Raw genomic sequence first — 230686 nt, forward strand, 5'->3', positions numbered from 1 at the left:
CTGTCGTGAAGTTTTCTGCCCTCCTGATCGACCACGATCGAATCACCGATCACCGCCCACTTTCGTGGATGTTCTAGCAAGTAGTCCACCTGCGCGCCGAGTCCACCGGGTAGGAGGTAGTCGTCGCTGGAACCGAGCCGTAGAAACTCCCCATGGGCGCGCGCAGCCAGTTCGTTCATGGTCGCCGCGATGCCCCGATTATCCCGGCGTACGTATTCGATCGGGATCTCTTCGCGATGCTGGTTGATCCACTCGATGATCCGCTCCCCCGTGCCGTCCGTCGAGCCGTCGTCGATGATGACGAGCTCCTTGGCTTCATACGGATCTTCAAGCACGCTATCCAGGCAGCGCAGCACGAAGCGCTCATGATTGAACGCGGGTATCAGGACCGACACCAACGGCGTCGCCGTGCTTCTCATCGGTAATCCGCCGACCATTGCTCCAGCCCTCCGAGATAGCGGCGCGCGACCACGATATTGAAAACGAGATAGAGGAAATAATTCGTGGAGAACGCGTAGATCGCGCCCACCAGTCCGAAATGCGCAGTGAACGCATAGACCAGCACCAGATAGCTGACCGCGAAGACGCACTCGGAGATGATGAAAAGCCGCGTCATGGCCTTGGCCAGCATCAGATAGGAAAGTACGAAAGAAGCGATCTTGATGACGTCCCCGACAAGCTGCGGACCGTACAGTTCGTTCGCCTGCGAGAACTCGCCACTGAAGAGCAATAGCGTCACCCAGTTGCGCATGACGTAGACCGCCAGCGCCAGCCCCATCACCAACGGCAGCAGGAACCAGTAGGCATGGCGCAGCTCGAGCATCAGGGATGCCCGGTCATTGATCGACGCAAGTTTCGGCAGATAGTAGATATTGATGGCGGAAGTGATGAAGAGCAGATACGCGTCGGACACCTTGCTTACTGCCTGCCAGTAGCCCACCTGCTGCCAGCCGAACCCGCCCACGAGATGGTCGCGGACCGCTATGTTGACCATGGGCGGCAGCAAAGCGGAAGTCAGGGTCATGGTTGAGAATGCTGCGAGCCGCGTGACCATTTCGCGATCAAACCGCACCCGCAGCATGCTGCGCTTGAAATACGGGCTTCTCCACCACATCGGCAGGCCAACCGCCAACCACAGCGTCTGGCCCAGCACCAGGGCGAGCAGCGCCCCTTCGAGATTCAGCCACCGCGAAAGCCACAGCACCATCGCGATATTGAGTGCGGAACCGACCATCTGGACGAGAGCGAGGCGGCGCACGTCCATGAAGCCATTGATGACAGCGACGATATAGTTGGCTAGTGCGATGCCCAATTGGGCGACGGCAAGCACACGGATCAGGGCTGCATACCGAGCATCACCGAGCAGCCACTGGGCCATCTGCGAGCTGAAGAGCAAGGTCGCGGCTCCGATCACGAGCGAGGCGCCAAGGGCGTACCAGAGCGCTGCGCCCAGCAGACGCGCCAGGCGTTGCGCATCGTCACGGTATTCCGCGACGTACTTGACCACGCCCGCCCCTATGCCTCCTCCGGCGAAAACCGCGAGCAGCGACATGAGGCTCATGAACTGGCCCAGCTTGCCGACGCCCTCCGGACCCGCGAACGAGGCAACCACCTTGATCACGACCAGGCCAGCCAGCAGGCGTGCGCCCGTGGATGCGGCGGTATAGAAGCTGGCGCGCGCGATGTTCATGGCGAGCACCCAAATACCTGGCAGGCCTGGATGACCTGCTCCACCGCGTCTCCCGGCAGCGTCGGCCCCATCGGAAGGCTAAGCACCTCGCGATGCAGTCGATCCGTCAAGGGCAGATGTACACCCTGCAACATCGCGTAAGCCGGCTGCTGGTGCGGCGGCACCGGATAATGCACCTGACTCTGGATGCCGCGCGCCTGCAAATGGTGTTGGAGAGCATCGCGGTGGGAACTGCGGACGACGAAAAGATGCCAGGCGTGTTGCTCTTCATGCGCCACTTCGGGAAGCAGGATGTCGGGCTGACGGATCGCATCGCGATAGCGTCGCGCCACCTGGCGGCGCTTCTGAATATCCTCATCCAGATACTTCAACTTCACGCGAAGCAAGGCGGCCTGCATCTCGTCCAGTCTTGAGTTCACGCCACGATACGGATGGTGATACTTCACATCCGAACCATAATTGCGCAGCGCCGCCACCCGCGCGGCAAGTCCGGCATCGTCGGTGACCACGGCGCCGCCATCGCCCAGGGCGCCGAGATTCTTGGTCGGAAAAAAGCTGAAGCCCGCGGCATCACCGAAAGAACCGGCCTTGCGACCCTTGCTCGTTGCGCCATGCGCCTGCGCTGCGTCCTCGATCAACAGCAACCCATGTTGCTTGGCCACCGCAGCCAGCCCGGGCATGTCGGCCAGCTGACCATACAAGTGCACCGCCATGATGGCTCGCGTGCGCGGGCCAATGGCGTCTTTCAAACGAACCGGATCGATATTGAACGTCGCAGGGTCGGGTTCCACCGGAATCGGCACGAGCCGGTTTTCGGTGATGGCCAGATAACTGGCTATGAACGTGTTGCCCGGCACCAGAATCTCGTCACCCTCCTCCATGGCGCCAAGCTCTTTGTAGCCTCGCAGGATCAGTGACAATGCATCCAGGCCATTGCCGACGCCCACGGCATGACGGACGCCGCAGTAAGCGGCGAATTCCCGCTCGAAGGCGGCAACCTCCTCGCCAAGGATGTACCAGCCGGAATCGATGACGCGCGCCGCTGCCGCCTTCAGCTCGTCGGCGTAGCGCGCATTCAGCTCCCTCACATTCAGGAATGGAACGTCCATCAGAGCGCCCATTCGTAGAAGTCATGCACCACGCCACGCGCGCCGAAATATTCTTTCTGCGAGATCAGGCCGCCATTCAGCGCTTTTCCTTCTTGCTCGGTGGAAATGCCAAGGGAAAAGTAATGTCGGCCAGCGTAACGCTCGATCAGATCCGCCAGCAGAAGGTTGAGCGCATTCACACGCCTGCCCTCTTCCGATGCTGCCAGGTACTGGGTATGCACACCACGGCCAAAGTCGTAGACGATGGCCCCGGCTAACAGTTCATCGTCGCGCCGCGCATCGTAGAGCACGATTTGCTGGGGAAAGCGCGCCTGCAACAGGCGAAGTTCGTCCAGGCTGTGGGTCGGCGCGGCGCGGTGCTTGCGCAGCACCTCTGAAAGCAGGGCGTGGAAGCCTGCGAGGTCTGCGCTCGCCCGGATTTGGACGCCTTCCTTTCTTGCCTTGTTGACGGCTCGACGGCGTCCGTCGGTGAAGCAAAAAGATTCCTGCAACGCGATGATCGAGGAGATGTCACGGCGCTTCAGGCGCGCACCGAGTCGATGCAGGGCATAAAGATCCTCATCGGCGGGATACGCATGAAAGACGTGCGGCACGGCCTTGTAGACGACGTTGTCCATGCCAAGCGCACGATAGATTTCGCCGATCATCTCGAAGACGGAAAGCGTCGATTCGGCACGCAAGGCTTGGGTACTGATGAGGCCGGCATAGGTAAGGCCACCGTGGCTTACTACCGTCTTACCAAGCGCGTTGGCGGGAAAGATGGCCACCGGCTCGCCGTGGCGTTCGACCATGAGCGATCGGTCGGCAAAGCGGTCGGCGTGATAGTCCATATAGGCGCGCCGATGCAACAGGACGCCGTTCCTCGACTGCTCTACCACCGCGTCCCAGGCGCCCGAGTCCGACGGCACGTAGGGCCTAACCGCAAGCACGAATGCCTCCTTCGACTTGCGTCTGTAGCGCTTCGGCAACACCGAAGCCGTCCAGCCCCATGTCATTGCCGTTGTAGAACATCAGGAGTTTGTCGCGCTGCCGAATGAGTGCCGGATAGCAAATGACCCGCGAGTCCCACCCACTGGGAGACAATGACAGGCCAAGCGCCTCGTCGCGGCGCTCCCAGTGAATGCCATCCGCGCTGTACGCGAGTCCCGGGAAATACTCCCCCGTGACATTCCCCCGCGTGAAATACATGACGTAACCGCCGTCCATGCGATAGACGCGTGGCCGGCCAATACGGTATTCGCTGCCGCGGGGACGCAGGCAGACGTGGTCCTGGCGAGGAATCTTAGTGAGGTCGTCCGTTTCCACGTAGCGTATGTGATAACGCGGGAACGGTTGTCCATCGATGTATTCCCAGTCGTCGCCAACCGCATACCACAGACGCCAACGATTTCCCTCGCGGATCACGGAGTGAACCGCAGCAATGGTGTTCCGTCCCTGCGCCCTGTCCAGAATCGGCGCTTCCTGCATCCTCTGAAAGCGTTCACCGCCATCGCGCGAAATGGCCAGGCCAGTGAATGCCAGGAATTTGGCCCTGGCCACGCGCTGGAAGCCGACGTAGAACATGTACAGGCCATCCGGTGCGTCGACGATATCGCCAAGAATCATGCCGTTGTCGTCGAAGCACCCGTCCCGGCCAAGCTCGATGACCGGCTCGGGGCTTACATGGACTACGGAAGACGGATCGTCGGCGCGAACGTCCACATAACCGATACGGCTGACGCCCTCGCCATCGCGAAATCCCGCGTAGACGCGTATGAGTTGGTCATTGATCCGATAAGGCGTCGGCGTGAGTGCCGAGTGCCGCATCCAGCCGCCCACGCTGCGCTGGGCCGTGTCGAACACCAGTCCTTTCTTGGTCCAGTCAAGCATCACCCCTCATAACCTCACGTCGAAGCTGGAGCGATCGGGGACCGCATGCGCGGGTGATCCGACGTAGACCCGGCCCGGCTCCGTGTCGCGCGTCACCAGCGCACCGGCACCGATCACATTGTCGCTGGCGATCTTGATGTGATCATTGAAGGTGGTATTGACTCCGATGAAGCTGCTTTCACCGATATCGCAGTAACCCGAAATAACAGCATGCGAAGCCACGAACACGTTGTCCTGCAGGACGGTGCGATGACCCACGTGGTTACCACTCCATAGGACGCAGTTATTGCCGATCCGAACGAAGGGCTGGATAACGTTGTTCTCGAAGATGAAGCTGTTCTCGCCAATCTCCGCGTTGTGCCAGACAAAGGCACGGGTGCTGACATAAGTCGCGATGCCATACCCTTTACCTTTCGCATCCAGGTAGAAACGCGTGCGCAGCCGGTTCAGCTGGCTGGCTGGTATGGCAACGAAGACCTCGTAGTCCGCTGGCGAGTAGAGCGCCTCGAGGTCCTCGTAAGCCACTACGGGCCGATTGGCGAGTATCGGCTGCATAAGATACTTTTGCTCGACGCTGAAGGCGACGACGTCGTAACCGCTATCGTGTTCGAAGTATTCGCAGGCAATCTGTGCGAACTCGCCAGCCCCAATGATCACTAGCGACCTTGGCATGCTGGCACTTCCCCCTGGTGTACCTCGCGCAGGAAAACATCGTAGTCCGTGATGTAATCCGCCGGATCGTAGAACTGGTCAGCCAGGACCATCAAGACACAGTCTTCAGTAAAATCGTACATCTCCCGCCACACCATGCGGCGCAATAGCAACCCCTTCGCCGGATCGTCGAGCACGACCTTGCAAGGACCGCTGCCATCGTCCAACAGGAAGGTGACGGAGCCTCGCACCGTCACGGCCAGCTGATTGAGATTGCGATGCGCGTGCATGCCACGGTGCACATCGCATTTTGTGGAGAACAGGTAGTACACGCGCCGGATGTCGAACGGCACGTTGAGGTCTTTTTCAAGCGAAATGAGCATGCCGCGCTGGTCGCCATGCATCTGCAATTGGATCCGTTCGATTTCCATATGCTGAGCCAGGTTGTGGATTTTGAACGCGACCAACTTTCCATTGGGTGCCGTCTGGCCGGCGAAAGGTTGCACCTAAGATTGGCCCTGGCCATCGGTGCCGCTCTGGATGATGGTCCGGCCTATCGACTTGCCCACTCGACGCGCGGCTCAGCCGCGGGCATAACGAGACCCGCTACCTCGCTTATAGCCCGCTCACCGACGGGTACCGCCGCATCTCTGAAAACGGTCCGCAGGGCGGCGTCCTGACGTTCGGCAACACCGACACGATTCTGGTGCAGGGCAGCAATGGGCGATTCGGCGCACGAGCGCACTCGGTGAGTCCATGCCTACGACATTGAGTGGCTACAGGATTCCGACAAGAACGTGCGCAACCGCATCGCCTAAGCCGTCGAGCGCGATCGCCTGTTTGGCGCCTGCAGATGCTCGCCGAAGCTGTTCGATATCACGCTGCCAAGACGCGCCACCCCTGGCACCGCACGACGGCTCATCGACCGACATCACAAGGTGCTGAGGTAAGTCGATAGCGCCTGTATGTCGTCGTCACCCAGCGTCTGCGCCACGCCATGCATTACCTTTGCATTGCTGTTGCCGGCGCGCGTACCGCGCTTGAAGTCGCCCAGCTGCTTGGTCAGATACAAGCCGGACTGGCCGCGCAGGTGTGGAAACGTGGCCCATGGTGGTTGCGGCGCGCTGCTTGGATGCGGCTGCGGGCCGAGGGCCGCCGGTCCGTGGCAAGCCTGGCAGGGCGGAATGCCGCGCGCCGGGTCGCCAGTCAGATACAACTGCGCACCGCGCGAGCTGGCGTCGCCCTTTCCCGCCGGTTTCGGCGGCAGCGAGGCGTAGTAGCTGGCCAGGTTGCGCATGTCGTCATCACTCAACGCCGCGGCCTGGCCAGTCATCACCGGATCCTTGCGCTGGCCATCGTGGAATTCTTTCAACTGTACGTAGAGATAGCTTGCGGATTGCCCCGCCAGGTTGGGAAAGTTCGGTGCGATCGCCACGCCCTGGGGGCCATGGCAGGCCAGGCACACCGCGGTTTTGGCGGCGCCGGCCTTGGCGTCGCCGCTGATCGGGCGCATGCGACGCAGATCCTGCACTTTGGCCGGCACGGCCGATGTGCTGGCCGCTGGCGGCTCTGCCGCGAGTACGACAGTGGACATCAGCAACCCCATCCACAGCAGGCTTGTGCGATGCGTCATCACGGCTCCTACAACTTCAGGTTCAACATGACGCCGACCAGGCTCGCGTTGTAATGCAGCTGGCCACCCTTGTCGGTATAGAGGCGGTGGTCATAGACGAGCGTGTTGTTCAGCCCCAAATAATGCCAGTCGCTGAAGGCGCCAGTTTCATAGCGGCCGTACAGGCGCACGCCGACATTGCTGGTGACGTGAAAGCTCAGGCCCATGTCGAGCGTATTGGTGCTGTATTTGTCGTCGGGAAAACCGTTGCTGGCTGCGGCGACGCCGGCGGCATCACGGAAGGCAAGCGCGCCGATGGTCGCGTAGTTGTAGCCGACGTGGCCGAACGAGCCGGTATAGTTGTAGCTGAGGTCGGCACGCACCCGGCCAAAGTCGTGACTGAAGGTGAGCCCGGCATTGCGATTGGTTTCGCTGTCGTACTCCCACCATTGGTTCGCATACGGATAAAACGGGCCACCGAGGTTAGGGTTGGACTGGCCGAGACTGCCGTAGATCTTGCCGTTGTCGACTGAGTCCGCATCGTTGACGTTGGCGATGCCCATGCGCGAGCCTTCTACCCCGAGGTAACCGTTCAGGGTGGTCCTCGGGCTGGGCTGCCAATCCCACTGCAGGGTGGCGCCGGTCGTACTGGTGTTCTGGCGTCCGATCAGGGCATCGTAGTTGTCGCGATTGCCGTAGAACGTGGCCGAGATCGTGGCCGATTCACCCAAGGGATGAGTGATGATCAGGCGTGCCTTGCTTTCCGTCCGATTGGACAGGTCGTACATGCGCATGTCGGCAACGGTGTAAGCCGGTAGGCCCACGGCCGGGGTGACGAAGCCGGGAAGCGACTGCGAGTAGAACGGCAGGTACGGATCGAAGTTGTACTGATCGCCATCGCGCCTGGCGTATTCCCAGCTCAGCCGTATGGTGGCACCCACGACATCGCGACTGACCCAGGCGAACTTGATGCGCTGGTCATCGACGCGATTGCGCTCGCGATACTTTGGCTCGTTGCGGTCATAGGTGTAGGTAACGCCGAGCGAGGTCTTATGGCTAAGTTGCCAGTCGCCACCCAACTCAAGCACCGCATCGGTATAGCTGACGGGCACGTTGCGCACGGGAGTGCTGTTCGATGCATACAGTGGGTTGTTCGGGTCGAAGAAGCCGGTCTGGCCCGGCACCACGGTGCCTTGCGAGCCGTTTTCGGAGATGAAACCGTATTGACCGGTGAGCGGGTTGTAGGCGAGGTAGCGGGTCTTGTCGTCCTCCCGATACCAGCGCAGGCCGGCATGCCAGCCGAGCGCCTGGGTGGGATGAAAGGTGGCCCGGGCGTCGAGCAGGCCGGTGTCGATCCGCGCATTCGCACTAGGTTCGGACAGCGCCGCCGTGGTGTTCCAGTTCGCGCACGGGAACGTATAGTTCGCCGTTGGCGAAATGTAGACACCACCGGTGCCGGTGCAGTTGGTCGGCGGCAGCAGCGCATCGTTCTGACGCATCGTTCCCCATGCTCCGGCCACAGTGAGCTGCCCGTTCCACTTCAGCTCGCGCGACAGGTCCAGTCGCACATTGTGATAATCGTTGTTCGGCTCCAGCGAGAACTGGCCAGTCGTGATGTTGGCTACCTGCGGCACGCCGACCACGTTGGACAACGCAAATGGGCTCTGGAAGTCCAGATGGTCCTTGTGATTGCGGAAGAACGAGCCGTTGTAGGTCGCCAGGAAGTGCCAGACCCTGCCAACATTGCGCAGGCTGAGATTCACGTCGGTGGTGCGGAAGTCGATGGGCCGCACCGTCTCGAGGATGCCGCCGTTGTCGGGGAATGGGTAATTGAAGAACATCGAGCCGCCCCACAGACGCGTACCCGTGCGTTTCTCGTTGGTGATGCCGACCGAAGCGATCCAGTTTTGGTACACCGCGCCTTCGTAACTGAGTCCTTCGCGCGTGCGCTTAAGCCCGATGTTGTGCTCCGGCGTGGCGGCGGACACGGCCGCCACTTGCGCCGGCGTGCTCCCGCCGGGGACTAGCGACGGCGGCAAGGTCAGGTTGGTGCTGCCGACGCCATTCCAGATCGGGTAGGCGTTGGTCGACACCGTATGGGGCATGTCGCGGTAGAACGCCTCGATCCGGTAACTGCCGTATTGGCCGGCGCGCAGGCGATAGAACTGGTCGTCGGCGCTGAGGTGATTGCCGCGGAATTCGACATATTCGCCGGTCTTTGGACTCCAGAAATTGAGTGCGAGCAGGCCCAGCACAGGTCCGCTGCGCCAGTCGGCGTACTGGCGAAAATACTCCGCGTTGCTGTCACCGCCGACATGCAGATAGCCGAATTCGATCTCGCCGTTATAGAGCCAATCGCCCTGGCCCACCGGCTTGCCCGCATTGACCATGGGCGGATACGGATAAAGGTTGCCGGTGGGCGTACGCAGCATGCCCGCGTGCAGAAGGGACATGCCGTCGGGATCGGCCGGTTGCAGCATCGGGGCCCAGCCAAGCGGATCGAGTGCATTGCCAAACTGCGTATCGCCTACGCGCATCGTGTCGCTGGTATCACCCGCCAGCGCATCCTGCATACCGAACAGGCCCAGCAGCAGGCTCAGCGTCAGGACTGTCGGCGTCGTGCGATTTTGCTTCAGCGCAAGCATCGTCCGCCTCCGTCACTCGTGGAACTTCGGTCCGGAAGGATTGTTCGAGCCGTGGATATTGCTGTGGCAGGTCAGGCAGCCTCGCCCAATGATCCGCTCGTCCGGATGTGGACCGTTGCCGAGTCCGGCCGGCGTCTGCAAATCGTTCGGGTGCAGCGTCATGGTGTGGCACTGCTGGCACAGCATCGGAATCGGCGCGACCAGCAGGGTCTGCTGGTTGGAGCCGTGCACGTCGTGGCAGTTGAGGCAGCTCTCGCGCACCGGCGCATGCTCGAACAGGAACGGCCCGCGCTTCTCGGCGTGGCAGGTGTAGCAGGTTTCATTGACCGTATCGGTCTTCAGCAGCGGCTTGGTGATGCTGCCGTGCGGGTTGTGGCAGTCGGTGCAGGCCATCTGCCCTTCCGGCAAGGGCATGTGCGAGCGACGGTTGAACTTGGCGCGGATGTCCTGATGGCAGCTCGCACAAACCTCGTTGATCGACGAGGCCGCCAGCAGGCCTTCCGGCGAAAGCCTGGTCATCGGATTGTGGCAGTCACTGCAGGACAGCCCGCGGTTCTCATGGATGGAACCGACCCAATGCTGCCGTGCGCCGCCGGCATGACAGCCCAGGCACACACTGGCCTGGACTCGCGGCGGCGTCTTCGCATCATGGGTGAACGCGATGATCGAACCCGGCGCGGTGGGATCCTTGGCGTGCACGGAACCGGGACCGTGGCAGGTTTCGCAGGCAGCCTGTGGACCGCTGTTCGCCGCACCTGCGCGGAACGAGATGACGTGCAGGCTGTGCGAGGCCTGGATGTTTTCCTGCGCGTGGCAGGCCACGCAGGTCTTCGCGCCTACTGCGTCGGCGTTCGGCGCCAGCGGGTTGACTGGAATCGGGGCGGCATCGAACGGCGTGGCTGGGCTGTCGCTGACCGGTGCGAGGTGTGGATCTTTTTGACGTGCAGCATTGGCCCCCATGTCGGTGGCCGGCAGCATTCTGGCGATATCGCTCTGACTCAGTCCAGTGGAAGCGCCGTGCTCGACATCGGTGGTGCCTGCGCTGCTCGCGGCGGATTGCTGGGCCTGCGCGTTAGGCGGGCTCAGCAAGATACCCGCGACAATCAGCATCACACTCAGCAAGGCGGCACAACACAGCGAAACTAAACGCATGGCTTGGAGCCCCTTGGCTATCGCTGACACTCGATCGCTATCGACTTGAACCGCCTGCACGCCTTTCACCCAAAGAATGGCGGCCACGCGTGCAGTTAGTGCCCGGATGGCGCCCTTTGGTTGCGGCCGCCTTCGAACATGATCGAAGCGTTGTTGGGCGCACGAGGATCAGCTGCCCAGGCTGATCATGCCGACGGCCTAGCCCGGTGGCGTGTCTGGGCCGGGGATTTACTGAGGGGCCTTGGTCGCGCTCTCGGTGCGACCGTCGCCCAAGGCGACCGACGACATCCTGGCCAATACCTTGTGGCCAATAGCAATGCCTCGTTTCTCAATCAGCAGATACGACATGGCCGCCACCGAGGCCAAAACGAAAATCGCCAACGACGCGACGATCAAAAATGCAGCGGCGACAAGATGGCGTACTTGCCTGGAAAAGATGGCGCGAAAATGAGCGACAGCGTGAGGCCCCGCAGCAAGTAGATGCTGTAGCTCGCATGACCAAGGCGCACTGCGCCGCGCGTCAGGAGAAGGCCAAAAATCCACGTTCCAGAAGCGATGGGCAGGAAGAACAATCCGGGCAGACACACGCCGATCATGGAGTGTGCCGTCGCGCTGAACGATATGGCCCCTAGCAACAGGCACACGGCGACAGTCGATCGAATCATGCGCTCCCCAAGCCAATGAGGGAACTGCCTCGTGGCTGATGCCGTTGCCATGCCGCAGAGGAAGAGGGCGACGTAATAGAGCGTCTGCCCTTCAAATCACGAGCATGCGAAGAGCGTCAAGATCCGTGCACTGACGCCTCGCTTGTTCCGGGGCCGTATCAAGGCGTCGGAACATACGTGTGGATCCGATGCCCAGCACTCCAGCCTTAAGCAGGCGCATCGGCCACACCGAGCGGAAGTCGAAGACAGTCTCCATTGCCACGTTTCAAGGGGGCCGGCTCATCGCCTCCGCTGGGCGAGCTTACCGGGGTGCGGGAGGGGGCAACGCGCCATGGGCATAGCTGGCTTTAATGATCCCAGGCAGTCGGAGGACCTCATTGCATACCTCGACACGTTTTCTTGACCACGCCCGTTTTGGCCCTTTCGACCGTATAGTATCCAAGGGATCTCGACCCGGGTGACGCTCGCGCCCAGCGGGCGAGCGCTGCTCACTGAGACGAAGGGCCGATGCTTCGCGACGATTTGCTTATAGCCTTTCATCGTAAGACGCATTCCGTGGCCTGCGAGGTCCTACGGTGTCGCTGTGTGCCTGGCTGACAAAGTCATGTCGACATTTCGCATCGATGGCGCAAGGACCCGTTTCCATCATTGCCCCACCAGCCTCAGTCGCGGCGTGAACGCGCCTGTCGGTGGCAGTCTCGCCTATGCATTGCTGGCTCTCGGCATGGGTTTGTCGGCCGCGCCCCCTGCCCAGGCCGCAGACTTGAGCGGTACGGTGGCGCTCAGCTCGCAATTGGTGGACAGGGGCCAGGCGGTGTCGCCGCAAACGCCTATCCTGCAAGGCGCAGGGTCCTACTCGTTCGCCACGGGATGGTCCTTGGGCTTATCGGCAAGCACCGAAGTGCGTTCGCCAGATCACATCGCTGAAGCGCTCGCACAAGTTTCGCGCGATTGGTCGCTCGCCACCGACTGGCAAATGCAGGCAGGCGTGGCCTACTACGACTACCCCGGTAATGCTCGTGCGCGACCCTATGAACGCGTCGAAGGCACGCTCGACTGGATCTATCGGGACGTTCTCACGTTCGGACTGTCCGCCATTTACGGCATGAACTCACAAGTCCCCCGCTTTCGCGGTGCGGCGGATGTAAACTTTCATTGGCCTTTGCCGGCGCACTTTTCCTTCTCTGCCGGTGCAGGCGTCACGCGATCCGCCGTTAGCCCCTGCCATGCCGGCGGCCAAGAATGCGCAAGTTCATACGAATATGCTCGGCCTGGATACTACGAACCCCTTCCGGCGGAGACCTATGGCTACGGCCATGCGGGCTTGATTTGGAGCAAGGGGTCTTGGCACATGGAACTCGACCGTGTCGTCACCAGCGGGCTCACCCGTCCGCGCGGCAGTTTCGACACCGCCCCCTGGTTGGCCACGGTTTCCCTCTCATTTTGACGCCAGGGCAACCCCTTGGCGCTGAAATGGCACTCACTAGGCGAACTATCACCCTTGCGAGGCGGCCATGAACGACGCGGACATCGACGCAGACGCCACCGATCGCATTCTGCTGCAGCGCATGGCGGGCGGCGACCGCACCGCACTGGCGGTGCTGTATCGCAGCTATCACGGCAGGCTATGCCGTTTTCTTTCGCGCTTGACCCGGCGAGCCGATGTCATCGAGGAGGTCATCAACGATTGTCTGTGGATCACCTGGCAGAAGGCGGGTAGCTTCCACGGCGACTCGCGCGTCTCCACCTGGATCATCGGCATCGCCTATCGCTGTGGGCTAAAGGCGCTGCGACAACACGGCGACGAGCCCATGGAGGATGACGCACTATCGGAAGATCGCTTTCTGTCCCATAACCCAGACGAGGATCGCGAGCTGCGGGACTGGTTGGCGAAGGGGCTGAATCGACTATCCACGGACCAGCGGGTCGTGATCGAGCTGGTCTATGGACTGGGCCACACCCTGGACGATGTCGCGGTCATCATGCAGTGTCCCGTCGGCACCGTGAAGGCGCGCTTGTTCCATGCGCGGGTCAAACTACGCAATACGCTGCCGCTGCTTGCAGGAGAACCGCCCATGCGAAAAGAGAGCGCGCCATGAAGTCTCAGTCGGATATCGACATGGATTGTGCCCGCGCCTGGGAGGCCATGCCCTGGGTGCTGCAGAACAGCACTTCGCAAACGCATGATGATTGGCTGCATCCGCACCTTGCCCAGTGCGACTCGTGCCGTACAGAATTCGCGCAACAGGGTTACCTGCGACTTGCCATGTCATTGCCTTCGGATATCCCGGTCGATGTAAACGCCGGGTTGCGGCGACTGCTTGCCAGGATCGATGCACCAGACATACAGGAGGTATCACTCCATTCGCGCCCCTCAAGTTGGCTGACTCGAGCGCTGGTCGCGGTGATGTTGGTCCAGGCACTTGGCATCGGTGTGCTGGGTGCAAAGCTCTGGCTTGAAGGCGGCCATTCGGCTTATCGCACGCTAAGCCAGAATGCGATGCCGGCTCCTGCAGGCGCGCTCCATGTCGTGCCTGAAAACACCATGCAACTGGCCGACTGGAATGCCCTCCTTCGCACCCACGACCTGCAGGTGGTGAGTGGTCCCAATGAAGTTGGCGCATACACGGTCGTTCCGACCGGTAATACCTCGATGTCGAAAGATGCATTGCGGAAACTGCGCGAGACGCGGGGCGTCCGTCTGGCTGAACCCGTCGCCGTTGCCCAATGAAACGTAGCTTGCCCGCCTTCGCGCTAGTCGTGATGGTGGCCGCGCTGGCTGCTCTGGCCGCGTGCACACAGCCGCGTCCCACGGTGCCACAGAACGACAAGGCTTCGCACGATCTGGTCGGCGCATCCTCCATGGATCCCCGGCGAGACATCGTGCTGGCCGTGGCCAACCCGATCGACCCGCCAGCCACGCATGCGGGCTCCAGTCTGCTTGGGTACACCCCTTCAGGCAGCTACGGTGCCGGCCAGCGCGCCGCTTCTACGTTGGCCGCCCTCAAGGAAAGCTACGGGATACGCGAGGTTGTTGGCTGGCCGATCAAGACGCTGGGCCTGTACTGCATCGTCCTGGAGCCACCCGCAGGCATGAGCCGCGAGGCTTTGCTTTCGGCGCTGGCGAAGGATACCCGCGTACAACTTGCGCAGCCGCTCCAGGATTATTCCGTCTATGCGGGCGACGCCACCGATGCGCACCACTACAACGACCCGTACGTCAACCTTCAACGGGGATTTGTCGAGACCGACGCTGCGGCCGCGCACAACTTCAGCCAGGGCAGCGGAATTCATATCGCCGTCATCGACACGGGCGTCGATATGATGCATCCCGATCTCAAGGGAGGCATTGGCGAAGCGAGAAACCTGGTCGACGCCGACGTATCAGCGTTCACCGCTGACAGCCATGGTACGGAAGTGGCCGGCATCATCGCTGCGCTTGGCGACAACCATGAGGGCATCGTGGGCATGGCGCCCAAGGCGGTGCTCAACGTCTACAAAGCTTGCTGGTACTCCACCACGCAGGGCGCGGGCGCGCATTGCAACACCTTTACGCTCGCCAAGGCGCTTGCGGCGGTCATCGACACCAATGCGCGCATTGTCAACCTAAGCCTGGGCGGGCCTGAAGATCCGCTGCTCGACATGCTCCTCGCCGAACTGCTGCGCCAGGGACGCATCGTCATTGCCGCCATGCCTCCGCTAGGCAGCACGATCGGGTTTCCGAGCGATGCGCCCGGCGTCATCGTGGTGCGCGAAAGCGCCAGGTCAGCTGCGCCACCTGACGTTCTAAGCGCTCCCGGGAATGACATCCTCACCACCCAACCTGGTGGCGGGTACGACTTCACTTCAGGCTCGTCCATGGCTGCCGCGCATGTCAGCGGCATCGCCGCGCTGATGCTGTCCCTCTCGCCCAAGCTCGATGCGCATACGATCCACGATCTCCTGTTACGCAGCAGCAAGACGTCCAACGGCGTGATCCAGGTGAATGCGGCGGCAGCCGTCGTAGCCCTTCGGAACCAGCAGAAGGCTGCACGCTAATGCCGGCGCCAGCCTCTACCTGAGCGGTCCGGCAAAACGGGGATGGCTGGCTTCCGGGCCATGACGATTCGGGTCCCATAGTGAAAGGCACACAGCGCGCCATTCCCCCGTTACCCGAGGTCACCGTCCCGGCGCCGGTCGCCTTGGAGATCCTGCCGCACTGGGCTGGCGTAGAAGGCATCGACCTGCCCTTGAGCTTCGATGCGGGCGACGGAGACCTGCAGCGGTCACGCGCCAAGGTGGACGCCTTCGTCGGCCTCGCCTGCGGGAAACCGCGAGGCATCCGTAGGTCGCGCCTGTATCGACTACTGGACCGACACCTGGGTGGCAAGATCATCGACGGCGAGGTACTGGAGCATCTGCTGAGCGCACTCATGCAAGCACACGTTGACGTGGCCGACCGTGCGCGCATCAGCATTCGCTTCGAACATCTTGTGCGTCGCGCCGCTCTTCGCAGCGACAACCGGGGATGGCGAGCGTATCCCGTGCTGATCGAAGCAACCCGGGGCATCCAGGGCTTCCGTCTCGTGCTTGGCACCGAGGTCACCTATTCATCGACTTGCCCGGCATCGGCGGCACTGTCACGTCAGCTCATCCAACAGCAGTTTGCCGATGATTTCGACCCCAAGAGCCAGCTGGATCACGCTACGGTCATGGCATGGCTGGGAAGCGAACGCGGCATACTCGCGACGCCGCATGCGCAGCGCAGCACCGCTCGGTTGCGGGTGCGCTTCGTGGACGGCGCCCCCATCAAGCTGATCGACCTGCTCGATCGCGCGGAGCAGGCGCTAGGAACGCCCGTCCAGACGGCGGTCAAACGTGAGGACGAGCAGGCCTTCGCGCACGCCAATGGCAGCAACCTGATGTTCTGCGAAGACGCCGCGCGCCGGATACAGAACGCGCTCCTGCTCGATGAAAGCATCGCCGATTTCAGCATCCGTATAGCGCACCACGAGAGTCTTCATGCGCATGACGCGGTGGCCTATGCAAACCGCCCTGACGGATTGGCTCCGCTCCTTTAGCACAAGCCCACGCGTGTAGCTGCTTGTAAGGGCTTAAGGTAGAGTCCTGGCCCATGTCGCACGCTTGCCGCTACCGTGGCCTCGTTTCGAAGACCTCCGGTCCATCCCACCGGAGGTACGCATGCGGGCGATGGCCGTGCCGCGCCGGGGAATACCTTGTTCGGCGCTGATACGGCGCTACCGGTCGCTTTCGCCCTGGAGCGCGTGAGCAAGCGCTATGGTTCCGTCGTCGCACTCGACGAGGTCACTCTCAGCTTCGCCGCAGGAAGCACGACCGCCTTGATCGGCAGCAGTGGCGCGGGCAAATCGACCGTCCTGCGCCTGTTGCTTGGGCTGGATTGGCCCGACGAGGGTGTGGTCAGAACGGGCGGCGAGATTCTTCGGCGTACCGAGGTGTTGGAATTGAGGCGGCGGGTTGGCTATGTGATCCAGGATGGCGGCCTGTTTCCACACCTTACCGTGCTGGGCAACCTTGCGCTGCTGCCACGTCATATGGGGTGGACGACCGCGCAGGTACTCGCGCGGGCACAGGAGCTGGCCGAGCTCACCCATCTTTCGCACGACGTTTTGGAGCGTTACCCCGCCGAACTCTCCGGCGGCCAGCGCCAGCGTGTCGCGTTGATGCGCGCACTGATGCTCGATCCCGACGCCCTGCTCCTCGACGAACCCTTGGGCGCACTCGACCCACTCGTCCGGCATGAGCTGCAGGACGAACTCAAGCGCATCTTCAGCCAGTTGGGGAAGACCGTGATCGTCGTCACCCATGACCTGGCCGAAGCGGCATGGTTTGCCGAGCGTCTGGTGCTGTTCCGCGACGGCAAGGTCCTGCAGGATGGTCACCTCACCGATTTCTGCGACCGACCGGAAGACGAGTTCGTCACTCGTTTCGTAAGGGCGCAGCGATACTTGCCCGAGGCATCCGCATGAAGCGCGCGCTGCTCACCGTGCTGGCCATGCTGCCCGTGCTTGCATGGGCAGCGCCGGTACGCATCGGCTCGAAGCAATTTACCGAGTCGGTGATTCTGAGCGAGTTGGCGAGACTCAACGCCCAGGAAGCCGGCGTCGACGCCAGGCACCAGCGGGAGCTGGGCGGCACCAGCATCCTATGGAGCGCGCTTCAGCATGGCGATATCGACGCCTACCCGGAATATACCGGCACGATTACCCACGAGCTGTTGAGAGATGTTGCCCCCGACGCCGACATTCCCGCACTGCGCGAGAAACTGGCGCCGCTCGGCATTGGCATTACCGAGTCGCTTGGCTTCAGCGACACCTATGCGATCGGCATGCAGGAGCATCGCGCGGCGCAGCTCCACATCACGCAGATATCCGATCTGGCGATGCACCCCGAGCTGCGCTTCGGCTTCTCCAATGAATTCATGGATCGCGCGGATGGCTGGCCCGGTGTCCGCCTGCGCTATGGCCTCGCCCAGACGCAAGTGCGCGGCCTGGATCACACGCTGTCCTATCGTGCCGTAGCCAGCGGCGCCGTCGACGCCATCGATCTCTACAGCACCGATGCGGAAATTCCTTACTACCACCTGAAAACTCTCAACGACGATCGCCACTACTTTCCGCGCTATGAGGCGGTCTTCCTCTATCGACTGGAACTGGAGCGAAGCGCTCCCAGGTTCATCGCTGCCTTGCGCAAGCTTGGCGGGCGCATCGATGAACCTGCGATGCAACGCATGAATGCCGAGGTGAAGCTCGATGGCATGAGCGAGACTGAGGTCGCCGCGCGCTTTCTATCCGTTGCACCTGCTGGCGACCATGACGGGTTCTGGCAGCGCCTTTGGCAGCGCAGCGTGGAGCACGTCAAATTGGTCGCACTGTCGCTTGGCCTGGCCGTGCTGCTGGCGATCCCGCTGGGCATTCTGTCGGCGCGATGGAAACGCGCGGGGCAGCTGATCATCGGCCTTACCGGGATCCTGCAGACCGTGCCGTCGCTGGCGATGTTCGTCTTCATGATACCGCTGCTCGGCATTGGAACCTGGCCGGCCATTGCCGCTCTCTTCCTCTACAGCCTGCTACCCATCGTGCGCAACACGCATGCGGGCTTGCTCGACATTCCGCTCGAGCTTCGCGAATCCGCTGCTGCACTGGGCCTCCCGGGCAGCGTGCGACTGCGTCGCGTGGAACTCCCCATGGCGACGCGATCGATTCTTGCCGGCATCAAGACCGCAGCGGTCATCAATGTCGGTACCGCCACGCTCGCTGCGTTGATTGGAGCCGGCGGATATGGCCAACCGATCCTCACCGGTATCCGCCTGGACAATATCGGGCTGATTCTGGAAGGGGCCGTGCCTTCTGCCGTGCTCGCTTTGCTTGTGCAAGGCCTGTTCGAAGGCGTCGAGCGATGGCTTACGCCCCGCGGACTGCGCATCGAGGCGCGGCAGTAGGCGCCGAAGCAAGTCCAAGCGTCAAGGATTCTTCCCCTTGATAAACACGCCGGCGCTGACGGCGCTGAACAGCGCCAAGGCGGCAGAAATCAGCATGACCCGCCGAAATCCCGCGATGAACGACAGATCCACGGCGCGCTTCAACGCGGACCTCGTCGCTTCGGGGTAGCCATCCGGAACGATGATGCCGGCGAGCTTCTCGCGTTGCCCCATGATGGAAGAAACAAGCTCTGTCGGCGCGTGCAAGGTCGCCAGCTGTTCGTTCAAGCGGTTATTGAAAGTCAGGGTCAAGACGATGCCGAACACGGCAATCGCCAGCAAGGATGCAGTACGCGATACCGCGTTGTTCACGCCGGAGGCCGTTCCCGCGAGCTCTTCGCCAACGGCATTCATCACCGTGGCGGTCAATGGCGCCACGGTGATACTCATGCCGACGCCAAGCATGCAGATCGCCGGGAAGAATGCCGTCCAATAATGGCTGCCAACCGAGGGTACGGCGAACATCGCGAATCCGCAGGCGGCTATCACCGGCCCCACGACGAGTGGCAACTTCGAGCCAAACCGATCGACCAGTCCTCCCGCCCAGCGGGATAGCATGAAGATGATGGCGATAAATGGCAGCAGCGCTGCACCTGCTGCGGTAGCGCCATAGCCCTGTACCTGGATCAAATTGAGCGGCAGAAAGAACAGGCTGCCACCCAGCGCCGCGTAGAGCAGCAAGGTCAGTACATTGGCCCCGGCGAAATTGCGATTGCGAAACAATCCCAGCGGCAACATCGGCGACGCACTGCGCGCCTCAACGCGAACGAATAACAAGAACGCAAGCACGCCAGCGACGGCGGCCATCCAGACAGGAGTCGCCGCCCAGCCCCGCGAGGGCGCCTCGATGAAAGCGAACACCACGCCCGCCAGCCCAACCGTTGCCAGGCCCGCACCCGCGACGTCGATGGCTCCGCCACCTTCCCCGCCCCTGCTCTCGGGAACCTTCGCGGCGCACATCACCAGCAGCACGACGCCAAGCGGCGCATTCACCAGGAAGGCCCAGTTCCACGAATAGTGTTCGACCAGAAAACCGCCGATGACTGGCCCGATCGCCGCCGTGATGCCGGTGAATGCCGACCAGGTGCCGATGGCTGCGCCACGCTCCGACTGCGGAAAGGTGGCGCTGATAAGTGCAAGGCTGCCCGGTACCAGCAGCGCGGCGCCGATGCCCTGGAACGCCCTTGCGGCAATCAGTGGACCGATGGCCGTCGACAACGAACAGCCGATCGACGCCAGCGTGAACAGGCCGGTACCGATCATGAAAATCCGCTTGCGCCCAAATCGATCACCAAGCACGCCACCTACCAACAGCAGCGATGCGAGAAACAACGCATACGACTCCATGATCCACTGCGCGTCCGACGTCGTGGCACCCAGCTCACGCTGGATCGCAGGCAAGGCGACGTTGACGACCGTGCCATCGATGAAAGCCAGGCTGGAACCGAGCACCGCGGCAACCAGCGTCCAGTGCCGCGAGGGCGACGAGCATGGCTTCGCCGCGTCGCCATACAGGATGACGCCGTTATCGCAGGGAGGCTTTCCGATCTGGCTCATGGCTTTCGCAACGGCGCCTGGGGCGGAGCGCCCTACGGGATCTTAGAGCCTGTTGGAAATCGCCGCAGGACACGTTCGAACAGCGTGAAAGCCACTTCGCCTTGATCGTCATCCCAGCCGACGCTGAGATGACGTTGTGGGCGAGATATCGCTTTTTTCCGTTGTCCTCAACGAACCCTTCACTGCCACCATGGATCACTGGGCACCGCCCTTGCCGACCGGTTTGCCAAGAACCCCAAGCGATCACTATCGATGGCCCTTGCGCCGCTTTTCCCTTTACGAGACCGGGCGGCGCACCGATGCCCCTATCGCCATAGGAGATACGACCATGGAACTCCCCAGCACAGGTACCGCCCGCGTCGTCAGGATTCCGGGACCAGATCATCCCATCACGATTGAACGCAACACCCATCGCATCGTCGTGAAGGTCGCCGGACGAGTCATTGCCGACACGCGAAACGCGCTTACGCTGCAAGAGGCCAGCTATCCCGCGGTGCAGTACATCCCGCGCCAGGACGTCGACATGGCGTCACTGGAACGCACCGATCACGCCACTTACTGCCCCTACAAGGGCGAATGCAGCTACTACAGCATTCCGTCCGGCGGCGATCGCACGATAAACGCAGTGTGGACGTACGAACATCCCTACGACGCCGTCTCCGCGATCAAGGATCACCTTGCGTTCTATGCCACGCGAGTCGACGCGATCGAAGAGTTCGATTGAGTCCTGTGTGCGGATTTAACTCAGCTGAAAGCGACGTCGCGACAATGCTCACGGATAAAACGTCCCTGGTCACCGGTGCCTGACAGGGCGTCGGCCGCGCCAGCCTTACCGGCGCGGCGCGCGCGTAATCACGTGGCTGCCCACCCTGCCGGTATTGCGCCTGCAGGGTGGAGGTTCTTGAAAGATGTGTTGAGTCACCGCCCCAATGGAAGAAATACCGCGAGCGATGCACCTTGTGGATCGCTCAGTACAGAGAAGCGGCCAATGCCGGGGATATCCGTAGGCGGCACGCACATGTCGGCGCCCAAAGATTTTGCTTTTGCCGTGCAGGCGTCCACGTCAGCGACATGCACATAAGGCAGCCACATGGATGCCGCATCGGGACTGAACGACTTCATGATGCCGCCGCGCCGGTTATCGCCGTTCTTCATCACGTAATAAGCGCCATCGCTCATCGGTACGTCGTCATGCGAAAGGCCGAACAGTCCTTCGTAGAACGCGAGCGCCTTCAGCGGATCGCTCGCTTGCAACTCGTGCCAGCACCAGTGGCCCGGCGGCACATCGGCGTCGGCGCGATCTTCTCCCGCGCTGCGCCAGATCGACACTGTCGCGCCCACCGGATCGAGCAAGGTGGCACCACGGCCGACGGGCGCAAAATCGGTAGGTGGCATCCACGGCTGGGCACCGGCCAGCAGAGCCTGCGCATAGCTCTTGTCGACATCCGCAACGCTGAGATAAATGCCCCAGTTGCAGGGCTCCCCCTCCTGCGCAGGTCGATAGCCGCCGATGCCCTCCCCTGCATTGCTGATGACCTGATAATTGCTGCCAGCCACTTCCATCGCCGAGCAGGTCCAGCCGAACAGCGCCTCATAGAACGCGCGCGCTTTGCCAGGGTCCGCACTGGCATGCTCGACCCAGACGAGTTTTCCAGACATCGCATTCATGGGTTGATCTCCTCGTGAGTCACAGGAACTACGGATGAGAGAGTCCCGCACAAGCGTCAATGGGCGGGAGGTGGCTGCGTCGCCGTGAAACTGGGTCGCGCGCGCATCGCCGCCTGCGCGCGCCGCACGTTCGGGTATTTGTCGAGCATGGCACTGCCCTCGGGAAACGCGTCGACGTAGAACAGGATCGGCGCCAACAGATAGTCAGCCATGGAGGGCGCGGAGCCGGCGAGATAATCACGCGCGCCGTAAGCGTCATCGAATAGCCCGAGCTGGCGGTCCACCTCCGGCACAGCCGCGTCAATCGCGGCGCGATCAGGCTGACCATCGGCTCCCTTGGGGAAGATGTACTGCAGCACATAGCGCCGGACCATGGCGTCATAGGTGTAGCAATTGATCACGCTGATCCACTGCTCGCCACGCGCGCGAATCGCGGCCGGCCCCGTCGGCAGCAGGCCGGGTCCGTCAAAGGCCTCGTCGATATAGCCGAGGATGGCTCGTGTCTCGTACAACTCCAGGTCGCCGTCGCGCAGCACGGGAATGCGGCCGAATGGATGATGGTCGGCGATGTCCGGCGTGTGCGGAGCGGCCGGCTGCAGCGTATAGGCCACGCCCTTCTCGGCCAGCGCCATGCGCACCGTTCGACAATAGCTGCTGCGCGGGTCGCCAATGACGGTCAGCGTGCCCGCACTGCCGGCAGGGTCCAGGTAATCGGACAAGCGATTGAAAACCGACTGCCAACCCGGAATATGGCCATCCCGCGTCATCGCATCGGGGAAGCCGGTATGCCGCATATGCAAGGCGGTGCCGCCATCGCGCGCGATGAGCGTCACCTCGATCAGGGTGACCCGATCGGGCGGCATGGCACCTCGCTCCCAGGTCCAGGTGTAGGCGAGAAAGTCCGCACGATCGAGCGATTGATACTCGCCGCCGACGATAAAGCATGTTCCATCCCGCGCTGTCATGGCGATGCGATAGCGGCCGCCCACGCGCGCATCGGCGCTGACATCGGAGACATGCATGCCGCGCGGGCAGTGCCATGCAGCCAGCGCATCCTGATGGGTGAATGCGTCGAATACCCGCTCGCGCGGCGCGCGGATGAAGCGGGTCATTTCCAGTTGGAAGGTGGCGGCTTGAGTCATGACTTTTTTCTCCGTACAGGGGCAGCGTGCGTCGCCGCGCCGTGCGTGCGTTCGACGAATTCGACCAGGCGATCGAGGTTGTCCTCCCAATGGCGCCGATAGGTCTCGAGCCAGTCATGCGCACCGCGCAAGGCATCAGCGCGCAGATGGCAGATGCGCCAGCGCGCATCGATTTCACGTTCGATCAGGCCGGCATCCGCCAGTACACGCAGATGTCGCGAAATGGCAGGTGCCGAGATGCTGAAAGGACTGGCGAGGTCACCGACCGTGGCTTCGCCTTCGGCGAGACGCGCCAGGATCGCGCGGCGGGTCGGATCGGCAAGCGCCGCAAAGGTGGCAGACAGCGGGTCTTGTTCCATGGGCATGCTTTCAATTAACCATTTGGTTAATCGATAGTCAAGTGCCCTGCGCCTGGCCAATGCCCCAAAACGCTATTTAAGGTGCCTCAGGCTTCCAGCGCCAGCGCGGCCAGCCGGTCCAGTTCTTCGTCGTCGAAGCCCGCTTCCAAGCGTGCAGGACGATTGAAGGGGCCGCGCAAGGTGCGCCCCATATACCTGCGCAGCAGATCGATGAACGCCTCGCGCGGATCGATCCCATCGCGTTCGCAGCAATGGCGGAACCAGCGCGTACCCGCGGCCACGTGGGCTACCTCTTCGCGCAGGATGACTTCCAGGATCGCTACGGTACGTCGATCACCCACCGAGTTCAGGCGCTCGATCATGCTGGGCGTGACGTCCAGTCCACGCGCTTCGAGTACACGCGGCACCAGTGCCATGCGTGCCGTGTCGTTGCCGGCGGTTTTCTCGGCCATTTCCCACAGGCCGTTATGTGCGTCGAAGTCGCCATAGGCGTGACCCAGTTCGGCCAGGCGCGCCGACAACATGGCGAAATGTCGCGCCTCGTCGTGGGCGCAGCTGGCCCAGTCGCGGTAATACGCATCCGGTTTGCCGCGAAAGCGATACACCGCGTCCCACGCCAGATTGATGGCGTTGAACTCGATATGCGCCACGGCATGCACCAACGCGACACGCCCTTCCGGCGTGCCTAGGCCACGTTGCGGCACCTGGCGTTGAGGCACCAGTTGCGGCCTGGCTGGACGTCCTGGCGCGCCGATGGGTGCGGGCGGCGGTGCGCTCGGATCCGGACGCAAGGTCCCGGATTGAAACGCCTCCCACGCGGCGTGGGTCAGGCGCAGTTTCTCGACCGGGTCGGTGGCGTCGAGGCAGCGCTTGGCGGCGGCGTGGAGGTCGGTCGTCATGGAGTTTGTCGAGAGCACCAGCCCCTCAGCCTACCCTCTCCCCGGAGGGGAGAGGGTTCAAATGCATCACGCCGTGCGGCGGGAGGCCTTGGCGTCGTCGGAGCGGAGCATTTCGATCTGCTCCAGGTAGTGCTTTTCCAGGCCGGTGACGTATTCGCCCGAGAAGCAGGAGGTGTCGAACTGCTTCAGGTTCTCGTTGCCGTCCTGCACGGCCCAGACCAGATCAGCCAGATCCTGGTAGATCAGCCAATCGGCGCCCAGCACCTTCTCCACTTCCTTCTCGGTATGGCCGGCGGCGACCAGCTCCGAGGCGGCCGGCATGTCGATGCCGTACACATTCGGATAGCGCACCGGCGGCGCCGCGGAAGCGAAATACACGTTCCTGGCGCCGGCATCGCGGGCCATCTGGATGATCTGGCGCGAGGTGGTGCCACGCACGATCGAGTCGTCCACCAGCAGCACATTCTTCTTGCGGAACTCCAGCTCCACCGGATTGAGCTTGCGGCGCACCGATTTCACGCGCTCGCCCTGCCCCGGCATGATGAAGGTGCGGCCGATGTAGCGGTTCTTCACGAAGCCCTCGCGGAACGGCACGCCAAGTGCTTCGGCCAGTGCCGACGCCGCAGTACGCGCGGTATCCGGAATCGGGATCACCGCGTCGATGCCGTGGTCCGGCCGCTCGCGCAGGATTTTCTCAGCCAGCTTCTGGCCCATGCGCAGACGGGCCTTGTACACCGACACGTTCTCGATCATCGAGTCCTGGCGGGCCAGGTAGACGTATTCGAAGATGCAGGGTGCGTGCACCGCATCTTCCGCGCAATGACGCGCATGCAGCTGGCCGTCGTTGGTGATGAACACGGCTTCGCCCGGCGCCACGTCGCGCAGACGCTTGAAGCCGAGGATATCCAGCGCCACCGACTCGGAGGCCACGGCATATTCCTTTCCTTCCGAGGTGATGCGCTCACCCAGCACCAGCGGACGGATGCCATTGGGATCGCGGAACGCCAGCAGGCCGTAGCCAAGCACCAGGGCGATGCAGGCATAACCGCCGCGCGCGCGGCGATGCACACCGGCGACTGCCTTGAAGATATGGTCGGGCGTCAGCGCCATCCGGTCCTGGATCTGCAACTCGTGCGCCAGCACGTTGAGCAGCACTTCGGAATCGGAATCGGTGTTGATATGGCGGCGATCGTCTTCGAACATCTCGCGACGCAGCGTCTCGGTGTTCACCAGATTGCCGTTGTGGGCGAAAGCGATGCCGTAGGGCGAGTTTACGTAGAACGGCTGCGCCTCGGCCGAGCCTTCCGAGCCGGCCGTGGGATAACGGCAATGACCGATGCCGATGTTGCCGCGCAGGCCAACCATCGCGCTTTGGCTGAACACGTCGCGCACGAGGCCATTGCCCTTGTGCAGGCGCAGTCGCGCGCCATCGACGGTGGCAATACCGGCAGCGTCCTGGCCACGGTGCTGTAACACGGTCAAACCGTCATAGAGTGACGCGGCGACCTCTGTGGTGCCGACGATACCGATGATTCCGCACATGGTTGTTGCCTGTATTTAGAAAGTCGTCGCAGTAGCGGCCGTGGAGGCGGCCGCCGGGTGGGCTTTGTGCTCAGTCGCTGGTAAAGCGCCCGGCACAACCGCCGGCAAGGCGGGAAGATGATCCAGCAGCGCTGGGGGATTGAGGTAATGACGGACACTGTCCGGCACCCGCTCTCCCAGCCACGCAGCCACTTCCTTGAACTGCGGCAATAAAACCGATTCGTGCCACCACGGGTCGCGAATGAACGCGGTAAACCCAAGCAGAAACACCGCCAGCGTCACCAGCAATACACCACGGGCGAAGCCGAACAACATGCCAAGCAGTCGATCGGTACCGGATAGACCGGTGCCTTCGACCAGCTTGCTCACCAGGAAACGCAATAACGCTCCAGCGATCAACACGGCGAGGAAACAAATGCCGTAACCCACCACAATCCGCGCCGACGGCAATTGGATGCTGTGTTCGAAGTAGCCCGCGACGCTGGGACCAAACGTCCAGGCCACCCAGAATGCCACCGCCCACACCACCAGCCCCAACACCTCCGAAATGAGGCCTCTCCATAGACCAATCAAGACCGACAGGCCAAGGACGGCAAGGATGATGTAGTCGGCCCAATTCACCGGGTCACCCGTTCAAAATGTTCAGGGGGCGCTGACGACGTTGCCGTCGACACCGAGCTTGGTCTTGATCTGGTCGCGTATCCGCACCGCGTCAGCACGCTGTGTCTGCGGGCCCGCACGTACGCGCCACAGCTGCTTGCCGCTGGCATTGACCGTATCGACATAGCCATCGAAACCGTTGGCGCGCAGCTTGTCGCGCAGCGCATTGGCATCGGCCTGGCTGCCCATCGCCGCCACCTGCACCGCCCAAGCGCCCGCACCCGACGCACTCGACGCACTCGACACAGCTGTCGTATTGGCGGCACTGGCCGGCTTGGCGACTGGCATGTCGTCCTGCGTCGGCGTGGCAGCGCTGCTTTCGAGGCGCGCGGGCGCGCCCGGAATGGTCTGGCTGATCTTCAGGCGGGCGGATTCGGCCGCGGCGCGCGACTCGAACGGGCCCGCCGTGACCATGGTCAGCTGCTTGCCGGCCTGGGTGATGGCACGCCCCGATACCGGATAACCCAGCGCGTGCACGCGCTGGATCAGGCCCTGCGCGCTGGCCGGTGACGCATAGGCGCTGAGATTGATCGAATACTGGCCGTGCGCGGCGGTCGCCGCTGCGGTTGCCGGCTGCGGGTCCGTCGTCTGAGCCGGCATCGCGGGGGTGGCACCGGCCTTGCCCGGCTTGGCGGCGGACGCCGTCGGCGTGGCCTGCGCCGGGATCACCGGCTGCGGCACCGTGGTGCCACCCTTGGTGACCGTGGTCGGCTCCGGCTTCTGACCTGCGGCGGGGTCGATCTCCACATCACGCGGGCGGCTGGAGCCAATATTCACCGTGGCCAACTGATCGGTAGCCGCCGGCGTCGCGGCCGGCGCCTTGGTCACGTCGATGGCCGGCTTGGGCGCCGGCGCTGCGCTGGACGGCGTCGCAACCCCCGGCGTCAGGCTCATGGTCTTGGTCTGCAGATCGCGATCGGGCGCGGGCGGGATGGCGAGGCTTACTGATTCGTCGGCACTGCTGCTCGGCGGGCTGCTGGAGAAGAACATCGGCACAAAAAGGACCGCCAGCGCAATAAGAACGGCAGCTCCCAGCAGACGTGTTTTCAAGACAGGCTCCAAGGCGGGCGCGGTGCGAGAACGGCGGGATTATACCTGTCTGAGTCGCCGATCAGGCTGAAACCCATCACCGCGATTCAGCAAGCACGGCCGCTGCCACGAAAAAAGAGCCGAAAGCCAGCACGCGTTCGCCCGGTTGCGCCATTGCGCGCGCAGCGGCGAGTGCCATCGACACGTTCTCGTGCACGTCGAAGTGCGCTAGCGGCAGCGCCAGTGTCAATTGTTCCGCCAGTACGCTCGCGGACAGGCCACGCGGTGTGTCGCGCTCCAACCCGGCGAGGTGCCAGTGATCGATCCGCGAACCAAGCGCCCGCATCACTCCACCCACGTCCTTGTCCGACAGCGCCCCATAGACGGCATGCACGCGACCGCCAGGCTGCGCATCCAACCAGTCGGCCAGCGCGCGAGCCGCCTGCGGGTTGTGCCCCACATCGATGATCAGGACGGGATCGCCACCCAACGACTGCAGACGTGCCGCCACCCTCGCCGTACGCAAGCCGATCGCGGCCACGGCCTGCAGATCGATGGCAGCCAACGGCGTATCGATGGCGCGCAAGGCGTGCAAGCCGGCGATGGCGGCTGCGGCGTTCGCGTATTGAACCGGCGCGGCGAGTGCGGGATCAGGCAACGCCAGCGTGCTGCGGTCGAGATGACGCCAACGCCAGCCTTCGGCCAGGCGCTCGACCGTGAAATCCGCGCCGGCCCGCACCATCCGGGCGCCAATGCGATTCAGCGCCTCGATCAAGCCTGCCGGAGGATCGAGTTCTCCAACGATGGCCGGCCGGCCGGCGCGCGCGATGCCGGCCTTCTCCACGCCGATGGTGTCGCGATCCGGACCCAGCCAGTCCATATGATCGAGATCGACGGTGGTGATGATGGCCACGTCGGCATCGACGATATTCACCGCGTCCAGGCGCCCGCCCAGCCCCACCTCGAGCACGGCGACGTCGAGATCGGCACGTGCGAACAAGTCGAGTGCCGCCAGCGTGCCAAACTCGAAATACGTAAGGGGGATATCACCGCGAGCCGCCTCGATGCGCTCAAAGCTCGCGATCAGAAGGTTGTCATCCGCATCGGCACCGTCGATGCGCACGCGCTCGCGGTAATGCAGCAGATGCGGCGAGGTATAGCAGCCCACGCGAGCCCCTGCGGCAGACAGCATCGCCTCCAGCATGGCCACGGTGGAACCCTTGCCGTTGGTGCCACCGACGGTGATGATCCGTCGCGCCGGCGCCGGCGCGCCCATGCGCTGCCATACCGCGCGCACGCGGTCGAGGCCCAGCTCGATGCTGCGTACATTGACGCGTTCCTGGTACGCCAGCCATTCGTCGAGTGTGCGGGTCATGCGCCCGGTACTCTGGCAGCGGCACGGTCGAATGCAGCGCAGTAGCGCTCGATCAGGGACTGACTGGCGGGCATCCAACAGCTTCCGGGGGTGAAACGGGTGCACAGCTTAAAGCATGCCTGCCATCGGCAAGGATTCCCGGCATCCAGCGGACGCCCACGTGTAGGAGCGCACCCTGTGCGCGAAAAGCCGACGAGGCGGTGACGCCGTGATCGCGCACAAGGTGCGCTCCTACATAAGAATGGCAAAGGCGCGCCAGGGCGGGCCTTCGTTCCAACACGGTCTTGCATGGCCATTCGCCCAAAGCGACGACTTTGAAGCACCGCCGCTGGACCCCAGCTTGAACAGCCCGTCGGCTGTTGTGAGCCTCTGGAATGACGGTATGGCGCAAACAAGAGCTTCAACCCCACCAATGAACCCCGCTGGCGCGCAACACCCAGTACATCCCGAATGCCATCCAGAACATTTTCTTCAGTGCGCGTGCCGCCAGCAGCGCTACCAGCAACCCCAATAACAGAGGCATGTGCTTTTCCAAGGTGCTGCGCGTGTTGTCGATGATGTTCATGCTGTCCCCTCCCGCACCCCATCGGTGCGGGAGGAATCATCGGCTTCGCCCGTTACGCGCGGCAGGGAAACCCGTCAGTCATTGCGGGTGACAATCATCACAACGACACACGGCGCAGCCGCAAGGCGTTCCCCACCACCGACACGGACGACAGGCTCATCGCCAGCGCCGCCACCATCGGCGACAGCATCACGCCCAGCAGCGGATACAGTAGGCCCGCAGCCAGCGGCACGCCCACCGCGTTGTAGATAAAGGCAAAGAACAAGTTCTGACGGATATTGCGCACCGTCGCCTGCGACAGCGCGCGGGCCCGCACGATGGCCGTGAGCTCGCCCTTCACCAGGGTCACCTGGGCGCTTTCCATCGCGACATCGGTGCCGCTACCCATCGCGATACCAACATCGGCGGCGGCCAGTGCCGGTGCGTCGTTGATGCCGTCGCCGGCCATCGCCACGCGCTTCCCCTCCGCACGCAGGCGCTGGACCACCGCGGCCTTGTCGACGGGCGACACATCCGCATGCACTTCGTCGATACCCAGCGCGCTCGCCACGGCATTGGCCGTGATGGCGTTGTCACCAGTAAGCATCACCACGCGCAGGCCGGCCGCATGCAGGTCGCGGATCGCCTGCGGCGTGCTTGGCTTGATGCGATCGGCGACGGCGATCAGCCCCGCCAGCTCACCGTCGACGACCACATACATGACGGTGGCGGCTTCGGCTCGGAATACATCAGCGCGCGTGCGCGCCGTGTCATCGAGCTGGACGCCGATGTTCGAAAGCAGGCGCAGATTGCCCAAGGCTACAGCATGACCTTGCACGTCGCCTTCCACACCAGCGCCGGTCAGCGTGCGGAAGTGGGATACGCCCGGCACGGTGACGCCAGCCGCTTCCGCGCCCGCAAGGATGGCGCGTGCCAGCGGATGCTCGCTGGGTTTCTCCAGCGCCGCCGCCATCGCCAGCAGTGCTTCGCTCGCATGGGCGCCCAGGCTGACGACCTCGGTCAGCGCTGGCCGGCCTTCGGTCAGCGTCCCGGTCTTGTCCACCACCAAGGTGTCGATCCCGCGCAGGGATTCGATGGCGACCGCATCGCGGAACAACACGCCGTTCTGCGCCGCGCGACCGCTGGCTACCATGATCGAGATTGGCGTGGCCAAACCCAGCGCGCAGGGACAGGCGATGATCAGCACGGACACGGCGGCAATCAATGCATGGGCCAGACGCGGATCCGGTCCCAGCATCGCCCAGCCCGCAAACGCCAACGCGGCGACCGCCACCACCGCCGGTACGAACCATGCCGCCACCCGATCGGCCACGCGCTGCAGCGGCGCCTTGCTGCGTTGGGCTTGTGCCACCAGCGCCACGATCTGCGCCAGCATGGTTTCTGCACCCACCCATTCCGCACGCATCAACAGCGCGCCATCCTGGTTGATGGTGCCGCCCGTGAGGCGCTCGCCTTTGGCCTTGGTCACCGGCAACGGTTCACCGGTGAGCATGGATTCATCGACATGACTGCTGCCGTCGAGCACCACACCATCAACCGGCACTTTCTCGCCGGGACGAACACGCAGCGTGTCACCGACATGCACATCGTCCAGCGGCACATCGTGCTCCCGGTCGTCGGCGTCGACCCGGCGCGCCGTTTTCGGCGCCAGCCCCAACAAGCCCTTGAGCGCTTCGCCGGTGCGACGCCGCGCGCGCAACTCCAGGAAATCACCCAGGGTGACCAGGGTGACAATGACCGCCGCTGACTCAAAGTACACGCCCACGCGACCATGCATATCGCGGAAGCCTGCGGGGAACAACGACGGTGCGAGCAAGGCGACCGCGCTATACAACCAGGCCACGCCCGTGCCGAGCGCAATGAGCGTGTACATGTTCGGTGACCATGGCTTGAGCGAATGCCAGCCGCGCTCGAAAAACGGTGCGCCACCCCACAGCACCACGGCGCTAGCCAGTAACGCTTCAAGCCACGCAGCGGTACCGCCCCAGGGGGCCGGCCAATGCCAACCGAATAGATGCGGCCCCATCGCCAGCAGGAACACCGGCAGCGTGAGCGCGGCCAGCGTCCAGAATCGGCGCGACATGGCACGGAACTCGTGGCCATCGTCGTCGTCCAAGCTTGGCATCATCGGCTCCAACGCCATGCCGCATTTCGGGCAATGGCCAGGACCGACCTGCTGTACCTCCGGATGCATGGGACAGGTATAGATGGCGCCAGCGACGACTGGCGCCGACGCAGGGCTTTCCTTTAGGTAACGCTTTGGATCGGCAACGAACTTTTCGCGGCAGCGCTGGGCACAGAAGTGATACGTCAAGCCGCCATGCTCGGCGTGATGCGGCGTAGTGCGCGGATCCACGCTCATGCCGCGGACCGGATCCTTTTCCGTGTGCGCCGCGTGATCGTGATGCACGTGTTGATGGTGTTCGTGCGTGGTGGACGAAGCTGCGCCACCGCTACAGCATGATGTCTCTGCCGGTTCGACCGCCCCCGCCTTCGCGCCACGACATCCTTGCTGGCTGGCGCTCATGCCTCGCCCTCCTCGTCAGCCAGCGCGCGCAGGATCGGGCATTGATCCGGCGAACCGTGACCGGGACAGGCGTCGACCAGTTGCTCCAGCCCATCGCGCACGCGGGTCAGTTCGGCAATGCGCGCGTCGATCGCTGCGAGGCGCTCCTGCGCGCGCTTCTTCACCGCCTTTACGCCACGCTGCCGGTCGGCAGACAGGGCGAGCAGGTCGCGAATCTCCTCCAGGGTGAAGCCAAGATCCTTGGCCCGCCGGATAAAGCGAAGCTGCCGTACGGCGCTGACGTCGTAGCTGCGATAGCCCGACGCACGCCGCAGCGGCTCGGGCAACAATCCTTCGCGCTCGTAATAACGAATGGTGTCGATCGCCACGCCGACGCGCTTGGCGACGGCCCCGATGGTCATGGGTGTGCTTTGAGTGTCCATAGGGCAAGTCTAGACCTTTGATCTAGGTCCAGAGTCAAGCCATAACTTTGCTACAGGAACGGTCAGCTCATTCCTGCTCGACAAACTTGGGTAGCCCTGTCGCTGATGCTTGCTCGAACATCCCCTCTCGAGTCGTTCGAGTGGCTTGGAGAGGACGCTGAGGATCGATTAGCAACTTCACACCGGCAGCGCCGTCGTCTTCATGACGGTGCGCAGCGCCAGCGTCGACTGCACGCGCACCACGCCCGGAAGCTGGGTGAGGATTTCCGTATGGATCCGCTCGAAATCCGCTGCGTCTGCATAGACCACGCGCACCATGTAGTCGGCGACACCGGCCAGCAGGCAACACTCGGTGACTTCGGGGTGATCCTGGATCGCTGACTCGAACGTATCGAGCGCCGCGCGCCCCTGCTGGTCGAGCGTGATCAGCACAAAAGCCGTGCCCGGAAGCCCGGCGATTTTTTCGTCCACCAGCATCACGTAGCGCGAAATGACGCCGCGCTCTTCGAGCAATTTCACGCGGCGTAGGCAAGCCGAGGGGGATAGATTGATCTGGTGGGCGAGCTCCAGATTGGTCAATCGGCCGTCCTGCTGGAGCAGCTGAAGAATCGCCCTGTCGCGGTCGTCGAGGGCCGAATCATTGATTGGCATAACATTCCAATAATTACTATAAAAATAGAATTTAGCACCACGCGATCGCTGTAAATCAAGCCAAATGAGCGAGTAATTGCTTGATACCTAGATCATACTGCCGCCCTGGCTCTTGCTGCTAAACGCAGCCCTCCCATCATCCCTAGCGAGAGAAGCAAGTCATGCGCATCGGTGTGCCCAAAGAAATCAAGAACCACGAATATCGCGTGGGCCTCGTCCCGTCGTCCGTGCAGGAACTGGTGCATAACGGCCATCAGGTGATGGTGCAGGCAGGCGCAGGTCTTGGCGCGGGAATTACCGACGCCGACTACGTCGCCGCCGGCGCCACCATGGTCGAGGGTGCCGACCAGATCTTCGCCGAAGCGGAAATGATCGTGAAGGTGAAAGAGCCGCTGGCGGTTGAGCGCAAGAAGCTCCACAAGGGCCAGATCCTGTTTACCTATCTGCATCTCGCCCCCGATGCGGAACAGACCCATGACCTGATCGCCTCCGGCGCCGTATGCATTGCGTACGAAACGGTGACGGCCGCCAATGGCTCGCTGCCGCTGCTGACCCCGATGTCCGAGGTTGCCGGCCGTCTCGCCCCTCAGGTCGGCGCGCATGCGCTGGAGAAGGCGCAAGGCGGACGCGGCGTGCTGCTCGGTGGCGTTCCCGGCGTGCCCGCGGCTGAAGTGGTCATCCTGGGCGGCGGCGTGTCCGGCACCCACGCGGCAACCATCGCCGTGGGCATGGGCGCCAAGGTGACCGTGGTCGATCGTTCGGCCGATGCGCTCAAGCGTCTGGCCACGCAGTTCAGCACCTCGATCTCCACCGTGTTCTCCACCCGCTCGGCCATCGAGGAACTGGTGCGTCGCGCCGACCTGCTGATTGGCACGGTGCTGGTGCCGGGCGCCGCAGCGCCCAAGCTGGTGACGCATGACATGGTGCGCACGATGAAGGCCGGCTCGGTCATCGTCGACGTCGCCATCGACCAGGGCGGCTGCGTGGAGACCTCGCATGCCACCACCCATTCCGACCCCACCTACGTGGTGGACGGCGTGGTGCACTACTGCGTCGCCAACATGCCGGGTGCGGTCGCTCGCACTTCGACCTTCGCGCTCAACAGCGTGACCCTGCCCTTCACGCTCGCCCTGGCCAACAACGGCTGGAAGAAGGCGCTGGCGCAAGATGCCCATCTGCGTAACGGCCTCAACGTGTCCGAAGGCCAGGTGACCTGTGAGCCGGTCGCCCAGGCACACGGCCTGCCGTACGTGAAGGCGGAAACCGCGATCGGCCTGTAAGGCCTCGCAAGCATGGCCTTCCTGTGCGTTGCCGCAGGGAGGCCATGGCGCCGCTCTATGCCCGGTCATTGAGTGGCGCCTCTCGCGGGTGTACTCCGCCCCCATTCGTCGTCCCCCAAAGCCAAAGCGGCGCCTGCTGCCAGCGCTTCCTTTTGCATGATTGACGCCCCCCTTATGAGCGCGTAGCGTCCGCCGGGCGTCCGGGCTGGCTCGTCTGGCGCATCGGCATCTCTCCTTCGATAAAGCACGCATGCTGTGCAAGCCTCCGCCCGGGCACCCGCGTAGCCGTCGAAGTTCGTGTATGCGCGGTGCCGGCTGCGCTCCTGACGCTCATCACAGCCCTCTCTAAAATGGCGGAAAGAAGTCTGCCGCCTGCACCAGGACACCCGGTGAATCGGGCACTGATCGCGTGATCAGCCGTCAAGGACCCTCGACGACCTCAGCAATGATGTGGAGGACGTGTCATGGCAGTCGTAAACCGTCGTTATGTGCAATCGGTGTTGGTCGCTCTCGTCTATGCCTGCGCCGGAGCCGTCATGGCCCAGGACATGGCAGCCGTGTCACCAAGCACGACCAAGGTACTGATCGACAAACCGGACGTGAGAGTGATGGAAGTGAACGTGAAGCCGGGTGAAGGCATCCCGATGCATTCCCATCCGGAGAACGTTGTGTACTTCGTTACCGGCGGAAAGATCAAAACCACGACATCCGATGGAAAAGTGACCGAGGTCACGCGCAAGCCGGGCGAAGTTATGTGGAGCGCCCCTATTACGCATAAGAACGAGAACGTGGGCACGACCGAGGAGAAGGTCATTGTGATCGAGCTTAAGTCTGCCAAATAGCCAGTCGCGCTCGACCCATGAAACGGCTCATCATGACGTTCGGTGGAAGCCACCCATGCCACTCCGTTGCATGGGTTTGGGTGACATCGGCCAAGCAAGGCTTGGCCGATGTCTACTGGCATACCCATACGTGCTGACGTTGCTCTTGAAACAAAGGGTCTCCCGATGCCTGGCAACCATGGGCAGGGGTTTCAAGCTCATGCACCGGCTTGTATCTACGTAACCGTTGAGTCCGATCAAACGAAGTCTGGAGATCACCCCTACGACTACCTGGCCGGGAGCGCCTCATGCCTGTTTCGTCCGACACGTCACCGCCGCCGCACCCGCTATTGCGCTGCAGTGTGATCGCCGTTGCTGTCACCGCCCTGGCTATCGCGTTTGCCTACGTCGCCGGCTGGCTCACGCCGCAGCGACTGACACCGCAGCGCATGGTCAGCGCCTTGCAGACCAACAGCGGCCTATATCCGGGATACCGCCGCAATCATGCCAAGGGCGTCTGCGTTGCCGGCTATTTCGAAGGCAATGGAGCGGCGTCCGCCTATTCCACGGCGTCCGTCTTCGAGAAGGCCAGAACGCCGGTGTTAGGCCGCTTTTCGATACCCGGCGGCAACCCTTATGCGCCGGACGGCAGCACGCCGGTTCGCGCCCTCGGGCTTCGCTTCAACCTGCCCAACGGCCAACAGTGGCGCACGGCCATGATCAACACCCCCGTGTTCATCGTTTCGACTCCCGAAGCATTCAACCAGCTGACCGTGGCGACTCGCCCTGATCCGGCTACCGGCAAACCCGACCCCGCACGCGCTGGCGCCTTCTTTGCGTCCCATCCTGAAACTGCAGCATTTCTCGGCTGGGCCAAGACCAACAAGCCTTCGGCAAGCTTTGCGACCGATCGCTACGACGCTCTCAACGCGTTCTATTTCGTCGACACCCACGGGCAACAACACCCCGTGCGCTGGCGCTTCGAGCCGGAGGCCAAGGACGAAGCCGGTGCAGGTCCGAAGGCCGACGACAACGATTATCTTTCGCAGGACTTGCGGCAACGCCTCGCGACCACACCGCAACGTTGGCGCTTGCTGGTGACGCTGGCCGCACCCGGCGACCCGACCAACGACCCCACCAAAGCGTGGCCTGCCGACCGCACGACCATCGATGCCGGCACCCTTGTCATCGAAAACGAACAAGCGCAGGACAACGCCCCCTGCCGCGACATCAACTTCGACCCCACCATCCTCCCTGCAGGCATCATCGTCTCCGATGATCCGTTGTTGCCGGCGCGTTCGGCCGCCTATGCGGATTCCTATCTGCGTCGCACCCGCGAAGAGGCGCACATCCCCGGCACAACCCCTGCCGCAACGCCCAAGCCGGAGACCAAGTGATGACTGCACCCAGGGCTTTCCATCCGCTTGCACGCCTGCTGCACTGGACCATGGCCGTGCTGGTCCTGGCGATGTTGTTCATCGGCGTGGGCATGGTCTCGACGGTATCGCCAAAGCATCAATGGCTGCTCGCCATCCACAAGCCACTCGGCATCACGATTCTGCTGCTGGTCGTGCTGCGCATCATCGTACGCCTGCGTTTCCGGCCACCGGCGCTACCCGCGGACATGCCTGCCTTGATGCAGTTTGCCGCACACGCGTCGCATTGGCTGCTGTATGCCTTGATGCTGGGCATGCCGCTGATCGGCTGGGCAATGCTTTCGGCTGGCGGCTACCCGGTCATGCTCGGAAGCTCGTGGCGCCTTCCGGCGATTCTCCCCGCAAGCCCCGTGCTTTTCGCCTGGCTGCGCGAGGCGCACCAATACCTCGCCTATCTCTTCTTCTTCACCATTCTTGGGCATATGGGGGCTGCGCTCTATCACGCACTGATCCGGCGCGATGATGTGTATCCCAGCATGACGACCGGGTTTCCAGCTTCCGTCGAGGCAGCGAAGAAGCCGCCAGAAAACATCGGGCCACCGCCCCCGGACGTCCTGCCTCCGTCGGATAACGCCGGTTGATCAGCGTTCGCGCGCACGCATGGCACGCGTGCGCGCGGCCCGGGTAGCCCCCGCTGAACGCCCGGCTGCGCCCTTGGCGTGTGAGGTTTTCTTCGTGGCGACCTTGCGTCCTGCCGAACCCTTGGCGGGCGCGGCCTTCCTGGCCGAGGCTGCGGCGCTACCCTCGCGTTTCAACGCATTGCCGGAGGCACGGCTACGCGTCGCCGAAGTGCTCGTCGCCGTTTTCTTCGCAACGGCTTTTTTGGCGACTGGTTTCTTGCGTGTGATCTTCTTGTTTGACGCAGCTTTCTTGGCTGGCACGTCGACACCGGCGCGACGCGCTTCGGACAAGCCGATGGCGATGGCTTGCTTGATGGAGCGCGGCCCATGCTCGCCTTCACCCATATGCTCGATTTCCTCACGCACGAATTCGCCGGCCTGCGTGCTGGCCGCTTTACCTTCGTGCTTGTCCTTGCGCGCACGAGCCAGGGCTTTCCCACGGGGCATCAGGCCGATCCAATGAAGGGAGGAGATAGCCATGCTGCAGGTTCGCCCGTGAAGTGCGGGGCAAAGAAAGCTCAAGATGCCGCAATGCTCTTCATGCGATGGCGCTGTCCTCGGCCGGATCTTCCGCGGCGACGAAGCCACCGGTCTGCCGCTGCCACAGTCGCGCATAAAGGCCGCCACGCGCGATCAGCTCCGCATGCGAGCCGGTCTCCACGATCTGGCCCTTGTCCATCACCACCAGGCGATCCATGCGTGCGATGGTGGAGAGACGATGGGCGATCGCGATCACGGTCTTGCCGCGCATCAGCAGGTCGAGACTTTCCTGGATCGCCGCTTCGGCTTCGGAATCCAGCGCCGAGGTAGCCTCATCGAGGATCAGGATCGGCGCGTCCTTCAGCAATACGCGCGCGATGGCGACGCGCTGGCGCTGGCCGCCGCTGAGCTTCACGCCACGCTCACCCACATGCGCGTCATAGCCGCTGCGACCCTCGCCATCGACCAGTTGCGGAATGAATTCGTCGGCGCGAGCGTTGCGTACTGCCTCGATCATCTGCGCCTCCGTGGCATCCGGGCGGCCATACAGCAGGTTGTCGCGCACGGATCGATGCAGCAACGAAGTGTCCTGGGTCACTACACCGATCTGCGCGCGCAGGCTTTCCTGGGTGACTTTCGCGATGTCCTGCCCGTCAATAAGGATGCGACCGCCCTCCAGGTCATATAGCCGCAAGAGCACATTCACCAGGGTTGACTTGCCGGCGCCGGAGGGGCCGATCACGCCGATTTTCTCGCCGCCACGCACCGAGAGATTCAATCCGGAGATCACGCCTCCCTTCTTGCCGTAGTGGAAGTGGATGTCCTCGAAGCGCGCTGCGCCTGCGGTCACCTCGAGTGGCATCGCGCCATCCTGGTCTTGTACCGCGCGCGGCTGGGAAATGGTTTCAATGCCGTCCTGCACCGTGCCCACGTTCTCGAAGATGCCGTTGACTACCCACATGATCCAGCCGGACATGTTGTTGATGCGGATGACCAGACCCGTGGACAGCGCAATCGCACCCACGGTCACCTTGCCCTGGCTCCATAGCCAGATCGCCAGCGCTGAGGTGCCGACGATAAGAAAACCGTTGATGGTGGTGATGGAGGCGTCCATCGCCGTGGTGAGACGCGTCATCGAACGCATGCGTTTGATCTGCTCGCCCATGGCATCGGCCACATAGGCTTCCTCGCGCTGGGTATGCGCAAACAGCTTGAGCGTGAGGATATTGCTGTAACCATCGACGATGCGGCCCATCAGGCGCGAGCGCGCCTCGGATTGCCGCCACGAACGCTCCTTGGTGCGCGGCACGAAGTACGCCAGCGTGAGCACATAGGCCACCAGCCACAGCACCAGCGGTGCGGCCAGCCAGAAGTCCGCCCTCGCGAACATCACGATGGCGCTGCCGGTATAGATGGCGACGTACCAGATGGCATCGACGATCTGCACGGCTGATTCGCGCAGCGCACCGGAGGTCTGCATGATGCGGTTGGCGATGCGGCCGGCGTAGTCGTTCTGGAAGAAGCCCAGGCTTTGCCGGATCACATAGCGATGATTCTGCCAGCGGATGCGGTTGGTGAGGTTCGGCACGATGGCCTGGTTCACCAGCAGGTCGTGCAGGCCGATCAGCACAGGCCGCGCGATCAGCGCCACGAAACCCATCCATAGCAACTCGTGGCCATGCTGATGGAAGAAGTCTGCCGTCGGCGCGCCCTTGGCCATGTCCACGATGCTGCCGATAAAGCCGAACAGCGACACCTCGACGATGGCCACACCGAAGCCCACCACGATCGCGGCAGCGAACACGGGCCACACCTGGCGCAGGTAGAACACATAGAAGCGCCACACCGATTCGGGCGGCATGCCGTCGACAGGCTCCTTGAAAGCGTCGATCAGCGATTCAAACCAGCGGAACACCATGGGGGATCGTCCTTGGGGCATGCGATGGGCTACTTACTGCGTGAAGGCTCAGCGCCGCCGTTTCAAGCAAAAGCTAAAAAACGGGCTGACAGGCCTTGCGTTCCGGAAATTGTACGATATATCTTAAGACTGTTACTTAAGACTGTTACTTAAGACTGTTACTTAAGACTGTTACTTAAGACATATCGGAGTGCTCCCATGGGATTTCGTCATTTATTTGATCGACACCACCATCATCACCATCACGAAGGCCGTGACGCCTGGGCTCGCGAGGCCATGGGCATGGGTCGCGGACGTGGCTTCGGACGTGGCTTCGGCGACGATGAAAGCTTCGGCAGCCGGGACGGCATGGGCGGGCGTTTCCGCGGCGGCCGTGTGTTCGGCCACGGCGACCTCAAGCTGATCCTGCTGGCGCTGATCGCCGAGCAGCCACGCCACGGTTACGAGCTGATCCGCACCATCGAGGAGATGTTCGATGGTGCCTACGCCCCCAGCCCGGGCGCGGTGTACCCGACCCTCACGCTGCTCGAAGAGATGGGCCATGCCAGCGTGGAAATCGGCGACGGCAAAAAGCTTTACGCCGTCACCGACCAAGGCAAGGCGTTTCTCGCGTCCAACAAGGACGCCGTCGATGCGGTGATGTCGCGCATGGAACAGACCGCCAAGATGTTCGCGCGGGCCGCGGCGCCCATGGCTTTGCGCGAGGCGATGCATAGCCTGAAACGTGCGCTCTTCATGCATGGCGGCCCCTGGAATGCGGGCGAAGTGAAGCGCGTGCTCGGCATCATCCAGAAGGCCGCCGATGACATCGCGCAGGGCAACAAGGATGCGTGATCAGGTGGGTGCAGCGGCGGCGCGACTGGCTGCCAGCCTCGGCCACTGTGATACCGATTAGCGCGATTCGTCCGTCGACCGACTAGGGCATGCCCACCCTAGCGGCGACGGTCGCGCCGCGAAGCCAGGCGGTCGGCCAGGCGCGTCGGTTCCGGCAACCGGTATTTCGTACAGCACGCCAGCACCAGGTCAGGCGCCGCCTGCATGCTTACCCTGTGCCCAGGCGAGATAATCAGCGGCCGTACCTTGTCCTTGCTACGAAGAACGCAACCGATCACGTCGCCCTTGTAGTGCAGCGCTACGCGGTCGCCTCGCAGCATGCCGACGTCCTCGTGGACACCGACCAGGATCGACTTGGCCACGCCAATGGTGGGCAAATCGGTCACCACGCCCAGATGTGCGGCGATGCCAAGGCGACGCGGATGTGCGATGCCGTGGCCGTCGACAAAGACCAGGTCAGGGGTTTCGGGCAACTGTTCCAGGGCCTCCAGCAAGGCGGGTAGCTCGCGGAACGAAAGCAGTCCTGGGATATACGGCATGCGCGTGGGCTGTCGTGCAATGACTTCCGCTAAAGGCGCCAGGGTCACTGCATCGAGCAGTACGGCAGCGGCACGTGTCACTGCACCGTCTTCCTCGAAGCCGACATCGACACCGGCAATGCGCCGCAGCGGCGGATGATCGTCGACCAGTCGCACCTTCGCGGCAAGCTCGGTCTGCAAGGCACGGGCCTTGGCTACGTTTCCGTCCCATGCGGGTACGGCGTCTGTCGGGAATGCGTTATTCATCGCGATAACGTGAATGAGGCTCGCTGAAGCTGCCGTCAAGGCATCCATTCATGTTCACGCATTGACCCATCCATGGCGCGCCGGGATCATGCCGGCATGCCTATCCTGCTTCGCTTCCTGCTGGTCCTTCTCTTCGCCTCCGGTGGCGTCGCCCCCGCATGGGCACAGGACGCCCAAAATACTGCCCAGATCCCGCAGGCCGCGGCCGTCAATCCCGATCAGCTCAGCACCCAGCTCGACCAGATCAAGCAAAGCATCACGGACCGGACCAAGCTCACGGATAGTCTGTTGACCGATGCCCGCGGCAAGGCGGCGGCCATCCAGCAGCAGGCGGACCAGCTGACCGCAAGCCTTACACCCCAGCGTGATGCGCTCCAGGCCAAGCTCGATGTGCTGGGCAAGCCACCGGAGAAAGGCGAGCCGGCCGAAACGCCCGAAGTCGCCAGCCAGCGTAAGCAACTCAACAAGGACAAGGCCGATCTGGCCGGCCAGATTACGCGCGCGAAGTCGCTGAGCCTGGAAAGCCAGCAACTGATCAACCAGATCGCCGCGCTGCGCCGGAACCTGTTCCAGGCGCAGATCAGCCAGCGCACGGCCTCACCGTTGAGCATGACGTTCTGGTCCCAGCTGGGCCAGAACCTGGCCGATGATCGCGCCAACCTCGCGGCACTCGGCACCACCTTGATCGGTGCGTTTGCGCAAGCCTGGCAGCCGCCCAACCGAACCCCGTTCATGCTGTGCCTGCTCGCTGCCGTCCTGCTTCTGGCGGGCGGACGACGCCTGCTGGAGCACCAGATACTCGACCTGGCCAGCAAGCACCTGCCAGCCGGGCACCTTCGCCGCAGCGCCATGGCCTTGCTGATCACGCTGGGCACGACGCTCACCTACGGCATTGCCGCGTGGCTGGTCTATCTGGCGGTGAACTGGAATGGCGTGTTCAACCAGGACCTGGACGATCTCGCTCGCCCCACCGTCCTGCTGATGTTCTTCGCTGCCACCTTGGCCGGACTGGGCCGCGCCTTGCTCAGCGTAAGACGCCCTTCGTGGCGATTGCCGCCCGTCTCGGACGACCTGGCTCGCCGTCTGTGGCCCTTCCCCACGCTGCTTGCGTACAGCACCCTGCTGCTGTTCGTGTTTGAACGCGTCAACAACGATATCGGCGCCAGCGTCGCCATGGCGGTGGCCTCCAACGCCTTCTTTGCCCTCTTGATCGGCGTCCTGTTCGCCGCCGCGCTGATACGCATGGGACGCGCTCGACGCGCCCTGGTCGCCGGCGGTGATACGCCCGCCAAGCGCCCGTTGTGGGTGGGCCTGTTGGTGGCGGCGGCGTTCGTAGGGACCTTGCTGATCTTCATCAGCGTAGCCACCGGCTATATCGCGCTGGCGTTCTTCGTGGCGCGCCAGATGATACGCGCCGGTTTTGTGATTGCCGCGCTCTATTTGTTGATGCATCTGATCAACGATGTATGCGAGACGCTACTCGCGCCTGATTCGCGCAGTGGCACGCGGATGCAGGATACGTTTGGCATTTCCCCGCCACGGCTGGAGCAAAGTGCCACCATCTTGTCGGGTGTAGCCCGAGCTTTCCTGCTGTTGCTGGCGCTGCCGCTCCTACTCGCGCCGGACAGCTCGGGCGTGTCCGACCTGCTGGATCGCGGCTCGCGCCTGTTTGCCGGCCGCACGCTGGGCTCACTGCCCATCGAGCCCGGCAATATCTTCAACGCGCTGATGGTGTTGCTGACCGGCGCCATCGTCGTTCGCATCATCAAGCGCTGGTTGGGCAAGCAACTGTTGCCCAAGACCTCGCTCGACGTCGGCATGCAGACGTCCATCGTCACGCTACTGGGTTACGTGGGCGGCATCCTGGTCTTCGTGCTGATGTTGGGTGCGCTGCAAGTGAACGTGCAGAGCATTGCCTGGGTGGCCAGCGCCCTGTCCGTCGGTATCGGTTTTGGCCTGCAGGCTATCGTGCAGAACTTCATCTCCGGCCTGATCCTGCTGGCCGAGCGTCCGGTGAAGGTCGGCGACTGGATCAGCATCACGGGCGTGGAAGGCGATGTTCGCCGCATCAACGTGCGCGCCACCGAAATCCAGCTCTCCGATCGCTCCACCATGATCGTGCCCAACTCGCAGCTGATTACGCAGAATGTCCGCAACGTGACCCTGGCCAATGCCCTGGGTCGCGTGCAGATACGCCTGCCGATGCCGATGAGTTCGGACGCCGCCAAGGTTCGACAGATCATCCTGGACATCCTGCGCAATCACCCGGCCACGCTGAATGCACCCTCGCCCAGCGTGCAGCTGGACAACGTCGACGGCGGCTCGATGATGTTCGTCTGTACGGCCTATGTGAGCAGCCCGCGCAATGCCGGCGATGTGAAGAGCGACGTACTGTTCGAAATCATCGATCGCCTGCACAAGGCCAATCAGCCGTTGACCACGCCGCAGGACATGGTGGTGCGCACCATGGCGCAGGAAAAGGCAGTCGAGGCCAATCCGCTCACCACGGTGGTGCCTGGCAACAAGACCTGACAGCGGCAGCACATCGGCCTAGACTCCGGCTATCGTCAGGAGTCCGTCGATGGGACACCACGTAGTCGCACCCGCGCCGCCGCTCGACGCCCTGGTTTCCCGCATTTGGGACTGGGCAATGCCACCTGCCGCGCATCACTACGAACGCGTGCTGCCAGTGCCCGGCGCGGCACTGATCATCAACCTCCACGAAGACGAAACGCGCATTTACTCCGATGACGCCGAACGCCGCTGCGTTCGTGCGCCCGCGTCAGTCATCGGTGGCCCATGTTTGCGCAGTCAGATCATCGACACCGCCGAGCAGGTTCGCGTTATGGGCGTGGTGTTCCACCCTGGCGGAGCACATGCGTTCACCGGTGAAGATCACGCCGTACTGTTGGAGCAAGACATCGGTCTTGAAGACATCTTTGGCAATAACGCACATCAGCTGCGCGAGCGCCTGCTGAATACAGCCGATGCCGGTCAGCGCCTGGTCGTACTCGAACAATGGCTGTTGGCGCGCATGAAACTGCCGCAACTGGCGCCCGAAGTATTCCACGCGCTCGGTGACATCGCCCGCCAACCCCAAGCCATCCGTATTGGTGAGCTGGTCCGCGACAGCGGACTTTCCGAGTATCGATTTGGACGGCTATTCAGACGCCAGGTGGGGATGGGACCGAAGCGCTACGCACGGCTGATGCGTTTTCGCGGCATCGTCGATGCGGTGTATCACCGTGCGTCGGTGGACTGGAGTGCGGTGGCGGTCGATGGTGGTTACGGCGACCAGGCACATATGGTGCGCGAGTTCCGCGATTTTTCAGGGATGACGCCGACGGCATTTATGGCTGCACGGGGACCGTATCCGAATCATGTGCCGTTGGAGTGATGTGGGGATTGTGGGCAAGGTATTGATGAGTGAAGGGGTTTGGCGACCCTTACCCCAAACACCTCACTAAGAAAATCGACAAGACACCCGGGCCCAAGGGAATAAGCTAACCCCATCCACTCCAAGGAGCACTCGCCATGGCCACCCAAACCACGATCGGCAGCACCATCATCCCCGGCCTTCGCTACCGCGACGCCCATGCCGCCATCGACTGGCTGTGCAAGGCATTTGGCTTCCAGAAGCACGCGGTCTATGACGACGATGAAGGTGGTGTGGCACATGCGCAACTCGTCTATGGCGGCGGCATGCTGATGTTGGGGTCGGTGCGCGACAACGAGTTTGGGCGCCGCATCGTGCAGCCGGATCAGGTGGGCGGCAGCGAAACACAATGTCCCTATGTGATCGTGCAGGACTGCAAGGGGCACTACGAACAGGCCAAGGCCGCCGGTGCGGTGATCGTCGACGAATACGCCGAGAAGGATTACGGCGGCGCCGGCTACAGCTGCCGGGATCCGGAAGGCCACCTGTGGTCATTCGGCAGCTATCAACCATGGTCCGAAGGGTGATGGCCGCGCCCTCCGCATAGCGAACGGTTAGGCCTCCGAGACCGTTACCAGAGGCAGGACAACGGCCCGGTCGACGCGCTGCAAATTGCCGTTGCGGGCACGGGTTTTCATGACGGACCGGCTCGTTGGGCCACCGATCTCCTATGCCTTTCCTACGCGCTGCGTTTCGCTTCTTGCGCGCCTGGGCAGACGCGTTCGCCGTGCAGCTTGCCCCAATCTGCCAGCGCATCGAGCGAAGGGCGCAAGGTGCCACCCAGCAGCGTGAGCGTGTAACCGGGAGGGAAGTCCATGCCGGTATGGTTGCGCATCACCATGCCATCACGTTGCAGGCGCGTCAGTTGCTGGCTGAGCACCTTGTGTGCGATGCCGGGTAAGGCGGCCTGCAGCTCGCTGAAGCGCTTCGCGCCGGAAGCCAACTCCCACAGGATGGCGGGTTTCCATTTGCCCATGATGGCCTGCAGGGCCAGTTCGACGGGGCAGCTATAGAACGAGTTTTCCATCTCGGTCATACGATGGCTCCTCAACATGGTCCGTCTGGTGATCCTCGAGTCGTGCGGGTTACCACCGGGTGCGTATCGCGCGATGCCTCATCGCGCCATGATCCGGCCAGTTCCCCCTGACCCCCGTTCCCTGGAGACCGCCATGATCGTCGAATACATCCGTTACAAATTGCCTGCAGCCGACGCCATCGCGTTCGAGATGGATTATGCACGCGCCGCCGCCTGCCTGGCAGCCAGCCCCTATTGCATGGGCTACGCGCTCGACCGCTGCGCGGAGGAACCGGGCAACTATGTGCTGCGCATCCGCTGGACCTCGGCCCAGGACCATCTCCAGGACTTTCGTCACAGCGAGCATTTTGGGCCTTTCCTGGCGGCCATCCGGGCCTATGTCCCGCAGATTGAGGAGATGCGCCACTACGAGCCGACGGGCGTCACTGGTGGCCGCGTCGACTGATTCGCCCTGAGAGCCTATGCAGGAAGTCATGGTGGGAGTCCCGCGGCCAGTCGCTTAAAGTCGACGGCTGCAACACCTCGGTCATCTTTCCCACCAGCCCGGGCCGGTCGTGGCAACGACTTGTCCGTCCGGAGGTTTCATGCGCATCCGCCGTACCCTGCTCGCCGTCACTGCCCTGGCCACCGCACTCGCGGCCGGCCTCGCTCTGGCCCAGACCGCACCACTGACGCCGGATATTCCGCAGGGCACGTTTGCTCCTTCGACGGCAGGCTACGACTACGTCAAGCGGGAAGTGATGATCCCGATGCGTGACGGCGTGAAGCTGCATACCGTCATCGTCATGCCCAAGGGCGCCAGGAACGCTCCCATCCTGCTCACGCGCACGCCCTATAACGCAGACGGACGCGCCGCGCGCTTCGAGTCGCCGCATATGAATGCCGAGCTGCCGCAGGGTGATGAGGTGTTCGTGCGTGGTGGCTATATCCGCGTGTTCCAGGACGTGCGCGGCAAGTACGGTTCCGAAGGCGAGTACGTGATGACGCGGCCGCTGCGCGGCCCACTCAACGCCAGCGAGGTCGACCACTGCACCGACGCCTACGACACCATCGACTGGCTGGTGAAGAACCTGCCCGAGTCCAATGGCAAGGTCGGCATGCTCGGCTCCTCGTACGAGGGATTTACCGTGGTGATGGCGCTGATCCATCCACATCCTGCGTTGAAGGTCGCGGCGCCGGAAAGCCCGATGGTGGACGGCTGGATGGGCGACGACTGGTTCCACTACGGCGCCTATCGCCAGACCAACTTCGACTACATCTACGGCCAGACCAAGCAGAAAGGCAAAGGCGACAGCGTGCCGCGGGCGGGCTACGACGACTACAGCAACTTCCTCGAAGCGGGCTCGGCGGGTGACTATGCCCGCGCCCACGGTTTCGAGCAGCTGCCGTACTGGCGCAAGCTCGACGAGCATCCCGCCTACGATGCGTTCTGGCAGAACCAGGCGTTGGACAAGATCATGGCCGAGCAGCCGCTGACCGTGCCGACGATGTGGTTGCAGGGCTTGTGGGACCAGGAAGACATGTGGGGTGCCATCCACAGCTACGAGGCGACCGAGCCCAAGGACAAGAACAACGACAAGAACTTCCTGGTCATGGGCCCGTGGCGCCACAGCCAGGTGAACTACGACGGCACCTCGCTGGGCCCGTTGCAATGGGAAGGCGACACCGCGCTGCAGTTCCGTCGCGACGTGCTCAAGCCGTTCTTCGATCAATACCTGGTGGACGGTGCGCCCCAGGCCAAGACGCCGCCCGTGCTGATCTACAACACCGGCGAAAACCGCTGGGACCGCTACAAGTCCTGGCCGCTCAGCTGCGACAAGGGTTGCCCCAACAAGCCGAAGTCGCTGTACCTCGGTGCCGGCGGCACGCTGTCGTTCAACGCCCCCGGCGGCGATGCGGCCAAGTTCGAAGAGTACGTGTCCGATCCGGCCAAGCCGGTGCCGTACCAGCCGCGCCCGGTGCACTTTGCCGATCACGACGCCTGGACGCGCTGGCTGGTGAACGACCAGCGCTTCGCCGATGGACGTCCTGACGTGATCACCTTTGTCACTGAACCGCTGACCGCGCCCATGCATATCGGCGGTGTGCCGCAGGTGAACCTCTATGCCTCCACCAGCGGCAGCGATAGCGACTGGGTGGTGAAGCTGATCGACGTGTATCCGGACACGGTGCCGTCGAAGCCGGAGATGGGCGGCTACGAACTGGCGGTGTCGATGGATATCTTCCGCGGCCGCTACCGCACCAGCTTCGAGCATCCGCAGGCGATCACGCCGGACCAGCCGCTGCTGTACACGTTTGGCCTGCCGACCACCAACCACGTGTTCCAGCCGGGCCACCGCATCATGGTGCAGGTGCAGTCCAGCCTGTTCCCGTTGTACGACCGCAATCCGCAGACCTTTGTGCCGAATATCTTCCAGGCCAAGCCTGCGGATTATCAGAAGGCCACGCAGCGCGTGTGGCACACGCCGGGCAATGCCAGCTTCATCAGCCTGCCGGTGGTACCGAACGGCTAAGACCCACGCCTCGACAGGCAGACCGCGATTCACCCAGCGGGCCGGCAGCGATGCCGGCCCGTCTTTGTTTCGACGCCAATGAGCTGCGCCAATTCGCCACTTGCAAGAAATTATACGCACGATTAATTTAACGGCATGAGCACCGATAAACCGCGGCGTAAAAGCCGGCGCGCCCCCGCGCGCGCGCCGGGTCGCCCGTTACTCGACAGCCCCGACCTGCGTCCGCACCTGATCGACGCAGCTCTGGGCTGCTTTGTCCGCGACGGCATTGCAGGCACCTCGCTGCGTAGCATTGCTGCCGATGCGGGGGTGACGCCAGCCCTGCTCAACTACTACTTCGGCAGCAAGCTGGCCCTGCGCGACGCCGTATTCGAAGAGCGCCTGATGCCGGCGGTGATCACCTTGCGCGGACACGTTGCCAGCGCAGGAGACGACGTCCAGGCCTTGGTGAGCAGCTTTGTGCGCGGCGTGTTCGGGCTGGTCGCCACGTATCCCTGGTTTCCCTCGCTGTGGGTGCGTGAAGTGCTGTGCGAAGGCGGTGCGCTGCGCGAGTTGCTGCTCTCCCGCATCGGCCCTGAACTGCCGCAGATGCTGGCAGCGCGCTTCGCCGATGCCCAACGACGTGGCCAGCTCAATGACCAGCTCGACCCGCGCCTGATGGTGGTGTCGCTTGTCGGCCTCACCTTGTTCCCCGCCGCCAGTGCACCGATCTGGCGGCAGCTCTTCCAGGCTGACCTGGGAGTCGATGTCATGGCCAGTCACGCGCTGGCATTACTCGGCCATGGACTGGATACCAAGCATGGAAGCTGATCGTCCCACTCATCTGCGACATCACGCGCGGCACTTCCTGCTGCCGGCCATGCTCCTGCTGGCCGCCTGCCAGCCCGCACCGCCACACGTATTGGGCACCATCGAGTTCGACCGCATCACCCTGCCCGCGCCCGCCGCCGAGCACATCGTGCAGATCGACGTGCGCGAGGGTCAGTTCGTGCCTGCCGGCAAGCGCATCATGCAACTGGAAACCACGCGCACGCGCGCCGCGCTGGAGTCGGCCCAGGCGGACCTGCGACAGCAAAAACAGGCGTTGCTCGAACTCCAGCATGGGCCCCGTGAGGAACAGATCCGTCAGGCGCGCGCCACCCTGGTTGGCGCACAGGCCCAGGCTCGCGATGCGAATACCTACTACCAGCGATTGTCCGCGCTGGCCAAGCAGCAGTTCGTGTCTGCCGCGGATCTCGACCGCGCCCGTGCTTCGTCCGGCAATGCCGATGCGGCGGTCAGCGCCGATCGCGCCGCACTCGATCAGCTGCTCAACGGTTCGCGCGCCGAGGACATTGCGCAAGCGCGTGCCTTGGTCGCCTCCGCGGAGGCGACCGCCAACTCGCGAGCTGTCGACCTGGAAAAGCTGGACCTGATCACCCCACGCAATGTGCGCGTGGACAGCCTGCCCTACAAGCTCGGCGACCAGGCCCAACCGGGCACGCCGCTGGTGATCCTGCTGGCCAGCGACACGCCTTATGCGCGCGTATACGTGCCGGCAGCGCTGCGTACTTCGGTAAAAGTGGGCGACCCGGCCGTGGTCACCTTGCAGGATGGCAAGCACAGGTTTCAAGGCACCGTGCGCATGATCCGCAGCGAACCCACGTTTACGCCGTACTACGCGCTCAGCGGCGACGACGCCACGCGGCTGAGCTATCTGGCGGAAATCGCGCTGGGACAGGACGCCAAGGACCTGCCCCAGGGTTTCCCTGTGTCGGCGGTGTTCCCCGGGAAGCAGGGGCATGACTGACTCGGCCATCCATGCAAGCGGGCTGACCAAACGCTTCGGACAGCTGGTCGCCGTCAATGCAGTGAACCTGGATGTGCCGCGCGCCTGCGTGTATGGCTTTCTTGGCCCGAATGGTTCGGGCAAGTCCACCACCATCCGCATGCTGTGCGGCCTGCTGACGCCTAGCGAGGGCGAGATCGACGTGCTCGGCCTGCGCATCCCGCAGCAGGCGGAGCAGCTCAAGCGGCGTATCGGTTACATGACGCAGAAATTCTCGCTGTTCGACGATTTGTCGGTGCGCGAGAACCTGGAATTTCTCGCCACCGTGCAGGGGCTGCCGCGCCACCAAGGCAAGGTCCGCGTGGATGAGCTGCTCAAGCGTTATCGCCTGGACGACCGCACTGAGCAGCTCGCCGGCACGCTCAGCGGCGGACAGAAGCAACGCCTGGCGCTGGCCGGCGCTATCGTGCACAAGCCGGAGCTGCTGTTTCTCGACGAACCCACGAGCGCGGTCGATCCCGAGTCGCGTCGCGACTTCTGGGAAAAGCTGTTCGAACTCGCCGACGATGGCACCACCATTCTCGTCTCCACCCACTACATGGACGAAGCCGAGCGCTGCCATCGCCTGGCCATCCTCGACAATGGCAACCTGGTTGCCGATGGCACGCCGAAGGAGCTCACCGCAAAATTGCAGGGACGCACGTTCCTGATTCACGCCAATGCGCCACGCAAGGTGAAGGAGGCGCTGCAGGACCAGCCGGACGTGCTGAGCGTCGCGCAGATCGGCAATGAACTTCGCGTGCTGCTGCGCCACAGCAACGAACATGTCGATGACATCAAGCGGCGGCTGCAGCGCATCAGCCCGCTGATCGATCTGGAAAGCGTCACGCCCAATCTGGAAGACGTGTTCGTCGTCGCCACGCGCAGACGCGAGGAGCAGCCCGCGTGAACCTGCGCCGCCTGTGGGCCATCATGCTCAAAGAGCTGCGCCAGCTGCGGCGGGACCGCATCACGCTGGCGATGATCATGGGCATACCGATCCTGCAGCTGATCCTGTTTGGCTATGCCATCAATCTGAACCTGCGCAACCTGCCCGCTGCCGTCGCCGACCAGGCGCAGACCGCCGGTTCGCGGGCCGCCATCCAGGATCTGCTGGCCAGCGGCGTCATCGCACCGCATGCCACGGCGCAGAGCCCGCAACAGCTGGTCGAGCTGCTGCGCGAAGGCCGCATTACCGTCGGCATTGCGGTGCCGCCGGATTTCGAGCGACGCAAGCTTGATGGCCGCGAGGCGATCCAGGTGATGGTGGACGGCAGCGACAATGTAGTGCAGTCGGCAGCCGCACAACTGGCGCAATACCCGCTCAACCAGCCCGACAACTTCCACGCGCGGGCCGAGACGCCGATCAGCGTGGTCAGCTTCTACAACCCCGAGCGACGCTCACCGGTGAACATCGTGCCCGGACTGGTGGGAGTCATCCTCACCATGACCATGGTGCTGTTCACCGCCGTAGCCATCGTGCGCGAAACCGAGCGCGGCAATATGGAACTGCTCATCACCACACCGGTAAGCCGCACCGAATTGATGATCGGCAAGGTGCTGCCGTACGCTGCCATCGGCCTGGTGCAGACCAGCGTGGTGCTTTTGCTTGGCGTGTGGCTGTTCCGCGTACCGATACGCGGCAGCCTTTGGGATGTCTACATGGCGGCCAGCCTGCTGATCCTGGCCAATCTGTCGCTGGGCCTGCTGATTTCCACACGGGCGAAATCGCAGTTCCAGGCCATGCAGATGACGTTTTTCGTGTTCCTGCCGTCGATCCTGCTGTCGGGCTTCATGTTTCCCTACGCCGGCATGCCGCCGTTGGCGCAATGGATTGCCGAGCTATTGCCACTGACCCATTTCATGCGTCTGATTCGCGGCATCATGCTGCGCGGCGCGCCGCTGGGCGACTTGTGGCCGGATAGTCTCGCGCTCGCTGTTTTTATCGCGGTCATGCTGACGTTGGCCATCAGGTTGTTCCATAAGCGGCTGGACTAGGAGCCTGCTAAAGGCGTGATGGCGTTGCTTTGATTAAGGCGTCATCCCAGCGGATCCCAACCGTTGAACGGCAGATCATGCTGGGATGACGACTTACGGGTTGACCCGGCTCTCGTCACCGAGACTTCGAACAAGCGCCAAGTGCAGGCACCGATGCCTATACCTCACCTGGTTGGTGCGGGCCCCTTTACCGCGGTCACGAAGCCTTCCGGGCGCACATGCGTGGCATACGCCTGCTGCACATCGGGCGCCGTGAGTTCCAGATAGTATTTTGCCGCCACGATGCCCTGATCCAACGGCTGCCCCCGCTCGGCATACGTCAGCAGTTGATTGGCGATGCTGCCAAAGCTCGACTCGCTCAGCGGCACTCGCCGCAACAGGATGCCCTTGGCGCGCAGAAGATCGGCGTCGGCAACCGGCTCGCGTTGCATCTGCTTGAGATCCTTGAGCACCAGTGCGCGAGCACCCTCGACCTTGCTCGGATCGGCGCCGAACGAAACCGTGTAGCGCCCGCGGTGTTTGTCCAGTTCGAATTCCGAGTCGACGGTATAAACCAGACCGGAGCTATCGCGCAGATCCCGATAAAGCCGCGACGCATAGAAGCCGCCGCCGAGCACTTCGTTGCCGAGGTTCAAGGCGTAGCGCGCCGGGTCGTCGCGGGTGACATCGATGACCTGGGCCATGCGGACGCTGTCCTGCACCGAACTCGCGTCCGGCGTATGCAATTGGACCGCCTTGTTGGCAGGTACCGCGGGATAGTCGACATCCGGCTTGGGGCCATTGGCCGTCCATGCGCCAAAGGCCTGTTCGACCACGGCCTTCGCCTGCGCCGGATCGACCTTGCCGACGATGACCAGGGTCGTCATGTCGGGGCGGAACACCTTGGCGTAGTAGTCCTTGACGTTGTCATAGGTCAGACCCATTACGCTCTGTGGCGTGGCGTGACGCAGTTGAGGATCGCTCGCTGGCAACAAGGCCTTGTAGAGACCCAGCTCATCCAGGAATTCGGGAGACTGCACTTCGCCGGCCCAGATGCCCGCCTGCTGGTGCTGCATCAGCGCGAACGCCTGCTTGGGCAAGGCCGGATGCAATTCGTTGTCGGCCAGCAGCTTCATGCCTTCCGCGAAATGCTCCGCGGGTAGGCCCAGTGAGAAGCTCGCACCTGCCGTCTCCTGGGCCCCGATGGCATCGAGCGCCTGCTGGAACTGCATGCGATCAAGGCTCGTGCTGCCGAACTGGAACATGCCATCCAGCACTTCACTCACGCCATCCTGCCCCTTGACTGACTGCAGATCGGGGTTCGTCCGTACGCTACCCATTACCTCGACCGTATCGCTCACCGACTCCGGCTGCACGATCAGCTTCAGCCCATTGGGCAAGGTATAGGCCACCGGATGCAGCATCGTGCTCGGCATGTCGAGCTTGGCGAAAGCCTGTTCCGCCCAGGTCGGCAATTGCACGGGCTTGTCCGGGCTGCTGGCGAAACTCTCCGCGCCCCCAAAGCCCTTGCCCTCGCCGGGCGTGCCGGACTTCTCCGGTGTAAGGATGGCGGTGATCGCATGCGCCGGATCGAAGCTCGCCTTGGCCAGCGCATTCACCGCGTCGGGCGTGACTGACTCGATGGCCTGCTTCATCGCGTCGGGCGAATCCAGCCCCTGCTCTACCAACGCGCTAGACCACGCACCGGCCAGTCCCTCGACGGAATTTTTCTTGGTCTCCAGTTCGGCAATCGCCTTGCGCTTGGCCGCCTCCACCAAGGAAGGATCAATGCCATGGCTTGCGGCCTGGGCAAGAATCGATTGCATGCGCTGAAGCACCGGCTGCGGATCGGCGCCCTCGGGGAACACACCCACGGCAAGACCAATACCTGCCTCGGGCAGGACCTCCTGTTCAAATCCACCAAACAGCGCCTTGCCCTCCATCCCCATGCCGTACAAGTCGGCGCGCTGCGAGCCAAGCGCGCTGGCCATCACCAGGGCGGTGGCGTAATCCTTGGACTGTGCACCGGGCAGGCGATATGTGATGTAGACCGAGCCATAGGGACTGTCGGTCGGCAAGCGCAGCGTCTTGGCCTGCACCGGCGTGAAATGAAACGCCGGTCGCACAGGTAGATCCTTGCGCGGCACGTCGCCGAACTGGGTCTTGACCTTGGCGAGGGTGGCCTGCGGATCCACGTCGCCCACGATCACCAGGATCGCGTTGTTGGGCGTGTACCAGCTGTCGTGGAACTGCTTCAGCATCGCCGCCGACGTCTTGTCGAACGAGTCGCGCGTACCCAGCGCCGAGTGCGCATAAGGCGTGCCGGCAAACATCTGGCCGAGCATCTGCGTGTAGAACTTGAAATCGGGACTGGACAGATCGCGCGAGACTTCCTGCTCGATCGCACCACGCTCCTTGGCCCACTCCGCCTGGGATACATCGATGCCGCGCATGCGCAGCGCTTCGACGCGCAGGGCTATGTCCAGATCCTTGGCCGGCGTTACAAAGTAGTACTGCGTGGAGGCCTGCGTGGTCTGTGCATTGAACGCACCGCCCATGTTGGCGGCGATGGCGGCCAGCTGATCCTTCGACAGGCCCGGGCCACCGCGGAACATCATGTGTTCGACCGCATGGGCCGTGCCCGGGAACTCCGCAGGCACTTCATCCGAACCGGCAAGGTAGTTCACCTCGGTCGTCACCACCGGCGCGAGCGCATCACGAACCACCACGACACGCAAACCATTGTCCAGCGTGGTGCGCGCCACCTGCGCGTCGTCTGCCTTTGCTGCGGACGTGCCGGCCAAGACACACGCGATCGCCGCGGCCAGGTACTTGAACTGCTTTCTCACAAACGTCTCCAACGCCAACCAGGGGCTGATGCAAAGAGGGCCGACATAAGCCGGCCCTCCAGACTCTGACAACAGATTTTGCTGAATTACTTCAGCTACAGGCCTTGCCGTGATCGGCGTGGAAGCCCTTGGCCTTGGCATCGGCCTCGCTCATGTAAACACCTGCCTTGGTCTTGCCGTACCACTTGTCGCCCGGGCAGTGATACACCTTGCTGCTTGAGTTGACCCAGACCATGCCTGGACCGCCACCCGGGGCCGCCGCGGTAGCTGGCGCTGGCGAGGGCACCTTGGTGTTGGGCACCGGCGCGGTGGTGCGCGGTGTCATGCTGGGTGCGGCCGCGGCAGGCGCAGCCGCTGCTGGCGTGGCAGCTGCCGCTGAGCTGGCGGCGCCAAACCATTCCTTCACGCCCTGGTGGCCGGAACAGGCGCCCTTCTTCGTCGCGTTGGTCGTAAAGGTGCCGTCCTTGCACTGCCCGGTCGACCCCGCCGGCGCCGACGCCTGCTGTGCATAAACGGCTGGACCAGCAAGAAGACCCGCGATCAATACAGCGATCAAACCGTACGATTTCATCCTCGATCCCTCCAGCGCAAATTCGTCTGTTCCATAGGGAAGTGACCGTGCATGACGGTCACGCATCCCCTCCTCGCATCCCCCGCCGATGGAGGTCTGAGTCATCCATCGGATGACGCTCCCCAAGCGCGAAGACGCGCGCAGCACCGACCATGCATCAAGCACGCAGCGCGTCGTGACCGTGCCTCAACCCATGTTTAAGTCCCGTGAGGCTGGATCGCAATAACTTGCGCGCATGCCCGCTCCCCAAGGCACCGTCTTCAACTCATGGCCGCATGCACGTCACGGCCAGCCTCGAGTGCCGCGGGTGGACCGCATCGCTTCGATGAAGCGATGGGGTCCACTCATCCTTAGTGGCTGAGCATGATGTCGGCAATGATGCCGGTGGTGACGGCTACGAGCAGAAACTCACCATTGTCGCTGCGCACCCATTGGTAGCCACGAGGCGGTTCGCGCAGATGATATTCGTGCCAGTTGTCCACGACGTAACGATGGTCACGGTACTCGGGCGGCACTGCACCACCCTTGCGGTACCACCCCTCGTGCATGCCACGGTCATGCTCCACGACAGTTCGGTGCTCGTCATGGCCATAGGCATGATCATGATGTTCGTCTTCCTGGAACGGCCCCGCGGTAGCGGCTGTAGAGGCCACGAGTGCACCAAGGAACAGGGCTAGCATGGTCTTCTTCATCAAGCGTTCTCCATCGGGAAAGAAAGTCGACGGCCACCGGGCAAGGTGGCAGCTTCGACGCTCTCATGATGTGAGCCGCAACGGTGCACGATCCATGAATCCGGTCGCAGGAAGTGATGAAAAGCGGCGCGAAAAATCCTGCGTTGAACCAGCGTTTGGTTTTGCGCATTTTTCGCAAAAAGGGGCTTCCCACTGCGTGGCAAGCCCCTTTGCTGCGCAACCCTTGCATGCATCGACTGACTATCCAGCTGCTCCCGCCATGCCGCCGCCGGAGCGCTTGCGAAACTACGGAGCCGCTCGTTTCAGCGTCGATTGCGGACGCGCCACCGCATACATCTCCCAGGCGATTTGCTTGAGTAGCGCCGTACGGTCACTGCCATCGGCGTACAGGTCGAAGTGCGTCTTGTTCGGCAGGAACCGGATGTCCGACTGCGCGTGCAAGCCATCGAGCACATCCTTCAAGCGATGCGCCGACCCGTCGAGATAAAACGTATCGGCGGTGCCCACGATCAGGTGGATCTTGCCATCGAGGTCGGGCTTCAGTTCAGGCCATTGCGTTTGCAGGCGATGGGCGATGTCGTAGTGCTCCTGCCAGTAGGCAAGCACCTTGGCGTCCACCGCACCGGTATCGCGATCGAACATGGGTTGCGGACGGCCATCCGCGCCGCGCGGTGAGAACACCCAATCGAACGACGCCATCTGCCCGCCATAGCTGCCGAGCGCACGTTCCATCTCGGCGTACTGTTCAAAGGTGGCAAGCACCTTGCCTTTGTCGCGGATCAGCGGATAGGTCGAACCATCGGCGCGGCGATAGACATTGGCGCCCGGTGCATACAGGTCCACCCCCGTGAAGTCATGGAAGTCGCTCGGATCGGGCGACGTGGACCAGGTGCCACCGAACACCTTGGGATAGCGCGTCTGCAGCCACAAGGTGGCCCAGCCACCGGATGAGTGGCCATTGAGGAAGCGGCCGTTCGCTTTGCCATCCATGCGGTACGTCGCTTCGAGGTGCGGGATCAGTTCCTCGGTCAGTGCCAGCCCCCAAGGGCCATTGTTCACCGAATCGGCAAACTCATGGGTACCCGTGGGGCTCGATTCGTCGAGATACACCCAGATCATCGGCGGCATCTCACCGTTCGACATTGCCAGCCAGGTACTGGCGATGCCATTGGCAAAATGTCCCAGACCGCCGCCGAAACCGTGGGTGAGGTAGACCACCGGATAGGTATCGGCACTCTTGGCGTCATAGCCCGGCGGCAACAGCACGAAGCCTCGCATATGCACCGGCCGTCCCCAAAACGCCGACAAGGCCGGGCTGACGAAATCGAGGTCCTGGGTGTGGCTGCGCGCTTCCGGCAAGGCATCGCGCACGGCCTGAGTGGCGGAAGCAGGTAATGACCAAAGGTCATGCACCGGCAACGTGGATGTCAGTTGCAACGTTGGCGTCGACGTGGCGGGCAAATGCACTTTCACCACGTCACTGACGAGGTCGCCGCCATCCCGGCCGGTGTAGTTGTAGCTGTGATCGACGTCGAGCACCGCCTGCACGTAGTAATCGCCTGGCGGCAATTTCGCAAAGGACGCGGGAAAAGCCCGGGCAGCGATATCGACATCCACGCCCTGCCCTGGCTCCAACCGGCTTACCTCGCGTGCCGCGACACTCACCTGGCTGGGATCAAGTTGGTTGATGTCCACCTCGGCGACCTTGCCGTCCTTGCTCGATGCCTCCGCGGTCTTCGCTTCCTCCGCGAACACCAGCAAGCGCCCTGCTTTGGCCGCGCCCGCCGTCGCTGCAAGTTCGACATGGAAGGCGTGGGCCGGCGGCTGCGCCTGATCGCGCGTACAGCCCGCGAGGGTCAGGCCGAAGCACAGCAAGACGGCAAAGGTGAGTCGGTACGTCCGCATGACATTCTCCGTGGATGGCTTTGAGGTTGCGCGGAAAAGCATTGTTCAAATCTTCGTGGCTCCGGCACTTGCCGGGTTCACGCAGTCTGGGATGGCGACACGCCGACATTGGTCGGCATGTCGCCACATTTTGGGAGAGCATCACTCCGACTTCGTCGCCTTGGCATCCGTGACGGGCGCAAGCCGCAGATCCTGGAAGTCGAAGCTGAAATCGGTCAGCGGCGAGATCGGCTGCATGCGCACTTCGCGCACCTTGCCGTCGGCATCAAGCGTATAGCTGACGAAGGCGTCGGCGTTCAATGATCGATCGTCCCATCGCACGATGAACGTTTCGTGCTGCCACGGCTCCATCGTGCCCACCAGCTGCGCCGTCTTGGAGAAACGAAGACGCAACTTGCCGCCTTCCCTGCTTACCACGATGTCGCCATACCAGGGATCGCGATAGGTGCCCGCGTAATCGGCCAACGGCAACGACGGTTTGCTGCCCTTGTCACGCGCGGCCTGATGCTTCTTCCAGCTATCGTCAGCGTTGCCTTCGGTCTTCTTCACCGCAGCGGCATAGGCGGCCACCCAGTCCTTCTTGTCCTTGCCCAGGAAGGCATCGAGCACGCGATAAGTCACCGCGTTGAAGGCCGCACCGGATTCCTGGTTGGTCAACACGACGATGCCGAGTTTCAGCTCGGGCACCAGGGTCACGCGCGAGACCATGCCGGGCCAGCCGCCGGTATGCCATACCAGCCGCTGACCGCGATAATCCGAAAGCGACCAGCCCTCGCCATAGCCGGCGAAATTCGGCCGGGACTCATTGAGCTCCGGCACCGGCGGCTCGCTGATCTTCATCGGCGTCAGCATGGACCACATCTGCTTCTGGCTGTCTTCGGAGAACAGCCGCTGGCCGTTGGGCAACTTGCCTCCGGCGAGCTGTAGGTTCATCCACTTGGCCAGGTCGTGCACGCTGGCGTAGATGCCGCCGGCACCGGGGTTGTTCGACCAGGCCATCGGCGGCACCGGCTTGAGTTCGCTGAAGTTGAACTTGGCGTGGCCCATGGCCACGTTCATGCCGGGCTTCAGATAGGTCATGTCGACCAGTGCTTCATCCATGCCCACCGGCTTGAAGATCCGATCGCGGATAAAGTCGGCATAACGCTGGCCCGACACTTGTTCGATCACCAGGGTGGCCACGGCGAACAAAATATTGTCGTAGGCATAGGCGCTGCGGAAGCTGGTCGCCAGTGGCACGTTGCGCAGGCGCTCCACCACTTCCTTGGTGGAGTAGGACGTCGGTGGCCAATAGAGCAGATCGCCGGCGCCCAGGCCCAGGCCGCTTCGATGCGCCAGCAGATCGCGGATACGCATTTCGCGCGTCACATAAGGGTCGGACATCTGAAACCACGGCAGATGGTCGATCACCCGATCGTCCATCTGGAGCTTGCCTTCCTCGGCCAGCATCTGCAGCGCCGCCGCCGTGAATGCCTTGGTGTTGGAAGCGATGGCAAACAGCGTGCGCGCATCCACCGGTTCCGGCCGACCCAGTTCGCGCACACCGAAACCCTGTTCAAGCACTACCTGCCCGTCCTTGACGATGGCCACGGCGATGCCTGGCACGTCGAATTGCTTACGGGCGCCGTCCACATAAGCGCCAAAATCCTGCAGCTGCGCCGGCAAGGCCGGCTGGGTCGTGCTGACCAGCGGAGCGGTCGGTATAGCTGCCGGCACTGCGGTCTGCGCCCAGATCGGCGCGGCCAATACCAGCAGTGCAAAACAACCCGCCAGGCGCGGGGACCGGGTTCGCTGGAACATCTTCGACTCCATAGACGACAAAGAACGCACTATCGCCGCAAAGCCACGGCCAGACCAGCACTGAAAGTCACGCGTCCATGCCCTCGACGGCTCTGCCCGCTCCGTGGATCATGTCCCGCCGGCTTTAGGACATCTATGGACGACCTGATTGAATGGATTGCCACGCACGCCTTGTTGCTGTGGGCCGGTCTGCTGCTCGTGGCCGTGCTGGTAGGCGACGTGGCGTGGCGCTGGAACTTGCGACAACGTGATGCCGCCATCGCCCTTGGCCGGGCTCCCGTCGCCATCCGCGCACGCACCGTGGCCATGTTGCTGATCGCGATGATCCTGCTGTTTGTTGCCATCGCGATCGCCATTGGCGCAGAAGCACAGGGCCTGTTGCCGGGTTTCGATGCCGCACTCGCCTCGGATCTGCGCGCACACTTGCCGGATACGACGCTGCGAATCATCGCCGCGATCACGCATCTTGGCGACCTGTGGACGGTAGCAGCGGCTTCCGTGGTCGTACTGGCCGTTTTGCTGCTACGTCGACACCCGAGCCTGGCCACCAGCTGGGCTATCGCGGTGGCGGGCATCGTGCCGATCAACAGCGGCATCAAGGCATGGTTCCAACGACCACGCCCGGTGCATGGCTTCTTGACGGAGGCTGGCTGGAGCTTCCCCAGCGGCCACGCGTTTGGCGCCATGGTGTTCTACGGCATGCTGGCCTATGTGCTGCTGCGTCTATCGCCGCTGCGCTGGCACCGTCCCGTGGTCGCGGGCGCCATCGCGATGGTGACGGTGATTGGCGTCAGCCGCATTCTGCTGCAGGTGCACTATCTCAGCGATGTGCTGGGTGGCTATGCGAGTGGGTTGGCGTGGCTGGTGGTGTGTATTGGTGGGGCGGAGTATTGGAGGTTGCGCCAGGCTGCTTGAATGGTTCGCCCCATTAGGTCGGCCCAGCGAAGACGGTTATCCCGCACCGTCATCCCCGCGAAAGCGGGGATCCAGTGCCTTTTGCCTTCGATATAGCGTTCCTGCGGCAGACGAGCCCGGTCAAGGGAACATCAGAAAAGAGCGAGAGGCACTGGATCCCCGCTTTCGCGGGGATGACGGTGAGGAAGCTGGTGGACGCCACCTTGAAAACAAATCGAGGATGACCAGCAAGAGCAAAAGACTCGCCCCTACTCCGACGAATACAGCTTCCCCAGCAGCAGTCCTTTCGCCGCTTGATCCGGCGCCCCCAACCAAGTCAAATCGTCATTCGCTGCATCGTTGCTGTCGACATCGTCCGCCACCCCCGGCTTGCGTCGCGCAAACACACCCGACATCACATGCGTGCTCTCGTCATAGAGCACCAGGATACGCTCGGAGGGACAATCGTGTGGTTTGCAAGCCGTTACCAGCCATAGCTGGCGACCATTGAGTTCGACGTGCTGTGCAGGCGTGGAGGTGCCGCCCTGACGAGGCCACTCGGGCAATTGATCGGCGCCAGACAACGCCGCGAATGCGGCGGCGAAATCGCGACGCTGCAGCAGGTCGCCGAAGTACAGCGGCCCATCGGCGATAGGCGAATCCGCTGCGGCGGCCGCAGGAGCAGGTGCGGCACTCACCACAGCAGGCGTTGCAGTGGATGCCGGCGAAATCGCGGCCTGCCCCTGGGGCGCTGAACACGCCGTGCAAGCGACGATCAGGCCCAGCGCAAAGATAAGACGGTATCGCACGGAAACCTCCTTGCCTTGCGATGGCTCACGAGCCTAACGCAAGGAAGGAGGCGTGGCGATCCGGATGGCCTGGCATCGCCACGCGCGCTCCATCAGCTCAGCTTGCGCGCCGCGGCAACCACATCCGCTTCACCCGGCAACACCAGCAGCGCTGCGCCAGCAAGCGGCGTATAGGTGTCCTCGCCCACGACGCGCTGCAACGGCGTGGCACCGCTGCCGCCTTCCACGATGGCGGTGATGACGCCCTCGCCCACGCCTGCGCTGCGGCGACCTTCGTCCAGCACGATGATGCGCTTGGCCGACTTTGCCTGCTCGGCGATGAAGGCGTTGTTGAGCGGCGCCAGCCAGCGCAGATCAACCACACGTACCTGCCAGCCCAGCTCGGCTTCGATCGTACGAGCGGCGCGCAGTGCCATCGTCACACCGTTGCCGAACGTGAAGACCACCAGGTCCTTGGCCTGCTCGTGGTAGACGCGTCCTTCGCCCAAGGTCATGGCCTGACCCGGTGCGGGATAGTCGAACTGCCACTGGCCATCGCCGGCCTCGTACAGATCCTTGGTCATGTACAGCGCGATGGGTTCCAGGAACGCGCAGACGCGTCCATCGATCTTGGCCAACGCCATCATGGTACGCAGCATGTTGGCCGCATCGTCGCCCCGGCTTGGACAACCCACCACCAGTCCGGGGATATCGCGCAACGCGGCAATCGAGTTGTCGTTGTGGAAGTGCCCGCCGAAGCCCTTCTGGTAACCCAGACTGGCCACGCGCATCACGATCGGGTTGCGGTACTGGTCGTTGGAGAAGAACTGCAGCGACGCCGCCTCGCCGCGAATCTGGTCGCAGGCGTTGTGGAAATACGCGAGGTACTGGATCTCGGGGATCGGCAGCATGCCCATGTTGGCGTAGCCCTGGGCGAGACCGAGGATGATCGTCTCGTCGAGCAGGGTGTTGAATACGCGGCTGTTCTTGAACGCTTTGTGCAAGCCCTTGGTGACGGTATACACGCCACCCTTCTGCGCTACATCCTCACCGAACAGCAGCGATTCCGGGTACTTCGCCATCATGTCGTGCAGCGCCTGGCCGATCTGGATGGCCAGATGACGTGGCGGCTGCTTCTCGGGGACTTTGTCTTCAGCGCCGAAGGCGGCGATGCGACGATCCTGGTAATCCGTGCGCTCGGCCTCCGTCTTCACCGCAGCCGGTGTATACGGCGCCAGCGGCTTCATGACATCGGCCAACGAGGTCAGGCGCGGGCGACTATCGGCATCTTCTGCCGCGGCAAAACAACGCTTGCGCGTGGTCTCGTACAACGCGAGTAGCGATTCTTTCGTATATAGCCCCGAGGACAGTGCTATCTCAGCCGAACGCAGCAGCGGATCGCTGGCTTCCACCGCGAACAATTCCTCGACGCTGCGCCATTCGATTTCGAAATCGGTGCCGGCGTGACCCATCACGCGCGTGGTCTTCAAATGCAGGAAGGTCGGGCGGCGCGTGTGGCGGCAATGCTCGACCGCCTGTTGCACCTGGGCGTAGCCCTCGGCCAGATCGAGCCCATCGGCAAAGAAATAATCGAGATCGGCGCGATGACGGAAATTGTTAGCCACCCAGCCGCTCGGCGTCTTTACCGAGATGCCGATGCCGTTGTCTTCGCACACAAACAGGACGGGCGCCGGAAGCTTCTGGTAGGCCGTCCAGGCCGCCGCGTTGAACGCGGTTTGTGCGGTGGCGTGATTGGACGAAGCATCGCCGAACGAACAGATCGCGATGCTATCGTCGGGAATGGGCAGTCGGTGGCCGATGCGGCGCGCCTGCTCAATGGCGACGGCAGTACCCAGCGCCTTGGGCAGATGCGAAGCAATGGTCGATGTCTGCGGCAGTACCCATAACGGCTTGCTGCCCCACACCTTGTGGCGACCGCCCGATGCCGGGTCTTCCTTGCTGGCCGCGAACGACAGCGCGGAATCCATCACCGGGTCCATGCCAGGCAGCTTGCGGAAGCGCTCGGCCATGAATCCGCCGGAGCGGTAATGCAGGAAGGCCGGATCGGTATGGCGGGTGAGCCGCGCCACCATCGCATTGCCTTCATGGCCGCTGGAGCCGATGGTGTAGAAGACCTTGTTCTGCACACGCAGCACGCGCGCCATCAGGTCGAGGTGGCGGCTGATCAGCTGCGATTCGAGCAACTCGCGAAAGCCCCTCGCATCGAGCGAGCTGCCAGGCAACACCGGCGAATGATCGCCGCGCGGCGCATGCACGTCGCCCTGCCACAGCTGCACGAACTCGGTGAAATTCTGGTCGACAATCTCGGCGCGGTTGAAACCCTTGTGGCGTGCCGTGATGGAGTACGGAATAGCGGTCATGGTGGCAGCTTGTCTCGTTGACGATCAGCCGCAAAACGCGGCAAACGGTGGATTATCGGCTTGGGCGTGACGCACGCGCCAGTATGGGGCCACGCGCGGTTCAGCCTTCGCTCCCTCTCCCCCTGGGGAGAGGGCCGGGGTGAGGGGCCAATCTTGCGACATGGACTCATCGAAGCGCGCTTTGTAGAAACATCATCGCAAGCACCCGCCCCCTCACTTCAGTCCTCTCCCCGCAGGGGAGAGGAAGCGAGCGAGCGCAACGCGATCGCGCGTTGGCGATCCTTATCGCGCCCAAAGCTTTCAAGGATGCGGATCTGATCCGCCACTGTAGGCACGGGCACAGCCTGGCCGTCCACACCGGCAAGGGTCAGGCGCCCGACGCTCACAGGTTGCCAGCCGGACACTCCACCGAGCTCCAGCCCACCCATGATGTCGACGGGCATACCGGGAAAACGGAAGCGCGCAAAATGCGAGCGAAAGCGATCCGCATCGGCGGGCTGGTGGTATTTATCGCGCAGTGAAGCCCATAGCGTCATCAATCGTTCGGCATCGTCGCGCGACACCAGTACATCGACATCCGACACGCCCACATCGGCGCCCACCAGCAGGGCGGCAGCGCTACCGATCAGGCACCAGGGATCGACGCAATGCACATACAGGTCGGGCACGATCTGGGCCAGCGTGCGATAGAGGGCGGGCGAGACATGACTCATGTGCGTCGACGCCGCCATTCGTCGCGCGTCTGGCCCCATATTTCGATCGGCGCGTCCTCGAACGGGGCTGCTAGTTTGCCGGGACCACGAAGGCGCGAACCCAATCGCTGCGCCAACACCTGCGAGGGGAGATTGGCGGGATCGATGCAGTGAATGATGTCGGTCCAGCCGAGCTGGTCGACGGCCCAGTCCATACAGGCGCTGGCGCCTTCCAGCGCATAGCCGTTGCCCCAGGCGTGCCGCGCCAACCCCCAGCCCACCTCGGTACCGGGCCAGCCTTCCGGTTGCCACGGCCCCATGCGGCCGATCCACTGGTCGCTGCTCTTTTCGATCACCGAAAACATGCCAAAGCCCTGGATAGCCCAGGCGCCGACCATGGTGAGGAAACCACGCCACGCGGCCGCACGTGGTTGCACGCCACCGACGAAGCGGGCCGACTCTTCGTTGGCCATGTTGGCAGCCCAGGCGTCAAAATCTTCGCGGCGCGGCGGGCGCAGGATCAGTCGATCGGTCTCAATGCGGATGTCTTGCCAGCTCATTCCCTGCGACCTCCCAGCATCGTCCAAGGATTCCGCTCCGTCATCCCGACAGACGCCGGGATGACGGTTCATGCGGCGGATCGCCCATCACTCAGAACGCGTTGATACCCGTCAGCTCGCGCCCCACCACCAGCTGATGCACCGTCTCGGTGCCTTCATAGGTGATGACCGATTCCAGGTTCAGCGCATGGCGGATCGCCACATGCTCGGTGGTGATGCCGGCGCCGCCGAGGATGTCGCGGCATTCACGGGCGATATCGATGGCCATGCGGCAATTGTTCCATTTGGCCAGCGAGACCTGGGTGGGCTGCATGTTGCCGGCGTCCTTGAGACGGCCGAGCTGCAACGAGAGCAGCTGCGCCATGGTGATACGGCGTGCCATCTCGGCCAACTTCAGCTGCACGGCCTGGTTGGACGCCAGCGGGCGACCGAACAGGATGCGTTCCTGCGTGTAATCGAGCACTTCCTTGAGGCAGGCCTGGGCGGCGCCAATGGGGCCCCAGGTGATGCCGTAACGGGCCTGGGTGAGGCAGCCGAGCGGACCCTTGAGGCCCTTCACGTTCGGCAGGCGGTTGGCCTCCGGCACGCGCACGTTGTCGAAGAACAGCGCGCTGGTCACCGAGGCGCGCAGGCTCATCTTCTTGTGCACTTCCTGCGCGGTGAAGCCCTTGGTATCGGTGGGCACGATAAAGCCCTGGATGCCGTCTTCGGTCTGCGCCCACACGATAGCGATGTGCGCCACGTTGCCGTTGGTGATCCACATCTTGGCGCCGTTGATGACCCAGTCGCCGCCATCCTTCTTGGCATGGGTCTTCATGTTGGCGGGGTCCGAACCACCGTGCGGCTCGGTGAGGCCGAAGCAGCCGATGATCTCGCCGGCCGCCATTTTCGGCAGGTAGTGCAGCTTCTGCTCTTCGGTGCCGTAGGCGTAGATGGGATACATGCACAGCGAGCTCTGCACCGAGGCGAAGCTGCGCAGACCGGAATCACCGCGCTCCAGCTCCTGGCAGATCAGGCCATAGCTAACGCCGTTCATGCCGGCGCAGCCGTACTTCTCGGGCAAGGTGGCACCCAGCAGGCCCAGGCTGGCGATCTCGGGGACCAGCTCCTTGGGGAAGCGGCCCTGATCGAAGCAATCGCCAATGATCGGCAGCACTCTTTCATCGACGAAGCGGCCCACGGTGTCCTGCACCATGCGCTCCTCGTCGGAAAGCAGCGAGCGGACGTCGTAGAGATCGAGGGGATTCAGGCGAGCGGACATGCTTCGGTTCCGTAACGGGAGGGGCAAACCGCCATTCTAGCCGTCCTGCCCCGCCCGGTCATGGCGAAGTGCAGCAGGGCCGGGGTAGGCGGCCGGGGGCGGCTATGGGACCATGCGCGCCTCCTTGTCGTCCCAGCGCAGGCTGGGACTCGGCGTCTCTATTCGTGCCGTCAAGGCACGGGATCCCTGCTTTTGCGTGGATAACGAGCCTCCCCAGCCGGAATCCCCATGTTCAAAGGTGTCCTACTCGGTTTCGCCTGCTACGCCGCCTATGCGATCAGCGACGCTTTTGTGAAATCGCTGCACGGCAGCCTGCCCCCGTATGAGGCGGTGTTCTTCGGCGCCGTGCTGATGCTCAGCGCCCTGCCCTTTATCCGCAAGGCGGATGATCGCTATCTCGACGTGTTCCACGCGCGCAAGCCGCGGCTTTGGTGGATTCGCGCGGTCACCGGTGCCATCTGCAATATTGCGGCGGTGATCGCGTTCACCGCGCTGCCGATGGCCGAGGCGTTTGCACTGATCTTCCTGCTGCCGATTTTCGTCACCCTGCTCTCGGTGATTTTCCTGAAGGAGCATGTCGGCTGGCGGCGCTGGTCCGCGGTCATCGTGGGTTTTATCGGCGTGCTGGTGGTGCTGCGTCCTGGATTTCGGGTGTTGGGGCCAGGCCATTTCGCCGCCATGACCTGCGGCCTTTCCGGTGCTGTTTCTGTGGTCGCCTTGCGCATGGCAGGCCCGCATGAGAAACGCATCAGCCTGTACGGCGCTGGCGTGATCGGCCCGCTGGTCAGCGGCGGCGTGTTGATGCTACCGGCGTTTGTCTGGCCCGACCTGCACCAAGGATTCCTGCTTGCCGGCTACGGCCTGCTCGCCGGACTGGCCGGCGTGCTGCTGATGCTGGCGACCCATCACGCCCCCGCCAACCGCGTGGCGCCCACCCAGTACAGCCAGATGCTGTGGGCCATCGGCTTCGGCTACTGGCTGTTTGGCGATCATCTGGACTGGCCGATGCTGATCGGCATCGCGCTCATCCTTGGCTCGGGTCTGTTCACCCTGGTGCGCGAGGAACAAGTCACCTCATGGTGGCGGCGTACCAAGCTGGTCTGAGCGCTCGCACATGACAGGGCGAGATGCAGCCAATTCTGGTCGCTCGCTCGGTCAGGTCAGCTCGGGAAAATCTAAATAAAATTTCATCTAAGCCGGTCACCAACATCGAATGGTTGGTCACGCTGCTTATCCGGCATGCGCCGGAACAACGAGCAAAGACTTGCTCGGACCTTCACTCAAGGCAAGGAAAATCCAGCCTCACCGCGAAAGATCACCAATCCGTGACGACCGCTATGCGATCAGTCATGGGCGGTAGACACGTCAAGCACGTACGGCTGGAACAAGGGCAGCGAATGATAGGCGGGCGGCAGGATGACGGTCCTCGCGGTCAACCACATGGATCAAGAGTCGTTGAAGTTGTCACGACAGTTTTTTGCTGTCGGCAAGCCACGTCATTCGAGCCGGTGATGTTTCGAACGATGGACGCGTGCTTGCTTGCCTGGTGAATGTTGCAAAGACCCGCTGGGAGATGGCGTATGAGTGCCGACACGTCGACGACAACCGGGCACGTTCGCAAACGTCGAGGCTGGTGGATTGCCGCCATCGTCATCATCGCCCTGATCGTGCTGATGGTGGTGCATATCCTCACCGGCGCAAAAACCAGGCCCGCCAGTCCGCCCCAGGTCGTTAGCGTCGCCCCCGTATCGCTGGGCGACATGCCGGTCATCCTGAATGCACTGGGCACGGTCACGCCAGTCGCCACCGTCAACGTGCTGCCGCAGTTGAGCGGTTACCTCACCGCCGTCGGTTACCAGGAAGGCCAGGACGTGTCCAAGGGGCAGTTTCTCGCCCAGATCGACCCGCGCCAGTTCGAAATCAACAAGCAGCAGGCGGAGGCTCAGCTGGCGAAGGATATGGCGAGCCTGGCCCAATCCCGCTCCGACCTGGCCCGTTTCACCCAGTTGCACGAGCAGCAATCGATTGCCGAGCAGACCTTTACCGGCCAGCAGTTCCTGGTTCAACAGAACGAAGCGGCCGTGAAGGCCGACAAGGCCAACATCGCGCAGGCCGAACTCAATATCGAGTATTGCCACATCACCGCGCCGGTTGCCGGGCGCGTTGGCCTGCGCCTGGTCGATCCCGGTAACTTCGTCACCCAATCGACTTCGCCGGGCATCGTGATCATCACCACGATGAAGCCGACCACGGTGCAATTCACGGTGCCGCAGAATTCGTTGAACCAGGTGCTGCAGCGCGTGAATGCCGGCGCCAAGCTGCCAGTGACGGTCTACAACAGCAACAACACCAGGCAACTCGCCACCGGCACGCTGTTCGCGTTGAGCAACCAGATGGCCACCAGCACCGGCACGGTGACGCTGCGTGCCACCTTCCCCAACGATGACGAAGTGTTGTTCCCCAACGAGTTCGTCAATACGCAGCTGCTGGTCGACACCATGCACAACGCGGTGCTGGTGCCCACGCCAGCGGTGCTGAGCGGTGCGCCAGGGGATTTCGTCTACCTGGTCAATGCCGATCAGAGCGTCTCCGTGCACAAGGTGACGCTGGGCCCCAGCGATGGCCGGCATACGGCGATCCTGTCGGGTCTTGCGGCTGGCCAACAGGTCGTCACCGATGGCACCGACCGCTTGAGCGACGGCGCCAAGATCAAGATCGCCACGGCGAAGTCGAGCGGCGCGGGTGCTGCTCCGGCAGCGGCGTCATCCGCGGGACGTGCCCAGCACGACAGCGGCAAGCGAGCGCACGGCGCCCACTCAGCTTCGTCGTGATCGGCGCAGCGGCCATCCCATGAATATTTCCCGCCTGTTCATCCTCAGGCCGGTGGCGACCACGCTATTGATGATCGCGCTGGTGCTGGTGGGTCTCGTCGCGGTGCGCTTCCTGCCAGTGTCCTCCCTGCCCGACGTCGACTACCCGACGATCCAGGTACAAACCTTTTATCCCGGCGCCAGCCCGACGGTGATGGCGACCACGGTGACTGCGCCACTCGAAGTGCAACTGGGCCAGATCCCCGGCCTGCAGCAGATGACCTCGAACAGCTCGGCTGGCGCTTCGGTGATCACCTTGCAGTTCGATCTGTCGCTCAACCTCGACGTCGCCGAGCAGAACGTGCAGGAAGCGATCAACGCCGCCAACAGCCTGTTGCCCTCGGGCCTGCCGGCACCGCCAACCTATGCCAAGGTCAATCCGGCCGACCAGCCCATTCTCACGCTGGCGGTCACCTCGAATTCGATGTCGCTGACGCAATTGCAGGACGTCGCCAACAACCGGCTGGGCGCGAAGATTTCCGAAGTGTCCGGCGTCGGCCTGGTCACCCCGGCGGGCGGCAATGTTCCTGCCGTGAGAGTGGAGGCCGACCCCAGGAAGCTGGCGGCTTACGGACTCAATATCGACGACCTGCGCTCGTTGATCGCGAACACCAACGTCAGTCAGCCCAAGGGCAATTTCGATGGCCCGTATCTGAACTACACCATCAACGGTAACGATCAGATCCAGGACCCGGAGGATTACCTCAACACGGTGGTCGCGTACCAGAACGGAGCGCCCGTCTTCCTGCGCGATGTGGGCCGCGTCACCCGCGCCCCGCAAAACACCGAGCAAGGTGCCTGGTTCAACACGACGCAGGCCATCGTGCTCAATGTCCAGCGCCAGCCGGGGGCGAACGTGATCGCCACGGTCGACAAGATCATGAAGGAGCTGCCGGAACTGGAGTCCACCTTGCCGGCGGGGATGAAGGTGCAGGTCGTGTCCGACAGCACGGGCGTGATCCGTGCTTCGGTCACCGACGCGGCTTTCGAGCTGGTGCTGGCCATCGTGCTAGTGGTGCTGGTGATCTTCGTGTTCCTGCGCAACGTGCCGGCCACGATCATTCCCAGCATCTCGGTACCGGTGTCGCTGATCGGCACGCTGGCGCTGATGTATGAGCTTAACTACTCGATCGACAACCTCTCGCTGATGGCCTTGATCATCGCCACCGGTTTCGTCGTCGACGATTCGATCGTGATGATCGAGAACATCGTGCGCTATCTGGAGGAAGGCCGCACGCCGCTGGAGGCTGCACTGGAAGGCGCCGGGCAGATCGGCTTCACCATTCTCTCACTGACCGTGTCGCTGATCGCCGTGCTGATCCCACTGCTGTTCATGGGCGGCGTGATCGGGCGCCTGTTCAGCGAGTTTGCGGTGACCTTGGCCATCACCATCGTACTCTCGGGCGTTGTCTCGCTGACCCTGGTGCCCATGTTGTGCGCGCGTCTTTTGCGGGCGCAGGCCGATCGTCACCCGAGTCGCTTCGAGCGCGTCAGCGAGGGTTTGTTCAACAAGACCCTGGATGCTTACAAGCGCGGCCTGAGCTTCGTCATGGCGCGCCAGACGCTGACCCTGATCGTATTCGTCGCCACCCTGGTGCTGACCGTCATCCTGTACGTGGTCATCCCCAAGGGCCTGTTCCCGGTGCAGGACGTGGGCGTGATCCAGGGCATCAGCATCGCCGACAACTCGGTGTCCTACAGCGCGATGGTGAACCGACAACAGGCCTTGGCCGAAGCGATCCTGAAAGATCAGGATGTAACCGGGCTCACGTCGTATGTCGGCATCGACGGCACCAATACCACGCTCAACAACGGCCGCTTCCTGATCAATCTGAAAGCGATCGACGACCGCTCGTCGACGGCGGCCGAGATTGCCCGGCGTATTCAGGGCGAGGTGACGAACATACCCGGCATCAAGCTGTACCTGCAGCCGGAACAGGATCTCACCCTCGACACCACGATATCGCCAAACCAGTACCAGTTCGTGCTGCGCGGGCCGAGCCAGCAGGCCTTCATGCAGTACGTGCCCGAGCTGATCGCACGCATGAAGAACATCAAGTCGATCACCGACGTCACCAGCGATCTCAACAACGATGGCCTGAGCGTCGACGTCGAGGTCAATCGTCAATTGGCGGCGCGCTTCGGCATTACCGCAGCGACGATCGACAACGCGCTCTATGACGCGCTGGGCCAGCGCATCGTGTCGACCATCTTCAACCAGTCCAGCCAGTACCGCGTGATCCTGGTGGCCAAGCCCGAAAGCATGCCGACGGTGGAGTCGCTGGGCGACCTGTACCTGCCCAGCCAGACCAGCAGTTCGGGCCAGGTGCCGCTCAAGGGCATCGCCACTATCAAGATCACCAAGTCGCCGCTGGTGCTCAGTCATCTGGCGCAGTTTCCGTCGGTGACCATTTCGTTCAACCTGGCCAAGGATGCGTCCCTGAGCAAGGCCGTCGACGAGGTCAACCAGGCCGAGAAGGCGGTGAACCTGCCCTCGTCCATTACATCCTCGTTCCAGGGCGCTGCACAGGCCTTCCAGGATTCGCTGTCGAGCGAGGTGTATCTGCTGATCGCCGCCCTGGTCGCCGTGTATATCGTGCTCGGCGTACTGTACGAAAGCTTCATCCATCCGCTGACCATTCTCTCGACCTTGCCTTCGGCCGGCATTGGTGCCCTGCTGGCCTTGATGATCGCGGGCAGCGACCTGGATGTGATCGGCATCATCGGCATCGTGCTGTTGATCGGCATCGTCAAGAAGAACGCGATCATGATCGTGGACTTCGCCCTCGAGGCCGAGCGCGACCACGGCAAGCCACCGGACGAAGCCATCTTCGAGGCCTCGCTGCTGCGCTTCCGCCCGATCCTGATGACCACGCTGGCGGCGATGCTGGGCGCGCTGCCGATGCTGTTGGGCACCGGGACCGGTTCGGAGCTGCGCCGCCCGCTGGGCCTGGCCATCATTGGCGGCCTGGCGCTGAGCCAGATGCTGACCCTGTTCACCACGCCGGTGATCTACCTGTTCTTTGATCGGCTTGCGCAGCGCTTCCGCCGCAAGGATCCCGAGCAGGCTGCCGAGCCCGTGCCGTGAGCATCCCCGGGCTCTTCATCAAGCGACCGGTGGCCACCACCTTGCTGGCGGTCGCGATCCTGCTGTCCGGTTTGCTGGCGTATTTCCGGCTACCGGTGGCGCCGCTGCCGAACATCACGTTTCCGGTCATCGTGGTGCAGGCGAATCTGGCCGGCGCCAGCCCCAACATCATGGCCGCGACGGTGGCCGCGCCGCTGGAGCGGCGCCTGGGCACCATCGCCGACGTTACCGAACTGACCTCGCAGAGTTCGGTCGGCAGCTCGCAGATCGTCGTGCAGTTTGGCTTGAACCGGGATATCAATGGCGCGGCGCGCGACGTCCAGGCCGCCATCCAGGCCGCGCGTGCGGACTTGCCCACCACCCTGCGCAACAACCCCAGCTATCGCGAGTACAACCCGGCGGACTCGCCGATCATGGTGCTGGCACTGACCTCCAAGACGCTGACGCGGGCGCAGCTGTACGACTCGGCCGATTCGGTGATCCAGCAGCAGCTGTCGCAGGTCGACGGCGTGGGCCAGATCACCCTCGGTGGCAGCGCGCTGCCCTCGGTGCGCGTCGAACTGGAGCCCGATCAGCTCAATAGCTACGGCATCGGGCTGGAAGATGTCCGCGCCGCCATCAGTTCCGCCAATGCCGATAGCGCCAAGGGCCACATCGATGAAAACGGCCAGCGCTTCGAAGTGCTGTCCAACGACCAGATCAACAAGGCCGCACCCTACCGCGACCTGGTGGTGGCTTACCGCAACGGTGCGCCGGTACTGCTTCGCGACGTCGCCAACGTGCTCGACTCGGCGGAAAACATCCGCAACGCCGGCCTCTACGACGGCAAGGACGCGGTGCTGGTCATCGTCTATCCGCTGCCGGGCGGCAACATCGTCAAGACCGTCGCGCAGATCCGCAAGGTACTGCCGTCGATCGAGGCGACCCTGCCGCGCAATGTGCATATCGGCATTGCCCTGGACCGCTCCCAATCGGTGAATGCGGCGGTGAACGATACCGAGCGCACCTTGTTCATCGCGGTGCTGCTGGTGATCGGCGTGGTCTATATCTTCCTGCAGTCACCGCGGGCGATCCTGGTGCCGGCGGTGGCGCTGCCGCTGTCGATTGTCGGCACCTTCGGGCCGATGTACCTGCTCGGCTACAGCATCGACAATCTCTCGCTGATGGCGCTGACCATCGGCACCGGTTTCGTCGTCGACGATGCGGTGGTGGTGCTGGAGAACATCGTGCGCCACGTCGAGTCGGGCATGGACGTGCGCGAAGCTGCCTTGCGCGGCAGCGCCGAGGTCAGCTTCACGGTGATCTCGATGAGCCTGTCCCTGATCGCGGTGTTCCTGCCGATCCTGTTGATGCCGGGCATCGTCGGCCTGCTGTTCCACGAATTCGCGGTGACGCTGTCGATCGCGATCCTGTTGTCGCTGGTGATCTCGCTGACCGTCACGCCGACCATGGCGGCCTATGTACTCAACCGCCGCACCCTGCATTCGAGGGCGCGCTGGGCCCTGTGGTACGAGCGCCAGTTCGAGCACTTCAAAAGCGCCTACGCCCGCTCGCTCAGCGCCGTGCTCGATCACGCCATGCTGGTGGGCTTGACCCTGATCGGCCTGATCGTGCTCAACGTCTTCCTGATCAAGCTGGTGCCTTCCACGTTCTTTCCGGAACAGGACAACGGCATCCTGATCGGCCAGATCATCGCGGACCAGAGCATTTCGTTCCAGGCGATGGAAAAAAAGCTCGCGCAACTGCAGGCGATCGTGCAGAAAGACCCCGGCGTCGAATCCGTAGCGGGCTTCACCGGCGGTCGCGCACTCAACACCGCCAACGTATTCATCGAGCTCAAGCCGCTGTCCCAACGCAAGCTCTCGGCGGCGCAAGTGGTGGATCGACTACGTCCCAAGCTCAATGCGGTTTCAGGCGCCAAGCTGTTCCTGCAGGCCGCACAGGATTTGCATATTGGCGGACGACAGTCGGCGTCCGAATACCAGTACACGTTGACCAGCGACGATCCGGAGGCGCTGTTTTTTTGGGTACCGCGACTGGTCACCGAGCTGGGCAAGTATCACACCCAGATGACGGATGTGAATTCGGACCTGCAGCAGAACGGCCTGCAGATTTTCGTCAACATCGATCGCGCCACCGCGTCGCGCTACGGCTTTGTGCCGAACCAGATCGACGCCGTGCTCTACGACGCCTTCGGCCAACGTACCGTTTCGACGGTCTACAACCAGCTCAACCAGTATTTCGTCGTGATGGAGGTGGCGCCGAAGTACTGGCAGTACCCGCAGATGCTCGACCGCATTCGCTTCAGCGCAGCGGCAGGCAATGCGAGCGGCACGCAGCAGACGCAGTTGTCGAGTGCGCTGGTGAAGCCGGTCACCACCGTGACGGCGGTGAGCACGTCATCGGGTTCCGCGTCGAACACCAATGCACGCAATGCCGATGCGGAGGCGAACCAGCTCACCAATGCCATCTCCAATTCGAAGGGCGGCAGCTCCAGCGGCAGTGCAGACAGTACGGCGCCCGAAACGATGGTGCCGTTCCCCGCGCTGGCGAGCTATGTCAGCAACCACACCGCGACCCAGGTCAGCCACCAAGGCGGCCTGGTGGCTGCCACCATCTCCTTCAACCTGCCGCCGGGCGGTTCGTTGAGCAGTGCGCTCGCGGCGATCGAGCAGGCATCGCAAGAATTGGGCCTGCCGGCTTCCATCCACGGCAGTTCCGCCGGTGCCGCCCAGGTGTACGCACAATCCATGTCGACCATGCCCCTGCTGATACTCGCGGCACTGGCCGCGGTCTACATCGTGCTCGGCATTCTCTACGAGAACACGGTCCACCCGATCACCATCCTGTCCACCCTGCCCTCGGCGGGTATCGGCGCCACCCTGGCCTTGCTGATCTTCGGCACGCCATTTTCAGTGATCGCAATGATCGGCATCATCCTGCTGATCGGTATCGTCAAGAAGAACGCCATCATGATGATCGACGTCGCCATCCACCTTCAGCGTGATGACGGGCTGGCGCCACAGGAGGCGATCCACCAGGCCGCCGTGATACGCCTGCGCCCGATCATGATGACCACGGCGGCCGCCGTCCTTGGCGCGGTGCCCCTGGCCGTCGGCATTGGCCAGGGCGCCTCGCTGCGGCAACCGCTGGGCATCACCGTCATGGGTGGCCTGATTCTCAGCCAGGTTTTCACGCTGTACACCACGCCGGTGATTTACCTCTATCTCGACCGCCTGCGCGCCAGACTCGCCACGTGGTCGGAAAGCCTGCCGTGGAACCGATCAGACGCGAGTGCATGACCATGAAGATCCCACGCAAAACGCTGGCCGCCTCGATGACGCTGTTGCTCGGCGGCTGCATGGTTGGCCCGGACTACCATCGCCCTCAGGTGACCGTGCCCATTCAATACAAGGAGCTGCCCGGCTGGACCGCCGCCGCACCGGCGGAAGACCTGCCCAAGGGCGCCTGGTGGACCGCTTTCAACGATCCGCTGCTCGACCAGCTCGAGCCGATGGTGTCGGTCTCCAACCAGACCGTGCGCGCGGATTACGCGAACTACCAGGCGGCGCTGGCGGAAGTCCAGGTGGCCCGCAGCGCCCTGTTCCCCAACATCGGCATTACCGGTCAAGTCACCCGGGACCGCGTGCCCACCACCAATGCCGGCAGCGCCGCCGAGCATATCCGGCAGGTGACGTCGTCAGGCTCGCTCGAAGGCAATGTCAGTTGGGCACCCGATTTTTGGGGCAAGGTCCGCCGCACCGTCGAGGAGAACAAGGCGAACGCCCAGGCCAGCGAGGCGACCCTTGCTAACGCGACGTTGTCGGAGCGGACCGCGCTGGCCACGGCTGTGATCGACCTGCGCGTGACCGACGCCAATATCGACCTGCTGCAGAAGACCGTCGCCGCGTACCAGGAGTCCCTGCGCGTGGTAAGCAATCAGGACAAGGCCGGCACCATCGCTCCGTCCAACGTGATTACCGCACGAACGCAGCTGGAGAACGCGCAAGCCAGCCTGATCGCGCTAGGTGTCGCCCGCGCACAGGATGCTCACGCGATTGCGGTGCTGGTCGGCAAGAATCCCGAAGATCTGGACATTCCGCACAGCATCAGCCTGCCGGCGCTGCCGTCGGTTCCGTCGGGCGTGCCTTCCACCCTGCTAGAACGTCGACCGGATATCGCCGTGGCCGAGCGCCAGATGGCCGCGCAGAACGCCGCCATCGGCGTCGCCATCGCGGCCTACTACCCGAACATCTCGCTGTCCGGCACGGACGGCTTCTCGCAATCGCCGCTGGCCGGTTTGCTGCATATCGCCAACCGCGTGTGGTCCTTGGGTGCCAGCGCCACGGAAACGCTGTTCGACGCCGGCGCGCGCCATGGCGAGGTCGCCGCCGCCGAGGCGACCTACGATGCCGCCGTCGCCAACTATCGCGGCACCGTGCTGACCGCCTTCCGCAACGTCGAGGACGATCTTGCCGGCTCGAGCATCCTCGCCCAGCAGGCCCAGGTATTGGATGCCGCCGTGCACGATGCCACCCGCGGCGCCGAGATCGCCTTCAACGAATACCGGGCGGGCACCGTCGACTACACCACCGTGGCCACGGCCCAGACGACCCAGCTGAGCACGCAACAGACCGCGCTGAACGTGCAGCAGCAACGCCTGCTCAATGCGGTGTCCCTGATTGGCGATCTGGGCGGCGGCTGGTCGGCCAGCGAACTGGGCGACGCGAAACAGGCGACGGCCAAGCGCTGAACATCTGGACTCGGCCTATGGCGTGCGTGCAACGCGCTTGGCACACTGCGCTTCTTTCCCCGCGCGATCGACCGATGCCCGCTCACCTTGAACTCTCACCCATCGTCGCCGGCCTTTGGCGCATCACCAGCTGGCAGCTCAGCGTGGCCGAACGGGTGCGCTGGATCGAGCAGGCGCTGGAGTTGGGCATCACCACGTTCGACCATGCGGATATCTATGGCGACTATCGCGCCGAGGCAGCCTTCGGCGACGCATTGAAGGCGGCGCCGGCACTGCGCGCGCAAATGCAGCTGGTCAGCAAGTGCGGCATACGCCTGCGTTCCGCCGAGCATCCTTATCGCATCAACTACTACGACAGCTCGACAGCGTATGTGCGCAGCCAAGTGGAGCAGTCGTTGCGCAAGCTGCAGACGGAGCAGTTGGATCTGGTCCTGATCCATCGCCCCGACTACCTGATGGATGCCACCGCGCTGGCTGATACGTTCGCCGCACTGACCCGCGAGGGCAAAGTGGCGCACTGGGGCGTTTCCAACTTCACGGCAAGTCAGTTTGCACTGTTGCATCAACAACACCCGCTGCTGACCAACCAGGTCGAACTGTCCCCCTTGAAGATGGACGCGCTGGACGACGGCGCGCTCGACCAGGCACAACAACTTGGCCTGCGCCCGATGATCTGGTCGCCGCTGGGTGGTGGTCACCTGTTCACTGGCGAGGACGAACAGGCCGTGCGCCTGCGCGCCGAGATGACCGCGATAGCGAACCGCTATGGCGTCAGCCTGGGCACGCTCGCCTTCGCCTGGGTACTGCGCCATCCATCACGCCCGCACCCCATCACCGGCACCGGTCGCATCGAAGGCCTGCGCGACGCCGTCGCCGCACTGGACGTGCAGCTCGATGCGCAAGACTGGTATGCGATCTGGACGGCGAGCAAGGGGCATTCGGTGCCCTGAGCCACGATGCTCCGTGTAGGAGCCCGGTTTAGCGATTGCTCACGCCGTGCGGCACATGGCCCGTGGCCACATGTTTGCGTGCCGATTCCACGTTGGCCGGCGAATCGTCGAAGAAAATGTCGGCGCCAAAGGCGTCGAGGAACGGCCCCTTGTCGCGTCCACCGAGGAACAGCGCCTCGTCGATACGCACGCCCCAGCGGCGCAGGGTGAGAATCACGCGTTTGTGGGCAGGCGCGGAACGCGCCGTGACCAGCGCGGTGCGGATGGGCGAGTCCTCCGCGGGAAACGCAGCCTGCAGGCGATGCACGGCGGTGAGGAAACCGCGGAACGGCCCTACCGACAGCGGCTGGTCGGCCAACTCGTGCTCGCTGCGATGGAACGCTTCCAGCCCTTCCTCGCGCGACACCCGCTCGCCTTCATCACCAAAGATCACGGCGTCACCGTCGAAGGCGATGCGCAGCTGCTCGGTGGCTCGCGGCGGCGCGGTGGACGGCAGGATGGTGGCGGCGGCCACGCCAGCGGCAAGTGCACGACCCACGTCCTCCGCATTGGCGGAAAGGAACAGGTCGGTCTTGAACGGGGCGATATAGTCCGACGTCGGCGCCCCACTGGTGAACGCAGCGCGACTGATCTCCAGCCCGTAATGCTGGATCGCATTGAAGATGCGCAGGCCCGTGTCGCCGGAGTTGCGCGACAGCAGGATCACCTCGACCGGCGGCACATCCCCCGCCAGCTTGTTGAGGTCGAGCAGTTTCTGCACCAGCGGAAACGCCACGCCAGGCTTCAAGATCTCGTTCTCATGCTCGATCTGGAATGAGCGATAGGCGTCCAGCCCGTCACGCTCGAACAGCGCGTGACTATCACCCAGGTCGAACAGGGCGCGCGAGGAAATCGCCACCACCAACCGGTTATCGCCGGCTGAGGAAGGGTCGTGGGCGTCTTGAGTGGCGCGGGTCATGATCACCAATCTAGCGCAAACAGGTGGCGATGAGTGCTTCGAATGACCGTCAATCCGGCGCGAACTGCTCATCCAGAATACGCTGCTCCAGATTGTGCTCGGGGTCGAACAGCAGTCGTACACCGTGGCCCGCTGACTGACGGATCTCGACCTCGCGAACGTCGCGCACTTCGTGGAAATCGGCGGTGGCGCTCACCGGTCGCTTGCCCGGATCGAGAATGCGCAAGGTAACGAGCGTGCGATGCGGCAGGATGGCGCCGCGCCAGCGACGCGGCCGGAACGGGCTGATCGGCGTCAGCGCCAGCACATTGGCATCCAGTGGCAGGATCGGACCATGTGCCGAGAGGTTGTAGGCAGTGGAGCCGGCCGGCGTGGAAACCAGGATGCCATCGCACACCAGGGTGGTGAGTTTCACCGTGTCGTTGAGCTTCACTTCCAGATGCGCTGCCTGGTTGCTCTGGCGCAACAGCGACACCTCGTTGAACGCCAACGCGTGATGCACCTGCCCTTCGGCATCGGTGGTGCGCATTTCCAGGGGATACAGAACGGCGGCGTGTGCGCGCTCGATGCGCGCATCCAGGTCGTCGATCCGATGCTTGTTCATGAGGAAGCCGACACGACCGAGCTTCATGCCATAGACGGGCGCCGGAAGGGCACGATAGGTATGCAACGTGCGCAGCATGAAACCATCGCCACCCAGCGCGACGATCACATCGGCCTGCTCCGGAGCCAGGTCGCCGTAGCGCTCGGTGAGCTTGCGCCGGGCTTGCTGGGCAACATTGGTACCGCTGGCGACAAAGGCAAAGCGCATAGGGCCGGACATCAGTCAGGTAGCGAGGGCTTCAGTTGAGCGTAGATGGACGAAGGGCGCAAGACCGTTGCCGATCTGCGCCCTTCGTTTCCTGACGTCAAAGGCCCCGGCGCCCGCTAGCCGCCGGGATCCGGGACTTACTGGTTGACCGGCACCTGGGCCAGCTGGGCCAGACGACGGACCGCGACCGAAGCGATCGGGTAGTCCGCGTTCTGGGTGAGGATCTCCGCCAGCATGTTGCGCGTGTACTTCAGCGTGGCATCGTCACGCTGCAGCCATGCCTGCACCGGCGAAACATCCTTGGCACCGCCGGTCATCGACAACACCTGCAGGACCAGCGCGCGATGCTGGTGGTTAAGCTCATCCAGCAGCGAGCCGCGTGCCTGGGCATGCCAGTGACCTTCCACCGGCAGCGCCTCGATCTGGCTGCGCAGCCATTCCAGGTCGAGCGACTCACCCAGTTCGTAGAACACGCCGGCCACCTTGTCGATCGGCTGAGCGCTCTGCTGCGCGACTTCCACGATGTCCAGCATCGCGCGCAGCTCGGGGATGCGCGCCAGGCGCAGGGCCAATTCCGCCGGCAGGCCGAGGCCTTCCCACTTTTCCTGGCTGGTGGCGAAGTCCGCCTTGCCGGTTTCAGTGAGCACCGCCGGCAACGCGGCGTGCAACGCCGACACGCCATTCTGGTAGCGCTCGACGTTGGCGTTGATGTCCAGCGTGCCGCCCGGGCGGTTCAGCAACCAACGCGTCATATGGCGCAGCAGCGACCAGATCTGCAGGATGGCATCGATCTGGGTGTTCTCGGCCACCTTGCCGTCCAGTGCCTCGATCTCCGACCACAACGGGCGTGCGCCGAGAATCTCGCGCGCCGCCGTGTAGGCCTTGGAAATCGCGGCCGGACCCTGACCGGTGTCCTCCTGCATGCGCATCATGAAGGTGGCGCCCATGCGGTTGATCGTCGAGTTGGTCACCGCGGTGGCGATGATCTCGCGCTTCAGCCGATGGCGCTGCATATGCTCGGCATACTTGGTGTGCAACGGCTCGGGGAAGTAGCGCACGAGCTCCTTGGACAAGTACGGATCTTCCGGCACGTCCGAGTCCAGCAACTGCTGGAACAACTTGAGCTTGTCGTACGACAGCAGCACCGACAGTTCCGGACGCGTCATGCCGATACCGCGCGTCTTGCGCTCGACCAGTTCCGCTTCGCCGGGCAGATTCTCCACCTGGCGATCGAGCAGGCCCTCGCTCTCCAGCATGCGGATGAAGTGCGCCATCGAGCCGATACGCTGCACCGACTGGTGCTCCATCAGCGTGATGGCCTGGTTCTGGCGATAGTTGTCCCACAGCACCAGCTCGCCGACTTCGTCGGTCATCGCGGCCAGCTGCTTGTTGCGCGCGTCCTCGGTCAACTCGCCACGCTGCACGGCATCGTTCAGCAGGATCTTGATGTTCACCTCATGATCGGAGGTGTCTACACCGGCGGAGTTGTCGATGAAGTCGGTATTGAGCAGTACGCCATGCTGGGCAGCCTCGATGCGGCCCTTCTGGGTGAAGCCCAGGTTGCCGCCCTCGCCCACCACCTTGCAGCGCAGCTCGCCGCCATTGACGCGCAAGGCGTTGTTGGCGCGATCGCCCACGTCCGCATGGGTCTCGGCGCCGGCCTTCACATAGGTGCCGATGCCGCCGTTCCACAGCAGGTCAACCGGTGCCTTGAGAATGGCGCTGAGCAGCTCGTTCGGAGCCATCTGCGTCACTTCGGCCTTGAGGCCAAGCACCGCACGCACTTCCGGCGATACCGGAACCGACTTCAGGCTGCGCGCGTAGACGCCGCCACCGGCCGAGATCAGCGACTTGTCGTAATCCTCCCAGCTCGAACGCGGCAACTTGAACATGCGCTCGCGCTCGACGAACGAACGTTCCGTATCCGGATTCGGGTCAAAGAAGATATGGCGATGGTCGAACGCCACCAGCAGGCGGATATGGCGCGACAGCAGCATGCCGTTGCCGAACACGTCGCCCGACATGTCACCGATACCGACGCAGGTGAAGTCCTGGGTCTGGGTGTTACGGCCCAGCGCACGGAAGTGGCGCTTCACCGACTCCCAGGCACCCTTGGCCGTGATACCCATGCCCTTGTGGTCGTAGCCGTTCGAACCGCCCGAGGCGAACGCGTCGCCCAGCCAGAAGCCGTGCTCGATCGAGATCGCATTGGCGATATCGGAGAACGTAGCCGTACCCTTGTCGGCAGCCACTACCAGGTACGGGTCGTCGGCGTCGTGGCGAACCACGTCGTGCGGCGGCTTGACCTTGCCCTCGACCAGGTTATCGGTGATATCGAGCAGACCGTTGATGAACATGCGGTAGCAGGCAATGCCTTCCGCCAGCTGCGCATCGCGGTCGCCGTTCACCGGCGCACGCTTCACGTAGAAGCCGCCCTTGGAGCCCACCGGCACGATGACGGTGTTCTTCACCATCTGCGCCTTCACCAGGCCAAGTACCTCGGTGCGGAAGTCCTCGCGGCGGTCCGACCAGCGCAGGCCACCACGCGCCACCGCACCGAAGCGCAGGTGGATGCCTTCCACGCGCGGCGCGCAGACAAAGATTTCGCGGTACGGCACCGGCTTGGGCAGTTCCGGCACGCTGTGCGAATCGAACTTGTAGCTGATGTAGCTGCGATACGCGCCCTCCCACTGCTGGAAGAAGCTGGTGCGCAAGGTCGAGCGGATCAGCGACTTGAAGCTGCGCAGGATACGATCGTCGTCCAGGCTGGACACGGTTTCCAGCAACGTGCCGATCGCCTCTTCCACCACGGCGACCTGCTCGGCACGCGGCTTGGAAAGAGCGCCGACCAGGCCATCGATGAGCGCAGGATGCGCTGTCCGCACGGACTCCGGAATCAGCACGCGCATTTCGCCGGCAAGCGCCGCGCCCGCCTGAGTCAGTTCATTGGCCGACAGCGTTTCGCGGCGTGGATCGAACTTGGCGAGGAACAGCTCCACCAGCAAGCCGGCGATCGCCGGATAGCGATTGAACGCGTCTTCCATGTAGCTCTGCGAGAAGGCCACGCCGGTCTGCAACAGGTACTTGCAGTAGCCGCGCAGCATGGCGACCTGGCGCCAGCTCAGCTTGCCGCCCAGCACCAGTCGGTTGAAGCCGTCGTTCTCCGCATTGCCACGCCAGATCTGCTCGAACGCATCCTCGAACAGCGTACCTACCTGTTCCACGCTGAAAGCCAGGCTGCCGGCCGTCTGCACCTCGAAATCCTGGATATACAGCATCGAGCCGTCGACGTTCACGTCGTACAAGTGCTCGGTGAGCACGCGCAGGCCCAGGTTTTCCAGCTGCGGCAGCACTTCGGACAGCGCAATGTCGCCGCCGCTGCGGTAGATCTTGAAGCGAAGCTCTTCCGGACGTTCGGCCGGGTGATAGAACGACATGCGTACCGCATCGTCGCCCTTGAGCAGGGAAAGCTGATGTACGTCTTCCGCAGCCGCCGTCGGCGTGACGTCTTCGACGTAGCCGGCAGGCAATGCCTTGGCGTAGCGATTGGCCAACACCACACCGTCGTGCTCACCCAGCGTGCGCACCAATTCGTCGCGCAAGTCGTCGTGCCAGTTGCGCACGATCGTGGTGACGCCGTTTTCGAGCTCGGCAACGTCGTAATGCGCCTGGTCGCCAATCTTGGGACGCACCACTACATGCAGGCGTACAAGAGCAGCCTCGCCCATCAATACGGACGAGTCCAGATGTTCGCCACGCAGGGCGTCGCTCAGCAGCGCCTCGATGCGCTCGCGCACCGTCGTATTGAAACGATCGCGCGGCACATAGACCAGGCAGGTGATGAAACGGCCATAGCGGTCGCGACGCACGAACAGGCGCGTGCGTGCACGCTGGCGCAGCTCGAGGGTCCCCATCGCGGTGTTGTAGAGCTCGTCTTCACTGCTCTGGAACAACTCATCGCGCGGCAGCGTCTCCAGGATATGGCGCAAGGCCTTGCCCGAATGCGAATCGCGCTTGAGCCCGGAGTGCTCCATGGCGAACTCGAACTTCTGGCGCACCAGCGGGACGTCCTGCGGGCGTGCCATATAGGCGTTGGAGGAAAACAGGCCCAGGAAGCGCTGCTCGGCCACCGGCTTGCCGTCGGCATCGAACTTGAGCACGCCGACGTAATCCATGTAGCCCGGGCGATGCGCATGCGAGCGCGCATTGGTCTTGGTCAGGATGATGGCGTCGGTGGAGCCAGACTGCGGCAGCTCATGCGCCACCAGCGTGCGCAGCGAGCGCGGCGCCAGCGAGCGCTCGCTCTTGTGCAGGATGCCCATGCCGGACGGCTCGACGGCGCGCAGCACTTCCTCGCCATCGGCTTCGGTCACTTCGTATTCGCGATAACCGAGGAAGGTGAAGTTGTCGTCGGCCAGCCAACGCAGGAATTCCGACGCCTCCTGCACCGAAGCGGCATCGAGCGGCAACTGGCGCTGCGGCAACTCGGCGGCGATGGACAGCGCCTGGTCACGCATCTTGCCCCAGTCGCTGACGGCCGTGCGCACGTCTTCCAGTGACGTTTCGATCTGCGCCTTGAGCTGGGCCTGCTCGGCCTCGCCGGCAACGCGATCCACTTCGAAATGCATCACCGATTCGGACTGACCGTTATCGGCAACCAGCTTGAGCAGCTTGCCCGCGCCATCGCGCATCACCTCGACGACCGGATGGATCACCGCGTGAATCTGCAGATGCTCAGCCGCGATCATGCTGACCGTGTCGACCAGGAACGGCATGTCATCCGTCACCACCTGGATATAGCTGCGGCCTTCATGGCCAGCGCCAGGATTGATCACACGTACTGCGGCGCGACTTGGCTGACGCTGCTGCATGAAGTCGAGCAGGTCCGCGATCAACGCGGCCCATTCGGTCGTCGTATGGGTTTGCAGGTCACTATCTGCAATACGCGCAAAGAAAGCGTTGATAAAAAATTGCGCCTCATCAAGGCGCTGGGTCGTTAGTCCGCTTTTCTTCAGTTCTTCGAAAACAACAGTGGGGAAGGAGCTGCTGCTAGCCGCACGAATCGCGTTCATGGCATCTACTGTTCAGTGGAGACGGAATGAGGCAAAAAAAGCTCTAGAAGAATACGCCTCGCGTCAGACCTTAGCTACCTTTGCAGTAACACGACTTCAGCTTGTGGCAGGTCATGACGCCCTTGCAGCAACACCCATGATGCGCACGAAGCGCGTGCGCGAAAACGCTTATGACAGCTTCCACCTCATCAGCGCTTGCTGCAAAAAATCCCGTGACAACCGCGTGTTGCCGACACTGCCGGCACCTATGCGCCGAGCCGCCGCAACAGCAATACCTGCGCGTATGTCGCATTGATCGATCGCATCGAGTGCACCTCAGGCCTACCCAGGGCGCTGCAACGCAACAGACAAAACGGATACCGCGATGCTCATTGTCAGGCTGACGAATGGATCGGCCAGACATCCCTACAGCCCGCACGGTCGACAGGGCGAGGGAGCATGGCAGCCGCGCCGTGGGCACAGGGCCTGCGCCGACACTGTTCCTTCACGGATGTAGGTCAAAATTGGCTGCCGGGATCCGGCGCGGCGAGAACGACCCTCACAGCAGGCGTGGCCGGTCCCTTTTCTCCCCACGCAGCGGGCTCTGGGCGTCAATCGAGAGGCAAAGTCAACGGCTCTACAAATTTTAAACTGTACGGTATAGTCCACGCCCGCTCACTAACCGTGAGCCGCTGCTTGCGCCCCGATCACGCCCATGGCCTCTCCCCAGGACCCAAGGCACTCGGGGCGGTCGTGCGCTCAACGTAAGCCCAGCCCTTTTTGTCGTCGCCCGGAATGGCGTCGATGTGCTGCATACCGACCACATTAAGAAGAATGGAGCCCACATGAAGTCCTCGTCATTGCGCACACCCCTACTGTGCCTTGGCCTGCTCTCACTGGCCGCCTGTGGCAAAGGCAAGGAGCAAGCCCCGCAGATGCCGCCGCCGGAGGTTGGCGTGGTCAAGGTGCAGCCGCAGACAGAACCGCTGCGCAAGAGCCTCGTGGGCCGTCTTTCCCCCTATCGCAGCGGCGACGTTCGCGCTCGTGTGTCCGGCCTGCTGCTCAAGCGCGTCTATGTCGAGGGCAGCGACGTCAAGCAAGGGCAGTTGATGTTCGAGATCGACCCGGCGCCCTACCAGGCTGCGCTGAACGCCGACCTGGCCAACCTCGCCGCCGCCAAGGCGACCTACGCCAATGCTCATGTCCAGGCCGAGCGTGATCGTGCGCTGGTGCCAAAGGGCTTCGTTTCCAAGGCCCAGCTGGATGCGGACGAAGCCACCGAGCGCAGCTCCGCGGCCGCGGTGCTGCAGGCCGAAGCCGTGGTGCAGACCGCCCGGGTCAACCTCAGCTATACCAAGATCACGGCCCCGATCAACGGCCGCTCCGGCCAGCAGCAGGTCACCGAAGGCGCGATCGTCGGCAGCAGCACGGCCGATACCGGTGCCAACGCCACCCTGCTCACCACCGTCGACCAGCTCGATCCGCTCTATGTGAACTTCACCGTGAGCGTGGCTGACCTCGATCGACTGCGTCGCGCGCAGAATGCCGGCAAGGTCACGCTGGCGGAACAGAACAAGGCCACCGTGGCGGTGACCCTGCCCGACGGCAGCGTCTATGACCAGCAAGGCACGCTCGATTTCTCCGACACCACGGTCAACCCGTCCACCGGTGCGGTGAACCTGCGCGCCCAGCTGCCGAACCCCAACCGCACCTTGCTCCCTGGCCAGTACGTGACGATCGACGCCAACCTGGGCGAGCAGCACAACGTGTTCCTGGTGCCGCAGGCGGCCCTGCTGCGCGATACGGCCGGTGCCTACACCATGGTCGTGGGTGCCGACGGCAAGGTCGTGCGCAAAGACGTGACCGCCAGCGACACCAGCGGCACCAGCTGGGTCGTCACCAATGGTCTGCAGGCAGGCGATCAGGTGGTCGTGTCGGGCCTGCAGCGGGTCAAGGAAGGCGCTCCGGCCAAGGCAGCGCCGTGGCAGCCCGACCAGGGCGCCCCGGGTGTCGCCAAGCCGGGCCAAGCCCCGGCTAGCGGCAAGCCGGCCGGTGGGCAATAAGGGAGTCGACCATGCCGAGTTTCTTTATTGACCGCCCCATTTTCGCGTGGGTGGTGGCGATCCTGATCTCCTTGTGCGGCACCATCGCGGTGCTGAACATGGGTATCGAGTCGTATCCGAACATCGCCCCGCCCCAGGTGACGGTCAATGCGACCTATCCCGGCGCCAGCGCGGATACCACCGAAAAAACCGTCACCCAGGTGATCGAGCAGCAGCTGACCGGCATCGATCACCTGCTGTACTTCAGTTCGTCGTCCAGCTCCAGTGGTTCGGCGACGATCACGCTGACCTTCGAAACCGGCACCGATCCGGACATCGCCCAGGTGCAGGTGCAGAACAAGGTGGCCCTGGCCACCCCGCGCTTGCCCGCCGAAGTGAACCTGCAGGGCGTCGTGGTGGCCAAGAGCAACCCCGACTTCCTGATGTTTATCGCGCTGACCTCGGACAACCCGAGTATCGACGGCGACAAGCTCACCGACATCGTGTCCTCGCAGGTGCTGGACCAGATCGGCCGTATTCCCGGCGTAGGCAGTACCCGCCAGCTCGGTGCGGAATACGCCATGCGCGTATGGCTCAATCCAGACAAGTTGCAGGGCTATAAGCTATCGGCAACGCAGGTTCTCACTGCTCTGCAAACGCAGAACGTCCAGTTCGCCGCCGGCTCGCTTGGTTCCGACCCGGCCACGAACGGTCAGGGCTTCAGCGTGACCGTGTCCGCGGAAGGTCGCTTCGTCACGCCCGACGAGTTCAAGAACATCATCCTGCGCGCCGACACCGACGGCACCGTGGTCAAGCTCGGCGACGTGGCCCGTATCGATTTCGGCCCCCAGAGCTACGGCTTCGCCGCCACCTATAACGGCACCGCCACGGGATCGTTCGGCGTGCAGCTGCTGCCCGGCGCCAACGCGCTGGACGTGGCAACGGCCGTACGCTCCAGGATGGCGGACCTGGCGAAGAGCTTCCCCGAAGGCGTGACCTGGTTCGCTCCGTACGACACCACCACCTTCGTGAAGATCTCGATCAAGGAAGTGGTCCACACCCTGATCGAGGCGATCATCCTGGTGTTCCTGGTGATGCTGTTGTTCCTGCAGAACTTCCGGGCCACCATCATCCCGACGCTGGTGATTCCGGTCGCGCTGCTGGGCACTTTCCTGGGCCTGTTGCCGCTGGGCTTCACCATCAACCAGCTGACCTTGTTCGGCATGGTGCTGGCCATCGGTATCGTGGTGGACGACGCGATCGTCGTGATCGAGAACGTCGAACGCATCATGACCGAGGAGCAGCTTTCGCCGAAGGAGGCCACGCGCAAGGCGATGGGCCAGATCACCGGCGCGGTAGTGGCGATTACGGTCGTGCTCGCGGCGGTGTTCGTGCCGTCGGCGTTGCAACCGGGCGCTTCAGGCGTGATCTACAAGCAGTTCGCGCTGACCATCGCGGTGTCGATGGGCTTCTCCGCGTTCCTCGCGCTGTCCTTCACGCCGGCACTGTGCGCCACGATCCTGCAGCCGACCCATACCCACAAGAAGAACATCGTCTATCGCAAGTTCAACGACGTGTTCGAGTGGGTAACGCGTACCTACACGGGGCATATCGGCAGCGCCATCAAGCATGCGCCACGCTGGATGATCGTGTTCGTTCTGATCGTGGTGTTGTGCGGCGTGCTGTTTACCCGCGTGCCGACCAGTTTCGTGCCTGACGAAGACCAGGGCTATGCGCTGGCCATCGTGACCTTGCCGCCTGGCGCGAGCCTGCAACGCACCAAGGACGTGAACCGGCAGATCCGCGAGGTGCTGTTGAAGGACCCGGCCATCGAAGGTGTGTTCCAGATCTCGGGCTTCAGCTTCGTGGGCACCGGTGAAAACACCGGCATGGACTTCATCCGGCTCAAAGACTGGGATGCGCGCGACATCACCGCAACGGAGTTCATCCAGCAGGCCAACAAGAAGCTGCACGGGATTCGCGATGCACAGATCTTCGTGGTCAACCTGCCCACCATCCGCGGCCTCAGCCAGTTCGGCGGCATCGACATGTACCTGCAGGCGCGTGCGGGCCAGTCGCGCGATGAACTCACCCAGGCGCGCAACATCCTGCTCGGTAAGGCCGCGCAGAGTCCTGCCCTGGTCGGCGTGCGTCCGAACACGCTGGAAAGCGCCCCGCAGCTCAACCTGAGTGTCGATCGCCAGCAGGCGCAGTCGATGGGACTGTCGGTCAGCGACATCTACAGCGCGATTCAGCTGACGCTGGCTCCGGTGTACGTCAACGACTTCTCCTACGGCGGGCGCGTGAAGCGCGTGATGGTGCAAGCCGACGCGCCCTTCCGCATGGGACCCGAAGCGCTGCAGCACATCTACACGCCCAGCACGCTGGCCACGGCCAGCAGCTCGTCGACCGTCAACAACATGATTCCGTTGGCTAGCGTCGTGCAAACAAAGTGGGCACTGGCTGCACCGGCACTGACCCGTTACAACGGCTATTCCGCAGTGGAAATCGTGGGCAACGAAGGCCCGGGCTATTCCACCGGCCAGGCCATGGGCGTGATCGAGGGCATCATCAACGATAGCCTGCCGAAGGGATTCGGCTATGACTGGACGGGCCAGTCGTACCAGGAAATCCTGGCGGGCAACTCGGCCGCGCTGCTGTTAGTGCTTTCCATCTTCATCGTGTTCCTGTGCCTCGCAGCGTTGTACGAGAGCTGGTCGATTCCGGTGTCGGTGCTGCTGGTGGTGCCCCTCGGCGTGCTCGGCGTGGTGGTGTTTACCATGCTGCGCGGACTGTCCAACGACATCTACTTCAAGATCGGCATGATTACGGTGATCGGCCTGGCCGCGAAGAACGCGATCCTGATCGTGGAATTCGCGGTGGAGCAGCAACAGGAAGGCAGGACCTTGCGCCAAGGTGTGGTCGAAGCGGCGCGCCTGCGACTGCGTCCGATCCTGATGACGTCGATGGCGTTCATCCTGGGTGTGTTCCCGCTGTTCATCTCCACGGGTGCCGGCGCCAACGCCCGCCACGCCATCGGCACCGGCGTGATCGGCGGCATGCTGTTCGCCACCATCCTCGGCCTGCTGTTGATCCCGGTGTTCTACGTGGTGGTGCGTCGCCTGCTCGGCGACAAGATGGACGAGGCATCGCACTCGATCCGCGGCAGCCATGGCGGCCCGGCAGCCGAAGGAGGTACCGGCGGCACCCCGCCGCCGCAGGGCCCAGGCGGCATGCAACCGTTCGACTCGGACCCGCGTCGCGGCGCCTGATCCGAACGCGGCGATATCTGCCTCGAGTAAAACGAAAGCCCCGGTCGCGAGACCGGGGCTTTTTTCGTTCAGAACGGTGGCGTGAATCAGTCTCTGGCGACGACGGTGTTTCTTCCGCGTTGCTTGGCCTGGTAAAGACGTCGATCCACGAGATCAACGAAGGACAGTCGCTCGTCGCCGTGCATCGGCAGCACCGTCCCGACGCCAATACTGACGGTCACCGCCTTGCTGGCCATGGAGCGTTCGTGCGGTATCCACTCTTGCACGAGTAGTTGCTGGCATCGTTCGACTACGCGCATGGCGGAATCTGCATCTGTTTCCGGCAGCACCAGCACAAACTCCTCGCCGCCGAACCGGGCCAGAAAATCGTGCGTGCGATTCACCGCCGTACTCAACACGTTGGCCACCAGCTTGAGGCAGTAATCGCCCTGCAGATGCCCGTAGTGGTCGTTGTATTGCTTGAAGTAGTCGATATCGAGCATGACCAGCGACAAGGGCTTGCCGCTGCGTCGTGCATTGGCCCACTCTTCTTCAAAGACGGCGTCGAAGCGGCGCCGGTTGGCGATCCCGGTCAGCCCGTCCTTGAACGACAACGCCTCCAGCTCGCGTTGCAGGTCAAGTAATCTCTGTTCGGTACGCTTGCGCTCGCTGATGTCGAACATGAAACCGACCAGCGAATCCACCGAGCCATCGTCATTGCGAACGACGTGCACCACGTCGCGAATCCACACGTACTCGCCGTTCTTGCACAACGCGCGGTAATCGGCCTCGTGATTCACGCCGGCTTTGGACTGCGCCACGCAAAATGCCACGGCCCAGTCCCGATCCTCTGGATGCATGCGATCGGCCCAGTCCTGCACGCTCACCCAGCTCGACGGCTCCCAGCCCAACAGTTCCTCGATCTGTGGACCAACATAGGCAAAGGCCATGGTGTTCCAATCGATCTTCCATGGAATGGCCTTGGTCGACTCCAGCAAGGCCTTGTAGACCGTGCCCTCGGTATCCTCGATCCCCGCCGCGCTATTCCGGGCGCTATCCAGCACTTGTGATGACATGGTTTCCCCCCTGGGCCTGATGCCGCCTGATGGCTAGCCGTAACCGATCAGGCACGACAGCCGGGGGAACCGTCAACTGTCATTGCACTCGGTTTGCCGAGATCAGTCGCCAGGCGCGCAGTGGGTGCGCATAACGTCGACGTCTTCCTGGTCGGACAGCACTTGATTCGCCTTGATAACCTGCCGGCGAGTCCGGCCATTGCTGGCTGATGGAGGCACTGGCTGGCCGTGGCATAGCTTGATGCCTCGATGCGGGCTCTATCGGCCCATGATTCGCCGTCGCGAAAATCATCTGCCCGGCCATGCGCAAGTCGCCGTCCTTGGCGGGAGGGGCCTGACTCCTTGGCGAGTCGCAAGTATTTGCGATTGCACGCCCGGCGTCAACACGCTCCCCATCGAGCCCTTGGAAACGAAAACGCCCGGCAGGTCATCCCGGCCGGGCGTTTCAACACAGGCAACAGCCCGATCAGCGCAAACCGGTTTCCGCGCGTGCGATCACCAGGCGCTGGATCTCGCTGGTGCCCTCGTAGATCTCGGTGATCTTGGCGTCGCGGAAGTAGCGCTCCAGCGGCATCTCCTTGGAGTAGCCCATGCCGCCGTGGATCTGCACGGCCTGATGGGCAATCCACATCGCGGCTTCGGAGGCGGTGAGCTTGGCCACCGAAGCCTCGGTACCGAAGCGTCCACCATTCTTCTCCGCCTCGCCCTTGGCCCAGGCCGCGCGCAGCGTAAGCAGGGTCGCTGCGTCCAGCTTGCACTTCATATCGGCAATCTTGGATTGCGTCATTTGGAACGTACCGATCGGATGGCCAAACGCCTTGCGGTCGCGCGACCACTGCAGGGTCGCCTCGTACGCGGCGCGGGCAATGCCCACCGACTGCGAAGCGATACCGATACGGCCCGCATCGAGTACACCCATCGCGATGGAGAAGCCCTTGCCCTCGTCGCCGAGCAGGTGGTCCTTCGGCAGCACGTAGTCGGTGAATTCGATTTCGCAGGTGGCCGAGGCGCGAATGCCGAGCTTGGGCTCGGTCTTGCCGGCGTGGAAGCCCGGCAGCTGGGTATCGACGATGAAGGCCGACACACCCTTGGCGCCGATGCCCGGCGTGGTGATGGCGAACAGGATGATGTAGCGCGCCACAGGGCCGGAAGTGATCCAGCTCTTCTTGCCGTTGATGACCCAGTCGCCATCGGCATTCTTGATGGCACGGGTATGCATGGCCGACGCATCCGAACCCGACTGCGGCTCGGTCAGTGCGTAGGCGCCAATGGCATCGCCCTGCGCGATCGCGCGCACATATTTCTGCTTCTGCGCTTCCGTGCCGTGCTTGAGGATGCCGTTGCAGAACAGCGAGTTGTTGACCGACATGATGGTCGAGGTAGCGGCATCGGCGGCGGCGATCTCGATGACCGCCAGCACATAGGCGATCGGGTCCATGCCCGCGCCACCGTACTCAGTCGGCACTTCGATACCCATCAAGCCCAGCTGCCCCATCTCGCGGATGTTCTCCAGGGGAAACTCGCCCTTGGCATCCAGTTCGGCAGCGACCGGCATGATGCGCTTGTGGGCAAAATCGCGGGCAATGGACTGAATGGACAGTTGGTCTTCGGTAAATCGGAAATCCATGGACTACTCCGGAACTTGAGCAAGCCGGCTATTTTAGCCCGGCGAGCGTGACGAGCTTTGTGCGGGTGCAGCAAGAACCTTTACTAAATGCAGGAGCGCACCCTGTGCGCGATGAGCCTGCGCAGCGGTGGCGCCGCGGTCGCGCGCTGGGTGCGCTCCTGCATAGTTAGGCAAGGGTTCTTCTTGACGCATGGCACGCAGGAGCCTAGCCTTACGCATCTCTTTATCGCGATATAAGGATGCTAGATGGACTTGGCCACCGCCTCCAGCGTGCTGCGCCTGCTGGCGGACCCGACCCGTGTGCGCTTGCTCGCCCTGCTCGAACGCGAGGAACTCACCGTGGCCGAGCTGGCTGCCGTGTTGCATCTGGCGCAACCACGCGTGTCGACCCATCTGGCCAAGCTCAAGGAAGCCGACCTGGTTCGCGATCGCCGCGCTGGCGTATCGGCTTATTATCGCGCCAACAACGAAAGCGAGGAACAGCAGCAGGCGCTGCTGAAGTCTCTGCGCGACAGCATCAATGACGCCCTGCTGCGCGAAGACGCCGCGCGTTTGCCCAGCGTGCTGGCCCAGCGCGCACGCTCGGAAGGCTGGGCCGATACCGTGGCGGGCGATATGGAACGCCACTACTCACCCGGTCGCACCTGGGAGACGCTGGCGCGCTCGCTGCTGCAGCTGCTGGAAACCGGCGATGTACTGGATATCGCCTCCGGCGACGGCATCACCGCCGAGCTGCTCGCCCCCCATGCACGCTCCATCGTGTGCGTGGACAGCAGCGAACGCGTGGCGGAAGCGGCGGCACAACGCCTGAAACCCTTCGCCAATGTCGAAGTTCGCCACGGCGACATGCATGCCTTGGACCTGGGCGACCGACGCTTCGACCTTGTCCTGATGCTGCACGCCCTCACCTATGCAGAACAGCCCGCCAAAGCCGTGGCTGAGGCCGCACGCCTCCTGCGTTCCGGTGGTCGACTGCTCGCCGTCACGCTAGGCACGCATGACCACCGCGCCGTGGTCGAGCCCTTCGATCACCTCAACCTTGGTTTTTCTGCCGACGAACTGGGCGGCTTCGCCCGTTCGGCCGGACTGGATGTACTGAGCTGTACCCGGCTTAGCCGCGAACGCAAGGCACCTCACTTCGAAGTGACCAGCCTGCTCGCGCGCAAGCCATAAATCGAGAATCCCCATGAGTATGCTGCCCTGGCTACACCCCGAACGCGTCGCCCTGCTGGAGCGCCTGCTGCGCGAACGCATCCTCATCATCGATGGCGGCATGGGCACCATGTTGCAACGTCATGAGCTCGACGAAACCGCGTTCCGCGGCGAGCGCTTCGAGGCGGGTCACGACAGCGCGCATGCGCACGATCATCCGGGCAGTTGCGACCTCAAGGGCAACAACGACCTGCTGACGCTGACCAACCCGGACATCATCCGCGGTGTGCATGAGGCCTACCTCGAAGCCGGCGCGGACCTGGTCGAAACCAATACCTTCAATTCCACGCGCATCAGCCAGGCCGATTACCATCTCGAACATCTCGCCTATGAGCTGAACCTGGAGGGTGCACGCCTGGCGCGCGCCGCCTGCGACGCGATTGAAGCGAAGACGCCCGACAAGCCCCGTTTCGTCATTGGCGTACTCGGCCCCACCAGCCGCACGGCATCGCTGTCGCCGGACGTGAATGACCCGGGCTTCCGCAACGTCACGTTCGAGGAGCTGGCCCTCAATTACACCGAAGCGGCAAGCGGCCTTATCGAGGGTGGCGCCGATATCGTCATGGTCGAGACGATCTTCGACACACTCAACGCCAAGGCGGCGCTGTTCGCCGTCAGCGAGCTGTTTCATCAGCGCGGCACCCGCGTCCCGGTGATGATCTCCGGCACCATCACCGATCGTTCCGGTCGCACTTTGTCGGGCCAGACCGCCGAAGCGTTCTACTACTCCGTGCAGCACGCGCGCCCGCTTTCCGTGGGCCTCAACTGCGCGCTGGGCGCTGCCGACCTGCGTCCGCACGTGCAGGTACTGGCCAACGCCGCCAGTTGTTTTGTCAGCACGCATCCGAATGCCGGCCTGCCCAACGCGTTCGGCGAATACGACGAAACGCCCGAGCAGATGGCCTCCGTGATTGGCGGCTTCGCCCGCGATGGCCTGCTGAATCTGGTCGGTGGCTGCTGCGGCACCACGCCCGCCCATATCAAGGCCATCGCCGATGCGGTGCGCAATTGCGCGCCGCGCGCACTCTCTTCTGACCATTCCAAGGCTGCCTGAGCTCCGATGATGCCCCGTCACACCCGTCTCTCCGGCCTTGAACCGCTGGTCATCACGCCTGACCTGCTGTTCGTCAACGTCGGCGAGCGCACCAATGTCACCGGCTCGGCGCAATTCAAGAAGCTGATCAAGGAAGATCGCTACGAAGAAGCTGTGGACGTCGCGCGCCAGCAGGTCGCCAACGGCGCGCAGATCATCGACGTCAACATGGACGAAGGTTTGATCGATTCGGAGGCGGCGATGACGCGCTACCTCAATCTGATCGCCGCCGAGCCCGACATTGCCCGCGTACCGGTGATGGTCGACTCCTCCAAGTGGACGGTGATCGAGGCCGGCCTGCGCTGTCTGCAAGGCAAAGGCATTGTGAACTCCATCTCGATGAAGGAAGGCGAAGAAGTCTTCCTCGAACACGCGCGCAAGGTGCAGCAATACGGCGCCGCCGTGGTCGTCATGGCCTTCGACGAGCAGGGTCAGGCCGACACCTGTGAGCGCAAGGTGGAGATCTGTTCGCGTGCCTACGAGCTGCTCACCTCGCGTCTCGATTTCGCCCCCGAAGACATCATCTTCGACCCGAACATCTTTGCCATCGCCACCGGCATCGAGGAGCACAACAACTACGCTGTGGACTTCATCGAAGCCACGCGCGAGATCAAGCGCCGCTACCCTGACACGCATGTCTCCGGCGGCGTGTCCAACGTGTCGTTCTCGTTCCGCGGCAACAACACGGTGCGCGAGGCGATCCACTCGGTCTTCCTGTATCACGCGATCCAGGCCGGCATGGACATGGGCATCGTCAACGCCGGCGCGCTGATGATCTACGACGACGTACCCGAAGAGTTGCGCGACCGCGTCGAGGACGTGGTGCTCAACCGCCGACCCGACGCCACCGAACGCCTGCTGGAGATCGCCGAGAAGTTCAAGGCGAAGAAGGGCGAAGTCGTCGTCGAGAACCTTGCATGGCGCGAGAAGTCCGTGCGCGACCGGCTTAGTCACGCGCTGGTGCATGGCATCGACCAGTTCGTCACCGAGGACACCGAAGAGGCACGCCAGCTTTCCACGCGCCCGCTGGACGTGATCGAAGGACCGTTGATGGACGGCATGAACGTGGTCGGCGACCTGTTCGGCGCCGGCAAGATGTTCCTGCCGCAGGTGGTCAAGTCCGCCCGCGTGATGAAGAAGGCCGTGGCGTACCTGCTGCCGTATATCGAAGAAGAAAAGCTTCGCACCGGCGACATGGGCAAGAACAACGGCACCATCGTCATGGCCACGGTCAAGGGCGACGTGCACGACATCGGCAAGAACATCGTCGGCGTGGTGCTCCGCTGCAACAACTTCGAGGTGATCGACCTCGGTGTGATGGTGCCGGCGCAGAAGATCCTCGACGCCGCGCGCGAGCATAACGCCGACATCATCGGTCTCTCCGGGCTCATCACCCCATCATTGGAAGAGATGAGCCAGGTCGCACGCGAAATGCAGCGGCAGGATTTCCACGTCCCCTTGCTCATCGGCGGCGCGACGACATCACGCGCCCATACCGCGCTGAAGATCGAACCGCATTACAAATCGCCCACCGTCTGGGTCAAGGACGCCTCCCGCGCCGTCGGCGTGGCGCAGTCGCTGGTCAGCAAGGACCTGGTCGACGCGTTCATGACCAAGATCCGCGCCGAGTACGCTGAAGTACGAGAACGTCATCGCAATCGCGGCCCCGGCAAGCATTTGGTATCTCTGGAAAAGGCACGCTCCCAGCGGTTCACTGGCGACTGGGCGAACTACCAGCCGCCGCAACCGCGCCAGCCCGGCATCACCGTATTCGACGATTACGATCTCGCCGAGTTGCGGCCGTATATCGACTGGTCGCCGTTCTTCAACGCCTGGGAACTGGCCGGACGCTATCCCGCGATTCTCACCGACGAGATCGTTGGCGCCCAGGCCAGTGAACTCTTCCACGATGCACAGACCATGCTGGACCAGATCATCGCCGAGCGCTGGTTGACCGCGCGTGGCGTGATCGGTCTCTGGCCCGCCGCGCAGGCGGGCGATGACACCGAGGTATATACCGCCGACGGCGAGAAGCTCGCGACGCTGCATCATCTGCGCCAGCAGGTGGACAAGCCGGTCGAGCGACCGGATTTCTCGCTGGGCGACTTCATCGCCCCCAAGGGCAACGGCCAGCAGGACTGGATCGGCGGCTTCGCCGTCACCGCCGGCATCGGTATCGAGCAGCACGTGAAGCGTTTTGAAGCCGCGCATGACGACTATTCGTCGATCCTGCTCAAGGCGCTGGCCGACCGCCTGGCCGAAGCCTTCGCCGAGCGCATGCATGAACGCGTGCGGCGCGAATTCTGGGGCTATGTGCCCGATGAAACCCTCGATAGCGAAGCACTGGTCAACGAAAAGTATCGCGGCATCCGCCCGGCCCCCGGCTATCCGGCCTGCCCCGACCACACCGAGAAGCGCACACTGTTCCAGATGCTCGATGCCACCCGCAACACGGGCATCGAACTCACGGAAGGCTTCGCCATGTACCCGACCGCGGCGGTTTCCGGCTGGTACTTCTCACACCCGGACAGCCAGTATTTCGTGGTCGGACGCCTCACCCGCGAACAGGTCGACGACTATGCCAAGCGCAAGGGCTGGACGCGCGAGGAAGCCGAACGCTGGCTGGCTCCCAACCTCGACTACGACCCGGAGTGAGGCCCCCTCACAGGTGCCTCAGCAGTCACACCTCGCTCTCGACCAGCGAACGGCGCTTCACCTCGCGCATATGCACGACAAGGTTGTAGACCGAAACAAACGACGGGAAAAAGTTGGAAAGAATGCCGACCGAGTCGTTCTTGCCAAAAATGAAGTAGGACAGCAGCAAGGCACTGCCGATCACCGACAACCACCAGAATGACAGTGGCATCACCACCCGTTTCAGCTTGCGCGTGTAGTAGAGCTGCACAAACCAACGGCTGGTAAACATGACCGAGCCGAGGAAGCCGACGATCTTCCAGGGGGTGAACTCGAATCGTTGCAGGGACTCGAGGATGTGGGTGAATTCGTGCTGTAGGAAGTCCATGAGCCAGGGCCGCCGAGGAAAACGGAGCATTGTACCCATTCACCTTTCAGTGAACTGCCCTGCGCGACGATTTTTCCGGCCCTGGCCTTGACCCCAAGCCCCGTCCCCCGTATATTAGCGCGCTCTCGGCGGGCGATTAGCTCAGCGGTAGAGCACTGCCTTCACACGGCAGGTGTCGCAAGTTCGATCCTTGCATCGCCCACCACCGAATAAGTCCTTGATAAAGGGACAAGAAAGGGACCCAGAGATGGGTCCTTTTTCGTTTGTCCCGTCTGAGGAACGTGCACAAATTACATGGCCCATTCACAACGGGCAATGTGCACGGAAATGCAATGCACACTGATGATATGTGCACGCCCTACCCTAACCCTTTGTTTCCTCTTGCCTGATGCCTGCCTAGTTGAGGCAGGGGCACAATCCCATGTGCCCTTCGGCTGCGCCTCAGCTCTACCGCTGAGCTAATCGCCATAATTGAGGAAACACGCCCAGGTTTGCTTAGGGGTAGCCCCCGGGGGATAGGGGGTGCCTGCTATAGATGCATTAGGGCTAAGATTTTTCTAGGGGAAATCTGGGGGACAAGGGATGGGATCGCTTCGCTTCCACGATGACGTGCAGAGGGAGAGCCGTGCCCTTATGGTCGAGTACGTCCGACCATGGAAGATCAGCACGCTGCTGATCGGCATTGCTCTACTCGTCGCTGGCTCGTACTTCTATCAAGCACCAGACTGGGACATTCCCATCAGCTTCATCATGGCGTTTCTTGCTTACCTCACTGCTCCCTGGAGCTTACGAGTCATCCTTGAGCGTAAGTGGAAACTCTGGCCAGCGATGCTCTTTGCCACTTGGTTTACGGTCGATGGGTGCTATGCCATCTACTGGCACTTCAAGAACCCTATAGCTCTCGAACAAATGCGAGCTGCAAACTTCCCAGCCTCCGTTGCTCTCTATGGCACGTGCGGCATTGGTTGGCTTTACAGGGGTAGCCTTTCCGAGCTTCTGTCCGAAGTGTTGACGCATCTATCAGCAATGAGAGTGCGAAAGCAATGAGCTTCGTGGCAAGGCAGCAGTGCAAGAACTGATAGCCACAGAATGCCTATCTGGCTGAAAGAACACTGGGGGAGTGCATGAATCTCACAATAGGAACTTATCTCTTCCTGTTCCTCTCTGGACTCATCTGGGCGAGCGCTGAGGATGCTCACAACTCGCTGAGCAAGGAATTGAGCGAACACCACGATCTATCACCGCAGTACAAAAGACTTAAGAAGATTCATAGGGCATCAGTGTGGTCAGCATTCCTAACAGTGATCCTTACTTTTGCCGCGTTCTTTGCCGGAATGTGGAACGAGAAGATTCTCGTCTTTGGCCCAGCCATCATCTGCGCAATCATCGGCTTTGGAGTTGGAGAGCGTGCTCTGACAACTGATGCTAAACGCTCCCTTGGGAAGGTTGGCTTCTTCGTTGTCCCCTTGGCATTCTGGATTCTCGTCTGGATAAGAAGGTGAGCATTGATGGAAGGATGCTCTGTAGAGAGGTTAAATGTCTCCAATGCAAACCACGCCAGAAAATCACTCAGGCTCAGCAATGATTAGAGGAAGCGAACCCCCGACTATCAGTCGCCTAACCGCCCTCATGGCGGCTGGATATCAACTCGATATGCGAACAACGATGGAGGTAGGTGACACCATCTGGTTAGAGCATCCGTCCCATAAGCGAGTTGATGCTAACCAACGCACCCTAATGCTTCATGAGGATGGGTATGTAAGCGGCATGATTCCATCTAAAGGGGAGCAGCTTAGGATCGCCCCTGTTGATAGCTCTGCCTTCCAAGCATTGATCTCTTCTACCCCGAGGCCCACATGGCTTGAGCAACATGGACCGAAGTTCAGTCACGTCTTTTGGACAGTAGTTGTATGGTCATTGCTCCTTGGTTTCGGCTTTACGTTCTCACGTCTTGCTCTGTGGGTTCTGCATCTTCTTGGACTGAGTAGCAGCTCTAATTGAAAGCATGCTCTCCAGGTCAGTGCACCTGATCATTCTTAATAAACAATTCTACTTAACGGTGCTGAGAGGGATGCCTTCCTTCAGGTGTCGCAAGTTCGATCCTTGCATCGCCCACCAATAGATTTAACGACTTAGGCCACCTCACAAGGGTGGCCTTCTTCGTTGTAAGTGCATGGTGAGTGCGCGCGCAGACCAGCCCCCATTCCCCTCCCCCAACGAGGTCCACCACGTATGGCTGGCAAAGCTCTGGCAGGCTTTTATCACCGAGGACGCCAGCCAGGGAGTCGCCCTGCCCGCGCTGATGGCGAACAACGAAGATCGCCCTGACCTGCCCCAGGTTTCCAGCGCGACGGCCATTCCACGCCGACTCCGTCGCACTGAACTCCGCTGCCTTACTCGACACGCCGAAAGAAACGGGAATCCGGCAAGACTGAGGCGTATTTCAAGATGCGGGGTGGTCTGGCGCGAGCACTTGTATGCCAGCCGGGCTAAGCGCAACCTGACTATTCGTCCAAGCGGCCCCGCTTACCGCGCGCCGTTCGACTCAGGTGCTAGATGCCTGCAAAGCGTTGGTGTCGTAAGCACGCGGGCTCACAAGGAGGCCGACGATGGAAGCGCAGAACATTCGGAAGGCCCTTGATCGTCATTGGGCTGCATCCGCTTCCGGCGATCTGGATGCCGAGCATGACATTTATCACGAGGATGCGGTGTGCGAGTACCCGCAGTCAGGCGAGGTCATCCACGGTCGGCGTAACCTGCAAGCGCTTCGTAGCCACCACCCAGGCAAGCCATCGGGGTTTGCGATACGGCGCATTACGGGAGAGGGCAATCTCTGGGTTAGCGAGTACGTCATTAATTACGAAAGTGGTCGCGCCTACACCGTGAGCATCATGGAGTTTCGCGATGGCAAGGTGGCGCACGAGTCTCAGTACTTCGCCGATCCTTTCGAAGCTCCTTCCTGGCGTGCCCAATGGGTCGAGCCAGTCGCATGAACCTCAGCAACCCACATCGCCCACTCTGCATGGCATGCGACGATAGCGTGCAGTTCACATAACGTCCATCGACATCAACTGGTGACGAGCGTAGCGTCCACGTGATGGCGAGGCGCGGAATGAAGAACGCGTGGCGCACGTGGCGCCAGCCTCCCGTTGGAGGACGTATGAACGAAGCAAATCGAGGCGCCGTGCGCGAGCTCAGTCATTTCATCGACGGTCGACGCGCCGCGGGTGCGAGCGGACGGTTTGGTGACGTATTCGATCCGGCACAAGGCCGCATAGCGGCCCGCGTGCCGTTCGCCAATGCCGGTGAAGTCGCCGCCGCCGTCGCCGCTGCGAAAGCCGCGTTCCCGGCCTGGAGCGAAACCCCGCCGCTGACACGCGCTCGTCTGATGTTCAAGTTCAAGGAGCTGCTTGACGCGCATCTGGACGAACTCGCCGCGCTGATTACGAGCGACAACGGCAAGCTGCTTGCGGATGCGAAGGGCGAGGTGGTGCGCAGTATCGAAATCGTCGAATTCGCGTGCGGCATTCCGAACCTGCTCAAGACCGATTTCACCGATCAGAGCTCCGCCGGCATGGATAGCTGGAATCTGCGTCAGCCGGTCGGCGTGGCCGCGGGCGTCACGCCGTTCAATTTCCCCATGGTGGTGCCGTGCTGGATGTTCGTGATGGCGGCCGCGTGCGGCAACACGTTCGTGCTCAAGCCCTCGGAGCGCACACCATCCGCATCAATTCGGCTGGCCGAGCTGTTCCTGGAGGCGGGCTTTCCCAAAGGTGTATTCAATGTCGTGCAGGGTGACAAGGACGCCGTCGATGCACTGATTCAGCACCCCGATGTGGCCGCGATATCTGTTGTCGGCTCGACGCCGGTCGCCGAATACATCTACAGCGAAAGCGCAAGGCACGGAAAGCGCGTGCAGGCTTTGGGGAGTGCGAAGAACCACTTAGTTGTCATGCCCGATGCCAATCTCGATCAAGCCGTCGACGCGCTGATCGCCTCGTCGTACGGCTCGGCCGGCCAGCGCTGCATGGCGACCTCAGTCGGGGTGGCGGTAGGGCGTATTGCCGATGAACTCATCGAACGCCTCGCGCCCCGCGTGCGCCAGCTCAGGATCGGCGGCGGCATGGAGCCCGATTTGGACATGGGCCCCCTGGTCACCGCAGCGCATCGCACCAAGGTGCTGGGCTATATCGACGCGGGCGTCAAGGCAGGCGCCAAGCTCGTCGTCGATGGCCGTGGTCACACCGTGCCCGCTCACAAAGAGGGCTTCTTTCTCGGCGGCACGCTGTTTGACGACGTGAAGCCCGACATGAGCATCTATCGCGAAGAGATTTTCGGGCCGGTCCTGTCGATGGTCCGTGTGCCGGATCTTGCCAGTGCGATAGCACTCGTCAACGCGCATGAACTGGGGAACTGCTCATCGCTATTCACATCCGACGGAGGAGCGGCCCGCGCATTCTCCCGGCAGATTCAGGTAGGCATGGTGGGCATCAATCTGCCCAGTCCGGTGCCGGTGGCCTGGCATTCGTTCGGAGGCTGGAAGCGATCACTGTTTGGCGATCAGCACGCGTATGGCCAGGAAGCCGTGCGTTTTTACACACGCTACAAAAGCATCATCCAGCGCTGGCCTGACAGCATCGCCAAAGGCGCGGAGTTCGCGATGCCCGCGGCCAAGTAGGCCGACGCGAGCGTTGCCACGCCGCTGTTCCATCCGATTCTGAGCGGGCTAACGAGATGTCCGCTTGCGGACCCGTCCCTCTGCCCCACCCGCCCCAGCCTTGGCACCCGCCCAGCACCGTATATACAAGAGCGTGGCTACTTCTCGTTGGCGGCCATGTTTTTTCGAATGATCTGAGCCACTTGTTCGTCGGCGTGCGACAACTGCTGCTGATAAACGTCCGTACTGAAAGCGGGCTTCTTGGGTACCTCATGAGCTAGCTTCGGGCCGCTCTCGTCATGCAGGTCCACTTTCACATCCAGAGACATACCCACGCGTAATGGGTCCTGGTCGAGCTGCTTGGGGTTGGTGAACACCACGCGTACGGGCATGCGCTGCACGATCTTGATCCAGTTTCCGGTGGCATTTTGCGCGGGCAGCAATGAGAAGGCACCACCCGTCCCTACGCCGAGTTCCAGCACTTTGCCGTCGTACTTGACCGCGTGACCATAGATATCGGAAGTCACTTCCACCGGCTGACCGATACGCATGTGAGCAAGTTGGGTTTCCTTGAAATTCGCGTCGATCCATACCTCGTGCAGCGGGACGACCGCCATCAAGGAGGCGCCAGGCTGCACGCGTTGGCCGACCTGTACGATGCGTTTGGCTACGTAGCCGGTTACCGGTGCCAGCAGGGTCGTGCGTACCTCAGTGAGGTAAGCGGCGCGATATTGAGCGGCAGCGGCTTTGACATCCGGATGCGACATGACGACGGTGTCGTCCACCAGCACCTTGTTCGTCTGCAGTTGCTGCTCGGCCGTGGTAAGCGAGCTTTCAGCAGCGGTCAGCGTATCTTTCGCGTGGGAAAGTTCTTCCGCCGAGATGGCGCCGGCGCTGACCAGGTCGACGCGACGATCGTAGTCTTCCTTCGCTTTTTGCAGTGCCGTCTGCCTCACCACCACATCGGCCTGCGCACCCGACACGGTGCTGTACAGGCCACGCACCTTGCGCACCGTGTTGGCAAGATTCGCCGCTGCATTCTCCAGGGCGACATCCGCGTCCGCCTTGTCAAGCGTGACCAATACGCCACCCTGCTCTACGAAGTCGCCATCATCGGCACCGATGCTGACCACGGTGCCGATAATCTGCGGCGTGATCTGCACCACGTTGCCGTTGACGTAGGCGTCGTCGGTACTTTCGTACCAGCGACTTGCCAGCACATACCAGACAACATAGCCGATGACGCCGACGAGGACACATGCACCCAGGATGCGCAGCATGAATTTGCGGCCATTCTTCTTCGGTGGCACGGCTTCGTTGGCATCCGAAGGGATTTGAGTAGACATGATGGCTGCCTCAAGACCGATGATGGATAAGAGCCGGAGAGTTCGCATCGGCGGCGACTTTCGACGGGTCTGGAACGGTCTGGCCCGGGCGGAAGCCGCCACCGAGCGCCTGAATGATTTGTACCGAATAGTCGATTTGTTGCGCATGCAGCGCGGCCATGCGCTCTTGATCGATCAGCAGCTGCTGGCGCACGATGAGCGCCTCCAGATAGCTTCCGACGCCAGCCTTGTAGCGTTTTTCGGCTAGCGTCCAGGCGTCGTCAGCCGCCGAAGTTGCGCGCTTCTGCGCGTCGATCTGCACCTGCAGCGAGGTAAGTGCATCGTTGAAGTCGCAAACTTCGTTGACGGCGCGCACGAGCGTGCTGTTGTAATGCGCCACGGCCAGATCGTATAGCGCATCCTTGCCGTTCAAGTTCGCGCGGCGGCGACCGCCATCAAAGATCGGCAGGCTGATCGCCGGGCCTACCTGATAGAAGCGAGACTCTGCTGTAAAGAGATTGCCCCCGCCGAGCATCACCAGGCCCGCCATGGCACTGATATTGACGTTGGGGAGGAACTCGGTCTTGGCCGCGGCGATTTCCTTGCCGGCCGCCTCTACACGCCAGCGCGCGGCAACGAGGTCGGCGCGATGTCCCAGCAGCTCGACCGGTAGATCCGCTGGCACACGCAATGCGTCCGGTGACATCAGCTGCGGGCGGGCGATCGCCAAGCCGCGATCGGGGCCTTTGCCCAACAGCACGGATAGCGCTGAGCGTGCCGCATCGATCGCGCGGTCCGCCTGTGCTTTTCGCTCTTGTGCACCGGCGACTTCCGCATCGCTCTGCTTCAGCTGTACTTGACTATCGATACCCGCGCTGAGGCGTTTTTGCGTCAGCTTGAGCACGTCCGTGGCGCGACCGAGCTCCGCCGATGCGACATCCTGTCGGGCGTAGGCGTAGCCCAGCTGCACGTATGCGCGCGCGACGTTGGCAGACAGTTCGATACGCGCAGCTTGCGCGTCGACTTCCTCAGCGCGCTGCTGCCCGAGAGCGGCCTCCCAGGCAGCCCGCTTGCCACCCCAGAGATCCAGGTCCCAGGTGAAGCGGGCGTAGACATTCTTCGCTGTGCGGTTGTGACCCTTGCCAATCGGTGGCAGCGTAGTCGGCACGCGTACTTCGTAAATGCCAGCCCCTGTGTTCACTTCCGGTTTTCGGTCAGCATCGGCCTCGGATGCCTCGGACTGCGCCTGGCGCGCTCGCGCGTCGGCTTCCGCGAGGCTCGGGTTGTCATGCAGGGCCTCGGCAATCAGCACATTGAGCTGACCGTCGCCCAACGAAGTCCACCAGTCTGCTTCGGGCCATGCGGCGGGTGACAGCTTTACGTTCGCAAGGGTGCGCGTGGTCGCGAGGGAGTCGGGGCTGATGGGGGTGCCGTCCGGATGCAGCCCGCCGCTGGTCGCACAGCCAGCCAGTGCGAGTGTCAATCCGACCGACGCTGCCACTGGAACAACACGCATGGGTTTGGCCTCGGTGAGTAAGGTGGACCTATCGAATCGTGCGCAATCAGTACTTTCGCTTTCAGCTCATCTGGGCCCAATTCATCATGCCGCTCCCGCCCCGACGTCTACATCCCTGCTGGGATGCGTGACCCAAATCAGCGGAATAATCAGGACAAAGATGATGGCGGACACCCAAAAGACATCATTGATACCGAGCATGGCCGCCTGCGCACCCAACCCGCGCTCAACGAGGGCGAGTGCATTGGACGCACCGATCGAGAGGGTTGACTGCGTCTGTGCAATCGCGTCCGTGAAATTCGGGTTGTAGCCGCTCACCTGTTCGATGAGTCGCGCGTGATGCAGGATCGTGCGGTTGTTCCAGCTGTTTGCCAGTAGCGATGTTCCAACCGCACCCGCGAACACTCGCACGAAGTTGGATAGGCCCGCGGCGGAGGGGATCTTGTCGGGCGGAAGGCCCGACAAGATGATCGCAGTCAACGGCACGAAAAACAGGGCGGTGGGAATACCCTGTAGCAGGGTTGGCAGGATCAATGTGTATCGATCGATATCGGTGGTATACAGCGAGCGCATGAAGAAGACGATGGCAAAGCCGACGAAGGCCATCGTGGCCAATACGCGTGCGTCCATCTTCATCATCAACTTGCCCATCATCGGTGCAAGAATCACGGCGAAAATGCCCAGCGGCGCAGTCACCAACCCCGCATCGACGGCCCGATAACCGAGGTACACCTGGATCCACTGCGGAAGGAGCACCAGGTTCGCGAAGAAGATCGCATAGGCGACGGAGATGGCTATCGTGCCCCCGAGGAAGTTGCGTCCGGCGAAAAGCCGTAGATCGACGATCGGCTTGTCTTCGGTTAGCTCCCACACCACGAAGAACGCCAGGCCGATCAGTGCGATCACGCCAAGCACACAGATGACCGGTGAGTTGAACCAATCCAGATCCTTGCCCTTGTCGAGCATGATTTGCAGCGCGGCGACCCACACGATCAGGGAAAGCAGCCCGACCGTATCAATCGGCAGGCGACGAGTCGCCGTCTCACGGTGGCGATAAATCATCCACACCGCCGCGGCAGCGAACAGGCCGACCGGTACGTTGATATAGAAGATCCACGACCAGCTGTAGCTGTCGGTAATCCAGCCGCCCAACGCCGGGCCGACGATAGGGCCGACCGTTGCCGTCATGGCCCACAACGACAGCGCGCTACCACTCTGGTCTTTTGGAAACGTGGTAAGCAGCAGGGCCTGCGACAACGGTATCAGTGGACCCGCGGCCACTCCCTGTAGCACGCGCGCCGCCAGCAACACCGAGAGGCTCGGTGCCAGGCCGCATAAGGCAGACGCAATCACGAACAGCAGAATCGCTCCCGTGAATAGCTTGACCTGGCCAAGGCGTTGAGTCAGCCAACCCGTGAGCGGAATCGACACCGCGTTGGCGGCGGAGAACACGGTGATCACCCACGTTCCTTCATCTACCGATACGCCAAGATCGCCTGACAGGGTGGGAATGGCGACGTTGGCGATGGAGGCGTCGAGCACGTTCATGAACGTGGCAAGCGCCACGGCGAAGGCGCCAAGTGCAAACCGCATACCCGTTAGCGGGGCCGGGGCCGGCGCCGGTATAGTGGAGGGAGCGGATGAGTTCATGGGAATCCGGCTCGGCGATCTAGCTGTCAATGCAGCGTTTGGCGGGTTACCTCCGCGGTGGCTGGGGCCCTAACCCATCCCATGGTTCTGTAGCGGACATGCCTAACTTGTCATCCGCATCCCGAGGCTGGGCCCGTCGCAGCTCGCGCCGCGAGAGTTGCCTGCTAGCAGACTCTGTCGTGAACGCCTCTTCTCTGATTGATAGAGCGTCAGCGCATGCGCGCCACGTCGATTCCGAGGCCGCGACCCGACGTTTAACTCATCACTTGATGCCTCGCACCTGCACGGAGGACTGACCATACCGTCAGCCGATTTCAATCCTTCCGTGCCAGCAAGTCCATAAGACGAAGGTGTCGATGGGTGATTTTCGCGAGCTGGGGACTGACTCGAATTTGAGTCAGCGTCAGGCGTTCTCGCTGCCTGCGTCAGACGCGCAATCACTGCCGGAAACCTCCAGAATGATTGGCTTGGAAGCTCGGCCGCCATGCGCACCTGCACCCAGGTAGACAAGGTCACCGCGCCTGCCGCTCCATTGCCCGGTATTCGCGTATCTGATCGGCAAAACCTTGCGATCACGTGCCCTTTGCGCCACCGAGCACGATGCGCACCGTGTGTACTTGCTCGTCTTCGACGAGGAGAATGGGCGAGATCGCAGAAGGCAAGACGGTACCGTCAAGTTCGGCCAGCGCGACGCCGCGACAAACCCCGTCGGGATTCTCTATCGTGATGTCATAACGGGTGATCCGCGACGTCGGTCCTCGGTGCCGATAAGTCATGCTGAAACCCGGCCAGGCGGCAGGTATGCACGGATCCAGTAGCAGCGAACTCCCCTGTCGCCGGAAGCCGAGAATGGCGTCCATCCCCGCGCGATATAGCCAGCCCGCCGAGCCCGAATACCAGGTCCAGCCGCCGCGCCCTATGTAGGGATCCACCGAATAGACGTCCGCACAGGACACATAGGGCTCGACCTTGTAGCGATCAACGGCTCGAGGCGTATCGCTGTGGAGGATCGGGTTGAGCATGTCGAACATCGCCATGGCGCGATCCCCTTGCCCCAGCTTCGCATAGGCAAACACCGACCAGGTGGCGCCATGGGTGTATTGCCCGCCGTTCTCGCGGATACCCGGTGGATAACCCTTGATATAGCCCGGGTTATCACGGGTTCGATCGAACGGAGGCGCCAACAGCAGTGCGATTTTTTCCTTGTGCATCACCAGATGGCGATCAACCGAGTCCATGGCCTTGGCGGCATGTTCAACAGGCGTCGCGCCGGCGATCACGCTCCACGACTGGGCGATCACGTCGATCTTGCATTCATCGCTTTCATGCGACCCAAGAGGCGCACCATTGTCGTAGTAGCCGCGCCGATACCACTCGCCGTCCCATGCAACGTCGCTCACAAGCACCGCGTGCAAGCCGCTGGCGTAGCGCCGCCATGCCTCGACTCGATCCGAGTCGCCGCGCGCCAACGCCAAGGGTTCGAAGGCTGCCATGGTGGCGAGCAGGAACCACGCCAGCCAGATGCTCTCGCCTCGCCCCTCGGCGCCCACCAGGTTCATGCCGTCGTTCCAATCACCCGCGCCCATCAGGGGCAGTCCATGGGCGCCCTGGGTCAGGCTTGAATCGATGGCGCGCGCGGCATGTTCGTACAGGCTCGCCTTCTCATTCGACGTGCCGGGCTGAAAATAGGCATCGGCGTCGCCCGGCTTGATCGGCGGACCATCCAGAAAAGGCAGGGCCTCGTCCAGCACGGCCGCATCGCCCGTGGTGGTGACGTAGTGTGCGGCCACATGGGGAAGCCAAACGCGGTCGTCGCTTATGTGTGTGCGGACGCCCTGCCCCGCCGGCGGCAACCACCAGTGCTGTACATCGCCCTGCACGAACTGCCGTCCCGCGGCCCGAAGCAGATGCTCGCGAGCAACCTTCGGGCAGGCGATGCACAACGCCATCGCATCCTGCAGCTGGTCTCGAAAGCCGTAGGCACCGCTGGATTGGTAGTAGGCCGTCCGTGCCCACATGCGGCAGACCAGCGCCTGATACAAAAGCCAGTCATTGAGCATGACATCCATGGCGCGACTGGGTGTGCGCACCTGCACGGTGTCGAGTACTTCATTCCACTGTTCGCGCACCTCACCCAGCACGGCATCCAGATCCGCCTGGCGATATCTCTCGATCAGCGCCGAGGCGGCATCGTCCGAGCTGGCCTCGCCAAGCATGGCCGCGAGGTCGATTTGCTGGCCAGCTGCGAGCTCTACGACAGTCTGCAGCGCGCCGCAAGGCGAAAGTCCGGCGCCGGTCCGCTCCTCCAGTCGCGCGCCAGCGGCGAGCGCGACGGGACGGGCGACGGTTCCATAGCGTCCAAGAAAGGCCAGGCGATCAGCGGTGCCTGCGCAACGCTGACCCGCAAGATCCACGAAGGCCACCCTGTCGCCAAAATCAGCCCGCCACCGGTTGCGGGCCAGTAAAGCGCCCGTGGCCGGATCGCGCGATGTCGTCACGAAGGGTGCGGCCACCGCGCCGTTGGCACCCAACGCCCATTCGACATACAGGGTGATCGACAGGCGCCGTCGCTGCGACGACCTGTTGTGCAGTTTCAGCTGGGACAGTTTGATCGCATCGCTGGGTGGCACGAACTGGAACAGATCGACACCCATGCCATGGGCCTCATGGCTGAAGCGGCTGAAGCCTTTGCCGTGCTCTACGGCATAGCTTGCTCCCGACACGCGGATCGGCGAGGGCGTAGCGCTCCATAACTCACCGCTGTCCTCGTCGCGCAAATAGAGTATGTCGTGAGGGGTGTCGCTGACCGGATCGTTGGGCCATGGCGTCAGGGTGTTCTGCTGACTGTTGGTCGACCAACTGTAACCACCGCCCTCGGCCGATACGAGAAAGCCGAACTCGGGATTAGCGATGACGTTGACCCATGGCAACGGTGTGCAACGATGATCGTCGAGCGCGATGGCATAGCTCCGACCCGAGGCGACGAAGGCGCCGACGCCATTACCGAACTCAGGTCCGTCAGCGGCGATGGATGCGCGAGCATCATCCTTGCCCGGAACAGATTTGCCATGCTTATGGGACCGATCACCGCTCGGCAAGCCGAGGATCACTCGCGACGCCGGCTCAGGCAGTCCTTGCGATGCGTCAAGCACGATGCGCGCGACGGCCAGCAGGCCCATTCGCAGGGCATCAGATACGTTTTGCCCGGCCAAGGCGAAGGCCTGGGCCGGCGCGGCACCCGCCGTGCCGGCGAGGTGCGTGTTCTGCGCCTTCGCCTGCTGCTCAAGCTCGGCAAACCATGCGTCAGGTTTGGCGTCACCGGCATCGAGCAGGACGACATCCACGCCCAATCGGCGGGACTGCCAGTAACGTTGAGCCCGCAGCAAATCGGACACGCAAGCACGCGCCGATTCGCCCTTGATGTGCAAAAGCACGATGGGCCGGTCGCCCGAGATGCCAACGCTCCAAAGCACGGGAGCCCCACCCTGGGCGAGTTCCAGCACGCTGGGTGGAGCCCTCCATGGGTTGCATGCATACAGCACAGCGCCGACGAGGTGGTCATAGCGCGCCGCTTGCCCAGAATCGACGCCGAGGTATCCAAGACCCGCAAGATGGGATGCCTCCGCGCAGGCGATGAGCTCATCGGTTGATTGCCGCTTCCGCGACGATGACAGCAGGTCCAGCACCGCCTCTCGCGAGTGGGCGATCGCCGTCATGAAGGACACCGTGGCGGTGTCGCCAGGAGGTAGCTTCACCGACCGGCGCAAACTGAAAATCGGGTCGAGTACACAGCCATGCGTTCCAGATAGCGCCTGCCCGGGCTGCATGGCCACGGCGTCACGTAGCGTGCGCCCGCGACCAAGAAAGCGCATGCGATCGGTCTCGTATTCGCAGTCCCGATCCGTCGTCGCGGCGACGTACGCCAGGTGCGCTGCCCAGACCTCCTGTTCGCCTGTAGAGCGTCGACGTCGCGTAGCGAGCAGCAGCTGCTCCTGTGGCAGCCATTCGGTTTCGACGAACATTTTGGAAAAGGCCGGGTGGGCCGCATCGGCACCTGCCGGACCCAACACCAGCTCCAGGTAAGACGTGAGGCTGATCCGGCGCGGACGATCTCCCTTATTGGTCAGCGTGACGCGGCGCCATTCAAGATCCACATCGGGCTCGACCACGATCTCGAGCGAGCTGAGCAACGCATCGTGCTGGTGGCCAATGCGCACATGACTGCCCGATAACTCAGTCGTATACGGTTCGGGCCCCGCATTATGCGGCTGAAGACTGGCGGACCATGCGTCGCCACTTTCCTCATCACGCAACAGTACGTAGCTTCCCCATCCGTCGCCAACCGGATCTTCGCGCCATCGGGTCACCGCGACATCACGCCATTGGCTGAAGCCAGAGCCGGCGGCACTCACGGCCACGCTGAGGTTGCCGTTCGTCAGCAACTGAACCTGTAGCGCGGTATCGAGGCGTGATGGCGGGTGGACTGACATGCAATGCGGACGCTGGGGTGCGACCGAAATCGACCAGTGGGTGGCCCTCGCTCGCGAGCATACTGGCAACGCCGCGTAATGCTTCGTGAAATCGACGAGGGTGGCATGGCGGTTCCAGCATCGAGGCAACCAACAAGCTTCCGTTACCTTTTTCTACACGCAGCACATGCACCCCGTCGCGCCATGATCGGATTCTCCCGCCATGCCTATGGCGATTCACGCTCCCCATGGAGGCAGTTGGAGCTCACCCCGGGGGCCAAGTTTTTTTCGCCCTTGACGCAAGATATTCCGACTTGCCGAAGCCCGCGAGAAGCAGCCCCAGGCCGGCCGAACTCCATGCCAAAAATACTGCCGATAAATCAACCTTCCGCACTGGTGGACGACGCATGGCTTGACCGGCTTCAGCGCGCCGCCTTCGAGTACTTTCCTGGCAATACGAACCCGTCCAACGGGCTGGTGGCCGATACCTCGCGTGACGGCTCTCCCGCCAGCATTGCGGTGGTCGGCCTGGCGCTGTCGTGTTACCCGGTGGCGGTCGAGCGAGGCTGGATCGCGCGCGACGATGCGGCGCGATACTGCCTTGCTGCGCTGCGCTTTTTTTCCGCCAGCGATCAGAGCGGCACACCATCGGCGACCGGATACCAGGGCTTCTATTTTCATTTTCTCGATATGCATACCGGCGCGCGGGTATGGCAATCGGAACTCTCGATGATCGACACCGCGCTGCTGATCGCCGGTGTGCTCACGTCAGCACGGTATTTTTCGGCGTCAACCGAACTGGAAACCGAGCTGCGCGAGCTCGCCGATGCTCTCTATCGTCGCATCGACTGGCCCTGGGCCCAGGATGGCGGTGCCACGATCCGGCAAGGATGGAAGCCCGAATGTGGTTTTTTTCATTACGGCTGGGAGGGTTACAGCGAGGCCATTGTGCTGTACGCGCTGGCCATGGGTTCGCCAACGCACCCGATCACCGGGGAGTGCTACAAGGCGTGGACGGCGACCTACCAGTGGGAAAACCTGTACAACTTCGATTTTCTCTACGCCGCCCCGCTGTTCGTGCATCACTATTCGCATGCATGGATCGACTTTCGCGGCATACGCGACAGCTTCATGCAGCAAAAGCACTCCGATTACTTCGAAAACACGCGGCGTGCCACCTACATCCAGCGCGAATATGCGCAACGCAATCCGTACGAATTTGTTGGCTACAGCGAAAACTGCTGGGGCCTGACCGCATGCGACGGTCCCGTCGGCGATGCGCCTAGCCCGTCGGGTGGCACGCACCGGCTGTTTGGCTATGCCGCGCGTGGCGTGCCATTTGGGCCCGATGATGGAACCCTGTCCTGCCCGACCGTCGTCGCCTCATTGCCGTTTGCGCCCGATATCGCGGTCGAAGCCATGCAATACATGATGACGCGCTATCCGCAAATCATTACCGACGGACGCCTGGCAAGCAGCTTCAACCCGACGCTCGCCGACAGCGAGGGCCGCCCGTGGATCTCTGCCGGACACTTCGGCCTCGACCAGGGCGTCATGACGATGATGATCGAGAACCACCGTAGCGGGTGGCTATGGACACTGATGCGCGACTGTTCCTATCTCACCGAGGGACTGCGCCATGCGGGTTTTGCAGGTGGCTGGCTCGACAAGCCTGCCGCCAGCCATGCAGAGGCGCACTGATGGCCAAGTCCTTCGACGCTTCCACGGCTCCACCCGAGGATATCTACGAGCGCAATCGCACTTCCAACGTGCACCCCCCGTCCTGGATCAATCCACAGCCGGCTGCGCGCTATCAGCTGGCGGTGATTGGCGGCGGGCCGGCCGGACTGGTCGCCGCCAAGACGGCGACCGCACTGGGTGCCAAGGTGGCACTGATCGAGCGCGAGCGGATTGGTGGTGCCTGCCTCAATACCGGCAGCGTGCCATCGAAATCGATGATTCGCACCGCCCAGGTCTATGCTGACATGAGTGATGCCCAGCGTTTTGGCGCGCAGGTTCCCCAAGGCATCGAGTTCGACTTTGCCGCCGTGATGGACCGCGTGCGGCGCATTCGCGCGCATATGAGTGGCAACGAGTCGGCCCAGCAACTGGTCGATCAAGGCATCGATGTGTTCTTCGGCGAGGCCAGCTTTATCGCGGCGGACGCGATCAAGGTCGGCGACCAGATCATTCGCTTCGGCAAGGCCGTGATCGCAACCGGCGCACGCGTAGGCGTCCCCGATATTCCGGGCCTCGCCGAAGCACGGCCGCTAAACAGCAGGACGGTGTTCGATGTCACCGAGTTGCCGCGGCGCCTGCTGATCATCGGTGGGGGAGCGGTGGGTTGCGAGATTGCGCAGGCGTTCTGCCGCCTGGGTTCGAAGACGACGATTGTGCAGGACATGCCGCTGTTCCTTGGCAATGAAGAGCGTGATGCGGCGCAGATCCTGTCGGATGCGCTGGCGCGCGACGGCATCGAGGTTCGGCTGAATACGAACGTCGTCGCAGTACGCATCGAAGGCGGCGAGAAACTGGTGGACCTGGTCAGCGACGACTACCGAAACACAATCGCCGTCGATGTCATTGGCGCCGGTGTTGGCTACGTCCCTAATGTGCAAGGGCTGGGCCTGGAGGCGGCCGGCGTTGAGTACGACTGCAAGCGCGGCATCCGCGTGGACGACTTCATGTGTACCAGCCAGCCGAACATCTATGCCGCCGGGGACGTCTGCCTGGAGCACCGGTTTACCCACACGGCGGAGGCCTCGGCGCGCATCGTGGTGCAGAACGCGCTGTTTCGCGGGCATGAGCGCCTGAGCGCCCTGGTGCTGCCCTGGTGCACGTTTACCGATCCGGAAATTGCCCACGTCGGCCTGTATGTCCGGGAAGCCAATCGGCTGGGCATCCCCATCAAGACCTTCACCATACCGATGCATGAGGTCGATCGCGGCGTGACCGACAGCGAGCAGCGCGGCTTCGTGAAGATCCATGTGCTTGAGGGCACGGACAAGATTCTTGGCGCCACCATCGTCGCGCGCCATGCCGGCGACATGATCAACGAAATCACGCTGGCCATCATGGCGGGCATCCGACTGCGCACACTGGCCAAGGTGATCCACGCCTATCCCACCCAGGCCGAGGCGATTCAAAAGGCCGCCGAGGCCTATTACCGGACACGCTTCACCCCACGGATACAAGCCAGGTTCCGGGGTTCGCTGACACGATGAGTACCGCGCCGCGCCCTTCCCCGGCCCATTCATCAAGAAACACGTCGAGATCTCAATCGAGGACATCGTATGAACATTGGCATGATCGGCCTCGGGCGCATGGGCGCCAATATGGCCCAGCGCTTGTTGCAAGGTGGCCACCAGGTAGTGGGCTTCGATCCTAACGCGCAGGCGCGTAACGATTTGGAGAAAAAGGGCGCCCCGTCGCGCGAATCGCTGCCGGCGCTGGTGACGGCACTGACCGCGCCACGCGTGCTGTGGCTGATGGTGCCGGCCGGCGAGATCACCGATAGCACGCTCAATGCACTACTGCCCCTGCTGAAAGCGGGCGACACCGTGATCGATGGCGGCAATTCCTACTACAAGGATACTTTGCGCCGCGCCCAGCAATTCGCCGGCAAGGACATCGCCTATGTCGATTGCGGAACCAGTGGCGGTGTCTGGGGTCTGGCCGAGGGCTATAGCATGATGGTCGGCGGCGATAAGGCGGTCGTCGAGCGCCTCAGCTCGATCTTCGAAACACTTGCGCCGGGTAGGGACAAGGGTTGGAGTCGGGTCGGCCCGGTCGGTTCCGGACACTTCGTGAAGATGGTCCACAACGGCATCGAGTACGGCATGATGCAGGCCTACGCGGAGGGCTTCGCGATACTCCAGAAAAAAGAGGAGTTTGCCCTGGACCTGCCCGCCATCGCCGAGATCTGGCGCTACGGCAGTGTGATTCGCTCGTGGCTGCTGGATCTTACCGCCGATGCCTTGCAGAAGAATCCGCAATTGAGCGGCATTGCGCCCTACGTGGTCGACTCCGGCGAAGGTCGCTGGACGGTGGACGAAGCCATCGAGCTCAATGTGCCCGCCCCCATCATCACCCAGTCGTTGATCGAGCGGCTGCGCTCGCGCGACAACGATTCGTTCTCCGACAAACTGCTATCGGCCATGCGCAATGAATTTGGCGGCCATCCGATCAAGAAGGAATGAGCGCGGCCGGTTCACCGGGCGCCAGGCGTCACCTGCCGAGCAAGGCTTTCGCGCGCGCGTAGACGGCATCCTCGGTGAATCCGTATTTGGGCAACACCACGCTGATCGGTGCAGATGCGCCGAAGCGCTCGACGCTGATCATGTCGCCATGCGCGCCGATATAGCGCTCCCAGCCTTGCGATACGCCAAGCTCGACCGCCAATCGTGCACTGACTGACGGTGGCAACACCGCGTCGCGCTTGGCCTGCGGGAGTGCATCGAACAGCTCCCAGCTCGGCATGGAGACACAGCGCACCGCGATGCCCTCCGCCTCCAGCCGCTCCGCCGCCTTGACGATAAGGCTCACTTCCGAGCCGGTGGCGATAAGGATCAGTTCCGGCTTGCCATTCTTCGCATCGGCGAGCACGTAAGCGCCTTGGCGCAACCCCTCGGCTGACGCGTAGCGAGTGCGATCCAGCGTGGGCACGTCTTGCCGGGTGAGCACGAGCAGCACCGGGCGGCCGCGCGTTTCCACGGCAACCCGCCAGGCCACCGCCGCTTCATTGGCATCGGCGGGACGGATCAGCACCAGGTTGGGCATGGCGCGCAGGCTGGCCAGCTGCTCTACCGGCTGATGGGTGGGACCGTCTTCGCCCAGGCCGATGCTGTCGTGGGTGAACGCGTGGATCACATGCAAGCCCATCAGCGCCGCCAGGCGGAGGGTCGGGCGCATATAGTCGGAAAAGATCAGGAACGTCGCACCGTAGGGAAGCAAGCCACCATGCGCGGCGATGCCGTTGACGACGGCTCCCATGGCATGTTCGCGCAAACCAAAATGCAGATTTCTTCCCTGCCGGCTCCAGCCTGCCGGATCCGAACCTTGCAGATCCTCGCCCTTGGTGGCGTCTGGATTGAAATCGCCCAGCCCTTTCAGCGCAGTCTTGGTCGATGAATCGAGATCGGCGGAACCACCGGTCAGCGCGGGAAGCCTCGGGGCGATCGCGTTCATGGCCTTGCCGGCGGCATCGCGCGTGGCGATGCCCTTGGCGTCGGCAGGAAAACTCGGGACGTCAGCGTCCCAACCTGCCGGCAGCTCTCCACGCACCATCCCCTGAAGCTCGGCGTGACGCTCGGGAAACGCCTTGGCGTAGGCGCTCATCCGCTCGTCCCAATCGGTCTGCTGGCGTTTGCCAAGATCCACCGCGGTGCGGAAGTGGGCAAGCACGTCGTCAGGCACCAGGAAGTCAGGCTCGATGGGCCAACCGAGCTTCTGCTTGGTTTTGCGCACACTCTCCACCCCGAGCGGCGATCCGTGTGCCTTGACACTGTCCTGCTCGGGCGAGCCATAGCCAAGATGCGTACGCACGAGTATCAGCGAGGGTCGGTCGACTTCTTCCCGGGCCACGCGCAGCGCATCGTCGATGGCATCCAGGTCGTTACCATCGGCCACTCTCACGGTGTGCCATCCATAGGCCTCGAAGCGGGCCGCGCGATCCTCGGAAAAGGTCATGTCGGTGCCGGCCGCGAGGGTGACCCGGTTGTCGTCGTACAGGCAAACGAGCTTGCCGAGCTTGAGGTGCCCGGCCAGGGACGCCGCCTCCTGCGACACGCCTTCCATGATGTCGCCATCGCTTACGACCGCATAGGTGTAGTGGTCGATCACCGCATGCCCCGCATGGTTGTAGCGGGCGGCCAGCTGAGCCTCCGCGATGGCCATGCCCACGGCGTTGGACACACCCTGCCCCAGCGGTCCGGTGGTGGTTTCAACACCCGGTGTTTCGCCTCGCTCCGGATGTCCCGGCGTCTTGCTGCCCCACTGCCGAAATTGCTTGAGGTCGTCCATCGAGAGCGCGTAACCGGTCATGTGCAGCAGGCTGTACAGCAACGCCGAGCCATGGCCGGCGGACAGCACAAAACGGTCGCGATCAAACCACTGCGGGTCTTGCGGGTTCAACTTGAGCCAACGCATCCACAGCACATAGATCATGGGTGCCGCGCCAAGCGGCAGTCCAGGGTGGCCGCTATTGGCCTTTTGCACCATGTCGACGGAAAGAAAGCGCAGCGTATTGATGCATCGTTGGTCGAGATCGTTGGCCATGGGACACCTGTAGGGGGGCACGGTGACGCGGTGGATTGTTGCGTGTGTCGCAGCGATTAAGAACTCTTCAGCGCGGCATCCACAATCTGCTGCGCTTCCTGCAGGATGGATTTCAAATGGGCCTCGTCCTTGAAGCTCTCCGCATAGATCTTGTAAATGTCTTCGGTTCCCGACGGGCGCGCTGCAAACCAGCCACTGCTCGAGGTCACCTTGATGCCGCCGATCGCTGCGTCATTGCCGGGCGCGCGGTCCAACACCTGCTCGATCGGCTCACCCGCCAGCTGCTTGCCCTGCACCTGCTGCGGCGAGAGCTTTGCCAGCGCAGCCTTCTGTGCCGGCGTTGCGGGCGCTTCCACCCGGTCGGCATAAGGCTGGCCCAGTGCGCCGACCAGATCGCCGTAGAGTTCGCCGGGATCGCGTCCACGACGCGCCGTGATTTCCGCAGACAACAGGGCTGCGGTGATGCCGTCCTTGTCGGTGGTCCAAACCGAGCCGTCCCGTCGAAGAAACGACGCGCCTGCACTCTCCTCCCCGCCGAAACCGAGCGAGCCGCCGAACAGGCCGTCGACGAACCATTTGAACCCTACCGGCACCTCGTAGAGCTTGCGCTGCAGGCGCATGGCCACGCGATCGATCAGTGCCGTGCTCACCACCGTCTTGCCCACCGCGGCAGCACCACCCCATTTCGGTCGATGCTGGAACAGGTAATCGATCAGGACGGCAAGATAGTGGTTGGCCACCAACAGACCGCTGCTGCGCGTGACGATGCCATGGCGGTCGTGATCGGTATCGCAGGCGAAGGCAACGTCGTACTGGCTCTTCAGTCCGATCAGCCGTTGCATGGCGTAGGACGAAGAAGGATCCATGCGGATCTTGCCGTCCCAGTCGACCGTCATGAAGGCAAACTGCGCATCCACTTCTTCGCTGACCACGGTGAGGTCGATCTTGTAGCGTTCCGCGATCGGCTTCCAGTAGTGCACACCAGCCCCGCCGAGCGGATCGACGCCCAAGTGGATACCGGCGCTGCGGATCGCCTCGAAATCGACCACGCCGCCCAGATCGCCGATGTAAGCGTCCAGGAAATCGTATTCATGCGTGGTGCCCGCATGGCGCGCCCGACTGAGCGGCACGCGGCGGACGTCCTTGAGCCCACCTTCGAGCAGCGCATTGGCACGATTCTGGATCCAGCCGGTGATGTCGGTGTCGGCAGGGCCGCCATTGGGCGGGTTGTATTTGAAGCCGCCGTTGTCAGGCGGATTATGCGATGGCGTGACCACGATGCCGTCGGCTTGCCCTGCCGAGCGTCCGTGGTTGTGGCCGAGGATGGCGTGCGAGATCACCGGCGTCGGCGTGTACTCGCCACCCACGGCGAGCATCGTCTCAACGCCGTTGGCGGCCAGCACCTCCAGCGCGCTGTCCTGCGCCGGTGGCGACAGCGCGTGGGTGTCGATGCCCATGAAGAGCGGACCATCGATGCCCTTGCTCTTGCGGTACTCGCAGATGGCCTGAGTGATGGCCAGCACGTGCCACTCATTGAAGCTACGCTCAAACGAACTGCCGCGATGCCCGGACGTACCGAATTGCACGCGCTGCGTGGGCTCGGCAGGATCAGGTTGCAGATCGGTATAGGCCGCGACCAGTTTCGCCACATCGACCAGTAGGGATGGCGGCGCGGGCTTGCCTGCCAGTGGACTGATGGTCGTGCTCACGAGCGCGCATTCCGTCTTTTACGGTACAGCCGGATCAAGGCATTGGTGGAACTGTCGTGATCCAGCTCGGGTTCGCCCGGATCGGCTATTTGCGCAGCCGTGCGCTTGGCCAGGGCCTTGCCCAGTTCCACGCCCCACTGATCGAAGGAATCGATACCCCAGATCACGCCTTGCACGAAAACGCTGTGCTCGTAGAGCGCCACCAGGCTACCCAGCGCATAAGGGTCGAGCCGCTGCGCGAAAATCGTCGTGCTGGGCCGGTTTCCCTCAAATCGCCGTTGCGGCACCAGGGCAGGCGCGGTCCCTTCGGCCCTCACCTCGGCGGCGGTCTTGCCGAAGGCGAGCGCCTCGCCCTGTGCGATCAGGTTGGCGATCAACAGGTCATGCTGGTCATTACCATGCGTATCGATCAAGGGATTGAGCGGCTGGTAGAAACCGATGAAATCACACGGAATCAGTCGCGTGCCCTGGTGTATGAGCTGGTAAAACGAATGCTGGCCGTTGGTGCCCGGCTCGCCCCAATAGATCGGTCCGGTGTCGTAATCCACACGCACGCCGTCGAGCGTCACATGCTTGCCATTGCTCTCCATGGTCAACTGCTGCAGATAGGCCGGAAAGCGCTTGAGGTACTGCTCGTAGGGCAGCACGGCCACCGTCGCCGCATCGAGAAAGTTGGTATTCCAGATCGCCAGCAGCCCCATGATCACCGGCAGGTTCTGTGCCATCGGCGCACTCAGGAAATGCTCGTCCATGGCGTGGAAGCCGGCCAGCATGGCGCGAAACTGGTCGTCACCGATGGCCAGCATGGTGGAAAGGCCAATGGCCGAATCCATCGAGTAGCGCCCACCGACCCAGTCCCAGAATCCGTACATGTGCTCGGTATCGATGCCGAACTCCGCCACGCCCTTGGTGTTGGTCGACACGGCCACGAAGTGCTTGGCGATGGCGCCGCCCTTTTCGGCGTCGGAACCGCCCAGGCCGTGGAGACACCAGTCGCGCGCCGCATGCGCATTGGTCAGGGTTTCCTGCGTGGTGAAGGTCTTGGAGCAGACGATGAAAAGCGTCTCGGCGGGATCGAGGTCACGCGTGGCCTCGGCAAAGTCAGTGCCGTCTACATTCGACACAAAGCGGAACGTCATGTCGCGCTGGCTGTAGTGGCGAAGCGCCTCATAGGCCATCACCGGCCCGAGATCCGAGCCACCAATGCCGATGCTGATCACGTTGCGGATGCGCTTGCCGGTGTGTCCCTTCCAGTCACCGTTGCGGACCGATTGGGTAAACGTGGCCATGCGATCGAGCACCGCGTGGACCTTGGGAACCACGTTGCTACCGTCCACTTCAATGCTTGCATCGGCGGGTGCGCGTAAGGCGATATGCAGTACCGGGCGGTTCTCGGTGGTGTTGATGCGATCACCCTTGAACATCGCGGCGCGGTGCTCCGGCAAGCCGCAGGCCTCGGCCAGCTCGCCAAGCAGTCGCAGCGTCTCGTCGGTGACTCGCTGCTTGGAATAATCGATATACAGGCCCACGGCCTCGGCGTGCATGCGTTCGCCGCGCGCTCCATCGGAGGCGAACAGGTCGCGCAGATGTGCCTTCCCCACCTGTGCCACGTGCTGCTCGAGCGCATGCCATGAAGACAGCCGCGTAAGATTGGGCGACGCGGGGCCGCCAGCCTGGGCGTTCATGATGCGGCCCGCGCAAGTTCTGCGGTCTTGTCCGCAATACGCTGCAACAGCTGCTGCCAGGACGCGACGAAGGACTTTGCGCCATCCTGCTGAAGCTGGCTGGCCAGCGCGTTCAGATCGATACCGGCCTTCGTGTATGTCGCGAGCACCCTGGTCGCGTCACCACCGTCTTCGGCCATGACTCCTTTCAACGAACCATGCTGGCCGAACGCAAGCAGGGTCTTTTCCGGCATGGTGTCGACGGTGTCGGGTGCGGCGAGGGCTTCCACGTAGAGCGTGTCCGATGCGGACGGATCCTTGGTGCCCGTGCTCGCCCACAACAGGCGCTGCGCCCGGGCACCGGCATCGGCAAGTGCACGCCAGCGCGGCGACGCCAGCATCGCTCGATAGGCCTTGTACGTCTCCTGCGCCACCGCGATGCCCAACTTGTTGTGCAACTCGGCAGGTACTTTGTCCTTGATCGCCACATCCCATCGGCTGACGAAAACGGAGGCGACCGATCCGACGCGCGGGTCAAGCTTGGCCTTCACTCGTCGCTCGATGCCACGCAGATAGGCTTCCGCTGCGGCCAGATATTGCTCACGCGAGAACAACAAGGTGACGTTGATCGGTATGCCGGTGAAGATCGCCTCTTCGATCGCAGGAATGCCTTCCGGGGTCCCGGGGATCTTCACAAACAGATTCGCTCGCGCGGCTTGCCGATGGATGTCCTTGGCAGCCTGGATGCTCCCAGCCGAATCGCTGGCCAGCAAGGGCGATACTTCCATCGAGACCCAACCATCACGCTGATCGCTGGCCGCAAACACCGGCTGGAACAAGTCGGCGGCGCGACGCAGATCCTCCAGCGCCAGCTCCATGAATAGCGCCTCACCCGACAGGCCGGCCCTGGCCTTCTCATGGATGCCCGCGTCGTAGGCGTGACCGCTGCCGATGGCGCCATCGAAGATGGTCGGGTTCGAAGTGAGGCCGGTGACCGACAGCTCTTCGATATAACGGCGCAAGGTGCCGTCGTTGAGGATGTCCCGGGTGATGTTATCCAGCCACAGGCTCTGGCCGAGTTGATGTAGTTGCTGGGTGGGTTTCATGGTTACTCCGGTGAAGCATAGGCAGAATCGGCACGAAAGTCGGGCAACGCAAAACGGCCAAGCTCGTCAATATGAGTGACGGTCACGTCGGGCACGGGATCAAGCGTGGAAGACTCAGCCTGGGCCGCGTAGTGGCCTTGCCGCACGAAAACCGTGGTAAGTCGGTCGCCGAGCTTGTGCTTCATGGCGGCGAGCAGCTTCGGCTTGTCGTCGACCATCACATAGTGGGGGGCGGGGAAACTTTGCTGGATGGGGTCACTCATGTGCTCCTTGTGCACATAGATGAGCACCCGACCGGCGACCGCCTGCCACAAGCCCGATTGATGGATCTTGTGCGGCTGAAACACGATGTCGCCATCCGAAAGAATGACGGTAGTGCCGAGCGTGCCAAGATGTCTGACCGTCTCCAGCGCGCCGGGGTACAAGCCTTCGGCAAACGGGTAGTCCAACAGGTAGGAGGAAAGCCGCAACAGCGATGGATTGGCCTCGCAGCCGAGTCGAAATTGCTGGAGCGCGCCGAGATAGTCGGCGTAGCCAAGCCTGTCTCGCAGCTCTTCATAAATCGACCAGTAGCGTTTGCGCTCAAGCTCACCGAACTGCGCGTCAAGTGCGGCCGTCACGTCAGCGGCGAAGCGATCGTTATCGAACAAGGTGTTGTCGACATCGAGAAGGAACACCACCGGCCCCGTCGTCAGCACGGCTTGCTCTCCTCCGGCTGCGGGTTATGCCAGCCGCCCGGAATGAGGTTGTCTGCGGCTGCCGGACCCCAGCTGCCCGCGTCGTATTCGATCAACGGCACCGCGTTGTTGAGTATCGGATCGACGACCGACCAGGCGGTCTCGACGGACTCGTCGCTGGTGAACTGGGCGATGTCACCGTGGATGGCCCCCCCCAGCAGGCGCTGGTACGGTAGCTCGTCATGTTGTGTCTGATGGCGCGCCACCAGTTCCACCGACTCGCCGCGCATGGCCTCGCCCGACTGCTTGACCTGGGCGCCGAGGGAGATGATGACTTCGGGACTGACGCGGAAGCGGAAATGATTGGCCTGCGTTGGCATCACGTCGTCGAACACCGCCAACGGTGGATGCTTGAGCGTGACGAACACTTCCGAACAGGTGATCGGCAGGCACTTGCCCGTGCGAATATAAAAAGGCACGCCGGCCCAGCGCCAGTTGTCGATATGCAAGCACAGCGCCGCGAAGGTTTCGACCTGGGAGTCCGCTGCCACACCCTTCTCGTCGCGGTAACCGCGAAACTGGCCCCGCACCACATCTTCAGGACGCAATGGCCGCATGGCGCGGAACAGGCGCAATTTCTCGGCGCCCATGGCCACCGGGTCTCGTCCAACCGGCGACTCCATCGTCAGCAAGGTGGTCACCTGCAGCAGGTGGTTCTGTACCACGTCGCGAATGGCGCCGGCTTCTTCATAGAATTTGCCACGGCCCTGGACGCCGAAGTTCTCCGCCATGGTGATCTGCACGCTATCGATATAGGTGCGATTCCATACGGGCTCGAGAAAGGTGTTGGCAAAGCGAAAGTACAGCAGGTTCTGCACGGCCTCCTTGCCCAGATAGTGGTCGATACGAAAGATATCGGGCTCGGCAAAGACTTCGTGCAAGGTGAGATTCAGGGCCCTGGCGGAGGCCAGGTCGTGCCCGAACGGCTTTTCGATGATGATGCGCGCACCCTTGGCACAGCCGGATCTCGCCAGGCCCTGGACCACCGTGCCAAACATGCTGGGCGGGATCGCCATGTAGTGGAGAGGATGGCTGGCGTTGCCCAAGGTCTGCTTCAGGCGGTCGTAGGTTGCCGGGTCGTTATAGTCACCATCGATGTACTGCAGTCGCGCGCAAAGGCGGCTGAAAGCCTCCTCGTCGATACCGCCGTGCCCCTTGAGGCTGTCGCGTGCCCGCTCCCGCAGCTGATCCAAGGTCCAGTTTGCATACGCCACGCCGATCACCGGCATGTCGAGCTCGCCGGCACGCGTAAGCGCCTGCAGTGCTGGAAAAATCATCTTGTGGGCCAGATCGCCTGTCGCACCAAAGAAGACGAAGGCGTCCGAACGAATGGCGTTCATCAAAACAATGCCTGTATCGTTGCCACACCATCTGGCAGGCGGGAACATCGAGCTTGGCTTAGATAACGTTAAGAGCGCGCAAGGACGACATGGCCGTGACGTGACGTGCATCCGAGGCGCCTAGACGGCGCGAGGGAGGCGCACGTCGACGTAGTGATCCCGGCCATCATCGAACAGCAAGATGCACTGGTCCACCTGCGGCCTGCCATCCAGGCTGAGCCTGATGCCGTCAATGAGATCGTCCGTGCGGGTAACGGTAATGTGGTAGTCGGTCTCGTGATGTCGGTAGTCCAGCTTGAACGAGGCCCAGTCGGGCGGCAGTACCGGCGTGATGCATAAGCGCTCGCCCTCCAGGCGAAGTCCCAGCAGCGACTCGACGATCAGGCGATACATCCAGCCAGCCGAGCCGGTATACCAGCTCCAGCCGCCCCGCCCCACGTGCGGAGGCACGGCGTAGACGTCGGCCGAGACCACATAGGGTTCCACTTTGTAGGTGTCGATCGCCTCGCCGGTCAATCCATGATTCACCGGATTGATCATGCGCAATAACTCCCACGCACGGGCACCATCACCGAGCTTGGCGAAGGCCATCGTCGCCCAGATCGCTGCGTGGGTGTACTGACCGCCGTTTTCGCGCACGCCAGGCACATAGCCCTTGATATAGCCCGGATCGAGCTTCGATCGATCGAAGGGCGGATCGAGCAGCTGTATCAGGCCCTCGTCGCGACGCACCAGGTGCTGATCCAGCGATTGCATGGCCTGCCTGGTACGCGCCTCGCCTGCTGCACCCGAAAGCACCGACCAGCTTTGTGCGATCGAATCGATTCGGCACTCGTCGTTGCCGGACGAGCCCAGCGGTGTGCCGTCGTCGAAGTAGGCGCGCCGATACCATGCACCATCCCAGGCGTGGGACTCGAGATTGACCTGCAGCTTGGCTGCTTCGGCCTCGCAATAAGTCGCGAACGGCACGTCGCCCCTGCGCCGCGCGATGGGTGCGAAGCGCAGCAGCACGTCGTAGAGGAAAAAGCCAAGCCAGACACTTTCGCCGCGGCCATGCTCGCCGACCTTGTTCATGCCGTCATTCCAGTCGCCGGCACCGATCAGCGGCAGTCCGTGGACGCCGCGTGGCGCGGCGTGCCGAATGGCCCGCACGCAATGCTCATACAAGCTCTCGTGCAATTCCGAGCGAGCCGGCAGGTCGTAATAGGACTCTTCATCCGGATTGACAGGGCGCCCTTCCAGATAACCGGCACTTTCATCGAGCACGCCATCGTCGCCCGTCGTAAGGACATAGCGGCTGGTTGCCAGCGGCAGCCACAGATAATCGTCGGAACAGTGTGTGCGCACGCCCCGATCCAGTGGCGGGTGCCACCAATGCTGGACGTCGCCCTCGACAAACTGGTGGGCCGCACATAGCAACAGGTGCTGCCGTACACGATGCGGACTGGCGTAGATCATCGCCATCGAATCCTGCAACTGATCGCGAAAACCAAACGCGCCGCCGGACTGGTAGTAGCCGCTGCGTGCGAAGAACCGGCATGCCATGGTCTGATACATCAACCACCCATTGGCCAGCACATTCACCGCCGGATCGGGCGTCTGCACCTGGACCTTGCCCAGCGTCCAGCGCCAATGCATGCGCACCGCGTCGAGCGCTGCGGTTGCCGTGCCCTGTCCCCGCAGTCGCTGCACCATGTCGCTCGCTGCCTTCGCATCACTGGCAACGCCCAGTCGAAAAATGATTTCGTACTCATCGCCATCGTCCAGCTCGAATGCCAACTGCAAGGCAGCGCACGGGTCCAAGCCTGCGCCGACCTGGCCCGAGAGACGCGCGTTCGCCATCGCCGCCGGGGCGTGGCGATGGCCATTGCGGCCGAGAAATTCCGTCCGATCGCCGGTGAGAGTCCGCGCATGATGGTGCAGATCAAAGAACGCCACCCGCCCCGAAAACTCCATGTTGTAGGCATTGCGGGCGAAGATGGCGCCCGTTACCGGATCCGTTTCGGTCACCACATGCATGGCCGTGCGCGAGCGCAGATCACCCAGCACCCATTCGACGTATCCCGTGGCAGAAAGCCGCCGTGCCCGACCGGACTTGTTGCGTATCTTCAGCACGTTGAACTTGACCGGGGATTCCAGATCGACATACGTCCACAGCTCGGTATGGATACCGCGCTCGTCATGCTCGAACACCGAATAGCCAAAACCGTGACGGGTCCGGTAAGGCCCACGGCCACGTCGCGGCAAGGGCGTGGGTGACCAGTAGTGGCCCGATTGTTCATCGCGCAGGTAGATGGCCTCGCCACTGGCGTCGGTGACTGGATCGTTCGCCCACGGAGTGAGGCGAAATTCGTGCGCGTTCTCGGCCCAGGTGTAGCTGCCGCCGCTTTCGGATACCACGCAGCCGAACTGCGGGTTGGCCAGCACGTTGGACCAGGGCGCGGGGGTGGGCTTGCCCTCTTCCAGGTCGATCACATACTCGGAGCCATCCGCGCTGAAGCCGCCATACGGATTGGTCAGCGACAGCGCTTCCTGCGTTGACGAAGGGGGAGATTCAAGCTCCGGCGCGTCGCCATAGCTGCCAGTGATTCTCAGCGGCGCCGGGCGCGTGCGCAGGCGTCGACGGCCCACCTGCTCCGCCAGGTTGCCCGCATTGTCGAACAGCACGAGGCGCGCGGCCGCCTGCACCAGGATGCGATCTTCATTGGATATCTGCTGGACCGAACGCACGAAGATCCCGCCCGGACGATCGATCAGGCTCGCTTCCACGCCCGAGGCGATCAAGCCCATGATCATGTCCTGCAGTTGTTGACGGTAGCCGGCGTGGTCCTCGTTCCAGACCACCAGATCCACCGTCAACCCCTTGAGCCGCCAATAGGCATGCGCCTGCACCATCTGGCGTACCAGTTCGATATTGGACAAGTCGGCGATATGCACGAGTGCGATGGGCAGGTCGCCCGAGATCGACTGTCCCCATAGTCCCGATTGGCCGCGACGGTTGGCGCGCAGGATGCCCGTCTCGGCCCGCAAGGTGGGGTTCGCGTAAATGATGGATGTGGCCATCTGTTCGTAGAGCTGCGCATCGGCCAGGCTCGCGTTGAGTTGGCGCAGCAATACCTGGCTGTGGGTCCAGGCCAGGTCGAACACGCGGTCGGCCAGATGTCGATCGCGATATTTCGCGATCAGCGCCAGGCAGGCATCGCGCGACTGGCCTACGCCAGTCACCATATCCACCACCGCCGAACGACCAGGTTCCAGCGAGATGCGACAACGGATGGCCACGATCGGATCAAGTACCGAGCCCTGGCTATTGGACAGGCGACGGTAGTTGTCGCCCTGGCCTCTCATCACCTGGGGGCGGGCCACGCTGCATCCGCGCCCGATGAAGCGGGCGCGATCTGTCTCGTAGGAGATTTCGTCGACATCGGCGTCATGCACCGCTATCAAATGGCACATCCACGGCACGGTCTCCTGGCTGGATCGCGGGCGCCGCGTGCAGATGATGGCCTGCAAGGCCGGTACCAGCTCGGTCTGCACAAACAGGTTGCTGAAGGCGGGGTGCATCGCGTCGGAGATGGCTGGAGCGAGCACCACCTCGGCATAGGTGGTGACTTCGATGGTCCGTCGTGTTCGGCCGCGATTGGTGAGGCGTATGCGGCGAAGCTCGATGTCGTCCTCAGGCGACACCACGATCTCGGTATGCGCGTCGAAGTCGTGCTCGCGCACGCGAAATTCAGCGCGTGCATCAGAGAAGATCGCCTCGTAGTGCTCAACGTCCTTCAGCGCCGGCTGATGCGAGCTCGACCAGAACTCGCCGCTGGCCACGTCGCGCAGGTAGCAGAACATGCCCCAGTTGTCGCAGCTGATGTCTTCCTGCCAGCGGGTGACGGCCAGCTCGCGGCAGCGGCTGTAGCCGCCACCGGCGCTACTCACCATCACGTGATAGCGACCATTGGAGAGCAACTGCAGCGCCGGGCGCGCCCGATCCGGATCGGTAAATACGCGCAACGTCGGCTCGGGCGATGGCGCCGTCGTGACCACCGAGGGGAATTCCGTGGCGTGCACGAACTCCACCGCCGCCCTGGGTACGCGTTCCTGCAACAGCAGCAGGGTCGCCTGAAGCGAGGGGTCGGACTCGAATCGCTTCTGCATCGGCCGGTGCTGCAGCAAGTAGTCCAGGGCCAACAAACTCATGCCCTGGTGATGCGCCATGAAAGAGCGGATGACCGCAGCCTCCTGCCCGCGTGGAAGGCGCGCAGGCGTGTAGTCAACCGCTTCGTATAGCCCGAAGCGTCCTTCCATACCATCACCTACGAGCCTGCGCAGGTTGGCACTCGCTGCCGCGGGCGCAACCATCAACGCCAGCACCGTGGCATAAGGCGCGACCACCAACTCGTCACCCAGACCCCGCTTGAGGCCAAGGCCGGGCACACCAAAGGCACGGTATTGATAATTGAACTGGGCGTCGAGCGTGTTGTAGCCCGATTCGGAAACGCCCCATGGCCGGCCCAGTTGCGCACCATATTCGATTTGTCTTGCAACGGCGACCCGGCAGGTCTGGTCGAGCAAGGTGCCGCCATAGCTGGGCATCACCAGCATCGGCATCAGGTATTCAAACATCGAGCCCGTCCAGGACAGCAGCACCGGCAGGCCCGCCGCCGTGGTCAGCAGCCTTCCCAACGTGAACCAGCCCTCCTGCGGCAGCTGCTCTTGCGCGATCGCCACGAAACTAGCCAGTCGCGCTTCCGACGCAAGCAGATCGTAGAAGCTGGTATCAAGCCGACGCTCGTCGACGTTGTAGCCGATGGAGAGGAGATCGCGCTGACCGTCGTACAGAAAATCAAACTCCATCACCGCCATATCGCCGGCCTGTTTGGCGAGCCGATCGATGGCGGCCAATAGCGTGATGGCGTGCCCCTGCGCGTCGCCGTCGCTGTCCGGATCGATCAGTGAAGCCTGGCGCAAGGTCGGCAGTCGGGTTTGCCCTTCCACCATGTCGATCGCAGGCAGCAGCCTCAGTTGGCGCGTATGGCCATCGATATCCCGGCACTGCTCCAGCAACGCCTGTGTCCAGAATTCGACCTCGGCGTTGTCCCGCGCACGGAAAGATGCCGCGACGGCTTCCGTCTCCGCCAGCAATTGCCGAGCAACCGCCTGGGCCTCGTCCATGGTCAACGGCAACGCTTCCAAGGCCGCGCGTAGCGCGAGCCGCAAGCCATCTAGCGTGTCGGTCGCCCCACCCGCGGCCAACACCGCCCTGCGCAGGACATCGAGCGTGTCTTTCAGGCCTTCGAGCAGGCGCACATCGAACAGCGCGTCATCGGCCAGGGCCAGCAAGCCCGCGCGCAACGTGAGCAGGTGCCCGGCGAGGTTTCCACTGTCTACCGAAGAGATGTAGCCCGGCGGCAACGGCCTGAGGGTGAGCGTGTCGTACCAGTTGTAGAAATGCCCTCGATAGCGCTCCATCGACTGCATCGTGTGCAGCGCCTTCTCGGTACGGTCGAGGAGCCGGGTCAAGCTGACATAGCCAAAATCGTAGGCCGCCATATTCGCCAGCAACGACAGGCCCATGTTGGTGGGCGACGTGCGGTGTGCCACCACGGCGACCGGCTGTTCTTGCATGTTGTCCGGAGGAAGCCAATGGTCCTCGGGGCCGACATGGGTCTCGAAGAACGCCCACGTCTTGCGCGACAGCCTGCGCAGGAAACGCAGCTCGCCAGCCGTAGGAGTAAACGCCACGCGTGCGATGGGCCGGCTGATCCACCAGGCAAGCGCCGGCGAGACAAACCAAAGCAGCAGGAAAGGACTGGCAACGGAAAACATGGTCGGTTGCCACCGAAAAAGCGCTGCAGCCACGGCAATGGACAGTGCCGGCGCGATCCACATCAGGCGGCAGAACACAGCCAGGCTCCCCGCGCTGGATCGCTCGGTGTCCCTGGAGACGCTCCACTGAAGCATGCGACGTCGGCTGACACAAATGCGCCACAGGGTGCGAACGATCGCGTCGAGGCTGTAGAGCGCCTCGTGCGGCAGCCAGGCCAGCAATACCAGCGCATGCAGGAAGTGCTGGCCGCTGGACTGAAGCGCGACGCGAACATGCTGACCGAGCCGCATGTCGCGCGACTTCCTCAACAGGTCGACCAGCGAGGCAAACAGCGGCGGCACCAGGACGACCGCCAGAATCGCAGCAGTCCACCACGGCCGCCGGGGCAGCCCCAACCAGCCGACCAGAAAAAGGGCCAGCAGCGAAGCCGGCACCAGGCTTCGACGCAGGTTGTCAAAGATCTTCCAGCGAGAGAGTGTCGACAGTGGATTCCATTCGCGTCGCCCATCCTGCGTGGGCGTGCGCAGCATCAACCAGGGCAACAGTTGCCAGTCACCGCGAATCCAGCGATGACGACGACTCACGTCGGCGCTGTAGCGAGACGGATACTCCTCGTAGAGTTCCACGTCGCTGATCAGTCCCGAGCGCGCATAGCAGCCTTCCAGCAAGTCATGACTGAGAATGCTGTTGTCGGGGAAGCGCCCACCCATGGTGGATTCAAACGCTTCCACGTCATAGATGCCCTTGCCTATGAAGGACCCTTCACGAAAGAGATCCTGGTAGACGTCGGAAACCGCCCGCGTATACGGGTCAATGCCGGCGCTACTGCTGAACAATCGCGTATAGGCAGATCGCGTTGCACTGGCCAGACTCAGACCGACCCGGGGTTGCAGAATGCCGTAACCCGAGACGACGCGCCGGCGGCCGGTATCAATCACCGGTCGGTTGAGTGGATGGTCCATGGCGCCGACGAACTGGTGTGCCGAATCGCGAGGCAGCTGGGTGTCCGTGTCCAGCGTAATGACGTACTTCATTTCGCCAAGCAGGTCGCGGCGACCGACGATCATCAGGAACCGATCGGCGCTGCCTCCGCGCAAGAGTGCGTTGAGTTCAGCGAGTTTTCCTCGCTTCCGTTCGTATCCCATCCACAGCTTGTCGGCCGGCTCCCAGCGGCGAGGCCGATGTAACAGGAAGAAGCGGTCGCGCTCCGTTTCGGCATAGGTCGCATTGAGCGCCTCGATACGCTGCCGGGCTAATGCCAGCAACGAGGCGTCCTGCTCCAGGACCTCCTCCCGCGCATCGGCAAAATCGGACAGCAGCGCGAAATGCAGGAACCGGTCGCGGTTGGCCAGAAAACGCACCTCCAGTCCATCGATGAGGTCGTCCACGTCCTGCTGATTTGAAAACAGCGAGGGAACCACGACCAGCGTGCGCGCATGCTCGGGCAGGCCGGAGGAGTAGTCCATGCGCGGCAGCATTTGCGGCTTTATCGTGACGGTCACGAGCCAGTTCACCAGCGCAATGGATAACTGGCTGGCGGCCAACCCAAGAGGGACAGCCATGACGACGTATAGCCAGGTTCGTACGCCGGCCTGCTGCAGGGCCGACACCAGGGGCCACGTGAGCAGCACCGTAACGAGCAGGATCAAACCCAGGAAGAGCTTGAGCGGCGGCCGCAAAAAGAAGGGATGCCAGGCGACCGCCGAGGTTCGACCCGATCCGATACGCCGCTCCAGGCTGGGAAGGCCCTTGTCGACGAGAAACCAACCGATATGCGCCTCGATGGACGCCCGACCCGCCTGCGTAGCGCTGTCGAGCGACAGATCCAAGGCAGCTCGCGCCACCTCGCCTTCCGCAAGCGCATTCCGCCGGGCAAGCCGTTCCACCACGTGGCGGTAGTGATCTCGCGTAGCGAAATCCATCTTCGGATAAACGCCCGCTGGATCCAGACGTAGCGTGTGCTCGACAACACTCGTGCTTTCCACGAATTCGCGCCAATCCGTGGCCGACAGCATGCGAAGGCTGCCGATGCTGTTGCCAATGGAAACCTGATCAGCTGCTTGCTGCTGGGCCTCCATTTGCACGAGATGCTCAATGCTCAGGCCTGATTCGGCGAGCCGTTGCTCAATCCAGTTCAGCGGTAGCGCCAACGCCGGCCCTTGCCCTTGCAGTCGTCGGGTCAGTTCGGCAACGAAGGAACTGGACATCGATGGATCCGATCGCGCCATGTCGGCAACCGCGAGCACAACGCTTTTGGGATCTCGTTCGGTAATTTCGGTCATCCGGTCAGCCCATTGGGCCGCCAGGTTTCGGTCATTCCACTCGACCATGACGCGGGCGGCCACGCGGCGCAGGTTCTCTATCAAGGCCAGCCGCAGCATGATGGGAATGGCCCAGAGCTCGCCCAAGGTCAGCGGCGACACTGTCTGATAGGAGGCGATGAAGAGCCCGAGGCTCTCGTTGCCCACCCGGCCGTCGCCGTGCGAGATCGTCTCGAGCGCGATGTCGTAGACGCGGGGAAGTCCTGCCGACGCACCGCTCAAGAGACTCGGAAGCTCTCGGCTATAGCCCCTGGGCAAATGCCGCTGCGCAATGCGCACCTGCTCTTCGACCAGGTAGTAGTTGTCGAGCAACCACTCGCCCGCCGGAGTGACGCGACGACCACTTCGAATGGCGTGCGTCAGCTTTTCGCAAGCGCGCGCCAAGACCAGCTTATTGTCCGCGAGACGCGCCAGCAGGGAGTTTGCCTTCGACTCGGCAATGGTTCGATGCCTGCCCGCCAGAACCGCTCCGTACAGATCCATTTGATCGGCACTGAATAGCTCCGATCGAAGTGCCGGTTGCTGTTCGATGCTCTCGCGAGACGTGGACGGTCGACGTAGCGCGACCCAGGGCGGACGAATCTTGACGGAGGCGAGTGGGTTGCTGATCTTCAAAGTTCGCTGTCCCATCGGGAGATCTTTCGGTGCGGCAAGTGCCCGCAAGAAGATGCCGATGCTGGCATGCGTTAGCCCTACGCCGGGAACGCCAGGCTGTTGTAACCCACGCCTAGGGACGGTTGCGTGAAAGCCTCCGTCGCCGCAAGCCACCCTTCGTTACCCATACGCCCCGCGTTCACCGCGACGCCAGCCGCACGTTTCCAGCGCGCACTCATCAACTGTCACTCGCGCCGAGACGTCGCTCCTTCGCGGCCGATTCACGCCATGACGTGCACGATCACGGCACCGCCTGGGCTTAGGAGGACCACCGACTTTTCGGTGGAGTCCAGCCGCTACCGGCGAAAATCAGCCTGCCTTGCCCCTCCTAGAGAGTGGTAACGATGAGCATCCCTTTGATCCACTATTTTCGCATCCTCGTTGCTGGCGAGCAGGCCGAGGAAGTCAGCAGCATCATCGAACAGGATCTGCATTTCAGGACCATGGTGGTGCCGCCTACGGGCATCGCCGAGGCGATCCGCTCCGGCGCCGACCTCGGCGCCATCGTGGTGTCGCGCGCACTGGCGCCGGCCGCGATTGTCGCGCGCGACGAGCGCGGCCTACGCATGCCTATTTTCATGATCAGCGACCGTCATGACGAAACCTTCGCCGATCCGTTTCTGAAATCCCTTGATGGCATCGTCATCGCCGATCTGGAAAGCCGCGATTTCTACGAAAAGCGCCTTGTGTCCTCGGTGGAACAGTACGTATCGAGTCTGTTGACACCGTTTTTCGGGACGCTAATGCAGTACGACTTCGACGCGAACCGCACATGGGCCTGCCCCGGACACCAGGGCGGCCAGATGTTCATGCGCCATCCGGTGGGCCGCCTGTTCTACGAGCACATGGGAGAAAACGTCTTTCGCGACGACATCTGCAACGCCATGGTTTCGCTCGGCGACCTGCTGATTCACGAGGGACCCGCACTCGCCGCACAACAAGCGGCCGCCCGCGTGTTCAAGGCGGACAGGACTTATTTCGTGCTGAACGGCACTTCGGCCTCGAACAAAGTGGTCAACACGGCGCTGCTCACCAGCAGGGACATCGTCCTGTTTGATCGCAACAACCACAAGTCGAACCATCACGGCGCGCTGGTCTTCGCCGGCGCCATACCGATCTATTTGGAGACCGATCGCAACGGCTTCGGCATGGTAGGTCCGATCGATTGGTCAGCCTTCGACGAGGATGCCATACGCAAAAAGATCAAGCACCACCCGCGCCTCAAGGGTACCGACGCGTGGAAACGCGAGCGCCCCATCCGCGTAGCCATCATCGAGCAATGCACCTACGACGGTACCGTGTACAACGCCAGAAAGGTGCTGGAGAAGATCGGCCATCTTTGCGAGTACATCCATTTCGACGAAGCCTGGGCGGGTTTCGGCGCTTTCCATCCGCTGATGAAGGATCACTTCGGCATGAGCCTATGCGTGACCGACAAGGACCCCGGGATCATCGCCACGCAGTCGACGCACAAGCAGTTGGCGGGTTTCTCGCAAGCCTCGCAGATCCACGTTAAGGACGCACACATTCGCCAACAGCGCTTTCGCCTGAACCACAAGCGGTTCAATGAGATGTTCATGCTGCAGGCGTCGACATCGCCGTTCTATCCGTTGTTCTCAAGTCTCGACGTCAACGCTCAGATGCATGCCGACAAGGCCGGACGCGTGCTCTGGGACGACATGGTGAAGCTGGGCATCGAAGCCCGGAAGGCGATCCGAAGGCGCTTCACTGGCTTTATCAATCCGTTCGTGCCCGATACGGTGAAGTACCAGGGCGAACGCACGAAATGGGAAGACGTGCCCACCGAGGTACTCGCCGCCGAGCAGGAGTATTGGCAGCTCGACCCGAACGAGAAGTGGCATGGCTACAGCCACCTTGGCCCGGATGTGGCAATGGTGGACCCGACCAAACTCATGCTGACCACGCCGGGCATCGACCCCAGAACGGGCGGCTACGCCAGCACCGGCATACCCGCCACGATTCTCGCCAATTACCTGCGCGAAAACCACGTCATTCCGGAGAAGAACGATCTCAACAGCATCCTGTTTCTCATGACGCCGGCGGTGGGCGAAGGCAAGATGGCGATGCTGCTGGCTGCCCTGGAGCGCTTCCGGGATCACTACGATGCGGACAACCCGCTGACCGAGGTATTGCCGGGTGTTTCACAGAAGTATCCCAAGCGATACCGAGGCTACACGGTGCGCCAGCTTGCGCAGGAGATGCACGATTTCTATGCATCGAAGAATGTCAAAGAGCTGCAGCGGCTGAGTTTTCGGCATGAGTCCTTTCCCGAACAAGCCATGTCGGCGCGCGATGCCAACGAAGCACTCGTTGGCGGCCATATCGACTTCGTGCCCATAAACGAAGTGTCGGGACGGATCGCGGCCACGCTGGCGCTGATCTATCCCCCTGGCATTGGCATAGTCGTACCGGGCGAACGCTATGACGAACGCGCCAAACCCATGATCGACTACTTCCTCGCGTTCGAGGAAAGCTGCAATCGTTTCCCAGGCTTCTCCTATGAGGTACAGGGCGTCTATCAGGTGTCCGAGGGCGGCAGAATCCGGTTCTATACCTACGTGGTCAAGGAGGCCTGAACCGGTCGTGCGAGAGGAACAGCTAAAGCCGAGGGAGGGCTCTCGAAACCAGGCGCGGAGGAAGTGAATCCGTCACTTTTGCTGCGGCGATGCCGAGCCATTTGCCGGCATCGCAGTTTCGGGCGCCTTGTTGGATGCCACAGATGCATGGTCCACCGGCCATCCGTAGCCGAACGCCTTGTAGACGTTCACGACCTGGATAAGGCGTGATGCTTGCAGACCCGATTGCGACAACTGGGCGTTGAACAAGCTGCGCTCGGCGTCGACTACCTCCAGGTAGCTGGTATAGCCACCTTCGTTTAGCGCGCGCGACAGCGACGCATACTGCTCCAGCGCCCTGACTTGCCGATCGACGGCTGCCAGCTGTTCCCCGGTTTGTTGTTCGCCTACGAGCGCATCTTCAACGTCGGCGAATGCGCTCTGTATCGTTGACTGATAGGAGAACAGCGCTTCCTGTTGGCGTGCCTCCGCCTGCTTGACCGTGCCCGCAATGGCCCCGGCGGTGAAGATCGGCACGGACGCCGCGCCGGCATACGACCACAGTTTCGCCGGCCCACTCCATAACGAAGACAGCGCGGTACTCGCCGCACCGAACACGCCCGTGAGGCTGATGGTTGGAAAGTATTGTGCTCGCGCAGCACCGATCTGCGCATTCGCCGAAACCAGGGCCTGCTCTGCCTGGCGAATGTCGGGACGCTGATCCAGCAGCGACGAAGGCAGGCCCGCCGGAATGCTCGGCACGAGGATCTGGTCGATAGGCTTGCCGCGAGGGATCGGCCCCGGGTTCTGGCCGAGCAAGAGCGACAAGGCGTTTTCCTGCTGGGCAATCTGCTGCACGAAGTCGTGCTCCGACGCGAGGGCAACCGCGTATTCGGAGTCCGCCTGGCTGACCTGGACCTGCGATACCACGCCGCCCTCAAAGCGTTCCCGGTACAGCTTCAGCGCCTCGGCACGGCTTTCGACCGTGGCGCGTGAAATGATCAGGCGCTGATCAAGATCGCGCAGGCTGATATAGGCCGTCGCGACACTGGCCTCCAGCGAGATCAGCGTCGCGTCGCGCGCGTACTCCGTACCTAGCAGGTCGGCGCGGGCCGATTCGCGCAGGCGGCGCAAGCGCCCAAACAAATCAATCTCCCACGAGGCCATCACGCTCGCCTGCACTTCCGTAGCTTCATACTCGCGCGTCAATGGCGTGGCCGGTTGCCGCTCGCGACCACCGGAAAGGCCGGCGGAGAGCTGCGGATAGAGCGCCGAGCGGGTGGTCATCAAGCGGCCGTAATACTCGTCCACGCGCGCTGCGGCGACCAGCAAATCCTTGTTGTGCTCAATCGCCTGCTGAATCAGCGCATCCAGCACGGGGTCATTGAATTGGGACCACCACGCCGCCGTGCTCGTCTGCATGGCCTGGACATCCGCATAGCGATACGTGACAGGCGTCTCGACGGTCGGCCGGTGATAGTCGGGCCCGACAGCGCAGCCATAAAGGGTCACGCTGCATGCCACCCAAGACCAGCATAGCCACGAGCGTCGCATCTCATCCCTCCTGACCGACCGAGGGATGATCGTCGTCGGGCTTGGACGGCTCCGTCCCGGACGGCGCGGCTTTGGCGGGCTTCTTGCCGGCCGACATCGTTTCCAGTCCCCAGAAGAACATCGGGATGAACAGCAATGCGATCACGGTGGCGCCCAGCATGCCAAACACGACACCGGTGCCCAGTGAGCGGCGGCTGGCGGCAGAGGCCCCACTAGCAATCGCCAACGGCACGCAGCCGAGAATGAAGGCCAGCGATGTCATGATGATGGGGCGCAGGCGCAGCTTGGCCGCATGCAGCGACGCGTCGTAGGCGTTCAGCCCCTCCTTCTCGCGCATCTCGACGGCAAATTCGAAAATGAGAATCGCGTTTTTCGCTGCCAGTGCAATCAGCACGGTCAGGCCGATCTGGAAATACACGTCGTTTTCCATGCCGCGCAGCAAGATACCGACGAGGGCGCCAAACAGCGCGAACGGTACGGCCATCAGCACGCCGAGTGGCAGCGACCACTTTTCGTACTGGGCTGCAAGAATGAGGAAGACCATGCCAAGCGCGAAGGCGAACACGGCAGCGGCTGTCGATCCCGCGGTCTTTTCCTCGAACGCCTGGCCGCTCCAGCCGTAGCTGTAGCCGGCACCAAGCACTTCTCGCGCCGTGTCTTCCATGGCCGCAATGGCCTGGCCGGAGCTGTAACCCGGGGCGGCGTCGCCGGTGATCTTGGCGGCGGGGAAGTTATTGAAACGGGTAACGATATCGGCGCCCGCCACATATCGACTGGTGGTCATGGACTTGATCGGGACCATGTCGCGGCGCTTGTTCCTGACATAGAGCTGCTGGAGATCCTCTGGCCGCATGCGATATTGCGGCTCCGCCTGCATGATCACCTGGAACAGTCGACTGCTCTTGGGAAACTGGCTGACATACAGCGATCCAAACATGGTCTGCAGGACCGAGTAGACGTCCTGTACGGCAACCCCCTGCGATTCGGTGCGCTCACGATCAACCTCCACCAGCAGCTGGCGCGAGCGTGTGTTGATCAGTGAATTCACCCCGCGCAGCTCCGGTCGCTGCTTCGCCTTGGCGATAAACGCACGGGTGGTCGCCTCGAGCATCTGGTAACTACCGCTGCCGGTACTCTGCAACCAGAATTCGAAGCCGCCGGTCGTACCGAGACCGGGAATCGATGGCGGATTCACTGCCACCACTGCACCTTCGGTGAACGCGGCGAAGGCCTTGTGTGAGTCTTTAATGAGGTCGGCCGCACCCTGCCCTTCGCCACGCTCCGCAAAGCTCTTCAGCGTCACGAACAAGGTGCCCGCGTTGGCCTTGTACTGGGAGTCGATAAGGCTGTAGCCGACCGGCGCGGCGATCGACTGCACGCCAGGCTGCTTGGCAAACCAGTCCTCCGCGCGCTTGGATAGATCGCTGGTCCGATCCAGGCTGGCGGCATCAGGGAGCATCACGGCGGCAAAAATATAGCCCTGGTCTTCGGTCGGCAGAAATGACGTGGGAATGTGCCTGAACAGCCCCACCATGATCGCGATCATGCCCGCGATGATCAGCAAGGAAGCGACCACCCGCTTGATCGCCAGCTGCACGGCGCGACCATAGCCTTCCGTGAAGCGGTCGAACTGGGTATTGAACCAGGTGAAGAAGCGGTTCTTCTTGTGGCTACCCGGCTTGAGCAGGATCGCCGCGAGTGCCGGCGACAGGGTCAGCGCCACGATGCCCGACAAGAGGACGGACACGGCGATCGTCACCGCGAACTGCTTGTAGAGTTGCCCGGTGATGCCGGAGAGAAACGCCACCGGGATAAACACCGCGAGCAGGACCAGTACGATGGCAATCACTGGCCCACTGACTTCGTCCATCGCCTTCTTGGCTGCTTGCTTGGGCGCCAGCTTGAACTCGGTCATATTGCGTTCGACGTTTTCGATCACCACGATCGCGTCGTCCACCACGATGCCGATCGCCAGAACCATGCCAAACAAGGTCAGCATATTGATCGAGAAACCGAGTGCGCTCATGCCGATAAAGGTGCCGATGATCGATACCGGCACCGCCAGGATCGGCACCAGGGTGGCGCGGAAGCTCTGTAGGAACAGGTAGACGACGACGATGACGAGGAGCACCGCCTCACCCAGCGTGTGCACCACCTCGCCAATCGAGTCCTTCACGAACTCCGTGGTGTCGAGCGCGACTTCGTAATCGAGCCCCGGCGGGAAGCTCTTCTTCAGCTCGGCGAGCGTGCTGCGCACCTTCTTGGAGACATCGAGCGCATTGGCGCCGGACTGTTGATAGACGGCAATCAGCGTCGCCGTCTTGCCGTTGAATCGCCCGCGTAAGGTGTAGTCCTTCGAACCCAGTTCAGCCGTGGCCACGTCCTTCAGGCGCACCAGCGCGGCGGCGTCGCCGGTCCCTCCGCGCAGGATGATCTCTTCGAACTCCGACGGCTGGGTCATGCGACCCCTGGTGGCAATCGGAAACGTCTGCTGGACCGGCCCCGGCGTCGGCGCCTGGCCAATGCGTCCCGCGGAAAACTGCTGATTCTGCTGGGCAATCGCCTGCTGGACATCGCCGACGGTGATGCCGAGTTTCGCCATGCGGTCAGGCTTGAGCCAAATACGCATGGCGTAGTCCGCGGAACCAAAGATCGCCGCCTGGTTGGCGCCGGGAATCCGCTTCAGGGCATCGAGCACATAGACGTTGGCGTAGTTGGCGACATAGGCCTGATCGAACGCGTTGTCCGGTGCATAGACGGCGATCACCATCATGAAAGCCGACGAGCGCTTCTGCACGGAAACACCTTGCGCCGTGACCGCATCGGGCAGGAACGGCAGCGCCAGGTTCACTCGGTTCTGCACATCGACCTGGGCCAGCGCCGGGTCGGTGCCGATATTGAAGAAGCCGGTAATGGTCAGGTTGCCGGTCGATGAACTCGTCGAGTTCATGTAGATCATGTTGTCCGCGCCGTTGATCTGTTGTTCCAGCGGCGCGGCGACGTTTTGCGCGACGATCTCCGAGCTGGCACCCGGATAGGTGGCGGTCACCGTGATCGTCGGCGGCGCGATATCAGGAAACTGCGCGATCGGCAGATTGACCATCGCCACCAGACCGGCGACGACGAGGATGATGGACACGACCGACGCGAAGATCGGCCGGTCGATGAAGAAGTGCGAAAAATTCATTGCGCTTCTCTCGCTGCGGCCGGTTTTCCTGCGGGAACCACCGTGACCTCGACCCGGCGCGCTTCATCCTTGGTCCCGGCGGTGATATCCGCCGGTGGACGCAACTCGATCCGGTCCTCCGCAACGCCAGCCACGAGCAAGGCCGAGCGCACGGCCTTCGCGCGGGCCGCGGCCAACTTGAGATTGGCCTCATGCGAACCCGACGCATCGGCGTAACCCGAGATCACGGCACGTGCCGACGCAGCGCCATGCAGCTGTGCTGCGATCGGCGCGAGCTGCGAGGCCGCATCTTCCGAGATTTGCGCGCTGCCGACCTCAAAGAGCAGCGCAGCCTTCGCCCCAGCATGCGCTTGCGCGGATGGGGCGCCGCCAGGGGAAGGCGTCGTGTTGGCAGCGCCGCCGTTACCCTGCTTTGCGACTGCTTTCGGCGCCGCTACGGCGGGCAGTTTCGCGGGATGGGCCTTCACCGGCGCGCCAGGCGCGAGCCGGATGAAGTTATCCACGATGACCTGGTCCCCCGCATGCAGTCCTGAGTTGACGACCCAGTCCGTGCCGTTCCATTCGCCGGTTTCCACCAGCCGCGGCTGCGCCTTTCCCTCGGCCGTCACCGTCCATACGAACGAGCCCTGCTCGCCTTGTTGTACGGCTTCCTGCGGCACCGAAATCGCCTTGGCTCGCTCCGCTCCCGACACCTTCACGCGCACGAACTGACCGGGCCGCAGAAGACCTTCTTGATTGTCGAACACCGCGCGTACGAGATACGTCCCCGTTTCGGTATTGAGCGAGGCATCGGAAAAGGTGATGCGGCCGCGCAGCGGAAACACGCTGCCATCGGCAAGCACGATCTCCACTTCCAGCATGCCTAGCGCCGGCAGCTTGAGCGCGCCCGATGTCGTCTGCTCGCGCAAGCGCAACAGTTCGTTTTCAGAAAGGGCGAAATTCACCCACATCGGGTCCAGCTTCGCGACATAGGTGAGCAGGCTGTTGGCGGAGTCGATGTACGAGCCATCCTGCTTCTTGGCAAAGCTGGAGAGCCCCGTCACGGGTGAGGTGATGGTGGTGTATCCGAGATTGAGCTGTGCACTGGTTACATCGGCGCGTGCCTGCTCAACCGCAGCAGCGGCGGCCTGTTGCTGGCCGGTCGCGTCGTCAAGATCCTTCTGGCTCAAGGCATTCTTGGCCGCGAGCGGACGCACACGATTGAGGTTGGCCTGTGCGGTATCGAGCCGGGCACGCTGCTGATTGAATTCGGCCTGCGCCGCGTCAAGCGCCGCCTCGAACGGCTTTCGATCCATGCGGAACATCACGTCACCCGCGTGCACCATGGAACCTTCCTTGTAAACCCGCTCCTCAAGGAAGCCATTCACGCGCGCGCGTATCTCAACCTGCTGGGAACTCTCGGTCTGCCCCACATATTCAAAAATGACCGGTACATCGCGAAGCGACACCGCCATGACACCCACCTCGGTGGGAGCCGCGGCAGGCGGACCTTCCTTGCTCCCGCCGCATCCGAACAACGATGCAGACAAAAGAGCCGCAGCGACCAAGGCATGTAGTCTGCGCATCATTCAGACCTTCTCACCGGCAAGCACTGCTGACGTGCCACGACACGCCTCCTGGCCTCCCTTTGGCGTCGGACAAAGGGCTGATGACCACCATGACTCCGTGAAACGCGGCGCCCCGCATGTCCGTAGTTCTACGTAGGCCCGCGTGCGTTCCATTACTGGTCAACCCGACTTTCTCGTCATGCATGGCTTGCCAACCGACATCGACAAGCTGTGGGCAACGAAGCCCCTGACCGACAGGTTCGCTGCCTATATCACACCATTCGAGTGACCTTGAGAATCGTAAATTTACTGTCTGACGGTACGCGTCTCTCTGTCGCCAAGCACACCGAATGGGCGGCCTTATACTCGCAACCATGCGAGACGATTCATCGACGCGTACTGCGGGTCGCCGCTTGCCGGTGCTGGACTGGCTTCGCGGCTATCGCCGCGACTGGATCAAGCCGGACCTCATCGCGGGAGTAACGGTTGCCGCAATCGTCATTCCCAAGGCCCTGGCCTATGCCACCGTGGCGGGACTGCCCGTGCAAGTCGGGCTTTATACGGCGTTCCTTCCGATGGTGATCTACGCGCTGTTTGGATCCTCACGGCCACTCAGCGTGAGTACCACGGCAACGCTCGCGATCCTCACGGGGGCCGCCCTGGCCCGGGTGGCGCCGGGCGCGGGGGACGCGGAGCTGCTACGCGCCTCAGCAACCTTGACCTTGCTGGTGGGAACCATGCTCACGCTCGCCGCGCTGCTACGCCTGGGCTTTGTGGCGAACTTCATCTCCGATCCCGTGCTGACCGGTTTCAAGGCCGGTATCGCAGTTGTCATCGTGCTCGACCAGCTGCCGAAGTTGCTCGGCATTCATTTTCCCAAGGGCGGCTTTTTCCACAATGTACTGGCGCTCGCCAGTGGCCTTCCGCACGCGTCCTTGGCGACCATGGTCGTGGGACTCGCCACCATCGTTATCCTGGTGACGATGGAACATTTCGCGCCGCGGGCCCCGACGCCACTGATTGCCGTGGCTTGTGGCATTGCTGCCGTCGCGCTGTTCGGCTTGCCGTCGCATGGCGTCGAAATCGTCGGCCATGTGCCGACCGGCTTGCCTGCGCTGACCAAGCCGGACCTGTCGCTCGTCGCGTCGCTGTGGCCCGCCGCCGCGGGCATTGCCCTGATGAGCTTCACCGAGACGATCGCCTCCGGACGGGCCTTCGCCACACGCGAAGAACCCACGCCGCAGCCCAATCGGGAGTTGGTGGCAACTGGACTCGCCAACGTCGGCGGCGCCTTGCTTGGCTCCATGCCGGCAGGCGGTGGCACCACCCAGACGGCGGTCAATCGCCTGGTCGGCGCGCGCAGCCAACTGGCAGCGTTGGTCACCGCCGCCATGACGCTCGGCACCATGCTGCTGCTGGCCCCGTTTATCGGTCAGATGCCGGAAGCCACACTAGCGGCGGTGGTCATCGTGTATTCGATTGGCCTGATCAAGCCCGCCGAGTTCCGCGCCATCATCACCGTGCGGCGCACGGAATTCGTATGGGCACTGGTGGCGTGCGCGGGCGTCGTGCTGCTCGGTACCTTGCAGGGGATTCTTGTGGCCATCGTGGTGTCACTGGCGGCACTTGCCCACCAGGTATCCAATCCTCCGATCTATGTGCTGGCGCGAAAACCCGGCACGACGGTATTCCGACCCGTATCCGAGGATCACCCCGACGACGAGGTGTTCCCCGGCCTCCTGCTATTGCGGCCAGAGGGGCGCATTTTCTTCGCCAACGCCGGCAACCTGGGTCACAAGATCCAGCAGCTTATTGTCGAAGCAAATGCCCGCGTCGTCGTGCTGCACCTGCGCGCCGTCTTCGATCTTGAGTACACGGCGCTCAAGATGCTGATCGATGCAGAGAAGAAGCTCTCGGACCAGGGCATAACGCTCTGGCTGGTCGGCCTCAACCCAGGTGTGCTGACCATGGTGCAGCGGTCTCCGCTGGGCGCGACCTTGGGGGAAGAACGCCTGTTCTTCAATCTGGATCAGACGGTGGCCGCATGGCTGGCACATCGAGGTCCAAGCCAAGCCTCGAGCACGTTGCGCGAATCACGCTGAATCTTTCACCGTTCCATTTGCCTACGAGGGAGCGGCCGAAAGATAACAGTTTAAGTAATTTTACTTACGCAAGCCAAAACGAATGATGTCACTTTTGTTGCGCCATTCGTTCGATCGCTACGGTGCGACAGCGTCAGCTATTTCCGCCTACGTGAAACGCACACGCGACACTCACCACATGAATTGTCTAGATGCAGCGTCGATCAAGCGATTTGTCCATCAGACTGATTCACACGCTCTTGATCGAAGCCAGCGCAAAGTCCCGATCGCTATGGGGACTCAGCGATTGCTTTTGCAGGTGCGACAAAAACGGACCGGCTAAGGATCGCGCGTCCTTGTGCCGGACACGAAACTCCTTGACATCGAAGGGTGTGGGAGGAATCCGATGGCCGGCACCAAGAAGATGACCATGATGCAGCTGACCCTTTTGGTCGCTGTGAACATGATGGGCTCCGGCATCATTATGCTGCCAGCCAATATGGCCCAGGTTGGCGCCATTTCACTGCTCTCGTGGGGGGTCACGGCGCTCGGATCGATGGCCATCGCCTACGGCTTTGCCCAGGCGGGCCTGTTCAATCAGCGCATTGGCGGCATGGCCGCATATGCCGAAGACGCCTATGGAAAGGGCGGCTATTTCCTGACCTTCTTTCTTTACTTCCTTTCCCTGGCAATCGGCAACGTGGCCATCGCCATTTCTGCCGTTGGCTACCTCGCGGTGTTTTTCCCCGGCATGTCGGTGACGCCCATCGCCACCTGCATCAGCGTCATAGGTGTGCTCTGGCTGACTACCATCGCCAACTTCGGTGGGCCAAGCATTACCGGTCGCATTGGTTCCATCACTGTTTGGGGCGTGATCATTCCCGTCGCCGGCTTGTCCATCATCGGCTGGTTCTGGTTCAAGGGCGCCACGTTTTCGGCTGCCTGGAATCCCAAGGGATTGAGCCTTTTCGAGGGCATCGACTCCAGCATTTCGCTCACGCTATGGGCATTTCTTGGCATGGAGTCTGCCGCACAAAACTCAGACGCCGTCGAGAATCCGAAGCGCGATGTTCCGCTCGCATGCATGCTTGGGACGCTTGGCGCCGCCGCCGTCTACGTGCTGTCGACCACGGTTATCCAGGGCATCGTACCGAATGCACAACTGGCCGAGTCGACCGCGCCGTTCGCGCTCGCCTATTCGGAAATGTTCAACCCCACGATCGGCGCGGTCATCCGGGCACTGGCCATTCTCGCCTGCCTGGGCTCCCTGCTTGGATGGCAGTTCACCATCGCCCAGACCGCCAAGACGGCCGCCGAAGGGCGGATGTTCCCGAAGTTCTTCGCGAAGACCAACCGCCTCACCGCACCGGTGATCGGGATGATCGTCATGGGCATCGTGCAGAGTGCGTTGGCGTTATCGACGGCCTCCCCAAGCCTGAGCAAGCAATTCGCGGTACTGGTCAATTTGGCCGTGGTCACCAATGTCGTGCCATACATCATTTCCCTGTCGGCGTTGATGATCATGATGAAAAAGGCCGGGGTTGGCGAACACACTTATCGTCTGAATGCCTTTGTCGTTGCCGTTGCGATGCTTTACAGCACCTATGCCATCTACGCTTCCGGTAAAGAGGCCGTGCTCGGCGGCACCATCGCGTTGGCTCTCACCTTTGTGATCTATGGCTTCCTGGCACCGCGATTCCCGCCGCCGTTGGTGGTCGACGAAGCGCGAACTGCCTGACGCACTGGCAGGCGAAACTGAGGAGAGGCACATGCAGATCGCCCGTTTGATGGCAAGCAAAAAATTTACCTGGCCGCTGATCCTGCTCATCGCAGCCGTGATGGCGCCATCGATGCTGTTAGCCCAAACGCAGGCGCCGGCAGCGAGCACGCTGGATCGCATCCGCGCGGCGGGGAAAATCACGCTCGGCTACTACGCGAATGCCAAGCCGGTCTCCTTCAAGGACGACTCCGGCAAGATTGATGGCTACGCCATCGCCCTCTGCCGCCTGATCGCCGCAGACGTGCAATCAAAGCTGGGCCTGTCGAATCTGCCCATGGACTTTGTGGCCGTCGATGCCAACGAACGTTACAGCGCGGTGAAAGAGGGACGCATCGACCTGGTCTGCGGGCCGTCAGAGGCCACGCTGGCGCGTCGCGCGGACGTCAGCTATTCGATACCTGTGTTGAGTAGCGGTATCGGGATCCTGGTTCGGCGCGATTCTCCCGCCGCGTTCCGCGACTTGCTGGAGGGCCTCGGAGCATCCACGCGACCTGTATGGCGCGGATCGCCTCGGCTGCAGGTACTCGAGGAAAGGCGTTTTGCGGTTATCGGAGGTTCTTCGGCGGAGCGCTTATTGACCGAACGCAGGGCTGAGCTCAACGTCCATGCTTTCATCTCCGTCGTACCCGACCTCGCCACCGGCATTGGACAAGTGATCAACGGGAGAGCCGATGGCTTCGTCGCCGATCGCACCGTACTGCTCGACCTGGCCCAGCGTGATCCTTCCGGTAGCCAGGTGATGGTGCTGAATCGAATCTTCGATCGCGAAGCCCTTTCCTTCGTCCTGAGCCGCAATGACGACGATTTCCGCCTGCTGGTGGATAGCACGCTGAGCAGGCTGTACCGCTCAGGAAAGATCGACACCATCTATGCACAGTTTTTCGGTGCACCGGATGCGGCGATGCGCGACTGGTTCCACAACACCGCGCTGCCGGACTGACGCTCCCCGGATCCGCGTGAACACGCGATCCGGACCATTCAGATTGGCGAGGATTTGGTGATGCACAAGCGATCGCGTGATCTCTCGGGGCCGAGCTTGCCGACACGCCACTGGCTCGTATCGCTGGCCTTCGCGCTGTTGACATGCATGGCAGCGCCAGCGGCGCTGGCCCAGTCCACAGATTCATCCGCGGACCTGAAAGCAGAGATTGCGCAGATGCGTCAGCAAATGCAGGCGCAGCAGCAAGTGATGCAGAAGATGCAGCAGCGCCTGGATGAGCTGGAGGCGAAGGAGGCGGCGAAACCGCAGGCAACCGCGCAAGCGCCTAGCCAACCGGCCAAGCCGCCCGTGGTCACGCCGACCTCCGAACTTGCGGCCGCCAAAGCCACCGAGTATCACCCGCCGTCGGCGCCGGCCGGCGTGTCCGAACCGCTGCCCGGGGGCTATGTCCGCCTTGGTGATACAGGCAACCTGCTCAAGGTAGACCTGGTCGCGCAGGTCGATGCCATGGCGGACAACACCTACATGGGCGCCCAGGACTTGTTCGTGCCGTCCTCCATTCCCGTGCGCGGGGCGCCGTTTTACGCCACCGGCTGGCGCTCCAATATGAGCGCGAAGCAAAGCGTGTTCCGCATGGATTTCCGCCGCGACACCGATTACGGCACCTTGAAGATTGTCTACAAGAACAATTTCTTCGGTAGCGGTACCGGCGACATGCCATACAACCTCCAGTACTTCTATGGCGAGTTGGACAACGAGCACTTTACCCTGCTGGCGGGCTACAACATCTCGGCCTTTACCGACATCGACGTGTTTCCCAACACGCTCGACTACGAAGGACCGAACTCCTTCACCTTCAAATACGGCCCGCAGATCCGCTTCTCGCCGATTCTCTTTAAGCATGGCGATAGCTTGTTGACCTTGCCGTTGTCGATGGAGAAACCGAACGCCGACATCACCACCATCGAGGGCTTCAACACGTATTCCCGGCGGCCGGACTTCGTGTTCGGGCTACGCTGGGAAGCGCCTAGCTGGCATATTCAATGGGCCAACCTGTGGCGTGACCTGCGGGTGGAGAGCGCAACGGCACGCACCCGGGGAACCAACGGCTACGCCACCCAACTCACCGGCACCACCAAGCTTTTCGAGCGTGACAGCGTGCAGGGCTGGGTCAGCAATGGGCGGGGGTATGCCAACTTCCTGCAGGACATCTCCGGGCTGGGCCTGGATGCCGCTTTCAATACTCAGGGTGACCTGAGGGGGATTCGCGCCCGCGGTTGGGGCGCCGGCTACACCCACGGCTGGAGCAGTGATCTCAGCAGTAGCCTGTCCTACGGCTACCTGCGCATCAGCCCGCAATCCAACCTGTTGATCGACCAGACCCTGCCCAAGAGCACCAAGTTCGGGTCGCTCAACCTGGCCTGGCAGTTCAGCGAACGTGCCATGGTCGGTATCGAATACTTGTGGGGCCAGAACATCGACCTTACGGATGCGCGCGGCCAGGGCCAGCGCATCCAGACGACACTGCGCTATGACCTGAATCCGTGAACGTGGACGGCGGCGCCGGGTAGCTCAAGTGAATGGCCGACTCGGCTCCGCCTCCGCGAGCCATGCGAACGTCGATGACAAGAATTTCGTCCCCGCCACGGCACTTTCCGTGAACAACAAATTCGAGGTGTGAAGCCATGCTTGAACGTCGCAACCAGCGCCAGAAATTCCGCGTGCTTCTGGCTCACGCCCAAGCGGGAAACCTCGATAGTGCGGGTGGCAGGGCCTGCCGAACCCTGGCCGAGGAATTCACCGATCGCAATATCGAAACCGTGATGGCCTCGGCCTTGGAGGACGCGCGCGCGACCATCGTGTCGGACGCGGCCATTCACGCCATCATGATCGATTGGTCGCTGCCGGACGACAGTGGCAAGTCACTCGACAACCAGGCGGCCATCAGCCTGATCAAATTGATCCGCTCGCGCAACGAGAACGTGCCGATCTTCCTGTTGACCGAGCGCGACAAGGCCAAGACGCTGAATGTGGAACTGGTCGAGGCCATCAACGAGCTGGTCTGGCTGCTCGAGGACGTCGCCACCTTCGTGGGTGGGCGCGTCCAGGCCGCCATGCATATGTACTTCAGCAACATGTTCGGCCCGTTGACGACCGCACTGCAGTCGTTCAACCAGGTGCACGAATATTCGTGGCATACGCCCGGCCATACCGGCGGCACCGCCTTCCTGAAGCATCCGGCCGGCCGCGCCTTCTACGATTTCTACGGCGAGCATATCTTTCGCACCGACCTTTCCATCAGCGTCGGCGAGCTCGGCTCATTGCTCGACCACAATGGACCGATCGGCGATAGCGAGAAATACATTTCGCGCATCTTCGGTTCGCATCGCAGCTACACCGTGACCAACGGCTCGTCCACGTCCAATCGCATCATCTTCATGGCCTGCGTCGGGCGTGACCAGGTGGTCCTGTGTGACCGCAACTGCCACAAGTCGATCGAGCACGGGCTGACCCTGACGGGTGGCATTCCGCAGTACCTGGTGCCGTCACGCAACCGCTACGGCTTGATCGGGCCGATCTATCCCGAACGCTTCGTGCAGGCCACCCTGCGCAAGGAGATAGCGGCGAATCCTTTGGCGAAGGGCCTCAAGGACAAGAGCCCGGTCTTCATGGTGGTGACCAACTCTACCTATGACGGCCTCTGCTACAACGTCAAGCGCGTGCAACAAGAGGTGGGCGGCTGGCTGGATCGCGTGCATTGGGACGAGGCCTGGTACGGCTATGGCCGCTTCAATCCCCTGTATGCCGGGCGCCTGGCCATGCACGGCGAGGCGTCGGAGCACGATCCCAAGGGTCCCACGGTTTTCACCACCCACTCGACCCACAAGTTGTTGGCGGCGTTCTCGCAGGCCTCGTACATCCATATCCGCGACGGCCGCAATCCCATGCCGCATGAGCGCTTCAATGAGTCGTTCATGATGCACGGCTCCACCTCGCCGTTCTATCCGATCATCGCCTCCAACGAGATCGCCGCGACCATGATGGATGGCATCAGCGGCACCGCGTTGACCCGCGAGAGCATCGATGAGGCGGTCACCTTCCGCCAGGTGGTGGGCCGCCTGCGCCGCGATTTCGAAAAGAAGAAGGAGTGGTTCTTCCGCACCTGGAATCCGGACAAGGTCAAGGACCCCAAGAGCGGCAAGCGCATTGCGTTCGAAGATGCGCCGCAGGAATTGCTGGCGACGGATCCGGAGTGCTGGGTGATGCATCCGGGTGATACCTGGCATGGCTTCGACAAACTCGAGGACGGCTATTGCATGCTCGACCCGATCAAGGTGTCGGTGCTGACACCTGGGGTCGACGACGATGGCTCGCTCGCCAAGACGGGTTTTCCGGCATCACTGCTCACGGCCTATCTGGATGCGCGCGGCATCGAAGTCGAGAAGACCAGCGACTTCGCCGTACTGTTCCTGTTCTCCATCGGTATCACCAAGGCGAAGTGGAGCACCTTGCTGACGGCCATGCTGGACTTCAAGCGCGACTACGACCGGGATGCCCCGCTGTCACGGATCATGCCTTCCCTGGTCAAGAGTCATCCGGATCGCTACGAGGGGCTGGGCCTGCGCGGCCTCGGCGATCAGATGTTTGCCGAGCTGAAGAAGGGCGGCCAGACCGCCCACCTGCAGAAGGCCTATTCGCAGTTGCCCGCGATCAAGATGTCGCCTGCCGATGCGTACCAGTTGCTGGTGCGCGGACAGGTGGAACGGGTGGCGCTGCCTGAGCTTGCGGGACGCATACTTGCCACCAGCATCGTGCCCTACCCTCCGGGCATTCCGATGGTCATGCCGGGTGAGTCGGCCGGCGCGGCGAACGGGCCACACATCGGCTATCTGAAATCCCTGCAGGGCTGGGACAAGCGCTTTCCCGGGTTTGGACACGACACGCACGGCGTCGAAGCAGAGGATGGCGAGTATTACGTGCAATGCCTGAAAACGACTTGATATCGGGCATGCCTGACAAGGAAACGCATCGGTCGAGCGGTTGCCAAACGCCTATCGCCCACGCGTTTTCCTCATCACCGCTTCGCGACGGATCTTCCGTTATTGAGGATAGAAACCATGTCGATGAACAATCCCTGGTTGCTTTACATCACGAGCGATCCGCCGGATGAAGGCTCGGCCTTCCGGCTTGCGTTGGAGCGCATCGGCAAGGCCATCCAGGACCGCGGCATCGAGGTAGTGCGCGCACTGACTTGCGAGGATGGACTCGCCATTGCGCAAGGCTCCGCGACTTACTCCTGCGTTGCCGTCGACTGGGACCTCGGCGAAACCGCTGAGATGAGCGAAAGCGAGGTGCTTAAGATCATCCGCGCGGTGAGAGAGAAATCACTGAGGATTCCGATCTTTCTGCTCAGCCGCGGCTCGACCATCCAGGACATTCCGTTGAGTGTGATCCGCGAGGTTCGCGAATACGTGAACCTGGTGGGCGAGACGCCGGACTTTCTCGCTCGTCGCATTCAATTCGCCATCGACAATTACCACTCCGATCTGCTTCCGCCCTACTTCAAAGCGCTGAAGAAGCTGACCGAGGAAGGCACCTACCAATGGGATGCGCCCGGCCACATGGGCGGCGCCGCTTACCTCAAGCATCCTGCCGGCGCCGAGTTCCATCGTTTCTTCGGCGAAAACATCATGCGAGCGGATATCGGCATCTCCAATGCCGAGCTTGGCTCGTGGCTGGACATCGAAGGTCCGCCCGCGGATTCGCAGCGCATGGCCGCCCGCATCTTCGGCGCCGACTGGACGTTGTATGTACTTGCTGGATCTTCGGCATCCAACCGCATCGTCGTGCAGGCGTCGGTTGGCGCGAACGACATGGTGATCGCCGACCGTAATTGCCACAAATCGCTCAATCACGCGATGACGCTGTCCGGAGCGCGACCCGTGTATTTTCAGCCGAGCCGTAATGGCCTCGGCATGATCGGCCTGATTCCACCCAAGCGCTTCACCAAGGAACACATTCGCTCCCTGATCGCCGCATCCCCGCTGACGGCGGGCGCGAACTCCAAGGAGCCGGTCTACGCCGTGGTTACCAACCCGACCTACGACGGCATCATGTACAACGTGGACAAGGTGGCCGAATGGCTGGCGGAGAGCGTGCCTCGCGTCCACTTCGACGAGGCGTGGTATGCCTACGGCAAGTTTCACCCGATCTACAAGCATCGCTATGCGATGGGCATACCAAAAGACATGAAGAACCGCCCGACCGTGCTGGCGGTACAGTCGACGCACAAGATGCTGCCCGCGTTTTCCATGGCTTCCTATATCCACGTGAGCAATAGCAAACGTGGCGAGCTGGCGTGGTCGCCGCTCAAGGAAGCATTCATGATGCATGGGACGACGTCACCGTTCTATCCCTTGATCGCATCGCTGGATATCGCCACGGCGATGATGGACGAGCCTTCCGGTAGCGCCCTGCTGCGCGAAACCATCGGCTACGCGGTGGAGTTCCGCCAGGCGGTGGCGTCGGTGGCCAAGCGCCTGAAGAAGGATAACGAATGGTTCTTTTCATTGTTCCAGCCTGACACGGTCAAGGTCGGTGGCAAGAACGTGGAGTTCTCCTCGGCACCGGTGGATGCCCTGGCGAACGATCCCAAATGCTGGACGCTTCGCGTTGGCGAGACCTGGCACGGCCTGCCGGATGATGTCGTGGCGAATGATTTCTGCATGCTGGATCCGACCAAGGTCACCATCGTGTGTCCCGGTACCGATGCGCAGGGCCGGCTCGCCAAGCGCGGCATTCCAGGCGCCATACTCAGCAAGTTCCTGGATGCGCGCAGGCAGGCGATTGCCCGCACCGGCGACTACACCGTGCTGGTGCTGTTCTCGGTGGGCACCACGCAGGGCAAATGGGGTACCCTGCTCGAGACCCTGCTCGCCTTCAAGCGCCTTTACGATCGCGACGCGAGTCTGGAAGAAGCGTTGCCGGATCTCGTGCAGGCCCATCCCGAGCGCTACCGCGGCGTGACGTTGCCGCAGCTTTGCGACGAGATGCACAAGGTCATGACGGACCTCGATCTGCAGGCGATGGCCAACGAGGCTGGCGAAGTGCTTTCCGAACAGGTGCTGACGCCATCGGAGGCGTATCAGAAACTCATACATGGCGACACTGAAGAGATTCGCATCGGTGACCTGCCGGGCCGCCTCGCCGCCTTGATGATCGTGCCGTATCCACCCGGCATTCCCGTGCTGATGCCTGGCGAACGCGTCGACGCCAAGGGCGGGCCGATCCTGAAATTCCTGACATCGGTGGAGGAGTACGGCAGGCGCTTCCCCGGTTTTGGCCGCGAAGTCCAGAACGTCCACGCCGATGCCCAGGGCGACATGTGGGCACGCGTGATTGCGGAGAAGACGGCGCCCGCCAAGGCAGCCAAGACGCCCAAGAAAAAGTGAACACCGCTGTACCCGCTGTCACGGACTTATCTTGATCGAGACATCGGGCAAGGTCGCCTTGCGCTGGAGGTTGGAGGTCGTGGCGTCACCGCTGCGATGACGCCCAATCCGCCACCAGCAGTGCATGAGCGGGACCCTGCACGGAGCACGCAAACGGGAGTGAGCATGGCGGCGCTACAGCCAAAGAAGATGGGTTTGGTCGGCGCATCTTCGCTCGTCGTGGCGAACATGGTCGGCACGGGCGTGTTCCTGCTTCCTTCCAGCCTGGCCAGCATCGGCAGCATTTCGATCTATGGCTGGATCATCTCGGCCATTGGCGCCAGCGCGCTAGGCCTGGTGTTCGCGCACCTGGGCATGGTGGAGCCGCAGGCCGGTGGACCTTATGCCTATGCGCGCGACCATATGGGCCCGTTCGCCGCCTTCCAGACCAACATGCTGTACTGGGGCGCGAACGTGATCGGCAATGTCGCCATCGCGATCTCGGTCACCGGTTACCTGGCGGTGTTCTTCCCGATCCTGAAGAGCCCGTGGTTCGCGAATGGCTGCACGGCCGCCGTGATCTGGCTGTTTATCTGGCTGAATTCGCGCGGCGCGAAGACGATCGGCCAATTCACCAGCATCACCACCATCGCCGGCATCCTGCCGATCGCCTTTGTCGGCGTGCTTGGTTGGCTTTGGTTTAAGCCGGAAGTCTTCAGCGCCGGTTGGAACCCAGGTTCCTTGCCCACGCATTCCGCCGTGGCCCAAAGCGCTTCCATTGCGTTATGGGCGTTTCTCGGCGTCGAGAGCGCGGCCGTCTCGGCCGGCGTCATCGAGAATCCGAATCGCAACGTACCGTTGGCGACGATTATCGGGCTCGTGGTGGCCACGGTTATCTATGTGTCCTGCTGCACCGCCATCATGGGCATCCTTCCCAACGACCAACTCAAGAATTCGGCGGCTCCGTTCGCCGACGCGGCGCGCCTCATGCTGGGGCCATGGGCGGCCGAAGTGATCTCGGTGGCCGCCATCCTGAAGGCGGCCGGTGCCCTTGTTGGCTGGATCCTCATCGTCGCCCAGTCGGCCCAGGCCGCCGCCACCGATGGCATGTTTGTGCGCCGCTTCGCCGTGACCAACGATCATGGCATGCCCACGCACAATCTCGTCATCACCGGCCTGCTGATGACAGGGCTACTGGTGCTCACCGCATCCCCCTCTATCGCCAAGCAGTTTTCCATCATCACCAACGCGACCGTGGTCTTGATGGCGCTTCCTTACATCTACTCGGTGATCTCGATGTGGCGCCTCAATCAAACCATCGAGCTGCCAAGGTCAAGACGCCGTGCGCTGCTTATCGCAGGCCTGATTGCATGCCTGTATTGCGTAGGCGTGGTCGTGGGTCAATCCGATCTCCTGGGCCGCAGGGCGCTCCTCGTCCTCTTGTTGACGGCGCCCCTCTATGCGTTGATGAAACGCAAGCCGTGAACGGAACTCAACGACCCAGGCCACCGCGCATGGGTTGCCTGGGTCGTTCGTCCAATACCTCTCCGAAGCTGCCGCCCTCAGGCTATCGAACGCACGACTCCGCCATCGACGCGCATGGCGGCGCCGGTCGTCGCTGAGGCTTGTTCCGAGGCGAGATACACGGCGAGGTTAGCCACCTCTTCCACCGTCGCCAACCGCTGGATCAAGGACGATGGACGATGGGTCTGGATGAAATCGCGCTCCACCTGTTCCTGCGATACGCCTTGCTCCGCCGCGATCTTGCCGAAGAAGTCGCCGACGCCCTCCGAGCGCGTTGGCCCCGGGAGTATCGCGTTCACCGTCACACCGGTTCCCGCCAGCGACTCGGCCAGCCCACGCGAAACGGCAAGCTGCGCCGTCTTGGTCATCCCGTAGTGCACCATCTCCGCGGGAATCTGCAGGCCCGATTCGCTGGATACGAACTGGATGCGCCCCCAGCCACGCTTGGCCATGCCCTGCGCGTAGTGCCGCGACAAGCGAACGCCGCTCAACACATTCACCTCGAAAAAGCGCAACCAGTCCTCGTCAGGAATATCGAAGAATGCCTTCGGCTCGAAGATGCCCAGGTTGTTGATCAGGATGTCCGCATCGGGAATCGTCGCGATGAGCCGCTGTGCGCCATCAAGCGTGCCCAGGTCAGCAGCCAGGCCCGTGAGAGTGGCGCCGGCGACGAACGAGCGCACACTGGCGAGGGCCTCGTCAACACGGGCCTGGGTGCGGCCGGTAATGACGACATGAGCGCCTGCGGCAGCGAGACCTTGCGCGATCGCCAAGCCGATGCCAGCCGTCGAACCGCTAACCACGGCCACCCGGCCGGTCAAATCAATATGCATGGGAATACTCCTGATGGACAGTGGATGCACCTTTGCACTCATTCGCAAAGGTGGCGACGCTAGTCCGCGATACAAGGGAGAGAGACCTTCTCGCGGGCGAGTCGCAGCGAGTTGCCGTGCCCAAGTGAATGCGCGCTAGCCAGGGCCCTTCACGGCCTCGCGACGTTCACGCGCCAGGTAAGAAAATTCTGACCCAGATCAGAGCGCCACGCAGAGCGGCATCGCCAAACTATGGCTCTCCGTTCCCGGCGCTCCTTGCGCAGGCACATCTCCATGCGATCCGCGAACCCAGCTCCTCCGTTAACCCAGCCGCTGACGACGCTGCTTGAGGCTCCGCATCGGGCGATGTTTTTTGTGGGTGCCACGGCGCTTTTGGCCAGCATGGTCTGGTGGACGTGGGCGCTGCTGGCTTCGTGGCGCGGCTGGCCGTTCGTGCGCTATGCCATGCCGGTCGGCTGGGCCCATGGCTTGCTGATGCAGTACGCCACCCTCGCTCCCTTCGTGCTCGGCTTTCTGCTGACGGTGTTTCCTCGCTGGCTCGATCTCGCCGCGGTGCCAAAGCGAATCTACGCCGCGGTCTTTGGTTTCACGTTCGCCGGCGCCGCGCTGGTAATTGCCGCACAGAGTGGCGCCCCCATCGTGCTGCCCGTCGGCCTGGCCGCCATGTTGCTCGGTTGGCTGACCGCGATGTTCGCGCTCGGCTCACGACTGCATCGCCATGGTTATCGGGATGTTTGGTCCGTTTCCGCTTACGCTGCCTTGGTCCTGGGTGCGCTGGGACTTGCGCTAGCCCTGCTCTATGCCGTGGGTGGATCGCCAGCATTAATGCCGATCGCCATCGGCATCGGCACCTTCGGTTTGCTGGTGCCGGTGTACTTCACGGTGGCGCATCGCATGGTGCCGTTCTTTTCGAGCAATGTCCTGGCCGGATATCGCGTCGTACGCCCTGCCTGGTCGCTGCTGGGCGTGTGGATACTTAGCCTTGCCCACCTCGCCTTCGACCTGCGCGATGCCCACGCCTGGCGCTGGCTTGCCGACCTGCCGCTGACGGCGCTGCTGTTGTGGCAATGGCTGGCCTGGCAACCGTGGAAAGCACGCGGACCAGGACTCCTGACGGTGCTCTATATCGCGCTGACCTGGTTGCCGCTGTCGTTCGGTTTGTTCACGGTCGACAGCCTGAGAGTACTGGCGACCGGCGCAGCCGGCTGGCCGCTGGCACCCTTGCACGCGCTCACCATCGGCTTCTTCAGCTCGATGCTGGTCGCCATGGTGACCCGCGTGACGCATGGCCATTCCGGCCGGCCACTGGTGATGGGGCCACTGCCGTGGATGGCGTTCATCGGCATGCAGTTGGTGGCGGTGATTCGCGTGCTGGCCGAGTGCTCGGCGCGTCCCTTGCCGTACTACGTGCTGTCTGCCGCACTGTGGTTGCTGGTGCTGATGCCCTGGGTGGCGCGCGCGTTGTGGATTTATCTCACGCCACGTCGTGACGGCAAGCCCGGCTGATCGATTGCCCTATTCCCGGAGAACGCCATGCCTCTTTTCGCCACGGCCACCGAGGTAGGTATTGCCACGCTCGTCGATCGCTTCTACGCCAAGGTGCGTGCGGACGAGCAGCTAGGGCCGATTTTCAACGGCGTCATCGCGGACTGGACCGCGCACAAGCGCATCCTGCGCGACTTTTGGTCGTCCATCGTGCTGCGCTCGGGCCGCTATCGTGGCAATCCCATGGGCGTCCATCGTGAACTGCCACCGTTTCCGCAAGCGTTCCGTCAACGCTGGCTGGCGCTGTGGCGGGAAACCGCCCATGAGGTATTCGAAGCGTCGACCGCCGAGCTTTTCATCGGCACGGCCGAACGTGTAGCCCAAGGCCTCAGTCTCGGGATGAAGCTGGGGCGGCTGTCGCTGGAGCACCCATCGCGCATTATCGAACCGCTGCATTTCGTGTCGTAGTGCCGCGGAGGCTTACGGCGTGTCGCCGCCCCCTTCCATGCAAGCGGGTCGCAGGCGCACACTATACAAATGAGAACCACTCGCATTTTTAGACGATTTGCGTTGACCCTCGCGCTGACGTTATGGGCCTGCCTCGCCATGGCGAGCGTGCTGCACGCAGCGGATGCGCCAGCAAGCGTGTCGCAAACATGGCAGATGCTCGATTACCTCGCCACCGATTACGCCGGTGCGGTAAACAACGGCGCCGTGGTCAGCGCTTCCGAATATGACGAGATGCGCGAGTTCGCGCGTAATGCACGCGACCAGATTCGCGCGCTGCCCTCCTCTCCCGGTTCAGCCGCGCTGCAGCAGCAGGCCGATCACCTGGTGGCATCGATCGACGCCAAGGCGTCGCAGGCGCAAGTGGCGCGCGAAGCGCACGCCCTGGCCGATGCGCTGCTACAGAGCTATCCCGTGCCTACCGCTCCCGCGCACGCGCCCGATCTTGCGCGCGGCGCCGCGCTCTACCAGGCCCAATGTGCGGCATGTCATGGCGCCGGTGGCCGCGGCGATGGCCCGGTAGGACTCCGCCTTTCGCCACGCCCGGTGGACTTCACTCAGCAGCAGCGCGCCGACCAACGTAGCGCGCTGTCGCTCTATGAAGTGATCACCCAGGGCGTGGAAGGTACGCCCATGGCGAGCTTCGCCACCACGCTGTCCAGCGACGATCGTTGGGCGCTGGCGTACTACGTGGGCACGCTTGCTTACCCCGACGCAGCCAGCAAGGGTGTGCGCGCCTGGCATGACAATGACGCCGCGCGCAGCAATATCGCCTCACTCAGCGAGCTTTCCCGCGCACGCGTCACGCAGTTATCCGACACGCTCGGAACCGAACAGGCCCGACTGATCATCGGCTATCTGCGCGCGAACCCCGGTGCCGTTCAACAGGCGTTGACGGGTATCGCGCTCGCACGTGCCCGCCTCTCCACCAGTACGGCCGCCTTTCACGCCGGCAACGTGGACGAAGCCCGCCAACTCGCGTTGTCCGCTTATCTGGATGGGGTCGAGCCGGTGGAGGCTCAGCTCAATGCCCGCGACAGCGAACTACGTGCGCGTATCGAGACCGCCATGGGTGCGTATCGCAGCGCCTTGTCGAACGACACCTCGGGCGATGAGATCGCCGCGCAGGCATCGTCCATCGACACCCTGCTGGCGCGTGCCGGCCAGGTGACGTCGGAGGCGGCGAGTAGCCCGCTGACCATTTTCCTTGGTGCGCTGACCATTCTCGTTCGTGAAGGACTGGAAGCCCTGCTGGTCGTGGTGGCGCTGCTCGCCTTTCTGCGCAAAGCCGATCGGCACGACGCCACACGCTATGTCCATGCGGGCTGGCTGCTCGCCCTGCTGGCCGGCGCACTCACCTGGGCCGTGGCCAGCTACGCCATTTCGATCAGCGGCGCGAGCCGTGAACTGACCGAAGGGCTCTCGTCACTGTTCGCCGCGGCGGTGCTGCTTGGCGTCGGCTTGTGGATGCATCAGAAAAGCATCGGTGGGCGCTGGCAGACCTACCTGAAGGCCAAGATGGCCACGGCACTTGATCGCAAGTCCGCCTGGTTCGTCTTCGGCCTGACCTTCATCTCGGTTTACCGCGAGGTGTTCGAGACCATCCTGTTCTATACGGCGTTGTGGAACGAAGGCCAGGGGCATTGGTTGCTGGCTGGCATCGCCGCGGGCGCCCTCATCCTTGGCCTGATCGCGTATGTGCTGCTGCGGACCAGCCGGCGACTCCCGCTCGGCGTGTTCTTCTCGGTCAGCTCCTTGATCATCGCCGCGCTGGCCATCGTGTTGACCGGCAAGGGGGTGGCCGCGTTGCAGGAGGCGGGCTGGACCGCCGTGACGGTGGCGCCGGTTCCTTCCATCGAGTTGCTGGGCATCTATCCCACCTGGCAATCGCTGCTGGCCCAGCTGGCGGTGGCGCTGATGCTGGCCCTGGGTTTCGCCATCAACCGGTGGCGGGCGCGCGCCGCGTGACCATCGGCGTCATGGAGCGGACGTCGCTCATCGGATCAACAAACGCAACTTGTCCGGCTTGCCGTCCCATTCGGCGGCATCCGGCATCGCGGGTATCTTCGTGGCGATCACCGGCCAGCTCTTGGCCAGCTCCGCATTGAGGGCCAGATAGGGCTCCTGCCCCGCCGGCACATCGCCCTCGGCAAAGATCGCATCGACCGGGCATTCCTCGACGCACAAGGTGCAGTCGATGCATTCGTCCGGGTCGATCACCAGGAAATTGGGGCCCTCATGAAAGCAGTCGACCGGACATACCTCGACACAGTCGGTGTGCTTGCAGTTGATGCAGTTCTCAGTGACGACGTGGGTCATTCCAGCGCTCCCGCGACCTGCTGGAAGCCTGCCAGTTTGCAAAAGTTTTCGCGCTGATCCGGGTCAATAAGCCAGCGAGTCGTCACGCCATCTTGATCAAGGCCGGCCTCCCAATCGAAGGAAGACTGTGGCAACACACCGCGGACCTGTAAGGCTATCATTGGGAAAATTTGATCCAAGTCATCGAAGTGCGTCGAATGATCAGAGCACCATCCATCCATTGAAAAGGTGGGGATTGCATGTCTGTGACCGAGTACTACGACGACAAAGTCGTCCGCCTGTTCCTGCTTGGAGCGGCCGTTTGGGGGATCATCGGCATGTCGGTAGGGGTTTACGCCGCGGCCGAGTTGATGTGGCCCGCCCTCAACTTCGATATTCCCTGGCTGACCTTCAGCCGTATCCGCCCTGACCACACCTTTGGTGTGATTTTCGCTTTCGGCGGCTCGGCCCTGATGGGCACCTGCTACTACGTCGTGCAGCGCACCGGCCACACTCGGCTCGCCCTGCCGCGCCTGGCTGAACTCACGTTCTGGGGTTGGCAGCTGATCTGCGTGCTGGCCATGACGACCATGCCGCTGGGCATGACGCAGAGCAAGGAATACGCCGAGCCCGAATGGTTCATCGACATCCTTATCGCCATGGTATGGGTCTCGTTCGGCGTCGTGTTCTTCGCCACCCTCGGGCGCCGTCGCATCCGGCATATCTACGTGGCCAACTGGTACTACGGTGCTTTCATCATCGCGGTGGGCCTGCTGCATATCGTCAACAACATCGCGCTGCCGATCAGCCTGACCAAGTCGTATCCGGTTTACTCCGGCGTGGTGGATGCGATGGTGCAGTGGTGGTACGGCCATAACGCGGTGGCGTTTTTCCTTACCGCGGGCTTCCTCGGCATGATGTATTACTTCGTGCCGCGGCAGGCGCAGCAGCCGCTGTGGAGCTACCGCTTCTCCATCGTCAATTTCTGGGCTCTGATCTCCGTCTACATGTGGGCCGGTTCGCACCACCTGATGTATACGGCGCTGCCCGACTGGGTGCAGTCGGTGGGCATGGCGTTCTCGCTGGTGCTACTGATGCCGAGCTGGGGTTCGGCCGCCAACGGACTGCTGACCTTCAACGGCTCCTGGCACAAGCTCAAAACCGATCCTGCGGCGAAATTCATGGTGATGTCGCTGGTGTTCTACGCCGCCGCCACCTTCGAAGGCTCGATGATGGCGATCAAGACGGTGAACTCGCTGTCGCATTACACCGACTGGACCATCGCCCACGTGCATTCGGGCTCGATCGGCTGGGTGGCGATGATCACCATCGGCTCGCTCTATGCCATGGCGCCGCGCGCCCTGGGCCGGCCGGCGATGTATTCGAACACGGGCATGGAAGTGCACTTCTGGCTGCACATGACGGGCCTGTTGCTGTATGTCGGCTCGATGTGGACCGCGGGCGTGACCGAAGGCCTGATGTGGCGCGCCACCAACGCAGATGGCTCGCTCACCTATTCCTTCCTCGACAGCCTGATCGCGATCAAGCCGATGTACCTGATCCGCTGGCTGGGCGGCTGCTTCGTCCTGTCGGGCATGGTGGTGATGGCCTGGAATCTCTGGCACACCGCCGCCGATGCGCGGGCCCACCTGATCAAGCCGATTCCGGTGCCGATTCCCGAGCCTGAGCCGCACCAGGTACCCGCCCCACTGCCGGCGGCAGGCTGAGGAGCGCACCCATGGCCTACAAACATTTCGAAACGATCGAGAAACACGCGCCGCTGCTTGCCGTCCTCACCGCCGTGATGGTGTCGATCGGTGGACTAGCCGAGATCACGCCACTGTTCATGGAAGCCCATTCGGTGAGGGCGCCCCTCGGAGTCAGGCCATACGACCCGCTGCGGCTGGCCGGGCGTGATATCTATGTGCGTGAGGGTTGCTATCTCTGCCATTCGCAGATGATTCGCGCGCTGCGCGCCGAGACCGAGCGCTACGGTCATTACTCCATCGCCGAGGAGTCGGTATACGACCGACCCTTCCAGTGGGGCTCCAAGCGCACCGGGCCCGACCTCGCCCGCGTCGGCGGCAAATATTCCGACCAGTGGCACCAGTTGCACTTGATGGCCCCGCGCAAGGTCGTGCCGGAATCGAACATGCCCGGATATCCATGGCTGGCGCAAACCAAGCTCGATGCTGCCGACATCCAGGCGCGCATGCGTGGGCTGCGCAAACTCGGCGACCCGTATAGCGACGCCGACATCGCCAGTGCACCCGACGCACTCAAGGACAAGACGGAACTGGATGCCCTGGTCGCCTACCTGCAAGGCCTGGGCGTCAAGAACGAACCGATGGCGGCGAACGGCCAACCGGCCAGCGACGGAGGCGAGCCATGAACGAGATCTGGGGTCACCTCACCGGCGTGATCATCGTCGTGATGATGTTTACTTTCATCTGCATCTGGGCGTGGGCGTGGAGCGGTCGACATAAAAAAGCGTTCTTGCGCATGGCCGAGCTTCCGATGGAAGACGAGCCGACTGCTGAGAATCCGCAGACGGATGCCGACGCGAAGGATGCCCAGCCATGAGCCTGTTCTGGTCGTTGTGGATCATGTTCCTGGTGGTGCTCAACCTGGGCATCACGCTGTTCCTGTTCCTGTGGGCGCCGCGCGCCAAGATTCCCGTTCAGCAGGACGGCACCAGCGGCCATGTGTGGGCGCACGGCGTGTTGCGCGAAGGTGTGCACAAGCTGCCACTCTGGTGGATCATTTTGTCGGCCGCCATGTTTATCTGCGGCTTTGCCTACCTGGCGCTGTTTCCAGGCTTTGGTCGCTTCAAAGGACTGCTTGGCTGGACCTCCCACGGTGAACTGGCCGCCAACGTCGCCTCCAACAACGCCCGGCTCGACGAGCTGATGAAGCGGTTTTCGCTGTATCCGATCGAGCAGCTTGCCGGCGATCCGGCCGCCCAGCAGCTGGGCGGCCGCCTGTTCCTGGACAATTGCGCGGCATGTCATGGGCGCTCGGCTACCGGCAATCCGTTGCTTGGCGCTCCCGACCTCACCGACAACGACTGGCTCTATGGTGGCGATGGCAAGGCCATCTTCACCTCGATCCACGACGGTCGCGCCGGTGTGATGCCGCCATGGGCGAGTCTGGGCGAGGAAAACGTAAAGAACCTCGCGCAATACGTCTTGAGTCTCTCCGGCAGGCCGCACGACGAAAAACGTGCGGAGGCCGCCAAGCCCTTGTTTGCGACTTGCGCCGCCTGCCATGGTCCCGATGGCAAGGGCAACCAGGCGCTGGGCGCGCCAAATCTCACCGATCAGATCTGGCTGCACGGCGGCACGCCGGCCGATATCGAAACCACCATCCGCGATGGCCGTCAGGGCCATATGCCGGCATGGAGCCCGCGCCTGACCGAGGACCAGATTCGCGTGCTGGCCGCCTACGTTTATCACCTGTCGCATCCGGATCATGCCTACCCGCAGTAAGCCCTCGGCCAGTGCCACTTCGGGCTGGCATCGGCAGCCGATCGTGTGGCTTGGAGTGATGGTGTTCGGTGCGTCCTTGGCGGGATGCGTGTGGATGATCATGCTTGGCGCAAGACATGCCGATACACCGGTGGATGCACCGCATGCGGTTTTCGGCGTGCCTTCGAGCACCCATGAACATCGGGGTGCCAAACCTTGAACGCCTACGAAGCATGGGCGCATCCGTTGCTGGCAGCCCAGGTGCTGCGCGCGCGGCGCGATGGGCAGAGCGAAGTCGCCTTGCGTGTCGATGGCTTGCAAGGTGCGCGTCAGGTACTGCGGCTGGAACAGGTGATTTATGCCGTCCCCGGCGTGCGACGAGTCAGCGTCGACGCCTCGTCGCGGCGCGTGCGCGTCATCTGGGATCGCGATCGCACTTCCCTGCCCACCCTGCTGCAAACGCTGGCCGCCATGCACTGTGCCGCGCAACCGCTGCGCAGCGACAGCATCGACGATGCGCGCTCGCGCGAGGCGCACGACTTGCTCAAGCGCCTGCTTGTCGCCGGCATGTGCACCATGCAGGTAATGACGTATGCCTTCGTGATCTATATCGGCGTGGTGGATTTCGTCGACTTCACTACGCGCAGCCTGTTTCGCTGGCTGAGCCTGATATCCACCGCACCGATCGTGTTCTATTCGGCGCACCCGTTCGTCCGAGGCGCGTTGCAGGAACTGCGCAGCCGACGCCTGGGTATCCATCTTCCGGTCGCCGCCGCCGTCTGGCTGGTGTTTCTCGCCAGCGCGATCAACACCGTACGCGGCCAGGGTGAGATCTATTTCGATTCGGCAAGCATGTTCGTGTTTCTGCTGCTGGCAGCCCGCTATATCGAGCTGCGCGCCCGGCATCGCAGTGGGGCCTTAGGTGACGCCGTGATCGACGGGACGCCCTTGCTGGCAGAGCGTGTGCGCGCCAACGGGGCATTGGAGACGGTACCGGCCATCGAACTACTGCCCGGCGATCGGGTGCATATCGCCGAGGGTGGCACCGTACCCGCCGACGGTGTGCTGGAGAGCGAGTCGATCCAAGTGGACGAAGCCTTGCTCTCAGGCGAATCCTGTCCGGTCACGCGGCGCCGCGGTGACCCACTCGTGGCCGGCAGCGTCCTGGTCGGCGGACCGGCGCGCCTACGGGTCGAGCGCAGTGGCGATGACACCGCAGTCGCACGCGTCGGCGCCCTCAGTACGCGCACGCGCCTGGCACGTGAAGCCGCCACGCAAGTGGATGACGCGGAACTGGGCCGTTTCGTCGCACGCGTGTTGTTGCTTACGCTGGGAACCGCCGCGGCGTGGCTACTGATCGATCCGTCACGGGCCTTCGAGGCGGCCGTGGCGGTGCTCGTCATCGCCTGCCCTTGCGCCTACGCGCTCACGGCACCCAGCGCCATGGTTCGGGCGCTGGGCATCCTCGCCCAGCGCGGCGTACTTGTAGCCGACAGCGCCGCTCTGGCGACTCTCGCGCGCGTCGACGTCGCTGTCTTCGACAAGACCGGTACGCTGACGGTGCCCCACGTCGATCTCGACGAAGCCAGCCACGTACGCGCTGACCGCGCCACTGAGTGGCCGGCGCTCGCGGCTGCGCTTGCCAGGGAGAGCTCACACCCGATGGCACGTGCCGTGGCGCGGGCCACATCGGGGTATCGGCCTGCTGCGGCGACACGGGTCGAAGTGACGCTTGGTTCAGGCATTTCCGGGACGATCGATGGCCACTCGCTTCGGCTGGGGCGCGCTGGGTTCGTGCTTGAGGGCGTCGAACCACCACGCTCTTCCGACGACTTGTGGCTTGCCGACGCACAAGGACCCATTGCCGCGTTCCGTCCGCGCGAAGTCGCGCGCGACGATGCTTCAAAGACACTCGATGCGCTGCGGGAACGAGGCATGGCCACGGTGATCGCCAGCGGCGATGCCGAGGGACGTGTCGCCCATACGGCCGCGGCCCTGAGCGTGGGCGAACACTACGCACGACAGACCCCCACGGACAAACTCGCCCTGCTTGAGCGCAAACGCCGCGAAGGCCACGTCACGCTCGCCGTAGGCGACGGCAACAACGACGCGCCCATCCTCGCCGGTGCCGATGTATCCGCCGCCCTGGCTTCCGGCACTGAGCTCGCCCAGGCGCATGCCGACTTCCTGCTGCTGCACGGTCAGCTACACGGACTGGTGGTGGCGCGTGATGTGGCGTGCAAGGTTCGCGACGTCATCGCCCAAGGCCGGCGCTGGTCGCTGGCATACAATCTTTGCGCCATTCCCTTTGCGGCGCTGGAATGGGTGCCACCCTGGCTGGCCGCCATCGGCATGTCGGCGAGTTCCCTCGTCGTGGTTCTCAACGCCTGGCGTATCGGACGCGATGGTCCGCCAGCACCCGCGGTGCGCGCATGAACATCCTGCTGGTGCTGATTCCCGTCACCCTGCTGATCGTCATCGTGGCGGTCGCCATCTTCTTCTGGGCAGTGAACCACCAGCAGTTCGATGACCTGGACAGTCCTGGCGTGCTGCCACTCATGGAAGAGAGCGATCCCACCGAGCGGCCTGCAGACAACAGCGAGACACCGACGGACGCTGATGAGCCACACTGACGTGTGCGGCTTACGCCGCCGACGAAGCCTGCCATAGCGCAAAACCCGTATCGCGCAGCGCCTCGACATCACGCAACTGCACCCGCCGGCCCGCCACCGAGACCCAGCCCTTCGCGCGAAACCGACTGAGCACCCGGCTTACCGTCTCTGGCGCCAAGCGCAGATGACTGGCCACGTCGCTACGCGACATGCTGAGCTGGAAGACCGTATCCGACAGTCCGTGCTGCCCGTGACGATGTCCCAGGTCCAACAGGAACGCCGCCACCCGCTCGTCGGCCGTGTGATCGCCGGCGAGCCTGCTGGCCATGCCAAGCTCCCGACTCAACATGCGAAACAGATGCTGTTGTACCGCCGGTAGCGTTGCCGCGAGATCGCTCATGGCCGGAAACGAGAAACGACAGAAGGTTGACCGCTCCAGCGCGATCGCATCGCTTGGATAGCAGTCGGGATAAATGCCGTTGAGCCCCACCACCTCGCCAGGCAAATAGAAGCCGAGTACCTGCTCGCGGCCATCACGGCTGAACAGCGACGCCTTCACGCTGCCGGTGCGTACGGCGTAGATCGCACGAAACGGCTCGCCCCGCCGAACCACGTGCTCACCCTCGGCCAGCGGGGGGGCATGCTCCACGAGACATTGCAAAGCGGCCAGATCACGCTTGCCATAGCCCATCGCGCTGCACGCTCGAGAAAAGGCGCAGTTTGCGCATAAAGCCTGCGCGTCGACATGAGCGGTCGTCTCGGCAACGGATACTTGTGGAATGCACTGCATATCGATGCGCTGGCTGGCCTCTGGTGGAAAGCAGTCGTGACGGGACGACGCCATTTTATCCAGTGCTGCGCGCGGTTCTCGTCCTGCGGCCGCGTGCCGCAGCCGGCAAGGCGCGGCGGCATGACGGGCAATTGAGCCAAGCTATCGAAATTCATGAATCCATTGGTATCCGCCAAGTGGGTCTGGTCAGCCAGCCGAACGACCGGCTCATGGCACCTCCCCAGAGCGCCGCTCAAGACCGCCTGGCCCACCGTCCCGAGGGTCGTCGACCCGCAAAATGCGATTGACCCAATTTTCCGATACACAAATTGCCCGCCTCGGTAGAGAATGCGCGATCAATTTCTCCGGGGGATCGGGATCATGAGTCAGAGCAACGCTACGGCCTATCCCGTGACGCAACTGCTGACCGTTACGCGCAGCTTGGTGGAACTGACCGACCGTGCGGTGTCCGACAGCGAACTCTCGCATGCGGCAGCTGACGTACTGGTGTTCGCCGCGCGCCAGGCCGCCAAGCTGGTGGAAGACGTCATCGGTGCCCGCCTGCATGACGCCGTCGTTACGCATGCCTTCGCGCAGTGCCCCATCAGTACCGACCTGGATCGGGTCCATGCGGATCTCGAGTGCCTGGCCGAGGCCGCGGGCATGATCCGCGCCTACGGCATCGGTTCGCAGTATCGGGCGCACCTTGCCTACCTCATGCGGTACGCCGCCGAATCGGCGTGCAATGCCCTGGAACGTGCCGACCGATCGATGGCCGAGGCCAGCGTCATGGCCAACGTGGTTGACCTGCCCGCAGTCACTGTGCGCAACTGACCCAAGCCAGGGCGCGCGCGTTTGACGGCAACGCCTCCGGTTGCCGTCCTGCCCGCCTCAGTTCATCCGCCTTTCTTCGCCGGGGCGCCCGCCTGCTCCAATGGGCCCACCTGAACGTGACCGACCCAGCCGTCGAATACGTTGACCGCGGCGGCATCGACCGCCTGGATGACAAACTTGGCCGAGGGACAGCCGCTGGGCCCTGGTGCCTCCCGCGTGATCGCCCGATCGTCCTGCATGCAGTAATTGCCCCCGCTGTTGCTCAACCGGGTCAACTCGGCCATGCCCTGTGCATACCGCTGCTCCGCCCGCACCGCCGCGGTAGCGTCGCCATAGACTGGACGCATCGTGGCAAGCAGCGCGTCGGCAGCACGCCGCTCGTCCGTCGTTGCAGCGTTGTAGGCGGCGTCGTACGCGCGCTTGAAATCCGCGTTGGAACGCTCTGACGCCAGCGTCAGCCATGCCAGCGCCAGCGGGCGGTTCGCCGGCTGCTGATCGCCATTGAGCGCCATGACACCAAGCACGTATTGCGCGGGCTTGCTGGCCCAGCTCGCCGCCGTGGTGAAAAATCGCTGCGCGTTCTGATAGCGATGCGTGCCGTACGATTGCGTGCCGAGGCAATAGTAGTAATCGCCCGGCAAGAAACGCTCTTCGCCACTCGCGCAGCTCGTGTTGGCCAGGTCGGCAGCGCTAGGGACGACATCGCCGCCCTGTTCCAATGGCGTGCTCGGCGTCTGCGCCACTGCCGGCACCGGCGCCAGCGCTGCAAGGGCAAGACTGATCGCCAGCCGCATGGGCCATACCCGCTTCCATGGGTGCGTGTTCATGATGTTGCTCTCTCGATCGATGAGGTGAATGGCTATGACGATTCATCGTAACGGACAGTGCAACGGCCACGATGACAGCCTCCATGCCTCAACAGCGCTGCATATTCTTGCGCTTGCGCGCACGAACCGCTGCCTTGCTCAAGGCCGTGCTCTGGAAGCGACCGGTCCTCGCGTTGAAAGACGATGAGATTCGATGGCCATGCGCGCGTGCGCCAAGGCACCCGACCTGATGACGGAGCAAGTTCCGGCGAGCCGGGGAATTGGGTGGGCCGTCCCTCCTGGACGGATGGCCACCCTGCGCGTCCGCACTCCGTCGCGGACCCTAGCGCGTGCCTGGCGGCACGCTCCCCCTTGATGGAGGCTCCCTCGAACTCCCCACGACTCTGAGTGGTGACGGACCTCCGACCAGCGTCGCGACCCGCCATCACCCCAACGAGGCTGAGGGCAAGTGTGGGGCAGGCCATCGGGCGTCTCCATGAGAATGGTCTGAAATCACGTAAAGCCTGTCGCACTGGATGGGCGAAAGCCGGCACGCCCCATGCCAGCATTGGCGCTTGTCTTGGCAAGATCGGCCACGCACGCCAAGCGGCAAGGCGAACGTCGCCTTCCATCCCGACGTTCGCGTTCTCGAACGCTGAGAATGCGAACGGGCAGGATGCGCGACATCCTCCACCCGCTCGGCGAGAATGCCCCCCATGAGCCAAGCCGCCCCCTGCCTACCGTGAGCCACACCCTGGACTTGCCGCTTGAGTCGCCCATCGAACCAGGCCTGATGGTCATCCATGGCAACCGCATGGAGGATCTGCGCGACCTTCTGATGGCCTGGCTGGCCCGTGCACCGCTACGTCCGCTGGAAGACGAGCTGATGCTTGTGCAGAGCAACGGCATCGCGCAGTGGCTGAAATGGGCGCTGGCTCGTCCGGCTGGCGAGGGCGGCCTCGGCATCAGTGCGGCTATCGATGTGCAATTGCCCGGCCGGTTTCTATGGGCGGCCTATCGCAGCGTGCTCGGCCGCGAAGCCGTGGCAACGACGTCGCCGTTCGATAAGTCACGCCTGGCCTGGCGACTGTTGCGACTGCTACCTGAACACCTGCACGAACCCGATTTCGCCCCGCTACGCGAGTTTCTCAGCGACGACCCGGACGAGCACAAGCGCTTCCAGCTGGCCGAGCGGGTGGCCGACCTGTTCGACCAATACCAGGTCTATCGCGCCGACTGGCTCGCCGATTGGGAGCAAGGCCGCTATCAACTTCGCGACGACCTGCGCAGCCGCCACACGCCGCTTGGCGATGACCAGCGCTGGCAGGCCCGGCTGTGGCAGCTCGTATTGGATGACGTGGGCGAGGAACGCCACAACCATCGCGCGGCGGTACATCATGCCTTCCTCGATCGCATCGGCAGCATGACGTCGCGGCCTGCCTCCTTGCCCCGACGCGTCGTGGTGTTCGGCATGTCCTCGCTGCCGCAGCAGACGCTGGAGGCACTGACCGCGCTGGCTCGTTTCAGCCAGGTGATGCTGCTGGTCGCCAACCCCTGCCGCCACTACTGGGCCGACATCATCGAGGACCGTGAACTGCTTAAGGCGAACCAGCGGCGCCAGGCTGGGAAGCCGGGCCTACCGGCCGAGCCCCGCTACGAAGACCTCCATCTGCACGCCAATCCGCTGCTGGCGGCCTGGGGTCGCCAGGGCCGCGACTACATTCGACTGCTCGACGCCTTCGACAAACCGGAAGGCTACCGCCAGCGCTTCGCCGCCTGGAACCGCAGCATCGACCTGTTCGCCGATGCCGATGGCACTACGCTTCTGCGTCAGATCCAGCAGGCCATTCTCGATCTGGAGCCGCTGCCGCCCGCACCGTCGCAACGCAAAGCGTGGCGGACAAACGATGCTTCGTTGCGTTTTCACGTCGCCCACAGCCCGCAGCGCGAGGTGGAAATTCTCCACGACCAGCTGCTGGCGATGTTCGCGGACGCGGGCCGCCAAGGCACGCCATTGTCGTCACGCGACGTGATCGTGATGGTGCCCGATATCCAGACCTACGCCCCGCATGTGCAAGCGGTATTTGGCCGGGTGCCCGCCGACGATCCGCGGCACCTGCCCTACTCCCTGGCAGACCAACCGTCGCGTGGTGCAGTGCCTTTGATGGTGGCGCTTGAGCACCTGCTCTCGCTGCCAGACTCGCGCTTTGCGGTAAGCGATGTGCTGGACCTGCTCGATGTGCCTGCGCTGCGAACACGTTTCGATATCGACGAGGCCGGACTGCCAACGCTGAAACGCTGGATCGAAGGCTCTGGCATTCGCTGGGGCCTGCACGGCAGCCAGAAGCAGAGCCTCGAATTGCCCGACATCGAGCAAAACAGCTGGCGCTTCGGCCTGCAGCGCATGCTGCTCGGCTACGCCGTGGGCGATGCCGATACCTGGCAAGGCATCGCACCCTACGATGAAGTGGGCGGACTGGATGCGGCCATGATTGGGCCGATCACCGAGCTTTTCGATCAACTGGAACGCTATTGGCAGTTGCTGCGTGAACCGGGCACGCCGACCCAGTGGCATGAGCGGCTGCAGATGCTGCTCGCCGATTTCTTCGCGGCGGACGATCCCGCCGACAGCGACCGACTGGCGCGCCTTGGCGATGCCCTCGACGCCTGGCAGCAAGCATGTACCGAGGCGGCCTTCGCGCAACCCGTGCCCCTCGGCATCGTGCGCGAGCATTGGCTCAAGGCGATCGATGAAAGCCGCCTGTCGCAACGCTTCATGGGCGGTGCGGTGAGCTTCGGCACCCTGATGCCCATGCGTGCCATCCCGTTCCGCGTGGTGTGTCTGCTGGGCATGAACGACGGCGATTACCCGCGTCGCCAGGCGCCGGTCGACTTCGACCTGATGGCGCAGCCTGGCCATGCGCGGCCCGGTGACCGATCCCGTCGCGAAGACGATCGCTACCTGTTTCTTGAGGCGCTGATCTCCGCACGCGATGCGCTTTACATCAGCTGGGTGGGTCGCAACGTGCGTGACAACAGCGCACTGCCACCCTCGGTGCTCGTCGGCCAACTGCGCGACTACGTCGCGGCCGGCTGGCATCGAGACGGCGATGACGCAAACGATACTTCGACCGGCAAAGCGCTAATGGAGGCCATGACGACGGAGCACCCGCTGCAACCGTTCAGCCGACGATACTTCAGCGCCGATTCGAATGCTCACGTGTTCACCTATGCGCGCGAATGGCGGCAGGCGCATCGCACCCACGTCGCTGCGCATGGCGACAACGCGCTGGCGCGATGGGAACCGGATGCTGCGCTCGGCATCGGCCAGCTGCAAGGCTTCCTCAACCGGCCGGTGCGCTACTTCTATAACCACCGCCTGAAAGTGCATTTCGCCGACCTGAAAGAAGAGACGTCCAATGACGAGCCGTTCGCGCTGAATGCGTTGGAGCGGCACGTCGCCAACGCAAGCGTGCTACGTGCGGCAGTGCAGGCGGGCGATACCGACGAAGCGGTCGACGCTGCCGCTCGCCATCTCGCCGAACAGGGCTCCCTGCCGCCTGGCGGATTCGGCGAACTGCTGCGCGATACGCTGGCGCGGGAAACCCGCGAACTGGCCGCCACCTGGCTCGCGACCTGCCGGCGATGGCCGCAGGCTGCCGACAAGATCGAGCTGCAGTACACCGCGCACGGCGTTCGAATCGAAGACTGGCTGACTGATCTGCGTATCGGTGACGAGACCCACTTCGTTCGCCTGGAGCTTGTCACCGGAAAACTGCGGCAAAAGGATGGCGGCCTTCGCCATGACAAGCTGATCGGCGCCTGGTTGATCCACCTGCTCGCTCACGCCCACGGCTTGCGCCTGCAGACGCGCGTCGTCAGCGCGGATGCGCAAGTGCTGCTTCGCGTACTGGATAAGGCCGAAGCAACCCTGTGGACCGACAACCTGCTGGCAGCACTGCGCGAAGGAATGAACGCGCCGCTGCCGATAGCCCGCAAGACCGCCTATGCCTGGCTGCAGCATGCCAAGGACGAGGACAAGGCCCGCAAACAGGCCGAACTCGCCTACGCAGGCAGCGGCTTCAGCCAGATTCCCGGCGAAGTCGAGGAGGACGTCTGTCTCGCTCGCGCGTGGCCAAGCTTCGCCCGCATGGAGTCCGCCGGATTTACGGCTTGGCTGGAGCTCTACCGCCCCCTGATGGATGTTGCCTCGCCGGGAGATGTCGCGTGAGCGCAAGCGCACCGCTCCAACCACTGCAGCTGCCGCTGTATGACATCCAACTCATCGAGGCGAGCGCAGGCACGGGCAAGACGTGGACCATCGCAGCGCTTTATCTGCGCCTCGTGCTGGGTCACGGTCGCACTGACGGCGAGCCCTTGCTGCCCGCCCAGATCCTGGTGCTGACCTTTACCAAGGCAGCCACGGCCGAGCTGCGTGAGCGCATTCGCGAACGCCTGAGCGAAGCCGCCGAGGCTTTCCGTCACGATCACGCGTCCGATGACTTCCTGCGCGAGCTCATCGCTGCCTATCCCGATGCCGATGCGCGCGCACGCGCCGCCAGGCAACTCGAGCTGGCCGCGCAATGGATGGACGAAGCGGCCATCCACACCATTCATGCCTGGTGCCAGCGCATGCTGGGCCAACACGCTTTCGATAGCGGCCACGCTTTCGTGCAGGACACCGAGATCGACGAAAGCGAGCTGCTCGCCGAAACCGTCCGTGATTACTGGCGCACGTATTTTTTCCCACTCGACCGCCATGGCGCGGCGGTCGCTTCGCACTGGTGGAATAGTCCGCCGTCGCTGCTGAAGGCACTTCGTCCCCTGCTTCGCCGGCCGTTGCAAAACCTGCGCCTGGATGGCAAGCCGCTGCCCGATCCGCTACGCGCGCTCAGTGAATTCAGCCACAGCGTCGACGCATCGAGCACAGCCGAAGCCACTGCAAGGCGGCGCTGGCTGGAGAACGTGGAGCCGATTGAGAGCATGTTCGCCACTGCATTGGCTGCAGGTGCACTCAACGGCACCAAGATGAAGCGCGACAAGGTCATGGCGGAGCTGGTCCTGCTGCGCCAATGGTCTTCGGGACTAACCGATGCCGGCGAGACCCTGAAGCGCTACACCCAGTCCGCGCTGGCCGCCGCCAAGAACAAGAACGCCGAACCGCTCGTCCACGACGCCTTCCTGGCCGTCGAAGCTTGCGTCGAGGCGCAGGCAAGACTTGTCCCGCTGCAGGCATCCATGCTGGCCCATGCCACCACCTGGGTAAGCCGGCGACTGGAACAGACCAAGCAACGTCGCTCCCAGCTCGGCTTCGACGACATGCTCAAGCGGCTTGACGGCGCATTGCACAGCCACGCCGGCGGCAGACTGGCCGACACCATCGCTAAGCAATACCCGATCGCTTTGATCGACGAGTTCCAGGACACCGACCCGCTACAGTGGCGCATCTTTCGCCGCATCTACGCCGGACGCGGGCCAACCGGCCTGCTGCTGATCGGCGATCCCAAGCAGGCCATCTATGGGTTCCGCGGGGCTGACATCCATACCTACCTGCGCGCCCGCGCCACCGCGCAGCAGCCAACCTGGACGCTCGACACCAATTACCGTTCGACCCAGGCGCTGGTGAGCGCGGTCAACCGCATCTTCGAGCACGCCGACACCCACGTCGAGGGCGCCTTCGGCTTTGGACATGGCAGCAGCGCGTTGCCATTCCATCCGGTCGCCGCGCGTGGGCGGATCGATCGGCTTGTGCTTGATGGCCAACCGCTTCCACCGATGCATCTGGCCGTCGAAGACAAACCAGAAGCCATCAGCGGTTCGGCCTATGTCGACTTGATGGCTCGGCACGCCGCTGCCTACCTCGTGCAATTGCTGACAGCGGCACAGCAAGGACGCTGCGGCTTCATGAGCCAGGACAACCAAGTCACGCCATTGAAGCCAGGTGATATCGCCATCCTCGTGCGCAACGGCACCGAAGCCGCGCGGGTACGTGATGAAATGCAGCGGCGTGGTCTCAAGAGTGTCTATCTATCCGATCGCGATTCAGTGTATGCCTCGGCCGAGGCCGCCGATCTGCTGCGCTGGCTGCAAGCCTGTGCAGATCCAGGGTCCGACCGCAGCATGCGCGCGGCCTTGGCCACACCGACACTGGGGCAAAGCGACGCGGAGCTGGACCGCCTCAATCTCGACGAGCATCACTGGGAAGCCTGTGGCGAGCGCTTCCGCCAATTGTATGACACGTGGCAGCGCCATGGCGTGCTGGCCATGCTCCACGATCTGCTGCATGCCTTCGATCTCCCCGCTCACTTGCTCGTGCAGCCCGACGGCGAACGCGCGCTGACCAATCTGCTGCACTTGGCCGAACTGCTGCAGCACGCAGCCGCAAGCCTGGACGGCGATCATGCGCTGATCCGTTACCTGGCCGCGCAGATGGCCACGGCAATCGACCCGCTGGCGGAAACCGCGGAAGAGCAGATCGTGCGCCTGGAAAGCGAGGCCGCGCTCATCAAGGTGGTGACCATTCACAAGTCCAAGGGACTGGAATACCCGCTGGTACTGCTGCCCTTCATCTGCTCCGCACGCGAGGTGAAACGCGATGACAGCTTTCTGTGGCATGACGCCGAAGGCGAACCCCAGATGGATCTGCGCGCCGACGACGCGGCACGCGCGCTCGCCGATCGCGAGCGCCTGCAGGAGGATCTTCGCCTGCTCTATGTCGCACTGACCCGCGCGCGCTATGCCTGCTGGCTGGGCATCGCTGGCGTGGGCGGCCCCAGGACAACGCCTCTGCACAAGTCCGCTTTTGGCCATGTGCTGTCCGGTGGCGAGGCGATCCAGCCGGGCGAGCTGATGCGCCGCCTCGATAGCTTGCGTGGAGGCCATCCGGACCTGCACATCGAGATGTTGCTGCAGCCCGAGCAGCATCTTCTCAGGACCGCCGAGGAAGACATTACCCCTCTGTGGGATGCGCGCATCTATACCGGCGGTGCCCAGGAACGCTGGTGGGTCGCAAGCTACAGCTCGTTGCGATATGCCGAGGCGGAACGGGTCCCGGTGCCCGCGCCGGAGACGGCAACGCAGGACGTTCTTATCGAGCTGGGCAGCAAGCAACCAGCCATGGCAGAGTTCCTGCCCATCCACGCGCAGGGCATGCACGCCTTCCACGCCGGCGCTGAGGCCGGCACCTTCCTGCACGACCTGCTCGAATGGGCGGCCGACGAGGGTTTCGTGACGGTTGCGGGTGACGCCAGCGGATTGGAAAAAGAAATCGCCCGACGCTGCCAACGGCGCGGCTGGCAAGCCGACATTCCCCTGCTGTCGCGCTGGATGCCGGCCTTGCTTCGGACACACCTCGCCTTGCCCGATGGCGCATCGGCCAGCCTTGCCGGTGTGGATGGTTACTACGCCGAAATGGAATTCTGGTTCGAGGCCCAACATGTCGACACGCTCGCGCTCGATCGGCTGGTCACCGCGCACTCGCTCAACGGCCAATCACGTACACCGTTGCTGCCCGAACGCATCAATGGACTACTCAAGGGCTTTATCGACCTGGTGGTCGAGCATCAGGGGCGTTACTACGTGATCGACTACAAATCGAACAAGCTCGGCAACGACGCCAGCGCCTATACCCCGGCGACCATGCGCGAATCAATCCTGCGCGAGCGCTATGACTTGCAGTACGCCATCTACACGCTGGCCCTGCATCGCCAGTTACGCGCGCGCCTCCCGGGTTACGACTACGACCGTCATATGGGCGGCGTAGCGTACTTGTATCTGCGCGGTATCGACGACGCCGGCCATGGTGTTCATCAGGAGCGTCTGCCCTGGGCACTGATCGACGCGATGGATCGCCTGTTCGCCACGGGAGTGCACGCTCATGCGGCATGACCCCAGGCTCGACCTGCTGGACCAGGCCACCGAGCGCGGTACCTTACGTGCTCTTGACGTCGCGTTCGCCCGCTTCCTCGCAGCGCAGGACGCCCATGCCCCGGCCGTGCTCCCCTTGCTCGGCGCGCTGGTGAGTCGGCAACAGGCCGACGGGCATCTCTGCCTCGATCTGGCATCGTGGGAGCCACTGGCCGAAGAGTTCGCGTGGCCATCGAGCTGGCGTGCACTGATCGCGACTGCCATCGCCGATCCCAGGTCATTGACGCACTCGATCCTCGTCGCCGTGCCTGACGTGGGTGATCGCGCTGCCTCACCCCTGGTACTCGACGGTCATCGGCTCTATTTGCGCCGTTATTGGCAACATGAGCAACGTGTGGCGCAGGCCATCAGCCTTCGTTTGAGCCAGTCACCCAGTGCGCCGCCACAACTGGCTGAACAATTGGCGCGCCTGTTTCCCGCCAAGGTCTCCCACCTCCCCGACTGGCAACGTATCGCCTGCGCATTGGCAGCACGCGGCGCCTTCACCGTCATCACGGGCGGCCCGGGCACGGGCAAAACCACGACCGTCGTGCGCTTGCTTGGCCTGCTGCAGACCCTGCAGCGCAACCACTCCCCCCGTCCGCTGCGCATTCGCCTGGCCGCGCCCACGGGCAAGGCATCGGCGCGACTGCAGGCATCGATCAGCGCGCAGATCGCACAGCTCGATGTCGACAGCGACGTGCGCGCAACGATTCCCAGCCAAGTCGATACCCTGCATCGCCTGCTGGGCGCACGGCCGGATACGCGCCGCTTTCGCCACGACCGTAGCAATCCGCTGCACCTGGATGTACTGGTCATCGACGAAGCCTCGATGATCGATCTGGAGATGATGTCGGCGGTGCTCGCCGCGCTACCTGATGATGCGAAGCTGATCCTGCTCGGTGACAAGGACCAGCTCTCGTCCGTGGAAGCGGGTGCCGTGCTGGGCGACCTCTGCCGCCGAGCAGAAGCCGCGCACTACAGTCCGACAACCGCCGACTGGCTGCGCCAGACCACCGGCGACGATGTCGATGCCTGGGTGCGCACAGATGCCGCCCCACTGGACCAGCATGTGGCGATGCTCCGCCTTAGCCATCGCTTCGGTGCCGAAAGTGGCATCGGCGTGCTCGCTCAAGCAACGAACGAAGGCGACGTCGCAAAAGTGCGGCAGCTGTTAAGGCGGCCGCATATCGATATTGCATGGCTGAACCCTTCCAGCGAAACGCAACGCCTTGCCGAACTTGTCCTCGACGGTGGCGCCAATCGCTTTTCTGCGCGCAGTGACGATGCCTCGCCGCAAGGCTATCGTCACTACCTTGAATGGATGCGCCAGGAGCGCCCTCGCGCCGATGCCGACGCGGCGTTGTTCGACACATGGGCCCGTGGCGTGCTGCAGAGCTTCGGCCGCTTCCAGCTGCTATGCGCGCTGCGCCAGGGCCCGATGGGTGCCGACGGGCTCAATCGCCAGGTGGCCGACATCCTTCACCGAGCGGGACTGATCGACGCGAGCCGCGAATGGTACGAAGGCCGCCCCGTGCTGGTGACTCGCAACGACTACAGCCTAGGCTTGATGAATGGCGATGTCGGCATAGCACTGCGCGTTCCCGACGAACATGGCGTGCTGCATTTACGCGTGGCCTTCGAGGTAGCCGGGGACGCCGGCGATACCGCGACGCGCATCCGCTTCGTACTGCCCTCGCGCCTGGGCGAGCGCGAAACGGTTTATGCCATGACCGTGCACAAATCACAGGGTTCCGAATTCGACCACGCCGCGCTGGTGCTTCCCGATGAGCCCAACGCAGTCCTCACTCGCGAACTGCTCTATACCGGAATAACGCGTGCGCGAAGGTGGTTCAGCCTGTGGGCAGCCATGTCCATCGTGGAACAAACCGTCGGCCAGCCGGTATATCGACACTCAGGGCTGCATGCGCATTGGCAGGTGACCGGATAGCCGGCCCCACGCCGGCGATCAAGAGCAGTTGCTGCCGGACGGCAGCGGGCCGAGCACAACGCTCCCGGAACTGATCAAGCCGACCTTGATACCTGGTACGGCAGCTGAAGTTTCCGCTTGGGCGCCGCTCGACGGCCGCGAGCAGACGATAAGAGCGAACGAGTCACGCCTCCCCTCCCCTTGCTGGCCGTACGTGAAAGGAGCGGCATCCAACGCCGCGATGGCCACACCTTGCTGCATCCCCGTGGCTCGCAGCAAGGCAAAGTCCGCCTTGCTGGCGTCGTACAACTGATTCGCGCCATCGCCCCCTGTGGGATAGACATAGACGATCCAACCGGACGCGTAGTCCAACGATTCGCTACAGGTGCCGCCGTCGCGGCTGGCGCAGATCGATACGTATTTTCCGCGCGTAGCAGCCTCAGCTCGTGCGTAGGTGAAATCCGCCAGCAATTGATTGGCCACCGAGGCCACGCGATGACGGCGCGTCAGGCTGCCGAAATTGGGAACGGCAATCATGGCGAGAATCGCGATGACCGCCAACGTCACCATCAGTTCCACCAACGTAAAGCCGCGATGCCTGGAACGGTGCTTGGCCATGATCATCACCAACAATTGCCATTGCTGCTGACGTTGCCCGCCGCCGCCGATGTTTTCGTGCCCATGCCATCGAGCTGCAACGATCCGCACGCATCGCTTTGCTGAGCGCTGCGAGGAGTCGCCGTGGCCATGTACGTCGAGGTTGTCTGGTTCGACAGCGACACGGAGTAAAAGCCGTTATCGGATAGCGCGGGATCGGCGAAGCCCAGGTCTGCAAGTGCACCGTACTTGTTGTACGTGGCGTAGTAGCGCTCCTGCGCCGTGGCGATGCGCAATAGCAACTCCTGTCCATCGGTTCGCCGTGCGCGATAACCGTAACGGCTATAGGCCGGTACGGCGAATGCTGCAAGTACGGCGATGATCGCAACCACGACCATCAGCTCGATTAAGGTAAAGCCGTGCACACGCCGCATGATGCGCTCCCGGTTAGTCCGCATTGTTGAGCACTCGCCAGGATCGCCGGCGCCAGACGGGAATGCCGAACGAAGGCGCCTTGCCATCAAGCGCCTGATTGCCCGTGTCCGCGATCAAGCCGGGCACGTAGGCAAGACCACCGCCCATCGACGAGGACACCGGCAGGAAACCACCTGTCGGCGGATTTTTTACGCGCAGTCCTGCTTGCGCATAACCGTCGGGCCAGCCCGCAAGGCTTCCGTAGCTGCCGCCAAGATTGGCTTGGCCCGTCAGCGCATCGAGTATCAGCAGCGCGCCGCGCGGCGCGGGATCGCAGGGGTCGTTGTTCTGCGGTATCAACGTCGTGACGATCGCCTGATTGGTGGTGAAGATCGCCGTTGCGTCCACCACCACCCGTTCGCCCTTGGCCGAGCTGATATCGAGATCGATAGACCAACCGCGAATGGCCGTGCCGCCAGTCGTCTTGGCCGGAACCGGATTGCTGGTGAGGCCTCGTATGCCGGAAGACTCGACCATCGTCTGCTTCACCAGGGGGCTCGACGAGCTGCCGCCGATGATCGGCACCTGCCCCGCGGAACCTGCGTCGCGCATGCCGTAGATGGACTGCACCCTGGTATTGGCGTCGATGACGTTGTCGATGCCGCCGAGATATTTGCCCGTGCCGAACAACACCATGAAGCCACCCGCAGCGGCATCGGGAAACAGGCGCGGCATCACCGTGATGGGCTGATAGCCCGGGTTCTGGGGACGGTAGAACAACTCGGTTTTCCAATTCGCAGGATTGCTATCCGTCAGATCAAAGCGCCATAGATTGCCCAGCAGATCGCCCGCAAAGGCGACGTCATCGATCTGGTCGCTGTTGTAATCGCCCACTACGGGCGTGGTCAGGCCGTAACTCTCGATGGAGCCAGCCAGACCGCTGACGCTGGTAGGCGTCCTCAGCTCTCGGAGCAATTCACCCGTTTGCGCATCAAGCACGAACAGCGAACTGAACGCGTTGCTTGCCGCAGGCTCGGTGCTCCCTGTCGGGAAATAGCCAGCCGGCACCATGACGACCCACTTGCCATTGGCCAGCCTGCCGATATTGGGCCTGCCATAGGTGTAACCCAGATTGGCGGGATTGTTGCCGCCACTTGCCGGAAGGGTGTGGTTGAATTCCCACAGCACTTTTTCGGCGGGTCCGATGACCTTGCCGGAAGTGCCGCCTTCAGTGGCCGACGGCTCCGTAATATCCAACGCGTAGACACCCCGGCCACCCAGCCGCAAACCGGCTACCAGGATGGTGTGCCAGCCCTGGCTGCTACCCGTACTGAAATAGACATCGCGACTCACAGGCGTGCCATCGACCGACGGCATGAACTTGAAATCGTCCAGTGATGACCAGCCGGACAGGCGGCTAAAAGCGGAATAAGGCACATAGGCCCAGCGCTCCGCACCTGGATTCGGCGTGACGTCGACTGAGCTGGCAAGCGTCGACGCGGTGGTGGCGTCAAACGCATGCAGCATGCCGTCGTTCGCCGCCACATAGACGGTGGGCGCACGCTTGGCATGATCGGCGCGGAACTTCTCATACGATTTACCCGAGGCGGCAGCCAAGGCTTCCGCAGAACCTGCCGGCCAGGTATTGCCGTACCCGCCGTTCGGCTGTGCCACATAAAGCGTTTGCGCATTGACGACCGCACCGAACACAGAGTTGCGCTGCCGGAAGCTGGTGCCATCTTTGCTCTGATCGCCACGCAACCAGCCTAGCCGGTCGCTGCCAGCAGGCGTCGTGGTCCCCGAGCCAAAACCCGCGTCCACCGCATTGATCGCGCTCACAACCGTGGCGCCGCGGAAGGCGGCACCTTTCCCCGTGCCAAGGCCTGTACTGGTAAGGATGACCCGGCTGTCTCCGGCCTTCGCCCGCGTGTCCAGCAAGCTGCGGCCATTCCATAGCGCAGCCGCTGAAATGCTTCCATCGGTATTGACCGTATTGGCCGTCAGGCTCCCTTTCCAGTCATTGGTGTCGTAGCCCGCCTGGTAGGTTACGGCGCCTTCGGTAAGAACCGCCGAGCTCAGGCTCCCCGACACCGACGTGGTGTTGCGCGAGACGATGCTGTTGATGATGTTCTTCAACGCATTGCTGAGTGTGGAAGGATTGCTGGCGGCAAAGAACACGCCGCGGCTGTTGAGCGCCGCGTGCCACATGTCATCGATCTTCTTGCCATCGTCCGTTCCCACGACGGGCACAGGCCAGGCGATGGCTCCGCTGCGCAGGCTCTTATAGGTCGTCGCATTGTTCGACAGCGTGCCCGAAGCGCCGAAGCCAATCATGTACTGCACCAGGTGCGGCCAGGTGGCCGGATCGTTGGCCGGGTTCCAGTAGATCTCCTTGTTCGTGCGCGGATCCGCATCCGGCGCCAGTGGCTTGTTGAACAACGTGGTGGATTGGTCGGGAATATTGGACGACACCTTGAGCCGATTGGCTGGGGTCGCGAACAGACTGGCGCCCGTCACGCCCGCCTGCAAGTCGGTGGCCCAGTACCGGAAGGCGATATCAGCCATCGTCTCGACGCTATTGCTTTCCTCGTTCCACACGACCTTGCTTTCGCTATCCGACAGGGAAAAGCTGCCGATCCCGTCAGGCAACCGGCTGATGGCAGCGCGATCGTTGATCGCCCCCTGCGTTGGCGTATCCCCATTCCACATGCCGTCGGTCATCTGAATGTGGTAGTTCTGGCGACATACCAGTTCCTTGCCGACATCGCGGTCCCAATACGGATTATTGTCGGTCGCGCCCGTGCGGTTCTTGAAATATTCGCCCACGCGCAACGCGGCGGTGCGATTCGGCGTGCCGCCTGCATCCGGCATGGCGAACAGCCAGTTGTAGAAGCGCGTACGCATATTGCTCGTCGTCGTGCCGTCGACAAACTTGTAGATCGACGTCGCCGTGGTCAGCCAAGGATTTGTCGTGGTATTCGCATTGATGTTCTGCCACGCGACGCGGACGTTGTCATTGAACGGCTGGAAGGCATGCGAAACGGAAGATACCGACGCCATGGTGCGGGTGCGGTAGTACGAAAACCAGTTGGCGAAGTTCTGCTGTTGGGCCGCCGGCAGCGGTACCCAGGTCCAGCTCCCGGCGGTGTAGAGATTGGCTATCGCCTGCGTCGTGAGCTGGCCCGAACTATTCACCGGCAAGGTACTCGCCGCGCCGGTGTACCTGTAGTAGCCCGCTCCCTTGTTTCCACAAAAGCTGAGCGTGGCAAGGTTCTGCGTGTAATTCGTTGCCGAAACGGGGCTGGCGGGCCGGTTGACCTTGAACCCATTGACCCAGGCTGCGGTGAACACCGCATTGGGCATGCTGGTGCCGTCGGCCTTCACCGGTGGCGCATAGGTATTGTCGGGATTGAAATAGACACCATTCATGCTCCAGGAACGCGGATCACTGCTGTCCGTGATGCCTGGAGCAATCACGCCCGCGCAAAGATAGGGACCAACGGCGGTCCCGCTCGGATAGGCGTAATTCTCCGCCTCCGTCTGCCCGTTCCCAGCGCCCCAGCTAACGTTGCTATAGGGGCGCGTATCGGGCATATGGCGCCAAGTCATCGAGCCGGAATCGTCGAATGTCAGCACCAGATTAGGCGCCACCGAGGTGGTGGCTGCTGGTGGTCCTGGACTGAGTTCGACCGTGCCGGCCATGGATACGGCAGAGGTACCGGCAAACACGCCCATCGCCAATCCGATGAACGCGGGCTGCAGCCGCTGACGTGCAAAATTCGCTTTAGGCATGGTCATTGTTCCGGGTGTCAGTTGCTCTTCGCGCCGAAGGTGGACTCGAGCACCCTCACGGCGTTTTCATTGCCACCGACACCACGCGCCGTGATGCGATAGATATGCGTGCCTGGGTTGGATGCTCCCGTGCCCGTGCTACTGGTGACGCCGGATTCGTGCTGCCCGCCCGCACCTGGCGGCAACTCCGGGCCGAGATCCTCGATCAGGTAGCGCGGATTGCGTGCCAATGCGGCAATCAACTTATGCTCCGCGGAGAAACCGACCGAACTGGGGCTGGTGTAGTCATGCCCCCCGCTTTCACCCTTGTATTCGGTCGAGCCAGCCGTCACCCATCCACCACTCGTGCGGAATTCGACGACGTCGTTGACCGGACTCGCCGCGTCGAACACGTAGCACTCGGAGATCACGGAGGTGCCACAGCTCACGCCACCCTGCCCGCCGGCTTTCCACAATTTCCACTCCGCGCCGCGCAACGCCGTTTCGGCTGCCATCTCGGCCATCTGGTTGTTGCGCAGGCCGCCCGCCATTCGCTCCTGCAGCAACGAGCGACCGGAAGCACTGATCGCAAGCATGGTCAGCAGCAGCAGAAAAATCAGCGCCACCACCAGCACCACGCCGTGCTGAGCGTGCGGGCCGGAACGCGTGGACCATCTGGAGAAACGTGACGTCATCATGGATTCCTCATCGCGCCCTCGCGGCCACGCGCAAGCTCAGGGGTTGTAATTGCGAAGCGCGACGAGCGCACTGAATTCGCGCCGAAGCATGCGATCGTCAAATCCCTGCTGGGCGGGCGTGACGGAACGGCCAGCATCACCAGGCAGCCTGGGCTCGGTGATGCCGTCCGACGCATAGGTGTACCTGGTGTCGCTCGCGGCCAGCGTCGGCAGCGCTTGCTGGCCGCTCATAAGAATGCGCACCTCAATACTCTTCACACCGCGCCACAGGCAGCCCGGATCGGTGCCCAGCTTTACCGGCACCGACGGCGGACAGTTCGTTCCGCTATCGATCTGCGTGGCGGTGAGATAACTCGTATTGCCGTTGCTGTCCTCCACGCCGTAGAGGAAATCCAGTCGCTCAACACCGCGGACCAGCTCGCTGTCCCTGCCATTGAGTCGACGGATCAGTGCTCCGGTGGTGCTGCCATCGTCGTTCGCCACCACCTTCAGGTAATAGGTGACGGTGAGGAAATCCTTCTTGAAGTCGAACAGGCGCGGCGCGGATTGCGGCTGCAACGCCACTGGCTTGCCGGTGTTGCCATCGAGTGCCGTGCTCACCGCCACAGGTGAGATCCGGGCACCGCCACCGTCGACGGCAAAGACTGCCGCACTGGAACAGTTCGCCAGCATCGCCAGATCACCGGTTTCGAAATCGGTGACGGGCGGCTCGCCCCGACCTTGCTTCAGATCGATGGCGGCCACCGTGCCATCCGCGTCCGTGGTCACCGTGCTGTTGGTGCCGCCCAGCGCCCAACCCTTGGACGAATCGAGATAGCGCAGGGTGAGGACACTCGAGCCAACTACGCGGCTGTCGACGTTCGTGCCCATGTTGGGAACCTTGCTTACCGCCGGCGTGCAGCTCGTACGCGTGCAGTCATAACCACGCATGGCTAGAAACGATGGGAAGTAGTAAGGCGACGTCGGCTTGGCGGGATAGGGAGACGCGCCCCAGTTCGTGGTCACGTCGCTCATCGCGCCCACCAGGTTATTGGCGTACACCATGGGTGAACGCAAGCCGTCGAGCAGCAGGCCACTGGATGTCTGGTTGGCGAGGCCACCGGTGTTCGCGCAGTAGTGGCCATTAGCCATGCGTAGATCGCCGACCAGACGACCCATCGCATACCGCCCCTCCTCCTGCAGCCGCGCCAGCTGGTTCTGCACGCGATTGCTGTGTGAAGTGGTCAGGAACACGGTGATGATGCCGCCAGACACGAGCAGGCCAAGCACCATGGCTATCATCAGCTCGACCAGCGTCACGCCGCATTGATCAACGCGCAAGCGTGGCCTGATCATGGCTGGAACTCCCAGGCAAACGATTGCGTCGGCGGATCACTGGCGCCCGTGGCGATCACCTTGCGCTCGGTCCAGGTGATGGTCATGGCGCAGATACCGCCATAAGGTGGTCGCATGCCCATCTGCGGCGTCGGGTCGTAGCCGAGACCGGCCGTGCCCGTGCAGCTGATCGTTGCGTGTGCATCGGGCAACAGTGTCTTGAGCAGCTGACTCCACTCATATTGATCACGCACGGCGACCTGCGCGGGCGAGCATGGCGAGGCCTTGCTGCACGTCTGCTTGGTGGATGTCGGGTAGCCGGTGGCGTTGTACGCGCCGTTCCACAACCCCATCGGATTGGCTCGCATCCGATCGGCCATGTTGCCGGCGAGAAACGTCACCTGGGTGCGCAGGTAAGCCGCGTGATTGGAGCGCGCCGCCATCACCATCAGGCCAGCCAATCCAATCAGGCCAACACTGAAGATCAGCACAGCCATGAGCACCTCGATGAGCGAGATGCCGCGCTGTCGCGAACGTGCCTGCATATCGGGTCTCCCTGGTGCCGTCAGGGGACTTTAGTCAGATGAATTCGCGCGTAAATATTTGCGATGACGAGCGGTATGAAACGTCCGACAAACGGCATGTTCTTGCGATTCAACCGAGACAAAGATCACACGAAAGGACAAACATGATTTAAATCAGTCAATTGCGACCAATTGCATAAAAAGCCTACGCGCCAAATTCGCAACATGTTGCCGATCGTGTGGTGACACGCACGTGCCGTTCGCACTCCGCCGCCAAGCAGAACCAGGTCGACATTTGTGCCGCTTGGACGAAAACACAAAGGCCCGCTTGCGCGGGCCTTTGTGTTGAAGCTGGTGCCGGAAATAGGAATCGAACCTACGACCTACGCATTACGAATGCGCCGCTCTACCAACTGAGCTATTCCGGCGAGGAACCGCTAATTCTACGGAGCTGAGGGAAACCGTGCAAGCCGTTCGCGCTTACAGACTCGCGGAAGAACTGCCGACCATGCGCAGTTCCTTTGGCAGCGCGAAGGTGATGGTTTCCGGTTCGCCGTCCAGTTCGCGCACCGCGCCCGCGCCCCAGGACTGCAGGCGCGCGATCACGTCGCGAACGAGCTTCTCGGGCGCCGAGGCGCCGGCTGTCAGGCCAATGCGCGTGACACCATCGAGCCAACTGCGCTCGATGTGTTCGGCGCCGTCGATCAGATAGGAGCGCACGCCCTGCTTCTCAGCCAGCTCGCGCAGGCGATTGGAATTGGAACTGTTCACCGAACCGACCACCAGCATCAGATCCACCGCATCGGCCAGGCGGCGCACGGCATCCTGGCGATTCTGGGTGGCGTAGCAGATGTCGTCCTTGCGCGGTCCTTCAATGTCCGCGAATTTCTCGCGCAACGCGGCAATGATCGCCTTGGTGTCATCCACCGACAGCGTGGTCTGGGTGACGTAGGAAAGCTCATGCGGGAACTTCGGTTCCAGCGCAGCCACGCACTCCACCGACTCGACCAGCAGGATTTCGCCCGTATTGGCCGGGTTCCACTGCCCCATGGTGCCTTCGACTTCCGGATGGCCGGCGTGGCCGATCAGCACGACGCTACGTCCCAGGCGTCCCAGCCGCGCGACTTCCATATGGACCTTGGTGACCAGCGGACAGGTGGCGTCGAATACGTTGAGCTTGCGTTGGTCGGCCTCTTCGCGCACGGCTTTGGAAACACCATGGGCGCTGAAGATGACGGTGGCGCCATCGGGCACCTCGTGCAGCTCTTCCACGAACACCGCGCCATCGGCGCGCAGCTTGTCGACCACGTAGCGGTTATGCACCACTTCATGCCGCACGTAGATCGGCGCGCCATAGGATTCGAGCGCACGCTCGACGATGGCGATGGCGCGGTCCACGCCGGCGCAAAATCCACGGGGGTTGGCGAGCAGGATATCCACGGAGGCTCCGAACCTGGAATTGGTCGACTGACAGGCCCGCATTATCGCACGGCCCGCCCGGGGGCACGTTAGGGGGCGCTCAGGCCTTGGCCTTGCCCGTGAACAGGCCGAACACGATCAGCATGACGGCGCCCACGGTGATGCCGCAGTCGGCCAGGTTGAATACCGGGTAGCTCCACTCGCGGTAGTACACCTGGATGAAATCGGTGACTTGGGCCGCATGCAGGCGGTCGATCAGGTTGCCTAGCGCGCCACCGACAATGAGACCGAGCGGCAAGGCCGTGCGCCAGTCTCGGCGCGGCGTGCGTGCCAGCCACACGACCAGCACGCTGGTGATCACCAGGGCCAGCAGTACGAAGAACCAACGCTGCCAGCCCGCGCTGCTCGCCAGGAAACTGAAGGCCGCACCGGTATTGAAAGCCAAGGTCCAGTTGAGCAGGCCCAGAATGACCGGATGCGGCACACCCGCCGGCTGCAACGCACCCAGTGCCCACCATTTGCTGAGCTGGTCGAGCACGATGACAGCTAACGATAGCCACAGCCAGGAAAGTGCGTTGGGTTTGGGGTTCATAGGCGAGTCGTTAGGAGGAGTTGAATCCCTCTCTCCTCCGGGCAAGTCCCATCGGAGAGAAGGCTGGGGTTAGGGGCCAATCCTGCGACAAGAGAGAGCCAAGCGACTTTCCTTGCAAGCTCGTCGCGAGCACCCGCCCCTCACCTCGGTCCTCTCCCCGGAGGGGAGAGGAAGAAAGCTAACTAGAACCAGCGGCGGTCTTCGCCCGGGCCTTCCACATTGCTGATGCAGCGATCGCACAGCTCCAGATGCGCGGCGTGCGTGCCGACGTCATCACGGCGGTGCCAGCAGCGCACGCACTTGGCGGCGTCGCTCACCGTGGCCGAGACCCAGACGTCGGCGCCTTCCAGCTCGGTCAGCACGGCGTCTGCTGGCTGGCCACCGGCCAGATCCATGCGCAGCTCCGAGGTGATGAAGAAGAAGCGCAGCTCGGAGGCCACTGGTGCATAACGCGACACGATGGCCTGATCGGCGTGGATCGCCAGCTTTGCTTCCAGCGACGCGCCAATCTGCTCGCCCTTGCGCATGCCTTCGAGCACGCGCGAAGCGGTGTCACGGATGGCCAGCAGGTCGGACCAGTAGCGACGCTGCTCTGGCGAACTCTGCGTGGCGCCAAGGCCGTCGTACCAGGTTTCGAACAGCACGCTTTCGCTGCGCTGGCCCGGCAGGTTCTGCCAAATCTCCTCGGCGGTGAACGTCAACACCGGCGCCAGCCAGCGCACCAGCGCTTCGGCGATGCGGTACATCGCGCTCTGCGCGCTGCGACGACCATGGCTGTCGGTCGGCATCGTGTAGAGGCGATCCTTGGTGATATCCAGATACAGCGCACCGAGTTCGTTGGTGCAGTAATTCTGCACGCGCTGCACGATCTCGGGGAAGTCGTAGCGGTCGTACGCCGCTGCGACTGCCTGCTGCACGTCATACGCCTGCTGCACCGCCCACTGGTCCAGCAGCAGGCTCTGCTCCACCGGCACCAGGTGCTTGCTCGGATCGAAGCCATCCAGATTGCCGAGCAGGAAGCGCGCCGTGTTGCGGATACGACGATAGGTATCGGACACGCGCTTGAGGATCTCGTCGGACAGCGACATCTCGTTGCGGTAGTCGGTCGAGCAGATCCACAGGCGCAGGATGTCCGCGCCCAGCGTCTTCATGATGTCCTGCGGCTCGATGCCGTTGCCCAGCGACTTGGACATCTTGCGACCCTGCGCATCCACGGTGAAACCGTGAGTGAGCACGTCCTGGTACGGCGCGCGCGCAAACATGGCCGCCGAGGTGAGCAGCGACGACTGGAACCAGCCACGATGCTGGTCCGAGCCTTCCAAGTACATCACCTTGTAGCTGTCCGCGTTGCCCTGTTGCAGCTCGGGACGCTGGCCAATCACGGCGAAGTGGCTGACACCGGAGTCGAACCAGACGTCGAGCACGTCCAGGACCTTCTCGTAGTCCTTGGCCTGGTCGCCCAGCAATTCGGCTGGCTCCAGCGCATACCAGGCGTCGATGCCGCCCTGCTCCATGCGCTTGGCCACCTGTTCCATCAAGGCGACGCTGTCCGGATGCGGTTCCTGCGTCGCCTTGTGCACAAACAACGCGATCGGCACGCCCCAGGTACGCTGGCGCGAGATGCACCAGTCGGGACGATCGCTGACCATGCCGGCAATACGTTCTTCACCCCAGCCTGGCACCCAGCGCACCTGCTTGATCGCATCGAGCGCAGTCTGGCGCAGCCCCTGCTGCTCCATGCTGATGAACCACTGCGGCGTGGTGCGGAAGATCACCGGCGTCTTGTGGCGCCAGCAATGCGGATAACTGTGTTCGATCCTGGCGAACGCCAACAGCACGCCCTGGCGGCGCAGCAGGTCGACGATCGCATCGTTGGCCTTCCACACATGCAGGCCGGCGATGACCGTGCCATCCACCGCGGCCGGTGTGTCGGCACGATAGGTGCCGCGACTCTCGATGTAGTTGAGCGTCTCGATGCCGTACTTGCGCGATACCACGAAGTCTTCCACGCCGTGGTCGGGCGAGGTATGCACGGCGCCGGTACCGTCTTCGGCAGAGACGTGCTCGCCGAGCAGCACCGGCACTGCGCGCGGGTAGAACGGGTGCTGCAACAGCACGCCTTCCAGCGCTTGGCCGGCGGCGTGGCCGAGCACGTTCGCCTGCTCCAGGCCATAACGGTGCGAAGCCTTCTCGGCAAGGGCACTGGCGACCACCAGCAACACGCGGCGGCCGTCGCGCGGCTGGACTTCGATCAGCGCATATTCCAGTTCCTCACCGAGCGAGACGGCCAGGCTTTCCGGCAGGGTCCACGGCGTGGTGGTCCAGATCGGTACGGCCACGATGGCCTCGCCCGCATCGACGCCGAATTTCTGCGCCAAGGCCTTGGGATCGATCGCGTCATAAGCGACGTCGACCGCCGGCGAAACCTTGTCGGCGTATTCGATCTCGGCCTCGGCCAGCGCGGAGCCGCAATCGAAACACCAATACACCGGCTTGGCGCCGCGCACGACGTGGCCGTTGGCGACGATCTTTGCCAGCGCACGCACCATGTCGGCCTCGTACTTGAAATCCATCGTGCGGTACGGATGGTCCCAGTCACCCAGCACGCCCAGGCGCTTGAAATCGGTGCGCTGCAGGTCGATCTGCTGCTGCGCATATTCGCGGCACTTCTGGCGGAACGCGGCAGCGTCAAGTTTGTCGCCCGCCTTGCCGAATTTCTTTTCGACCGCGATCTCGATCGGCAGGCCATGGCAGTCCCAGCCGGGCACGTACGGCGCACGGTAGCCGGCCAGTAGGCGCGACTTCACCACCACGTCCTTCAGCACCTTGTTGACGGCATGGCCCAGGTGGATGGCACCGTTCGCGTACGGCGGGCCATCATGGAGCACGAATACCTTGTCGCGCTCGGCAGCGCGCTGCTGAATTTGCGCGTAGCGGCCCACCTGCTCCCAATCGGCCAGCCATTTCGGCTCGCGCTTGGGCAGGTCGCCGCGCATCGAGAATTCCGTCTGCGGCAGGTTGATGGTGTGCTTGTAATCCTGAGTCATTGCCTGAATGCCGTCGGGTTGTGCCTGGCGCGGACATGCCGGCGCCGTTGCTCATTGCTGTTGGGGTCGCCATCGACATGGCGAAAGCGCCAACGTTACCGGATTTGGGGCGCTTACGCCTCGCTGAGGCGCGGATTCATGCCCAGCAGCTCGCGTGCCTGGCGCGAGTCGTGCGCCATCTGCGCCTTTAGCGCGTCCAGATCATCGAATTTCAGCTCGTCACGCAGCTTGGCCACGAACTCCACCGCCATGCGCTGGCCGTAAAGATCGCCATCGAAATCGAACAGATGGACTTCCAGCAGCGGCTCGGCGACTTCATTGATGGTCGGCCTTATGCCGAGGCTGGCCACGCCGGGCCAACTGCATTCGCTCTCACCCAGACCCACGCGCACGGCGAAGATGCCATGCACCGGGCTGGTGCGCTCGCGCAGATGAATATTGGCAGTGGGGTAGCCCAGCGTTCGCCCCAGCTGGTGACCGTATTCCACCTTGCCCTCGATCACGAACGGACGGCCAAGCAGCGGGGCCGCGCCGGCGAACTCGCCCGCCGCCAGCAGCATGCGCACGCGCGTGGCGGAAATCCGTGCACCATCCAGCAACACGGGCGGCATCGTGCGGGCAACGAACCCCTTTTCAGCACCCAGCCTTTGCAACATGGCCACATCGCCGCCACGCTTGTGACCGAAGCGGAAGTCGCCACCAACCCAGACTTCACGCGCGCCAATCCGGTCAACCAGCACGCGCTGCAAGAAATCCTCGGCCGACATCTCCGTCAACGCATGATTGAAACGCAGCAGCAGGACGTGCTCCATCCCGGCCGCGTCGAAACCAAGCAGCTTCTCGCGCACGCTGGAAAGCCGTGGCACCGGCTCAGGCGAAAAGTAGGCCCGCGGCAGTGGCTCGAAGCTCACCACCACCGGCGTCAGCTTGCGTTCGGTCGCGCGGGCGCGCACCTCCGCCAGCAAGGCCTGGTGGCCTCGATGCAGGCCATCGAACGCGCCGACCGCAACCACGCTGCCGCCGGGAGCCAGACAGGTGCCGGCAACATCCCTGGAAAGTCTCATCATTCAGCGAGTATAGCGGCTGCAATGCCCGCCCCGCCTCGCTTAACTGTCACACGCCGCGAAGTTCACGCATGCGGAATCCGGCAGCAAACAGGGTGACGACATAGGCGCCGCCGCCCGCCGCTACCAGCACCGCCAGACGCCAGACGCGGGTCCATTTCGAGGCGGCGGTCCAGTCCGGCCAGATCCACATGCCCAGCAGCAAGACGGCAATCATCACCGCGCAGGACAGCGCCAGGCGCAGCATGTGTCGGGCCCAGCCCGGCTGGCGCTGATACACCCCGGCGTGGCGCAGCCAGCGCCACAGCAGGCCCAGGTTGATGTAGCTGGCCAGCGCACTGGCCATGCCCAGCGCCATATGCAGGCCAGGCACCGCGGCCAGCGCCGCCAGCCATGGCAGTTGCTTCTGCGCCGGCGTCGCCCACAGGCTAAACAGCAGCAGCAGGAACAGCAGGTTGAACACCATGTTCGCCACCAGCGAGGCCACACCAGCGCGCACCGGCGTCCTGGTGTCCTGGCGTGCGTAGAACGCCGGCAACACCACCTTGACCAGGGCAAACGCCGGCAAGCCGAAACTGAGCGCCGTGATGGACAGCGTCGCCATGCGTGTATCAAACGGGGTGAACTGCCCGTGCTGGAACAGCGTCGCCACCAGCGGCTTGGCCAGCAGCATCAGCGCAAACATGGCGGGAACTGCGATCAGCAAGGTCGTGCGCAAACCCCAGTCCAGCGCCTTGGAGAAACCATCCCGATCCGTGGTGACGTGGTGGCGCGACAGCGACGGCAGGATCACCGTACCCAGCGCCACGCCGAATAGGCCCAGAGGCAATTCCAGAAAGCGATCGGCCTGCGACAGCCAGCTCTGCGAGCCCGTCATCAAATAGGCCGCAATCACCGTATCCAGCAACAGGTTGATCTGCGCCACCGAGGACCCGAACAGGGTCGGCACCATCAGCCTGAGAATCCGGCGCACATCCGGATGGCTCCAGCCCCAGCGCGGCAAGGTCAGCAGATCCAGGCCACGCAGCGCAGGCAGCTGAAACAGCAGCTGCAGGATGCCGGCCGCCAGGATCGCCCAACCCATCGCCATGATCGGCGGCTCGATCCGCCGCGACAACCACAGCGCACCGCCGATCATGCACAGATTGAGGATCACCGGCGTCAGCGCCGGCAAGGCGAAACGGTGGAAGCTATTGAGCGCACCGCCCGACAAGGCGGTCAGGGACACGAACAGCAGAAACGGGAAGGTCAGCCGCAGTAGATCAGCGGTCAGCGTGAACTTTTCCGGCGTATCGGCCGCACCCTGTGAAAACAGCGTGGCCACCTGGGGTGCAAAGATCACGCCCAGCGCGGTAACCACCAGCAAAACGGCCCCAAGCGTCCCTGAGACGCGAGACATCAGCTGCTTGAGATCCTCGTGGCTGCGCTTTTCCTTCACCTCGGTGAAAACCGGCACAAAGGCCGTGGAGAACGAACCCTCGGCGAACAGGCGGCGCATGAAGTTGGGAATGCGGAATGCCACCCAGAATGCGTCCGTCGCGGCATTCGCGCCGAATACCGCATTGATGGACATATCCCGGACCAGACCGAGTACGCGCGAAATCATGGTCATGCTGCTGAACGACAGCAGCCCACGGAACATGCTGGGAGACTTCATGCCTCTGACGGTGCCTTTGCTTGAATGGGAGCCAGGCCGTGTCGGAACTCGACCCCCTGCCCGGGAAGGCGCATAGTCTGACAGCCAGCGATGGCGAGATGACAGCTCAGACATGGCATAATGCGGGCCACCTGTTCACCTTTTTGCGCCTTTCAGAAGGCGCTACGCCAGGTTTGGCGCCTTGACAAACAGCTAAGCTGTTGACGCTACGGCGCATTGGCCGCATAATCGCCGTCTTTTTCCAACCCAGCAATTCCGGAGTTCTACCTTGGCCAACATCAAGTCCGCGAAGAAGCGCGCGCGCCAGTCCGAGCAGCGCCGCCTGCGCAACGTCAGCGCCCGTTCCATGGTGCGCACCGCACTCAAGAAGGTCGTCAAGGCGATCGAGAATAAGGACAAGGCTGCTGCCGTCGAGGCGTTTGCCGCCGCGCAGCCGGTCATGGACCGCTATGCCGCTCGTGGCCTGATCCACAAGAACAAGGCTGCTCGCCATAAGAGCCGCCTCAACGCCAAGATCCGCGAGCTGGCGTAAGCCAGCATTTAAGCGATTTTTGGGTTGGCGAAAAAGCCGGCGAAAGCCGGCTTTTTTGTGTTGTCTAAGCGCGGGGCCGGCGAAAGCCGGCTTTTTTGTGTTGTCTAAGCGCGGGGCCGGCAAAAGCCGGCTTTTTTATGTTGTCTAAGTGCGGGGCCGGCGAAGGTGCTGCTTTAGCTCCACTGAAACCCTCGCACGCAAATCAATGGCACCGTCATTCCCGCGGCTCTCAACAGCCGAAGGGCTGGTCAAGCGGGAATCCAGTGCCTTTGATGTATCGGGCTTGCGGATCCATCGCAATCACCGGGCCATCCGCGGCCTCACTTGGGGCTCCGCTCACTGGATTCCCGCTTTCGCGGGCATGACGAGCAAAAAGAAAGGCGGCCAATGGCCGCCCTTTCAATCATGAGGATGTGGCGCGATTACTCTGCCGCCCCTTCCCCGCGCAGGCGCACGTCACCCGGCACCATATCGCTGCGCTCTTGGTGCGCCAGGTGCTGCGCCTCGAGGAAGCGCTGCACCTGCTGGCATACCGGCATGGTGTTCTCGCGGGCGATGGCCGACACCAGGAACCAGGGCTGGGTCCAGCCCAGGCGCTGGACGATGTCCTCGGCCACGGCCTGGCGCTCATCTTCCGGCAGCACGTCCGCCTTGTTCAACACCAGCCAGCGCGGACGCTCGAACAGCTCGGGATCGAACTTGATCAGCTCCTGCTCGATCGCATGCACCTGATCAACCGGATCGGACTCGTCCAGCGGCGCGATATCGACCACATGCAGCAGCAGACGGGTCCGCGACACATGGCGCAGGAACTGGATACCCAGACCCGCTCCGTCCGCCGCGCCTTCGATAAGGCCGGGAATATCGGCGATGACGAAACTCTGGTCGGTGCCCAGGCTGACCACGCCCAGGTTCGGATGCAGCGTGGTGAACGGGTAATCGGCCACCCGCGGCGTCGCCGCCGACACGGCGCGGATAAAGGTCGACTTGCCGGCATTCGGGAAGCCCAGCAGACCCACATCGGCCAGCAGCTTGAGCTCCATCTTCAGTTCGCGCGCATCGCCCGGCGTACCCGGCGTGGACTTGCGCGGTGCCCGATTCACCGAGCTCTTGAAGTGGATATTGCCCAGTCCACCCTTGCCACCCTGCGCCACCAGCAGGCGCTGGCCGTGCTGGGTGAGGTCGCCGATGGTCTCGTCGGTGTCGACGTTGGTGATCACCGTGCCCACTGGCACGCGGACATAGGTGTCTTCGCCACCCTTGCCGTACATCTGGCTGCCCATGCCGTTCTGGCCGCGCTCGGCCTTGAACACGCGCTGGTGACGGAAGTCGATCAGCGTATTGAGGCCTTCGTCGGCCACCAGCCAGATCGAGCCGCCGCTACCGCCATCGCCGCCGTCAGGGCCGCCAAAGGGGATGAATTTTTCGCGACGGAAGCTGATGCAACCGTTGCCGCCGTCACCGGCCTGGACCTTGATGATGGCTTCGTCGACAAATTTCATATCAAGGACCGTAGTAGTGATCGGTTAACGGTAAAGGGTAAGCGCGTTGCGGGCCCGTAGGCGGTAAAACACCGGCAAACGCCAGCTCAACCCTCGCTATCCACTCTTGCCGATTTATCTGCAAAACAAACGAAAAGCCCCGCCGAAGCGGGGCCTTCGCTGCCGCATCGAAAGGACTTAGCCCTTGACGACGCTGACGAACCTGCGGTTCTGCGGGCCACGGACCTTGAACTCTACGGTACCGTCGACCAGTGCGAACAAGGTGTGATCACGACCCAGACCCACGCCGGTACCCGGGTGGAACTGCGTGCCGCGCTGGCGAACGATGATGTTGCCGGCTTCGATGGCCTGGCCACCGTAGATCTTCACGCCGAGGTACTTCGGGTTCGAATCGCGACCGTTGCGGCTGGAACCTACGCCTTTTTTATGTGCCATGACTTAGTGCTCCAGTTGCTCAGGCGTTGATGCCCGTGATCTCGACTTCGGTGAAATGCTGACGATGTCCCTGCTGCTTCTTGTGGTGCTTGCGGCGGCGGAACTTGATGATGCGGATCTTGTCGGCACGGCCGTGCTTACGCACGGTAGCGCTGACCGTGGCACCGGCCACGGTGGGCGCGCCAACGGTGATCGACTCACCGGCACCAACCAGCAGAACCTGGTCGAAATTGATGGCGGCGCCTTCTTCGGCGTTCAACAGCTCCACGCGCAGGACATCGCCCTGCTGAACGCGGTACTGCTTGCCACCGGTCTTGATGACTGCGTAACTCATGGGATTATCCCTTCTGTCGTTATTCTCTTGGGTTCGCCAGGCACAAACCGTCACCGGCGAACTGCGGATTATAGCGAGCCTATCCGGCGCTGGTCAATTACTGACCACCGACCGATCTGTGCACCGCGCACGCCGTTCACAGACCGTTCTGAGGCGCCGGCTGGGCCGGGGCCTTGGCCGGCGCTGTGCCGGCATCGGCCTTGGCAGCGGGCTTTGCATCTGCCTTGGCGTCCGTTTTCGCTTCCGTCTTGGCTGGCGTCTTGGTCACGGGCTTCTTGACCGGTACCTTGGTCGTCTTCTTGGCCGAGGGTTTCGCTTTCGCCTTGGTAGCGGCTTTGGCCGGAGCGGCCTCGGCAGCATCGTCCGTCGCCTTCGCCACGGCAGCTCCCGAAAGCCCGGCAACGCCTGCACCAGCGCCGGTGGAGGCAAGCTTGGCCGGGCAGCGGCCGCCGGCATCCAGGCTGCCCATCTGTTTCAGCTCGGCGATCATCTGGTCGCTGCGCTCATGACTCCACTGCTGGCCAGCCTGATTGGCCTCGGCCATCGTGGTAGGCATCTCGTTGATGACCTTCTGGCCCAGGGGGGAGCGGTAGAACTTCAGCATGCCGTCCAGTTCGTCAGACGTGAAATGGTGCTGGTAGACAGGCACCAGGCGGCCGATGAATTGCTGGGTCTGGTTGGCATCCATGTAGTTCTGCCAGAAATCGGCAGGCACACAAGGCATCGACTGCTGCATCGTGCTTACCGCCTGCGAGTTCATCTGGCTGAGCATCTTGCCCACGCCAACGACCTCCATCAGCTGGCGTACCTGCGCTTCGCTAGCCGGGGTGGTCGAAGCCATGGCCTGCCCCCCGCATATCGCCAGCGCCAGCGTGGCGCCCCATCGTGTCAACTTACTCATCCGCAACTCTCTGTCATTCACTAAGGCCTGGATCGGCCAAAAGTCTATTAAGCCATAGTCGGGCCGGCCCTCCCTGAAGATGGGGGCTTCGAGCCCAGTGGCAACTAACGGGCAGGTAATAACTAACCTGATTAGTTTGGTATAGTACACTTTTCCCCAAACCCCGGGCGTCATGGACACCATCCGCATACGCGGCGCGCGCACGCATAACCTTAAAAACATCGACCTGGACCTGCCCCGCGACCGGCTGATCGTGATCACTGGCCTGTCAGGCTCTGGCAAATCGTCGCTGGCATTCGACACGATCTACGCGGAAGGTCAGCGGCGGTATGTTGAATCGCTTTCGGCTTACGCGCGGCAATTCTTGTCGATGATGGAAAAGCCGGACGTGGACCACATCGAAGGTCTTTCCCCGGCGATTTCGATCGAACAGAAGTCCACTTCGCACAATCCGCGTTCCACCGTGGGCACGATTACCGAGGTGTACGACTACCTGCGCCTGCTCTATGCACGTGTGGGCACGCCGCGTTGCCCCGACCATGGCATACCGCTGGAAGCGCAGACGGTGAGCCAGATGGTCGATGCCACGCTGGCGCTCGACCCCGAGAAGCGCTTCATGCTGCTGGCGCCAGTGATTCGTGAGCGCAAGGGCGAGCATGTGCAGGTGTTCGACCAGTTGCGCGCGCAAGGTTTCGTGCGCGCCCGTGTCGACGGTACGGTCTACGACCTCGACGCCGTGCCGCCGCTCACGCTGCGCCAGAAGCACACCATCGAAGCGGTAATCGACCGCTTCCGTCCGCGTGACGACATCAAGCAGCGCCTGGCCGAATCGTTTGAAACCGCTTTACGGCTGGGCGATGGGCTGGTGATCCTGGCAGATATGGACGATGCGAAGGCGCCCGAGCAGTTGCTGTCCTCGCGCTACTCCTGCCCGGTCTGTGATTACTCGCTGCCGGAACTCGAGCCGCGCCTGTTCTCGTTCAACTCGCCCGTGGGCGCCTGTCCGACTTGCGACGGCCTGGGCGTCACCCAGGTGTTCGATGCTGCACGCGTGGTGGGCCATCCCGAACTGTCACTCTCCGGCGGCGCGGTGCGCGGCTGGGATCGCCGCAACGCGCACTACTTCCAGCTGATCCTGTCGCTGGGTGCGCATTACGGTTTCGACGTCGATGCGCCCTGGCAGAACCTGTCCAACGATGTACAGAAGGCCATCCTGTTCGGCAGCGGCAAGGACAAGATCGCGTTCCGCTACATCACCGAACGCGGCGGTCGGGTCACGCGCGAGCACGCCTTCGAAGGCATCCTGCCGAACATGGAGCGCCGGTATAAGGAAACCGAATCGCCTGCCGTGCGCGAAGAGCTGGCCAAGTACATCAGCGACCAGCCCTGCCCCGATTGCCACGGTCAGCGCCTCAACCGTTCGGCGCGAAACGTCTTCGTGGCCGATCATGCTTTGCCTTCGCTCACCTCACGTTCGATCGACGATTCGCTGGCCTTTTTCGAAAAGCTGACGCTGACCGGTTGGCGCGGTGAGATCGCCGTGAAGATCGTCAAGGAAATCCGCGAGCGCCTGAGCTTCCTCAACGACGTAGGCCTCAACTACCTCACCCTGGACCGCCAGGCCGACTCGCTCTCCGGCGGCGAGGCCCAGCGCATCCGCCTCGCCTCGCAGATCGGCGCGGGCCTGGTGGGCGTGATGTATGTGCTCGACGAGCCCTCCATCGGCCTGCATCAGCGCGATAACGAGCGACTGCTCGGCACGCTGACCCGACTGCGCGATCTCGGCAATACGGTCATCGTGGTGGAGCACGACGAGGATGCCATCCGCATGGCCGATCACGTGCTCGATATCGGTCCGGGTGCCGGTGTGCACGGTGGCGAAATTGTGGCCCAGGGTACGCTGAAGGACATCCTCGCCTCGCCGCGCTCGGTCACCGGCCAGTTCCTTTCCGGCAAGCGCGGCATCGAAGTGCCGAAAGAACGCCGCCAGCAGCTCGATCCCGATTCGTGGCTTCACCTCAAGGGCGCCAGCGGCAACAATCTGAAAAACGTAGACCTGGCGATTCCCGCCGGCCTGTTCACCTGCGTCACCGGGGTGTCGGGCTCGGGCAAATCGACCCTGATCAACGACACCTTGTTCTGTCTTGCGGCCGCCGAGTTGAATGGCGCCACCACGCAGCCCGCGCCGTACAAATCCATCGACGGCATGGAGCTGTTCGACAAGGTGGTCGACATCGACCAGTCGCCGATTGGTCGTACGCCCCGTTCCAACCCCGCGACTTACACCGGCCTGTTCACGCCGCTGCGCGAAATGTTCGCGCAGGTACCGGAAGCGCGTGCGCGCGGCTATACGCCGGGACGTTTCAGCTTCAACGTGCGCGGTGGTCGCTGCGAAGCCTGCGAGGGCGACGGCATGATCAAGGTGGAAATGCACTTCCTGCCGGACGTGTACGTGCCTTGCGACGTGTGCCACGGCAAGCGTTACAACCGCGAAACGCTCGAGGTGCATTACAAGGGCCACACGATTGCCGATGTGCTCGGGATGACGGTGGAAGACGCGCTGAAGCTGTTCGAGAACGTGCCGACTATCGCACGCAAGCTCGAAACGCTGCGTGCCGTGGGCCTCGACTACATCAAGCTTGGCCAAAGCGCGACGACCCTCTCGGGAGGTGAAGCGCAGCGCGTGAAGCTCTCCAAGGAACTGTCCAAGCGCGACACCGGCCGCACGCTTTACATCCTCGACGAGCCAACAACCGGCCTGCACTTCCACGATATCGAACAGTTGCTCGACGTGTTGCACCAGCTGGTCGAGCAAGGCAACACCGTGGTCGTGATCGAGCATAATCTCGATGTGATCAAGACCGCCGACTGGCTGGTCGATCTCGGCCCGGAAGGTGGCGCCGGCGGTGGTCGCATCCTGGTGACGGGTACGCCGGAGACGGTGGCCGCAACGCCTGGCTCGCATACCGGACACTTCCTGGCACCCCACCTCGACATGAAGCCGGCCAAGGCCGCCAAGGTCGAAAGCAACGGCAAGCGCAAAACCGCATTACGGAAGAAGACTGCATGAGTTCCAGCGACACGGCGCCCGTGAAACGCACGCGCGCCCGCAAGATCGAGGCAGAAGAACGTGCCTCGATCCCCTCCGAAGCCGAGGCGCCGCCCAAGCAACCAAGGCCGTTGTTCGTTGCGCCTATCAGTGTGCGTTGGCGCGATCTCGACGCTTTCAATCATGTTAACAACGCCAACTACCTCACCTACCTGGAAGAAGCGCGTCTGCACTGGCTGCAGCACGTGCCTGGCTGGTTCGACGAGCACTCGATGCCGGTGCTGGCCGCGAGCGAAATCAACTACCGCCGACCGATCGAATGGCCGGCACAGCTACTGGTGGAGCTGACCTGCGAACGTCTCGGCAACAGTTCGATGGCGCTGGCCCATCGGATCATCGATGCCGACAACGACGGCCGCGTCTACAGCGACGGGCGCGTGGTGATGGTGTGGATGGATCCCACCACGGGCAAGCCCGTGAGCTTGCCGCAAGCCATACGCGATGCAGCCCAAGCTTCCGCTTGAACGACACACGTCGATTTAGGGGTTAATCCCGTCATCCAACGGATGCCGCAGCTTCATATGGCATCCGTAAGATTCACGTCGACCACCCGAAAGGAGTTCGACCGTGAGCCCGCTTCCCCTCCGCCTTCTCACCTTCGCCATCGCGGCGACGGCGACTGCTGCCGCGGCATCATCGGCATCCACCAGCCTCACGCTCTATCGCAGCGATGATGCCGCGCTGTTCAGCGCCGGCGATGGCGGCAATATGCAAGCAGGCTACGCCGTCGCACGTGAGCCCCGCGAACTTCAGCTGAAAGCCGGTATGCAGGACCTCCGCCTCGGCGGCCTGCCGCAATATCTGGATTCCGAAGCGCTGGCACTGACCGTCGATGGCAACACCGCCACAGTCATTTCACAGCGGCTGCAGTTGGGCCAGGGCCAGAACGCCGCCCTGGGCAGCCTGATCGGTCAACAGGTGGACGTGCTGGCTAATAGCGGACAGCCGCTCGCCAGCGGCACCCTGCTGCGCGCCGGCGATGGTTTACTGGTACAGGACGCCTCAGGGCGTACCAGCCTGATCCGCGAGTTTGCCTCGGTACGCGCGCAAGGCAGTTTTCAGACCGGCTCCAGCCTCGAGCTGCACATCGACGCGAGCCGCGCGGGTACCACGCGCGCCACTTTGAGCTACCCCACCAGCGGCCTGGGGTGGCGCGCCGCGTACGTCGGTACGCTGCAATCCGGAAACAGCTGCAAGCTGCAATTCGAATCACGCGCCAGCATCGCCAACCGTAGCGGACGCGACTGGAAAAACCTGCAACTGACCCTGGTGGCAGGGGAACCTCAATTCGCCAAGCCATCGGCGCCTCGACCGATGGCCATGGCTCACGCGGTTCGCGCCAAGACAGACAGTGCAGAACTGCCGGAGCAAGCCGCGCTCGCCGACTACCGCACCTATACGCTGCCGGCCGCCGTCGATCTGCCCGACGGCAGCGTCAGTCAGGTGCCGCTGTACGCCACACGCACGATTGATTGCGAACGCACCGCGCTCTATGAGAACGGCGGCAACTGGGTTCCACCGCACCCCATGATCGGCCGCGACTATCTTCAAGGCAGCAATAGCGCAATTGTGAGCACGCTGCAGGTGCGCGCGTTCGACAGTCTGCCTGCCGGCTACCTGCGCGTGCTGGCCGTCGATAGCAACGGCACGCCGCAATTCATCGGCGAGGGTCGCATCGACGACACGCCGAAGGGCAGCGATGCACGCATCGTGCTCGGCAATGCCTTCGACCTGCGTGGCGAGCGCGAGCGCACGGCGTTCCAGGTGGACAAGGCTGGTCGCACGCTCAACGAAGCCTTCCGCATCACGCTGACCAACGCAGGCGACAGCGCCCGCACCGTCACAGTTCGCGAGCACCCGGTCCGCTGGCGTGAATGGACACTGGCGTCGTCAAGCATCAAGCCTAGTCAGCAAACGCCGGACAGCCTGGAGTTCCAGGTGAGCGTACCGGCCAGGGGCAAGGCCACGCTGGATTATGCGGTGCGTTACCAGTGGACGGCCGAAGAGCAACCGCAGTAAGGCAAACGTACGTGAAGAAGCGCGGAATGAAGCGGCAGACACCACGCGCTGGCGGGTTTGCTACTCTCACTTCCCGCTATTCACTCCTTCCAGGGCTCAGCCATGCTCAACCTGATCACCCACGACGCCATCACCGAAATCAACATGGCGCGCCCGCCTGTCAACGCGCTCAACGTGGATCTGCTGCGAGCCGTCCGTGGCGCCATCGACGAAGCGTTGAATGCCGGCGCGCGCGGCATCGTGCTGTCCGGTGCCCAAGGCATGTTTTCGGCGGGCGTTGACGTTCCGACCCTGCTGGGACGCGATCGCGCGGGCGTACGCGAATTCTGGCGCGAGTTCTTCCTTACCTGCTCCAAGCTGGCGCTGTCGCCCGTGCCCGTCGTCGCATCGATCACCGGCCATAGTCCGGCGGGCGGCGCGGTACTGTCGCTGTTCTGCGACTACCGCGTGATGGCCGAGGGCCCGTTCCGCATCGGCCTCAATGAAGTCCAGGTGGGGCTGGTGGTACCGGAGTGCATTCAGATGGCGCTACGCCGCGTCGTGGGAGCCTATCGCGCGGAACGCCTGCTCGTCGCCGGTGCGATGATCGAATCGTCCCAGGCACTCGCCTGCGGCTTCGTGGACGAGCTGGCAGGCTTGGAACAGGTCACCACGCGCGCCCTGCATTGGATGAATGGCATGCTGGCACTGCCTTCCCACGCCATGCTCACCACCCGCGCTCTGGCGCGAGCCGATCTCATCGAGGCATGGACTGACGTCGACGCCTTGCCGATCGACCAGTTCGTCGACGCCTACTTCCACCCGGAAACCCAGGCCGTGCTACAGCAGCTGGTGGCTCGCCTCAAGAAGAAAGACTGAGGCTCTTATCCCTTCGCCACAGGGCGGCTTGGGTCGCTGACCCAGCCGCTCCATGAAGGAGCGTACAAGCGCGAGCCGACCAGCCCTGCGTGCTCCATTGCCAGCAGGTTGTGGCATGCGGTAACGCCAGAGCCGCACATGTGTACGACGTCGTGTGGCGCGTGCGTGCCAAGGACCTCAAGGAATTCCCGGCGCAACGCTTCCGCCGACTTGAAGTGGCCATCGGCGCCCAGGTTCTCCGAGAACGGTCGATTGAGCGCCCCCGGCACATGCCCGCCCACACGATCGATCGGCTCCACGTCGCCGCGATAACGCGGCGCGGCGCGGGCGTCGAGCAACAGTTCTTCCGGCACGCCGAGCAGATGGGCGTGATCCGTCCGATAGCGACTGGTGTCGTAGTGCAGCTCGACCTTGCTGGGCGCGCGCGTCACGTTACCCGCTTCCACCGGCAAGCCAGCCGCCAACCATGCGGCATAACCGCCATCGAGCACGGCCACTTCCCGCACACCGACGAGTCGCAGCAACCACCACAGGCGTGCCGCCGCGAGCGAGCCGCCGGCAGCGTCGTAACTCACTACCTGCAAGCCGGGACGCCAACCCCAACTCGACAATACCGCAGAGAACGCCGATTCCAGCGGCAACGGATGGCGCCCAAGCCCTTCGGCCTGGCGCGAAAGATCGGAGAGATCCTTGTCGAGGCTTGCGTACACCGCGCCCGGGATATGCGCTTCGAGATAATCACGTTCGCCCTTGGCAACGTCACGCTCGCCATGGGCTGGCGCCATCAACTCGAAGCGGCAATCGACAACCAGAACGTCTTGCGGCGACAGCGCGGCAAGTTCGCTGGCTGCGATCAAGGTGGATTTGAGGGTCATGCCCGGCCCATCCTCTGCAGAAGGTTAAAGACCATGGCGGCGGTAGCGCCCCAGATGCGGTGACCGCCATGCACGAATTCCACCATGTCGCGCCGATGTCCGCGAAACTCCATGGTGTAGCGCCGCAAATTGGCCGGCTCCAGGAAGAATGACAGCGGCACCTCGAATACTTCCGCCACTTCATTCGGTGCGGGATAAAGCCGCGCGTCGGGATCGATGCGCGCCACTACCGGCGTGATGCAATAGCCGCTCACGGTTTCGAAGCGATCGAGGAAGCCCAACGGTGTGACCAACTTGCGCGCCAGGCCGATCTCCTCCTCACTCTCACGCAGCGCCGTCGCAATGGCGTCGGCATCCTCCGGATCCGTGCGGCCGCCGGGAAACGCCACCTGTCCCGCGTGATCATGCAGATGATCGGTACGCACCGTGAGCACCAGACGCGGCTGGACACCCTCCCGCACACCCACCAGCACAGCGGCTGGACGTCGTGGCGCGTTGCCCAGGAGCTCCGCCATATCACGGTGATTCCAACCCTGGCCGGTCGGCGGTGCCGACAAGGGCAACAGCGCCGAGTGGAGATGGGTCAGCACCTCGCCCATCACGGGACCTTGCGCGGCGGAAGCACCTCGCGCATGTAACGCAGGCGCTCGTTGTCGTTCATGCCACGCCAACGGGCGATCTCGTCGCCCGTACGCAGGCAGCCGATGCAATAGCCACGCCCATCGAGCCTGCAGATGCCAATGCAGGGCGACAAGGAGACGGTGATGGTTGGAGCGGGATCGTTGAGCATGAGCCCGCTAATGCTAGCTGATTCGGCATCGGCTAGCAGGGCATCCCTCGGTCACTGCTGGATATCGAGCAGCTCGATTTCGAACACCAGCGCCTCGTTCGGCCCGATGCGCGGCAAGGCACCATGCGTTCCATAGGCCAGCTGCGGTGGAATCACCACCTTCCAGCGGTCGCCCACGTGCATGCGTGGAATCACGTCCTGCCAGCCGCGGATCACCTTGTCGATCTCGAAATGAACCGGCGCACCGCGGGCCCAGGTACTGTCGAACTCGGTGCCGTCGACCAGCATGCCGCGATAATTCACCGTGACCATACTGGTGACGCCAGGACTGATCCTGCCCTCGCCTTTCCTGATCACCGCGTACTGGATGCCCGACGGCAGTTGGATCACACCCACCTGCTGGCGATTGCGATCCATGAAATCGGCACTCTTGCGCGCATTGCTTTCGGCGATGCGCTTGAACTCGGCGATCGCCGTCGCGTGCATCTGTTCGTCGAGCATTTGCAGCTGATCATGCATGTCTTGCATGGACACGCTCGGACGCTTCTTCGAGTAAGCATCCTGGATGGCCCGCTGAAGCGTTGGAATATCGATATCCGGATCGCCATTGGCAAACTGGCTGCCAATCTGGAATCCAATGGCATAGGAGAGCTTGCTCTTGTCGAGCCTGGTCGAAGCGGCATCGCGCGATGCCGCGTTGTCCTGCGCATGCACTGCCGCACCCCATAACAGGACGCCCAGAGCCAGCCAACGCAGTTGTGCCATGCCTATCTCCATTACAGCCGGAACTCCACCATCGTAAGCGGTCCGGGCGGATCGTGCAGCGAACACCGGCAAATCCGGCGTCCCTGCTGAGAACGCCGGCGGCGACAAAGGTTCCCACTGGTACTATGCCTGTTTTCCCCGCCGGATTTCCTCATGGCCTATCGAAATCTTGAAATCGCCAACCGCGGCGCGGTTCGCACGATCACCGTCAACCGTCCGGACAAGCTCAACGCGCTCAATCGCGAAACACTCAACGAACTGACCCTGGCCTTTAACCAGGCCGGCCAGGACGACGCCGTACGCGTAGTCGTGCTGACTGGCGCGGGTGAGAAAGCCTTCGTGGCGGGCGCCGATATTGCCGAGATGAATGGCTACAGCCCAATACAGGCTCAGGGTTTCTCGCGTACGGGACAGCGCTTGATGAGCTTGATCGAACGCCTCGGCAAACCGGTCATCGCGCGCATCCAGGGTTTCGCCCTCGGCGGCGGCATGGAACTGGCGATGGCCTGCCATCTGCGCGTCGCCAGCGAAAAGGCGAAGTTCGGCCAGCCGGAAATCAACCTCGGCCTGATTCCGGGCTTTGGCGGCACCCAACGCCTGCTTCGCCTTGCCGGTCGTGGCGCGGCGCTGGAGTTATGCCTGACTGGCAGCCTGATCAACGCCCAGCGTGCGTACGAGCTAGGGGTGGTCACCCGCGTGGCGGCAGCCGAAGCGCTGGATGAGTCCGTAAACAGCTTGGCCGATCAACTCGCCCAGGCCGCGCCACTGGCCGCCGCCGGCATCCTGGATGCCGTGTTGCAAGGTGGCGAAACCACGATCGATCAAGGACTTGAGTTCGAGACGCAGGCCTTCGCCCTCGCCTTCTCCACCGAGGACATGCGCGAAGGCACAACCGCTTTCCTGGAGAAACGCAAGGCCGAGTTCCAGGGCCGCTGAGCGCGCAAGAGCGGGGATGCGTAGTGGAGCGCCCCCGCTCCCCATCCCCGTTACCAGGCACCGTGTCAGTGTCCGCCGCGATAGTTTTTTTCGCCGGCGATCACGCGCAAATCCAGCCTGTTTTCCGGCGGCGCCAGCGGACAGGTCGCATACGGCGTGAAAGCACATGGCGGGTTATACGCCCGGTTGAAATCGAGCACGACTTTGCCGTCCTTGGGCAGATCGGCATACAGGAATCGCGCGGCGCCATAGGTCTCATGACCGGAAGTGCGATCAGCGATCACGAAGAACAGCGAGTCGGGCTCTTCCTGGATCGGCAGCAGCTCGTAGGTGTGGCCATCACGATGGAACACGGCCTTGCCCGGTACTTTTTCCTTGTTGATGGTGCCGAGTACGGAGCCCACTTCCAGCTCATGCGGTGGGTCGAACGGCACCCAGTCGGCGACGATGCGCCACGACGGATCGATCGGGAAATAATCGAGGCCGAGGAAATGGCTGCGCGTCTCGGCCTGACTGTCCTTGACGCGCAACCCCTTGCGCCCATCACGATCGATGACGAAGAAATTGGCTGAGCCAAAAGCCACGATCGTCGCCGGCGAGGCTGCGCTGGCGTGCATGTCGTCAACCAGATTGGCCTCAAGCACCGGCTTGCCATCGATGGTGGCGCCGCTGTCGTTGTCGAGCACGATGTGCATCGCGCCCTCCTTGCTCAGCGTCACCACACCAAGGTGCGCAGGACCGGCCTTGAGCACGATGTCGTTGTCGGCCGCGCTGCCGACCCGGTTGACACCTTCATTCAACCATTCCAGACCGATCAGGCTCAGCCAGCCGCTGGGTGCGGTGAGGCTGGCCAGGCGCTTCTGCTGCCACTGCAGGACTTGTTGCGAGACATCGGCCGGGGTTGCGGCGGAGGGATTCTGGGCATGCACGGCTGCAACTCCAAGGCTCAAGACGAAAGCAAAAACGGTGGTACGCAACATGGCAGGCCCCGTCGACATCAGGGTCCGAGTATGGCCGTCCATTTGTCGATGTGGCAAGCGCGTCATGGCAGGCTCAGCGACCGCGCAGGAACAGCTTGTCCAGCTCGGACAAGCTCAGCTGCGTCCAGGTCGGGCGCCCATGGTTGCATTGTCCCGATCGCTCGGTGGTTTCCATTTCACGCAACAAGGCATTCATTTCCGGAATGGTCAGGCGCCGCCCTGCCCGCACCGAACCATGGCAAGCCATGGTGGAAAGCAGCTCGTTTTCCAACTCCTGCAGGCGCCGCGAAGTGCCGTGCTGGGCCAGTTCGGCGAGCACATCGCGACACAGCTGGGCAACGTCAGCCCCTTCCAGCAAGGCGGGAATACGTCGCACGACCACGCCCGAAGGACCGCTGCGCGATAACTCCAGCCCCCATTCGGCCAGCGCATCCGCATGCTCTTCGGCAGCGGCAGCCTCCTTCGCGCTCACGGCCACGTTCAGCGGCACCAGCATCATCTGCGAACGCAGGTTGCTGCAGGCCCGACCCGCCTTGAGCTTTTCGTAGGTGATGCGCTCGTGCGCGGCATGCATGTCGACCAGGATCAGGCCATGCGTATTCTCAGCCAGGATGTAGATGCTCTTGAGTTGCGCGATGGCGAAGCCCAGGGGCGGCGCCTCGTCATCCGCCGCTTCGGGCATGGGCGAGTTCGCCGCATAAGCCAAGGGCGGCTGCGTGGCGGCCGGCTCGCCCAGCAGGGCAGCGTAGCCAGCCAGTGGCTGCTCGCGCACACCCAGACTGAGCCGGCTCTGGCTGAACGAGTTGGGCCATGCCGGTGCCGACAACGCAGGTGTCGACGACGATATGCCGAACGACGGTATCGCCACTGGAGCGGCCTCCTGCGGCGGCAACCCCACGTTGCCTGCACGCGTCTGCGCCAGCGCTTCATGCAGGGTGCGGAACAGAAAGTCATGTACCAGCCGCTGCTCACGGAAACGCACTTCGTGCTTGGCGGGATGCACGTTCACGTCCACGCCAGCCGGATCGAGCTCCAGGTAGAGCACGAACGCGGCATGACGACCGTGGAACAGCACGTCGGCATAGGCCTGACGCACGGCATGGGCCACGATGCGATCGCGCACCAGGCGCCCGTTGACGTAGAAGTACTGCGAATCCGCCTGCGAACGAGACGCCGTAGGCAACCCGACCCAACCCGACAAGTGCAGGCCCGCCGCCGCGTGATCGACACGCAGGCTCTGCTGCGGAAAATCCTCGCCCAGCACCTCGGCCACACGCTGCAGTGCGGCGCCCTCATCGCGTGCCGCCTTGAGTATGCGCACCGGCTTGCCGTTATGACTCAGGCGAAATTCCACCGAGCGACGTGCCAGTGCGAGCGACTTCAGCAGGTCGTCGATATGCGCGAACTCCGTTCGCTCCGCGCGAAGAAATTTTCGGCGCGCAGGAACGTTGTAGAACAGGTCACGCACTTCGACGCTGCTGCCCTGCGGATGCTGCGCAGGTCGCGCCGCCTGCATCTTGCCGCCATCGACCTCGATGCGGAATGCGGTGTCCTGTCCTTGCGCGCGCGAGGTCAGCGCGAAACGCGCCACCGACGACACTGAGGCGAGGGCTTCGCCGCGAAATCCCATGCTGGCGACATGCTCAAGATCGTCGAAGCTACCGATCTTGCTGGTGGCGTGCGAGGCCACGGCCAACTGCAGCTCGTCCGGTGAAATCCCGCAGCCATCGTCGCGTACGCGGATCAATCGCGCGCCGCCCTGCTCGATGTCGACCTCGATCCGGGTGGCGCCGGCATCCAGGCTGTTCTCGACCAGTTCCTTGACCACGGAAGAAGGGCGCTCGATCACCTCGCCAGCGGCGATCTGGTTGATGAGTTCGGGGGGAAGGGCACGGATGACAGGCATCGGCGAAGCTTAAAGCCTGCCCTGCCCGGGCGAAAGCAAAAGCGCCGCCTGGAGGCGGCGAGGTCGGTCACCTCAGGAAAGCGCTCAACTCGCAGGAATGGTCAACACCATGCCCACGCGTACCCCGCTGTCGCCATTGATGCGATTGGCGTTTTTCAGCGCATCGATGCTTACGCCGTACTCGCGAGCGATGCTGCGCAGGTTCTCGCCAGGCTCGACGCGATGCAGGTCGCGCACCCCATCGTCAGCGCTTGATCCATCGCCGCTGGGGCCCTTGCTGGACGAGGCCATCGCCTGCGCCACGGCCTTGTTGGCGCGAGCCGAGGTGTCGTCATCGCTGCCCTTCGACGTGGCCAGCGCAACCCCGCTGCGACGCGCCGCCTGGGCGGCAAACCAGCTGCCAGGCGGCGGCGTGGCTTCGAAGTAACCGCGCACGCCACTCATTACCGCCGTGGCGAGGCGCGCCTGATGCGAGGGATCGCGCAACTTGCGCTCCTCGTCCGGATTACTGATGAAGGCGGTCTCGACCAGGATCGACGGCACGTCGGGCGAACGCAGCACCACAAAGTTTGCCCGTTCCACATAGCCGCGATGGGTCGGACCGAGATTGCCCAGGGCGCTCAGCACGTTGCCGGCCACCGACTCGCTGGCCTGCATGGAATAGCCCTGCTGCAGGTCCAGCAACACGGCGGCCAGGCCGTCGTTCTTGTCGTCCAGCGTGACGCCACCGATCAGGTCGGCTCGGTTCTGGCCATCTGCCAACCATTGCGCGGCCATATTGGTCTTGCCGCGCGGCGACAACACCCACACCGATGAACCCTTGGCATCGCCATTGACGAAGGCGTCGGCGTGGATCGAGATGAAGAGGTCGGCGGAGTTGTTGCGTGCGATCTGGTAACGCTGCGCCAGCGGGATGAAGAAGTCCGTGCTACGCGTCAGCACGGCACGCATGCCGGGCTGCTGGTTGATCTGCTCCGCCAGCTGGCGCGCGACCGCGAGGGTGACGTTTTTCTCCAGCGTGCCGCTGGGACCATGAGCGCCCGGATCGTCGCCGCCATGGCCGGCATCGACGGCAATCACCACCTTGCGCTCGCCGTTCAACAGCGCCGCTGCTGCCCGAGTGGAGGCCATGCCGCTCTGGGTTGGCTTGAGGCCGGACTTGCTCCCGCTACGCGAGGGCGACGGTGTGTAGGTCGACGCCGGATCAGGTGCCGATACGGCTGGCGCGGCGACTGGCGCTGCGGCCACGGCCGCCGGGCCGTCGTCATCCGACCCGCGCACGACGGGCTTGGACGCCATGCCGCTAGCGGGATAAAGATCCACGACCAGGCGGTAGCCGTAGTCCGCCTGCGGTTTCAGCAGGAAGCTCTTGATGCTGCTGGAGGGGTCGATCTTGGCCGTGAGCCTGACATTGTTGCCCTGTCGCTCGCCACTGAGCCCCTTGTAGAGCCCCTGGGCCGAGGGGGAGCTGAAGTCGCTGCTGATGGCGCTGTCGCTTACGTCGACCGTCAGCTGGTCGCCATCCTGCTTGACCTTGTAAGTCACCGGGCCGGACACGTCGAGCACGACGCGGGTGTATTCGGGGCCAGCCCAGACGCGAGCGGACTTCACATCGGCCGCACGCGCGACGCAAAAAGGCACCAGAGCCATCAAGGCCATGGCACCAAGCAAAGCAGGATGCGTCCAATATCCCTTCATGGTGCGGAATTGAAGCCCACTCGCCTGCCGATTGCAAGAGGTTTTCCTTTGAATATCCATAACCTGCAGCTGTTTTGTCAGATCGCCTCCAGCTATCGGCCGCAAGCCACGCAAACTGAAGGCTTCCTGCCGATGCAAGCCTCGAAGAAAAATCTCAAGAAGTACCGATACTTAGCCAAAACACAGCACGAAAGGTGGTGCGCAGGCAGCCCTCAGGCGAGCCGGGACACCACGCGTGCGCCCCGCTCCGTACGCGCCTCCATGGCGGCAGCCCGACCGGTGCCGGCGTAGCTGAGATGCAGGATCAGATCGGGCGTCGGCAGGGCGCCCGTGCCTCGCTCAGGCCATTCCACCAGCACCAGGGCCGCGGGGTCTGACAGCGCATCCAGACCCAGCCATTCGAGCTCGCCCGGATCGGCAATGCGGTAGAGATCCAGGTGCCACGCGGCCCGATCCTGTGCGCGATAGGACTCGACCAGGCTGTAGGTAGGGCTTTTGATCCGCTCACCGACGCCCAGCGCCCCGAGCAATGCTCGCGCAAAGCTGGTCTTGCCGGCCCCCAGATCACCGTGCAGATAAACCACCAGCCCTTCATCGATCACGCCGGCCAGCTGTCGGGCCAGCGCGGCCGTAGCCGCTTCGTCGGCAAGCTCCCAGTGCTGATCCATCATGCGCCCTTTCCGTTCATGCGCCCTTTCCGTTGAGGAGGAGCCGCAGAGGCTCCAGCAGATCGCTGGCGAGCAGGCCGCGTTCGCCGCCCTTGCGGGCCGCAAGGTCACCCGCGCGCGCGTGCAAGCCCACGCCCAGGCAGGCCGCTTGCCAGGGCTCGCAACCCTGGCCAAGCAAGGCCGCGATGATGCCCGTCAGCAGGTCGCCCATGCCACCGGAAGCCATGCCGGGATTGCCCCAGGGACATACCGCCACTCGCCCCTCGGGTGCTGCCACGAGGCTGCCAGCGCCTTTCAAGACCACGATCGCGCCGAAACGATGTGCCAGTTCGCGCGCGGCCGCGAAACGGTCCGCGCCGATCGTCGCGGTATCGCAGCCCAGCAAGCGCGCCGCCTCACCCGGGTGCGGCGTCAGCACCGCGCGTCCCGCCAGCTGCCGTGGCTCACGCGCCAGCAGGTTCAGGCCGTCGGCATCGAGCACCAGGGGCAGCCCGGATTCCAGTGCGGTCAACCAGAGCGCGTGGCCCCAGGCGCCCTGCCCCAATCCGGGCCCTACCGCCAGCACGGTGGCGCGCTCCAGCAACGGCGCCAGCGCCTGCGGCCCATTCACCTCGTGCGCCATCATTTCCGGTCGAGCGCTATTGAGCGCCACCAGATGCTCGCCGCGCGTCGCCACACTGACCAGGCCCGCGCCACCACGCAGGGCAGCCTCGCTGCACAGGCGAATCGCCCCCGCCGTGCCGTGCTCGCCACCAATAGCGAGCACATGGCCGTTGTTGCCCTTGTGGGCCTGACGAGGGCGCGGTGGCAGGGCCTGCACCCGCAGCAGCTCGGCATCCGCGTGGCGTCCCTGCCACAGCGCCTCGGGTAAGCCCAAGCGGTCCAACTGCACGTGCCCCACATAACCCGGCGCCTGCCCCGTGTAGAGGCCGCGCTTGGCGGCAATGAACGTGACGGTGACATCAGCTTGCACGGACTCACCCGGCACCTCACCCGTATCGGCATTCACGCCCGACGGCACATCGAGCGCGAGAATGGGCGCGCCACGGGCCTGAATCTGGCGCACCAGCTGCGCAACGTCGGGTGCCAACGCGCGCCGCAGCCCGGTGCCGAACAAGCCATCGATCTGCACATCCGCCAAGGGCAACTCACCACTCCCCTGCCACAGATGCACCGTGCCACCGCCCTGTTCGAACTCGCGGCGCGCACGCACCGCGTCGTCGCCCTGGCTCTCGCCCAACGCGATCACGTCGGCATGCAAGCCAGCCTCAAGCGCCAGTGCGGCCAGCAGGTAGCCATCCCCACCGTTGTTGCCGGGGCCGCAATACACCGCGATGCGCCGCGCACGCGGCCAGTGCTGCCGAAGACAAACCAGCGCGGCCGCGGCGGCGCGCTGCATGAGTTCGTAGCCTGGGATGCCCAGTGACTCGATGGCGCGGCGATCGAGCGCACGCACCTGGTCGACGGTATAAAGCTCGTGGCGGTGGTCGTTGGCAGTCATCGGTGAATTATAGGCATGCCCGCCGCAGGACCTGGGCCTGCAGCACCTACAATAGGCACATGGCCGCGACTCCCCTGCACACGCCCGACTACGCTGCGCTCGCCCGCGATATCAAGCGCTGGGCGCGTGAGTTGGGCTTTGCCGATGCCGGCATCGCCGGGACGGATTTGGGCGAAGACGAGCTCCATCTCAAGCGTTGGCTGGATGCCGGTCACCATGGCGACATGGAGTACATGGCCCGTCACGGCGACAAGCGCAGTCGCCCGCACGAACTGGAGCCAGGCACCGTTCGCGTGGTTTCGGTGCGCATGGATTACATACCGCCAGGGACACGCAACGCGTGGAACGTGCTGGACGAACCCGAGGCCGCTTACGTGGCGCGCTATGCGCTGGGACGCGACTACCACAAGCTGATGCGCAACCGGCTCCAGAAACTTGCCGAGCGCATTCATGAGGTCATCGGCGATTTCGGTTATCGCGCCTTCGTCGACTCCGCCCCGGTGCTGGAAAAAGCGCTGGCGCGCAATGCCGGACTCGGCTGGATCGGCAAGCACACGGTGCTCATCAATCGTCAGGCCGGTTCGTATTTCTTCCTGGGCGAGCTGTATACCAACCTGCCTTTGCCGATCGACGAACCCGCCAGCGCGCACTGTGGCAGCTGTCGTCGCTGCATCGACATCTGTCCGACCCAAGCCATCGTCGGGCCTTACAAGCTCGATGCGCGCCGCTGCATTTCGTATCTCACCATCGAGCTGCGCGGCAGCATCCCCGAGGAACTGCGCGCGCCCATGGGCAACCGTATCTTTGGTTGCGACGACTGTCAGCTGATCTGCCCGTGGAACAAGTTTGCGCAGGACGCGACCGAGCCCGATTTCGCGCCACGCCACCAACTCGATGGCGCCAAACTCGTTGAGCTATTCGGCTGGAGCGAACAGGAATTCCTGCAACGCACCGAAGGCATGGCGATACGCCGCACCGGTTACGAGGGCTGGCTGCGAAATATCGCGGTCGCGCTCGGCAACGCGCCGCACACGGACGTCGTGCGACACGCGCTGCTATCCCGCGCCGAACACGCTTCACCGATCGTGCGCGAGCACGTCGCCTGGGCGTTGGCGCGGCATGCAGCGCAGGCGTAAGAGCCTCAGTTGCGTTCGTGCTGTTTCGTGCGACGTTCGTGGATCGCCTCGATCAACGCGCGCGTGGCGGAATCGAATGATTCCGTATCGTCCAGGCTGCCATCCAGCGCCGGCAAAATTTGCCGTGCAATCGACTTGCCCAACTCGACGCCCCATTGGTCAAAGGCATTGATGCCCCACAGGTGACCGAGCATGAACACCTTGTGTTCGTACAGCGCGATCAAGGCACCCAGGCTTTCAGGCGTCAGCGCATCGAGCATGATCACCGTGCTGGGGCGATCGCCCGGGAAGGTGCGCTGTGCCGCGAGTACACGGCGAGCCGACGCATCACCGTCCTTGGCTTCCGCCAGTGCCTCATCGAAGGTCTTGCCCAGCGCCAAAGCCGCGGCCTGCGCCAGCAGGTTCGACAGCAGCGCGTCGTGATTGGCCTGCAAATCGTGCGCCGGCTTCACCACGCCGATGAATTCCAGCGGCACGACATCCGTGCCTTGGTGCAAAGCCTGGAAATAAGCGTGCTGCGCATTGGTGCCTACGCTGCCCCACACGACGGGCGAGGTAGATTGCGCTGCCGGCTGGCCCTGCGGCGTGACCTGCTTGCCCAGGCTCTCCATCTCAAGCTGCTGAAGGTAGGAGGTGAGATCGGTAAGCAGATCCGCATAGGGCACCACGGCACGACTGCCGCGGCCCTGGGAGTTGCGATTCCATAGCTCCACCAGGCTCAACAACACGGGCAGGTTTTCATGCCAGGGCGCACTGCGGAAGTGGTCATCCACCTGAGCCGCACCGGCCAGCAAGGCACGAAAGTTGTACATGCCGATGGCCAGTGCCAACGACAAGCCGACGGCCGACCACAGTGAAAAGCGCCCGCCGACGAAGTCCCACATCGGATAGACCTGCGCCGCCGGCACGCCCCAGCTTTCCGCGGCGGCAACGTTTGCGCTCACGGCGAGGAAATGACGCGATACGGCGTTGGCGTCGCCGTCATAGGCGCGACTGATCCAGTCACGCAGCACGCCGCCATTGAGCAGGGTTTCCTGCGTCGTGAAGGTCTTGGAAACCACGATGACCAGGGTGCGCCTGGGATCGAGCGCGTGCATCAGCTCATAGGCCGACTGACCATCGACATTGGTCAGGAAGTGGCTGCGCAAGCCCGGCACGTGGAACGGCGCCAGCGCACGTACGGCCAGGCGCGGCCCCAGGTCGGAGCCGCCAATGCCGATGTTGACGACATCGGTGATGCCGGGGGCGAGGCCGAAGCTGGAGGCATTCCCCTGCCCAACCGCCTGCACCAGGGCGCCGATACGCTGCAGCGTCCGCTCGATCTCTTCGAGCGCATCGCGCGGTGCTGGTGACGACAGCGTGGAGCCACTCGCGCGCAGCGCCGTATGCAGCACGGCACGCTGTTCGGAGGTATTGATCGGCGCGCCCGCGAACATGGCGTCGCGAGCCGCCTGCCAACCGCTGGCCTCGGCATGTGCGCCAAGCGCTTCCAACGCCGCGTCGTCCAACTTCTGGCGGCTCAAATCCAGCAGGATGGGCCCGGCCCGATGCCGCAAGCGCTTACCGCGCTTGGAGTCCTTCAGCAATTCACGCAAATGGGTGCGTGCAAGACGGTCGACGTGCTCTGCCAGAAAGGACGAACGGTGCTCGGACGACATGGGCTCTCATGCATGACGGGAGGGAACCCCGATCTTACGCAGCTCCCAGCCCCGGATGCCAGCCTGAATGTTGCACCGCGGTCACACCCAGCCCATCAGCCAGGGCGCGGCTATTCAGGCCGCGACCATCTGCTTCGGAATCGAGCGGTTGGTATGCGAAATGCGGTTGTCGGCATCCACGTAGACCAGGGTCGGCTGGAACTGCTCGACTTCGGCCTCGGACATCTGCGCGAACGCGGCAATGATGATCAGGTCGCCCGGCTGGGCGCGGTGGGCCGCACTGCCGTTGACCGAAATGATGCCGGAACCCTCTTCGGCACGCAGCGCGTAAGTGACGAAGCGCTTGCCGTTGTTGATATTCCACGCATGGATCTGCTCGTACTCGCGGATGCCGGAGGCATCGAGCAGCAGGCCGTCGATAGCGATGGAGCCTTCGTAATGGAGCTCGGCGTGAGTCACCGTCGCACGGTGGATCTTGGCCTTGAGCAAATTCAGATTCATGACTTCGTTTCCGGCAGGTACAGCCCGCGTAGCGGGATATTATCCAGCCGGGCAACGCCGCATCGCAACATTGCGCGCGGGCTACCCTGGCTTTCGAGGGCTATATGGGGACGCTCAGTCGAACGGCAAGTTGTCGATCAGGCGGGTCTGGCCCAGCCGGGCCGCGATCAGGGCGACCAGGCCCACACGCTCGCCATCGGCGGGTTCGGCCAGGTCCTCGATGCGGCGGATGGCCGCATAGTCCGGATCGAAGCCGGCCCGCGCCAGCTTGGACGCCGCCGCCTGCTCCACCACCGTACGGGCGTGGCCCTTGGCGATCAGGTCGCGCATCTGCTGCAACGTGGCATAGACCTGCGGCGCCAGCGTGCGCTCCGCGGTCGACAGGTACTGGTTGCGGGAACTGAGCGCCAGGCCGTCGTCGGCGCGCAGCGTCGGCGCCCCCATGATCTTCACCGGTAGCGACATGTCGCGCACCATGCGCTCGATCACCTTGAGCTGCTGGAAGTCCTTCTGGCCAAACACGGCAAGATCGGGTTGGACCAGGTTGAACAGCTTGCAGACTACCGTCGCCACCCCATCGAAGTGCCCGGGGCGATGCGCTCCCTCCAGCGTCTCGGTGAGCTGGGGCACGTGAATACTTACGCTGTTCTGCGCACCGAACGGGTACAGGGTGGCCACTTCCGGCGCGAACAGCAGGTCGCACTCATGCTCGGCCAGTCCGCCCTGGTCCTGCACGAGCGTGCGCGGATAACGCTCGAAGTCCTCATTCGGGCCGAACTGGGTGGGATTGACGAACACGCTGGCGACCACCCGATCGGCGCGGGCGCGGGCCAGCTTGATCAAGGAGTGGTGGCCGGCGTGCAGGTTGCCCATGGTGGGCACGAAACCCACCGTCAGGCCCTGCCCGCGCCAGCCGCGGATCATGGCGCGCAGTGCCGCGGCGTCTTGCACAGTCTGCATGGTTGCTCTGCTCTAGGGGTGCTCTGGCTTCATTCGAAGCAGTGTTCAGGGGCCGGGAAGGCGCCGCTGCGCACATCCTCGGCGTAGGCGGCGATGGCCTTGGCCACCGAATCGCGTCCTGCGAGGAAATCCTTGCTGAACTTCGGACGCTTGCCCGGCGTGATGCCCAGCATGTCCTGCAGCACCAGCACCTGGCCGTCGCAGTGCGGGCCGGCACCGATGCCGATGGTGGGGATGGACACGGCGCGGGTAATGCGCTCGCCCAAGGCCGTCGGGATACCTTCGAGCACCAGCAGGGCTGCACCTGCGGCCTCCACCGCCTGCGCCTGCGCCACCATGTGGTCGGCCGCCTCCTGCTCGCGCCCCTGGATGCGGAAGCCACCAAACTTGTGCACCGATTGCGGCGTCAGACCCAGATGCGCGCACACCGGAATCGCTCGTTCCACCAGGGCCTCGATGGCCTCGAGGATATGTGGCGAGGCGCCCTCGATCTTGACCATGGCCGCGCCGCCCTCGCTCACCAGTTGGGCGGCGGCCTCAAGTGCATGAGCCACATCGCGATCGGCCATGAACGGCATGTCCGCCACCAGCAGGGTCGAGGCAAGGCCACGCGCCACGATACTGGTGTGATAGACCATGTGATCGAGCGTCACCGGCAAGGTGCTCGAATGCCCCTGGATCACCATGCCCAGCGAATCGCCGACCAGGGCGATATCGATGCCAGCCAGTTCCAGCTGAGTCGCAAACGTGGCGTCATACGCAGTGAGCATGACGATGCGACGACCTTCCGCCTTCATCGCACGCAACGACGGCACGGTGACCGGCTTGCGCGTGGGTGCGTTCGCTTTTTGCGCGTACACAACAGTTCCTCAGAGCGGAAATGGACGCCGATTATCCCGCGCTCGACGTGAAAGGCTCAAGGCAGTCGCTCACATCCGGCGACGTCCAGAGCAGCGAGCAGATCCATCACCCGCCCTTGCCCGGGCAAAACAAGGTCCGGTGCAAGATCATGCAGGGGCAGCAGCACAAACGCGCGCTCGTGGATGCGCGGGTGCGGCAGGCTGAGGCGCTCGTCCGACATGACCATGGCGTCCATATGCAACACGTCCAGATCAAGCGTACGCGGGCCCCAACGCTCACCGTCGCGCACCCGCCCCGCGGCTCGCTCAATCGCCAGCAGTGCGTTCAGCAGCTCATGCGGCGCCAGCGTCGTCTCGACCAGCGCCACGGCATTGACGAACGACGGCTGATCCAGCACACCCCACGGCGGCGTGCGGTAGAGCTGCGAGCGCGCGATCAGCTGCGTGCCGGGCAAGCTCGCCAGCGCGTCAAAGGCGGACAGCACCTGTGCACGCGCATCACCCAGATTGCTGCCCAGCGCGATAAAAGCTTCGGTCACACCGAATCCGATTTATGACCCGACTTACCCGCGGGCTTGCGGCGTCGGCGCTTACGCGGCTTCGCGGCGGCGGCAGCGGGTTCACTTGCGTTGCCCTGCGGTACGCCCGCCAACGCGGCGGCAAGCGTCTCATGGGGCAATTGCTGCGCATGCGCCCACCACTGTCCCAGCTCGTTGATCGCAGGCGACTCCGCCGCGCGCAACAACAGGAAATCGAAGGCTGCGCGAAAGCGCGGATGCGTCATCAGGCGGAAAACACGCTTGCGCTGGACCTGTTCAAAACGCGGCTGCAGCGCCCAGATTTCTTCCATGGTGAGGGTGAAACGGCGAGGTATCGCCACCCGCTGGCATTGCTCTGCCACAACCTGTGCTGCCGCACGATCCCACGCTGCCGTGCTTTCCATGCCATTGGTGATCCAGGTGTGCGCGAGATCGCGCACTTCACCCCACAACAGCACAGCGAACAGGAAAGCCGGGGTAACCGATTTGCCTTCGGCAAGACGCGCGTCAGTATTGGCGAGCCCCTGCTCGACCAAGGCGCGCAACGCCTTGTCGCCCCGCTTGAGCGCACGCGCCGTCGCCGGAAACATGAACTTCAACAGCCCGGTCTGCTCCAACATGTGGAAGCTCTTGAGCCCGTGCCCGGCCAGGAACAGCTTGAGCGACTCGTCGAACAGGCGCGCTGGCGCAGCATCGGCCAAGAGCGGGCCCAGCTCGACGAACGGCGCCGATGCGGCGGCATCAATGCGGAAATTGAGCTTGGCGGCGAGACGAACGGCACGCAGCATGCGCACCGGATCTTCGCGGTAGCGGGTGGATGGGTCACCGATCAGATGCAGCACGCGATTCTCCACGTCCGGCATGCCGCCGACGTAATCGCGCACCGAGAAATCGCTGATGTCGTAATAAAGCGCATTGACGCGGAAGTCGCGACGTATCGCATCCTCCTCGATGCTGCCCCACACGTTGTCGCGCACGATGCGGCCATCGACGATGTGGCGATCGCCTTCGCTGGCGTCCTCTTCGCCGGTGCCGCGGAATGTGGCCACCTCGATGATCTCGGGCCCGTACACCACATGGGCGAGGCGGAAACGACGCCCGATCAGGCGCGAGTTCCGGAATAGCTTCTTCACTTCTTCCGGCGTGGCGTTGGTGGCGACGTCGAAATCCTTGGGGTGCCCACCAAGCAGGAGATCGCGCACGGCACCGCCAACCAGATAGGCCTGATAGCCGGCTTCATTGAGGCGATACAGAACGCGCAATGCTGCCTTGCTGATGTTCTTGCGCGAAATCACGTGTTGCTCGCGCGGAATGATGCGCAATGCAGCCGTGGCGTTGGTCCTTGCGTCGTGATTCAAGCGGTGTGGATCCTTGCGGCGCGTGGCGCCATTCAAAGCGATCAGTCGCGGCGCCAGGCGCCGCCTCCATGTCCACCATGGCTGCATGGACCAGGTGGAATCGTTCCTCACGGCGGGACAAAAGTCGTCCTCGGGCATTGCCGGGCGAAACAATTCCGATATACTAGCGCGCTCCGGTGCATTTCGCTCCCTTCGTCTAGTGGCCTAGGACACCGCCCTCTCAAGGCGGGAACACGAGTTCGAACCTCGTAGGGAGCGCCACTTCCGGCCTGGCACGGGCCCCGGCTTCCAGAACAGGCGCGCGACAGCATGACCTTTGTCGTCACCGATAACTGCATCAAGTGCAAATACACCGATTGCGTCGAGGTTTGCCCTGTCGACGCATTCCACGAGGGTCCCAACTTCCTCGTGATCAATCCGGACGAGTGCATCGACTGCACCCTATGTGAGCCGGAATGCCCGATCAATGCCATTTACCCCGAGGACGACGTGCCTGCCGGGCAGGAATCCTTCGTGGCGCTGAACGCGGATCTGGCCAAGAGCTGGCCGGTGATCACCGAGCGCAAGGATGGCCTGGCGGACGCCAAGGACTGGGAAAACAAACCCGGCAAACTCGACCTGCTCGAGCGCTGAAAGTCCCGCCCCGGTTCTGGGCAGCTGCGCAAAAACCGCTAGCCAGATAGAAAAAACGCCGCCCAAGGGCGGCGTTTTCTTTGCTGCGCGTGCGCTACTCAGGTGCCGCCAAGGCGCGACTTGAGCGTATCGATCACCTTGGCCACCGCCGCAGCGTCGCCCTGGGCACGGACCTCGCTAGCCTTTTCGCCGCTGCCGCCGATGGTCAGCTGCACCTGATGCGGGGCAGCGCCCGGCGCGTCGGCCGTCTGCTTCGACTTGCCATTGAACATGCTGCTGAAGAAACCCTTCTTGGCCGTCGGCTCATCCGAGGCCACCACGCTCAAGGTGTAGGTATGCGCCGCATCGTCGTGAGCAACCACTTCGCCGATGTCGCCCTTCTCCAGCGCCTGGCCCACGCGACCGTAGGTGCTATCGACATTGTCGTTCAGCACGAAGCCGTCGGCGATCGTGCCGCCGCTCTTGCCAATTCGGGCAGTCGCGCCATTGGAGGTCGGGTTGTTGGCGCCCGGCTCAGGAATGACCAACGCGGCACTCGTGGACGGCGTATCCAGGCCCGGCGGGATTTCCAGCGGCGACTCCTGCTTGGCCGCTTCCCAGGCCTTGTGCGAACGGAACATGCCACAGCCGGAGAGCAGCAAGGCGGAAACGGCCAAAACCGGCAAGGCCACGACAAGCGGGGTTTTCTTCATGTAAGCAAATTCCGTAGGAGTATCAGTTGGCCAAAACGTCAGGCCGCATTCGCCAAGGATGCCAGACCCGCCAGCGCTTCGCGTAGTCGCGCGCGGTCAGGACCGTCTTCCAGTTCAACCAAGGGCAGACGTGGCGACGCCATACCCAGCCCCAGCGAGGGCAACCCAGCCTTCACCGCAATCGGGTTCGGCGCGCAATTGAGCGCCTCCACCAGCGGTGCCAGCACTGCATCACAGCGCTGGGCCTCAAGCCGGTCGCCCGCCGTGGCCGCGTCGCACAACATACGAAACGCGCGAGGCACCAGATTGGCTACCACCGAGATAGTACCAGCCGCCCCGGCCAACATGGCCTTGGCGGCCGTGCCGTCGTCACCGGACAGATAGACGAAATCCGGCCGCGCAAGTTCCGCACAGGCACGAATGCGCTCATCGGTGCTGACCGCTTCCTTGATCCCGACGATCGACGGATGCTCACGCAATACCGCCACGGTTTCCGGCAACAAGTCGCAGGCCGTGCGGGTGGGTACGTTGTACAGCAGCACCGGCAGGCCGCCCTGCTCCGCCACTTCCACATAGTGCCGACGCAGACCTTCCTGGGTCGGTCGCACATAGTAAGGCGCCACCACCAGCGCAGCATCGGCGCCCAGTGCCTTGGCTCGGCGGGTCAGCGTCACCGTCTTGGCCGTGCCCGCCTCGCCAGTACCTGCGATCACCACCATACGGCCCGCTACGCGCTCGACCGTGAAGGCAAGCAGACGCTCATATTCGTCGTGCTCAAGCATATGTGCCTCGCCCGTGGACCCGGCGACCACCACCCCTTCCGTGCCGCCCTCGATCTGGTAATCGAGCAGCCGCCCGAATGCCGCCAGATCGAGTGCCCCGTCCGCCGCGAACGGCGTGACCAGCGCACAGATGCTTCCGCGAATGTCCAAAACCCGCTCCGGCTGAAAACCAAGCCCAGCATGTTACCGGAAATCCTTCTCCGGCCAATACAGGGCCTTAGAGCCAAATCCCTGAGCCTGGCGGTGCCGTCCGCCCCCCGCGCTGGCGTCAGCCACGGCGGTCGATGGTCTATGGCGCAGCCCCGTGCAACGGACGGACGCCATGCCCGCTCACGGCGGCCCCTCAAAGCCATGCGACACGGCCTTACTTGCGGCCTTCCAGTGGCGGCAAGTAAGCTCGGCCAGTCAACCGCCACCCCGCGGCGTACGGGGGTTGCCACAGGTGGATTTCCTTGAATCGTTCCTCCGCGCGAACCGGCACTGACAATCAGCTGCTGATCCAGACGCTGACCCCAGCCCCACGAACCCCTTTGTTGACGCTGGCCCGGCGTATTGCAGAGGCCGGCTGCAACCTGGCTGACGCACGGGTATCGACCCTAGGCTCGGATACCTCGTTGACCCTGCTTGCCACGGGCGCCTGGGACGCGGTGGCCAAGCTGGAGTCGTCACTGACCAAGTTGGCGCGTGAAGAGGACCTGCGGCTGGTCCACTACCGCACGGGACCACGGGAACATCACTCGCACTTGCTGCCTTATCTGATCGAGGTGATCTCGGCCGACCGACCGGGCATCCTGGTGAAGATCATCGATTTTTTCGATCGCCGCGACATCGTCATCGAGCAGCTCAGCTCGCTGCGTTACCAGGCCATGCAGACCGGTGCGGAAATGTTCCAGGCTCAGATCACGATCGGCATTCCGGCACAGACTCATATCGCAGCGCTGCGCGATGATTTCCTTGAGTTCTGCGATGGCCTGAATCTAGACGCCATCATGGACCCGGTGAAGTTCTGAGGCCCGCGGGATGCACGCAACGGCGGTATTTTTAAGGCTGCCGCCGGATTGCTGAGAATGCCGCTCGAAGCGTCGCCTTGCAAGGGCTGTTATCCGTCGCTGCACGCGCTAGTCTCTGTCTCCAGGCAGCACCGGAGCACACGCATGCAGCAGGCGGGTCGAGCAACACCGATCGCAAGGCACACAGCCCCTGCCTGTGCGACAGCCTCCACCGCCCTGCACTTCCCTCTCGCCAACGATCAGTCGAAGCCATCCGCGGCTTCGCCGGAGAACCCATGCCCGAAGTCGGCAAAAAAGTCCCCAAGCTCAAAGGCCCCACCGGCGACGGCGGCGAGCTGAAACTCGACAGCCTCAAAGGACAGTGGGTGGTGGTGTATTTCTACCCAAAGGACAGCACCCCGGGCTGCACCAACGAGGCAAAGGACTTCCGCGATCTCTATCCGGCCTTCCAGAAGCGTCGCGCAGAAATCATCGGGGTCTCGCGCGATTCAGTGAAATCCCACGCCAACTTCGCCGCCAAGCAGGAGCTGCCGTTTCCGCTCGTTTCCGACCCGGACGAAACCTGGTGCCAGGCCTTCGACGTGATCCACGAGAAGGTGCTGTACGGAAAACGTCACATGGGTGTCGTACGAAGTACGTTCCTGATCGATCCCGAGGGCAAGCTGGTGCAGGCATGGCGCAGCGTGAAAGTTCCGGGCCACGCCCAAGCCGTGCTCGACGCCATCCCCGCCAAGTGACCTTCCCCCGCCCTTTCCGCCGCGCCACCGACCGTCCTCCCGGATGGACGGCTGGCGTGGTTTATGGCACCCCGGCCGCCGAGGCCGGCTCCCCGCGGTATACCGCATGCCGCGGTTCATTCACCTCGCACTCTGAAGAGGTTCCTTCCGTATGACCGGAAGCAAGCGCATCTACGCTCTCGACACCAATGTGTTGCTGCACGATCCGACCTCGCTGTTCCGCTTCGAAGAGCACGACGTCTTTATCCCCATGACGGTGTTGGAGGAACTGGACGAAAAGAAAAAGGGAGCTTCGGAAGTCTCCCGCAATGGTCGCCAGGTCAGCCGCTTTCTCAATGAACTGATCGAACGCGGCAATGGCCATGGCATCAGCAACGGCCTGGAACTGACCAATCCGCAAGGCATCAATCTCAAGCGCGGCACCGCGGTGGGCCGCCTGTATTTCCAACAGCGCACCACCAACGGCCACGGCAAGGCGGACAACCAGATTCTGTCGGCCGTGATCGAGCTGCGCGACCAGAACCCCGATCGCGCCGTGGTACTGGTCACCAAGGACATCAATCTCCGCATCAAGGCCAAGATCTACGGCATCCACGCGGAAGACTACGAAAATGATCGCGCGCTGGACGATTTCGCGCTGCTCTTTACCGGCTCAACTGAACTCACCGAGGATTTCTGGGATCGCCACCCGGAAGTGCAGTCGTGGAACGAACGCGGGCGCACTTACTACAAGCTGGATCGGCGCAAGGAAGAGGATTGGTATCCGAACCAGTGCCTGTTCCTGCCCGGCGAAAACAGTGTGGAAATGCGCGTTCTGCATGTCGACGATGCCAAGGCGACCCTGGTGCTGCTCGATGACCATAGCCATGCCAATCACAGCGTTTGGGGCATCGCCGCGCGCAATCGCGAACAGAATTTTGCACTGAATGTGCTGATGGATCCGGATGTGGATTTCGTCACCCTGCTCGGCACGGCCGGCACCGGCAAGACCCTGCTGGCGCTCGCTGCGGGCCTGGCGCAAGTGATGGACCAGCAGCGCTACCGAGAAATCATCATGACGCGCGCCACGGTTTCCGTAGGCGAGGACATCGGCTTCCTGCCCGGCACCGAGGAAGAAAAGATGACGCCGTGGATGGGCGCCCTCACCGACAATCTGGAAGTGCTCACCAACCCCCAGGAGGGTGGCAGCTGGGGACGTCAGGCCACCAACGACCTGCTTGCCTCGCGCATCAAGATCCGCTCGATGAACTTCATGCGCGGGCGCACCTTTCTGAGCCGCTATCTGATCATCGACGAGGCGCAGAACCTCACGCCCAAGCAGATGAAAACGCTGATCACGCGCGCCGGCCCCGGCACCAAGATCATCTGTCTGGGCAACGTGGAGCAGATCGACACGCCCTACCTGACCGAAACCACCTCCGGCCTCACCTACGCGGTGGACCGCTTCAAGCACTGGGATCACTCGGCGCATATCACGTTGCGCCGCGGCGAGCGCTCGCGTCTGGCGGACTTCGCGTCGGAGGCGTTATAAGCTCTGCCGATGCCACGTAGCGCACCACCCATCGCCCTCACCATCGCCGGATCCGACTCCGGCGGTGGTGCGGGCATCCAGGCCGATCTGAAAACCTTCCACGCTCGCGGCGTGCACGGGCTGTCGGTCATCGCGGCGATCACCTCGCAGAACACGCGTGGCGTTACGGCGGTACATACCGTGCCGCTCAAACATATCCGCAGCCAGATCGCCGTTGTGTTCGAGGATTTTCCGATCGGCGCCGTGAAAACGGGCATGCTGGGCAGTGCCGCGGTCACTCGCCTCGTGGCTAAAGAAATGACGGTGCGCAAACCGGCATGGCTGGTGGTCGATCCGGTGATGATCGCGACCAGCGGCGCACGCCTGCTGGATGCGGACGCCGTGCAAGCCATGGTCGAAGAGCTCATTCCGCTTGCCGACGTTCTTACCCCCAACCTGCCCGAAGCCGAGGCCTTGCTTGGCCGCAAGCTACGTACGCCCCAGGACTACGACTACGCTGGCGAAGCCCTGTTAGGCCTCGGAGCCCGCACCGTCCTGCTGAAGGGTGGTCATTCCGACGAGCGCGACGTGGTGGACCGCTACTACGACGACCGCGGCGTGATGGAGCTTCGCCATCCGCGCATGCCCATCGAAGGCCATGGTACCGGCTGTACGCTGGCTTCCGCGATTGCCGCTGAACTCGCCAAGGGACATGGTCCACGCTCCGCCGTGCGCCGCGCCGTGGCTTATGTCCACCGAGCGCTGGAGCGCAGCTACCGGCCCGGTGGCGGCAACGCTCATGTTCTGAAACACTGACGACCGGCGCATCACGCTGCACCCTTCGAGGAAGTATTTCAGAGTGACACTCCGGGCCTTTATTTATCGCCACCGCATCATTGGCAAGCGTGTCATCTCGTGGGCATCGCGGACGCTTCCTGCACCTGCCGCACGCCGTCTCAAGGCACTTGCCGAACGGGTGGCCTTTACCTTGACCCCCCAATACCAGGGCGACACGCTACCGGCCATCTTCCACTACTGGTCAGCGCGATATCTCGGGCCCGTGGCCGCTCGACTGGGCATTAATTCGCCCGAGGCCTTCTATTTTGGGCAAATCCTCAAGGCGGCACGATCCGGCGCGCATCCCGTGCGCGTGCTGAGCCTCGGCACGGGAGCGGCGAGCATGGAGATCGACCTCGCCGAGCAGTTGCGTGACGCGTCCGTGCAAGTCGAGATGACTTGTGTGGACTTCAATCCGGCACTGATGCGCAGCGCCAATGAATCAGCGCGTGCGCGTGGACTTGGCCAATCGATCCGTTTCGAGACGTTCGACTGTAACGTCCCTTTCGAGTATCACGCACAAGACATCATCATCGTTAACCAGTTCTTTCATCACGTGACGGAATTGGAGACGTTCTGCCGATCACTTCGCGCCTCGCTTGCCGACGATGGCATTTTGCTTAGCTCCGACATCATTGGCCGCAATGGCCACCAGCTGTGGCCGGACGTCGAGACGGAAATACAGGATGTCTGGCCCACGCTGACGCCCGAGCAACAGTTTGATCGGCACTTCGACAACCGCCTGGACCGCTATCGACCCATCGACCACGCCGCCTACTCGAACGAAGGAGTGCGGGCCCAGGACGTGGTGCCTTGTCTGCTGGGGGAGTTCGACTTTGAACTGTTTTTCACGTTCGGTGGAGCGATCATGCCGTTCATCGAGCGCCGTATCGGCTTCAATTTCTCGCCCGAGGTCGAACAGGATCGTGCCGTGATCGACCGGGTGCAGGCCATCGACGCCGAAGCCATTGCGGAAGGCCGCTATCCCACGGCGAATATGATCGCGGCCCTTCGCCACAAAGGCCGAGCCCCACAACCCAACTATTCACCGCTCAGCCCCCAGCGGCATGTCGAGCTGACCCGGGAACAACAGGCCAAGCTTTGATCATGATGGGATGATGGGCGGTCGCACCCCGGCGTAGAATGGCCGTGCTTCCTTACCGATGCCCCGACATGATTCTTGCCCCACGCCTAGTTCTGCTGCTCCTGTTGTCGCTGTTTGTACTGTGTGTCCTGCTGGTGCACCTGCGCGGCCGCAGCCGGCTGCGCTTCGACCGCCAGCTGGTGGATCACTCGGCGGTGTTCGCGCCGTACAACCTGCTGATGTACGCGTTTTCAGCCGTACCGGCGCGACCGATCCTCGACCGCCGCGGTTTTCCTCAGCTCGATCTGCTGCAGGCCAACTGGCAGACCATTCGCGAAGAGGCCATGCATCTGTTCGACGAGGGCTACATCCGCGCCGCCGAAAAGAACAACGACGCCAGCTTCAACAGTTTTTTCAAGCAGGGCTGGAAGCGCTTCTATCTCAAGTGGTACGGCGAACCGCTGGCCTCCGCCGAAACCCTGTGCCCGAAGACGGTCGCCCTGCTCAATTCGATTCCGAGCGTGAAGGCGGCGATGTTCGCCCTGCTTCCGCCGGGCAGCAAGCTCAATCCGCATCGCGACCCGTTTGCCGGCTCATTGCGCTATCACCTGGGCCTGATCACACCTAATTCGGAAGACTGCCGCATCTTCGTCGACGGTGAAATGCACAGCTGGGGCGACGGCAAGGACGTGGTGTTCGATGAGACTTACGTGCATTGGGCAGAAAACCGCACGGACCAGACTCGCGTGATCCTGTTTGCCGATGTGGAACGTCCGCTTCGCACGCGCTGGATGAATGCGATCAATCATCGCGTGGGCGCCTTCATGGGCAAGATCACCGCCTCGCCCAACACCGAGTCACCCGAAGAGAAGACTGGTTTCGTCAACCGCGTATTCGCTCTCAACCAGCGCAGCCGAGAGCGTAACCGCGCATTCAAGCGCAAGCACCCCAAGCTGTTTCGCGCGACCAAGTATCTGGGCATGCTAGTGCTGATCTGGTTGATCTTCCTGGCGCCTTGGCCGTTCTTCCGCTGAATACTTAGACGGTGACGCTATCGCGCCCCTGAAGCGCCTTGCGGACGACCGCTGCCCCGGGCGCGCCAGCACTCGATTCCCCAGTACCCGCCACGCCTTTTCAGAGGCCGGCTTGCCACTTGCCCGGCGCCCCGGCCGACGCCATAGCGCCCTCGCCTCAGTCGCAACCTGAGGCACCGTCGCAGCGGTTGCGGGCATTTCGCGATGAAGCATGTTCATCTCGTGCAGATCAATGTGCTGTGTGGATATTGGGCGATAGCGCTCATCGAACGCCACGTCGCCCGGTATCCAACCCGCACGACAGGTGAAGGCGCCCCAGAAGCGACGCAGGGAGCCGAGCTGCTGGCCGACGATCCCCCGTTGGTTGTCCGCATCCACCATGGGATCGCATACGCCGGTGGGCCGCGCCGCCTCACCGAACAGCGCCGTGCCAAACAAGATGTCCCAGATCGGGAACACGAAGGCATAGTTGCAGTCGTGCAGCGTGGGGCGCTCAGGATCCACTCGCATATGGTGCAGCCGGTGATAACGCGGATCCACCAGGATCTTGCCCAGCACCGGCCCGAAGTGCAGGCGGATATTGGTGTGCCCCAGGTTCTGCAACAACTCGCCCAGCAATACCAACAAGGCATATTCAGCAGGCGAGACACCGATAAGCGCAGCCACACCAGCGACGATCAAAGCCTCCAGCATATCGTCCAGATAATTATCCCGGTCGTTCGACCAACAGCTGAGCTGTCGCTGGCTGTGATGCAGACTGTGCAGCGCCCACCACCAGGGAATAGCGTGCTGCAGGCGATGCACCAGGTAGTAGACGAAGTCGTAGATCGCGTAATACACGACGAACAGCACAAGCGGATGATGGGCCAGCCACGGCACGCCCGCCTGAAGGCTGAGCAGACCCGCACCGTCGCCATCACTGTCGCCCCCCATCCACTGGTTCAGCGGAAACAGCACCAGATACGTGAATAGCGGCAGGATCAGGAACAGCTTCAGCAACGTATATCGAAAATCGATGAACGTACTGGTGCGCTGCCCCCAGTGTTCCACCGGCCATACATTCTCCAACGGTCGCAGCACGATGATGATCACCGCCACCTGGACGACCGTCAGCAGAAAGTATTCAGCGATATCCGGTGCCTGACTCACCAACCAGGAGAAATGCAACGCCAATAGTGCGGGGTGAACGGCTTGCAGAGTCGTCCAGTTCAACAGCGTCGCATACAGATCAGAAGAGGCTTGCATCTCATGTAAAGCAGCGAAAATTGAGCTGACAATTTTACGATTGTCGCTACGTAATGAGCTGCGAAAAAAACACGCGAAAAGCCGCAAAGTGTGATTTTCTACGATTGCGTTGGCGGAAATTTCGCAAAAAAAAGCCCCTCACGAAGAGGGGCTTTCTGAAGCGAGAAACTAAAACTCAGGCAGCGCGCACGCGCTTGACGATGGCATCGCCAAAGCTTGACGTGCTGCCCTTGCCGCCGAGATCCGGCGTCACGCTGTCGCGGTCATGCGTCATGGTGTCGCGAATCGCATCGCGCATCTTGTTGCCCTTGTCCACCATGCCCAGGTGATCGAGCATGTCGGCCGCTGCCAGCAACAGCGCACACGGGTTGGCAATGCCCTTGCCTGCGATGTCCGGAGCGGAACCGTGCACGGCCTCGAAAATGGCAGCCTCGGCACCAATGTTGTCACCCGGGGCAAGGCC

General features: G+C 63.0%; 173 protein-coding genes, 3 tRNA genes and 1 pseudogene (2 of these 177 only partly in view). 81 read left to right on the forward strand and 96 right to left on the reverse strand.

Features of this window, described 5'->3' with window-relative positions; genetic code table 11:
• From OUZ30_RS12240 to OUZ30_RS12290, 11 genes are all read right to left on the reverse strand, one after another.
• Positions 1-437, reverse strand: partial view of a glycosyltransferase gene (locus OUZ30_RS12240; RefSeq protein WP_266182590.1) — the 5' end (the start) only. 511 nt of this gene lie to the left of the window's left edge; the window shows 437 of its 948 coding nt (coding positions 1-437); its start codon is at positions 435-437; the stop codon falls past the left edge of the window.
• Complete coding sequence (locus OUZ30_RS12245; RefSeq protein WP_266182591.1) at positions 416-1690, reverse strand: O-antigen translocase; 1275 nt, start codon at positions 1688-1690, stop codon at positions 416-418. The genes OUZ30_RS12240 and OUZ30_RS12245 overlap by 22 nt, the downstream gene beginning before the upstream one ends.
• Positions 1687-2799: a DegT/DnrJ/EryC1/StrS family aminotransferase gene (locus OUZ30_RS12250; protein ID WP_266182592.1), complete on the reverse strand. Its 1113-nt coding sequence runs from the start codon at positions 2797-2799 to the stop codon at positions 1687-1689. Before OUZ30_RS12250 ends, OUZ30_RS12245 begins: the two co-directional genes overlap by 4 nt.
• Positions 2799-3728, reverse strand: coding sequence for a GNAT family N-acetyltransferase (locus OUZ30_RS12255; protein WP_266182593.1), 930 nt, complete (start codon positions 3726-3728; stop codon positions 2799-2801). The genes OUZ30_RS12250 and OUZ30_RS12255 overlap by 1 nt, the downstream gene beginning before the upstream one ends.
• The gene (locus tag OUZ30_RS12260; RefSeq protein WP_266182594.1) at positions 3715-4668 is read right to left on the reverse strand and encodes a glycoside hydrolase family protein; all 954 of its coding nucleotides are present in this window, start codon (positions 4666-4668) and stop codon (positions 3715-3717) included. Before OUZ30_RS12260 ends, OUZ30_RS12255 begins: the two co-directional genes overlap by 14 nt.
• Before the next feature lie 6 nt (positions 4669-4674).
• Complete coding sequence (locus OUZ30_RS12265) at positions 4675-5340, reverse strand: acetyltransferase (RefSeq protein WP_266182595.1); 666 nt, start codon at positions 5338-5340, stop codon at positions 4675-4677.
• Positions 5325-5750 carry a sugar 3,4-ketoisomerase gene (locus tag OUZ30_RS12270; protein WP_266183166.1) on the reverse strand — a complete coding sequence of 142 codons (426 nt, stop codon included), beginning with the start codon at positions 5748-5750 and terminating at the stop codon, positions 5325-5327. The genes OUZ30_RS12265 and OUZ30_RS12270 overlap by 16 nt, the downstream gene beginning before the upstream one ends.
• A 500-nt stretch (positions 5751-6250) precedes the next feature.
• A complete protein-coding gene (locus tag OUZ30_RS12275; RefSeq protein ID WP_266182596.1) occupies positions 6251-6952 on the reverse strand; it encodes a c-type cytochrome in 702 nt (233 codons plus the stop codon).
• Between the two features lie 8 nt (positions 6953-6960).
• Positions 6961-9576 (reverse strand): MtrB/PioB family outer membrane beta-barrel protein, encoded by a 2616-nt coding sequence (locus OUZ30_RS12280; RefSeq protein WP_266182597.1) that lies wholly within the window; start codon positions 9574-9576, stop codon positions 6961-6963.
• A gap of 12 nt (positions 9577-9588) precedes the next feature.
• Positions 9589-10728 carry a DmsE family decaheme c-type cytochrome gene (locus OUZ30_RS12285; protein WP_266182598.1) on the reverse strand — a complete coding sequence of 380 codons (1140 nt, stop codon included), beginning with the start codon at positions 10726-10728 and terminating at the stop codon, positions 9589-9591.
• Between the two features lie 392 nt (positions 10729-11120).
• A complete protein-coding gene (locus OUZ30_RS12290; protein ID WP_266182599.1) occupies positions 11121-11324 on the reverse strand; it encodes a hypothetical protein in 204 nt (67 codons plus the stop codon).
• A 742-nt stretch (positions 11325-12066) separates the two neighbouring features.
• Here OUZ30_RS12290 and OUZ30_RS12295 point away from each other — a divergent pair.
• The 7 genes from OUZ30_RS12295 to OUZ30_RS12325 all read left to right on the forward strand — a co-directional run bounded on the left by OUZ30_RS12295 (position 12067) and on the right by OUZ30_RS12325 (position 18852).
• Positions 12067-12840 (forward strand): TorF family putative porin, encoded by a 774-nt coding sequence (locus OUZ30_RS12295; RefSeq protein ID WP_266182600.1) that lies wholly within the window; start codon positions 12067-12069, stop codon positions 12838-12840.
• Between the two features lie 67 nt (positions 12841-12907).
• Positions 12908-13492, forward strand: a complete 585-nt coding sequence (locus tag OUZ30_RS12300; protein WP_266182601.1) for a sigma-70 family RNA polymerase sigma factor — start codon at positions 12908-12910, stop codon at positions 13490-13492.
• Positions 13489-14124: an anti-sigma factor gene (locus tag OUZ30_RS12305; protein WP_266182602.1), complete on the forward strand. Its 636-nt coding sequence runs from the start codon at positions 13489-13491 to the stop codon at positions 14122-14124. The genes OUZ30_RS12300 and OUZ30_RS12305 overlap by 4 nt, the downstream gene beginning before the upstream one ends.
• Before the next feature lie 8 nt (positions 14125-14132).
• Entirely contained in the window at positions 14133-15431 is a 1299-nt protein-coding gene (locus OUZ30_RS12310) for a S8 family serine peptidase (protein WP_425601519.1), read from the forward strand.
• Positions 15432-15511: 80 nt separating this feature from the next.
• On the forward strand, positions 15512-16453 hold the full coding sequence (gene folE2, locus OUZ30_RS12315) for a GTP cyclohydrolase FolE2 (RefSeq protein WP_425601498.1): 942 nt from the start codon (positions 15512-15514) through the stop codon (positions 16451-16453).
• A 156-nt stretch (positions 16454-16609) separates the two neighbouring features.
• Positions 16610-17380, forward strand: a complete 771-nt coding sequence (locus tag OUZ30_RS12320; protein WP_266182604.1) for an ATP-binding cassette domain-containing protein — start codon at positions 16610-16612, stop codon at positions 17378-17380.
• Positions 17377-18852 carry an ABC transporter permease/substrate-binding protein gene (locus tag OUZ30_RS12325; protein ID WP_266182605.1) on the forward strand — a complete coding sequence of 492 codons (1476 nt, stop codon included), beginning with the start codon at positions 17377-17379 and terminating at the stop codon, positions 18850-18852. Before OUZ30_RS12320 ends, OUZ30_RS12325 begins: the two co-directional genes overlap by 4 nt.
• A gap of 21 nt (positions 18853-18873) precedes the next feature.
• On the opposite strand, the gene OUZ30_RS12330 is transcribed toward OUZ30_RS12325, so the two are convergent.
• The gene (locus OUZ30_RS12330; protein WP_266182606.1) at positions 18874-20448 is read right to left on the reverse strand and encodes an MFS transporter; all 1575 of its coding nucleotides are present in this window, start codon (positions 20446-20448) and stop codon (positions 18874-18876) included.
• Between the two features lie 328 nt (positions 20449-20776).
• Here OUZ30_RS12330 and OUZ30_RS12335 point away from each other — a divergent pair, with 328 nt between their 5' ends.
• A complete protein-coding gene (locus OUZ30_RS12335; RefSeq protein WP_266182607.1) occupies positions 20777-21172 on the forward strand; it encodes a DUF427 domain-containing protein in 396 nt (131 codons plus the stop codon).
• A gap of 194 nt (positions 21173-21366) precedes the next feature.
• Here OUZ30_RS12335 and OUZ30_RS12340 read toward each other — a convergent pair whose 3' ends face one another.
• The 12 genes from OUZ30_RS12340 to OUZ30_RS12395 form a co-directional block, all read right to left on the reverse strand.
• On the reverse strand, positions 21367-22116 hold the full coding sequence (locus OUZ30_RS12340; RefSeq protein ID WP_266182608.1) for a VOC family protein: 750 nt from the start codon (positions 22114-22116) through the stop codon (positions 21367-21369).
• 56 nt (positions 22117-22172) lie between these two features.
• Positions 22173-23258: an SRPBCC domain-containing protein gene (locus tag OUZ30_RS12345; RefSeq protein ID WP_266182609.1), complete on the reverse strand. Its 1086-nt coding sequence runs from the start codon at positions 23256-23258 to the stop codon at positions 22173-22175.
• Positions 23255-23617 (reverse strand): ArsR/SmtB family transcription factor, encoded by a 363-nt coding sequence (locus OUZ30_RS12350; RefSeq protein ID WP_266182610.1) that lies wholly within the window; start codon positions 23615-23617, stop codon positions 23255-23257. Before OUZ30_RS12350 ends, OUZ30_RS12345 begins: the two co-directional genes overlap by 4 nt.
• 86 nt (positions 23618-23703) lie before the next feature.
• The gene (locus OUZ30_RS12355) at positions 23704-24516 is read right to left on the reverse strand and encodes a ferritin-like domain-containing protein (protein WP_266182611.1); all 813 of its coding nucleotides are present in this window, start codon (positions 24514-24516) and stop codon (positions 23704-23706) included.
• A gap of 66 nt (positions 24517-24582) precedes the next feature.
• On the reverse strand, positions 24583-26058 hold the full coding sequence (gene purF, locus OUZ30_RS12360) for an amidophosphoribosyltransferase (protein WP_266182612.1): 1476 nt from the start codon (positions 26056-26058) through the stop codon (positions 24583-24585).
• A 15-nt stretch (positions 26059-26073) separates the two neighbouring features.
• On the reverse strand, positions 26074-26679 hold the full coding sequence (locus OUZ30_RS12365; protein WP_266182613.1) for a CvpA family protein: 606 nt from the start codon (positions 26677-26679) through the stop codon (positions 26074-26076).
• Positions 26680-26700: 21 nt separating this feature from the next.
• The gene (locus tag OUZ30_RS12370) at positions 26701-27768 is read right to left on the reverse strand and encodes an SPOR domain-containing protein (RefSeq protein ID WP_266182614.1); all 1068 of its coding nucleotides are present in this window, start codon (positions 27766-27768) and stop codon (positions 26701-26703) included.
• A gap of 76 nt (positions 27769-27844) precedes the next feature.
• The gene (folC, locus tag OUZ30_RS12375) at positions 27845-29122 is read right to left on the reverse strand and encodes a bifunctional tetrahydrofolate synthase/dihydrofolate synthase (RefSeq protein ID WP_266182615.1); all 1278 of its coding nucleotides are present in this window, start codon (positions 29120-29122) and stop codon (positions 27845-27847) included.
• A 400-nt stretch (positions 29123-29522) separates the two neighbouring features.
• Complete coding sequence (locus tag OUZ30_RS12380; RefSeq protein WP_266182616.1) at positions 29523-29687, reverse strand: hypothetical protein; 165 nt, start codon at positions 29685-29687, stop codon at positions 29523-29525.
• 97 nt (positions 29688-29784) lie between these two features.
• Positions 29785-32049 (reverse strand): heavy metal translocating P-type ATPase, encoded by a 2265-nt coding sequence (locus tag OUZ30_RS12385; protein WP_425601520.1) that lies wholly within the window; start codon positions 32047-32049, stop codon positions 29785-29787.
• A 161-nt stretch (positions 32050-32210) separates the two neighbouring features.
• Positions 32211-32636, reverse strand: coding sequence for a MerR family transcriptional regulator (locus OUZ30_RS12390; RefSeq protein WP_266182618.1), 426 nt, complete (start codon positions 32634-32636; stop codon positions 32211-32213).
• Positions 32637-32813: 177 nt separating this feature from the next.
• Positions 32814-33287, reverse strand: coding sequence for an Lrp/AsnC family transcriptional regulator (locus OUZ30_RS12395; protein ID WP_266182619.1), 474 nt, complete (start codon positions 33285-33287; stop codon positions 32814-32816).
• 161 nt (positions 33288-33448) lie between these two features.
• On the opposite strand from OUZ30_RS12395, the gene ald reads away from it, so the two are divergent.
• From ald to OUZ30_RS12415, 4 genes are all read left to right on the forward strand, one after another.
• The gene (ald, locus tag OUZ30_RS12400) at positions 33449-34567 is read left to right on the forward strand and encodes an alanine dehydrogenase (protein ID WP_266182620.1); all 1119 of its coding nucleotides are present in this window, start codon (positions 33449-33451) and stop codon (positions 34565-34567) included.
• 464 nt (positions 34568-35031) lie between these two features.
• Entirely contained in the window at positions 35032-35409 is a 378-nt protein-coding gene (locus OUZ30_RS12405) for a cupin domain-containing protein (protein ID WP_266182621.1), read from the forward strand.
• A gap of 287 nt (positions 35410-35696) precedes the next feature.
• Positions 35697-36785, forward strand: a complete 1089-nt coding sequence (locus tag OUZ30_RS12410; protein ID WP_266182622.1) for a catalase family peroxidase — start codon at positions 35697-35699, stop codon at positions 36783-36785.
• Entirely contained in the window at positions 36785-37405 is a 621-nt protein-coding gene (locus OUZ30_RS12415; protein ID WP_266182623.1) for a cytochrome b, read from the forward strand. The genes OUZ30_RS12410 and OUZ30_RS12415 overlap by 1 nt, the downstream gene beginning before the upstream one ends.
• Here the strand turns inward: OUZ30_RS12415 and OUZ30_RS12420 are convergent, their stop codons facing one another.
• Positions 37406-37891 carry a DUF6496 domain-containing protein gene (locus OUZ30_RS12420; protein ID WP_266182624.1) on the reverse strand — a complete coding sequence of 162 codons (486 nt, stop codon included), beginning with the start codon at positions 37889-37891 and terminating at the stop codon, positions 37406-37408.
• A 91-nt stretch (positions 37892-37982) separates the two neighbouring features.
• Entirely contained in the window at positions 37983-39839 is a 1857-nt protein-coding gene (locus OUZ30_RS12425) for an ABC transporter ATP-binding protein (RefSeq protein WP_266183168.1), read from the reverse strand.
• Between the two features lie 201 nt (positions 39840-40040).
• On the opposite strand from OUZ30_RS12425, the gene OUZ30_RS12430 reads away from it, so the two are divergent.
• Positions 40041-40676 carry a PadR family transcriptional regulator gene (locus OUZ30_RS12430; protein ID WP_266182625.1) on the forward strand — a complete coding sequence of 212 codons (636 nt, stop codon included), beginning with the start codon at positions 40041-40043 and terminating at the stop codon, positions 40674-40676.
• Between the two features lie 98 nt (positions 40677-40774).
• Here the strand turns inward: OUZ30_RS12430 and nfi are convergent, their stop codons facing one another.
• Positions 40775-41461, reverse strand: coding sequence for a deoxyribonuclease V (nfi, locus tag OUZ30_RS12435; protein WP_266182626.1), 687 nt, complete (start codon positions 41459-41461; stop codon positions 40775-40777).
• Positions 41462-41557: 96 nt separating this feature from the next.
• On the opposite strand from nfi, the gene OUZ30_RS12440 reads away from it, so the two are divergent.
• From OUZ30_RS12440 to OUZ30_RS12450, 3 genes are all read left to right on the forward strand, one after another.
• A complete protein-coding gene (locus OUZ30_RS12440) occupies positions 41558-43993 on the forward strand; it encodes a DUF3772 domain-containing protein (RefSeq protein ID WP_266182627.1) in 2436 nt (811 codons plus the stop codon).
• 49 nt (positions 43994-44042) lie between these two features.
• Positions 44043-44858, forward strand: coding sequence for a helix-turn-helix domain-containing protein (locus OUZ30_RS12445; RefSeq protein WP_266182628.1), 816 nt, complete (start codon positions 44043-44045; stop codon positions 44856-44858).
• Between the two features lie 137 nt (positions 44859-44995).
• Complete coding sequence (locus OUZ30_RS12450) at positions 44996-45424, forward strand: VOC family protein (protein ID WP_266182629.1); 429 nt, start codon at positions 44996-44998, stop codon at positions 45422-45424.
• Positions 45425-45576: 152 nt separating this feature from the next.
• Here the strand turns inward: OUZ30_RS12450 and OUZ30_RS12455 are convergent, their stop codons facing one another.
• Positions 45577-45933, reverse strand: coding sequence for a winged helix-turn-helix transcriptional regulator (locus tag OUZ30_RS12455; protein ID WP_266182630.1), 357 nt, complete (start codon positions 45931-45933; stop codon positions 45577-45579).
• A gap of 133 nt (positions 45934-46066) precedes the next feature.
• Between OUZ30_RS12455 and OUZ30_RS12460 the strand changes: the two genes are divergently transcribed.
• The 6 genes from OUZ30_RS12460 (at position 46067) to OUZ30_RS12485 (ending at position 52251) form a co-directional block, all read left to right on the forward strand.
• Positions 46067-46378, forward strand: a complete 312-nt coding sequence (locus tag OUZ30_RS12460; RefSeq protein WP_266182631.1) for a putative quinol monooxygenase — start codon at positions 46067-46069, stop codon at positions 46376-46378.
• 139 nt (positions 46379-46517) lie between these two features.
• Positions 46518-48446: a CocE/NonD family hydrolase gene (locus tag OUZ30_RS12465; RefSeq protein WP_266182632.1), complete on the forward strand. Its 1929-nt coding sequence runs from the start codon at positions 46518-46520 to the stop codon at positions 48444-48446.
• A 135-nt stretch (positions 48447-48581) separates the two neighbouring features.
• The gene (locus tag OUZ30_RS12470) at positions 48582-49256 is read left to right on the forward strand and encodes a TetR/AcrR family transcriptional regulator (RefSeq protein WP_266182633.1); all 675 of its coding nucleotides are present in this window, start codon (positions 48582-48584) and stop codon (positions 49254-49256) included.
• Positions 49246-50235: an HlyD family secretion protein gene (locus OUZ30_RS12475; protein ID WP_266182634.1), complete on the forward strand. Its 990-nt coding sequence runs from the start codon at positions 49246-49248 to the stop codon at positions 50233-50235. Before OUZ30_RS12470 ends, OUZ30_RS12475 begins: the two co-directional genes overlap by 11 nt.
• A 7-nt stretch (positions 50236-50242) precedes the next feature.
• Positions 50243-51163, forward strand: coding sequence for an ABC transporter ATP-binding protein (locus tag OUZ30_RS12480; protein WP_266183169.1), 921 nt, complete (start codon positions 50243-50245; stop codon positions 51161-51163).
• Positions 51160-52251: an ABC transporter permease gene (locus tag OUZ30_RS12485; RefSeq protein ID WP_266182635.1), complete on the forward strand. Its 1092-nt coding sequence runs from the start codon at positions 51160-51162 to the stop codon at positions 52249-52251. The genes OUZ30_RS12480 and OUZ30_RS12485 overlap by 4 nt, the downstream gene beginning before the upstream one ends.
• A 164-nt stretch (positions 52252-52415) precedes the next feature.
• On the opposite strand, the gene OUZ30_RS12490 is transcribed toward OUZ30_RS12485, so the two are convergent.
• From OUZ30_RS12490 to OUZ30_RS12510, 5 genes are all read right to left on the reverse strand, one after another.
• Positions 52416-55079 carry a M16 family metallopeptidase gene (locus OUZ30_RS12490; RefSeq protein WP_266182636.1) on the reverse strand — a complete coding sequence of 888 codons (2664 nt, stop codon included), beginning with the start codon at positions 55077-55079 and terminating at the stop codon, positions 52416-52418.
• A gap of 91 nt (positions 55080-55170) precedes the next feature.
• Positions 55171-55650, reverse strand: coding sequence for a DUF3761 domain-containing protein (locus tag OUZ30_RS12495; RefSeq protein WP_266182637.1), 480 nt, complete (start codon positions 55648-55650; stop codon positions 55171-55173).
• A 350-nt stretch (positions 55651-56000) separates the two neighbouring features.
• Positions 56001-56342 (reverse strand): RcnB family protein, encoded by a 342-nt coding sequence (locus OUZ30_RS12500; RefSeq protein ID WP_266182638.1) that lies wholly within the window; start codon positions 56340-56342, stop codon positions 56001-56003.
• Positions 56343-56627: 285 nt separating this feature from the next.
• Entirely contained in the window at positions 56628-58247 is a 1620-nt protein-coding gene (locus OUZ30_RS12505; RefSeq protein WP_266182639.1) for an alpha/beta hydrolase-fold protein, read from the reverse strand.
• Between the two features lie 141 nt (positions 58248-58388).
• Complete coding sequence (locus OUZ30_RS12510; protein WP_266182640.1) at positions 58389-60047, reverse strand: serine hydrolase; 1659 nt, start codon at positions 60045-60047, stop codon at positions 58389-58391.
• A 135-nt stretch (positions 60048-60182) separates the two neighbouring features.
• On the opposite strand from OUZ30_RS12510, the gene OUZ30_RS12515 reads away from it, so the two are divergent.
• A complete protein-coding gene (locus OUZ30_RS12515) occupies positions 60183-60962 on the forward strand; it encodes a phosphatase PAP2 family protein (protein ID WP_266182641.1) in 780 nt (259 codons plus the stop codon).
• 248 nt (positions 60963-61210) lie between these two features.
• Here OUZ30_RS12515 and OUZ30_RS12520 read toward each other — a convergent pair whose 3' ends face one another.
• The 5 genes from OUZ30_RS12520 to OUZ30_RS12540 form a co-directional block, all read right to left on the reverse strand.
• Complete coding sequence (locus tag OUZ30_RS12520) at positions 61211-61750, reverse strand: Ivy family c-type lysozyme inhibitor (RefSeq protein WP_266182642.1); 540 nt, start codon at positions 61748-61750, stop codon at positions 61211-61213.
• Positions 61751-61842: 92 nt separating this feature from the next.
• The gene (locus tag OUZ30_RS12525; protein ID WP_266182643.1) at positions 61843-64110 is read right to left on the reverse strand and encodes a thiamine pyrophosphate-dependent enzyme; all 2268 of its coding nucleotides are present in this window, start codon (positions 64108-64110) and stop codon (positions 61843-61845) included.
• A gap of 218 nt (positions 64111-64328) precedes the next feature.
• Positions 64329-64823 carry a nucleotidyltransferase family protein gene (locus OUZ30_RS12530; RefSeq protein WP_266182644.1) on the reverse strand — a complete coding sequence of 165 codons (495 nt, stop codon included), beginning with the start codon at positions 64821-64823 and terminating at the stop codon, positions 64329-64331.
• Positions 64820-65362, reverse strand: a complete 543-nt coding sequence (locus OUZ30_RS12535) for a GNAT family N-acetyltransferase (RefSeq protein ID WP_266182645.1) — start codon at positions 65360-65362, stop codon at positions 64820-64822. Before OUZ30_RS12535 ends, OUZ30_RS12530 begins: the two co-directional genes overlap by 4 nt.
• Before the next feature lie 91 nt (positions 65363-65453).
• On the reverse strand, positions 65454-66623 hold the full coding sequence (locus tag OUZ30_RS12540; protein ID WP_266182646.1) for an acyl-CoA dehydrogenase family protein: 1170 nt from the start codon (positions 66621-66623) through the stop codon (positions 65454-65456).
• A 228-nt stretch (positions 66624-66851) separates the two neighbouring features.
• Between OUZ30_RS12540 and OUZ30_RS12545 the strand changes: the two genes are divergently transcribed.
• The 6 genes from OUZ30_RS12545 to OUZ30_RS12570 all read left to right on the forward strand — a co-directional run bounded on the left by OUZ30_RS12545 (position 66852) and on the right by OUZ30_RS12570 (position 78284).
• On the forward strand, positions 66852-67727 hold the full coding sequence (locus OUZ30_RS12545; protein WP_266182647.1) for a DMT family transporter: 876 nt from the start codon (positions 66852-66854) through the stop codon (positions 67725-67727).
• Between the two features lie 476 nt (positions 67728-68203).
• On the forward strand, positions 68204-69454 hold the full coding sequence (locus OUZ30_RS12550; protein WP_266182648.1) for an efflux RND transporter periplasmic adaptor subunit: 1251 nt from the start codon (positions 68204-68206) through the stop codon (positions 69452-69454).
• Between the two features lie 19 nt (positions 69455-69473).
• Positions 69474-72581 carry an efflux RND transporter permease subunit gene (locus tag OUZ30_RS12555; RefSeq protein ID WP_266182649.1) on the forward strand — a complete coding sequence of 1036 codons (3108 nt, stop codon included), beginning with the start codon at positions 69474-69476 and terminating at the stop codon, positions 72579-72581.
• On the forward strand, positions 72578-75883 hold the full coding sequence (locus OUZ30_RS12560; protein WP_266182650.1) for an efflux RND transporter permease subunit: 3306 nt from the start codon (positions 72578-72580) through the stop codon (positions 75881-75883). Before OUZ30_RS12555 ends, OUZ30_RS12560 begins: the two co-directional genes overlap by 4 nt.
• Positions 75880-77334: an efflux transporter outer membrane subunit gene (locus OUZ30_RS12565; RefSeq protein ID WP_266182651.1), complete on the forward strand. Its 1455-nt coding sequence runs from the start codon at positions 75880-75882 to the stop codon at positions 77332-77334. The genes OUZ30_RS12560 and OUZ30_RS12565 overlap by 4 nt, the downstream gene beginning before the upstream one ends.
• A gap of 74 nt (positions 77335-77408) precedes the next feature.
• Positions 77409-78284 (forward strand): aldo/keto reductase, encoded by an 876-nt coding sequence (locus tag OUZ30_RS12570; RefSeq protein ID WP_266182652.1) that lies wholly within the window; start codon positions 77409-77411, stop codon positions 78282-78284.
• 28 nt (positions 78285-78312) lie between these two features.
• On the opposite strand, the gene OUZ30_RS12575 is transcribed toward OUZ30_RS12570, so the two are convergent.
• The 3 genes from OUZ30_RS12575 to OUZ30_RS12585 form a co-directional block, all read right to left on the reverse strand.
• Positions 78313-79242, reverse strand: coding sequence for a 5'-nucleotidase (locus OUZ30_RS12575; RefSeq protein WP_266182653.1), 930 nt, complete (start codon positions 79240-79242; stop codon positions 78313-78315).
• Between the two features lie 49 nt (positions 79243-79291).
• The gene (locus tag OUZ30_RS12580) at positions 79292-80065 is read right to left on the reverse strand and encodes an NAD kinase (RefSeq protein WP_266182654.1); all 774 of its coding nucleotides are present in this window, start codon (positions 80063-80065) and stop codon (positions 79292-79294) included.
• Positions 80066-80190: 125 nt separating this feature from the next.
• A complete protein-coding gene (locus OUZ30_RS12585) occupies positions 80191-85125 on the reverse strand; it encodes an NAD-glutamate dehydrogenase (RefSeq protein ID WP_266182655.1) in 4935 nt (1644 codons plus the stop codon).
• Between OUZ30_RS12585 and OUZ30_RS12590 the strand changes: the two genes are divergently transcribed.
• The 3 genes from OUZ30_RS12590 (at position 85124) to OUZ30_RS12600 (ending at position 90418) form a co-directional block, all read left to right on the forward strand.
• Positions 85124-85420 (forward strand): hypothetical protein, encoded by a 297-nt coding sequence (locus tag OUZ30_RS12590; protein WP_266182656.1) that lies wholly within the window; start codon positions 85124-85126, stop codon positions 85418-85420. The genes OUZ30_RS12585 and OUZ30_RS12590 overlap by 2 nt on opposite strands.
• A gap of 529 nt (positions 85421-85949) precedes the next feature.
• Positions 85950-87167 (forward strand): efflux RND transporter periplasmic adaptor subunit, encoded by a 1218-nt coding sequence (locus tag OUZ30_RS12595; RefSeq protein WP_266182657.1) that lies wholly within the window; start codon positions 85950-85952, stop codon positions 87165-87167.
• 11 nt (positions 87168-87178) lie between these two features.
• Positions 87179-90418, forward strand: a complete 3240-nt coding sequence (locus tag OUZ30_RS12600) for a multidrug efflux RND transporter permease subunit (protein WP_266182658.1) — start codon at positions 87179-87181, stop codon at positions 90416-90418.
• Positions 90419-90504: 86 nt separating this feature from the next.
• On the opposite strand, the gene OUZ30_RS12605 is transcribed toward OUZ30_RS12600, so the two are convergent.
• Entirely contained in the window at positions 90505-91473 is a 969-nt protein-coding gene (locus OUZ30_RS12605; protein ID WP_266182659.1) for a GGDEF domain-containing protein, read from the reverse strand.
• A 466-nt stretch (positions 91474-91939) separates the two neighbouring features.
• Positions 91940-93100: an acyl-CoA dehydrogenase family protein gene (locus OUZ30_RS12610; RefSeq protein WP_266182660.1), complete on the reverse strand. Its 1161-nt coding sequence runs from the start codon at positions 93098-93100 to the stop codon at positions 91940-91942.
• 246 nt (positions 93101-93346) lie between these two features.
• On the opposite strand from OUZ30_RS12610, the gene OUZ30_RS12615 reads away from it, so the two are divergent.
• From OUZ30_RS12615 to metH, 3 genes are read left to right on the forward strand one after another with little or no spacing between them, the layout of a single operon-like run.
• Positions 93347-94273: an ArsR/SmtB family transcription factor gene (locus OUZ30_RS12615; protein ID WP_266182661.1), complete on the forward strand. Its 927-nt coding sequence runs from the start codon at positions 93347-93349 to the stop codon at positions 94271-94273.
• Between the two features lie 13 nt (positions 94274-94286).
• Positions 94287-95366, forward strand: a complete 1080-nt coding sequence (locus OUZ30_RS12620; RefSeq protein ID WP_266182662.1) for a homocysteine S-methyltransferase family protein — start codon at positions 94287-94289, stop codon at positions 95364-95366.
• Positions 95367-95372: 6 nt separating this feature from the next.
• Entirely contained in the window at positions 95373-98060 is a 2688-nt protein-coding gene (gene metH / locus OUZ30_RS12625; RefSeq protein ID WP_266182663.1) for a methionine synthase, read from the forward strand.
• Between the two features lie 25 nt (positions 98061-98085).
• Here the strand turns inward: metH and OUZ30_RS12630 are convergent, their stop codons facing one another.
• Positions 98086-98427 carry a lipid-A-disaccharide synthase N-terminal domain-containing protein gene (locus tag OUZ30_RS12630; RefSeq protein WP_266150430.1) on the reverse strand — a complete coding sequence of 114 codons (342 nt, stop codon included), beginning with the start codon at positions 98425-98427 and terminating at the stop codon, positions 98086-98088.
• A gap of 130 nt (positions 98428-98557) precedes the next feature.
• On the opposite strand from OUZ30_RS12630, the gene OUZ30_RS12635 reads away from it, so the two are divergent.
• The 5 genes from OUZ30_RS12635 to OUZ30_RS12655 all read left to right on the forward strand — a co-directional run bounded on the left by OUZ30_RS12635 (position 98558) and on the right by OUZ30_RS12655 (position 103105).
• A tRNA-Val gene (locus OUZ30_RS12635) sits at positions 98558-98632 on the forward strand.
• Positions 98633-99060: 428 nt separating this feature from the next.
• Positions 99061-99474 carry a hypothetical protein gene (locus tag OUZ30_RS12640; RefSeq protein ID WP_266182664.1) on the forward strand — a complete coding sequence of 138 codons (414 nt, stop codon included), beginning with the start codon at positions 99061-99063 and terminating at the stop codon, positions 99472-99474.
• Between the two features lie 77 nt (positions 99475-99551).
• Positions 99552-99929, forward strand: a complete 378-nt coding sequence (locus OUZ30_RS12645) for a hypothetical protein (RefSeq protein ID WP_266182665.1) — start codon at positions 99552-99554, stop codon at positions 99927-99929.
• Positions 99930-101036: 1107 nt separating this feature from the next.
• A complete protein-coding gene (locus OUZ30_RS12650) occupies positions 101037-101420 on the forward strand; it encodes a nuclear transport factor 2 family protein (protein WP_266182666.1) in 384 nt (127 codons plus the stop codon).
• Positions 101421-101587: 167 nt separating this feature from the next.
• Positions 101588-103105 carry a CoA-acylating methylmalonate-semialdehyde dehydrogenase gene (locus OUZ30_RS12655; RefSeq protein WP_266182667.1) on the forward strand — a complete coding sequence of 506 codons (1518 nt, stop codon included), beginning with the start codon at positions 101588-101590 and terminating at the stop codon, positions 103103-103105.
• A gap of 137 nt (positions 103106-103242) precedes the next feature.
• Here the strand turns inward: OUZ30_RS12655 and OUZ30_RS12660 are convergent, their stop codons facing one another.
• The 4 genes from OUZ30_RS12660 to OUZ30_RS12675 form a co-directional block, all read right to left on the reverse strand.
• Positions 103243-104430, reverse strand: coding sequence for an HlyD/EmrA/EmrK family protein (locus OUZ30_RS12660; protein ID WP_266182668.1), 1188 nt, complete (start codon positions 104428-104430; stop codon positions 103243-103245).
• 10 nt (positions 104431-104440) lie between these two features.
• On the reverse strand, positions 104441-105925 hold the full coding sequence (locus tag OUZ30_RS12665; protein ID WP_266182669.1) for an efflux transporter outer membrane subunit: 1485 nt from the start codon (positions 105923-105925) through the stop codon (positions 104441-104443).
• A gap of 84 nt (positions 105926-106009) precedes the next feature.
• On the reverse strand, positions 106010-107518 hold the full coding sequence (locus OUZ30_RS12670) for a DHA2 family efflux MFS transporter permease subunit (protein WP_266182670.1): 1509 nt from the start codon (positions 107516-107518) through the stop codon (positions 106010-106012).
• Positions 107519-108147: 629 nt separating this feature from the next.
• Complete coding sequence (locus tag OUZ30_RS12675) at positions 108148-112065, reverse strand: GH36-type glycosyl hydrolase domain-containing protein (protein WP_266182671.1); 3918 nt, start codon at positions 112063-112065, stop codon at positions 108148-108150.
• 336 nt (positions 112066-112401) lie between these two features.
• Between OUZ30_RS12675 and OUZ30_RS12680 the strand changes: the two genes are divergently transcribed.
• The 3 genes from OUZ30_RS12680 (at position 112402) to gnd (ending at position 116243) form a co-directional block, all read left to right on the forward strand.
• The gene (locus tag OUZ30_RS12680; protein WP_266182672.1) at positions 112402-113745 is read left to right on the forward strand and encodes a glucoamylase family protein; all 1344 of its coding nucleotides are present in this window, start codon (positions 112402-112404) and stop codon (positions 113743-113745) included.
• Positions 113745-115268 carry a mercuric reductase gene (locus OUZ30_RS12685; RefSeq protein ID WP_266182673.1) on the forward strand — a complete coding sequence of 508 codons (1524 nt, stop codon included), beginning with the start codon at positions 113745-113747 and terminating at the stop codon, positions 115266-115268. Before OUZ30_RS12680 ends, OUZ30_RS12685 begins: the two co-directional genes overlap by 1 nt.
• A 69-nt stretch (positions 115269-115337) precedes the next feature.
• A complete protein-coding gene (gene gnd / locus OUZ30_RS12690) occupies positions 115338-116243 on the forward strand; it encodes a phosphogluconate dehydrogenase (NAD(+)-dependent, decarboxylating) (protein WP_425601499.1) in 906 nt (301 codons plus the stop codon).
• A 28-nt stretch (positions 116244-116271) separates the two neighbouring features.
• On the opposite strand, the gene tkt is transcribed toward gnd, so the two are convergent.
• The 7 genes from tkt to OUZ30_RS12725 form a co-directional block, all read right to left on the reverse strand.
• Entirely contained in the window at positions 116272-118320 is a 2049-nt protein-coding gene (gene tkt, locus OUZ30_RS12695; RefSeq protein WP_266182674.1) for a transketolase, read from the reverse strand.
• A 56-nt stretch (positions 118321-118376) separates the two neighbouring features.
• Positions 118377-120029: a phosphoglucomutase (alpha-D-glucose-1,6-bisphosphate-dependent) gene (pgm, locus tag OUZ30_RS12700; RefSeq protein WP_266182675.1), complete on the reverse strand. Its 1653-nt coding sequence runs from the start codon at positions 120027-120029 to the stop codon at positions 118377-118379.
• On the reverse strand, positions 120026-121714 hold the full coding sequence (pgi, locus tag OUZ30_RS12705; protein ID WP_266182676.1) for a glucose-6-phosphate isomerase: 1689 nt from the start codon (positions 121712-121714) through the stop codon (positions 120026-120028). The genes pgm and pgi (OUZ30_RS12705) overlap by 4 nt, the downstream gene beginning before the upstream one ends.
• Positions 121711-122799 (reverse strand): transaldolase, encoded by a 1089-nt coding sequence (gene tal / locus OUZ30_RS12710; protein WP_266182677.1) that lies wholly within the window; start codon positions 122797-122799, stop codon positions 121711-121713. Before tal ends, pgi (OUZ30_RS12705) begins: the two co-directional genes overlap by 4 nt.
• A gap of 2 nt (positions 122800-122801) precedes the next feature.
• Complete coding sequence (locus OUZ30_RS12715; protein ID WP_266182678.1) at positions 122802-123497, reverse strand: HAD family hydrolase; 696 nt, start codon at positions 123495-123497, stop codon at positions 122802-122804.
• Entirely contained in the window at positions 123491-124876 is a 1386-nt protein-coding gene (gene zwf, locus OUZ30_RS12720) for a glucose-6-phosphate dehydrogenase (protein ID WP_266182679.1), read from the reverse strand. Before zwf ends, OUZ30_RS12715 begins: the two co-directional genes overlap by 7 nt.
• Before the next feature lie 120 nt (positions 124877-124996).
• Positions 124997-133651: a glycoside hydrolase family 94 protein gene (locus OUZ30_RS12725; protein ID WP_266182680.1), complete on the reverse strand. Its 8655-nt coding sequence runs from the start codon at positions 133649-133651 to the stop codon at positions 124997-124999.
• A gap of 368 nt (positions 133652-134019) precedes the next feature.
• Between OUZ30_RS12725 and speC the strand changes: the two genes are divergently transcribed.
• Positions 134020-136272, forward strand: a complete 2253-nt coding sequence (gene speC / locus OUZ30_RS12730; RefSeq protein ID WP_266182681.1) for an ornithine decarboxylase — start codon at positions 134020-134022, stop codon at positions 136270-136272.
• Between the two features lie 72 nt (positions 136273-136344).
• On the opposite strand, the gene OUZ30_RS12735 is transcribed toward speC, so the two are convergent.
• Genes OUZ30_RS12735 through OUZ30_RS12745 form a run of 3 tightly spaced genes read right to left on the reverse strand, consistent with a single transcriptional unit; the run spans position 136345 to position 142446 of the window.
• Positions 136345-137763, reverse strand: coding sequence for an efflux transporter outer membrane subunit (locus OUZ30_RS12735; protein ID WP_266182682.1), 1419 nt, complete (start codon positions 137761-137763; stop codon positions 136345-136347).
• Between the two features lie 43 nt (positions 137764-137806).
• The gene (locus OUZ30_RS12740; protein WP_266182683.1) at positions 137807-140992 is read right to left on the reverse strand and encodes an efflux RND transporter permease subunit; all 3186 of its coding nucleotides are present in this window, start codon (positions 140990-140992) and stop codon (positions 137807-137809) included.
• Entirely contained in the window at positions 140989-142446 is a 1458-nt protein-coding gene (locus tag OUZ30_RS12745; RefSeq protein ID WP_266182684.1) for an efflux RND transporter periplasmic adaptor subunit, read from the reverse strand. The genes OUZ30_RS12740 and OUZ30_RS12745 overlap by 4 nt, the downstream gene beginning before the upstream one ends.
• A 467-nt stretch (positions 142447-142913) precedes the next feature.
• Here OUZ30_RS12745 and OUZ30_RS12750 point away from each other — a divergent pair, with 467 nt between their 5' ends.
• The 7 genes from OUZ30_RS12750 (at position 142914) to OUZ30_RS12780 (ending at position 155256) form a co-directional block, all read left to right on the forward strand.
• Complete coding sequence (locus OUZ30_RS12750) at positions 142914-144641, forward strand: SulP family inorganic anion transporter (protein ID WP_266182685.1); 1728 nt, start codon at positions 142914-142916, stop codon at positions 144639-144641.
• A gap of 385 nt (positions 144642-145026) precedes the next feature.
• Positions 145027-146358 carry a putrescine-ornithine antiporter gene (gene potE, locus OUZ30_RS12755; RefSeq protein ID WP_266182686.1) on the forward strand — a complete coding sequence of 444 codons (1332 nt, stop codon included), beginning with the start codon at positions 145027-145029 and terminating at the stop codon, positions 146356-146358.
• Between the two features lie 31 nt (positions 146359-146389).
• Positions 146390-147340, forward strand: a complete 951-nt coding sequence (locus OUZ30_RS12760; RefSeq protein ID WP_266182687.1) for an amino acid ABC transporter substrate-binding protein — start codon at positions 146390-146392, stop codon at positions 147338-147340.
• Between the two features lie 60 nt (positions 147341-147400).
• Positions 147401-148888, forward strand: a complete 1488-nt coding sequence (locus tag OUZ30_RS12765) for a DcaP family trimeric outer membrane transporter (protein WP_266182688.1) — start codon at positions 147401-147403, stop codon at positions 148886-148888.
• A gap of 137 nt (positions 148889-149025) precedes the next feature.
• Positions 149026-151341, forward strand: coding sequence for an Orn/Lys/Arg family decarboxylase (locus OUZ30_RS12770; protein WP_266182689.1), 2316 nt, complete (start codon positions 149026-149028; stop codon positions 151339-151341).
• Positions 151342-151458: 117 nt separating this feature from the next.
• Entirely contained in the window at positions 151459-153792 is a 2334-nt protein-coding gene (locus tag OUZ30_RS12775) for an Orn/Lys/Arg family decarboxylase (protein WP_266182690.1), read from the forward strand.
• A 165-nt stretch (positions 153793-153957) separates the two neighbouring features.
• Entirely contained in the window at positions 153958-155256 is a 1299-nt protein-coding gene (locus OUZ30_RS12780; protein ID WP_266182691.1) for an amino acid permease, read from the forward strand.
• A 77-nt stretch (positions 155257-155333) separates the two neighbouring features.
• On the opposite strand, the gene OUZ30_RS12785 is transcribed toward OUZ30_RS12780, so the two are convergent.
• Positions 155334-156128, reverse strand: coding sequence for an SDR family NAD(P)-dependent oxidoreductase (locus OUZ30_RS12785; protein ID WP_266182692.1), 795 nt, complete (start codon positions 156126-156128; stop codon positions 155334-155336).
• Positions 156129-156401: 273 nt separating this feature from the next.
• Here OUZ30_RS12785 and OUZ30_RS12790 point away from each other — a divergent pair, with 273 nt between their 5' ends.
• The 3 genes from OUZ30_RS12790 to OUZ30_RS12800 all read left to right on the forward strand — a co-directional run bounded on the left by OUZ30_RS12790 (position 156402) and on the right by OUZ30_RS12800 (position 160088).
• Entirely contained in the window at positions 156402-157634 is a 1233-nt protein-coding gene (locus OUZ30_RS12790) for an NnrS family protein (RefSeq protein WP_266182693.1), read from the forward strand.
• A 27-nt stretch (positions 157635-157661) separates the two neighbouring features.
• On the forward strand, positions 157662-158081 hold the full coding sequence (locus OUZ30_RS12795; protein WP_266182694.1) for a group III truncated hemoglobin: 420 nt from the start codon (positions 157662-157664) through the stop codon (positions 158079-158081).
• 102 nt (positions 158082-158183) lie between these two features.
• Positions 158184-160088 carry an FTR1 family protein gene (locus OUZ30_RS12800; RefSeq protein ID WP_345781048.1) on the forward strand — a complete coding sequence of 635 codons (1905 nt, stop codon included), beginning with the start codon at positions 158184-158186 and terminating at the stop codon, positions 160086-160088.
• Positions 160089-160115: 27 nt separating this feature from the next.
• Here the strand turns inward: OUZ30_RS12800 and fdxA (OUZ30_RS12805) are convergent, their stop codons facing one another.
• Positions 160116-160439, reverse strand: a complete 324-nt coding sequence (gene fdxA, locus OUZ30_RS12805; protein WP_266182695.1) for a ferredoxin FdxA — start codon at positions 160437-160439, stop codon at positions 160116-160118.
• A gap of 239 nt (positions 160440-160678) precedes the next feature.
• On the opposite strand from fdxA (OUZ30_RS12805), the gene ccoN reads away from it, so the two are divergent.
• The 7 genes from ccoN to ccoS are packed head-to-tail and all read left to right on the forward strand — an operon-like array spanning position 160679 to position 166518.
• On the forward strand, positions 160679-162145 hold the full coding sequence (gene ccoN / locus OUZ30_RS12810) for a cytochrome-c oxidase, cbb3-type subunit I (RefSeq protein ID WP_266182696.1): 1467 nt from the start codon (positions 160679-160681) through the stop codon (positions 162143-162145).
• Positions 162146-162156: 11 nt separating this feature from the next.
• On the forward strand, positions 162157-162810 hold the full coding sequence (gene ccoO, locus OUZ30_RS12815) for a cytochrome-c oxidase, cbb3-type subunit II (RefSeq protein ID WP_266182697.1): 654 nt from the start codon (positions 162157-162159) through the stop codon (positions 162808-162810).
• Positions 162807-163001 (forward strand): cbb3-type cytochrome oxidase subunit 3, encoded by a 195-nt coding sequence (locus OUZ30_RS12820; protein WP_266182698.1) that lies wholly within the window; start codon positions 162807-162809, stop codon positions 162999-163001. The genes ccoO and OUZ30_RS12820 overlap by 4 nt, the downstream gene beginning before the upstream one ends.
• Positions 162998-163906: a cytochrome-c oxidase, cbb3-type subunit III gene (ccoP, locus tag OUZ30_RS12825; protein ID WP_266182699.1), complete on the forward strand. Its 909-nt coding sequence runs from the start codon at positions 162998-163000 to the stop codon at positions 163904-163906. The genes OUZ30_RS12820 and ccoP overlap by 4 nt, the downstream gene beginning before the upstream one ends.
• On the forward strand, positions 163890-164105 hold the full coding sequence (locus OUZ30_RS12830) for a hypothetical protein (protein WP_266182700.1): 216 nt from the start codon (positions 163890-163892) through the stop codon (positions 164103-164105). The genes ccoP and OUZ30_RS12830 overlap by 17 nt, the downstream gene beginning before the upstream one ends.
• Positions 164102-166321, forward strand: coding sequence for a heavy metal translocating P-type ATPase (locus OUZ30_RS12835; RefSeq protein ID WP_266182701.1), 2220 nt, complete (start codon positions 164102-164104; stop codon positions 166319-166321). Before OUZ30_RS12830 ends, OUZ30_RS12835 begins: the two co-directional genes overlap by 4 nt.
• Positions 166318-166518, forward strand: a complete 201-nt coding sequence (gene ccoS / locus OUZ30_RS12840) for a cbb3-type cytochrome oxidase assembly protein CcoS (RefSeq protein ID WP_266182702.1) — start codon at positions 166318-166320, stop codon at positions 166516-166518. Before OUZ30_RS12835 ends, ccoS begins: the two co-directional genes overlap by 4 nt.
• Positions 166519-166528: 10 nt before the next feature.
• Here the strand turns inward: ccoS and OUZ30_RS12845 are convergent, their stop codons facing one another.
• A complete protein-coding gene (locus OUZ30_RS12845; RefSeq protein ID WP_425601521.1) occupies positions 166529-167287 on the reverse strand; it encodes a helix-turn-helix domain-containing protein in 759 nt (252 codons plus the stop codon).
• On the opposite strand from OUZ30_RS12845, the gene OUZ30_RS12850 reads away from it, so the two are divergent.
• A complete protein-coding gene (locus OUZ30_RS12850) occupies positions 167243-167422 on the forward strand; it encodes a hypothetical protein (RefSeq protein ID WP_266183192.1) in 180 nt (59 codons plus the stop codon). The genes OUZ30_RS12845 and OUZ30_RS12850 overlap by 45 nt on opposite strands.
• Positions 167423-167647: 225 nt before the next feature.
• Positions 167648-168100, forward strand: a complete 453-nt coding sequence (locus OUZ30_RS12855) for a hypothetical protein (RefSeq protein ID WP_266182703.1) — start codon at positions 167648-167650, stop codon at positions 168098-168100.
• A gap of 62 nt (positions 168101-168162) precedes the next feature.
• On the opposite strand, the gene OUZ30_RS12860 is transcribed toward OUZ30_RS12855, so the two are convergent.
• Entirely contained in the window at positions 168163-168927 is a 765-nt protein-coding gene (locus tag OUZ30_RS12860; protein ID WP_266182704.1) for an SEL1-like repeat protein, read from the reverse strand.
• 655 nt (positions 168928-169582) lie between these two features.
• Here OUZ30_RS12860 and recC point away from each other — a divergent pair.
• Genes recC through recD form a run of 3 tightly spaced genes read left to right on the forward strand, consistent with a single transcriptional unit; the run spans position 169583 to position 178762 of the window.
• Positions 169583-173137, forward strand: a complete 3555-nt coding sequence (gene recC, locus OUZ30_RS12865) for an exodeoxyribonuclease V subunit gamma (protein WP_266182705.1) — start codon at positions 169583-169585, stop codon at positions 173135-173137.
• On the forward strand, positions 173134-176793 hold the full coding sequence (gene recB, locus OUZ30_RS12870) for an exodeoxyribonuclease V subunit beta (RefSeq protein WP_266182706.1): 3660 nt from the start codon (positions 173134-173136) through the stop codon (positions 176791-176793). Before recC ends, recB begins: the two co-directional genes overlap by 4 nt.
• Positions 176783-178762 carry an exodeoxyribonuclease V subunit alpha gene (gene recD / locus OUZ30_RS12875; protein WP_266182707.1) on the forward strand — a complete coding sequence of 660 codons (1980 nt, stop codon included), beginning with the start codon at positions 176783-176785 and terminating at the stop codon, positions 178760-178762. The genes recB and recD overlap by 11 nt, the downstream gene beginning before the upstream one ends.
• Positions 178763-178780: 18 nt before the next feature.
• Here the strand turns inward: recD and OUZ30_RS12880 are convergent, their stop codons facing one another.
• The 12 genes from OUZ30_RS12880 to murJ all read right to left on the reverse strand — a co-directional run bounded on the left by OUZ30_RS12880 (position 178781) and on the right by murJ (position 193838).
• A complete protein-coding gene (locus tag OUZ30_RS12880) occupies positions 178781-179359 on the reverse strand; it encodes a GspH/FimT family pseudopilin (RefSeq protein WP_266182708.1) in 579 nt (192 codons plus the stop codon).
• Positions 179360-179364: 5 nt separating this feature from the next.
• Entirely contained in the window at positions 179365-179772 is a 408-nt protein-coding gene (locus tag OUZ30_RS12885; protein WP_283255900.1) for a type IV pilin protein, read from the reverse strand.
• 13 nt (positions 179773-179785) lie between these two features.
• A complete protein-coding gene (locus tag OUZ30_RS12895) occupies positions 179786-183544 on the reverse strand; it encodes a pilus assembly protein (protein ID WP_266182709.1) in 3759 nt (1252 codons plus the stop codon).
• Positions 183545-183561: 17 nt separating this feature from the next.
• On the reverse strand, positions 183562-184218 hold the full coding sequence (locus tag OUZ30_RS12900) for a pilus assembly PilX family protein (RefSeq protein WP_266182710.1): 657 nt from the start codon (positions 184216-184218) through the stop codon (positions 183562-183564).
• Positions 184219-184257: 39 nt separating this feature from the next.
• A complete protein-coding gene (locus tag OUZ30_RS12905; RefSeq protein WP_266182712.1) occupies positions 184258-185556 on the reverse strand; it encodes a PilW family protein in 1299 nt (432 codons plus the stop codon).
• On the reverse strand, positions 185553-186080 hold the full coding sequence (gene pilV, locus OUZ30_RS12910; RefSeq protein ID WP_266182714.1) for a type IV pilus modification protein PilV: 528 nt from the start codon (positions 186078-186080) through the stop codon (positions 185553-185555). Before pilV ends, OUZ30_RS12905 begins: the two co-directional genes overlap by 4 nt.
• Positions 186081-186411: 331 nt before the next feature.
• Positions 186412-186487, reverse strand: a tRNA-Thr gene (locus OUZ30_RS12915).
• Between the two features lie 52 nt (positions 186488-186539).
• Complete coding sequence (gene ispH / locus OUZ30_RS12920; RefSeq protein WP_266182715.1) at positions 186540-187499, reverse strand: 4-hydroxy-3-methylbut-2-enyl diphosphate reductase; 960 nt, start codon at positions 187497-187499, stop codon at positions 186540-186542.
• A gap of 79 nt (positions 187500-187578) precedes the next feature.
• Positions 187579-188070 carry a signal peptidase II gene (lspA, locus tag OUZ30_RS12925; RefSeq protein ID WP_266182716.1) on the reverse strand — a complete coding sequence of 164 codons (492 nt, stop codon included), beginning with the start codon at positions 188068-188070 and terminating at the stop codon, positions 187579-187581.
• Between the two features lie 182 nt (positions 188071-188252).
• The gene (gene ileS / locus OUZ30_RS12930; protein ID WP_266182717.1) at positions 188253-191117 is read right to left on the reverse strand and encodes an isoleucine--tRNA ligase; all 2865 of its coding nucleotides are present in this window, start codon (positions 191115-191117) and stop codon (positions 188253-188255) included.
• A gap of 113 nt (positions 191118-191230) precedes the next feature.
• On the reverse strand, positions 191231-192184 hold the full coding sequence (locus OUZ30_RS12935; protein ID WP_266182718.1) for a bifunctional riboflavin kinase/FAD synthetase: 954 nt from the start codon (positions 192182-192184) through the stop codon (positions 191231-191233).
• Between the two features lie 46 nt (positions 192185-192230).
• Positions 192231-193838, reverse strand: a complete 1608-nt coding sequence (gene murJ, locus OUZ30_RS12940) for a murein biosynthesis integral membrane protein MurJ (RefSeq protein ID WP_266182719.1) — start codon at positions 193836-193838, stop codon at positions 192231-192233.
• A 268-nt stretch (positions 193839-194106) separates the two neighbouring features.
• Here murJ and rpsT point away from each other — a divergent pair, with 268 nt between their 5' ends.
• A complete protein-coding gene (rpsT, locus tag OUZ30_RS12945) occupies positions 194107-194370 on the forward strand; it encodes a 30S ribosomal protein S20 (protein ID WP_038616506.1) in 264 nt (87 codons plus the stop codon).
• A gap of 422 nt (positions 194371-194792) precedes the next feature.
• Here the strand turns inward: rpsT and cgtA are convergent, their stop codons facing one another.
• The 4 genes from cgtA to OUZ30_RS20355 form a co-directional block, all read right to left on the reverse strand.
• Positions 194793-195872, reverse strand: coding sequence for an Obg family GTPase CgtA (gene cgtA, locus OUZ30_RS12950; RefSeq protein ID WP_266182721.1), 1080 nt, complete (start codon positions 195870-195872; stop codon positions 194793-194795).
• 177 nt (positions 195873-196049) lie between these two features.
• A complete protein-coding gene (gene rpmA, locus OUZ30_RS12955; protein WP_266150322.1) occupies positions 196050-196307 on the reverse strand; it encodes a 50S ribosomal protein L27 in 258 nt (85 codons plus the stop codon).
• A 19-nt stretch (positions 196308-196326) separates the two neighbouring features.
• Positions 196327-196641 carry a 50S ribosomal protein L21 gene (rplU, locus tag OUZ30_RS12960; RefSeq protein WP_266150323.1) on the reverse strand — a complete coding sequence of 105 codons (315 nt, stop codon included), beginning with the start codon at positions 196639-196641 and terminating at the stop codon, positions 196327-196329.
• Positions 196642-196777: 136 nt separating this feature from the next.
• The gene (locus tag OUZ30_RS20355; protein ID WP_283255901.1) at positions 196778-197542 is read right to left on the reverse strand and encodes a DUF2059 domain-containing protein; all 765 of its coding nucleotides are present in this window, start codon (positions 197540-197542) and stop codon (positions 196778-196780) included.
• Positions 197543-197714: 172 nt separating this feature from the next.
• Here OUZ30_RS20355 and uvrA point away from each other — a divergent pair, with 172 nt between their 5' ends.
• From uvrA to OUZ30_RS12990, 4 genes are all read left to right on the forward strand, one after another.
• On the forward strand, positions 197715-200612 hold the full coding sequence (gene uvrA / locus OUZ30_RS12975; RefSeq protein ID WP_266182722.1) for an excinuclease ABC subunit UvrA: 2898 nt from the start codon (positions 197715-197717) through the stop codon (positions 200610-200612).
• The gene (locus tag OUZ30_RS12980; RefSeq protein ID WP_266182723.1) at positions 200609-201115 is read left to right on the forward strand and encodes an acyl-CoA thioesterase; all 507 of its coding nucleotides are present in this window, start codon (positions 200609-200611) and stop codon (positions 201113-201115) included. The genes uvrA and OUZ30_RS12980 overlap by 4 nt, the downstream gene beginning before the upstream one ends.
• 103 nt (positions 201116-201218) lie before the next feature.
• On the forward strand, positions 201219-202670 hold the full coding sequence (locus OUZ30_RS12985; protein WP_266182724.1) for a DUF4139 domain-containing protein: 1452 nt from the start codon (positions 201219-201221) through the stop codon (positions 202668-202670).
• Between the two features lie 102 nt (positions 202671-202772).
• The gene (locus tag OUZ30_RS12990; protein ID WP_266182726.1) at positions 202773-203528 is read left to right on the forward strand and encodes an enoyl-CoA hydratase/isomerase family protein; all 756 of its coding nucleotides are present in this window, start codon (positions 202773-202775) and stop codon (positions 203526-203528) included.
• Between the two features lie 5 nt (positions 203529-203533).
• On the opposite strand, the gene OUZ30_RS12995 is transcribed toward OUZ30_RS12990, so the two are convergent.
• From OUZ30_RS12995 to bamJ, 3 genes and pseudogenes are all read right to left on the reverse strand, one after another.
• Positions 203534-204403, reverse strand: a complete 870-nt coding sequence (locus OUZ30_RS12995) for a sulfurtransferase (protein ID WP_266182727.1) — start codon at positions 204401-204403, stop codon at positions 203534-203536.
• Positions 204400-205193, reverse strand: a pseudogene (locus OUZ30_RS13000) (CoA pyrophosphatase). The gene OUZ30_RS12995 and the pseudogene OUZ30_RS13000 overlap by 4 nt, the downstream one beginning before the upstream one ends.
• A 51-nt stretch (positions 205194-205244) precedes the next feature.
• Complete coding sequence (bamJ, locus tag OUZ30_RS13010; protein ID WP_266182730.1) at positions 205245-205958, reverse strand: BamJ family beta-barrel-assembly machinery protein; 714 nt, start codon at positions 205956-205958, stop codon at positions 205245-205247.
• Positions 205959-206111: 153 nt separating this feature from the next.
• On the opposite strand from bamJ, the gene OUZ30_RS13015 reads away from it, so the two are divergent.
• Positions 206112-206894: an enoyl-CoA hydratase-related protein gene (locus OUZ30_RS13015; protein ID WP_266182731.1), complete on the forward strand. Its 783-nt coding sequence runs from the start codon at positions 206112-206114 to the stop codon at positions 206892-206894.
• Positions 206895-206959: 65 nt separating this feature from the next.
• On the opposite strand, the gene OUZ30_RS13020 is transcribed toward OUZ30_RS13015, so the two are convergent.
• From OUZ30_RS13020 to OUZ30_RS13040, 5 genes are all read right to left on the reverse strand, one after another.
• Positions 206960-207874, reverse strand: a complete 915-nt coding sequence (locus OUZ30_RS13020) for a DUF1684 domain-containing protein (protein WP_266182732.1) — start codon at positions 207872-207874, stop codon at positions 206960-206962.
• 73 nt (positions 207875-207947) lie between these two features.
• Complete coding sequence (gene mutL / locus OUZ30_RS13025) at positions 207948-209780, reverse strand: DNA mismatch repair endonuclease MutL (protein ID WP_266182733.1); 1833 nt, start codon at positions 209778-209780, stop codon at positions 207948-207950.
• Between the two features lie 84 nt (positions 209781-209864).
• On the reverse strand, positions 209865-211439 hold the full coding sequence (locus tag OUZ30_RS13030; protein ID WP_266182734.1) for an N-acetylmuramoyl-L-alanine amidase: 1575 nt from the start codon (positions 211437-211439) through the stop codon (positions 209865-209867).
• 251 nt (positions 211440-211690) lie between these two features.
• Positions 211691-212149: a tRNA (adenosine(37)-N6)-threonylcarbamoyltransferase complex ATPase subunit type 1 TsaE gene (tsaE, locus tag OUZ30_RS13035; RefSeq protein WP_266182736.1), complete on the reverse strand. Its 459-nt coding sequence runs from the start codon at positions 212147-212149 to the stop codon at positions 211691-211693.
• Positions 212150-212162: 13 nt separating this feature from the next.
• Positions 212163-213647, reverse strand: coding sequence for an NAD(P)H-hydrate dehydratase (locus tag OUZ30_RS13040; RefSeq protein ID WP_266182737.1), 1485 nt, complete (start codon positions 213645-213647; stop codon positions 212163-212165).
• 59 nt (positions 213648-213706) lie between these two features.
• Here OUZ30_RS13040 and queG point away from each other — a divergent pair, with 59 nt between their 5' ends.
• On the forward strand, positions 213707-214783 hold the full coding sequence (gene queG, locus OUZ30_RS13045) for a tRNA epoxyqueuosine(34) reductase QueG (RefSeq protein WP_266182738.1): 1077 nt from the start codon (positions 213707-213709) through the stop codon (positions 214781-214783).
• A 5-nt stretch (positions 214784-214788) separates the two neighbouring features.
• Here the strand turns inward: queG and pgi (OUZ30_RS13050) are convergent, their stop codons facing one another.
• The 6 genes from pgi (OUZ30_RS13050) to pcnB all read right to left on the reverse strand — a co-directional run bounded on the left by pgi (OUZ30_RS13050) (position 214789) and on the right by pcnB (position 220659).
• Positions 214789-216441 (reverse strand): glucose-6-phosphate isomerase, encoded by a 1653-nt coding sequence (gene pgi, locus OUZ30_RS13050; protein WP_266182740.1) that lies wholly within the window; start codon positions 216439-216441, stop codon positions 214789-214791.
• Between the two features lie 114 nt (positions 216442-216555).
• Positions 216556-216942, reverse strand: a complete 387-nt coding sequence (gene panD / locus OUZ30_RS13055) for an aspartate 1-decarboxylase (protein WP_266182741.1) — start codon at positions 216940-216942, stop codon at positions 216556-216558.
• 114 nt (positions 216943-217056) lie between these two features.
• Positions 217057-217902: a pantoate--beta-alanine ligase gene (gene panC, locus OUZ30_RS13060; protein ID WP_266182742.1), complete on the reverse strand. Its 846-nt coding sequence runs from the start codon at positions 217900-217902 to the stop codon at positions 217057-217059.
• Between the two features lie 29 nt (positions 217903-217931).
• Positions 217932-218762, reverse strand: coding sequence for a 3-methyl-2-oxobutanoate hydroxymethyltransferase (gene panB, locus OUZ30_RS13065; protein WP_266182743.1), 831 nt, complete (start codon positions 218760-218762; stop codon positions 217932-217934).
• Between the two features lie 56 nt (positions 218763-218818).
• A complete protein-coding gene (folK, locus tag OUZ30_RS13070) occupies positions 218819-219301 on the reverse strand; it encodes a 2-amino-4-hydroxy-6-hydroxymethyldihydropteridine diphosphokinase (RefSeq protein WP_266182744.1) in 483 nt (160 codons plus the stop codon).
• Positions 219298-220659: a polynucleotide adenylyltransferase PcnB gene (pcnB, locus tag OUZ30_RS13075; RefSeq protein WP_266182745.1), complete on the reverse strand. Its 1362-nt coding sequence runs from the start codon at positions 220657-220659 to the stop codon at positions 219298-219300. The genes folK and pcnB overlap by 4 nt, the downstream gene beginning before the upstream one ends.
• A gap of 185 nt (positions 220660-220844) precedes the next feature.
• Here pcnB and OUZ30_RS13080 point away from each other — a divergent pair.
• Positions 220845-220920, forward strand: a tRNA-Glu gene (locus OUZ30_RS13080).
• A gap of 48 nt (positions 220921-220968) precedes the next feature.
• Positions 220969-221292, forward strand: a complete 324-nt coding sequence (fdxA, locus tag OUZ30_RS13085; protein WP_266150345.1) for a ferredoxin FdxA — start codon at positions 220969-220971, stop codon at positions 221290-221292.
• 98 nt (positions 221293-221390) lie between these two features.
• On the opposite strand, the gene OUZ30_RS13090 is transcribed toward fdxA (OUZ30_RS13085), so the two are convergent.
• Together OUZ30_RS13090 and dapA are read right to left on the reverse strand one after the other, a co-directional pair.
• Positions 221391-221984 carry a hypothetical protein gene (locus OUZ30_RS13090; RefSeq protein ID WP_266182746.1) on the reverse strand — a complete coding sequence of 198 codons (594 nt, stop codon included), beginning with the start codon at positions 221982-221984 and terminating at the stop codon, positions 221391-221393.
• A 38-nt stretch (positions 221985-222022) separates the two neighbouring features.
• Entirely contained in the window at positions 222023-222916 is an 894-nt protein-coding gene (gene dapA, locus OUZ30_RS13095) for a 4-hydroxy-tetrahydrodipicolinate synthase (RefSeq protein ID WP_266182747.1), read from the reverse strand.
• 296 nt (positions 222917-223212) lie between these two features.
• On the opposite strand from dapA, the gene OUZ30_RS13100 reads away from it, so the two are divergent.
• From OUZ30_RS13100 to OUZ30_RS13125, 6 genes are all read left to right on the forward strand, one after another.
• The gene (locus OUZ30_RS13100; RefSeq protein WP_266183173.1) at positions 223213-223776 is read left to right on the forward strand and encodes a glycine cleavage system transcriptional repressor; all 564 of its coding nucleotides are present in this window, start codon (positions 223213-223215) and stop codon (positions 223774-223776) included.
• Between the two features lie 275 nt (positions 223777-224051).
• Positions 224052-224513: a peroxiredoxin gene (locus tag OUZ30_RS13105; protein ID WP_266182748.1), complete on the forward strand. Its 462-nt coding sequence runs from the start codon at positions 224052-224054 to the stop codon at positions 224511-224513.
• Between the two features lie 151 nt (positions 224514-224664).
• A complete protein-coding gene (locus OUZ30_RS13110) occupies positions 224665-226044 on the forward strand; it encodes a PhoH family protein (protein WP_266182749.1) in 1380 nt (459 codons plus the stop codon).
• 9 nt (positions 226045-226053) lie between these two features.
• Positions 226054-226839 (forward strand): bifunctional hydroxymethylpyrimidine kinase/phosphomethylpyrimidine kinase, encoded by a 786-nt coding sequence (gene thiD / locus OUZ30_RS13115; RefSeq protein ID WP_266182750.1) that lies wholly within the window; start codon positions 226054-226056, stop codon positions 226837-226839.
• Between the two features lie 43 nt (positions 226840-226882).
• The gene (locus OUZ30_RS13120) at positions 226883-227965 is read left to right on the forward strand and encodes a class I SAM-dependent methyltransferase (protein WP_266182751.1); all 1083 of its coding nucleotides are present in this window, start codon (positions 226883-226885) and stop codon (positions 227963-227965) included.
• Positions 227966-228033: 68 nt separating this feature from the next.
• Entirely contained in the window at positions 228034-228978 is a 945-nt protein-coding gene (locus tag OUZ30_RS13125; protein ID WP_266182752.1) for an aspartyl/asparaginyl beta-hydroxylase domain-containing protein, read from the forward strand.
• Here the strand turns inward: OUZ30_RS13125 and OUZ30_RS13130 are convergent.
• Together OUZ30_RS13130 and OUZ30_RS13135 are read right to left on the reverse strand one after the other, a co-directional pair.
• Complete coding sequence (locus tag OUZ30_RS13130; protein ID WP_266182753.1) at positions 228928-230223, reverse strand: sterol desaturase family protein; 1296 nt, start codon at positions 230221-230223, stop codon at positions 228928-228930. The two genes, OUZ30_RS13125 and OUZ30_RS13130, sit on opposite strands and share 51 nt — an antisense overlap.
• A 175-nt stretch (positions 230224-230398) precedes the next feature.
• Positions 230399-230686, reverse strand: the 3' end of a protein-coding gene (locus tag OUZ30_RS13135; RefSeq protein ID WP_266182755.1) for an isocitrate dehydrogenase. 729 nt of this gene lie beyond the right edge of the window; the window shows 288 of its 1017 coding nt (coding positions 730-1017); the start codon falls outside the window, past its right edge; its stop codon occupies positions 230399-230401.

Origin of the sequence: Dyella humicola (assembly GCF_026283945.1) — a bacterium.
GTDB lineage: Bacteria > Pseudomonadota > Gammaproteobacteria > Xanthomonadales > Rhodanobacteraceae > Dyella > Dyella humicola.

What these genes read in the sequence shown, in the direction of transcription:
- OUZ30_RS12245 (WP_266182591.1), bottom strand. Translation starts at nt 1,690, where the DNA reads ATGAACATCGCGCGCGCCAGCTTCTATACCGCCGCATCCACGGGCGCA.
- OUZ30_RS12250 (WP_266182592.1), bottom strand. Translation starts at nt 2,799, where the DNA reads ATGGACGTTCCATTCCTGAATGTGAGGGAGCTGAATGCGCGCTACGCC.
- OUZ30_RS12260 (WP_266182594.1), bottom strand. Translation starts at nt 4,668, where the DNA reads ATGCTTGACTGGACCAAGAAAGGACTGGTGTTCGACACGGCCCAGCGC.
- OUZ30_RS12265 (WP_266182595.1), bottom strand. Translation starts at nt 5,340, where the DNA reads ATGCCAAGGTCGCTAGTGATCATTGGGGCTGGCGAGTTCGCACAGATT.
- OUZ30_RS12270 (WP_266183166.1), bottom strand. Translation starts at nt 5,750, where the DNA reads ATGGAAATCGAACGGATCCAATTGCAGATGCATGGCGACCAGCGCGGC.
- OUZ30_RS12275 (WP_266182596.1), bottom strand. Translation starts at nt 6,952, where the DNA reads ATGACGCATCGCACAAGCCTGCTGTGGATGGGGTTGCTGATGTCCACT.
- OUZ30_RS12280 (WP_266182597.1), bottom strand. Translation starts at nt 9,576, where the DNA reads ATGCTTGCGCTGAAGCAAAATCGCACGACGCCGACAGTCCTGACGCTG.
- OUZ30_RS12285 (WP_266182598.1), bottom strand. Translation starts at nt 10,728, where the DNA reads ATGCGTTTAGTTTCGCTGTGTTGTGCCGCCTTGCTGAGTGTGATGCTG.
- OUZ30_RS12290 (WP_266182599.1), bottom strand. Translation starts at nt 11,324, where the DNA reads ATGATCGGCGTGTGTCTGCCCGGATTGTTCTTCCTGCCCATCGCTTCT.
- OUZ30_RS12300 (WP_266182601.1), top strand. Translation starts at nt 12,908, where the DNA reads ATGAACGACGCGGACATCGACGCAGACGCCACCGATCGCATTCTGCTG.
- OUZ30_RS12305 (WP_266182602.1), top strand. Translation starts at nt 13,489, where the DNA reads ATGAAGTCTCAGTCGGATATCGACATGGATTGTGCCCGCGCCTGGGAG.
- OUZ30_RS12325 (WP_266182605.1), top strand. Translation starts at nt 17,377, where the DNA reads ATGAAGCGCGCGCTGCTCACCGTGCTGGCCATGCTGCCCGTGCTTGCA.
- OUZ30_RS12330 (WP_266182606.1), bottom strand. Translation starts at nt 20,448, where the DNA reads ATGAGCCAGATCGGAAAGCCTCCCTGCGATAACGGCGTCATCCTGTAT.
- OUZ30_RS12335 (WP_266182607.1), top strand. Translation starts at nt 20,777, where the DNA reads ATGGAACTCCCCAGCACAGGTACCGCCCGCGTCGTCAGGATTCCGGGA.
- OUZ30_RS12340 (WP_266182608.1), bottom strand. Translation starts at nt 22,116, where the DNA reads ATGAATGCGATGTCTGGAAAACTCGTCTGGGTCGAGCATGCCAGTGCG.
- OUZ30_RS12345 (WP_266182609.1), bottom strand. Translation starts at nt 23,258, where the DNA reads ATGACTCAAGCCGCCACCTTCCAACTGGAAATGACCCGCTTCATCCGC.
- OUZ30_RS12350 (WP_266182610.1), bottom strand. Translation starts at nt 23,617, where the DNA reads ATGGAACAAGACCCGCTGTCTGCCACCTTTGCGGCGCTTGCCGATCCG.
- OUZ30_RS12355 (WP_266182611.1), bottom strand. Translation starts at nt 24,516, where the DNA reads ATGACGACCGACCTCCACGCCGCCGCCAAGCGCTGCCTCGACGCCACC.
- purF (WP_266182612.1), bottom strand. Translation starts at nt 26,058, where the DNA reads ATGTGCGGAATCATCGGTATCGTCGGCACCACAGAGGTCGCCGCGTCA.
- folC (WP_266182615.1), bottom strand. Translation starts at nt 29,122, where the DNA reads ATGACCCGCACACTCGACGAATGGCTGGCGTACCAGGAACGCGTCAAT.
- OUZ30_RS12380 (WP_266182616.1), bottom strand. Translation starts at nt 29,687, where the DNA reads ATGAACATCATCGACAACACGCGCAGCACCTTGGAAAAGCACATGCCT.
- OUZ30_RS12385 (WP_425601520.1), bottom strand. Translation starts at nt 32,049, where the DNA reads ATGAGCGTGGATCCGCGCACTACGCCGCATCACGCCGAGCATGGCGGC.
- OUZ30_RS12390 (WP_266182618.1), bottom strand. Translation starts at nt 32,636, where the DNA reads ATGGACACTCAAAGCACACCCATGACCATCGGGGCCGTCGCCAAGCGC.
- OUZ30_RS12395 (WP_266182619.1), bottom strand. Translation starts at nt 33,287, where the DNA reads ATGCCAATCAATGATTCGGCCCTCGACGACCGCGACAGGGCGATTCTT.
- ald (WP_266182620.1), top strand. Translation starts at nt 33,449, where the DNA reads ATGCGCATCGGTGTGCCCAAAGAAATCAAGAACCACGAATATCGCGTG.
- OUZ30_RS12405 (WP_266182621.1), top strand. Translation starts at nt 35,032, where the DNA reads ATGGCAGTCGTAAACCGTCGTTATGTGCAATCGGTGTTGGTCGCTCTC.
- OUZ30_RS12410 (WP_266182622.1), top strand. Translation starts at nt 35,697, where the DNA reads ATGCCTGTTTCGTCCGACACGTCACCGCCGCCGCACCCGCTATTGCGC.
- OUZ30_RS12415 (WP_266182623.1), top strand. Translation starts at nt 36,785, where the DNA reads ATGACTGCACCCAGGGCTTTCCATCCGCTTGCACGCCTGCTGCACTGG.
- OUZ30_RS12420 (WP_266182624.1), bottom strand. Translation starts at nt 37,891, where the DNA reads ATGCCCCGTGGGAAAGCCCTGGCTCGTGCGCGCAAGGACAAGCACGAA.
- OUZ30_RS12430 (WP_266182625.1), top strand. Translation starts at nt 40,041, where the DNA reads ATGGGATTTCGTCATTTATTTGATCGACACCACCATCATCACCATCAC.
- nfi (WP_266182626.1), bottom strand. Translation starts at nt 41,461, where the DNA reads ATGAATAACGCATTCCCGACAGACGCCGTACCCGCATGGGACGGAAAC.
- OUZ30_RS12440 (WP_266182627.1), top strand. Translation starts at nt 41,558, where the DNA reads ATGCCTATCCTGCTTCGCTTCCTGCTGGTCCTTCTCTTCGCCTCCGGT.
- OUZ30_RS12445 (WP_266182628.1), top strand. Translation starts at nt 44,043, where the DNA reads ATGGGACACCACGTAGTCGCACCCGCGCCGCCGCTCGACGCCCTGGTT.
- OUZ30_RS12450 (WP_266182629.1), top strand. Translation starts at nt 44,996, where the DNA reads ATGGCCACCCAAACCACGATCGGCAGCACCATCATCCCCGGCCTTCGC.
- OUZ30_RS12455 (WP_266182630.1), bottom strand. Translation starts at nt 45,933, where the DNA reads ATGACCGAGATGGAAAACTCGTTCTATAGCTGCCCCGTCGAACTGGCC.
- OUZ30_RS12460 (WP_266182631.1), top strand. Translation starts at nt 46,067, where the DNA reads ATGATCGTCGAATACATCCGTTACAAATTGCCTGCAGCCGACGCCATC.
- OUZ30_RS12465 (WP_266182632.1), top strand. Translation starts at nt 46,518, where the DNA reads ATGCGCATCCGCCGTACCCTGCTCGCCGTCACTGCCCTGGCCACCGCA.
- OUZ30_RS12470 (WP_266182633.1), top strand. Translation starts at nt 48,582, where the DNA reads ATGAGCACCGATAAACCGCGGCGTAAAAGCCGGCGCGCCCCCGCGCGC.
- OUZ30_RS12475 (WP_266182634.1), top strand. Translation starts at nt 49,246, where the DNA reads ATGGAAGCTGATCGTCCCACTCATCTGCGACATCACGCGCGGCACTTC.
- OUZ30_RS12495 (WP_266182637.1), bottom strand. Translation starts at nt 55,650, where the DNA reads ATGAAATCGTACGGTTTGATCGCTGTATTGATCGCGGGTCTTCTTGCT.
- OUZ30_RS12500 (WP_266182638.1), bottom strand. Translation starts at nt 56,342, where the DNA reads ATGAAGAAGACCATGCTAGCCCTGTTCCTTGGTGCACTCGTGGCCTCT.
- OUZ30_RS12505 (WP_266182639.1), bottom strand. Translation starts at nt 58,247, where the DNA reads ATGCGGACGTACCGACTCACCTTTGCCGTCTTGCTGTGCTTCGGCCTG.
- OUZ30_RS12510 (WP_266182640.1), bottom strand. Translation starts at nt 60,047, where the DNA reads ATGTTCCAGCGAACCCGGTCCCCGCGCCTGGCGGGTTGTTTTGCACTG.
- OUZ30_RS12515 (WP_266182641.1), top strand. Translation starts at nt 60,183, where the DNA reads ATGGACGACCTGATTGAATGGATTGCCACGCACGCCTTGTTGCTGTGG.
- OUZ30_RS12525 (WP_266182643.1), bottom strand. Translation starts at nt 64,110, where the DNA reads ATGACCGCTATTCCGTACTCCATCACGGCACGCCACAAGGGTTTCAAC.
- OUZ30_RS12530 (WP_266182644.1), bottom strand. Translation starts at nt 64,823, where the DNA reads ATGAGTCATGTCTCGCCCGCCCTCTATCGCACGCTGGCCCAGATCGTG.
- OUZ30_RS12535 (WP_266182645.1), bottom strand. Translation starts at nt 65,362, where the DNA reads ATGAGCTGGCAAGACATCCGCATTGAGACCGATCGACTGATCCTGCGC.
- OUZ30_RS12540 (WP_266182646.1), bottom strand. Translation starts at nt 66,623, where the DNA reads ATGTCCGCTCGCCTGAATCCCCTCGATCTCTACGACGTCCGCTCGCTG.
- OUZ30_RS12545 (WP_266182647.1), top strand. Translation starts at nt 66,852, where the DNA reads ATGTTCAAAGGTGTCCTACTCGGTTTCGCCTGCTACGCCGCCTATGCG.
- OUZ30_RS12550 (WP_266182648.1), top strand. Translation starts at nt 68,204, where the DNA reads ATGAGTGCCGACACGTCGACGACAACCGGGCACGTTCGCAAACGTCGA.
- OUZ30_RS12555 (WP_266182649.1), top strand. Translation starts at nt 69,474, where the DNA reads ATGAATATTTCCCGCCTGTTCATCCTCAGGCCGGTGGCGACCACGCTA.
- OUZ30_RS12565 (WP_266182651.1), top strand. Translation starts at nt 75,880, where the DNA reads ATGACCATGAAGATCCCACGCAAAACGCTGGCCGCCTCGATGACGCTG.
- OUZ30_RS12570 (WP_266182652.1), top strand. Translation starts at nt 77,409, where the DNA reads ATGCCCGCTCACCTTGAACTCTCACCCATCGTCGCCGGCCTTTGGCGC.
- OUZ30_RS12575 (WP_266182653.1), bottom strand. Translation starts at nt 79,242, where the DNA reads ATGACCCGCGCCACTCAAGACGCCCACGACCCTTCCTCAGCCGGCGAT.
- OUZ30_RS12580 (WP_266182654.1), bottom strand. Translation starts at nt 80,065, where the DNA reads ATGTCCGGCCCTATGCGCTTTGCCTTTGTCGCCAGCGGTACCAATGTT.
- OUZ30_RS12590 (WP_266182656.1), top strand. Translation starts at nt 85,124, where the DNA reads ATGGCATCTACTGTTCAGTGGAGACGGAATGAGGCAAAAAAAGCTCTA.
- OUZ30_RS12585 (WP_266182655.1), bottom strand. Translation starts at nt 85,125, where the DNA reads ATGAACGCGATTCGTGCGGCTAGCAGCAGCTCCTTCCCCACTGTTGTT.
- OUZ30_RS12595 (WP_266182657.1), top strand. Translation starts at nt 85,950, where the DNA reads ATGAAGTCCTCGTCATTGCGCACACCCCTACTGTGCCTTGGCCTGCTC.
- OUZ30_RS12600 (WP_266182658.1), top strand. Translation starts at nt 87,179, where the DNA reads ATGCCGAGTTTCTTTATTGACCGCCCCATTTTCGCGTGGGTGGTGGCG.
- OUZ30_RS12605 (WP_266182659.1), bottom strand. Translation starts at nt 91,473, where the DNA reads ATGTCATCACAAGTGCTGGATAGCGCCCGGAATAGCGCGGCGGGGATC.
- OUZ30_RS12610 (WP_266182660.1), bottom strand. Translation starts at nt 93,100, where the DNA reads ATGGATTTCCGATTTACCGAAGACCAACTGTCCATTCAGTCCATTGCC.
- OUZ30_RS12615 (WP_266182661.1), top strand. Translation starts at nt 93,347, where the DNA reads ATGGACTTGGCCACCGCCTCCAGCGTGCTGCGCCTGCTGGCGGACCCG.
- OUZ30_RS12620 (WP_266182662.1), top strand. Translation starts at nt 94,287, where the DNA reads ATGAGTATGCTGCCCTGGCTACACCCCGAACGCGTCGCCCTGCTGGAG.
- metH (WP_266182663.1), top strand. Translation starts at nt 95,373, where the DNA reads ATGATGCCCCGTCACACCCGTCTCTCCGGCCTTGAACCGCTGGTCATC.
- OUZ30_RS12630 (WP_266150430.1), bottom strand. Translation starts at nt 98,427, where the DNA reads ATGGACTTCCTACAGCACGAATTCACCCACATCCTCGAGTCCCTGCAA.
- OUZ30_RS12640 (WP_266182664.1), top strand. Translation starts at nt 99,061, where the DNA reads ATGGTCGAGTACGTCCGACCATGGAAGATCAGCACGCTGCTGATCGGC.
- OUZ30_RS12645 (WP_266182665.1), top strand. Translation starts at nt 99,552, where the DNA reads ATGAATCTCACAATAGGAACTTATCTCTTCCTGTTCCTCTCTGGACTC.
- OUZ30_RS12650 (WP_266182666.1), top strand. Translation starts at nt 101,037, where the DNA reads ATGGAAGCGCAGAACATTCGGAAGGCCCTTGATCGTCATTGGGCTGCA.
- OUZ30_RS12655 (WP_266182667.1), top strand. Translation starts at nt 101,588, where the DNA reads ATGAACGAAGCAAATCGAGGCGCCGTGCGCGAGCTCAGTCATTTCATC.
- OUZ30_RS12660 (WP_266182668.1), bottom strand. Translation starts at nt 104,430, where the DNA reads ATGTCTACTCAAATCCCTTCGGATGCCAACGAAGCCGTGCCACCGAAG.
- OUZ30_RS12665 (WP_266182669.1), bottom strand. Translation starts at nt 105,925, where the DNA reads ATGCGTGTTGTTCCAGTGGCAGCGTCGGTCGGATTGACACTCGCACTG.
- OUZ30_RS12670 (WP_266182670.1), bottom strand. Translation starts at nt 107,518, where the DNA reads ATGCGGTTTGCACTTGGCGCCTTCGCCGTGGCGCTTGCCACGTTCATG.
- OUZ30_RS12675 (WP_266182671.1), bottom strand. Translation starts at nt 112,065, where the DNA reads ATGTCAGTCCACCCGCCATCACGCCTCGATACCGCGCTACAGGTTCAG.
- OUZ30_RS12680 (WP_266182672.1), top strand. Translation starts at nt 112,402, where the DNA reads ATGCCAAAAATACTGCCGATAAATCAACCTTCCGCACTGGTGGACGAC.
- OUZ30_RS12685 (WP_266182673.1), top strand. Translation starts at nt 113,745, where the DNA reads ATGGCCAAGTCCTTCGACGCTTCCACGGCTCCACCCGAGGATATCTAC.
- gnd (WP_425601499.1), top strand. Translation starts at nt 115,338, where the DNA reads ATGAACATTGGCATGATCGGCCTCGGGCGCATGGGCGCCAATATGGCC.
- tkt (WP_266182674.1), bottom strand. Translation starts at nt 118,320, where the DNA reads ATGGCCAACGATCTCGACCAACGATGCATCAATACGCTGCGCTTTCTT.
- pgi (WP_266182676.1), bottom strand. Translation starts at nt 121,714, where the DNA reads ATGAACGCCCAGGCTGGCGGCCCCGCGTCGCCCAATCTTACGCGGCTG.
- tal (WP_266182677.1), bottom strand. Translation starts at nt 122,799, where the DNA reads ATGAAACCCACCCAGCAACTACATCAACTCGGCCAGAGCCTGTGGCTG.
- zwf (WP_266182679.1), bottom strand. Translation starts at nt 124,876, where the DNA reads ATGAACGCCATTCGTTCGGACGCCTTCGTCTTCTTTGGTGCGACAGGC.
- OUZ30_RS12725 (WP_266182680.1), bottom strand. Translation starts at nt 133,651, where the DNA reads ATGGGACAGCGAACTTTGAAGATCAGCAACCCACTCGCCTCCGTCAAG.
- speC (WP_266182681.1), top strand. Translation starts at nt 134,020, where the DNA reads ATGAGCATCCCTTTGATCCACTATTTTCGCATCCTCGTTGCTGGCGAG.
- OUZ30_RS12740 (WP_266182683.1), bottom strand. Translation starts at nt 140,992, where the DNA reads ATGAATTTTTCGCACTTCTTCATCGACCGGCCGATCTTCGCGTCGGTC.
- OUZ30_RS12745 (WP_266182684.1), bottom strand. Translation starts at nt 142,446, where the DNA reads ATGGCGGTGTCGCTTCGCGATGTACCGGTCATTTTTGAATATGTGGGG.
- OUZ30_RS12750 (WP_266182685.1), top strand. Translation starts at nt 142,914, where the DNA reads ATGCGAGACGATTCATCGACGCGTACTGCGGGTCGCCGCTTGCCGGTG.
- potE (WP_266182686.1), top strand. Translation starts at nt 145,027, where the DNA reads ATGGCCGGCACCAAGAAGATGACCATGATGCAGCTGACCCTTTTGGTC.
- OUZ30_RS12760 (WP_266182687.1), top strand. Translation starts at nt 146,390, where the DNA reads ATGCAGATCGCCCGTTTGATGGCAAGCAAAAAATTTACCTGGCCGCTG.
- OUZ30_RS12765 (WP_266182688.1), top strand. Translation starts at nt 147,401, where the DNA reads ATGCACAAGCGATCGCGTGATCTCTCGGGGCCGAGCTTGCCGACACGC.
- OUZ30_RS12770 (WP_266182689.1), top strand. Translation starts at nt 149,026, where the DNA reads ATGCTTGAACGTCGCAACCAGCGCCAGAAATTCCGCGTGCTTCTGGCT.
- OUZ30_RS12775 (WP_266182690.1), top strand. Translation starts at nt 151,459, where the DNA reads ATGTCGATGAACAATCCCTGGTTGCTTTACATCACGAGCGATCCGCCG.
- OUZ30_RS12780 (WP_266182691.1), top strand. Translation starts at nt 153,958, where the DNA reads ATGGCGGCGCTACAGCCAAAGAAGATGGGTTTGGTCGGCGCATCTTCG.
- OUZ30_RS12785 (WP_266182692.1), bottom strand. Translation starts at nt 156,128, where the DNA reads ATGCATATTGATTTGACCGGCCGGGTGGCCGTGGTTAGCGGTTCGACG.
- OUZ30_RS12790 (WP_266182693.1), top strand. Translation starts at nt 156,402, where the DNA reads ATGCGATCCGCGAACCCAGCTCCTCCGTTAACCCAGCCGCTGACGACG.
- OUZ30_RS12795 (WP_266182694.1), top strand. Translation starts at nt 157,662, where the DNA reads ATGCCTCTTTTCGCCACGGCCACCGAGGTAGGTATTGCCACGCTCGTC.
- fdxA (WP_266182695.1), bottom strand. Translation starts at nt 160,439, where the DNA reads ATGACCCACGTCGTCACTGAGAACTGCATCAACTGCAAGCACACCGAC.
- ccoN (WP_266182696.1), top strand. Translation starts at nt 160,679, where the DNA reads ATGTCTGTGACCGAGTACTACGACGACAAAGTCGTCCGCCTGTTCCTG.
- ccoO (WP_266182697.1), top strand. Translation starts at nt 162,157, where the DNA reads ATGGCCTACAAACATTTCGAAACGATCGAGAAACACGCGCCGCTGCTT.
- OUZ30_RS12820 (WP_266182698.1), top strand. Translation starts at nt 162,807, where the DNA reads ATGAACGAGATCTGGGGTCACCTCACCGGCGTGATCATCGTCGTGATG.
- ccoP (WP_266182699.1), top strand. Translation starts at nt 162,998, where the DNA reads ATGAGCCTGTTCTGGTCGTTGTGGATCATGTTCCTGGTGGTGCTCAAC.
- OUZ30_RS12830 (WP_266182700.1), top strand. Translation starts at nt 163,890, where the DNA reads ATGCCTACCCGCAGTAAGCCCTCGGCCAGTGCCACTTCGGGCTGGCAT.
- ccoS (WP_266182702.1), top strand. Translation starts at nt 166,318, where the DNA reads ATGAACATCCTGCTGGTGCTGATTCCCGTCACCCTGCTGATCGTCATC.
- OUZ30_RS12850 (WP_266183192.1), top strand. Translation starts at nt 167,243, where the DNA reads ATGAGCGGTCGTCTCGGCAACGGATACTTGTGGAATGCACTGCATATC.
- OUZ30_RS12845 (WP_425601521.1), bottom strand. Translation starts at nt 167,287, where the DNA reads ATGCAGTGCATTCCACAAGTATCCGTTGCCGAGACGACCGCTCATGTC.
- OUZ30_RS12855 (WP_266182703.1), top strand. Translation starts at nt 167,648, where the DNA reads ATGAGTCAGAGCAACGCTACGGCCTATCCCGTGACGCAACTGCTGACC.
- OUZ30_RS12860 (WP_266182704.1), bottom strand. Translation starts at nt 168,927, where the DNA reads ATGAACACGCACCCATGGAAGCGGGTATGGCCCATGCGGCTGGCGATC.
- recC (WP_266182705.1), top strand. Translation starts at nt 169,583, where the DNA reads ATGCGCGACATCCTCCACCCGCTCGGCGAGAATGCCCCCCATGAGCCA.
- recD (WP_266182707.1), top strand. Translation starts at nt 176,783, where the DNA reads ATGCGGCATGACCCCAGGCTCGACCTGCTGGACCAGGCCACCGAGCGC.
- OUZ30_RS12880 (WP_266182708.1), bottom strand. Translation starts at nt 179,359, where the DNA reads ATGGCCAAGCACCGTTCCAGGCATCGCGGCTTTACGTTGGTGGAACTG.
- OUZ30_RS12885 (WP_283255900.1), bottom strand. Translation starts at nt 179,772, where the DNA reads ATGCGGCGTGTGCACGGCTTTACCTTAATCGAGCTGATGGTCGTGGTT.
- OUZ30_RS12895 (WP_266182709.1), bottom strand. Translation starts at nt 183,544, where the DNA reads ATGCCTAAAGCGAATTTTGCACGTCAGCGGCTGCAGCCCGCGTTCATC.
- OUZ30_RS12900 (WP_266182710.1), bottom strand. Translation starts at nt 184,218, where the DNA reads ATGACGTCACGTTTCTCCAGATGGTCCACGCGTTCCGGCCCGCACGCT.
- OUZ30_RS12905 (WP_266182712.1), bottom strand. Translation starts at nt 185,556, where the DNA reads ATGATCAGGCCACGCTTGCGCGTTGATCAATGCGGCGTGACGCTGGTC.
- pilV (WP_266182714.1), bottom strand. Translation starts at nt 186,080, where the DNA reads ATGCAGGCACGTTCGCGACAGCGCGGCATCTCGCTCATCGAGGTGCTC.
- lspA (WP_266182716.1), bottom strand. Translation starts at nt 188,070, where the DNA reads ATGAACCCCAAACCCAACGCACTTTCCTGGCTGTGGCTATCGTTAGCT.
- ileS (WP_266182717.1), bottom strand. Translation starts at nt 191,117, where the DNA reads ATGACTCAGGATTACAAGCACACCATCAACCTGCCGCAGACGGAATTC.
- OUZ30_RS12935 (WP_266182718.1), bottom strand. Translation starts at nt 192,184, where the DNA reads ATGATGAGACTTTCCAGGGATGTTGCCGGCACCTGTCTGGCTCCCGGC.
- murJ (WP_266182719.1), bottom strand. Translation starts at nt 193,838, where the DNA reads ATGAAGTCTCCCAGCATGTTCCGTGGGCTGCTGTCGTTCAGCAGCATG.
- cgtA (WP_266182721.1), bottom strand. Translation starts at nt 195,872, where the DNA reads ATGAAATTTGTCGACGAAGCCATCATCAAGGTCCAGGCCGGTGACGGC.
- rpmA (WP_266150322.1), bottom strand. Translation starts at nt 196,307, where the DNA reads ATGGCACATAAAAAAGGCGTAGGTTCCAGCCGCAACGGTCGCGATTCG.
- rplU (WP_266150323.1), bottom strand. Translation starts at nt 196,641, where the DNA reads ATGAGTTACGCAGTCATCAAGACCGGTGGCAAGCAGTACCGCGTTCAG.
- OUZ30_RS20355 (WP_283255901.1), bottom strand. Translation starts at nt 197,542, where the DNA reads ATGAGTAAGTTGACACGATGGGGCGCCACGCTGGCGCTGGCGATATGC.
- uvrA (WP_266182722.1), top strand. Translation starts at nt 197,715, where the DNA reads ATGGACACCATCCGCATACGCGGCGCGCGCACGCATAACCTTAAAAAC.
- OUZ30_RS12980 (WP_266182723.1), top strand. Translation starts at nt 200,609, where the DNA reads ATGAGTTCCAGCGACACGGCGCCCGTGAAACGCACGCGCGCCCGCAAG.
- OUZ30_RS12990 (WP_266182726.1), top strand. Translation starts at nt 202,773, where the DNA reads ATGCTCAACCTGATCACCCACGACGCCATCACCGAAATCAACATGGCG.
- OUZ30_RS12995 (WP_266182727.1), bottom strand. Translation starts at nt 204,403, where the DNA reads ATGACCCTCAAATCCACCTTGATCGCAGCCAGCGAACTTGCCGCGCTG.
- bamJ (WP_266182730.1), bottom strand. Translation starts at nt 205,958, where the DNA reads ATGGCACAACTGCGTTGGCTGGCTCTGGGCGTCCTGTTATGGGGTGCG.
- OUZ30_RS13015 (WP_266182731.1), top strand. Translation starts at nt 206,112, where the DNA reads ATGGCCTATCGAAATCTTGAAATCGCCAACCGCGGCGCGGTTCGCACG.
- OUZ30_RS13020 (WP_266182732.1), bottom strand. Translation starts at nt 207,874, where the DNA reads ATGTTGCGTACCACCGTTTTTGCTTTCGTCTTGAGCCTTGGAGTTGCA.
- mutL (WP_266182733.1), bottom strand. Translation starts at nt 209,780, where the DNA reads ATGCCTGTCATCCGTGCCCTTCCCCCCGAACTCATCAACCAGATCGCC.
- OUZ30_RS13030 (WP_266182734.1), bottom strand. Translation starts at nt 211,439, where the DNA reads ATGGCCTTGATGGCTCTGGTGCCTTTTTGCGTCGCGCGTGCGGCCGAT.
- tsaE (WP_266182736.1), bottom strand. Translation starts at nt 212,149, where the DNA reads ATGATGGATCAGCACTGGGAGCTTGCCGACGAAGCGGCTACGGCCGCG.
- OUZ30_RS13040 (WP_266182737.1), bottom strand. Translation starts at nt 213,647, where the DNA reads ATGACTGCCAACGACCACCGCCACGAGCTTTATACCGTCGACCAGGTG.
- queG (WP_266182738.1), top strand. Translation starts at nt 213,707, where the DNA reads ATGGCCGCGACTCCCCTGCACACGCCCGACTACGCTGCGCTCGCCCGC.
- pgi (WP_266182740.1), bottom strand. Translation starts at nt 216,441, where the DNA reads ATGTCGTCCGAGCACCGTTCGTCCTTTCTGGCAGAGCACGTCGACCGT.
- panD (WP_266182741.1), bottom strand. Translation starts at nt 216,942, where the DNA reads ATGAATCTGAATTTGCTCAAGGCCAAGATCCACCGTGCGACGGTGACT.
- panC (WP_266182742.1), bottom strand. Translation starts at nt 217,902, where the DNA reads ATGCAGACTGTGCAAGACGCCGCGGCACTGCGCGCCATGATCCGCGGC.
- fdxA (WP_266150345.1), top strand. Translation starts at nt 220,969, where the DNA reads ATGACCTTTGTCGTCACCGATAACTGCATCAAGTGCAAATACACCGAT.
- OUZ30_RS13090 (WP_266182746.1), bottom strand. Translation starts at nt 221,984, where the DNA reads ATGAAGAAAACCCCGCTTGTCGTGGCCTTGCCGGTTTTGGCCGTTTCC.
- OUZ30_RS13105 (WP_266182748.1), top strand. Translation starts at nt 224,052, where the DNA reads ATGCCCGAAGTCGGCAAAAAAGTCCCCAAGCTCAAAGGCCCCACCGGC.
- OUZ30_RS13110 (WP_266182749.1), top strand. Translation starts at nt 224,665, where the DNA reads ATGACCGGAAGCAAGCGCATCTACGCTCTCGACACCAATGTGTTGCTG.
- thiD (WP_266182750.1), top strand. Translation starts at nt 226,054, where the DNA reads ATGCCACGTAGCGCACCACCCATCGCCCTCACCATCGCCGGATCCGAC.
- OUZ30_RS13125 (WP_266182752.1), top strand. Translation starts at nt 228,034, where the DNA reads ATGATTCTTGCCCCACGCCTAGTTCTGCTGCTCCTGTTGTCGCTGTTT.
- OUZ30_RS13130 (WP_266182753.1), bottom strand. Translation starts at nt 230,223, where the DNA reads ATGCAAGCCTCTTCTGATCTGTATGCGACGCTGTTGAACTGGACGACT.